General features: G+C 66.8%; 207 protein-coding genes, 9 tRNA genes and 4 pseudogenes (2 of these 220 running past the window's edge). 129 read left to right on the top strand and 91 right to left on the bottom strand.

The genetic code is table 11. From position 1 onward, the window contains the following. Window positions 1-667 carry the 3' portion of a metalloprotease TldD gene (gene tldD, locus ACEPA4_RS14365; RefSeq protein WP_005418077.1) on the top strand. Its footprint begins 779 nt before the window's first position, so the window shows 667 of its 1446 coding nt (coding positions 780-1446); its start codon lies off the left edge, out of view; the stop codon is at window positions 665-667. A gap of 41 nt (window positions 668-708) precedes the next feature. Here the strand turns inward: tldD and yjgA are convergent, their stop codons facing one another. Further along, window positions 709-1296: a ribosome biogenesis factor YjgA gene (gene yjgA, locus ACEPA4_RS14360; RefSeq protein ID WP_005418075.1), complete on the bottom strand. Its 588-nt coding sequence runs from the start codon at window positions 1294-1296 to the stop codon at window positions 709-711. A gap of 68 nt (window positions 1297-1364) precedes the next feature. On the opposite strand from yjgA, the gene pmbA reads away from it, so the two are divergent. Both pmbA and ACEPA4_RS14350 read left to right on the top strand, forming a co-directional pair. Continuing rightward, window positions 1365-2732 carry a metalloprotease PmbA gene (gene pmbA / locus ACEPA4_RS14355; protein ID WP_070488917.1) on the top strand — a complete coding sequence of 456 codons (1368 nt, stop codon included), beginning with the start codon at window positions 1365-1367 and terminating at the stop codon, window positions 2730-2732. An 87-nt stretch (window positions 2733-2819) separates the two neighbouring features. Further along, entirely contained in the window at window positions 2820-3191 is a 372-nt protein-coding gene (locus ACEPA4_RS14350; protein ID WP_065179227.1) for a DUF4870 domain-containing protein, read from the top strand. A gap of 75 nt (window positions 3192-3266) precedes the next feature. Here the strand turns inward: ACEPA4_RS14350 and ACEPA4_RS14345 are convergent, their stop codons facing one another. The 5 genes from ACEPA4_RS14345 to ACEPA4_RS14325 form a co-directional block, all read right to left on the bottom strand. Beyond that, window positions 3267-4145 (bottom strand): polyprenyl synthetase family protein, encoded by an 879-nt coding sequence (locus ACEPA4_RS14345; protein ID WP_053498934.1) that lies wholly within the window; start codon window positions 4143-4145, stop codon window positions 3267-3269. Further along, the gene (locus ACEPA4_RS14340; protein ID WP_049412480.1) at window positions 4135-4395 is read right to left on the bottom strand and encodes an exodeoxyribonuclease VII small subunit; all 261 of its coding nucleotides are present in this window, start codon (window positions 4393-4395) and stop codon (window positions 4135-4137) included. The genes ACEPA4_RS14345 and ACEPA4_RS14340 overlap by 11 nt, the downstream gene beginning before the upstream one ends. A 36-nt stretch (window positions 4396-4431) precedes the next feature. After that, a complete protein-coding gene (gene tilS, locus ACEPA4_RS14335) occupies window positions 4432-5718 on the bottom strand; it encodes a tRNA lysidine(34) synthetase TilS (RefSeq protein ID WP_196769524.1) in 1287 nt (428 codons plus the stop codon). 576 nt (window positions 5719-6294) lie between these two features. Continuing rightward, window positions 6295-6840, bottom strand: coding sequence for a WG repeat-containing protein (locus ACEPA4_RS14330; RefSeq protein WP_139727449.1), 546 nt, complete (start codon window positions 6838-6840; stop codon window positions 6295-6297). Further along, entirely contained in the window at window positions 6837-8543 is a 1707-nt protein-coding gene (locus ACEPA4_RS14325; RefSeq protein ID WP_053497129.1) for an alkaline phosphatase, read from the bottom strand. Before ACEPA4_RS14325 ends, ACEPA4_RS14330 begins: the two co-directional genes overlap by 4 nt. 154 nt (window positions 8544-8697) lie before the next feature. Between ACEPA4_RS14325 and ACEPA4_RS14320 the strand changes: the two genes are divergently transcribed. Then, window positions 8698-10032 carry a dicarboxylate/amino acid:cation symporter gene (locus tag ACEPA4_RS14320; protein WP_072168520.1) on the top strand — a complete coding sequence of 445 codons (1335 nt, stop codon included), beginning with the start codon at window positions 8698-8700 and terminating at the stop codon, window positions 10030-10032. Window positions 10033-10289: 257 nt separating this feature from the next. On the opposite strand, the gene ACEPA4_RS14315 is transcribed toward ACEPA4_RS14320, so the two are convergent. Further along, window positions 10290-11063 carry a C40 family peptidase gene (locus ACEPA4_RS14315; protein WP_262090901.1) on the bottom strand — a complete coding sequence of 258 codons (774 nt, stop codon included), beginning with the start codon at window positions 11061-11063 and terminating at the stop codon, window positions 10290-10292. Between the two features lie 131 nt (window positions 11064-11194). Further along, window positions 11195-11734 (bottom strand): C40 family peptidase, encoded by a 540-nt coding sequence (locus tag ACEPA4_RS14310; protein ID WP_005418044.1) that lies wholly within the window; start codon window positions 11732-11734, stop codon window positions 11195-11197. Window positions 11735-11845: 111 nt separating this feature from the next. Here ACEPA4_RS14310 and ACEPA4_RS14305 point away from each other — a divergent pair, with 111 nt between their 5' ends. From ACEPA4_RS14305 to ACEPA4_RS14275, 7 genes and pseudogenes are all read left to right on the top strand, one after another. Then, window positions 11846-12328 carry a peptidylprolyl isomerase gene (locus ACEPA4_RS14305; RefSeq protein WP_005418041.1) on the top strand — a complete coding sequence of 161 codons (483 nt, stop codon included), beginning with the start codon at window positions 11846-11848 and terminating at the stop codon, window positions 12326-12328. 99 nt (window positions 12329-12427) lie between these two features. Then, window positions 12428-13672, top strand: coding sequence for a DUF418 domain-containing protein (locus ACEPA4_RS14300; protein ID WP_139727445.1), 1245 nt, complete (start codon window positions 12428-12430; stop codon window positions 13670-13672). A gap of 44 nt (window positions 13673-13716) precedes the next feature. Further along, a pseudogene (locus ACEPA4_RS14295) lies at window positions 13717-13860 on the top strand (amino acid dehydrogenase); the annotation flags it as partial. Then, window positions 13857-15215: a glutathione-disulfide reductase gene (gorA, locus tag ACEPA4_RS14290; protein WP_072168518.1), complete on the top strand. Its 1359-nt coding sequence runs from the start codon at window positions 13857-13859 to the stop codon at window positions 15213-15215. The pseudogene ACEPA4_RS14295 and the gene gorA, both read left to right, overlap by 4 nt. Window positions 15216-15374: 159 nt before the next feature. Further along, a complete protein-coding gene (locus tag ACEPA4_RS14285; protein WP_061479639.1) occupies window positions 15375-16295 on the top strand; it encodes a DMT family transporter in 921 nt (306 codons plus the stop codon). Then, complete coding sequence (locus tag ACEPA4_RS14280) at window positions 16202-16630, top strand: MGMT family protein (RefSeq protein ID WP_372484192.1); 429 nt, start codon at window positions 16202-16204, stop codon at window positions 16628-16630. Before ACEPA4_RS14285 ends, ACEPA4_RS14280 begins: the two co-directional genes overlap by 94 nt. 93 nt (window positions 16631-16723) lie before the next feature. Further along, window positions 16724-17398: a rhomboid family intramembrane serine protease gene (locus tag ACEPA4_RS14275; RefSeq protein ID WP_005410509.1), complete on the top strand. Its 675-nt coding sequence runs from the start codon at window positions 16724-16726 to the stop codon at window positions 17396-17398. A 140-nt stretch (window positions 17399-17538) separates the two neighbouring features. Here ACEPA4_RS14275 and ACEPA4_RS14270 read toward each other — a convergent pair whose 3' ends face one another. The 7 genes from ACEPA4_RS14270 to ACEPA4_RS14240 all read right to left on the bottom strand — a co-directional run bounded on the left by ACEPA4_RS14270 (window position 17539) and on the right by ACEPA4_RS14240 (window position 34369). Then, on the bottom strand, window positions 17539-19122 hold the full coding sequence (locus ACEPA4_RS14270; protein WP_262090903.1) for an NAD(P)/FAD-dependent oxidoreductase: 1584 nt from the start codon (window positions 19120-19122) through the stop codon (window positions 17539-17541). A 73-nt stretch (window positions 19123-19195) separates the two neighbouring features. Next, complete coding sequence (locus ACEPA4_RS14265; protein WP_139727437.1) at window positions 19196-19690, bottom strand: VOC family protein; 495 nt, start codon at window positions 19688-19690, stop codon at window positions 19196-19198. 123 nt (window positions 19691-19813) lie between these two features. Further along, window positions 19814-21823 carry a M13 family metallopeptidase gene (locus ACEPA4_RS14260; RefSeq protein WP_139727436.1) on the bottom strand — a complete coding sequence of 670 codons (2010 nt, stop codon included), beginning with the start codon at window positions 21821-21823 and terminating at the stop codon, window positions 19814-19816. A gap of 220 nt (window positions 21824-22043) precedes the next feature. Further along, entirely contained in the window at window positions 22044-24146 is a 2103-nt protein-coding gene (locus ACEPA4_RS14255; RefSeq protein WP_111201700.1) for a M13 family metallopeptidase, read from the bottom strand. A gap of 187 nt (window positions 24147-24333) precedes the next feature. Further along, window positions 24334-27318, bottom strand: coding sequence for a TonB-dependent receptor domain-containing protein (locus ACEPA4_RS14250; RefSeq protein ID WP_139727434.1), 2985 nt, complete (start codon window positions 27316-27318; stop codon window positions 24334-24336). 1037 nt (window positions 27319-28355) lie between these two features. Continuing rightward, entirely contained in the window at window positions 28356-31163 is a 2808-nt protein-coding gene (locus tag ACEPA4_RS14245) for a TonB-dependent receptor domain-containing protein (RefSeq protein ID WP_065179173.1), read from the bottom strand. A gap of 416 nt (window positions 31164-31579) precedes the next feature. Next, window positions 31580-34369: a TonB-dependent siderophore receptor gene (locus ACEPA4_RS14240; protein ID WP_072168514.1), complete on the bottom strand. Its 2790-nt coding sequence runs from the start codon at window positions 34367-34369 to the stop codon at window positions 31580-31582. A gap of 214 nt (window positions 34370-34583) precedes the next feature. Between ACEPA4_RS14240 and apbC the strand changes: the two genes are divergently transcribed. Next, window positions 34584-35438, top strand: coding sequence for an iron-sulfur cluster carrier protein ApbC (apbC, locus tag ACEPA4_RS14235; RefSeq protein WP_005418013.1), 855 nt, complete (start codon window positions 34584-34586; stop codon window positions 35436-35438). A 79-nt stretch (window positions 35439-35517) separates the two neighbouring features. Continuing rightward, entirely contained in the window at window positions 35518-36090 is a 573-nt protein-coding gene (gene dcd / locus ACEPA4_RS14230; protein ID WP_005418012.1) for a dCTP deaminase, read from the top strand. Window positions 36091-36196: 106 nt separating this feature from the next. On the opposite strand, the gene ACEPA4_RS14225 is transcribed toward dcd, so the two are convergent. From ACEPA4_RS14225 to ACEPA4_RS14215, 3 genes are read right to left on the bottom strand one after another with little or no spacing between them, the layout of a single operon-like run. After that, on the bottom strand, window positions 36197-36364 hold the full coding sequence (locus ACEPA4_RS14225) for a LiaI-LiaF-like domain-containing protein (protein WP_005418011.1): 168 nt from the start codon (window positions 36362-36364) through the stop codon (window positions 36197-36199). Between the two features lie 15 nt (window positions 36365-36379). Continuing rightward, entirely contained in the window at window positions 36380-36802 is a 423-nt protein-coding gene (locus tag ACEPA4_RS14220; protein WP_005418010.1) for an HIT domain-containing protein, read from the bottom strand. Next, window positions 36799-37470 (bottom strand): dienelactone hydrolase family protein, encoded by a 672-nt coding sequence (locus tag ACEPA4_RS14215; RefSeq protein WP_065179170.1) that lies wholly within the window; start codon window positions 37468-37470, stop codon window positions 36799-36801. Before ACEPA4_RS14215 ends, ACEPA4_RS14220 begins: the two co-directional genes overlap by 4 nt. 205 nt (window positions 37471-37675) lie before the next feature. Here ACEPA4_RS14215 and rimO point away from each other — a divergent pair, with 205 nt between their 5' ends. After that, complete coding sequence (gene rimO, locus ACEPA4_RS14210; protein WP_262090904.1) at window positions 37676-39037, top strand: 30S ribosomal protein S12 methylthiotransferase RimO; 1362 nt, start codon at window positions 37676-37678, stop codon at window positions 39035-39037. Next, entirely contained in the window at window positions 39034-39858 is an 825-nt protein-coding gene (locus tag ACEPA4_RS14205) for a DUF3025 domain-containing protein (protein ID WP_139727430.1), read from the top strand. Before rimO ends, ACEPA4_RS14205 begins: the two co-directional genes overlap by 4 nt. Window positions 39859-39944: 86 nt before the next feature. On the opposite strand, the gene greB is transcribed toward ACEPA4_RS14205, so the two are convergent. Continuing rightward, window positions 39945-40451, bottom strand: coding sequence for a transcription elongation factor GreB (gene greB / locus ACEPA4_RS14200; RefSeq protein WP_065196978.1), 507 nt, complete (start codon window positions 40449-40451; stop codon window positions 39945-39947). Between the two features lie 88 nt (window positions 40452-40539). Further along, the gene (locus ACEPA4_RS14195) at window positions 40540-42045 is read right to left on the bottom strand and encodes a helicase HerA-like domain-containing protein (RefSeq protein ID WP_065185506.1); all 1506 of its coding nucleotides are present in this window, start codon (window positions 42043-42045) and stop codon (window positions 40540-40542) included. A 122-nt stretch (window positions 42046-42167) separates the two neighbouring features. Here ACEPA4_RS14195 and ACEPA4_RS14190 point away from each other — a divergent pair, with 122 nt between their 5' ends. Next, window positions 42168-43778 carry a transglycosylase SLT domain-containing protein gene (locus ACEPA4_RS14190; protein WP_065185507.1) on the top strand — a complete coding sequence of 537 codons (1611 nt, stop codon included), beginning with the start codon at window positions 42168-42170 and terminating at the stop codon, window positions 43776-43778. A 23-nt stretch (window positions 43779-43801) separates the two neighbouring features. Next, window positions 43802-44149, top strand: a complete 348-nt coding sequence (locus ACEPA4_RS14185; RefSeq protein WP_065185508.1) for a ribonuclease E inhibitor RraB — start codon at window positions 43802-43804, stop codon at window positions 44147-44149. A 112-nt stretch (window positions 44150-44261) separates the two neighbouring features. Here the strand turns inward: ACEPA4_RS14185 and asd are convergent, their stop codons facing one another. Then, on the bottom strand, window positions 44262-45104 hold the full coding sequence (asd, locus tag ACEPA4_RS14180) for an archaetidylserine decarboxylase (RefSeq protein WP_053501139.1): 843 nt from the start codon (window positions 45102-45104) through the stop codon (window positions 44262-44264). Further along, complete coding sequence (locus ACEPA4_RS14175; RefSeq protein ID WP_065185509.1) at window positions 45101-45751, bottom strand: SCO family protein; 651 nt, start codon at window positions 45749-45751, stop codon at window positions 45101-45103. Before ACEPA4_RS14175 ends, asd begins: the two co-directional genes overlap by 4 nt. Before the next feature lie 122 nt (window positions 45752-45873). Between ACEPA4_RS14175 and prmB the strand changes: the two genes are divergently transcribed. From prmB to ACEPA4_RS14110, 13 genes are all read left to right on the top strand, one after another. Next, complete coding sequence (gene prmB / locus ACEPA4_RS14170; protein WP_053500256.1) at window positions 45874-46803, top strand: 50S ribosomal protein L3 N(5)-glutamine methyltransferase; 930 nt, start codon at window positions 45874-45876, stop codon at window positions 46801-46803. Further along, window positions 46800-47903, top strand: a complete 1104-nt coding sequence (gene aroC / locus ACEPA4_RS14165) for a chorismate synthase (protein WP_065185511.1) — start codon at window positions 46800-46802, stop codon at window positions 47901-47903. The genes prmB and aroC overlap by 4 nt, the downstream gene beginning before the upstream one ends. Next, window positions 47896-48933, top strand: coding sequence for a D-glycerate dehydrogenase (locus ACEPA4_RS14160; RefSeq protein WP_065185512.1), 1038 nt, complete (start codon window positions 47896-47898; stop codon window positions 48931-48933). The genes aroC and ACEPA4_RS14160 overlap by 8 nt, the downstream gene beginning before the upstream one ends. An 89-nt stretch (window positions 48934-49022) precedes the next feature. Further along, window positions 49023-50051: an aspartate-semialdehyde dehydrogenase gene (locus ACEPA4_RS14155; RefSeq protein ID WP_065179163.1), complete on the top strand. Its 1029-nt coding sequence runs from the start codon at window positions 49023-49025 to the stop codon at window positions 50049-50051. 148 nt (window positions 50052-50199) lie between these two features. Then, window positions 50200-52230, top strand: a complete 2031-nt coding sequence (locus ACEPA4_RS14150; RefSeq protein ID WP_262090046.1) for a FimV/HubP family polar landmark protein — start codon at window positions 50200-50202, stop codon at window positions 52228-52230. A 26-nt stretch (window positions 52231-52256) separates the two neighbouring features. Next, a complete protein-coding gene (locus ACEPA4_RS14145) occupies window positions 52257-52619 on the top strand; it encodes a VOC family protein (protein ID WP_005417973.1) in 363 nt (120 codons plus the stop codon). 33 nt (window positions 52620-52652) lie between these two features. Continuing rightward, window positions 52653-53423: a tRNA pseudouridine(38-40) synthase TruA gene (truA, locus tag ACEPA4_RS14140; RefSeq protein ID WP_053500246.1), complete on the top strand. Its 771-nt coding sequence runs from the start codon at window positions 52653-52655 to the stop codon at window positions 53421-53423. Beyond that, a complete protein-coding gene (locus ACEPA4_RS14135; RefSeq protein WP_053500245.1) occupies window positions 53420-54076 on the top strand; it encodes a phosphoribosylanthranilate isomerase in 657 nt (218 codons plus the stop codon). The genes truA and ACEPA4_RS14135 overlap by 4 nt, the downstream gene beginning before the upstream one ends. A 168-nt stretch (window positions 54077-54244) precedes the next feature. Further along, entirely contained in the window at window positions 54245-54919 is a 675-nt protein-coding gene (locus ACEPA4_RS14130; RefSeq protein WP_065179159.1) for an OB-fold-containig protein, read from the top strand. Continuing rightward, window positions 54919-56937, top strand: coding sequence for a hypothetical protein (locus ACEPA4_RS14125; RefSeq protein WP_005417967.1), 2019 nt, complete (start codon window positions 54919-54921; stop codon window positions 56935-56937). The genes ACEPA4_RS14130 and ACEPA4_RS14125 overlap by 1 nt, the downstream gene beginning before the upstream one ends. 82 nt (window positions 56938-57019) lie before the next feature. Next, window positions 57020-62407 carry a DNA repair ATPase gene (locus ACEPA4_RS14120; protein ID WP_262090047.1) on the top strand — a complete coding sequence of 1796 codons (5388 nt, stop codon included), beginning with the start codon at window positions 57020-57022 and terminating at the stop codon, window positions 62405-62407. Continuing rightward, entirely contained in the window at window positions 62404-63111 is a 708-nt protein-coding gene (locus ACEPA4_RS14115; RefSeq protein ID WP_262090048.1) for a hypothetical protein, read from the top strand. The genes ACEPA4_RS14120 and ACEPA4_RS14115 overlap by 4 nt, the downstream gene beginning before the upstream one ends. A 44-nt stretch (window positions 63112-63155) precedes the next feature. Next, on the top strand, window positions 63156-64265 hold the full coding sequence (locus ACEPA4_RS14110) for a toxic anion resistance protein (protein ID WP_262090049.1): 1110 nt from the start codon (window positions 63156-63158) through the stop codon (window positions 64263-64265). Between the two features lie 71 nt (window positions 64266-64336). On the opposite strand, the gene ACEPA4_RS14105 is transcribed toward ACEPA4_RS14110, so the two are convergent. Beyond that, the gene (locus ACEPA4_RS14105) at window positions 64337-65224 is read right to left on the bottom strand and encodes a LysR family transcriptional regulator (RefSeq protein ID WP_005417955.1); all 888 of its coding nucleotides are present in this window, start codon (window positions 65222-65224) and stop codon (window positions 64337-64339) included. 97 nt (window positions 65225-65321) lie between these two features. On the opposite strand from ACEPA4_RS14105, the gene trpB reads away from it, so the two are divergent. The 5 genes from trpB to glmM all read left to right on the top strand — a co-directional run bounded on the left by trpB (window position 65322) and on the right by glmM (window position 70479). Further along, window positions 65322-66539, top strand: coding sequence for a tryptophan synthase subunit beta (gene trpB / locus ACEPA4_RS14100; protein WP_005417953.1), 1218 nt, complete (start codon window positions 65322-65324; stop codon window positions 66537-66539). After that, window positions 66536-67216, top strand: a complete 681-nt coding sequence (locus tag ACEPA4_RS14095; RefSeq protein ID WP_005417951.1) for a hypothetical protein — start codon at window positions 66536-66538, stop codon at window positions 67214-67216. Before trpB ends, ACEPA4_RS14095 begins: the two co-directional genes overlap by 4 nt. A 1-nt stretch (window position 67217) precedes the next feature. Continuing rightward, window positions 67218-68027 (top strand): tryptophan synthase subunit alpha, encoded by an 810-nt coding sequence (trpA, locus tag ACEPA4_RS14090; RefSeq protein WP_164092917.1) that lies wholly within the window; start codon window positions 67218-67220, stop codon window positions 68025-68027. 215 nt (window positions 68028-68242) lie between these two features. Next, a complete protein-coding gene (gene accD, locus ACEPA4_RS14085; protein ID WP_005417947.1) occupies window positions 68243-69118 on the top strand; it encodes an acetyl-CoA carboxylase, carboxyltransferase subunit beta in 876 nt (291 codons plus the stop codon). Continuing rightward, the gene (glmM, locus tag ACEPA4_RS14080) at window positions 69118-70479 is read left to right on the top strand and encodes a phosphoglucosamine mutase (protein ID WP_065196991.1); all 1362 of its coding nucleotides are present in this window, start codon (window positions 69118-69120) and stop codon (window positions 70477-70479) included. The genes accD and glmM overlap by 1 nt, the downstream gene beginning before the upstream one ends. Before the next feature lie 78 nt (window positions 70480-70557). Here the strand turns inward: glmM and ACEPA4_RS14075 are convergent, their stop codons facing one another. The 3 genes from ACEPA4_RS14075 to ACEPA4_RS14065 are packed head-to-tail and all read right to left on the bottom strand — an operon-like array spanning window position 70558 to window position 74451. Further along, window positions 70558-71415 (bottom strand): polysaccharide deacetylase family protein, encoded by an 858-nt coding sequence (locus tag ACEPA4_RS14075; RefSeq protein WP_262090050.1) that lies wholly within the window; start codon window positions 71413-71415, stop codon window positions 70558-70560. Then, on the bottom strand, window positions 71408-72553 hold the full coding sequence (locus tag ACEPA4_RS14070; RefSeq protein WP_262090051.1) for a glycosyltransferase family 4 protein: 1146 nt from the start codon (window positions 72551-72553) through the stop codon (window positions 71408-71410). Before ACEPA4_RS14070 ends, ACEPA4_RS14075 begins: the two co-directional genes overlap by 8 nt. Window positions 72554-72573: 20 nt before the next feature. Continuing rightward, the gene (locus ACEPA4_RS14065) at window positions 72574-74451 is read right to left on the bottom strand and encodes a DUF3413 domain-containing protein (RefSeq protein ID WP_235649402.1); all 1878 of its coding nucleotides are present in this window, start codon (window positions 74449-74451) and stop codon (window positions 72574-72576) included. Window positions 74452-74601: 150 nt separating this feature from the next. Between ACEPA4_RS14065 and ACEPA4_RS14060 the strand changes: the two genes are divergently transcribed. The 27 genes from ACEPA4_RS14060 to pnp all read left to right on the top strand — a co-directional run bounded on the left by ACEPA4_RS14060 (window position 74602) and on the right by pnp (window position 102546). After that, window positions 74602-75579: an isopenicillin N synthase family oxygenase gene (locus ACEPA4_RS14060; RefSeq protein ID WP_049414703.1), complete on the top strand. Its 978-nt coding sequence runs from the start codon at window positions 74602-74604 to the stop codon at window positions 75577-75579. A gap of 774 nt (window positions 75580-76353) precedes the next feature. Continuing rightward, window positions 76354-77109: a triose-phosphate isomerase gene (gene tpiA / locus ACEPA4_RS14055; RefSeq protein ID WP_005417939.1), complete on the top strand. Its 756-nt coding sequence runs from the start codon at window positions 76354-76356 to the stop codon at window positions 77107-77109. Between the two features lie 31 nt (window positions 77110-77140). Further along, window positions 77141-77578 (top strand): preprotein translocase subunit SecG, encoded by a 438-nt coding sequence (gene secG / locus ACEPA4_RS14050; RefSeq protein WP_065179767.1) that lies wholly within the window; start codon window positions 77141-77143, stop codon window positions 77576-77578. 51 nt (window positions 77579-77629) lie between these two features. Then, window positions 77630-77714 (top strand) — tRNA-Leu (locus ACEPA4_RS14045). A 111-nt stretch (window positions 77715-77825) separates the two neighbouring features. Next, window positions 77826-78182 (top strand): NADH-quinone oxidoreductase subunit A, encoded by a 357-nt coding sequence (locus ACEPA4_RS14040; RefSeq protein WP_005417937.1) that lies wholly within the window; start codon window positions 77826-77828, stop codon window positions 78180-78182. After that, on the top strand, window positions 78173-78727 hold the full coding sequence (locus tag ACEPA4_RS14035) for an NADH-quinone oxidoreductase subunit B family protein (protein ID WP_005417936.1): 555 nt from the start codon (window positions 78173-78175) through the stop codon (window positions 78725-78727). The genes ACEPA4_RS14040 and ACEPA4_RS14035 overlap by 10 nt, the downstream gene beginning before the upstream one ends. Window positions 78728-78760: 33 nt before the next feature. Beyond that, window positions 78761-79510, top strand: a complete 750-nt coding sequence (locus tag ACEPA4_RS14030) for an NADH-quinone oxidoreductase subunit C (protein ID WP_005410462.1) — start codon at window positions 78761-78763, stop codon at window positions 79508-79510. After that, the gene (locus tag ACEPA4_RS14025) at window positions 79507-80814 is read left to right on the top strand and encodes an NADH-quinone oxidoreductase subunit D (RefSeq protein WP_005417935.1); all 1308 of its coding nucleotides are present in this window, start codon (window positions 79507-79509) and stop codon (window positions 80812-80814) included. The genes ACEPA4_RS14030 and ACEPA4_RS14025 overlap by 4 nt, the downstream gene beginning before the upstream one ends. Window positions 80815-80911: 97 nt before the next feature. Beyond that, window positions 80912-81439, top strand: a complete 528-nt coding sequence (gene nuoE, locus ACEPA4_RS14020; RefSeq protein WP_005410460.1) for an NADH-quinone oxidoreductase subunit NuoE — start codon at window positions 80912-80914, stop codon at window positions 81437-81439. A gap of 4 nt (window positions 81440-81443) precedes the next feature. Then, window positions 81444-82784 (top strand): NADH-quinone oxidoreductase subunit NuoF, encoded by a 1341-nt coding sequence (nuoF, locus tag ACEPA4_RS14015; RefSeq protein ID WP_005417934.1) that lies wholly within the window; start codon window positions 81444-81446, stop codon window positions 82782-82784. Then, window positions 82781-85015, top strand: coding sequence for an NADH-quinone oxidoreductase subunit NuoG (nuoG, locus tag ACEPA4_RS14010; RefSeq protein WP_065186669.1), 2235 nt, complete (start codon window positions 82781-82783; stop codon window positions 85013-85015). Before nuoF ends, nuoG begins: the two co-directional genes overlap by 4 nt. Continuing rightward, on the top strand, window positions 85012-86106 hold the full coding sequence (gene nuoH, locus ACEPA4_RS14005; protein ID WP_021202065.1) for an NADH-quinone oxidoreductase subunit NuoH: 1095 nt from the start codon (window positions 85012-85014) through the stop codon (window positions 86104-86106). Before nuoG ends, nuoH begins: the two co-directional genes overlap by 4 nt. Window positions 86107-86109: 3 nt before the next feature. Continuing rightward, window positions 86110-86598 carry an NADH-quinone oxidoreductase subunit NuoI gene (gene nuoI, locus ACEPA4_RS14000; protein WP_005417924.1) on the top strand — a complete coding sequence of 163 codons (489 nt, stop codon included), beginning with the start codon at window positions 86110-86112 and terminating at the stop codon, window positions 86596-86598. Window positions 86599-86607: 9 nt separating this feature from the next. Next, window positions 86608-87264 carry an NADH-quinone oxidoreductase subunit J gene (locus tag ACEPA4_RS13995; RefSeq protein ID WP_262090832.1) on the top strand — a complete coding sequence of 219 codons (657 nt, stop codon included), beginning with the start codon at window positions 86608-86610 and terminating at the stop codon, window positions 87262-87264. Next, window positions 87261-87566 carry an NADH-quinone oxidoreductase subunit NuoK gene (gene nuoK / locus ACEPA4_RS13990; RefSeq protein WP_005417921.1) on the top strand — a complete coding sequence of 102 codons (306 nt, stop codon included), beginning with the start codon at window positions 87261-87263 and terminating at the stop codon, window positions 87564-87566. Before ACEPA4_RS13995 ends, nuoK begins: the two co-directional genes overlap by 4 nt. Before the next feature lie 7 nt (window positions 87567-87573). Continuing rightward, a complete protein-coding gene (gene nuoL / locus ACEPA4_RS13985; RefSeq protein WP_053500855.1) occupies window positions 87574-89739 on the top strand; it encodes an NADH-quinone oxidoreductase subunit L in 2166 nt (721 codons plus the stop codon). Between the two features lie 23 nt (window positions 89740-89762). After that, window positions 89763-91271, top strand: a complete 1509-nt coding sequence (locus ACEPA4_RS13980; RefSeq protein WP_005410452.1) for an NADH-quinone oxidoreductase subunit M — start codon at window positions 89763-89765, stop codon at window positions 91269-91271. A gap of 15 nt (window positions 91272-91286) precedes the next feature. After that, window positions 91287-92747 (top strand): NADH-quinone oxidoreductase subunit NuoN, encoded by a 1461-nt coding sequence (nuoN, locus tag ACEPA4_RS13975; protein WP_065179770.1) that lies wholly within the window; start codon window positions 91287-91289, stop codon window positions 92745-92747. 128 nt (window positions 92748-92875) lie between these two features. Beyond that, window positions 92876-92952: transfer RNA gene (locus tag ACEPA4_RS13970), tRNA-Met, on the top strand. 82 nt (window positions 92953-93034) lie between these two features. Continuing rightward, window positions 93035-93111: transfer RNA gene (locus ACEPA4_RS13965), tRNA-Met, on the top strand. A gap of 367 nt (window positions 93112-93478) precedes the next feature. Next, window positions 93479-94069: a ribosome maturation factor RimP gene (gene rimP, locus ACEPA4_RS13960; protein ID WP_005417913.1), complete on the top strand. Its 591-nt coding sequence runs from the start codon at window positions 93479-93481 to the stop codon at window positions 94067-94069. A 4-nt stretch (window positions 94070-94073) separates the two neighbouring features. Further along, window positions 94074-95585, top strand: a complete 1512-nt coding sequence (nusA, locus tag ACEPA4_RS13955) for a transcription termination factor NusA (RefSeq protein ID WP_005417911.1) — start codon at window positions 94074-94076, stop codon at window positions 95583-95585. A 92-nt stretch (window positions 95586-95677) separates the two neighbouring features. Continuing rightward, entirely contained in the window at window positions 95678-98320 is a 2643-nt protein-coding gene (gene infB / locus ACEPA4_RS13950; RefSeq protein WP_139727415.1) for a translation initiation factor IF-2, read from the top strand. Window positions 98321-98452: 132 nt separating this feature from the next. Continuing rightward, entirely contained in the window at window positions 98453-98836 is a 384-nt protein-coding gene (rbfA, locus tag ACEPA4_RS13945) for a 30S ribosome-binding factor RbfA (RefSeq protein WP_065179361.1), read from the top strand. Window positions 98837-98943: 107 nt separating this feature from the next. Continuing rightward, a complete protein-coding gene (gene truB, locus ACEPA4_RS13940; RefSeq protein ID WP_139727413.1) occupies window positions 98944-99852 on the top strand; it encodes a tRNA pseudouridine(55) synthase TruB in 909 nt (302 codons plus the stop codon). Between the two features lie 173 nt (window positions 99853-100025). Further along, window positions 100026-100286, top strand: coding sequence for a 30S ribosomal protein S15 (gene rpsO, locus ACEPA4_RS13935; RefSeq protein ID WP_005417886.1), 261 nt, complete (start codon window positions 100026-100028; stop codon window positions 100284-100286). 151 nt (window positions 100287-100437) lie between these two features. Continuing rightward, window positions 100438-102546 (top strand): polyribonucleotide nucleotidyltransferase, encoded by a 2109-nt coding sequence (gene pnp, locus ACEPA4_RS13930; protein WP_053499253.1) that lies wholly within the window; start codon window positions 100438-100440, stop codon window positions 102544-102546. A gap of 121 nt (window positions 102547-102667) precedes the next feature. Here pnp and ACEPA4_RS13925 read toward each other — a convergent pair whose 3' ends face one another. After that, a complete protein-coding gene (locus ACEPA4_RS13925) occupies window positions 102668-103660 on the bottom strand; it encodes a hypothetical protein (protein ID WP_235646260.1) in 993 nt (330 codons plus the stop codon). A 215-nt stretch (window positions 103661-103875) separates the two neighbouring features. On the opposite strand from ACEPA4_RS13925, the gene ACEPA4_RS13920 reads away from it, so the two are divergent. Together ACEPA4_RS13920 and ACEPA4_RS13915 are read left to right on the top strand one after the other, a co-directional pair. Continuing rightward, window positions 103876-105066, top strand: coding sequence for a glycoside hydrolase family 18 protein (locus ACEPA4_RS13920; RefSeq protein WP_065186673.1), 1191 nt, complete (start codon window positions 103876-103878; stop codon window positions 105064-105066). 90 nt (window positions 105067-105156) lie between these two features. Then, window positions 105157-105561 carry a VOC family protein gene (locus tag ACEPA4_RS13915; protein WP_065186674.1) on the top strand — a complete coding sequence of 135 codons (405 nt, stop codon included), beginning with the start codon at window positions 105157-105159 and terminating at the stop codon, window positions 105559-105561. A gap of 24 nt (window positions 105562-105585) precedes the next feature. Here ACEPA4_RS13915 and ACEPA4_RS13910 read toward each other — a convergent pair whose 3' ends face one another. From ACEPA4_RS13910 to ACEPA4_RS13900, 3 genes are read right to left on the bottom strand one after another with little or no spacing between them, the layout of a single operon-like run. Next, on the bottom strand, window positions 105586-107145 hold the full coding sequence (locus tag ACEPA4_RS13910) for a PepSY domain-containing protein (RefSeq protein ID WP_065179358.1): 1560 nt from the start codon (window positions 107143-107145) through the stop codon (window positions 105586-105588). A 10-nt stretch (window positions 107146-107155) separates the two neighbouring features. After that, window positions 107156-107419, bottom strand: coding sequence for a hypothetical protein (locus ACEPA4_RS13905; RefSeq protein ID WP_049413666.1), 264 nt, complete (start codon window positions 107417-107419; stop codon window positions 107156-107158). Then, window positions 107419-107715: a hypothetical protein gene (locus tag ACEPA4_RS13900; protein ID WP_005410439.1), complete on the bottom strand. Its 297-nt coding sequence runs from the start codon at window positions 107713-107715 to the stop codon at window positions 107419-107421. Before ACEPA4_RS13900 ends, ACEPA4_RS13905 begins: the two co-directional genes overlap by 1 nt. A 428-nt stretch (window positions 107716-108143) precedes the next feature. On the opposite strand from ACEPA4_RS13900, the gene thrS reads away from it, so the two are divergent. The 9 genes from thrS to ACEPA4_RS13855 all read left to right on the top strand — a co-directional run bounded on the left by thrS (window position 108144) and on the right by ACEPA4_RS13855 (window position 115938). After that, window positions 108144-110045 carry a threonine--tRNA ligase gene (thrS, locus tag ACEPA4_RS13895; RefSeq protein ID WP_005417872.1) on the top strand — a complete coding sequence of 634 codons (1902 nt, stop codon included), beginning with the start codon at window positions 108144-108146 and terminating at the stop codon, window positions 110043-110045. Between the two features lie 48 nt (window positions 110046-110093). Then, window positions 110094-110636, top strand: a complete 543-nt coding sequence (gene infC / locus ACEPA4_RS13890) for a translation initiation factor IF-3 (RefSeq protein ID WP_080104334.1) — start codon at window positions 110094-110096, stop codon at window positions 110634-110636. Between the two features lie 266 nt (window positions 110637-110902). Next, on the top strand, window positions 110903-111100 hold the full coding sequence (gene rpmI / locus ACEPA4_RS13885) for a 50S ribosomal protein L35 (protein WP_005410436.1): 198 nt from the start codon (window positions 110903-110905) through the stop codon (window positions 111098-111100). Window positions 111101-111111: 11 nt separating this feature from the next. Then, window positions 111112-111471, top strand: a complete 360-nt coding sequence (rplT, locus tag ACEPA4_RS13880; RefSeq protein ID WP_005410435.1) for a 50S ribosomal protein L20 — start codon at window positions 111112-111114, stop codon at window positions 111469-111471. Window positions 111472-111664: 193 nt separating this feature from the next. After that, window positions 111665-112660 carry a phenylalanine--tRNA ligase subunit alpha gene (locus ACEPA4_RS13875; RefSeq protein ID WP_005417865.1) on the top strand — a complete coding sequence of 332 codons (996 nt, stop codon included), beginning with the start codon at window positions 111665-111667 and terminating at the stop codon, window positions 112658-112660. An 87-nt stretch (window positions 112661-112747) separates the two neighbouring features. Beyond that, window positions 112748-115129 (top strand): phenylalanine--tRNA ligase subunit beta, encoded by a 2382-nt coding sequence (gene pheT / locus ACEPA4_RS13870; protein ID WP_065186676.1) that lies wholly within the window; start codon window positions 112748-112750, stop codon window positions 115127-115129. A 27-nt stretch (window positions 115130-115156) separates the two neighbouring features. After that, on the top strand, window positions 115157-115456 hold the full coding sequence (locus tag ACEPA4_RS13865; protein ID WP_005410432.1) for an integration host factor subunit alpha: 300 nt from the start codon (window positions 115157-115159) through the stop codon (window positions 115454-115456). Continuing rightward, entirely contained in the window at window positions 115437-115793 is a 357-nt protein-coding gene (locus ACEPA4_RS13860; RefSeq protein WP_005410431.1) for a MerR family transcriptional regulator, read from the top strand. Before ACEPA4_RS13865 ends, ACEPA4_RS13860 begins: the two co-directional genes overlap by 20 nt. A gap of 68 nt (window positions 115794-115861) precedes the next feature. Continuing rightward, window positions 115862-115938: transfer RNA gene (locus tag ACEPA4_RS13855), tRNA-Pro, on the top strand. A gap of 82 nt (window positions 115939-116020) precedes the next feature. Here ACEPA4_RS13855 and ACEPA4_RS13850 read toward each other — a convergent pair. Next, complete coding sequence (locus tag ACEPA4_RS13850; RefSeq protein WP_005417861.1) at window positions 116021-116494, bottom strand: tyrosine-type recombinase/integrase; 474 nt, start codon at window positions 116492-116494, stop codon at window positions 116021-116023. Between the two features lie 19 nt (window positions 116495-116513). Here ACEPA4_RS13850 and ACEPA4_RS13845 point away from each other — a divergent pair, with 19 nt between their 5' ends. Beyond that, window positions 116514-117017 (top strand): hypothetical protein, encoded by a 504-nt coding sequence (locus tag ACEPA4_RS13845; RefSeq protein ID WP_176556929.1) that lies wholly within the window; start codon window positions 116514-116516, stop codon window positions 117015-117017. 67 nt (window positions 117018-117084) lie between these two features. Continuing rightward, window positions 117085-117531, top strand: coding sequence for a RidA family protein (locus ACEPA4_RS13840; RefSeq protein WP_032954355.1), 447 nt, complete (start codon window positions 117085-117087; stop codon window positions 117529-117531). Window positions 117532-117646: 115 nt separating this feature from the next. On the opposite strand, the gene ACEPA4_RS13835 is transcribed toward ACEPA4_RS13840, so the two are convergent. Beyond that, complete coding sequence (locus ACEPA4_RS13835; protein WP_069139815.1) at window positions 117647-118108, bottom strand: carboxymuconolactone decarboxylase family protein; 462 nt, start codon at window positions 118106-118108, stop codon at window positions 117647-117649. Window positions 118109-118664: 556 nt separating this feature from the next. On the opposite strand from ACEPA4_RS13835, the gene ACEPA4_RS13830 reads away from it, so the two are divergent. Then, entirely contained in the window at window positions 118665-118865 is a 201-nt protein-coding gene (locus ACEPA4_RS13830) for a hypothetical protein (RefSeq protein WP_005417854.1), read from the top strand. After that, entirely contained in the window at window positions 118862-119203 is a 342-nt protein-coding gene (locus tag ACEPA4_RS13825; protein WP_005417852.1) for a low molecular weight protein tyrosine phosphatase family protein, read from the top strand. The genes ACEPA4_RS13830 and ACEPA4_RS13825 overlap by 4 nt, the downstream gene beginning before the upstream one ends. Here ACEPA4_RS13825 and ACEPA4_RS13820 read toward each other — a convergent pair. After that, a pseudogene (locus ACEPA4_RS13820) lies at window positions 119182-119268 on the bottom strand (GNAT family N-acetyltransferase); the annotation flags it as partial. The gene ACEPA4_RS13825 and the pseudogene ACEPA4_RS13820 overlap by 22 nt on opposite strands. A gap of 137 nt (window positions 119269-119405) precedes the next feature. Next, entirely contained in the window at window positions 119406-119921 is a 516-nt protein-coding gene (locus ACEPA4_RS13815) for a DUF3011 domain-containing protein (protein ID WP_139727408.1), read from the bottom strand. Window positions 119922-120162: 241 nt separating this feature from the next. On the opposite strand from ACEPA4_RS13815, the gene ACEPA4_RS13810 reads away from it, so the two are divergent. Next, window positions 120163-120558: a hypothetical protein gene (locus tag ACEPA4_RS13810; protein ID WP_032954354.1), complete on the top strand. Its 396-nt coding sequence runs from the start codon at window positions 120163-120165 to the stop codon at window positions 120556-120558. On the opposite strand, the gene ACEPA4_RS13805 is transcribed toward ACEPA4_RS13810, so the two are convergent. Continuing rightward, window positions 120550-121263, bottom strand: a complete 714-nt coding sequence (locus tag ACEPA4_RS13805) for an aspartate/glutamate racemase family protein (protein ID WP_065186022.1) — start codon at window positions 121261-121263, stop codon at window positions 120550-120552. The two genes, ACEPA4_RS13810 and ACEPA4_RS13805, sit on opposite strands and share 9 nt — an antisense overlap. Before the next feature lie 86 nt (window positions 121264-121349). On the opposite strand from ACEPA4_RS13805, the gene ACEPA4_RS13800 reads away from it, so the two are divergent. From ACEPA4_RS13800 to ACEPA4_RS13780, 5 genes are all read left to right on the top strand, one after another. Next, window positions 121350-121661 carry a helix-turn-helix transcriptional regulator gene (locus tag ACEPA4_RS13800; RefSeq protein WP_005417843.1) on the top strand — a complete coding sequence of 104 codons (312 nt, stop codon included), beginning with the start codon at window positions 121350-121352 and terminating at the stop codon, window positions 121659-121661. Next, window positions 121661-122011: a polyketide cyclase gene (locus tag ACEPA4_RS13795; RefSeq protein WP_065179579.1), complete on the top strand. Its 351-nt coding sequence runs from the start codon at window positions 121661-121663 to the stop codon at window positions 122009-122011. Before ACEPA4_RS13800 ends, ACEPA4_RS13795 begins: the two co-directional genes overlap by 1 nt. Window positions 122012-122048: 37 nt before the next feature. Beyond that, window positions 122049-122657 (top strand): ATP-dependent Clp protease proteolytic subunit, encoded by a 609-nt coding sequence (locus tag ACEPA4_RS13790; protein ID WP_005417839.1) that lies wholly within the window; start codon window positions 122049-122051, stop codon window positions 122655-122657. Window positions 122658-122755: 98 nt separating this feature from the next. Then, window positions 122756-123397: a LysE family translocator gene (locus ACEPA4_RS13785; protein ID WP_005417837.1), complete on the top strand. Its 642-nt coding sequence runs from the start codon at window positions 122756-122758 to the stop codon at window positions 123395-123397. 94 nt (window positions 123398-123491) lie between these two features. Next, window positions 123492-123665 carry a DUF1328 domain-containing protein gene (locus tag ACEPA4_RS13780; RefSeq protein ID WP_005417836.1) on the top strand — a complete coding sequence of 58 codons (174 nt, stop codon included), beginning with the start codon at window positions 123492-123494 and terminating at the stop codon, window positions 123663-123665. A 36-nt stretch (window positions 123666-123701) separates the two neighbouring features. On the opposite strand, the gene ACEPA4_RS13775 is transcribed toward ACEPA4_RS13780, so the two are convergent. The 3 genes from ACEPA4_RS13775 to ACEPA4_RS13765 are packed head-to-tail and all read right to left on the bottom strand — an operon-like array spanning window position 123702 to window position 124598. Continuing rightward, complete coding sequence (locus tag ACEPA4_RS13775; RefSeq protein ID WP_065179577.1) at window positions 123702-124034, bottom strand: SMR family transporter; 333 nt, start codon at window positions 124032-124034, stop codon at window positions 123702-123704. A 33-nt stretch (window positions 124035-124067) separates the two neighbouring features. Then, on the bottom strand, window positions 124068-124301 hold the full coding sequence (locus ACEPA4_RS13770) for a DUF1653 domain-containing protein (RefSeq protein ID WP_005417832.1): 234 nt from the start codon (window positions 124299-124301) through the stop codon (window positions 124068-124070). A gap of 12 nt (window positions 124302-124313) precedes the next feature. Beyond that, window positions 124314-124598, bottom strand: a complete 285-nt coding sequence (locus tag ACEPA4_RS13765; RefSeq protein WP_065196609.1) for a hypothetical protein — start codon at window positions 124596-124598, stop codon at window positions 124314-124316. 402 nt (window positions 124599-125000) lie between these two features. Here ACEPA4_RS13765 and ACEPA4_RS13760 point away from each other — a divergent pair, with 402 nt between their 5' ends. The 3 genes from ACEPA4_RS13760 to ACEPA4_RS13750 all read left to right on the top strand — a co-directional run bounded on the left by ACEPA4_RS13760 (window position 125001) and on the right by ACEPA4_RS13750 (window position 126273). Continuing rightward, window positions 125001-125207, top strand: coding sequence for a hypothetical protein (locus ACEPA4_RS13760; protein ID WP_065196610.1), 207 nt, complete (start codon window positions 125001-125003; stop codon window positions 125205-125207). 133 nt (window positions 125208-125340) lie between these two features. Then, window positions 125341-125898: a DUF3011 domain-containing protein gene (locus ACEPA4_RS13755; RefSeq protein WP_005417825.1), complete on the top strand. Its 558-nt coding sequence runs from the start codon at window positions 125341-125343 to the stop codon at window positions 125896-125898. A 171-nt stretch (window positions 125899-126069) separates the two neighbouring features. Further along, window positions 126070-126273, top strand: a complete 204-nt coding sequence (locus ACEPA4_RS13750) for a hypothetical protein (RefSeq protein ID WP_005417823.1) — start codon at window positions 126070-126072, stop codon at window positions 126271-126273. Between the two features lie 132 nt (window positions 126274-126405). On the opposite strand, the gene dxs is transcribed toward ACEPA4_RS13750, so the two are convergent. From dxs to ACEPA4_RS13715, 7 genes are all read right to left on the bottom strand, one after another. Then, the gene (gene dxs, locus ACEPA4_RS13745) at window positions 126406-128313 is read right to left on the bottom strand and encodes a 1-deoxy-D-xylulose-5-phosphate synthase (RefSeq protein WP_053499260.1); all 1908 of its coding nucleotides are present in this window, start codon (window positions 128311-128313) and stop codon (window positions 126406-126408) included. 105 nt (window positions 128314-128418) lie between these two features. Then, window positions 128419-129084, bottom strand: coding sequence for an HNH endonuclease (locus ACEPA4_RS13740; protein WP_032954353.1), 666 nt, complete (start codon window positions 129082-129084; stop codon window positions 128419-128421). A 413-nt stretch (window positions 129085-129497) separates the two neighbouring features. Further along, complete coding sequence (locus ACEPA4_RS13735; RefSeq protein WP_065196611.1) at window positions 129498-131288, bottom strand: acyl-CoA dehydrogenase C-terminal domain-containing protein; 1791 nt, start codon at window positions 131286-131288, stop codon at window positions 129498-129500. A gap of 64 nt (window positions 131289-131352) precedes the next feature. Further along, entirely contained in the window at window positions 131353-131829 is a 477-nt protein-coding gene (locus ACEPA4_RS13730) for an LEA type 2 family protein (protein WP_065196612.1), read from the bottom strand. 163 nt (window positions 131830-131992) lie between these two features. Then, on the bottom strand, window positions 131993-132544 hold the full coding sequence (locus ACEPA4_RS13725) for a lipocalin family protein (protein ID WP_005417806.1): 552 nt from the start codon (window positions 132542-132544) through the stop codon (window positions 131993-131995). 159 nt (window positions 132545-132703) lie between these two features. Beyond that, a tRNA-Phe gene (locus ACEPA4_RS13720) sits at window positions 132704-132779 on the bottom strand. A gap of 71 nt (window positions 132780-132850) precedes the next feature. Beyond that, window positions 132851-132926: transfer RNA gene (locus ACEPA4_RS13715), tRNA-Phe, on the bottom strand. Window positions 132927-133290: 364 nt separating this feature from the next. Between ACEPA4_RS13715 and ACEPA4_RS13710 the strand changes: the two genes are divergently transcribed. Continuing rightward, the gene (locus ACEPA4_RS13710; RefSeq protein ID WP_164093382.1) at window positions 133291-134316 is read left to right on the top strand and encodes an NADP-dependent oxidoreductase; all 1026 of its coding nucleotides are present in this window, start codon (window positions 133291-133293) and stop codon (window positions 134314-134316) included. A 79-nt stretch (window positions 134317-134395) separates the two neighbouring features. On the opposite strand, the gene ACEPA4_RS13705 is transcribed toward ACEPA4_RS13710, so the two are convergent. Further along, window positions 134396-135238 carry a bifunctional transcriptional activator/DNA repair enzyme AdaA gene (locus ACEPA4_RS13705; protein WP_065196615.1) on the bottom strand — a complete coding sequence of 281 codons (843 nt, stop codon included), beginning with the start codon at window positions 135236-135238 and terminating at the stop codon, window positions 134396-134398. A 132-nt stretch (window positions 135239-135370) separates the two neighbouring features. On the opposite strand from ACEPA4_RS13705, the gene ACEPA4_RS13700 reads away from it, so the two are divergent. Next, complete coding sequence (locus ACEPA4_RS13700) at window positions 135371-136132, top strand: SDR family oxidoreductase (protein ID WP_262090826.1); 762 nt, start codon at window positions 135371-135373, stop codon at window positions 136130-136132. 6 nt (window positions 136133-136138) lie between these two features. Here ACEPA4_RS13700 and ACEPA4_RS13695 read toward each other — a convergent pair whose 3' ends face one another. Continuing rightward, window positions 136139-136624, bottom strand: coding sequence for a hypothetical protein (locus tag ACEPA4_RS13695; RefSeq protein ID WP_065179572.1), 486 nt, complete (start codon window positions 136622-136624; stop codon window positions 136139-136141). A 164-nt stretch (window positions 136625-136788) separates the two neighbouring features. Here ACEPA4_RS13695 and ACEPA4_RS13690 point away from each other — a divergent pair, with 164 nt between their 5' ends. After that, window positions 136789-136959, top strand: coding sequence for a hypothetical protein (locus tag ACEPA4_RS13690; protein ID WP_005417792.1), 171 nt, complete (start codon window positions 136789-136791; stop codon window positions 136957-136959). Window positions 136960-137019: 60 nt separating this feature from the next. Here the strand turns inward: ACEPA4_RS13690 and ACEPA4_RS13685 are convergent. Beyond that, window positions 137020-137095 (bottom strand) — tRNA-Ala (locus ACEPA4_RS13685). 498 nt (window positions 137096-137593) lie between these two features. Between ACEPA4_RS13685 and ACEPA4_RS13680 the strand changes: the two genes are divergently transcribed. Beyond that, window positions 137594-139924 carry a TonB-dependent receptor gene (locus ACEPA4_RS13680; protein ID WP_065186027.1) on the top strand — a complete coding sequence of 777 codons (2331 nt, stop codon included), beginning with the start codon at window positions 137594-137596 and terminating at the stop codon, window positions 139922-139924. Window positions 139925-140056: 132 nt separating this feature from the next. Here the strand turns inward: ACEPA4_RS13680 and rnd are convergent, their stop codons facing one another. Next, entirely contained in the window at window positions 140057-141136 is a 1080-nt protein-coding gene (rnd, locus tag ACEPA4_RS13675) for a ribonuclease D (RefSeq protein ID WP_005417789.1), read from the bottom strand. Window positions 141137-141220: 84 nt separating this feature from the next. On the opposite strand from rnd, the gene ACEPA4_RS13670 reads away from it, so the two are divergent. Both ACEPA4_RS13670 and ACEPA4_RS13665 read left to right on the top strand, forming a co-directional pair. Then, window positions 141221-143113, top strand: coding sequence for a formylglycine-generating enzyme family protein (locus tag ACEPA4_RS13670; RefSeq protein ID WP_065179569.1), 1893 nt, complete (start codon window positions 141221-141223; stop codon window positions 143111-143113). An 88-nt stretch (window positions 143114-143201) separates the two neighbouring features. After that, window positions 143202-144098: a M48 family metallopeptidase gene (locus ACEPA4_RS13665; RefSeq protein WP_065186028.1), complete on the top strand. Its 897-nt coding sequence runs from the start codon at window positions 143202-143204 to the stop codon at window positions 144096-144098. Between the two features lie 412 nt (window positions 144099-144510). On the opposite strand, the pseudogene ACEPA4_RS13660 reads toward ACEPA4_RS13665, so the two are convergent. The 5 genes and pseudogenes from ACEPA4_RS13660 to queG form a co-directional block, all read right to left on the bottom strand. Beyond that, window positions 144511-145074 (bottom strand): annotated as a pseudogene (locus ACEPA4_RS13660) (IS3 family transposase); the annotation flags it as partial. A 10-nt stretch (window positions 145075-145084) separates the two neighbouring features. Then, window positions 145085-145372, bottom strand: a pseudogene (locus ACEPA4_RS13655) (IS3 family transposase); the annotation flags it as partial. Then, the gene (locus tag ACEPA4_RS13650) at window positions 145369-145662 is read right to left on the bottom strand and encodes a transposase (RefSeq protein WP_032954795.1); all 294 of its coding nucleotides are present in this window, start codon (window positions 145660-145662) and stop codon (window positions 145369-145371) included. The pseudogene ACEPA4_RS13655 and the gene ACEPA4_RS13650, both read right to left, overlap by 4 nt. A 226-nt stretch (window positions 145663-145888) precedes the next feature. Further along, entirely contained in the window at window positions 145889-147220 is a 1332-nt protein-coding gene (gene xseA, locus ACEPA4_RS13645) for an exodeoxyribonuclease VII large subunit (protein ID WP_065186029.1), read from the bottom strand. A gap of 44 nt (window positions 147221-147264) precedes the next feature. Further along, entirely contained in the window at window positions 147265-148335 is a 1071-nt protein-coding gene (queG, locus tag ACEPA4_RS13640) for a tRNA epoxyqueuosine(34) reductase QueG (protein WP_005417785.1), read from the bottom strand. Window positions 148336-148358: 23 nt separating this feature from the next. On the opposite strand from queG, the gene ACEPA4_RS13635 reads away from it, so the two are divergent. The 6 genes from ACEPA4_RS13635 to ACEPA4_RS13610 all read left to right on the top strand — a co-directional run bounded on the left by ACEPA4_RS13635 (window position 148359) and on the right by ACEPA4_RS13610 (window position 155926). Beyond that, window positions 148359-149843: a bifunctional ADP-dependent NAD(P)H-hydrate dehydratase/NAD(P)H-hydrate epimerase gene (locus tag ACEPA4_RS13635; RefSeq protein ID WP_065186030.1), complete on the top strand. Its 1485-nt coding sequence runs from the start codon at window positions 148359-148361 to the stop codon at window positions 149841-149843. Beyond that, window positions 149840-150322, top strand: a complete 483-nt coding sequence (gene tsaE / locus ACEPA4_RS13630; RefSeq protein WP_053500618.1) for a tRNA (adenosine(37)-N6)-threonylcarbamoyltransferase complex ATPase subunit type 1 TsaE — start codon at window positions 149840-149842, stop codon at window positions 150320-150322. Before ACEPA4_RS13635 ends, tsaE begins: the two co-directional genes overlap by 4 nt. A gap of 82 nt (window positions 150323-150404) precedes the next feature. Beyond that, on the top strand, window positions 150405-151973 hold the full coding sequence (locus ACEPA4_RS13625; protein ID WP_053500617.1) for an N-acetylmuramoyl-L-alanine amidase: 1569 nt from the start codon (window positions 150405-150407) through the stop codon (window positions 151971-151973). A 139-nt stretch (window positions 151974-152112) separates the two neighbouring features. Further along, window positions 152113-154014 (top strand): DNA mismatch repair endonuclease MutL, encoded by a 1902-nt coding sequence (mutL, locus tag ACEPA4_RS13620; RefSeq protein WP_061478061.1) that lies wholly within the window; start codon window positions 152113-152115, stop codon window positions 154012-154014. A gap of 11 nt (window positions 154015-154025) precedes the next feature. After that, window positions 154026-154955, top strand: a complete 930-nt coding sequence (locus tag ACEPA4_RS13615; RefSeq protein WP_262090817.1) for a DUF1684 domain-containing protein — start codon at window positions 154026-154028, stop codon at window positions 154953-154955. Window positions 154956-154957: 2 nt separating this feature from the next. Then, on the top strand, window positions 154958-155926 hold the full coding sequence (locus ACEPA4_RS13610) for a TraB/GumN family protein (RefSeq protein WP_065178238.1): 969 nt from the start codon (window positions 154958-154960) through the stop codon (window positions 155924-155926). Between the two features lie 74 nt (window positions 155927-156000). Here ACEPA4_RS13610 and phaR read toward each other — a convergent pair whose 3' ends face one another. From phaR to gluQRS, 3 genes are all read right to left on the bottom strand, one after another. Further along, window positions 156001-156534: a polyhydroxyalkanoate synthesis repressor PhaR gene (gene phaR / locus ACEPA4_RS13605; RefSeq protein WP_005417756.1), complete on the bottom strand. Its 534-nt coding sequence runs from the start codon at window positions 156532-156534 to the stop codon at window positions 156001-156003. Window positions 156535-156716: 182 nt separating this feature from the next. Next, on the bottom strand, window positions 156717-157457 hold the full coding sequence (gene phbB / locus ACEPA4_RS13600; RefSeq protein WP_262090815.1) for an acetoacetyl-CoA reductase: 741 nt from the start codon (window positions 157455-157457) through the stop codon (window positions 156717-156719). Between the two features lie 17 nt (window positions 157458-157474). Continuing rightward, window positions 157475-158395 carry a tRNA glutamyl-Q(34) synthetase GluQRS gene (gluQRS, locus tag ACEPA4_RS13595; protein ID WP_262090814.1) on the bottom strand — a complete coding sequence of 307 codons (921 nt, stop codon included), beginning with the start codon at window positions 158393-158395 and terminating at the stop codon, window positions 157475-157477. 93 nt (window positions 158396-158488) lie between these two features. Between gluQRS and htpX the strand changes: the two genes are divergently transcribed. Next, a complete protein-coding gene (gene htpX / locus ACEPA4_RS13590; protein WP_049415827.1) occupies window positions 158489-159355 on the top strand; it encodes a protease HtpX in 867 nt (288 codons plus the stop codon). 659 nt (window positions 159356-160014) lie between these two features. Here htpX and ACEPA4_RS13585 read toward each other — a convergent pair. After that, entirely contained in the window at window positions 160015-160842 is an 828-nt protein-coding gene (locus ACEPA4_RS13585) for an inositol monophosphatase family protein (protein ID WP_005417749.1), read from the bottom strand. Window positions 160843-160962: 120 nt separating this feature from the next. Here ACEPA4_RS13585 and ACEPA4_RS13580 point away from each other — a divergent pair, with 120 nt between their 5' ends. The 3 genes from ACEPA4_RS13580 to ACEPA4_RS13570 are packed head-to-tail and all read left to right on the top strand — an operon-like array spanning window position 160963 to window position 164835. Continuing rightward, on the top strand, window positions 160963-161733 hold the full coding sequence (locus tag ACEPA4_RS13580) for an RNA methyltransferase (RefSeq protein ID WP_065178241.1): 771 nt from the start codon (window positions 160963-160965) through the stop codon (window positions 161731-161733). Window positions 161734-161779: 46 nt separating this feature from the next. Continuing rightward, on the top strand, window positions 161780-162712 hold the full coding sequence (locus ACEPA4_RS13575) for a phosphate/phosphite/phosphonate ABC transporter substrate-binding protein (protein WP_262090813.1): 933 nt from the start codon (window positions 161780-161782) through the stop codon (window positions 162710-162712). Then, window positions 162709-164835, top strand: a complete 2127-nt coding sequence (locus ACEPA4_RS13570; RefSeq protein ID WP_005417742.1) for a bifunctional diguanylate cyclase/phosphodiesterase — start codon at window positions 162709-162711, stop codon at window positions 164833-164835. The genes ACEPA4_RS13575 and ACEPA4_RS13570 overlap by 4 nt, the downstream gene beginning before the upstream one ends. Before the next feature lie 68 nt (window positions 164836-164903). Here ACEPA4_RS13570 and epmB read toward each other — a convergent pair whose 3' ends face one another. Continuing rightward, window positions 164904-165944, bottom strand: a complete 1041-nt coding sequence (epmB, locus tag ACEPA4_RS13565) for an EF-P beta-lysylation protein EpmB (protein WP_138952095.1) — start codon at window positions 165942-165944, stop codon at window positions 164904-164906. A gap of 96 nt (window positions 165945-166040) precedes the next feature. Here epmB and efp point away from each other — a divergent pair, with 96 nt between their 5' ends. From efp to ACEPA4_RS13540, 5 genes are all read left to right on the top strand, one after another. Beyond that, the gene (gene efp, locus ACEPA4_RS13560) at window positions 166041-166607 is read left to right on the top strand and encodes an elongation factor P (RefSeq protein WP_005410381.1); all 567 of its coding nucleotides are present in this window, start codon (window positions 166041-166043) and stop codon (window positions 166605-166607) included. A 205-nt stretch (window positions 166608-166812) separates the two neighbouring features. After that, a complete protein-coding gene (locus ACEPA4_RS13555; RefSeq protein WP_065196618.1) occupies window positions 166813-168156 on the top strand; it encodes a TRZ/ATZ family hydrolase in 1344 nt (447 codons plus the stop codon). A gap of 24 nt (window positions 168157-168180) precedes the next feature. Next, a complete protein-coding gene (gene ubiG / locus ACEPA4_RS13550; RefSeq protein WP_049412667.1) occupies window positions 168181-168897 on the top strand; it encodes a bifunctional 2-polyprenyl-6-hydroxyphenol methylase/3-demethylubiquinol 3-O-methyltransferase UbiG in 717 nt (238 codons plus the stop codon). Beyond that, entirely contained in the window at window positions 168894-169589 is a 696-nt protein-coding gene (locus tag ACEPA4_RS13545) for a phosphoglycolate phosphatase (RefSeq protein ID WP_005417733.1), read from the top strand. Before ubiG ends, ACEPA4_RS13545 begins: the two co-directional genes overlap by 4 nt. 11 nt (window positions 169590-169600) lie before the next feature. Then, window positions 169601-170305: a squalene/phytoene synthase family protein gene (locus tag ACEPA4_RS13540; protein WP_065196619.1), complete on the top strand. Its 705-nt coding sequence runs from the start codon at window positions 169601-169603 to the stop codon at window positions 170303-170305. Between the two features lie 87 nt (window positions 170306-170392). On the opposite strand, the gene ACEPA4_RS13535 is transcribed toward ACEPA4_RS13540, so the two are convergent. Genes ACEPA4_RS13535 through yidD form a run of 3 tightly spaced genes read right to left on the bottom strand, consistent with a single transcriptional unit; the run spans window position 170393 to window position 172843 of the window. After that, window positions 170393-171241 carry a M23 family metallopeptidase gene (locus ACEPA4_RS13535; protein WP_065186035.1) on the bottom strand — a complete coding sequence of 283 codons (849 nt, stop codon included), beginning with the start codon at window positions 171239-171241 and terminating at the stop codon, window positions 170393-170395. Next, window positions 171241-172587, bottom strand: coding sequence for a dihydroorotase (locus ACEPA4_RS13530; RefSeq protein WP_065178246.1), 1347 nt, complete (start codon window positions 172585-172587; stop codon window positions 171241-171243). Before ACEPA4_RS13530 ends, ACEPA4_RS13535 begins: the two co-directional genes overlap by 1 nt. Before the next feature lies 1 nt (window position 172588). Continuing rightward, window positions 172589-172843, bottom strand: coding sequence for a membrane protein insertion efficiency factor YidD (yidD, locus tag ACEPA4_RS13525; protein ID WP_005417723.1), 255 nt, complete (start codon window positions 172841-172843; stop codon window positions 172589-172591). 271 nt (window positions 172844-173114) lie between these two features. Between yidD and dksA the strand changes: the two genes are divergently transcribed. Then, complete coding sequence (gene dksA, locus ACEPA4_RS13520; protein WP_065186037.1) at window positions 173115-174341, top strand: RNA polymerase-binding protein DksA; 1227 nt, start codon at window positions 173115-173117, stop codon at window positions 174339-174341. Between the two features lie 556 nt (window positions 174342-174897). Here the strand turns inward: dksA and ACEPA4_RS13515 are convergent. The 3 genes from ACEPA4_RS13515 to cysS are packed head-to-tail and all read right to left on the bottom strand — an operon-like array spanning window position 174898 to window position 178025. Further along, complete coding sequence (locus ACEPA4_RS13515; protein WP_005417718.1) at window positions 174898-176145, bottom strand: MFS transporter; 1248 nt, start codon at window positions 176143-176145, stop codon at window positions 174898-174900. Continuing rightward, the gene (locus ACEPA4_RS13510; protein ID WP_005417717.1) at window positions 176142-176594 is read right to left on the bottom strand and encodes a SufE family protein; all 453 of its coding nucleotides are present in this window, start codon (window positions 176592-176594) and stop codon (window positions 176142-176144) included. The genes ACEPA4_RS13515 and ACEPA4_RS13510 overlap by 4 nt, the downstream gene beginning before the upstream one ends. A gap of 54 nt (window positions 176595-176648) precedes the next feature. Next, window positions 176649-178025 carry a cysteine--tRNA ligase gene (gene cysS / locus ACEPA4_RS13505; RefSeq protein WP_065186038.1) on the bottom strand — a complete coding sequence of 459 codons (1377 nt, stop codon included), beginning with the start codon at window positions 178023-178025 and terminating at the stop codon, window positions 176649-176651. 186 nt (window positions 178026-178211) lie between these two features. On the opposite strand from cysS, the gene ACEPA4_RS13500 reads away from it, so the two are divergent. The 11 genes from ACEPA4_RS13500 (at window position 178212) to ACEPA4_RS13450 (ending at window position 189592) form a co-directional block, all read left to right on the top strand. After that, window positions 178212-178775: a hypothetical protein gene (locus ACEPA4_RS13500; protein ID WP_065178248.1), complete on the top strand. Its 564-nt coding sequence runs from the start codon at window positions 178212-178214 to the stop codon at window positions 178773-178775. A 319-nt stretch (window positions 178776-179094) separates the two neighbouring features. After that, complete coding sequence (locus ACEPA4_RS13495) at window positions 179095-180105, top strand: N-acetylornithine carbamoyltransferase (protein ID WP_005417714.1); 1011 nt, start codon at window positions 179095-179097, stop codon at window positions 180103-180105. Between the two features lie 67 nt (window positions 180106-180172). Continuing rightward, window positions 180173-181366, top strand: a complete 1194-nt coding sequence (locus ACEPA4_RS13490) for an argininosuccinate synthase (protein ID WP_065186039.1) — start codon at window positions 180173-180175, stop codon at window positions 181364-181366. Between the two features lie 160 nt (window positions 181367-181526). Continuing rightward, entirely contained in the window at window positions 181527-182615 is a 1089-nt protein-coding gene (locus ACEPA4_RS13485; RefSeq protein ID WP_139727395.1) for an acetylornithine deacetylase, read from the top strand. A gap of 76 nt (window positions 182616-182691) precedes the next feature. Then, on the top strand, window positions 182692-184020 hold the full coding sequence (locus tag ACEPA4_RS13480; protein WP_065178251.1) for an acetylglutamate kinase: 1329 nt from the start codon (window positions 182692-182694) through the stop codon (window positions 184018-184020). Between the two features lie 3 nt (window positions 184021-184023). Continuing rightward, on the top strand, window positions 184024-184626 hold the full coding sequence (locus ACEPA4_RS13475; RefSeq protein ID WP_065186041.1) for a GNAT family N-acetyltransferase: 603 nt from the start codon (window positions 184024-184026) through the stop codon (window positions 184624-184626). Beyond that, the gene (gene argC, locus ACEPA4_RS13470; RefSeq protein WP_065178253.1) at window positions 184623-185576 is read left to right on the top strand and encodes an N-acetyl-gamma-glutamyl-phosphate reductase; all 954 of its coding nucleotides are present in this window, start codon (window positions 184623-184625) and stop codon (window positions 185574-185576) included. The genes ACEPA4_RS13475 and argC overlap by 4 nt, the downstream gene beginning before the upstream one ends. Window positions 185577-185596: 20 nt before the next feature. Further along, window positions 185597-186892, top strand: a complete 1296-nt coding sequence (gene argH / locus ACEPA4_RS13465) for an argininosuccinate lyase (RefSeq protein WP_065178254.1) — start codon at window positions 185597-185599, stop codon at window positions 186890-186892. Further along, window positions 186892-187155: a YciI family protein gene (locus ACEPA4_RS13460; protein WP_065178255.1), complete on the top strand. Its 264-nt coding sequence runs from the start codon at window positions 186892-186894 to the stop codon at window positions 187153-187155. The genes argH and ACEPA4_RS13460 overlap by 1 nt, the downstream gene beginning before the upstream one ends. A gap of 11 nt (window positions 187156-187166) precedes the next feature. Continuing rightward, on the top strand, window positions 187167-188324 hold the full coding sequence (proB, locus tag ACEPA4_RS13455; RefSeq protein ID WP_065186042.1) for a glutamate 5-kinase: 1158 nt from the start codon (window positions 187167-187169) through the stop codon (window positions 188322-188324). Next, window positions 188321-189592 (top strand): glutamate-5-semialdehyde dehydrogenase, encoded by a 1272-nt coding sequence (locus ACEPA4_RS13450; protein WP_235649388.1) that lies wholly within the window; start codon window positions 188321-188323, stop codon window positions 189590-189592. The genes proB and ACEPA4_RS13450 overlap by 4 nt, the downstream gene beginning before the upstream one ends. Window positions 189593-189705: 113 nt before the next feature. On the opposite strand, the gene pgaD is transcribed toward ACEPA4_RS13450, so the two are convergent. The 10 genes from pgaD to ACEPA4_RS13400 form a co-directional block, all read right to left on the bottom strand. Continuing rightward, on the bottom strand, window positions 189706-190176 hold the full coding sequence (gene pgaD / locus ACEPA4_RS13445) for a poly-beta-1,6-N-acetyl-D-glucosamine biosynthesis protein PgaD (RefSeq protein ID WP_065186043.1): 471 nt from the start codon (window positions 190174-190176) through the stop codon (window positions 189706-189708). Next, entirely contained in the window at window positions 190173-191429 is a 1257-nt protein-coding gene (pgaC, locus tag ACEPA4_RS13440) for a poly-beta-1,6-N-acetyl-D-glucosamine synthase (protein WP_065186044.1), read from the bottom strand. The genes pgaD and pgaC overlap by 4 nt, the downstream gene beginning before the upstream one ends. A gap of 1 nt (window position 191430) precedes the next feature. After that, window positions 191431-193317 (bottom strand): poly-beta-1,6-N-acetyl-D-glucosamine N-deacetylase PgaB, encoded by a 1887-nt coding sequence (gene pgaB, locus ACEPA4_RS13435; RefSeq protein WP_262090811.1) that lies wholly within the window; start codon window positions 193315-193317, stop codon window positions 191431-191433. A 1-nt stretch (window position 193318) separates the two neighbouring features. Next, window positions 193319-195346 (bottom strand): poly-beta-1,6 N-acetyl-D-glucosamine export porin PgaA, encoded by a 2028-nt coding sequence (gene pgaA / locus ACEPA4_RS13430; RefSeq protein ID WP_262090810.1) that lies wholly within the window; start codon window positions 195344-195346, stop codon window positions 193319-193321. A gap of 342 nt (window positions 195347-195688) precedes the next feature. Beyond that, the gene (locus ACEPA4_RS13425) at window positions 195689-196894 is read right to left on the bottom strand and encodes an MFS transporter (RefSeq protein WP_065178262.1); all 1206 of its coding nucleotides are present in this window, start codon (window positions 196892-196894) and stop codon (window positions 195689-195691) included. A gap of 224 nt (window positions 196895-197118) precedes the next feature. Further along, a tRNA-Pro gene (locus ACEPA4_RS13420) sits at window positions 197119-197195 on the bottom strand. A 140-nt stretch (window positions 197196-197335) separates the two neighbouring features. Beyond that, a tRNA-Pro gene (locus ACEPA4_RS13415) sits at window positions 197336-197412 on the bottom strand. A gap of 55 nt (window positions 197413-197467) precedes the next feature. Further along, entirely contained in the window at window positions 197468-197584 is a 117-nt protein-coding gene (cydX, locus tag ACEPA4_RS13410; RefSeq protein WP_005410354.1) for a cytochrome bd-I oxidase subunit CydX, read from the bottom strand. 53 nt (window positions 197585-197637) lie between these two features. Then, window positions 197638-198789 (bottom strand): cytochrome d ubiquinol oxidase subunit II, encoded by a 1152-nt coding sequence (gene cydB, locus ACEPA4_RS13405; protein WP_053501030.1) that lies wholly within the window; start codon window positions 198787-198789, stop codon window positions 197638-197640. A 15-nt stretch (window positions 198790-198804) separates the two neighbouring features. Further along, on the bottom strand, window positions 198805-200394 hold the full coding sequence (locus ACEPA4_RS13400; protein WP_053501033.1) for a cytochrome ubiquinol oxidase subunit I: 1590 nt from the start codon (window positions 200392-200394) through the stop codon (window positions 198805-198807). A gap of 228 nt (window positions 200395-200622) precedes the next feature. Here ACEPA4_RS13400 and cydD point away from each other — a divergent pair, with 228 nt between their 5' ends. Together cydD and cydC are read left to right on the top strand one after the other, a co-directional pair. Further along, complete coding sequence (cydD, locus tag ACEPA4_RS13395; RefSeq protein WP_065186048.1) at window positions 200623-202368, top strand: thiol reductant ABC exporter subunit CydD; 1746 nt, start codon at window positions 200623-200625, stop codon at window positions 202366-202368. Next, window positions 202365-204038, top strand: coding sequence for a thiol reductant ABC exporter subunit CydC (gene cydC, locus ACEPA4_RS13390; protein ID WP_262090809.1), 1674 nt, complete (start codon window positions 202365-202367; stop codon window positions 204036-204038). The genes cydD and cydC overlap by 4 nt, the downstream gene beginning before the upstream one ends. Window positions 204039-204136: 98 nt before the next feature. Here cydC and ACEPA4_RS13385 read toward each other — a convergent pair whose 3' ends face one another. From ACEPA4_RS13385 to ccmA, 11 genes are all read right to left on the bottom strand, one after another. Continuing rightward, entirely contained in the window at window positions 204137-204481 is a 345-nt protein-coding gene (locus ACEPA4_RS13385; protein ID WP_065178267.1) for a DUF1294 domain-containing protein, read from the bottom strand. Next, window positions 204482-205594, bottom strand: coding sequence for a homoserine O-acetyltransferase (locus ACEPA4_RS13380; RefSeq protein ID WP_262090808.1), 1113 nt, complete (start codon window positions 205592-205594; stop codon window positions 204482-204484). 150 nt (window positions 205595-205744) lie between these two features. Then, window positions 205745-206734 (bottom strand): cytochrome C biogenesis protein, encoded by a 990-nt coding sequence (locus ACEPA4_RS13375; protein ID WP_065178269.1) that lies wholly within the window; start codon window positions 206732-206734, stop codon window positions 205745-205747. Beyond that, window positions 206728-207177 (bottom strand): cytochrome c-type biogenesis protein, encoded by a 450-nt coding sequence (locus ACEPA4_RS13370; RefSeq protein WP_065178270.1) that lies wholly within the window; start codon window positions 207175-207177, stop codon window positions 206728-206730. Before ACEPA4_RS13370 ends, ACEPA4_RS13375 begins: the two co-directional genes overlap by 7 nt. A 4-nt stretch (window positions 207178-207181) precedes the next feature. Next, complete coding sequence (locus ACEPA4_RS13365) at window positions 207182-207799, bottom strand: DsbE family thiol:disulfide interchange protein (RefSeq protein WP_005417655.1); 618 nt, start codon at window positions 207797-207799, stop codon at window positions 207182-207184. An 8-nt stretch (window positions 207800-207807) separates the two neighbouring features. Continuing rightward, complete coding sequence (locus tag ACEPA4_RS13360) at window positions 207808-209727, bottom strand: heme lyase CcmF/NrfE family subunit (protein WP_164093191.1); 1920 nt, start codon at window positions 209725-209727, stop codon at window positions 207808-207810. Further along, window positions 209728-210189, bottom strand: coding sequence for a cytochrome c maturation protein CcmE (ccmE, locus tag ACEPA4_RS13355; protein ID WP_005417653.1), 462 nt, complete (start codon window positions 210187-210189; stop codon window positions 209728-209730). Next, window positions 210186-210374 (bottom strand): heme exporter protein CcmD, encoded by a 189-nt coding sequence (locus ACEPA4_RS13350; protein ID WP_005417652.1) that lies wholly within the window; start codon window positions 210372-210374, stop codon window positions 210186-210188. The genes ccmE and ACEPA4_RS13350 overlap by 4 nt, the downstream gene beginning before the upstream one ends. After that, window positions 210371-211141, bottom strand: a complete 771-nt coding sequence (ccmC, locus tag ACEPA4_RS13345; RefSeq protein ID WP_005417651.1) for a heme ABC transporter permease CcmC — start codon at window positions 211139-211141, stop codon at window positions 210371-210373. The genes ACEPA4_RS13350 and ccmC overlap by 4 nt, the downstream gene beginning before the upstream one ends. A 43-nt stretch (window positions 211142-211184) precedes the next feature. Beyond that, window positions 211185-211880, bottom strand: coding sequence for a heme exporter protein CcmB (gene ccmB, locus ACEPA4_RS13340; RefSeq protein WP_164093190.1), 696 nt, complete (start codon window positions 211878-211880; stop codon window positions 211185-211187). Further along, window positions 211877-212506 carry a heme ABC exporter ATP-binding protein CcmA gene (gene ccmA, locus ACEPA4_RS13335; RefSeq protein ID WP_065178272.1) on the bottom strand — a complete coding sequence of 210 codons (630 nt, stop codon included), beginning with the start codon at window positions 212504-212506 and terminating at the stop codon, window positions 211877-211879. The genes ccmB and ccmA overlap by 4 nt, the downstream gene beginning before the upstream one ends. A 178-nt stretch (window positions 212507-212684) precedes the next feature. Between ccmA and ACEPA4_RS13330 the strand changes: the two genes are divergently transcribed. The 3 genes from ACEPA4_RS13330 (at window position 212685) to ACEPA4_RS13320 (ending at window position 215192) form a co-directional block, all read left to right on the top strand. Beyond that, a complete protein-coding gene (locus ACEPA4_RS13330; RefSeq protein WP_065186054.1) occupies window positions 212685-213833 on the top strand; it encodes a pyridoxal phosphate-dependent aminotransferase in 1149 nt (382 codons plus the stop codon). A 14-nt stretch (window positions 213834-213847) separates the two neighbouring features. Further along, complete coding sequence (locus tag ACEPA4_RS13325) at window positions 213848-214654, top strand: amidohydrolase (protein ID WP_065196628.1); 807 nt, start codon at window positions 213848-213850, stop codon at window positions 214652-214654. Window positions 214655-214757: 103 nt separating this feature from the next. Next, window positions 214758-215192, top strand: a complete 435-nt coding sequence (locus ACEPA4_RS13320) for a hypothetical protein (protein WP_164093189.1) — start codon at window positions 214758-214760, stop codon at window positions 215190-215192. Here ACEPA4_RS13320 and ACEPA4_RS13315 read toward each other — a convergent pair. Together ACEPA4_RS13315 and ACEPA4_RS13310 are read right to left on the bottom strand one after the other, a co-directional pair. Further along, window positions 215179-215472: a hypothetical protein gene (locus tag ACEPA4_RS13315; RefSeq protein ID WP_065178276.1), complete on the bottom strand. Its 294-nt coding sequence runs from the start codon at window positions 215470-215472 to the stop codon at window positions 215179-215181. The genes ACEPA4_RS13320 and ACEPA4_RS13315 overlap by 14 nt on opposite strands. A gap of 95 nt (window positions 215473-215567) precedes the next feature. Next, complete coding sequence (locus ACEPA4_RS13310) at window positions 215568-216695, bottom strand: MFS transporter (RefSeq protein WP_065196630.1); 1128 nt, start codon at window positions 216693-216695, stop codon at window positions 215568-215570. A 90-nt stretch (window positions 216696-216785) separates the two neighbouring features. Here ACEPA4_RS13310 and ACEPA4_RS13305 point away from each other — a divergent pair, with 90 nt between their 5' ends. Continuing rightward, window positions 216786-217574 carry a helix-turn-helix transcriptional regulator gene (locus ACEPA4_RS13305; protein WP_139727379.1) on the top strand — a complete coding sequence of 263 codons (789 nt, stop codon included), beginning with the start codon at window positions 216786-216788 and terminating at the stop codon, window positions 217572-217574. Between the two features lie 116 nt (window positions 217575-217690). Here the strand turns inward: ACEPA4_RS13305 and ACEPA4_RS13300 are convergent, their stop codons facing one another. The 3 genes from ACEPA4_RS13300 to ACEPA4_RS13290 are packed head-to-tail and all read right to left on the bottom strand — an operon-like array spanning window position 217691 to window position 221100. Continuing rightward, complete coding sequence (locus ACEPA4_RS13300) at window positions 217691-219313, bottom strand: pseudouridine synthase (protein WP_065178279.1); 1623 nt, start codon at window positions 219311-219313, stop codon at window positions 217691-217693. After that, on the bottom strand, window positions 219306-220181 hold the full coding sequence (gene scpB / locus ACEPA4_RS13295) for an SMC-Scp complex subunit ScpB (RefSeq protein WP_053497859.1): 876 nt from the start codon (window positions 220179-220181) through the stop codon (window positions 219306-219308). The genes ACEPA4_RS13300 and scpB overlap by 8 nt, the downstream gene beginning before the upstream one ends. A gap of 13 nt (window positions 220182-220194) precedes the next feature. Continuing rightward, window positions 220195-221100, bottom strand: coding sequence for a ScpA family protein (locus ACEPA4_RS13290; protein WP_005417635.1), 906 nt, complete (start codon window positions 221098-221100; stop codon window positions 220195-220197). Between the two features lie 374 nt (window positions 221101-221474). Here ACEPA4_RS13290 and ACEPA4_RS13285 point away from each other — a divergent pair, with 374 nt between their 5' ends. From ACEPA4_RS13285 to ACEPA4_RS13270, 4 genes are all read left to right on the top strand, one after another. Beyond that, complete coding sequence (locus ACEPA4_RS13285) at window positions 221475-221774, top strand: YciI family protein (protein WP_005417634.1); 300 nt, start codon at window positions 221475-221477, stop codon at window positions 221772-221774. Beyond that, the gene (locus ACEPA4_RS13280) at window positions 221771-222046 is read left to right on the top strand and encodes a BolA family protein (RefSeq protein WP_374082871.1); all 276 of its coding nucleotides are present in this window, start codon (window positions 221771-221773) and stop codon (window positions 222044-222046) included. The genes ACEPA4_RS13285 and ACEPA4_RS13280 overlap by 4 nt, the downstream gene beginning before the upstream one ends. 148 nt (window positions 222047-222194) lie before the next feature. Beyond that, window positions 222195-223232, top strand: a complete 1038-nt coding sequence (locus ACEPA4_RS13275) for a LacI family DNA-binding transcriptional regulator (protein WP_005417630.1) — start codon at window positions 222195-222197, stop codon at window positions 223230-223232. A 77-nt stretch (window positions 223233-223309) separates the two neighbouring features. Next, window positions 223310-225502: the 5' portion of a TonB-dependent receptor domain-containing protein gene (locus tag ACEPA4_RS13270; protein WP_049414530.1), read on the top strand. It continues 864 nt past the right edge of the window; 2193 of the gene's 3057 nt are visible here — the first part of the coding sequence; it begins with the start codon at window positions 223310-223312; its stop codon lies beyond the right edge, outside the window.

Genomic DNA, 225502 nt, shown 5'->3' with positions numbered 1-225502 from the left:
GCACGAAGCGGTCGGCCACGGCCTGGAAGGCGACTTCAACCGCAAGGGCACCAGCGTCTACGCCGGCCGCATCGGCGAGCGTGTGGCGGCACCGGGGGTGACCATCGTCGACGACGGCACCCTCGACGGCCGCCGCGGTTCGTTGAACATCGACGATGAAGGCCACCCCAGCCAGTGCACCACGCTGATCGAGGACGGCATCCTGGTCGGCTACATGCAGGACAGCCTCAATGCGCGGCTGATGGGCATGGCCCCGACCGGCAACGGGCGCCGCGAATCGTTCGCGCACCTGACCATGCCACGCATGACCAACACCTACATGCGCGCCGGCGAGCACGATCCGCAGGAGATGATCCGTTCGGTGAAGAAGGGCCTGTACGCGGTCAACTTCGGCGGTGGCCAGGTCGACATCACCAGTGGCAAGTACGTGTTCTCGGCCACCGAGGCCTACCTGATCGAGGACGGCCGCATCACCACGCCGGTGAAGGGCGCGACCCTGATCGGCAACGGCCCGGAAACCATGCAGAAGGTGCGCATGGTCGGCAATGACCTGGCCCTGGACGAGGGCGTGGGCATCTGCGGCAAGGACGGGCAGAGCGTGCCCGTGGGGGTCGGCCAGCCCTCGCTGTTGATCGAGGGCATCACCGTCGGCGGTACCCAGGCCTGAGCGTGGCGATGGCCACAGCAACCGCCCGGGCCGACGCGGACTCAGTCCTCGTCGGCTTCGCCGGTCCCGATGTGGTCGGTGTCTTCGGCGCCGGCCTTCAGGCCCAGCGCGGCCGGCAGCATCAGGCCGCGCAGCACCTGGAAGATCTCGCGGTAAGCGCGCGGCGGCTTGTTCCTGGCCTTCTCGGCCTGCGCGTTGCGTACCAGCGTGCGCAGCTGCTGGCGGTCGGCCTGCGGATAGTCATCGAGCAGAGCGGCCAGTGCCTTGTCACCCTCGGCCAGCAGGCGGTCGCGCCAGTCTTCCACGCGGTGCATCATCGCCACTTCGCGGCGGCCGGTTTCGCTGTTGGCGTCCAGCGCATCGCGGATCGCATCCAGCGTGGCCTCTTCTTCGCGGCGCATGTGCTTGGCCAGGAACGCCAGTTGGCGCTTGTGGGCGATGTGGGCGGTGATGCGCTTGCACTCGGCAATGTGCGGCAGCAGGTCTTCCGGAATCGGCAGGCGCGCCAGCTGGGCCGGGGTCAGCGACACCAGCTTCTCACCCAGGGCCAGCACGTCGAGTGCATCGCGCCGGTTCTGGCTGCGGCTCTTGTCGTGGAATTCACCGGTTTCTTCGTCGCGTCCGCGCATCGTCCCTACCTGATTTCAAAAAAAGTCGCCCGGCGTGATGCCGGGCCCAACCCGTACAGGATAAAGCATTGAACGTGATCGCCCCTGAAGTGGCCGTCGGCGACGACAGCCTGGCCCGGCTGGAACGGCTGGCCGACCTCTCCCAGCAGCTGCTCGACCGCGCCCGCGCGCTGGGCGCCAGCCAGGCCGAGGTCAGCTGCAGCGAGGATCGGGGCCTGGAGGTCAATGTCCGCCTCGGCGAGGTCGAGACTGTGCAGTCCACCCGTGACCGTGGCATCGCCGTGACCGTCTATTTCGGGCAGCGCAAGGGCAGTGCCAGCACTGGCGACCTGAACGAGGCCAGCCTGGCCGCTACGGTCGAGCAGGCCTGCGCGATTGCCCGGCATACCGAGGATGACCCGGCCGCCGGCCTGGCCGAGGCCGCGCTGATGGCCACCGACTTCCCGGACCTGGATGGCTGGCACCCGTGGGCGCTGCAGGCCGATGAGGCGGTGGACCTGGCCCTGGCCTGCGAGGCCGCTGGCCGCGAGGCCGATGCGCAGATCCGCAATTCCGATGGCGCTTCCGTATCGAGCATGCAGAGCCTGTCGGTGTACGCCAATTCGCATGGCTTCTTCGGTCGTGAGCGAGGCACCCACCATTCGGTCGGCTGCGCGCTGATCGCCGGGCAGGGCGACGGCATGCAGCGCGATGGCTGGTATACCAGCGCGCTGGCACAGGGGGACCTGGAAGACGTGGGTCTGGTCGGCCGCCGCGCCGCCGAGCGCACCGTGGCCCGCCTGCAGCCGCGTTCGTTGGCCACTGGCAGCATGCCGGTGCTGTTCGCCCCGGAAGTGGCGCGCAGCCTGGTCGGCCACCTGCTGTCGGCAGTGTCCGGCGGCGCGTTGTACCGCCAGGCCAGTTTCCTGCTGGACAGCGTCGGCCAGCGCCTGTTCCCGGAGTGGATGCAGATTGACGAACTGCCGCACCTGCGCCGCGGCCTGCGCTCGGCCGCCTTCGACGGCGACGGCGTGGCCACCCGTGCTTCGGCGCTGGTCCGTGACGGCGTGCTGCAGCGCTATGTGCTGGGCAGCTATTCGGCGCGCAAGCTGGGCCTGCAGACCACCGCCAATGCTGGCGGTGTGCACAACCTGCAGCTGGCGGCCAATGCCGGCTCGCTCGAAGAGATCGCCCGACAGATGGGTGACGGCCTGCTGGTGACCGAGCTGATGGGGCAGGGTGTGAACGGGGTGACCGGCGACTATTCGCGCGGCGCCGGCGGCTTCCGTGTCGAGAACGGCGAGATCCAGTACCCGGTGGACGGCGTCACCATCGCCGGCAACCTGCGCGAGATGTTCAGCAGCATCGAGGCGGTCGGCAGCGACGTCGACCCGCGCTCGCACATCCGGACCGGCTCGATCCTGCTGGGGCGGATGACCATTGCCGGTAATGATTGATGGCGTCGATGGCGTAAGCTATGCCCGCCTGACGCAACCAGCTTGGTGCTGGTGGGTCAAGACCACCCAATGAAAAGGAGTTTTGTCGTGAGTGAATTCGATAACGTCCCGCCGCCGCCGGCAACCACCAATGCCCCGGCCGACCAGCGCACCATGGCGCTGGCCGCGCACCTGCTGGGCATCTTCACCTGGTTCATCGGCCCGCTGATCATCTGGCTGATCAACAAGGATGACGCCAGCAAGTCCTTCGTGACAGACCAGGCCAAGGAAGCGCTGAACTTCCAGATCACCATCACCATCGCGATGCTGATCTGCATCGTGCTGACCATCGTGATCATCGGCGGCATCCTGGCGCCGATCGTCGGCATCCTGAACCTGGTGTTCTGCATCATCGCCGCCGTGAAGGCCAACAACGGCGAAGCCTACCGCTACCCGTTCGCGCTGCGCCTGATCAAGTAATTCCGGCCGCACGCGCAAACAGGAACGCCCGGCATTGCCGGGCGTTCCTGTTTGGCGGCAGCATCACGCCAGCGATCAGTGATCGCGTTCCACCGCCAGCGTGGCCAGCGCGCGCAGCGCGTCGGCCTCTTCGCCATGGCCGGCCAACGTAGCCTGCATGCGTGCGGCCAGTTCGCGCAGCTGCGCCTTCGCACCGTCCATGCCGAGCAGCGCGGGGAAGGTGCTCTTGTCCTGCGCCTGGTCCTTGCCGGCGGTCTTGCCCAGCTGTTCGGAACTGGCTTCGACATCGAGGATGTCATCGCGGACCTGGAAGGCCAGGCCGAGCGCGTCGGCGAAGCCGTCCAGCTGGGCCAGCTGTGGTTCGTGGGCCTGGCCGCACAGCGCGCCCATGCGCACCGCTGCACGGATCAGCGCGCCGGTTTTCAGCGCGTGCATGCGGGTCAGTGCCGCCAGCGTCTGCTGCTGGCCGGTGGCATCGATGTCCAGCGCCTGGCCGCCGCACATGCCGGAGGCACCGGAGGCGTGGGCCAGGGTCTGCAGGCAGGCCACGCGCAGCGTGGCGGGCAGTGGCGCATCGGCCAGCAGGCCGAAGGCACGGGTCTGCAGGGCGTCGCCGGCCAGGATCGCGGTGGCTTCGTCGAAGGCGATGTGGGTGGTCGGCTTGCCGCGGCGCAGCGCGTCATCGTCCATGGCCGGCAGGTCGTCGTGCACCAGCGAATAGGCGTGGATGAGCTCGACGGCCATCGCCGCTGCGTCAAGGCTTTCAGGCTGCGCGCCGAACAGGTGCCCGCTGGCATACACCAGCAGCGGGCGCATGCGCTTGCCACCGCCCAGCACCGAATAGCGCATGGCCTGGTGCAGGCGCTGCGGTGCTTCGGCAGGCGAGGGCAGGGCAGCGTCGAGCTGGCTTTCGATACGGTCGCGCCAGCGCGCGAACAGAACCTCAGCCGTCATGGCTGGGCGGATCGAAAGGTTCGGATGCTTCCGGCTGCGCCGGATCGCTGAGCAGGCGCACGCGCAGTTCGGCCTGTTCCAGCGCCTGCTGGCACTGGCGGTACAGACCGACGCCGCGTTCGTAAGCACTGAGCGAGGCTTCCAGGCTCAGCTCGCCGGTTTCCATCTGCTCCACCAGCTGTTCCAGCGATTCGAGCGACTGCTCGAACTGGGCGACCGGGGAGGCGTTTTCGGGGGACTTCTTGACCATGCGGCAAGTGTGGACGGGCTGCGCGCGGGGGTCAATTCACCAGCCGCCGGGACGCCACTGCAGCTGCGCGTCGTGGGCCTGCAACCAGGCCTGCAGGGGAGCTGCGATGACCACGTCGGCGGCGGCAAGCAGCTGGGGCCCATCGAAGATCAGCGGCAGCTGGGCCCGCCGCCAGGGGGCCAAGTGCTCGCGTTGCAGGCAGTCCTTCAGCGCATGCGAATGCGGGCGGCCGGGCAGCACGATGCGCTCGCCACCCACGCGTGCACGGACCTGAAGCGGGCGTTCGAAGGCCACGGCGCCCTGCAGGCGCAATTGGCCACCATCGGGCAGCGGCAGGGGGGCACGCCCATCCCATTCGGCCTGCCATCCGCAGGGCAGCGATGGCAGCTGCGCGGGCAGCAGATAGGCGTGATCGCGCCATTGCTGGATGGCATGCTCGTGCCAGCGCAGCCGCGCCTGGCGATCGTTGCTGGCCGGCAGCAGTTCGTGCAGACCCTGCTGCAGTACCGTGGCCGGCAGTGGGGCGGCACCATGGCCGATCACCCAGGCGCGCAGCACGCGCGCGGCGCGTCCCGGTGACACCTGACGCAGCAACTGCAGCGACAGCACGCGTGGTGCCACTTCCAGGTGCGCGATCAGCTCGGCGTCTTCCTCGTCCAGCAGAGCACGGGTCTGCCCGCAGTGCATCGCGCTGCCCGCCAATGCCGCAGCCGCATGCGGCCAGCGCTGGCGCAGCAACGGCAGCACCTGCAGGCGCAGGAAGTTGCGATCGGCGTGGTCGTGGCCATTGCTGGGGTCTTCGATCCAGCGCAGCGCGTGCTGCCGCGCGTAGTCGAGCAGTGCGCTGCGTGGCACCGCCAGCAGCGGCCGCCATAGAGGCTGTTCGCCAAGGCGGCTGTGTGCGGACATCGCGGCAAGGCCATCGACGCCGGATCCGCGCAGGGCCCGCAGCAGGAAGGTCTCGGCCTGGTCGTCCTGGTGCTGCGCCAGTGCCAGTGTTTCGCCGTCGCGCAGTTCGGCGGCGAACGCTGCACGTCGTGCCTGCCGCGCCGCGCCTTCAAGGCCGAGGCCCGCGCGCTTGTCGACCTGCACGTGATGCACGGCCAGTTCAATGCCCAGTGCCGCGCATTGCTGCTGGCAATGCAGCACCCAGGCGTCCGCATCGGCCTGCAGGCCATGGTGTACGTGCATCGCACGCAGCGCCGTGCCGGAGGCCTGTGCGCAGCGCCACAGCCAGTGCAGCAGCACGGTCGAGTCGACACCGCCGCTGTAACCCACCAGCAGCGGCGCATCCAGCGGAACGAGGGCAGGGAAGGCAGTCACGGCGGCAAGTATAGGGTGGGGTTTGCTTGGCAGGGCTGCGCCCTGCACCTGCTACGAGCCAGAGCAACAGCAACAGCAACAGCAACAGCAACAGCTGGTCTGCTGAGGGATGGCGGGGTGGGTCCGGTTGCGGGGGACGCTGCAAGTACGTCCATGTAAGCTCGGTCGCCGCATCCATGCGGCTCACGCCCCCGCAACCGGACCCACCCCGCCTTCGACAGTTTCCTGCGAACTGTCGGATTGCTCATGGGGTCAGATCCGTTTTCCGCAGGAAAACGGATCTGACCCCCGGATTCAATTCGATATCTGACAGATCTGATCCATGCATGGCGTGGACGGTCCAACCGTCACCGGAAATCTGTCGGGGGTGGGGCGGTGTGGGTGGGCAGGACCGTTGGCGCCATGGATGGCGCCATCGAGCCCCCAAGGACGGGTTTACGGCGTGTCCTGACCAGCCACACCGCCCCGCCCAACTCACAGAAAACCAGAGCCGCTTTTGATCTTGATTTGGCTTCGGCTTGGGCTTGGGCTTCGGCTTCGGCTTCGGCAGGTGCAGGGCGCAGCCCTGCCGAAACCCTACTTCACCCGGCGGCCCGCGCGGTCGATGCGGAACCGCTCTCCGCCTTCCATCGGCGTGTGGCCATCGGCATTCGGCATGCCACGCCGGCACCCGTTGCAGACCTCGGCCACGCCATCCTGGAACGGCCAGGCGAAATCGAAGGTGCCCGGCACCACCTGGCGGAATTCCAGATCGAAGTAGCTCACGCGATTGCCGACGCGGCCGCGCAGCAGGCCTTCCTGCGGCGTTTCCGGGCCGTTGTCCCAGGTAAGCACCGGCAGGCTGTGGCCCGTGCGGTCGACGTAGTGGAAGCCCTGGTCGGCATACACCACGGCCAGGCCGTGGTCGTCGTAGTTCAGGTCCTTCAGCGTATCGGCGCTGATCTTCAGCCGGTGATCGACCACCTCGCAGTTGGGGAGCGGCCACAACCCGTGTTCGTCGGTCAGCAGCTTGCATGCCGGTGCCTGTGCCTGTGCATTGGCACTGACCAGCACGCCAAGCATTGCCAGCGACCGCGCAAAGCGGCCGCTGGCAGGGGCAGGGCGGGCCTGCCGCGCGATCACTTGGCCTCGGCCTTGCGTTCGAAGGCCGTCGGTGCCGGCAACTGCACAGGGACGCCCTTGTCATCGCAGGTGCCGGCCTGGCACAGGCGCTCGCGCAGGGCTGGGGTGGCCTGCACGATCATGTGGTAGATCGCGTTCTGTTCCAGCGTGCCGCGGATCGCCTTGCTGCCCGGGCCACGTGCCCAGATGCCGACGTCCTCACCACCATGCGATTCGGACTTCATCGGCACCAGCGCTTCCTGCATGTAGTCCGGATGCTCGGTGTCGACCTCGCGCAGGTTCGGGCGACCGTTGGCCGGTTCGAAGCTGCTTGGGTTGTGCGGGTAGCGCTTCGGCCCGGCCGGCTGCTGGTTGCTGCTGCCGGTGTGGCCTGGGCCGTTGGCGTAGCTCAGCGTGGTGTACGGCTGGCCGGTACCGTCCAGGGCGTAGTCCAGCTTGCCGGCGCCGTCTTCACCGCCCTTGTCCTTCACCTTGCCCAGGATCGGGTTGCCGCGTGCCGGGTAGCCGACGAAGTTCAGCGTGTGCGAGTGGTCGGCGGTGACGATGATCAGGGTGTCGTCGGCCGAGGTCAGCTCGTTGGCCACGCGCACCGCATCGGACAGCGCCACGGTCTCGGTCAGTGCACGGTAGGCATTGCCGCTGTGGTTGGCGTGGTCGATGCGCGCGCCTTCGATCATCAGTACGTAGCCTTCCGGGTGCCTTGAAAGGTTCTTGATCGCCGCTGCGGTCAGTTCGGCCAGGCTCGGCTCACCGCCCGGATCCTGCGGGCGCTCGTACTCGTAGCGCATGTGGTCCGGTTCGAACAGGCCAAGGATGGCCGGCGCATTGGCGGCCGCGGCCAGCTGCTTGCTGTTCCAGACATAGGCACCCTGCGGATGCGCCTGCTGCCATTCCTGGACCAGGCTGCGGCCGTCCAGGCGCTGGCCGACCTTGTCGTCGTATTCCGGGTCGCGCTCTTCCACGGTGGTGAACTCACCACGGCCGCCACCAAGGGCGACAAGCGGGCCGCGCCCATAGCGCGAGGTCGACAGCAGTTGCTGGGCGATGTCCTTGCAGCCGGCCGCCTTGGCCGCTTCAGTCAGGTCGGTGTCGTTTTCCCAGTTGCGCTCGGGCGAGTGCGCGTAGGTGGCAGCCGGGGTGGCATGGGTCAGGCGTGCGGTGGAGACCACGCCGGTGGCCAGGCCGGCGCTGTCGGCCAGCTGCAGCCAGGTCAGCAGGCCCTTGGACAGGCTGTCGGCACAGTCGGTGCGGCTTCCGGCACTGACGCCGATCGCGCCCATGTGGGTCTTCACGCCGGTGGTGATGGCGGTCATGGTGCCGGCCGAATCAGGCGTCTGCGAATCGGTGTTGTAGGTCTTGCTGAACGCCGTGGCCGGGAAGCGTTCCCAGGACAGCAGGTTCTCCTCGCCGGAGCCGCCCTTGCGCTGGCCCTCGTAGATGCGCGAGGCGGCCACAGTGGTCAGGCTCATGCCGTCACCGAGGAACAGGATGACGTTCTTGGCCTTGCCGGACATCGCACCATTGGCCGCAGCCTGGGCGGCCCCGCTGCGGTACCACCACTGCGGGGTCTCGCCGGCCGGATGGGCGACGGGATCGACGGCGACCTTCAGGCCGGCCGGGGCGGACGCGGGGGCGGAGCTGGCGCAGGCGCCCAGCAGAAGGGTGGTGGCGCAGGCGGCCAACAGGGAGACGGAACGACGCATGGACGCTGGGATCTCACAAACTGTAACGGGACATTCATTATGCCCGCCCCAGCAAGGCACGCCGATGACACACTGATTTGCCGGCCGGGCGGTCGTTCTGCGGGCTGCCTTGGGCTATCGTGCCAGCATCCCTTCCTTCCCCTCTGGATTGCCTATGACGCTGGTCTCTGCCTGGCTGCGGATTCCGTTCTGGCAGCGCGTGGTCGGTGGCTTCGTGCTCGGCGCGCTGGCCGGCTGGGCGCTCGGCCCGGCCGCGGAAACGTGGTTTGGCCCGCTCGGTGAGCTGTACGTCACCCTGATCAAGATGATCGCCGTGCCGCTGGTGTTCTTCGCGGTCATCAACGCGATCTCGTCGCTGCACGGGCAGAAGTCCGTGGCCGCGCTCAGTGGGCGCACCTTCCTGTGGTTCGTGATTACCGCTGCGCTGGCAGTGTGTGTCGGCCTGGCCGTGGGTACGGTGCTGCAGCCCGGCGCGGGTGGCCTGCAGTTGTCGATGGCCAGCAACTACGTGCCGCGCGAAGTGCCCAGCGTGGTGCAGGTGCTGCTGGACGTGGTGCCTGCCAATGTCTTCTATGCACTGTCCGGCATCGGCACCAAGGTCAACGCGGCCGGTGAGACCGTGCTGGCTGCGGGTCGCGGCTCGATCCTGCCGGTGATCTTCTTCGCCGGCCTGGTGGGCTTTGCCATCGTCAAGCTGGGCGAGAAGGTGACCGAGGCGCGCAAGCTGGTTGGCCAGATGAGCGACATCATGATCCAGGTGACCCGCTTCGTACTGGAAGTCACCCCGATCGGCACCTTCGGCCTGATCGCAGGCCTGGTCGGCAGCTATGGGTTCGAGAAGCTGCTGCCGCTGGGCCATTTCGTGCTGGCGTTGTACGTGGCCTGTGCGCTGCACATCGTGGTGGTCTACAGCGCGCTGCTGCTGGCGCACGGCCTGAACCCGCTGAAGTTCTTCCGTGGCGCCGCACCGGGCATGCAGGTTGCGTTCGTCAGCTCGTCCAGCTTCGCTGCGATGCCGGTGGCGCTGCGTTCGATCACCCACAACCTGGGCGTGAACAAGGACTACGGTTCGTTCGCGGTGCCGCTGGGCGCCAGCATCAAGATGGACGGCTGCGGCGCGATCTATCCGGCGCTGTGCGCGGTGTTCATTTCGCAGTACAGCGGCGTGCCGCTGACCCCGGAGCAGTACGTGGTGGTGCTGATCGCCTCGGTGCTGGGCAGCTTCGGCACCGCCGGCGTGCCGGGTACTGCGGTGATCATGGCCACGGTGGTGCTGAGCGCAGCCAATCTGCCGCTGGAGACCATCGGCTACCTGTATGCCATCGACCGCATCCTGGACATGATGCGCACGATGACGAATGTGACCGGCCAGATGCTGGTACCGGTGCTCGTGGCCAAGGAGACCGGGTTGCTCGACCAGGCGGTGTATGACAATCCGTCCAGCAATGTGGGCGTGGACGATCCTGACCCGACCCCGCCACGCAGCTGAGGTTGCGTGGAGATGAAAGGCCCGCCCTGACCCGGCGGGCCTTTTGTTTGGGAGCTGGTTGGCGCGGTGGCGGCCAAGGCGGGTCCTGGTAGATCCACGCCATGCGTGGATGGAGGCAGTGCCGACCAACGGTCGGCACCCACCAGGGCAGGCGGCGCGATGCCGACCAAGGTCGGCACCTACTGGGGGCGCAAACAAAAAAGCCGCTGCGGGGCAGCGGCTTTTTGTCTTTCAGGCGGCGCCGTAGCGCCAGCGGGTCAGAGGTCGACCCGGCGGGCCTGCATGAACTTGTTGCCCCAGTAGCCACTGAGCAGGGTGTCCACGCGGACGTCCTTGCCGGAGCTCGGTGCGTGCAGGAAGCGGCCGTCGCCGACATAGATGCCGACATGGTCGACGCGGCCCTTGCGGCCGAAGAACACCAGGTCACCGGCAGCCAGCGCGGTGCGGTCGTTGATCAGTTCGGCGTTGTCATCGTGGGCCATCTCGCGCGAGACGCGCGGCAGCTCGATGCCCAGGGCCGAACGGAACACATAACCGACCAGGCCGCTGCAGTCGAAACCGCTGTCCGGGTTGCTGCCACCCCAACGGTACGGGGTGCCCAGCAGGGTCATCGCGCGGCGCAGCAGCGACTGCACCTTGCCGTTGTCGGCGGCGGTACCGACAACGCTGCCATTGGCGGCGCTGCTGGTGTCGTAGTTGGCGAGCAGGCGGCTGAGGTCGCCGGCCACCACGGCCGAGCGGTCCATCAGCGGAATGGTGTCGTTGGCGGCCAGGTGCGGCAGCAGGGCGGCCAGCGTGGCGCTGGCGGCGGCATCGACGCGGCTGCGCTGCGGAGCGGCAGCCTCGGCCTTGGCGGCCGGTCGGGCGGCGCTGTCGGCCACCGGGGCCGGGGGCACATCGGAACGGTTCGGAGCAGTCTGCGACCAGACCGGAAGGCTGGTCAGGCACAGTGCCAGGCCAAGCAACAACGGGCGGGCACTGCGTGAAGATACGGAAGTCTGGCCTTCGCTTTTCAGGTCGTCAGTCGTCACGCGTCGGTCACAGGAAAAAAACGATGGGGCATCATGCCCTGTAAAACCGCCGATAAGTTAAAAATTCCGTTAGTAAAACGTTATTTCAGTAGTGATTTCCGTCACAGTTTTGAACATATCGCCTGTTCATTTTAGCGAAGGACGCGTTTCGCCCCTGTGTAGTGGTCTTTCCAGTAGGGGCCGCTAAGCGAGTCGAGGCGTACCGTCCCGCCGGTACTCGGCGCGTGCACGAAACGCCCCTCACCTACATAGATGCCGACATGGGTGACGCTGCCTCGGCTGCCAAAGAACACCAGATCGCCGGTGGCCAGGCGCTGCGGATCGATCTTCGGGCCCTGTACCGCGGCCAGGTCGCGCGAGGTGCGCGGCAGTCGCAGGTCCAGCATTTCGCGATAGACATAGGCGACCAGGCCGCTGCAGTCGAAGCCCGAATCCGGGGTGTTGCCGCCATAGCGGTAGGGCGTGCCGACCAGGCTGATGGCCCGCATCAGCACCGAGTTGGCGGCCTCGGGGTTGTCCGGCACGGTCTTCGGCCAGTTCGCCGTCGGCGGGGGCGGCGCCGGGCGGGTGGCCTTGCCGCCGCCACAGGCGGTCATCAACACGGGCAGGGCCAGCAGCAGGGCCGGGGCGAGAAACCGGCGAGGGCCGGACGAAACTGGCGTGATGTGCATGATCTCCGGATAATGCGCCACCTTGGATTGGCCGTCATGATGGCGGCGTCCCCGCCGGGCGACAACCCGCCCCAACCCGCCTGCCTCCGGCAGATCCAGACAGAGTTGCGCATGAAGATCGAAAAAGACCGCGTTGTCCGCTTCCACTACACCGTTTCCGAAGTCGGCCAGGAGCCGATCGAGTCGTCCAAGGACCGCGGCGAGCCGCTGGCGATCCTGATCGGCCACGGCAACATCATCCCGGGCCTGGAAAACGCCATGATGGACAAGGAAGCCGGCGCGACCTTCAACGTCGACGTCAAGGCGGCCGATGCCTACGGCGAGCGTCGTGAAGGTCTGTCCCAGCGCGTGCCGAAGAAGCACTTCGGCAACACCAAGCTGGCCCCGGGCCAGCAGGTCGTGCTGCAGACCAACTTCGGCCCGCGTGCGGTGACCGTGCAGAAGGTCGGCATGAGCGTCGTCGACGTCGACCTGAACCACCCGATGGCCGGCAAGGACCTGCACTTCGACGTCGAGATCGTCGACGTGCGCGAAGCCGGCAAGGAAGAGATCGACCACGGCCACGTCCACGGCGACGGTGGTCACCAGCACTGATCGCAGCGCGATCGTGATGGATGCAGCGGCCCGCTTCGGCGGGCCGTTGCGTTTCTGGAACACGGCGCGGCCATCCATGGCGTACGGGCCGGCGGCATAATGGCGGACCTGCCTGACGGACGCCCCGTGAACGCCGCTTCTCCTTCCCTGCAGCCGGTCGCTTCCGGCGAACGCATCGCCGTGCTGGACGTGCTGCGCGGTGCCGCGCTGCTGGGCATCCTGCTGATGAACATCGAGGCCTTCAGCGGACCGCTGGACCTGGCCTTCACCGGCATCGACGTGCATTGGCAGGGCATCGACTACTGGGCCGATGCCTTTGTGTACGTGTTCGTGCAGGGCAAGTTCTTCACCCTGTTCTCGCTGCTGTTCGGCGCCGGCTTCGCGGTGATGGCGCAGCGCGCTGAGGCCGCCGGGCGCGACTTCACCCCGTTCTACCTGCGCCGCAGCGCTGGCTTGCTGCTGATCGGCCTGTGCCACGCGCTGCTGGTCTGGTCCGGCGACATCCTGGTGATGTACGCGTTGGTCTCGTTGCCGTTGCTGGCCTGCCGGGAGGCGCCGCGCAGCTGGCTGCCGTGGATGGGCGTGACCGTCTATCTGGGCGGCGTTGCGCTGATGCTGCTGGTGGGCGCGATGGTGTCGATGGCTTCGGCCGAAGAGGTGCGGGGCATGCTTGCCGAGGCGCAGCAGAGCATCGACCTGCAGCGGCAGGTGTACGGGCAGGGCAGCTGGGCGCAGGCCACTGTGCAGCGCCTGAGCGAGTTCGGCACCTCGATGGGCGCGCTGCTGATCACCGGCCCGGAAGTGCTGGGCATGTTCCTGATCGGCAGCTGGTTCGCCGGCAGCGGCGCGTTGGCGACGCCGGAGCGCTTTCCGCGGCTGTACGCGGTGCTGCGTTGGGGGGCACTGCCGCTGGGCCTTGTGGTCACGCTGCTGGGTGTTGCCTGGAAGCCCTACCTGGCGCCGGGTGCCTACGGCCTGCCGGTGACGGCGGCGATGGCGCTGGTGACGATCGGTGGCCTGCCGATGTGCCTGGGTTACCTCGCGTGGATCGTGCATTGGCGTGCGCGGTTGGCCTGGCTGGCACCGGTCGGGCGCATGGCGCTGACCCACTATCTTGGCCAGTCGCTGCTGTGTACCTGGACCTTCTACCACTATGGCCTGGGCAGGTTCGAGATGACGCCGCGCAGCGTGCAGCTGTTGTTGGCGCTGCTGCTGTTTGCCGCGCAGGTGATCTTCTCGCACCGGTGGCTGCGCCATTTCCGCTTCGGCCCGATCGAGTGGATATGGCGTGCCATGACCTATCGGCAGTGGCCACCGATGCGGCGCAGGACGAAGCAGGGGTGAGCGATGGGCGCGCATGCGCTGTGCCGATCGGCCGCGCGCTCGCGCGTCCTCACGTCTGGCTTGCAGCGGGGCGTGGCATGCTCGGCATCAGCATGAGCGCCGGCACCGGCCAGCTGATCGCCGATCTCGTCTGCGGCCGCACGCCAGCGATCGATCCTGCCCCTTACCGACCCGAGCGATTCCGATGAGCACTGCACCTTATGATTACGACCTGATCGTCCTTGGCGGCGGTTCCGCCGGCCTGGCCGGTGCCATCCGTGCAGCGCAGCATGGCAAGCGCGTGGCGATGCTGGAACCGGGCGAACTGGGCGGTACCTGTGTCAATGTTGGCTGCGTGCCTAAGAAGGCGATGTGGCTGGCGGCCGATCTGCACGAGCGCATCGGCCTGGCCAATGCGATGGGCTTCGATGTCGAGGCACGCCCGGCGCTGTCGTGGAAGGAGCTGGTGATCCATCGCCAGGCCTACATCACCAACATCCACACCAGCTACCACAAGCGCCTGGATGAAACCGGTGTGGTGCGCATCCCTGCGCGCGGCCGTCTGCTCGATGCGCATACCGTGGCCTGCAGTGACGGCGTGCATTACAGCGCCGAGCACATCCTGATCGCCACCGGCGCGCATCCGCTGCGTCCGGATATTCCCGGCGCGGAACTGGGCCTGGTTTCCGATGATTTCTTCGATCTGCGTGCGGCACCGGCCGAGGTGGCGATCATTGGTGGCGGCTACATCGCGGTGGAACTGGCCGGGTTGCTGCAGGCACTGGGCAGCAAGGTGAGCCTGCTGGTGCGGGGCAAGCGGTTGCTGGAGCGCTTCGACTACGAGCTGACCGACCAGCTGGCCGAGAACCTGAAGCAGCAGGGCGTGCGGATCCACTTCGACTATCGCCTGCGCGAACTGCAGCGCGATGGCGAGCGCGTGCGTGCGTTCGGCCATGACGGCCCGATCGACAGCGTGTTCGATGCGGTGTTCTTTGCCACCGGCCGCCGCGGCAACAGCCGTGATCTGGGCCTGGAAGCGCTCGGCATCGGCATTGGCGAGCACCAGCAGGTGCAGGTGGACGAATGGCAGACCACCTCTGTGCCGAGCGTGCACGCGGTGGGCGACATCGCTGGCAAGGTCGGCCTGACGCCGGTGGCGGTGGCCGCTTCACGGCGGCTGATGGACCGCCTGTTCGGTGGACGTCCGCAATCGAAGATGGATTACGAGAACGTGGCCAGCGTGGTGTTCTCGCATCCGCCGCTGGGTGCAGTGGGCATGAGCGAAGAGGAAGCGCGCGCGCGTTTTGACCAGGTGAGCGTTTACCACAGCCGTTTCCGCCCGATGCTGCAGGCGCTGGCCAACGGCACCCAGCGCAGCCTGTTCAAGATGGTCTGCGCGGGCCCGGAGGAGCGCGTGGTGGGTATCCACCTGCTGGGCGAAGCGGCCGACGAGATCCTGCAGGGCTTCGCGGTGGCGGTGAAGATGGGCGCGACCAAGGCCCAGTTCGACGACACCGTGGCGATCCACCCGACCTCGGCCGAGGAAGTGGTGCTGATGCGCTGAGCCCGCAGTTGTAGAGCCGAGCCCACGCTCGGCTGCTTTTCGCCCAGGCTTGGCGAAGCCGAGCGCAGGCTCGGCTCTACAGGGCACCGGGGGCGCCCGTGCGACAATGGGCGCCCCCACGCCTTACCGGGCCGCTCTGCGCGGCCCGCCGTCGTCCTGATGTCCACGCCCGCTTCCCGCATCGCTACGGCTTCCCCCCGCATCGCGCTGGGGGGTATCGGCCTGGCTGCGATCGGCGCCATTGCTGCTTCCGGCAAGGCCATCATCGTCAAGCTCGGCCTGCGCCACGGCGTGGATGCCACCACGCTGCTCGCCCTGCGCATGCTGATGGCGCTGCCCTTGTTCGCGTTGATGGCCTTGTGGGCCGCGCGCCGGGCCACACCGCTGTCCTGGGCCGACCGCGCCCGCGTGCTGTGGCTGGGCTTCACCGGCTATTACCTGTCCAGCCTGCTCGATTTCCAGGGCCTGCAGTACATCAGCGTGACGCTGGAACGGCTGATCCTGTACTTGAACCCGACCCTGGTGCTGCTGATCAACGTGCTGCTGGCACGGCAGCGGCCGGGCCGCTGGCAGATCGGCGCGCTGGTGCTGAGCTATCTGGGCGTGCTGCTGGCCTTTGGCCACGATCTGCAGCGCGAAGGTGGGCAGATCATCGTCGGCAGCCTGCTGGTGCTGGGCAGTGCGCTCAGCTACGCGCTGTACCTGTTCGGCAGCGGGCAGGTGGTGGCACGCATCGGCGCGGTGCGGCTGACCGCCTACGCCAGCTGCGTGGCCAGCGTGCTGGTGCTGCTGCACTTCGCGGTGACCCATCCGCTGCCACTGCTGTGGCAGGCACCGGCGCCGGTGCAGTGGCTGTCGCTGGTCAATGCCACCGTGTGCACGGTGCTGCCGGTGCTGGCGATCATGCTGGCGGTGCAGCGCGTGGGTTCGTCGCTGGCCGCGCAGGTCGGTATGCTGGGCCCTGTTTCCACCATCGTGATGAGCCTATGGCTGCTCGACGAACCGATGGGGCCGGCACAGATCGCCGGCACCGTGCTGGTGCTGATCGGCGTTCTGCTGGTGACCCGCCTGCGGCGCTGACGCCGGAGCAGGCGCGTGCGCGCATCCTGGCGGTGATCCGCGCGATCCCGGCGGGGCAGGTGATGGGCTACGGCCAGGTGGCGATGCGCGCGGGCCTGCCCGGGCGTGCGCGCCTGACCGCGCGCATCCTGGGCCAGAACGACGACCCGGACCTGCCCTGGCACCGCGTGCTGCGCTCGGATGGGCGCATCGCCATGGAAGAAGGGTCGGCGGGCTGGCGCGAGCAGTCGCAGCGGCTGCGTGCCGAGGGCGTGGTGGTTGAGAACGGCCGGGTGCGGATGCCCACGACCGATCCGGCGGTTGTGCTGGATGCTGCCGTTTGGGGCCCGGGCTGAGCATCGCTGGCGACTGAACAGGCCGGACCTGCCGGTCGCCAACAAGGCGCGGTGCTGCGGCTATGATGGAGGCCGTTCCATGCCGGTGCTCCCATGTTCCCGCGTCTGCCAACCGTCACCAAGGCCCTGCTGATCGCCAACGCGATCCTTTTCCTGCTGCAGCAGCCGTTCCTGCTTGGCATGCAGACCTTCGAGCCGTTCATGCTGCAACCGCTGCAGCAAGGCTTCGATGCGTTCTCGCCGGGCGGCAACTTCCAGCCGTGGCAGCTGCTGACCTATGGCTTCCTGCATGGCAGCTTCGGCCACCTGTTCTTCAACATGCTGGCGGTCTTCATGTTCGGTGCGCCACTGGAGCAGACCTGGGGCGAGAAGCGCTTCCTGCTGTACTACCTGGTCTGCGTGGCCGGTGCCGGTGTCTGCCAGCTGCTGGTGGGTACGCTGCTGGAGAACCCGGCCACGGTGCTGGGTGCCTCTGGCGGCGTGTTCGGCCTGCTGCTGGCCTACGGCATGCTGTTCCCGAACCAGCGGGTGATGCTGCTGTTCCCACCGATCCCGATGAAGGCGCGCACCTTCGTGATCCTGTTCGGCGTGGGCGAACTGGTGCTGGGCATGACCGGCTGGCAGCCGGGCGTGGCCCACTTCGCGCACCTCGGCGGCATGCTGTTCGGCTGGTTGCTGATCCGCTACTGGCGAGGGCAGCCGCCGTTCAACAAGCGCCGACCGCCCGGCCCACCGAAGCGCCCGAACCATCTGCGCAGCGTCAAATGATCCAAAGGATCATTTGACGCTGTAGGTGCCGACCGTTGGTCGGCACGCCTTCTCCCACGCGGGTAGGTGCCAACCTTGGTTGGCACGCTTTGCATGGGATCATTTGACGCTGTGGGCGCCGACCATTGGTCGGCACGCCTCTACAGATCCTGCAACACCACCTGCGCCGCATTGTGACCTGGCGCGCCGGTCACGCCGCCCCCGGGATGTGTTCCCGACCCGCACAGATACAGGCCGGGCAGGGCACCACGATAGCCAGCCTGGCCAACCATCGGCCGTGCCGAGAACAACTGGTTGGCACTGAGCGCTCCGTGGAAGATGTCGCCGCCGATCAAGCCGAAGGTGCGCTCCAGATCCAGCGGTGACAGCACCTGGCGGCCCAGTACGCTGCCAGCGAAACCCGGCGCATACCGTTCAACGGTGGCGATCATCAGATCGGCCACCGTTTCACGATGATCATCCCAGTGACGCCCACCGGGCAGCACGGGCGCCACGTGCTGGCAGAACAGGCTGGCCACATGCTGCCCGGGCGGCGCCAGCGAATCGTCCAGCGTGCTGGGAATGAGCATTTCCACGATCGGTTCGCGTGACCAGCCATTGCGACGCGCATCCAGCCAGGCACGGTCCATGTAATCCAGGCTGGGGGCCATGATGATCCCGGCGCTGAGGTGATCGCCGGGACCGGGCAGAGCGCGGAAGTCCGGCAGCTGCGACAGCGCGACATTCATCCGGAACGTGCCCGAACCGCAGCGCCAGTTCGCCATGCGTTCGCGCGTTGCGTCCGGTACCTGCTCCGGTGCCAGCATCTGCTCGTACAGCAGCTTTGGATTGACGTTGGCGATCATCGCGCGTGCGCGCAGGATTTCGCCGTTGGCCAGCGCCACGCCCACGACACGACCCTGCTCGATCAGCAGGCGTTGCACACCGGCATCCACGCGCAGCTCAGCCCCGGCCTCCCGCGCGGCAGTGGCGATGGCCTGGCTGATCGCGCCCATGCCACCGATCGCATGGCCCCACGCACCTTTCATGCCATTGCACTGGCCGAACACGTGGTGCAGCAGTACGTAGGCACTGCCCGGTGTATAGGGGCTTGCGTAGTTGCCGACGATGCCATCGAAGCCGAACAGCGCCTTGATCGGTTCGCTTTCGAACCAGCGATCCAGATACTCGGCTGCCGACAGCGTGAACAGGTCCAGCAGCTCCTGCCGCAGCGAGGCATCCAGCGTGGCCAGTTCACGACCAAGACGACCCATCTGCCACAGCGCAGGCAACGCGCGCCAACCACCCGCAACGCCGGCATCCGGTGGCGTGCGCAGGGCCCACGCGCGCAGCACATCGGCGAAGATCTCCAGGCGCGCTTCGTATTCGGGTAGCCGCTGCGCATCCAGCTCGGAGAACTTCGCGACCTCGGCCTGGGTGCGGCCCGGTGCGGACAGCAGGTAGCGGCCGTCCGGCAATGGCAGGAAGTTGTTGGCCGGGCGATTGACGATGCGCAGCCCATGCGCATGCAGCCGCAGGTCGTCGATCACCTTCGGCTGCAGCAATGACACCGTGTAGGACGCCACCGAGTTGCGGAACCCGGGGTGGAATTCCTCGGTGACTGCCGCGCCGCCGAGAACGCCACGACGTTCCAGCACCAGCACCTTCTTGCCAGCGCGTGCGAGATAGGCCGCGCAGACCAGGCCGTTGTGGCCGCCACCGATGATGATCGCATCCCAGGACATCAGCACCTCGGAAAAAGGGGACGGAGGGAATTAAGTCGCAATCCGCATCTGCGCACAGGGGGGAAGAAACGACTTAATCCCCTCCGTCCCCTTTTTTGATTGCCGCTTCGATGGTGGCGATGTCGATCTTCTTCATCGGCATCATCGCGTTGAAGGCGCGCTTGGCCAGTGCCTTGTCCTGGCTGGTCACCGCTTCGATCAGCATGCGTGGGCTGATCTGCCAGGAAACGCCCCATCGGTCCCTGCACCAACCGCACTGGCTCTCCTGCCCGCCGTTGCTGACGATGGCGTCCCACAAGCGGTCAGTCTCGGCCTGGTCCTCGGTCTGGATCTGGAAGGAGAAGGCTTCGCTGTGCTTGAACGCGGTGCCGCCGTTGAGGCCGACGCAGGGGATGCCGCAGACCGTGAATTCGACGGTCAGTATGTTGCCCTCCCTGCCGTCCGGGTAGTCGCCCGGGGCGTGGTGGACAGCGGTCACCGCGCTGTCGGGAAAGGTGTTGGCATAGAAGGTGGCGGCCTCGAGCGCGCCGTTGTCGTACCAGATACAGATCGTGTTCTTGTGTGCCATGTCCGGCTCCACGTTGGACGAAGCCGCAGCGATAGCACGCGCAGTGTTAACCCGGGATCGTGCTGCACCCGCAAAAAAAGAGCGCCCGAAGGCGCCCTTTGTACTAACAGTGCGGCCGCGGGCTCAGCGCCAGACCTTGATCTGGTCGGCTTCGCTGCGCTGCATCGGCTGCCCGGCCTTGCAACTGAAGGTGGCACCGAACGCCGGCAGGTTGGCCAGCGTGCCGTTGCTGCGCCACAGGCCCGGTGCGCGGATGTCGGCGGTCAGGCGGCGTGCGGCCTCGTTCGGCGACAGCTGCTGTGCCCACAGCGTCGACCAGGCGCGGAAGAAGCCCTGCTGCTGTGCCTGCTTGGCCTTGGGCTCCTGCGCGGCATACGCCGCCCATGCCAGTTCCAGGCCGGCGATGTCGGCCAGGTTTTCTTCCTGGGTGAGCGTGCCGTTGACCTTTGCACCCTTTACGCCCGGGAAGTCGTAGGCGCTGTACTGCGCGGCCACGCGATTGCCGAGCAGGGTCCAGGCGGTCTTGTCGGCCGGGGTCCACCAGCTGCGCAGCTCACCCTTGGCATCGACCAGCGCGCCCTTGGCATCGATCGCACGGGTCAGCTCATGGCCGACCAGGCCACCGAAGCTGCCGAACTTGTCGGCGGCGTCGGCCTTGGCGTTGAACACCGGGCCCTGCAGGATCGCGGCGGTGACGATCAGGCGGTTCTGCGCCAGGTCGTAGGCCAGCGACGGCTGCTGCGGCAGCACGTCCCAGCGGCGGTCGGCATTGCCCTTGCCGATGCGCTTCATTTCCTCGCGGTGGCGCCAGGTCGATGCAATCAGCATGTTGCCACCAAACGAGCCGCGCCCCATCGGCTGCACGCTGTAGTCCAGGTCGCGCAGTGGAGTGCCGATCTCGATCTTCAGCGCAGCCAGCTTGGCCTGCGCTTCGGTCTTGGCTTCGGCACTCATCCAGCTGCTGTTCTTTACCGCCTCGATCTGTACTTCGCGCACCTTGTCGACGATCCATGCGGCCTGGCGACGATCTTCGGCCGACAGGTAGCGGGCGGCGTACTCGCGGCCGACCATCGGGCCGGCGGCCACATTGATTGCATCCAGCACGGATTCCCAGCGCTGCGGCGGCAGGGTCTGGCCACGCAGCACACGGCCGCGGAATTCGAACTCGGCGTCGCGGTAGGCCTTGGACAGGTACGGCGCCATCGAATCGCCCACGCGCCAGCGCAGGTAGGCTTTCCACTGGTCCGGCTTGAGCTTGGTGACCATGCCATCGAGCTGCTTGAACAGGCCCGGATCGGCCAGCGAGACCAGATCGTCATCCACGCCCTGTGCCTTCAGGAACGCGTCCAGCTGCAGGTTGCGGTAGCGGCTGTTGAGCTCCTTGGTGGAGATCGGCGCGTAGTTGTTGAACGGGTTGTTGATGCCGGCCAGCGACTGCGCGTTGCGCGCCAGCTCGGTCTCCAGCGCGATCACCGCCTGCGATTCGGCATCCAGCTTGGCCGCCGGGGTGCCGGTCAGCGCCAGGATCTGCTTGACGTAGTTGCGGTAGCGGCCCATCAGCGCCACGGTATCGGCGTCGGTGCGGGTATAGAACGCCGGATCCGGCAGGCCCATGCCACCCTGCATGAAGTAACCGATGTGGCGGTCCAGTGCCTTCAGGTCGACGTCAGGGCCGAAGTTGAAGGCGACCGGGATGCCCACCTGGTGCAGCGCGGCGATCGAGGCCGGCACATCCTTGGCCTTCTTGATGGCGTTGATGCGGGTCAGCAGCGGCGCAATCGGATTGGAGCCGTCTGCTTCCACGGCGGCTTCGTCCAGGCCACTGGCCCAGAAGTCGCCCAGCAGCTTCTGCACATTGCCCTGCGGCGACTTCATCGCGGCGTCGAGCAGTTCACGCTGCTGCTGGCGGCTGCGGTCAACCAGCTGTCCCAGCGCGGTGACGGCGCCGGTCTGCGGCACCGGGTTGGCCTTCAGCCAGCCTGCATTGGTGGCGTCGTAGAAGTCGCTGCACTGGGCGCTGACGGCCGGGGCGCGTGCGGCCTTCTTCTTGGCGGCGGCAAACGCATCTTGGGTCGGGACCAGGGTCGCCAGGCTGATGCCCAGGGCGATGGCAAGCGGACGGAAGTTGGGCATGTGGAACGAATCCGTGATGGATTGAGGGCGCGCGCACTATAGCAAGCCAGGCATGGGCGCGGGATGCACGCGTCGCGGTGCATTCGCCGACCAAGGTCGGCAGCTACCGGGGAGCGCCGGGATCAGTAGATCCACGCCATGCGTGGATGAAAGACACCCGGAAAACAAAGGCCCGGGAATTCCCGGGCCTTTGCAGGTCTGCAATAGCGTCAGCCAGGACTTACCAGATCACCACCTGCTGCTCGCCGGTGCGGGCCATCGGCGAACCGGCCTTGCACTGGAACGCGGCGGCGAAGGTCGGCAGGTTCGACGGCGCACCCATGGCACGGAACTGCGCCGGGGCGTGCGGGTCGGTGGCCAGGCGGACCTTGGCGTTTTCCGGGGTGTACTTGGTGCGCCACACGGTGGCCCAGTTGAAGAAGAAGCGCTGGTCTCGGGTGAAGCCATCGACCTTCGCATCTTCCTTGCCGGCGGAGGCCTTCTGCAGGGCGTCGTAGGCGGTGGCCAGGCCACCCAGGTCGGCGATGTTCTCGCCCAGGGTCAGGTGGCCGTTCACCGCCTGGCCGTCGACCTTGTACTGGTCGAACTGCTTGACCAGCTTGCCGGTGAGGCCTTCGAAGTTCTTCTTGTCGGCCGGGGTCCACCAGTCTTCCATGTTGCCGGTCGGCCCGAAGCGTGCACCCTGGTCGTCGTAACCGTGGGTCATTTCATGGCCGATCACCGCACCGATGCCGCCGTAGTTCAGCGCGTCGTCGGCCTTCGGATCGAAGAACGGCGGCTGCAGGATGGCGGCCGGGAACACGATCTCGTTCTGCAGCGGGTTGTAGTAGGCGTTGACGGTCTGCGGGGTCATGCCCCACTCGGTCTTGTCCACCGGCTTGCCGATCTTGGACAGGTTGAACTTGTAGTTGAACTCGTTGGCCGCGCGCACGTTGCCGAGGAAGCTGTCGCGCTGGGTCTGCAGGCCCGACCAGTCGCGCCACTTGTCCGGGTAACCGATCTTCGGGGTGAAGGTCTCCCACTTGGCGATGGCCTTGGCCTTGGTTTCCTCGCTCATCCAGCTCAGGCCCTGGATGCGGTCCTTCAGCGCGGCGGCCAGGTTCTTCACCAGTTCTTCCATCTTCGCCTTGGCTTCCGGCGAGAAGGCAACCTTCACGTACAGCTGGCCGAAGGCTTCACCGGCATCATTCTCGATGGTGCCCAGCACGCGCTTCCAGCGCGGCTTCTGTTCCTTCTGGCCGTTGAGGGTCTTGCCGTAGAACTCGTAGTTCTCCTGCACGAAGGCGTCAGCCAGGTACGGCGAGGCACTGTCCACGGTGTGGAAGCGCAGGTAGGCGCGCCACACCGACGGATCGGTATCGCCCAGCGCCTTGCTCACTTCCTCATGGAACGCCGGCATGGCCAGCGAGAACTTCTCCGGCGCGGCCACGCCCTGCGACTTGAAGAACTCGGTCCAGCTGAAGTTCGGGGTCAGCTTGTCGGCGTCGGCCAGGGTGACCGGGTTGTAGTACAGCTCGACGTTGCGCGACAGCTCGACGCGCGACTTGGAGGCCTTGGCCAGGCGGGTTTCGAACTTGACCACGTCCTCGGCCTGCTTGGCCGCGTCGGCCGCGGCGACGCCGGACAGCTCCAGCACCTTGGCGACGTGTGCCTGGTAGGCCTTCAGCTTGTCGGCGTTCTTGGCATCGGTGTAATAGGTGGTATCCGGCAGGCCCAGGCCGCCCTGGCTGGCGTAGGCCATGTTCATGGTCGAGTTCTTGAAGTCCGCTTCGGCGCCGAAGCCGAACAGGACGTTGTCACCCTTGGCGGCGCTGGTGCGCAGGTAGTTGGCGATCGCCGCCTTGTCCTGCAGGCCGTCGATCGCCGCCAGGTCGGCCTTCAGCGGCTCGATGCCCTGCGCGTTGATCTTCGCTTCGTCCATGCCGGTCGCCCACAGGTCGCCGACGATCTTCTCGATGTGGTTCGGGTTCTTGACCTGCGCGACCTGTTCGGCCAGCTGGTGCTGCACGGCCACCGAGCGCTCGTCGAGGATGGTGAACGCGCCCCAGCTGGTGCGGTCGCCCGGGATTTCATTGGCGGCCAGCCACTTGCTGTTGACGTAGTCGCCAAAGGCGGTGCAGGCGTCCTTGGTGGTGTCCAGGTCGCTCGGCTGGAAGGCGTTGTAGGCCGGCAGCTTGCTCTCGTCCAGCTTATAGGTGGTGGCTTCGGCGGTGGCCGGGGCGGAGGCGGCGGCGTCCTTGGCCGGGGTTTCAGTCTTGCCGCAGCCGACCAGCGCGGCCGAAACGGCCAGGGTCAGCAGCACGATCTTGGGAGTACGGGTCACTTGAATGGCCTCCGGGCCGAGTGAGTCAGGGAGTGGCCGCAGGTGCGACCGTGGGCCGAACGATACGCCGCCGGCCAGACCTGCAAGGGTGTCGAAGGTCATGGTCGGGCGCAAGGGCTTTTGCCGGGCCCGGAAAAGGCAGACCCGGCAAAAGCCGGGTCTGTCGGGTGTTGCGGTTCTGGATGGATCAGAACTTGTAGGTGGCGCCCATGTACATGTAACGGCCGATGTTGTCGTACATCGCCGAACCGACGTCGGAGCCGAAGTAGTTCACCGGCGGATCCTTGTCGAAGGCATTGTCGATGCCCAGGTAGACGTCGATCTTGTCACCCGGGAAGCGGTAGCCGAACTGGAAGTTGTGGTACGTGTACGAGCCGTTGCGGATCGGGCTGGTCTGTCCCGGGTTGGCCTGGTAGCTCTTCGGCTGCACACGCAGGTTCGGGCCGACGTAGGTCATGTCCCACGACGCGCGCCACTGGCCCAGCGAGTACTTGGTCTGCAGCTGGCCACGCCAGCGCGGATCGGTCACCCAGGTGACGTTCTCGTCGTACTCGTTCGGGAAGGCCTGGAAGGCCCACTCGCGCGACTGCAGCAGACGGGTGCCCACCAGGCGGATGACGGTGTCACCCTCGGCCAGCTTGAAGCGGTAGTCCATTTCCAGATCGACGCCGACGCGACGCGAGCGGGCGAGGTTTTCGTTCAGCGCAACCCAGCGGCTGATCGAGTATTCCGGGAAGGTGCGGCCGCCAGCATCGGTCTTGCCGCCCACCGGTGCGCGTTCGATGAAGCCGCAGAAGCTGTTGTTGATCCCCCCCGGCGAATCCACGCAACGGGTTGCATTGGTCTGCGCGGTCACCGCACCAATGGCGTCCTTCAGGCTGATCCACCAGTAGTCGACGGACATGCCGAAGCCCTGCAGGAAATCAGGCTGCCAGACCAGGCCATAGGTGAAGCTGCGTGCGCGTTCCGGCTTCAGGTCCGGATTGCCGCCGCTGACGCCCGGGCGGGTGGCAGTGTAGGTGTCGACCCAGCCGACCGGCACGCCCAGCGCCGAGCAGTTGGCCTGGCGCAGTGCCGGGTCCGCCGCGGTGTTCGGGCGGTTCGGGTTGGTGGCCAGGTAGTTGCAGGGGTCGTTGACCGTGGCGAAGTTTTCGCTCTGCGGGTTGTACAGCTCACCGATGCTCGGTGCGCGCACCGCCTGCGACAGGGTGCCGCGGGCACGCAGCGACGGGATGATGGTCCAGTCCAGGCCCACCTTCCAGGTGGTGGTCTTGCCGATGCTGCTGTAGTCCGACCAGCGGCCTGCGGCGTCCAGGGTCAGGTTGTAGATGCCCGGGATGTCGGCCAGCAGCGGCACGGTGGTTTCAACGAAGGCCTCGCGCACGTCGTACTTGCCCATGCGGTTGGGAATGGCGTTGAGGAAGGTCAGGCCCTGCGCGGCCAGCGGATCGGTGATTTCGCGGCTCTTTTCGCGGCGGTATTCAACGCCACCAGCCACGCCGACGTCACCGGCCGGCAGGCTGAAGAGCGAGCCGTTGGCCAGCGATGCGCTGAACACCGACTGCTGCAGGCGCGAGTAGTTGAACGAATTGACGTTCATCCAGTCACGTGCAGCTTGGGTCACCGCGCCGTTGCCGAACACCGAGAACGGCACGCAGCCTTCGCGGGCGAACTGCGAGTACACGCGGTTGCCGTTGTTGGGGTTGGTCGCGTTCGGGTTCAGCGTGGTGCGGCAGACGATCTGGCCAGTGGCCGGGTTGACCACGGTATCCAGGCCAGCCTGCCAACGCTCGTTGATACGGTTGTTGAGGTTCCAGCGCTTGACTTCGCTCTGGCCCCAGTTGCCGTAAACGTCGTAGGTCCAGTTCTCGGTCAGGTTGCCTTCCATGCCCAGCACAAAGCGCTGGGTGTTGCGCTCCACGTGCTCACCACGCTGGCCGGCGTCGACGTTGAAGCGGCTCAGGGTTAGCTGGCTCAGGCCGGCGCTGGTCATCAGTGCACGCAATTCCGGCGACACGTAAGCGTTATCGCGCTGGATGCGCAGGGTCTGGTCGAACGACGGCTGTGCCAGGAAGTCGGACACCGTTTCGGTGTACTTGCCCTCGAAGTACAGGCGGTGGTTGTCGGTCAGGTCGAAGTTGACGACCGTGTTGATGCTCTTGCGGTCGAACTTCGGCTGCAGGTCGGCAACCGAGTTCAGGTCGGCGAAATCACAGTTCACGCAACTGGTTGCGCTGACCACGGTGCCGTCGTAGCGCTGCTTGCGGAAGGTGCCATCCGGGTTGAACTGATAGCGGTTGCCCCAGGTAGCCGGATTGTTCGGGTTGAAGGTACCAATGTTGAAGGTACCGCCGAAGGAGATCGAGTGGTTGCCGCCCGGGCCTGCAAGCACGGTTTCCGGGTTGCTTTCGCTGGACGGCTTGCTGCTGTCGTAGTTCGGGTTGCGCACCGACACCAGGAACTCGTTGCCGATGGCGCGGTCGGTGCGGACGAAGCGGTCCTGCTTGCTGTACTCAAGGGCGACGGCGGCGTTGCCGCGGCCACCAGCGAAGTCGGTGCCGGCCGAGGCGCTGATGAAGGAGCGGTTGAAGCCGCCTTCGCTGGCCATGCCGGTCTGACCGCGCACTTCGGCGCCGTCGAAGGACTTCTTCATGATGAAGTTGACCACGCCAGCCACGGCGTCGGCGCCGTACACAGCCGAGGCACCACCGGTGATCACTTCCACGCGCTCGATCCATTCCACCGGGATGGTGTTGACGTCCACGGCCGAGGAACCCGAGGTCGCGCCGACGTGGCGGCGGCCATTGACCAGCACGAGAGTGCGCGAGGTGCCCATGCCACGCAGGTCCATCAGACCCACGCCGGCGGTGCCGATGAAGCGGGTCGAGTTGCCCAGCGTGTAGGTCGGTGTCAGTGCTGGCAGGCGCGTCATCAGATCGCCGATGTTGTTCGCACCGGTGGCACGAATCTCCTCGGCGGTGATGGCCGTGACCGGCGAGGGGGTCACAAAGCCCGTACGCGCAATGCGCGAGCCGGTCACACTGACGCGATCGAGGTCGATCGGGTTGGAGGAGGCTTCCTGCGCGAAGGCAGGTGCTGCGGCCACGGCGAGCAGACCGACGAGCAGGGCGCTGCTGAGCGGGTGACGGCCAGGTGGGCGGTTGTACGTCATCGTTATGGGTCCCCTAATGAATTGAAGCGTGCTGTTCCGTCCGTTCGTTACATCTAAGTTCATATAACGGGCGTCGTTCATGGAACCTAACACGGCCTTAACGAGAAATGCATACAAATGTCACAAAATGGTACCTGGGTGCACTTCGGAGTTGGCTGAAAGTGCAACAAATACAATCGTTTAATATCAATTGTGATCTGCCGGCGACAACTTGATGACGCGAAGCTGAACGTGGTGAGATGGGCCACTTTGCGCAAATAGGCGTTTCATCATCCGTCCAGGAGCGGTGTTCATCAGAGGGGCGGAGGAAGCTGCCGTAATTGGCCTGCCGCGTGGCGATCCCCTTGCCTGGCGACTAGGCCGTCGATGTGTCGGAACTGCCTTTGCGTAGCTTTCGTAGTTCCAAATCGACTTCGGGTTGCCCAGCAGGTCCTGGAAGTCCTCACCCGGCTGCACCTGCACTTCATGCTTCAGCATGTTGGTGTAGTTGTCCGAGAACTGCAGCGAACCGAAGCGGCCGATGTCTTGCAAGTACGTGAAGCCGACGGTAAGGGCCTGCAGGTTCTGGCAGGCTCATCTTCGGGGGGGGCACAGCGAGCTCAGGTTGCTGGCCGAATCGCGTACGACCCAGTCGGCCACGTTCTGACGGGTGGATGAGGAGCTCTTCGGCAAGTCGTTGCGGCAGCAGTACTCGGCCAGCAGCAGCGGGTCTATGCTGGCTGCATCAACTTCGTTCTCGATCTTGCAGTTGTAGCAGTCGGCCGAGATCGACAAGTTTCTACAACCGGGGTATGGGCCGATTCGGCCAAGTTGCACTCGGTTTCTACGGCTACATGCCGAAGAATAGTGGTCAGGCGGCAAACGCGCTTGTGCCGTTCGTGGAGCGCGTGGATGCGTTCGATGAGCCCAAGTGCCAGCTCCGCTGGGGCCGGGAATGGGCAGGCCCTGTTCCACCAGGGCCTGTTCTTCCATCCGCTCAGGCCGGACACGAAAAAGCCCCGCCATGGCGGGGCTTTTCCGTTGCTGCGGTTGCGGGATTACTTCACGCCGAACGCGTACTTGGCCTGCACGTAGATCGCGCGCCCGTAGGCGTTGTACAGGTAGTTGTTGTACGGCTGGCCGCTGGTGCCGGCGAAGCTGTAGCGCTGGTTGTCCGGCATCTTGTTGAACACGTTGTTGACCATCAGCGACAGGGTCAGGTTTTCCATCGCGCGGTAGTTCACGCTCAGGTTGTAGGTGGTGTAGGAACCCCACTTGCCTGCCTTGTAGCCGGAGCTGTGGACGTAGTCATAGCCGTTGCCCACGTAAGCCATGTAGTTCGGCGTCTTGCCGATGTAGTTGGCATACAGGGTGGTGGTCCAGTTGTCCTTGGCCCAGCCGATCGAGCCGTCCGCGCGTACCTTGGCGTACGAGTCATACACCCACATCGCATACGGGTCGTGCAGCAGGTCCAGGAACTCGTCACCCGGCTGCGGCTGCAGCTTGCGCTTGAGCATGTCGGTGTAGTTGGCCGAGAACTGCAGCGAACCGAAGCGACCGATGTCCTGCACGTACTTGAAGCTGGCGGTCAGTGCTTCCAGGTTCTGGCGGGCGACGTTCATCTTCGGCGTGTAGATCTCGTCGAGCACGCCCGATGCATCACGGGTGATCCAGTCATCGACGTTCTGGCAGCTGGCCGAGGTGTTGTTGGACTGGCCGTTGCGGCAGTAGTACTCGGCCAGCAGCAGCTGGTCGGAGCTGAGCGTATCGACCTCGTTCTTGATCTTCCAGTTGTAGTAGTCGACCGACAGCGACAGGTTGTTGATCGGTGCCCACACGACGCCTGCATTCCAGACGTCGGCGGTGATCGGCTCCAGGTCGGGGTTGCCCGAGCGGGTGCCGAACACCGAGACGCTGTCGTACGGGCAGCCGGTGGTGTTGGCCGGGTCGTAGCCCAGCTGGCCGCAGCGATAGTAGTCGGTGGAGCCGTTGGCGTAGTAACCACTGCGGCCCTGGAAGGCATCGGACAGGGTCGGTGCGCGGAACGCCGTACCGTACTTGCCACGGAACAACAGGCTTTCGATCGGGCGGAACTCGATGCCGACGCTGTAGGTGGCCTTGTCCACGGTGTTGCTGCCGATCTTGAAGGCGTCATAGCGGCCGGAGCCGGTGACGGTCAGCGTTTCCAGCAGCGGCATGCGCAGTTCGGTGGTCACCGCGTAGTTGCTGCGATGGCCGGCACCGGATACGGCGGTGGTCCCCCACACGCTGCCGTCCATCAGGCCCGGGTCGGGCGTGTAATCCCAGCCTTCACTGCCGCCTTCCAGGACCACGGCGAAGCCAGCATCGCCACCCGGCAGCTTGAACAGCGAGCCATTGGTGACCTGGGCGCGGGCCAGGTTCTGCCAGGTGCGGCTTTCGCTGTAGCTGTAGCCGGTGAAGCTCTGGAAGTCACCGGCGGGCAGCGGTGCGTAGAACGCTTCCCAGTTCGGGCTGTAGATGTTGTAGCCGGTGCTGGTGGTACCCAGCACCGGGCCCAGCACGCGCTGCTCGAAGTAGTCGTTGATCGGGTCGTTCCAGCGCACGAAATTGCGCTCGGTCAGCTTGTACTCGCCACGGGTGAAGCTGAGGCTGTAGTCCCAGTTGCCTGCGGTGCCGCGGCCGCCGAGGGTGACCTGGTAGGCCTTGTTGCGGTCGGTGTTCATGATGTCGCGGTAACCGCCGCCGCCGATGTCCTCCGGCGCGAACACGCGCTGCAGGTTCATGTACTGGCCGCTGGCCTGGTCGTAGAAGCGGCCCCAGCCCGAGGAGGTGCCCCACCAGGTGTAGCCGGAGCCGGTGGCGTACTTGACCTCCTCCAGGCTGTACAGCGCGTCGCCGAACAGCTGGAAATTGTCGTTCACGTCGAAGGTGGCCGAGCTGTAGATCTGCCCGCTTTCCTTGCCGTTCTTGATGGTCTTGTAACCGGTGCCGTAGACCGAGCCGCAGGCCTGGCCGGTCGGACGGGTACCGAGCACGGTGGTGCCGTCGAACTGGCCCGCCACGTTGGCGCACCGGTTCGGGTCCATCATCGCGTAGCGGTTGTTGGCGGCCGGCAGCAGCACCAGGAAATCGTTGGAGACGTACTGCGGGCTGTAACCGTCGGGGTTGTTGACCTTGGTCAGGTCGCGCTGGTAACCCCAGATCGGGCTGGTCTTCTCGTACTGCACGTTGACCAGTGCATGGAAGCGGTCATCCTTGGAGTTGAAACCGCGTGCGCCGCTGAAGCGGAAGCTGTTGCCGCCACCTTCGCTGTAGGCACCGCCGCGCACATTGAGCACACCGCCATCCATGCGCTCCTTGAGGATGATGTTGACCACGCCGGCGATCGCGTCCGAGCCGTACAGCGACGACTGGCCACCCGGCAGGATCTCGATGCGCTCGACGATGTCGATCGGGATGCCGCTGATGTTGTTGAAGGTATCGCCGCCGTTGTACAGCGCCGGATACGAGAGCATCGGGCGGCCGTTGATCAAGTACTTGGTATAGCCCGGGCTGAGGCCGAACATGCCCGCCGCTTCGGCGCCCTGGGTGAAGGATGCGGAGGTCTGGCCACCCTGCAGGCCGCCCGTGGACAGCGAGGACTGCTGCAGGACATCGGCGACGCTGGTGAAACCGCGGGTCTGGATATCCTCGGCGGTGACGGTCAGGACGGGCGTGTGGTTCTCGATCTCGGTCTGCGGAATCAGCGACCCGGTGACGGTCACACGATCAAGCTGGGTCGGCGCATTGCCGTCCTGGGCCAGGGCGGTGCCGGAGGCCAGGAGGGTGCCGAGCAGGGCGAGGGTCAAAGGGTGGCGCGAGAGCGTGGAACGTTGGCGAGACATGGTGGATCCCCGTAGTGAGCAATGTCTTGGCGGCGCATTCCCTGCGCATTAACAATTCGTTCAGTGTGACTCCATTCAGGTCGACCGTAACACGTCGTTAACGCTGCCAACACAGGCCTGTCACATCAATGCGCCGTTGGGAAATGAAAAAACGCTTACGAATCAATGGATAAGGCGATTTGTTTTGGCATGTTTCAAAAGATGGCGGCGTGCAAGGGAGCATGTCGGCATTGCGGATATGCCCTGTAGATCAATGCGTTGCCTTGGATCAGCGCTGCCGGGAACCTGGATGTTTGTGCGCTGTGGATCACACTTTCTGCTACAGGCCGGACGGGAGGGTGGGGCGCAGTGGTGCAAAAAAAAGGCCCCGCCGAAGCGGGGCCTGGTCCAGACACGCGGTCCGGGATACGACGGGATTAGAAGTCGTACTTGACCTGGGCCGAGATCTGACGGCCGTAGACGCTGTAGAAGCCGTCGTTGAACGGGGTCGATTCGTTGCCCGGGTAGTTGTAGCGCTGGCCTTCCGGCAGCTTGTTGAACACGTTGTTGACCATCAGCGACAGGGTCAGATCGTCCTGTGCCTGGTAGTTCAGGCTCATGTTGTACGTGGTGTACGAGCCCCACTTGCCGGCCTTGGCGCCGGAGGAGTGGACGTAGTCGTAGCTGCGGCCGGTGTAGGCCAGGTAGTTCGGGGTGCTGCCGACGTAGTTCGCGTACACGGTGGTGGTGAACTTGGAGATGGCCCAGCCCACCGACACGTCGCCGCGTACCTTGGCGAAGTTGTCGTAGTACCACATGTTGTACGGATCGCTCAGCAGGTCCAGCTTCTGCGCACCCGGCAGGGCCACCACTTCACGCTTGAGCATGTTGGTGTAGTTGCCGGAGAACATCAGCGAACCGAAGCGGCCCAGGTCCTGCTGGTACTTGGCACCGACGGTCACCGCTTCCAGGTTTTGGCTGGCCACGTTGAGCTTCGGGGTGTACACGCGGGTCAGGTTGCCACCGGCGTCGCGGGTCACCCAGTCGGTCACGTTCTGGCAGCTGGCCGAGGTGTTGTTCGGCAGGCCGTTGTGGCACTGGTACTCGGCCAGCAGCAGCTGGTCGGTGCTCAGGGTCTTGACCTCGTTCTTGATCTTCCAGTTGTAGTAGTCGACCGACAGCGAGAAGTTGCTCACCGGGGCCCACACCACGCCTGCGCTCCACACGTCGGCGGTGATCGGCTTCAGGTCCGGGTTGCCGGACTTTTCGCTGTACACCGAGGTGGTCTTGTAGAACGAGCAGGCTTCGTCACGCAGCGCGTAACCCATCTGGCTGCAGCGGTAGTAGTCGTTCTGGCCGGAGGCGAACGAGCCGCTCATGCCCTGGAAGGCATCGGACAGGGTCGGCGCGCGGAACGCGGTGCCGTACTTGCCGCGCAGCAGCAGGCTTTCCACCGGACGGTATTCCAGGCCGATGCTGTAGGTGGCCTTGTCGACGGTCTTGTCGGCGATCTTGAAGGCGTCATAGCGGCCCGAGGCGCTGATGGTCAGCGACTCGAACACCGGCATGCGCAGTTCGCTGGTCACCGCGTAGTTGCTGCGGTGGCCGGCACCGGCCACGGCGCTGGCGCCCCACGCGTTGCCATCGACGAAGGCCTGGTCGGGCGAGTAATCCCAACCCTCGCTGCCGCCTTCCAGCACGACGGCCAGGCCGGCGTCGCCGCCCGGCAGGGAGAACAGCGAACCGTTGGTCACCTGCACGCGACCCAGGTTCTGCCAGGTCTTGCTGCGGTGGGTGCCATAGCCGGTGAAGCTGGCGAACTGGTCCGGGGTGATCGGCGAGTAGAAGGCGGTGTAGTTCGGGTTGTAGATGCCGAAGCCATCAGCAGTGGTGCCCAGGCGCGGGCCCAGCACGGTGTCGCCGAAGAAGCCTTCGATCTTGTCCTTCCAGCGCGCGAAGCGGTTCTGGTCCAGACGGTATTCGCCGCGGGTGAAGCTGGCGCTGTAGTCCCAGTCGCCGACCATGCCCTTGCCGCCCAGGGTGACCTGGTAGGAACGGCTCTCATCGGAGTTCAGGATGTTGTTGTAGTGGCCCGGGCCGATTTCTTCCGGCGCGAAGGCGCGCTGCAGGTTCACGACCTTGCCCAGGCCCTGGTCGTAGAAGCCGCCCATCACCGACTTGGTGCCCCACCACAGGGCGCTGGAGCCGGAGGTGAATTCGGTCTTTTCCTTGCTGTACAGCACGTCGGCGAACAGCTGGAAGTTGTCGTTCACGTCGAAGGTCATCGACGAGTAGAACTGGCCGCTGTTCTTGCCGTTCTTCAGGGTCTTGTAGCCGGCGCTGTACACCGAGCCGCACGATTCGCCCGATGCACGCTTGCCGACGGTGGTGGTGCCGTCGTACAGGCCTGCCACGTTGGCGCAGCGGGTCGGGTCCATCATGTACAGCTTGTTGTCGGCGTTGCCGATGACAGCAAAGTCGTTCGACGGCAGCTGCGCGGTGTAACCGACCGGGTTGTTCTGCTTGGTGATGTCACGCTGGTAGCCCCAGATCGGGCTGCCGTTTTCGATCTGCACGTTGACCAGGGCGTGGAAGCGGTCGTCGAACGCGTTGAAGCCCTTGGCGGCGCTGAAGCGGATGTTGCTGCCACCACCTTCGGTGTAGGTGCCGCCACGGATCGACATCGTGCCGCCGTCCATGCGTTCCTTCAGGATGATGTTGACCACGCCGGCGATCGCGTCCGAGCCATACAGCGACGACTGGCCGCCCGGCAGGACTTCGATGCGCTCGACGATGTCGATCGGAATGCCGCTGATGTTGTTGAACGACTCGCTGCCGTTGTACAGCGCCGGATACGAGAGCATCGGGCGGCCGTTGATCAGGTACTTGGTGTAGCCCGGATTCAGGCCGAACATGCCGGCGGCTTCGGCGCCCTGGGTGAACGCACCCGAGGTCTGGCCACCCTGCAGGCCGCCGGTGGTCAGCGATGACTGCTGCAGCACTTCAGCAACACTGCTGAAGCCGCGGGTCTGGATGTCTTCGGCGGTGATGGACATCACCGGGGTCTGGGTTTCGACCTGGGTCTGCGGGATCAGCGAACCGGTGACGGTGATCTTGTCCAGGTTGGTCGCCTTGTCCTGGGCCATTGCCGGGGCGGCGGCCATCAGAGCGGAAATCAGGGCGACGGCGAGCGTGTTGCGACGTGCGGTATTGCTGACGTGTTTCATGTAGTTCCAATGGAGAGCAAAAAACAAAAACGGCACTGCGCATGCGCCATCGCGCGGGCCGGAACAGCGGGCTCCGCAGCTCAAAACAGTGCTGATCGAACGTAACATGAACTTAACAATCTGTGCACGAATCCGTCGCAATCCTGAATTTCAGTCAGGTTACGTCCAGCTTGTATGATGTTGGGTTATCCCCCTGACTCCGCCGGTGCTCGTTGTGAACAGTTCTCCCCGCCGTCCCCATGCCAGCCAGGTCCAGAAGGGACTTACGCCGCATGCCCGCATCCGCAATGTCATCGCGGTCGGTTCGGGCAAGGGCGGCGTCGGCAAGTCCACCACCTCGGTGAACCTGGCCGTGGCGCTGCAGCAGCTCGGTGCGCGGGTGGGCGTGCTCGACGCCGACATCTACGGCCCCAGCGTGCCGGCCATGCTGGGGCTGTCCGGCCGCCCGGAAAGCCCGGACAACAAGAGCATCGAGCCGCTGCGTGCGTTCGGCGTGGACACCATGTCGATCGGCTACCTGATCGAAGAAGACACCCCGATGATCTGGCGCGGCCCGATGGCCACCTCGGCGATGACCCAGCTGTTCAACGATACCCTGTGGGACGACCTGGATTTCCTGCTGATCGACCTGCCGCCGGGCACGGGTGACATCCAGCTGACCCTGACCCAGAAGATTCCGTTGGCCGGTGCAGTGATCGTCACCACGCCGCAGGACATCGCCACGCTGGATGCGAAGAAGGCGCTGAAGATGTTCGAGAAGGTCGAGGTGCCGGTGCTGGGCATCGTCGAGAACATGGCCGTGCACACGTGCAGCAGCTGCGGGCACATCGAGCACCTGTTCGGCGAGGGTGGCGGCGAGCGCATGGCCGCGCAGTACGGCGTGCCGCTGCTGGGGTCGCTGCCGCTGCAGATCGGCATCCGCGAGCAGGGCGATGCAGGCACGCCGATCACCGTGGCCCAGCCGGATTCGGCACCGGCCCAGGCCTACCGCCATGCCGCGCAGCGCCTGATCGAGGAAGTCGGCAAGCGCCCGCGGGCCTCGATCCCGATCCTGTCCTCGCTGCTGTAAGTGCCGGGGCAGGGGCCGCCGGCGCAGGCCGGCCCCCTGCTAGAATCCTCGCGCCCCCTCGTACCCCCCAGGACAAAGCATGAGCATCAAGAGTGACCGTTGGATCCGCCGCATGTCCGAGCAGCACGGCATGATCGAGCCGTTCGAGGCCGGGCAGGTCAAGCAGGCCAACGGCCAGCGCATCGTCAGCTATGGCACGTCCAGCTATGGCTATGACGTGCGCTGCTCGCGCGAGTTCAAGGTGTTCACCAACATCAACTCGACGATCGTCGATCCCAAGCACTTCGATCCGGGCAGCTTCGTGGATATCGTCGGCGATGAGTGCATCATCCCGCCGAACAGCTTCGCGCTGGCGCGTACCGTGGAGTACTTCCGCATTCCGCGCGATACCCTGGTGGTGTGCCTGGGCAAGAGCACCTACGCGCGCTGCGGCATCATCGTCAACGTGACGCCGCTGGAGCCGGAATGGGAAGGCCACGTCACCCTGGAATTCAGCAACACCACGCCGCTGCCGGCGCGCATCTACGCCAACGAAGGCGTGGCGCAGATGCTGTTCTTCCAGGCGGCCGCCGATGACATCTGCGAGACGTCGTACCGCGACCGTGGCGGCAAGTACCAGGGCCAGACCGGCGTGACCCTGCCGCGGACCTGAAGATTGCAGGCGATCTGTAGAGCCGAGCCATGCTCGGCTTCAAGGCAGGGCAGCCGAGCATGGCCCGGCTCCACATGAAGGAAGGCGGCGCAATGCGCCGCCTTCCTTATTTGCCGCGACCGAACAGCATCGCGATGCCGACACCCACCAGGGCCACCGGCCACCAGGTCAGCAGCAGCTTGGACAGGTTCAGGTGCGTCCAGCCGAGATTGCTGGCGAGCATGAACAGGCCGATCAGGATCAGCAGGACGGCGGCAACGAGGTTGAATCGCATCGGGTCGGCGAAGGCTCAGGACAGGGCCGGATATCCTAGCCGTTCCTTCCAGTAGGCGACATGCTGGTCCAGCGCCGCCGGCTCGTAGCGGTGCGCCGGGCCGCTGCCCCAGACCGGGCCCGGCCAGGCCGGATCACCGTCGTGGCGGCCGATCACATGGAAATGCAGCTGGCGCACGATATTGCCCAGCGCCCCGATGTTGATCTTTTCCACCCCGTCGGAGCCCTTCAGGGCCTTGCAGGCGCGGTTGAGCTCGGTGCGGAGCTTGTCCTGCTGCTCGCCGTCCAGCTCGATCCACTCGGTGACCCCGGCCAGGCGCGGTACCAGCACCAGCCAGGGGAATCGTTCGTCGTTCATCAGCCGCACTTGCGACAACGGTCCTTCCGCCACCAGCACGCTATCGGCGGCCAGGCGTGAATCGAGTTCGAATTCGCTCATCCAAGATGCTCCGAGAAGAAGTCCAGGGTGCGTTGCAGCGCCAGGGCGGCGCTGTCTGGATCATACGCATGTCCGACCTCCCGGTTGAAGGCATGATCGGCCGGATAGACGTAGGTGGCCATCTGCGGCAGCTTCTCGCGGTGGGCCTGCACGGCTTCCGGTGGGATGCTGCGGTCCTGGGCGCCGAAATGGAAGATCACCGGCGCCTTGGGTGTCTCATCGAGGAACTGGACGTTGCGGGCGCCGTAGTAGCTGACCGACGGCAGCCCCAGGCGCACTGCGGACAGCATCGCCACCGTGCCGCCCCAGCAGTAGCCGACGGTGCCCACCTTGCCGTAAGGGGCCAGCCGGGTGGCCGCCGCGCGGACCACTTCCAGTGCCCGCTCCATGCCCAGCGCGCCGACCCGTTCCAGGCCCTGCTTCACGCCATCGGCGTCGTAGGGCAGCGCGTCCGGATCGGCGTCGGGGCCATCGAGCAGGTCAAAGAACGAGGGCGCCAGCACCGCATAGCCTTCCGCCGCGAAGCGCTCGGCCACGCTGCGGATATGCGGATTGGCGCCGAAGATTTCCTGCACCACCACCAGGCCGCCGCGCGCGGTGCCTTCCGGCAGGGCCTGCCAGGCCCGTACCGGGCCGTGATGCGTATCCAGGGTGATCCACTCGGCCATCGTCATCTTCCTCGTTGCTGGAAACAGAACTGCATTGTCGGTGCTGCGCCGGTTAGCGCGGCGTCAGTGGCTGTGCCGTATCGGTCGGCTGGGCATTCAGAGCGCGGCCGCCAACCCCGGTATACTGGCGCCCTTTCAGGCCCCGGCCCCCAGGAACCCCTGCCATGGCGGCAGGGGCCCAGGCCCCCAGAGTCCCGCGATTTCCATGTCCCAGCTGAACCCCAAAGTCGGCTTCGTCAGCCTTGGCTGCCCGAAGGCCCTCGTCGATTCCGAGCGCATCCTCACCCAGCTCCGCTCGGAAGGCTACGACATCGTCCCGTCCTACGATTCGGCCGACGTGGTGGTGGTCAACACCTGTGGCTTCATCGATTCTGCGGTGACCGAGTCGCTGGACGCGATCGGCGAGGCGATGAACCAGAACGGCAAGGTGATCGTCACCGGTTGCCTGGGCAAGCGCCCGGAGCAGATCCGCGATGCGTACCCCAACGTGCTGGCGGTGTCCGGCCCGCAGGATTACCAGAGCGTGATGGAAGCGGTGCATGAAGCACTGCCGCCCAAGCACGATCCGTTCGTGGACCTGGTGCCCGACTACGGTATCAAGCTGACCCCGCGGCACTACGCGTACCTGAAGATTTCCGAAGGCTGCAACCACAAATGCAGCTTCTGCATCATTCCGTCGATGCGCGGCAAGCTGGTTTCGCGCCCGGTGGATGAGGTGCTGCGCGAAGCCGAGCGCCTGGTGCGTGGTGGCGTGCGTGAGCTGCTGGTGGTTTCGCAGGACACCTCGGCCTACGGCGTGGACGTGAAGTACGCCGAGAAGATGTGGCGCGACAAGGCCTACCAGACCCGTTTGAAGGCGCTGTGCGAAGGCCTGTCGGAGCTGGATGCATGGGTGCGCATGCACTACGTGTACCCGTATCCGCACGTGGACGAAGTGGTGCCGTTGATGGCCGAGAATCGCATCCTGCCGTACCTGGATATCCCGTTCCAGCACGCCAGCCCGCGCATCCTGCGCCTGATGAAGCGCCCCGGCGCGGTGGAGAAGACCCTGGAGCGCGTGCAGAACTGGCGCCGTATCGCGCCGGACATCACTGTGCGTTCGACCTTCATCGTCGGCTTCCCGGGCGAGACCGAAGCCGAGTTCGAGGAACTGCTGTCGTTCCTTGACGAAGCGCAGCTGGATCGCGTCGGTGCGTTCGCCTACTCGCCGGTCGAGGGTGCCACCGCCAACGACCTGCCTGACGCCGTGCCGGAAGAGGTGAAGCAGGAACGCCTGGCCCGTTTCATGGAGAAGCAGGCGCAGATTTCCGCCGCGCGCCTGGAAGCCAAGATCGGCACCGTGCAGCAGTGCCTGGTCGACGCCATCGAAGGCGACATCGCCGTGGCCCGCTCCAAGGCCGATGCCCCGGAGATCGACGGCCTGGTGCACATCCAGAATGCCGACCAGGTGCCGCTGCGCGTGGGCGAATTCGTCGACGTGGAGATCACCGAGAGCGACGAGCATGACCTGTACGGTGACGCGCTGGCGGCCGCCCCCCGTCCGGCGTTCGACCTCAAGGTGCTGTGATCGCAGCGACGGCCGCCACCGGCAACGGCGGTGGTTCACGGCGCTTCGTACCGCCGCCACGTGCGGCGGTAGCTGCACGGCGGTTCGAGCACCCGCTGTTTGCCGGGCTTCAGGACTTCCGTGACCTGCTGGACGGCATCGCATGGCCGTCCATCGCGGCGCTCGATGCACGTCTGGCCGTGCCTGGCAAGCGCCTGGTTGAACAGGACGCCGCGCTGCTGGCCGATGGCCTGCATTATGAGGCGCGTATCGCGCAGGGACGCATCGCCACCCGTGCCGGCAACTGGCACGACCTGTTCAATGCGCTGGTGTGGGCCTCACAGCCGCAGCTGAAGCGCGCGCTCAACGTGCGGCAGTGCCTGCATATCGAGGCGATGCCACCCGGCCAGCGCAATCGCGCGCAGGCCGCCTTGACCCAGTTCGACGAAACCGGCGTGATCGTGCGTGTGCGCGATGACTCACTGCTGGCTGCCTGGGATGCACACGACTGGCCCGCGTTGTTTGACCCGGTGAACTGGCAGAGCGGTGACATCGCCATCACTGTGGTATTCGGGCATGCGCTGATGGAACAGGCCCTGCTGCCGGGGCGATTGCTGGTCGGCAAGTGCGTGGTGGTGCAGGGCGATGTCGAAGCCGCCTGTGTCGACGTGGTGAGCGCTGCCATTGCCGAGGGCAGGGCAGTGACCGATCCGCTTCAGCTGCGGCCGTTACCATTGGCCGGTGTTCCCGGCTGGCATGACGTGCAGGATTCTGCCTTCTACCGCAATGCCGACTATTTCCGCCCGCCTCGTGCAGGGCGCACGTACCCGCCACCGTTGTAGAGCCGAGCCCATGCTCGGCTGCGTTGCCCATCAGCCGAGCATGGGCTCGGCTCTACAACGGCGGCGAGGTCGGGCATGGCTCGACGCTACATAGGCTCGTACTCCACGCCGATCACTGCAAAGGTGAACTGCCCGCCGGGCAGCTCCACCGAGAACTCATCATCCAGCCGCTTCTTCAGCAGCGCACGCGCCAGGGGGGAATCGATGCTGATCCAGCCCAGGCCCGCATCGGTCTCATCCGGGCCGACAATGCGATAGCGGCTGGTGTCGCCGCTGTCCACGTTCTCCAGTTCCACCCACGCGCCGAAGAACACTGCGAGCGGATCGGTTGGCGTCGTATCGACCACGCGCAGCGATTCCAGCCGCTTGGTCAGGTAGCGCACGCGGCGGTCGATCTCGCCCAGTTGCTTCTTGCGGTAGGTGTACTCGGCGTTTTCGGAACGGTCGCCTTCTGCTGCAGCGGCGGCGAGCGCTTTCACCACTTCCGGGCGGCGCACGCGCCATAGCTCATCCAGTTCGGCCTTCAGTCGCGCATGCCCGGAAGCGGTGATCAGGGCGGTGCTTTTTTCTGCGGGGGGACGCCAACGGGACATGCAATACGACTTCTTTTCTGGATGACGAATGAGAGAGCAGGGTCAGATCCCTTTCCAGCGGAAAGGGCTCTGACCCCAGCAGGGGCAGCTAGCGCTTGCCGCCGAAGATGCCACCGAGGATGCCGCGCACGATCTGGTTGCCCAGCTTGGTGCCGACAGTGCGCGTGGTCTGCTTGGCCATGGTTTCGATCATGCCCTGGCGGCGCTTGGTGCCGAAGATCGCATCCTTGATGGCCTGGCCGAACCCCCCTTCCTGAGCTTCGTCCTGCTCGCGGCTGCGCGCGGCCGGCGCCTGTGCCTGCTCGATGCTCTTCTGCGCGCGCTGGGCCAGCAGTTCGGCGGCCGATTCGCGGTTGATCGCGGTGTCGTAGCGGCTGCCGACCGGGCTGCCGGCGCGTACCTGTGCACGCTCGGCCTCGGTGATCGGTCCCATCCGGCAGCGCGGCGGCGCGATCAACGTCTGCTGCACGGGCATCGGCACGCCCTTGTCCTGCAGCGTGGATACCAGTGCCTCACCGGTGCCGAGCTGGCTCAGCACCTTGGCCACGTCCAGCTTCGGATTCGGCACGAACGTCTCGGCCGCGGTTTTCACCGCCTTCTGGTCGCGCGGGGTGAACGCACGCAGTGCGTGCTGAACGCGATTGCCCAGCTGGCCGAGAATATTGCCCGGCACGTCGTCGGGGAACTGCGAGCAGAAGTACACGCCCACGCCCTTGGAACGGATCAGGCGCACCACCTGCTCGATGCGCTGCACCAGCGACGGCGGTGCATCATCGAACAGCAGGTGCGCCTCGTCGAAGATGAAGACCAGCTTCGGCTTGTCCAGGTCGCCCACTTCCGGCAGCTGCTCGAACAGTTCCGACAGCAGCCACAGCAGGAAGGTGGAATAGAGCTTGGGCTTGAGCACCAGCTGGTCGGCGGCGAGGATGCCGATCATGCCGCGGCCGTCGTGGTTGACCCGCATGATGTCGGCCAGTTCAAGTGCCGGTTCGCCGAAGAAATTCTCGCCACCGTCCTGCGCCAGGCGCAGCACCGAACGCTGGATCGCCGCGATCGACTGCGCACTGACCAGGCCGTACTCGGTGGAAATGTCCTTGCGCTCCTCGGCAACCAGGCCGAGCAGGGCGCGCAGGTCGTCCATGTCCAGCAGCAGCAGGCCGCGGTCGTCGGCCAGCTTGAATACGATGTCGAGTACCCCGGCCTGGGTGTCGTTCAATTCGAGGATGCGCGACAGCAGGGTCGGGCCCATCTCGCTGACCGTGGTGCGCACCGGGTGGCCCAGTTTGCCGTACAGGTCCCAGAAGATGGTGGGGCTGGCGGCCGGCGCATAGTCGGCCACGCCGATCTCGGCGGCACGCTGGAGCAGGTTTTCTGCGCCGGTGCCGGGCACGGCCAGGCCGGAGACATCGCCCTTCACATCGGCCAGGAACACCGGCACGCCCCGTCGCGAGAAGCCCTCGGCCAGGGTCATCAGGGTCACGGTCTTGCCGGTACCGGTGGCGCCGGCCACCAGACCGTGGCGGTTGCCGAGTTTCGGCAGCAGGGTGACGGCAATATCGTCGGTAATACCTTTGCCGAGCAGAATCGGATCCATTGTCCAGCCCTTGTGATGAATAGCCCAATGTTAACCGCCGGCAGTGACGGTCCGAAGGTCGGCTTGCCCGGACCTTGGCGGCGCCGCTACTCTGCCTGCCTGTTTTGCACACAGTGCCATCAATGCCCGTTCCTGTCCTGATTTCCCGCGGTTGGCCGCTGCTGGCCCTGGCCGGCCTGGTTTCCCTGGCGCCCGACGCCCACGCACAGCGGGTTTCGGCCCGGGACAAGGTGAAGGTGGATGCGCTGCAGCAGCGCATGACCGCCGCCGAGAAGCGCTACGGCGACGCCCTGCTGCTGGTCGCCAATGCCGATCCCAAGGGCAGCAACGAGGCCGATGCCGCGCTGGAGGACATGGAAGATGTCCTCAACGACTGCGTGAAGCAGAAGGGCTGCCAGATGGGGACCCTGCTGGCCAGCTACAAGCGGCTGCTCAAGCACGACGCCGATGCCGCCGCCAGCGATGACGTGGCCGACGAGGGCGGTGATCGCCTGGAAGCCGACCCGGACCACATCGGGCCGCTCACCGCCGACGTGCCCGAGGCCGCGCGCGCTGCCGCGCTGTTGAACGACAAACGGCACGCCTTCGACAGCATGGTCGAGTACAACCCGGCGGTGCAGGCCGGCATCCGTCGCTGGCTGACCGACATGCGACCGGCGCTGCTGACCAGCTACGAGAATTACCAGAACCTGCGCGCGGTGATGTGGCCGGAGTGGGAAAAGCGCGGCCTGCCCGAGGCGCTGCTGTTCGGGATCATGGCCAAGGAATCCAACGGCCGTGTGCATGCTTCCTCGCGCGCCGGCGCCGCCGGCCTGATGCAGTTCATGCCGGCCACCGGCCGCCGTTTCGGCCTGGGCCCGGACGGCACCGGCTTCGATACCCGCTTCGACGCGCGCAGCGCCGCTGAAGCCAGCGCCAGCTACCTCAACGAGCGCCTTCGCGAACTGAACAACAACGTGGAAATGTCGGTGGCCGCCTACAACGGTGGCGAAGGCCGTGCCGCGCGCGTGTTCAAGCAGAGCGCCGGCCAGAGCTTCTGGACCGACAGTGTCTACAACCAGTTCCCGGGCGAGACCAAGGACTACGTGCCGATGGTGATTGCCGCGGCCTGGATCTTCCTGCACCCGCAGCAGTACGGCGTGGAGTTCCCGAAGATCAGCGCGCAGCCGGCCACGCTGCGGCTGGCCAAGTCCACCACCATCTATGAATTGACCATCTGCCTGGGCAGCCACGGTACCCGCGATGGCTACATGCGTGCGCTGCGCAACCTCAACCCGCGCTATGAGGCCGATGGCTGGATTCCGGCCGGTACGCTGATCAACGCCACCACCCGCATCGCCGGCCTGTACCAGCGCAACTGTGTCAGTGGTCCGCGTGCCGACCTCGCCCGCACGCTGATCACCGCTGATCTCAACGCGGCGATCAAGCGCCCGACCGCGGCGAGCTATACCGGCAGCGTGGCGGTGGGTGGTGTGGTGCCGGTGGCCGACGCGGCTGCATCCACCAGTGTGCCGACCGCACCGGTGGCTGCAGTGGCGGCACCGCGCCCGGCGCCGGCCGCCCGGCCGAAGCCGGTGCGCAGCCACAAGGTGGGCAAGGGCGAGACCCTGGGCGCCATCGCGGCGAAGTTCCAGTGCGACCTGCCGACCCTGGCCCGCGCCAACGGCCTGAAGGCACCGGCCTACAGCCTGCGCCACGGCCAGACGCTGAAGCTGCAGGGCTGCGACAAGTAATTCCCAAGACCACTGGAATCCGTATGGACCTCGAAGCCACCCGCAACCTGTTCGCCAACCTCCGCGAGAACACCGACTGGGACATCAACGGCCCGTTGCTGTGGGGGTATTTCTTCGTCCACGCCAGTGCCGAGCCGCTGCAGGCGCTGGCCCAGCACCTGCAGGCGCAGGGCTACACGTTCGTGGAACTGTTCGAGCAGGAACCGGAAGAGGGCGACGCCTCGTTCCACGTGCTGCACGTGGAGCGGGTGGAAATCCACGACGAAGCCTCGCTGGACCGCCGCAACCAGGAATTCGCGGCGCTGGCGGCGGAGCACGGCGTGGAAGACTACGACGGCATGGACGTCGGCCCAGCACCGGTCCTGCAGTAACGCGCGTACCGGTAGTGCCGGCCGCTGGCCGGCATCCCGTTGTGGAAAAGGGGACGGAGGGGATCAAGTCGTTTATGCATGAACGACTTGATCCCCTCCGTCCCCTTTTTTGTCAGCGCAGCTTTGCCAGGGCCTGGCCCAGCTGCACAGGGCTCTCGGCGCCCAGCTGCGGGGCGAATTCGGCTACGCCCGGCGGCAGCAGCACCACCACGGTCGAGCCGTAATTGAAGCGTGCCATCTCGGCGAACCGCTCCAGCTTGATGCCCTGGCCGCGGTAGTCCTTGCGGGTGATGCGATCGCCGTAGGCCGGGATCTCCTCGCCGCTCCACACGGTTTCCACGCCGGATACCAGCAGCGCGCCGACCATCACGCTGACCATCGGGCCGAAGCTGGTGTCGAAGTGGCAGACCAGGCGCTCGTTGCGGGCGAACAGGCGCGGCACCCCGTTGACGGCCGCAGGACCGACACTGAACAGGCGTCCTGGCACGTGCACGGTTTCACGCAGGGTGCCGGTCCACGGCATGTGCACGCGGTGGTAGTCGCGCGGCGACAGGTACACGGTGGCGTACAGACCGTCGTTGTACGGCTTGGCATCCTCGTCGCTGCCCAGCAGCTCGGCGGCGGTGAACGACTGGCCCTTGGCCTGGAAGATGCGGCCGGCCTCGATCTTCCCCAGCTGGCTGATGCGGCCGTCGGCCGGCATCACCAGGCTGCGCGGATCGGCATCGGCCACGCGCGCGCCCGGCTTCAGCGCACGCGTGAAGAACTGGTTGAAGGTGGCATAGCTGCGCGGGTCCGGGTTGGCCGCTTCGTCCAGGTTGACGTTGAACTTGCGGGTGACGGTGTCGATCAGCCAGCGCGACACGCGCGGATCGTCCGAGTACGCCAGCGAGCGTGCCATCGAGGACAGCAGGCGATGGGGCAGGGCGTACGTCAGGGCGGTGGTGAGGCTCATGGGGCGGTTTTCTCGGTCAGCTTCTGCAGGTCGCGGGCGATCGCCGGCGCATTGAACGGGGGGCGCACCAGGCCGGCAAGGCGGCCCTGCGGGTCGAGCACGGCCAGGCTGGCCGAATGCTCGACGGTGTAATCCTCGGGGTTTTCGTCGAAATGCTTGCCCGGCACTTTCTGGAACACGAAACCCAGCGAGGTGGCGAAGCGCTCCAGCGAGGGGATATCGGCGGTGGCGGCCAGGGTGTCCTTGTGGAAGCCGTGCACGTACTCGCCCAGGCGGGTGGCGCTGTCGCGGTCCGGGTCGACCGAGATGAACAGCACGCGCGGGCGCAGGCCATCGGGCAGGGCCTCCCACTGGTTCTGCGCGCCGGCCAGCTCGGCCAGGGTGGTCGGGCAGACGTCCGGGCAGAAGGTGAAGCCCAGGAACACCAGGGTCCAGTGGCCCTTCAGTTCGCCCGGGATCAGGCGGGTGCCGTCGGACTGGGCCAGGTTGAAGTCGGGCAGTTCACGCGGCTGCGGGTACAGGGTGATCGCTTCGGTGGCCGGGGCGTTGGCCGGCGGCTTCGGCGCGAACACGTGCTGGGCGGCGAGCAGGCCAAGCCCCGCCGCCAGGGCGATCAGCAGGATGATGCCGGCATTGCGATTGAACATGGGGGCTCCCACGCGAAATGGGCTCCATCATACCGGCTGCGGCCCGATCGTTTCCGCCGCAACGGATGCTGCCGCGGGCGCCAGCCCCTATAATCGGGGGCCACTTTGCGCGCAGTACCGCCATGACCGCTGAAACGGCCGCCGAACTCCACACGATCATCGATCTGATCCGCTACGGCACCAGCCGTTTCAACGAAGCCGGGCTGACCTTCGGGCACAGCTACGACAATGCGCTGGACGAGGCGACCCAGCTGGTGCTGCACAGCCTGCACCTGCCGCACGACCTCGGCCCGGCCTACGGCCAGGCACGCCTGCTGCGGGCCGAAAAGCTGCGCGTGCTGGAACTGTTCCAGCGTCGCATCGACGAACGCATCCCCGCTGCCTACCTGACCGGTGAGGCCTGGTTCGCCGGCCTGAGCTTCAAGAGTGACACGCGCGCGCTGGTGCCGCGCTCGCCGATCGCCGAACTGATCGAATGTGGTTTCGAACCGTGGCTGGCCGGCCGCGATGTCAGCCGCGCGCTGGATCTTTGCACCGGTTCGGGCTGCATCGCCATCGCCATGGGCCACTACTACCCGAACTGGGAAGTGGACGGCGTCGACCTGAGTGACGACGCACTGTCGCTGGCCGAGGAGAACAAGGAGCGCCTGCAGGCGCACAACGTCACCCTGATCAAGTCGGACCTGTTCAATGGCCTGACCGGCCGCCACTACGACCTGATCGTCACCAACCCGCCGTACGTCACCAACGACGAGACTGATGCCCTCCCGCAGGAGTATTCCTACGAGCCGGAAATGGGCCTGCGTGCCGGTGACGATGGCCTGGACCTGGTGCTGAAGATCCTGCGCGATGCCCCGCTGCACCTGAGCGAAGACGGTCTGCTGATCTGTGAAGTGGGTGAGTCCGAACAGCATCTGGTCAAGCTGCTGCCGGAAGTCGATTTTTCCTGGATCGAGTTCAAGGTCGGCCAGATGGGCATCTTCGCGGTCGAATGCCGCGAGCTGATCGCCCACAGCGCACGCATCACCGAACTGGCGGCGCAGCGCCCGTGAGCTCCAATTCGTTCGGCAAGCTGTTCACCGTCACCACGTTCGGCGAGTCGCACGGGCCGGCCATAGGCTGCGTGATTGATGGCTGCCCTCCGGGGCTGGCGCTGGACGCGGCCGAATTCGCCCACGACCTGCAGCGCCGTGCGACTGGCAAGAGCCGGCACACTTCCGCGCGGCGCGAGGCCGACGAGGTCGAGATCCTGTCCGGCCTATACGAGGGTCTGACCACCGGCACCCCGATCGCGCTGCTGATCCGCAACACCGACCAGCGCAGCAAGGATTACGCCAATATCGGCCAGCAGTTCCGCCCGGGCCATGCCGACTACAGTTACTGGCACAAGTACGGCATCCGCGATCCGCGTGGCGGTGGCCGTTCCTCGGCACGCGAGACCACCATGCGCGTGGCCGCCGGCGTGGTCGCCAAGAAGTGGCTGGCCGAGCGTTTCGGCGTTACCGTGCGTGGCTACCTGTCGCAGCTGGGCGACATCACCCCGGCCGGTTTCGACTGGTCGGCGGTGGAAGACAATCCGTTCTTCTGGCCGCACGCCGCACAGGTGCCGGAGCTGGAGGCGTACATGGATGCGCTGCGCAAGTCTGGCGACTCGGTCGGTGCGCGCGTGGACGTGGTCGCCGACAACGTGCCGCCGGGCTGGGGCGAGCCGATCTACGGCAAGCTTGACGGCGAACTGGCCGCTGCGCTGATGAGCATCAATGCGGTGAAGGGCGTGGAGATCGGCGACGGATTCGCCAGCGCCGCGCAGAAGGGCACCGAGCACCGTGACCTGCTGACGCCGCAGGGCTTCGCCAGCAACCATGCCGGCGGCATCCTCGGTGGCATCTCCACCGGTCAGCCGGTCGTCGCGTCGATCGCCCTGAAGCCGACGTCCAGCCTGCGCCTGCCGGGCCCGTCGCTGGATACGGCCGGCAACGTGGTCGAGGTGGTCACCACCGGCCGCCACGATCCCTGCGTCGGCATCCGCGCCACGCCCATCGCCGAGGCGATGGTGGCGCTGGTGCTGATGGACCAGGCGCTGCGTCATCGCGCGCAGTGCGGCGATGTCGGCACGATCACCCCGCGCATTCCCGGGCAGATCGATGGCTGACACGCGGCCGACCGTGTGGGTGAGCCAGCCGCTGATCGAGGCGGCCATCGCGCCGCTGCGCGATCGCGTGCAGCTGCGCAGCACCGACACCGTCACCGCCTGGTCGCCGGACCAGATCACCGCACAGCTGGCCAGCGCCGACGGCGCGATCATCACCCTCAACGAGCGCATCGGTGCGGCCCAGGTAGCCGATGCCACGCAGCTGAAGGTGATCGCCAATGTCGGCGTCGGCTACAACAACCTGGATGTCGACGCGCTCAGCGCGGCCGGCATCCTGGCCAGCAACACGCCGGACGTGTTGACCGAAACCACCGCCGATCTCGGTTTCGCGCTGCTGATGGCAACCGCGCGCCGGATCACTGAGTCCGAGCGCTGGCTGCGTGAAGGGCAGTGGCAGCAGTGGTCGTTCCAGACCATGCTGGGCGCGGATGTCCATGGCAGCACGCTGGGCATTCTTGGCATGGGCCGCATCGGCCAGGGCATCGCCCGCCGCGGCGCGCACGGTTTCGGCATGAAGGTGCTGTACCACAACCGTTCACGGTTGCCGGCCGATACCGAGGCGTCGCTCAGCGCGACCTACGTGGACCTGGATACGCTGCTGGCACAGTCCGACCATCTGGTAACGGTGCTGCCCTACACGCCGGCCTCGCATCACATCATCGATGCGGCTGCGCTGGGGAAGATGAAGCCGACGGCAACCCTGGTGAACATCGCCCGCGGCGGCATCGTCGACGAACTGGCGCTGGCCGAAGCGCTGGCCAACGGCCACCTGGCTGCCGCCGGCCTGGATGTGTACGAGGGCGAGCCGAAGGTGCGCCCGGAGCTGCTGGCGCTGCGCAACGTGGTGCTCACTCCGCATATCGGCAGCGCTTCGCTGGCTACGCGCACGGCGATGGTACAGCTGGCTGTGGATAATCTGGCTGCCGGGCTCGGCCTGGACGGCGGCCCGTCGCGCATGCCGAGCGCGATCAACGCTGACGCGGCGATGGCCGCGCGCGTGACGCTGGGCAAAAAAACCGGGAAACGATAGGGAACCTCCGCGCGCTCCGCTTGAGGAGGTTCCCCGAACCCAGCTGTCGTGCGTGTTTTTCCCCATTCCCGTTTTCGTGAGAGTTCCCCATGAGCAATGCACAGCGCAGTTTCCACGTCGCCGTCGTCGGTGCCACCGGCGCCGTTGGCGAGACCATGTTGTCGATCCTGGCCGAGCGTGATTTCCCGGTCGGTAGCCTGAGCGTCCTCGCCTCCGAGCGTTCGGCCGGTGGCGAGATCGAATTCAACGGCCAGAAGGTCAAGGTCCAGGACCTGGCCACCTTCGATCCGACCGGTGTCGAGATCGCGCTGTTCTCGGCTGGCGGCAGCGTGTCCAAGGAATACGCACCGAAGTTCGCCGCCGCCGGTGCGGTGGTGATCGACAACTCCTCGGCCTTCCGTTACGACGATGACGTGCCGCTGGTGGTGTCCGAGGTCAACCCGGAACAGGTCGCCAACCGTCCGCGCGGCATCATCGCCAACCCGAACTGCTCGACCATGCAGATGCTGGTGGCGCTGGCGCCGCTGCACCGCAAGTACGGCATCGAGCGCATCAATGTGTCCACCTACCAGTCGGTGTCCGGCGGTGGCCGCTCGGCGATGGAGGAACTGGGCAAGCAGACCGGCCAGCTGCTCAGCTTCCAGGAGATCGATCCGCAGCGCTTCCCGGTGCAGATCGCCTTCAACCTGATCCCGCACATCGATGACTTCCAGGACAATGGCTTCACCAAGGAAGAGATGAAGCTGATCTGGGAGACCCGCAAGATCCTGGGTGACGACAGCATCCTGGTGAACCCGACCGCGGTGCGCGTGCCGGTGTTCTACGGCCACTCCGAGTCGGTGGCGATCGAGACCCGCGACAAGGTCACCGTCGCTGAAGCGCGCGCGCTGCTGGAGCAGTCGCCGGGCATCGAAGTGGTGGATCGTCACGAGGCCGGTGGTTACCCAACCCCGGTCACCCACGCCTCGGGCACGGACGCGGTGTACGTCGGCCGCATCCGCGAGGACCTGTCGCACCCGCGTGGCCTGAACCTGTGGATCGTGTCGGACAACGTGCGCAAGGGCGCTGCCCTGAACGCCGTGCAGCTGGCCGAGCTGGTCGCCGCCGAGCAGCGCTGATCACAGCGGTTGCCTCACCGGTAGTGCCGGCCGCTGGCCGGCATTGCCGTGATGTGTGGACGTGCGTGTCTGCTGGCCAGCGGCCGGCGCTACCGAAGGTCCCCTCGGTGGGTGCGGACCCCGGTCCGCACGCTTTATAGTGTCGCCCATGAATAAACGGGCCAGGGGCGCGAAGCGCCCGCTCCTCTATCTTTCCACCGCGCTGCTGGCCCTGGCCAGCAGTTCGGCGCTTGCCCTGGGCTTGGGTGACATCCGTGTCCTGTCCAAGCCGGGCCAGCCCCTGCTGGCCGAAATCCCGGTAGTCTCGGCCGATCCATCCGAACTGGAGAACCTGCGCGTCGCGCTGGCCTCTGCGGTCACCTTCGAACGCGTTGGCCTGCAGCGGCCGGCCGGGCTGGTCAGCGAGCTGCAGTTCGAACTGACCCGCAATGCGCAGGGCAGGGCGGTGGTGCGGGTGACCTCGCAGACGCCGGTCGAAACCCCGTCGCTGAGCTTCCTGATCGAGGCCGACTGGGGCCAGGGCCGCCTGGTGCGCGAATACTCGGCGCTGGTCGATGCGCCCTCCAGCGCACTGGCGGTGGCCGAACCGGAAATCGTCGCGCCGGCCGGTACCCTCTCCAACACCATCGTGCGAGACGTTGCACCGGCGCCGGCCGCTGCGGAGAGCGCAAGCGCACCTGCGCCGTCCACTGCGGCAGCGCCGGCACCTGCATCGGCTCGCCCGCGTGCAGGGGATGCACCCGCTGCCGCGCAGGCAGCCGATGGCAGCGTCATCGTCCAGCGTGGGCAGACCCTGTCGCAGATCGCCAGCGCGGTGGCCCGCGGCAACCAGGTCAGCCGCGACCGCGCGATGATCGCCCTGCTGCGGGCCAACCCGGAGGCCTTCATCCGCGGCAACGTCAACCTGCTCAAGCAAGGCGCCGTACTGCGCATGCCCGGCAGCGATGCACTGGCGGCGGTCGATGCCGCCGAGGCCGCAGCGCTGGTGCGCGAGCATGCAGCGCAGTGGCGGCAGGCGCGCACCGTGCCGCAACCGGCGGGTACCGTCGCCCCGGTGGCCGCGGCGGCAACCACGAACGCTTCTTCCCCGGCCGCGGCCAATGGGGCACGACTTGAAATCGCCCCGGCGCTGGCTTCCGACGCCGCGCGCGCGGGCACAACCACCGGCACTGGAGCCGGCAGCGAGGGTGACATGCTGGGCAACGAACAACTGCGCCAGGCACGCGAGGACATCGCGACCCGCGATGCCGAGATTGGCGAGCTGAAGCAGCGCGTCGCCGACCTGGAAAAACTCAAGGAACAGCAGCAGTCGCTGATCGCGATGAAGGACAACGGCCTGGCGGCCGCGCAGCAGCGCCTGGCACAGGTACCGGATACCCGCGATGCGGCAACGCCGTGGTACTGGCTGGGGCTGCCGGTGCTGCTGCTGGCGGCCGGTGCAGCCTGGCTGCTGCGTCGTCGCAAGCCATCGCCGCTGCCGCCGCTGCGCGACGAAGACGATGCCGCCGGTCTGACCGCTGCGGTACCGGCGGGCGCGGCGCTGGATACCCTGGCCGAGCAGTCCTCGTGGTCGTCGGTGGTGCCCGAAGCGGGCCGCCAGGAGCCGGCGATGCCGGCTTGGGCGAGCGAAACCGGGGGGCAGGATGACGTGGCTGCCGAACCGGTCGCCGACGTCGCCGCCCAGGCTGACTGGCAGGCGCAGACGCTGCGCGATGACGAAGTAGTGGAGCTGCCCGAGGCAGTGACCGACCTGCCGCGCTGGGACGAGCCGGTGCCCGCGCAGGAGGATGATCCCACGCCGGCCGCCGCAGCGCAGGATGAGCTGCTCGCGCAGGCGGCCCCCGGCGAGGTGGCAGTGCCGGACTACGCGCTGCATGCCGAACAGCAGCCGCAGTTCCGCGGCGTGTTCGACCTGCCGGCCGAGCACCCTGACGGCGAGGCTTCAGGCGCAGCGCCGCACGACGCGCTGGCCGCAGCGCCGCATGAAGACGGTACTGCGGCGCCGGCCGGCGATGCCGGCTGGGCGCCGCGCGCCGGGCAGGAGCGCCTTGAGCTGGCCATCGCCTACCTCGACCTGGGCGATGCCCAGACCGCGCGTACGTTGCTGCAGGAAGTGGCCGAGGGCGGCGACCTGCACTGCCAGGCCCAGGCCCGCGAACTGCTGGCCCGCCTGCCGTGATCGACCCTGCCGACAAGGACCCCGTCATGAGCCGCGAGCGCCGCATCGACTACGTTGAATTCGCTTCCACGGATCCTGCGGCCAGCCGCGCCTTCTTCGAGAAGGCGTTCGGCTGGTCGTTCGTAGACTATGGCAGCGACTACACCGCGTTCGACGACGGCCGCCTGCAGGGCGGCTTCTTCCGCGGCCAGCCGCTGCGGGCCAGCGATGCCGGTGCGCCACTGCTGGTGCTGTACGCTGACCAGCTGGCACCGATCGAAACGGCGGTGCTTGACGCTGGCGGTGAGATCGTGCGGCCGGTGTTTTCCTTCCCCGGCGGCAGCCGTTTCCAGTTCGTCGAGCCCGGTGGCAACGAACTGGCGGTGTGGTCCGAACGCGATCCGGCCTGAGCGCCGCCCCTCCCGCAATATCTGAGGTAGCACATGCGTTACGCGCTTGGCGTCGAGTACGACGGCAGCGATTTCAGGGGCTGGCAGAACCTGGGCGAGGGCGGCCCGAGCGTGCAGGCCAGCCTTGAGCAGGCCCTGTCGTCGGTGGCCGATTCGCCGCTACAGGTGGTCTGTGCCGGCCGCACCGATGCCGGCGTGCACGGCCAGTGCCAGGTCGTGCATTTCGATACCGACGTGGTGCGCGATCCGCGCGCGTGGATGCTGGGCACTACCACCCGCCTGCCGCGCTCGATCGCAGTGCGCTGGTGCGTGCCGGTGGCCGGGGATTTCCACGCGCGTTTCTCCGCGCGCGCACGCCGCTACCGCTACCGCCTGCTCAACCGCGAAGTGCGGCCCGCGCTGGACCGGCAGACCTTGAGCTGGGAGCGCCGCGCGCTGGACGAGACCCTGATGCATGCCGCCGGGCAGGCCCTGCTCGGTGAGAACGACTTCAGTGCGTTCCGTTCGGTGCAGTGCCAGGCGCTGCACGCCCGGCGTGAGCTGCAGTCACTGCAGGTCAGCCGCCAGGGCGAGGTGATCGAGGTTGCCGTGCAGGGTAATGCATTCCTTCATCACATGGTCCGCAATATCGTCGGTTCGCTGATCCTGGTGGGCAGTGGCGAGAAGCCGGTGGAATGGATCGCCGAACTGCTGGCCGGGCGCGATCGCACCGTAGCCGGTCCCACCGCACCGCCGCAGGGCCTGGTGTTCCTTGGGCCCCTGTACCCCGACAACTGGCACCTGCCCGCCGAGGTCACGCTATGAGCCGCTCCTACTACCGCACACGCATCAAGTTCTGTGGCATGACCCGGGCCGGCGATGTCCGCCTGGCCGGCGAGCTGGGCGTGGACGCGGTGGGTTTCATCTTTGCCCGTGAAAGCAGCCGCCGGGTCGCTCCGGCCGAAGCGCGCGCGATGCGCCAGGCGATCGCGCCCATGGTCGACGTGGTGGCGCTGTTCCGCAACAACAGCAAGGAAGAGGTGCGCGAGGTGCTGCGCACGGTACGGCCGACCCTGCTGCAGTTCCACGGCGAGGAAGACGAGGGCTTCTGCCGCAGCTTCAACATGCCCTACCTGAAGGCGATCGCCATGGGCGGGCGTGAAGAGATCAACGCCCGCACCCTGCAGCTGCGCTATCCCAGCGCCGCCGGTTTCCTGTTCGACAGCCATGCCCCGGGCGGCGGTGGCGGCACCGGCGTGGCCTTCGACTGGGGCCGGATCCCGACCGGCCTGCATCGCCCGTTCCTGCTGGCCGGCGGCCTGAACCCGGAAAACGTCTACGACGCCGTGCTGGCCACCCTGCCGTGGGGCGTGGATGTCTCCAGCGGCATCGAACTGGAGCCGGGCATCAAGGACGGCTACAGGATGCGTACTTTCGTCGAGGAAGTGCGCCGCGCCGATTGCACGGTTCTTGAGTGATTGGCGTCACTATTTGCCGTGATCTGGACCTGGATTTGAGCCTGCACGCACTCTTCACATAGGATGGACCCAAGCGCGCCTGCCATGAGGGCCGGCGCGGGGATCGACGGGACGTGCATGGCGCGCCCCGAACGGGCGGCCGCCGCCCACAGCCCAGGAAGGCAAGCGATGCAGGAGTTCCTCACCGTCGTGTTCGGTTTCCCGACCCTGCCGTACAGCATCGTGCTGGCGGTGGCGGTGCTGTATTGGGCACTGGCGGCCTTCGGCCTGGTCGACGACGGGTTTGGCGATGCCGGCGCCGATGGGGCGCTGCATGGCGACCCACATGAGCTGCAGGGACTGTCCGCGCTGCTGGCGCGCTGGGGCCTGGGTGGGGTTCCCCTCATGCTTGTGGTGACGCTGCTGGGTTTCTTCGCCTGGATCGTCACCTATTTCGTCCATCTATTCGTGCTGTTGCCGCTGCCGGACCTGCTGCGCTGGGCGATCGGTGCGGTCGTGGCCCTTCTGGCGCCGTTGCCGGCGGTGCCGTTCACCGCGCTGCTGCTGCGCCCCGTCCGCAGGTTCCTGCTGCGCCTGCGCCCGGTGGCGCAGGCCTCGCTGCTGGGGCGTACCGGCGTGGTTGCCTCGCCGAAGGTGGATGCCCGCAGCGGTCACGCCACCTTCGACGATGGCGGCGCCGGACTGGTGCTGCAGGTGCGCAGCGAGATCGAACTGCAGCGTGGCGAGCGCATCGTGCTGGTCGAACACGTGGCTGATCAACACCATTACCGGGTGGTCCGCGCCGACGCGGTCGCCCTCGACTTCCAGGACAACCTGCTTCCGGGCAACAAGGAGAATCACTGATGACGTTGGCAACCATGGCCCCCTTCCTGATCGGCGTAGCCGTGCTGCTGGTCGCACTGCTCGGCCTGGCCGGCCTGTTCAAGGCCTTCTACCGCAAGGTCGACCAGGGCGTGGCCCTGATCGTCAACGACATGAGCTCCACGCCCAAGGTGCACTTCACCGGTGCGCTGATCATCCCGGTGCTGTACCGCGCCGAGCTGATGCGGATCAGCCTGATCACGCTGCAGATCGACCGCCGCGGCAAGGAAGGCCTGATCTGCCGCGACAACATGCGTGCCGATATCGCCGTGGCGTTCTACCTGCGGGTCAACGAGACCCAGGCCGACGTGCTGCGGGTGGCCAAGGCCATCGGTGCCGACCGTGCATCGGACAAGCATGCCGTCGACGAGCTGTTCAACGCCAAGTTCTCCGAAGCGCTGAAGACGGTCGGCAAGAAGTTCGACTTCACCGAACTGTTCGAGAAGCGCCAGGAGTTCCGCGACGAGATCATCGCGGTGATCGGCAATGATCTGAACGGCTACGTCCTTGAGGACGTGGCGATCGACTACCTGGAGCAGACCCCGAAATCGCTGCTGGACCAGTTCAACATTCTCGATGCGCAGGGCATCCGCAAGATCACCGAATTGACCGCCGCGCAGAACGTGGTGACCAACGAGCTGGAGCAGAACGAGAAGCTCGCCATCACCAAGAAGAACGTGGAAGCGCGCGAAGCGCTGCTGGCCCTGGAACGCCAGCAGGCCGAAGCCGAAGCGCGGCAGAAGCGTGAGATCGAGACCATCCGTGCACGCGAGGAGGCCGAGACCGCCAAGGTGCAGGAGGAGCAGCGCCAGCTGTCCGAGAACGCCCGCATCGAAGCGCAGCAGCTGATCGAGATCCGCGACCAGAACCGCCTGCGCGAAGTGGAAGTGGCCGAGCAGAACCGCCAGCGTGCCGTGGCCATCGAGGCCGAGCGCGTGGAGCGCGCACGCCAGCTGGAGCAGGTCACCACCGATCGTGAAGTGCAGCTGCAGGGCGTGGAGCGTGACAAGGTGGTCGAGCAGGGCAAGATGGACGTGGCCAACATCACCCGTGAACGCATCTCCATCGACAAGACCGTGGCGCAGGAAGAGGAGCGCATCAAGGAAGTGCGCGAAGTCTCCGAGGCCGACCGCCAGAAGCAGGTGCTGATCCTGGAAGCCGAGGCCAAGGCGCAGGAAGCGCTGGTGCGCGAAGTCAAGGAAGCGCAGGCGCGCGAGACCGCTTCAAAGCATCGCGCGGTGGAACTGACCACGCTGGCCCAGGCCGAGCATGAAGCGGCCGGCAAGCAGGCCGAAGCCAAGCGCCTGTTGGCCGATGCCCTGCGTGCCGAACAGGCAGCGCCGGGCCTGGCCGAAGCGCAGGTGCGTGAAGCTTCGGCGCTGGCCATCGAGAAGGTCGGCATTGCCGAGGCCCGCGTGATCGAAGCCAAGGCCGAAGCCAGCCTGAAGCAGGGCAGCAACGAAGCCCGCGTGCTGGCCGAGACCCTGCAGGCGCAGGCACAGGGCGAGGAAAAGATGGGCCTGGCCCGTGCCACCGCCACCGAGTCGCTGGGCAATGCCGAAGCCGGCGTGGTGCAGAAGAAGCTGCTGGCCGAGGCCGAGGGCCTGGTGCGCAAGTTCGAAGCCATCGCCTCGCTGAGTGACCAGGCACGTGGCCATGAAGAGTTCCGCATGATGCTGGACAACAGCCTGAAGCAGGCGCTGGCCTCGATCGAAGCCGGCAAGGAAGTCTCGCGCGAGAACGCCAATGTCATCGCCAGCGCGCTGCGCAACGCCGATATCGACCTGGTCGGTGGCGACGGCGGCATGTTCGAGAACCTGGTCAAGGCGGTGTCGCTGGGCAAGTCGATCGAAGGCTTCGCCGGCAAGAGCCCGATCGTGCAGGAGCTGATGCAGCGCTACCTGGGCGTGGCCGTGGCCGAACCGGCGCCGCGCCAGATCGCCGAGGATGCCGAAGCGGTACCGACCGTGTCGGCTACCGTGGTCGACAGCGCCCGTTGATGCATCGGGCGATGGCCGCCGCCATCGCCCGCCCGCGCCGGCCGCAACCGCGGCCGTCCGCCCGTGAGCCGGAAACCTGCTGATGTCTGAAACCCATCCGTCCGCCGAATCCACTGCGCCGGAGGCCGGCGGTAGCACCGTCGACCAGGCTGTCGCTCAGGGCGGCGCCTACGAAGTCCTGCGCCGCCGCCTGGCCGAGCAGGGCCAGCGCCTGCAGGGCCTGGCCGAAACGCTCAACCGCCAGCGCCTGGCCGAGTTCGGCGACAGCCGCCTGGAGGTGGTCGGGCGCTTCCGCATCCGCAGCGACAACAACTGCGTCGGCCGTGACATCGTGCAGGTGGGCCCGGACCGCCTGCTGTTCGGCTACAACGTGTTCATCGGGTTGAAGACCCAGACCCGCATCGAGGATGTGTTCGGCCTGTACCGGCTGGTGCAGGGCAGCGACGGCTACGACGTCGCTGCGCTGGAACTGAAGGGCAGCTTCCTCGACCAGCCCGGCTTCGTGCACGATTTCAACGAGCTGTATGCCTACTACAAGCACGCGCGCCTGCTGCAGCTGATCGTGGTCGGCGACAAGCTGCTGGCCTCGTTCCAGATCGGCGAGCGCAGCAGCGACGTGCGCGTGTTCCGCTGGGCGCTGTCGCGCGAGGGCGAGCTGACTTACCTGGATGCGCGCGGTGAGCGCGATATCGCACTGCCGCCGCCGTTCGACTTCGAATGGACCCGGGCGACCCGCGACCTCGCGGTCAACGGCCGCCACTCGCACCTGAACATCCTCGACACCCTGTTCGTTGAGACCACCGGTGGCGACCTCACCATCAAGGTCGAAAACAACACCGAAACCGGACAGGGCATCTACAGTGAACCCGTGGAGGACAGCACGCAGTCGCTGGACGACGCCCAGTTCGAGTTCGCCCGGGTCGGCTCGCTGGTATTGCTGAAGGTGCTGCCGTACCGCGAGACCGAATGGCGCGGCCTGATCTACAACACGCTGACCGGCGGCATCGTGCGCAATGATGCGATCGTGCAGGCCTGCGTGCAGCTGCCCGAAGACCATGGCGTGATCTTCCCGGGTGGCTATTACCTGCAGGGCGGCGAGCACAAGGCATTTGATGCCTCGATGGCCGGCATGCAGTTCAAGCGCAGCATCCGTTCGCCAAACGGCGAGGACGTGCTGTACATCTTCTACGAGCGCGAAGGCGGGCGCTCGGCGCTGTTCGTCTACAACACCATCCAGCGCGTGCTGCAGAACCCGGTGTTCGGCCATGGCTACGCCTTGATGCAGGACGGGCGCATGGTGCTGTTCCATGCCGAGGGCAGCGAACCTACCCGCATCCATCCGATGCAGGTCTGGCAGACGCCGTTCAGCAGTGACGAGTTTGCCGCCAGCCGACCGCCCGGCAACACCTTCATGGGCCGCATCGGCAACGCCGAGCTGGTGCGCGGAATCTCCAACCTGTTCAACCTGGCGCGCGAGATTGAAGGCCAGGACGTGTCGGTACAGCGCTACCAGCGCCTGGTGGCAGATACGCGGCGCCTGTTCGATGCGCACCACTGGCTGGGTGACGCGGCCTGCGATGGCGCCGAGGCACTGCTGCGGCAGATCAGCGCGACCGGCGAATCGGTGCTGGACGAGTACGAGAAGGTGCAGTCGATCCGTCAGCAATCGGCGCAGGCGATGCTGGAGGCCGAGGCCGCGCACAAGGCGCTGCTGGGCCGGCTGCAACCGCAGAACTGGAGCGAGGTGCAGGCCTTCGTCGAGGCCCTCAACGCGATCACCGCATTGCGCGGGCGGCTGCTGACCCTCCGCGAGCTGCGCTACATCGACACCGCGCGCATCGAGACGATGACCGTCGAACTGGTGGAGGCACAGGACCGTGTTGGCGCCGCCACCGGTGACTTCCTCGCCGGCGAGGAGGCGCTGGCGCCGCTGGCCACGCGCCTGCAGGCGCTGGACGATGCCGCGCAGCAGGCACAGACGGCGCGCCAGCTGGACGAGCAGTTGGAAGGCCTGCGTGGCATGGCGTCCGACCTGGACATGCTGTCCGAGCTGATGGCCGGCCTGAACGTGGACGATGCCACTGCCCGCACCCGCGTGGTCGAGTCGATCTCGGTGCTGTACGGTCGCCTCAACCAGGCGCGCGCGCGTGCTGACCAGCGCCGCAGGTCACTCGGTTCGGCCGAGGCCGTGGCGCAGTTCGCCGCCCAGTTCGCGCTGTTCTCGCAGTCGATCACCAGCGCGCTGGCGCTGGCCACCGACCCCGAACGTGCCGACGAGCAGTTGTCGCGCCTGCTGGTCCAGCTGGAAGAACTGGAGAGCCAGTTCGGCGAACACGAGCAGTTCCTCGGCGACATCCTGAGCAAGCGCGAAGAGCTGGTCGAGGCCTTCGAAACGCACAAGCAGGCCTTGCTGGATGACCGCCAGCGCAAGGCGCGTTCGGTACTGGATGCGGCCAATCGGATCCTCGACGGCCTGGCCAGGCGCACCGAGCGCTTCGCCACCGCCGATGAGCTCAACGCGTTCTTTGCCGGCGATCCGCTGATCCTCAAGCTGCGTGAGCTGGCCGAGCGCCTGCGCACGCTGCACGACAACGTCAAGGCCGACGACATCGAGGCGCGGCTGAAGGGCGTGCGTGACCAGGCGGTGCGCCAGCTGCGCGACCGCAGTGACCTGTACGAAGCCGGCGGCAACGTGGTGCGGCTGGGCCCGCGCCATCGCTTCAGCGTCAATACGCAGGCACTGGACCTGACCCTGTTGCCGCGTGGCGATACGTTGGCCATCCATCTGACCGGCACCGACTTCCTGGAGACCCTGCACGACCCGGAGCTGGACGCACTCAAGCCGTTCTGGCCGGTCACCCTCGACTCGGAATCGCCCACGCTGTATCGCGGCGAGTACCTGGCCGGCAGCCTGCTGCTGGCCGCGCAGGAGGGGCGCGACGGCCTCGATCTGGCTGCGCTGCAGCACGACGTCGCGAACCCGGAAGCGCTGGATCAGCGCGTGCGTGCGTTTGCCGCACCACGCTATCGCGAAGGCTACGAGCGCGGCATCCATGACCACGATGCGGCACTGATCCTGCGTGCGCTACTGCCTTTGCAGCAGGCGGCCGGCAGCCTGCGCCATGCACCGCGGGTGCGTGCGCTGGCGTTGCTGTTCTGGGCCGCCGAGCAGCGGCGCGAAGCGGTGGCGCAATGGCCGGCGCGGCAGGTGGGCGCCGAGGCGCTGGCACGCCTGCTGGGGTCCGACGAAGGGCGTCTGGCGTTGCGCACAGAAATGGCCGAGACGCTGCTGGCGTATGCGCAGTCCCACGCGTTGCCGTTCGATGCCGATGCCGCGGAGGCTGCATCCGCCTATCTGGGCGAAGAACTCGCGGCGGGCGATCCGGTGTTCAGCAGCAGCCGCCACGCGGTGGCGCTGCTGGAGGCATTGGCCCAGCAGCTGGAGCAGGCGGGGCAGCGTGAGGCGGTCGAGCGTGCCCTGCAGCGCGGCCAGGATCCACTGGCTACGCGTTGGTCATTGGCTGGGCAGTGGCTGCGCGCAGTGGCGCGGATGCCGGCGCATGCCCAGCATGCCGGCTATGTCGACGAAGCCGCCGCGTTGCTGCTGGTGCAGCGCCAGTTGCGCACCCGTACCAGCGATGCCGCACTGCAGGCGGAGGTCAATGGCCTGCTGGGTGAACACGCACGCATCAGCAATGGCACGCTGGTGGTATCGCTGGATGATTTCCTGGCGCGCCTGCAGCAGCACCTGCGTCATTTCGTGCCAGCGTTCCATGCCTACCAGGCGCTGCGCCAGGGCATCATCGGTCGCGAGCGCGAGACCCTGCGGCTTTCCGAGTTCAAGGCGCGGCCGCTGTCCTCGTTCGTACGCAACAAGTTGATCAACGATGTCTACCTGGGCGTGATCGGTGACAACCTGGCCAAGCAGATGGGCACGGTCGGCGAGAACAAGCGCAGCGATCTGATGGGCCTGCTGATGATGATTTCGCCCCCGGGCTATGGCAAGACCACGCTGATGGAATACGTGGCGCACCGGCTGGGCCTGGTCTTCATGAAGATCAACGGCCCGGCGCTGGGCCACGAGGTGCGCTCGCTGGACCCGGCCCAGGCACCGGACGCGACCTCGCGGCAGGAGCTGGAGAAGCTCAACCTGGCGCTGGAAATGGGCAACAACACCATGCTGTATGTGGACGACATCCAGCACACCCATCCCGAGTTCCTGCAGAAGTTCATCTCGCTGTGCGATGGCACCCGCCGTATCGAGGGTGTGTGGCGCGGTCGCACACGCACCTACGACATGCGCGGCAAGAAGTTCTGCGTGGTGATGGCCGGCAACCCGTACACCGAGTCCGGCGAGGTGTTCAAGATTCCGGACATGCTGGCCAACCGTGCCGACATCTACAACCTCGGTGACGTGCTCGGTGGCATGGAGGCCGCCTTCACCCTCAGCTACATCGAGAACAGCCTGACCTCCAATCCGGTGCTGGCGCCGCTGGCTACGCGCGACATGGCCGACCTGTATGTGCTGGTCGACCGCGCGATGGGCAAGGAGGTCTCGACCAACAGCCTCAGCCACGCCTACAGCAGCGCGGAGATCAACGAGATCACCGCCACCCTGCAGCGCATGCTGCGTGTGCGCGACGTGGTCTACCGGGTCAACCAGCAGTACATCGCCAGCGCCGCACAGGACGACCGCTACCGCACCGAGCCGCCGTTCCGCCTGCAGGGCAGCTACCGCAACATGAACAAGCTGGCCGAGAAGATCTCCCCGGTGATGAACGAGGACGAACTGCAGCAGTTGATCTCCGACCACTACCTGGGCGAGGCGCAGCTGCTGACCACCGGCGCCGAAGAGAACCTGTTGAAGCTGGCCGAACTGCGCGGCGTACTGGATGACACGCAGGCGCAGCGCTGGGCGCAGATCAAGCGCGACTTCCTGCGCAACAAGGCCATGGGTGCCGACGACAGCGATGTCGGCGGGCGCGTGGTGGCGCAGCTGGCCGATATCGCCACCGCGCTGCAGCTGCCACCGCCCGCGCCAGAAGCGATCCCCGTTGCGGCCCCGGCGCCGTGGCCGGCGCTGCTGGAGGCCCTGCATCGCCTTTCAGAGGCGCGTCCCGCCGCCGCGCCGGCGCCGGTCGTGGCAGCCCCCAGCGTGCCGGCCACGCCCCTGGCCGAAGACCTGCAGGCGGGCCTGGCGCCGCTGGTGGAGCTGCTGGCGGCATCGCAGGCGCAGCAGGTGCAGGTGTCGCAGACCCTGGCCGCGTTCGCCGGCTGGGCGCGACAGCAGGTCGAGCGGGGCACGCCGAGCGCTGTGGTGGCGCAGCGCGCGCGCGTGCGCCGCGCCGCGACGCCGGAGGAGCGGGCGCTGGATGAGGCGCTGATGCGCCACTTCTACGGCGAGTCATTGCCACCGGAAGACGGCGATGGCATGCCGGCATCCACGCCGAAGCCGCCGCCGCTGCCGTGACCACGCGCGTGCCACTGCCGCCACCGATGCTGCCGGATACGGTCGATGTCGCTGCGCTGGCCGACTATGGTGCGCCGTTGCTGCAGGCGCTGGCGCGGCGCGAAGCGCCGTTGCCACCGGATGCGGGCGAGCGCCTGGTGGCTGCGCTTGCGCGCATCGCGCTGGCTCTGCAGGCCGGCAACCCGGCGCAGATCCGGCAGCAGGAAGGCTGGTGGGGACGGCTGCTGGGGCGCGATGTCGCTCGCGAAGCAGAAGGGCACGCGCTGCAGTCGCAGCTGGGCGTACTGGCCCTGCAGGCGCGTGAGCAGGCCCAGCACCTGCAGCAGCACATGCAGCTGCGGGCCATGGCCATCGTTGAGCATTCCGCGGCGGCCGCGGCGCTGGACGGCTGGGCCGAACTGGCTGCGTCGCGGCTGACGACGCTGGATAGCGCCGGTCAGGCCGCGCTGTCGCATCGGCTGGACCATCTTCGCCGGCTGGCCTCGCTGCGCCGCCTGGAAGCCGGTCAATGGCAGCTGCTGCAGGACCAGGACAACATGCTGCTGCAACGCTTCGCGCGCATCCATGACGTGCTGCTGCCGGCCTGGCGGCAGGCTGCAGTGGCGGGCCAGGCCGCTGCGGGCGCTGCGTTGGCTGGCAATGCTGCCACGTTGCACGCACAGATCGATGACGAGGTGGCCGCGGCTCAGGCTAGACTGCCTTGAGCCGGCCGCCGCTGCCGCTTACCCAACTGCAAGGAGACTGCCCGATGACCCAGGACAGCCAGACCCCCGGTGCCCTCGTACCCGGCACGACCACCGCCACTGCGCTCGACGAAGGTGCACTGCAGGCGCTTGGGCTGGTCCGCGAGGATCTACCGCGCATCGCCGAGATCCGTCTGGAACTGGACGATCTGCGCCCGGGCAACCTGCAGGTGTTCGGCCGCGAGGCGGCCACGCGCACCGCCGCGTTCTCCAGCCAGTTGCTGGACCAGGTGCGCAATCGTGACCTGGATGCCAGTGGCGAGAAGCTGGGCGAGGTGGTGCGCATCGCGCGCAGCCTGAAGCTGGATGGCTTCGGCCAGCGTTCGAAGGTGCCGGTGATCGGTGGCCTGATCGACCGCATGCGCGCCTCCAAGGGCGAGCTGGTGCAGAAGTTCAGCGACACCAACGCGCAGATCGAACAGCTGCTGGCCGACGTCGGCGTGCAGCAGGCGTTGATGGGCAAGCGCGTGGGCGAGTTCGACCGCATGCACGATATCGTCCGCGAAGAACGTCGTGCGCTCGGCCTGTATGCGGCAGCGGGCAAGCAGCGGCTGGCCGAACTGCAGGCCGAACAGCTGGCCGGGCAGGCCAGCGAGGACCCCCAGCAGCGCATCCGCCAGGGCGAGATCGACAATGCGATCCGGTTGATCGAGAAGCGCGTGTCCGACCTGCAGCTGATGCAGCACGCCGCCGATCAGTCGCTGCCGATGATCCGCCTGATCCAGGCCAACGCTCTGCAGCTGATCGAGAAGTTCAACACCGTCCGCGACATCACCATTCCGTCGTGGAAGCGCCAGTTCGCCATCCAGCTCTCGCTGGGCGAACAGAAGGCTGCGGTCGAACTGTCCACGGCCATCGATGACGCCACCAACGAACTGATGCGCCGCAATGCCGACCTGCTGCGCCAGGCCTCGGTGGATACCGCGCGCAGCAACCAGCGCGGCGTGATCGACGTGGCCACGCTGCGCCATGTGCACGACCAGCTGATCGCCACGGTGGAAGAAGTGCGCAGCATCCATCGCGAAGGGATGCAGCAGCGGCAGCAGGCCGAAGTCGAGCTGTCGCGCCTGCGCGAAGACCTGCAGCAGCGCCTGGCCACACCGACCGCCAGCTGAAAAAAGGGGACGGAGGGAATTAAGTCGTTTGTGCCACTTGCGACTTAATTCCCTCCGTCCCCTTTTTGTTGTCAGCGGAGTTGCTGGCCCAGCCAGTCGGCGAGCGCATCCACGCGCGCATCAGGTGGTCCGTCCGGTCGCGCCAGCACCCAGAAACCACCGGTGGCGGCAAACCCCCACGGCGCGACCAGTCGCCCGGCGGCCAGGTCCTCGGCCACCAGTGGCTCGGGTGCGATCGCCGGGCCCAGCCCGGCCACCGCTGCCTCCAGCAGGTAGTACAGATGCTCGAAGGCCGTACCCAGCTGCAGCTTCGCGGGGTCCAGAGCGTGCGCCTGCGCCCACGCCGGCCACGCCTGCGGCCGTGAGCTGGTGTGCAGCAGCGTTTCCTGCAGCAGCGCCGAGGGCGGTACATGCCGCAGTCGCTGCGCGGCCGGATGCGAGGGGGCCACCACCACGCCGACCCGTTCCGGGGCCAGCTCACGCACCTGCCAGCCGCGGGGCCACGGCCCCTGCGCCAGCAGCAATACCGCATCCAGTGCCGCCTGTGCCTCGGTGAAGCTGCCATCCAGCGCTGACCATTGCAGGCGCACGCCGGGCAGGGCGGCCTGCAGCGCAGGCAGGCGCGGGATCATCCAGCGCGCCAGCACGCTGCCGCTACAGCCCAGTACCAGCGCCGGGGCCGCCGCCGGCCGCCGCAGTTCGCGCACGCAGTCTTCGATGCCGCCGAAGGCCTCGCTGCACGCTGCCTGCAGCCGCGTGCCCGCAGCGGTCAGGCGCAGGCCGCGACCGGCACGCTGGAACAGCGCCAGGCCGAGATGGTCTTCCAGCAGCTTCAGCTGGCGGCTGACCGCACCGTGGGTGACATGCAGGTCGTGTGCGGCGCGGCCAACGCCGCCGAGACGGGCGGTGGCCTCGAACGCACGCAGCGCATTGAGCGGCGGCAGCAGGGAACGGCTCATGTGAGATTTCCTGACGATATGCGCCAGATAATATCCATTTTCCGGTCAAGACCCGTGCGCTAGAGTATCCACCTGTCTCGAACCAGCGGTCGCTTCCATGTCTGCCTCCCCCATTGCCGACTACCACGCCTTCCCGGATGCCCAGGGCCATTTCGGCCGCTACGGCGGCAGCTTTGTTGCCGAAACCCTGGTGGGTCCGCTGCAGGAACTGGCCCAGGCGTATGACCAGGCCCGTCAGGACCCGGCATTCCAGGCTGCCTACGACCGCGACCTGGCCCATTACGTGGGCCGGCCGAGCCCGATCTACCATGCCCAGCGCCTGAGCGACCATGTCGGCGGCGCGCAGATCCTGCTCAAGCGTGAAGACCTGAACCACACCGGCGCGCACAAGATCAACAACACCATCGGCCAGGCGCTGCTGGCCGCGCGGATGGGCAAGAAGCGCATCATCGCCGAGACCGGTGCCGGCCAGCACGGTGTTGCCAGTGCCACCGTTGCCGCCCGCCTGGGCCTGGAATGCGTGGTGTACATGGGCGCCACCGACATCGAGCGGCAGAAGATCAACGTCTACCGAATGAAGCTGCTGGGCGCGACGGTGGTGCCGGTCACCTCCGGCTCGGCCACCCTGAAGGACGCGCTCAACGAAGCGATGCGCGACTGGGTGACCAACGTGCAGGACACCTTCTACATCATCGGCACCGTGGCCGGCCCGGATCCGTATCCGCGCATGGTCCGTGACTTCAACGCCATCGTTGGCCGCGAGGCGCGCGAGCAGATGCTGGCCGAGTATGGCCGCCTGCCCGATGCGATCACCGCCTGCGTCGGCGGCGGCAGCAACGCCATCGGCCTGTTCCACGCCTTCCTCAACGATCGCCAGGTCGAGATCGTCGGCGCCGAAGCCGCCGGCGACGGCATCGGCACCGGCCGCCACGCCGCATCGATCGCCGCCGGTCGGCCGGGCGTGCTGCATGGCAACCGCACCTATGTGCTGTGCGACGACGACGGCCAGATCATCGAGACCCACTCGGTGTCGGCCGGCCTGGACTATCCGGGCGTCGGCCCGGAGCATGCTTTCCTGGCCGATACCGGCCGTGCGCGCTACCTCGGCATCACCGATGAAGAAGCGCTGCAGGCCTTCCACCTGCTGGCGCATACCGAGGGTATCCTGCCGGCACTGGAGTCCAGCCACGCACTGGCACAGGCGATCAAGCTGGCGCGTGAGCGTCCGCGTGACCAGATCGTGCTGTGCAACCTGTCCGGCCGTGGCGACAAGGACGTGCACACCATCGCCGCGCGCGAAGGGCTGGTGCTGTGAGCGCGCTGCTGCGGAACAGCGGGGTGCTTCTGCTGGTGCTGGGCCTGGCCGCGTGCCAGCCGCCGGAACCGCCAGTGCTTGCGCCGGCTGCCAAAGCCACCGCGCAGCCCGCACAGCAGCCGGCCGCCAACGATGACCTCGACCCGATGGCGCGTACGCCGATCGTCGATCCGCCGTCTGCGGAAGAGAGCAACGGCGACAACGCCCCCGCCGTCGCCTCGGTGGCACTGGACCATGCCGGCGAAGTGCTGGTCGGCCAGCACATGGGGGACCTGAAGTCACTGGGGCCCTGGAAGGCACAGGGCGCGAAAGAGTTCTTCGAAGGCGACTGCGAGTACTACGACGGCAGGGGGTTGCCGCCGGGCGTGTCGATGATGACCGACGACGACCGCGTGGTCCGTTTTGATCTGAAGCCGGGCGACGACCCGGAGCTGCCGGTTGAACAGCCCGGTCCATTCGGCCTGCGCATCGGCATGACCCGTGCCCAGGCCATGGCACAGTTCCCGAAGCCGCCGGTATCCAGCCCGCATGCCTACGACGGTGACCAGGGCGAGTACCTCACCTGGCAGGACCCGGGTTCGGACCTGGGCATCCGCCTGGAACTGTTTGAAGGGAAGGTCACCCGGATGTACTGGGGAACCAGCGATGCGATTGAACTGATTGAAGGATGTGCCTGAAATGCCCGTATCCCGACTCGATGCCTGTTTCCTGCGTCTGCGCGAACAGCAGCGCAAGGCGCTGATTCCCTTCGTCACCGCCGGTGATCCCTCGCTGGAGGCGACCGTGCCGGTCATGCACGCACTGGTCGAGGCCGGCGCCGACGTGATCGAACTGGGCGTGCCGTTTTCCGACCCGATGGCCGATGGCCCGACCATCCAGCGCAGCTCCGAGCGCGCGCTGGCGCGCGGCGCCGGCAGCCGCTACGTCCTGCAGGCCGTGGCGCAGTTCCGCGAACGCGATGCGCAGACCCCCGTGGTGCTGATGGGCTACCTCAACCCGGTGGAGATCCATGGCTACGCGGCCTTCGCCAAGGCCGCCGTCGACGCCGGCGTGGACGGCGTGCTACTGGTCGACCTGCCGCCGGAAGAAGCGGGCGACGCCCAGCAGGCGTTCGACGCAGCCGGCCTTGCGCTGGTCCTGCTGGCGTCGCCGACCACCAGCGAGGCGCGAGCCGACGAGCTGCTGGCGCTGGCCCGTGGCTATCTCTACTACGTCAGCTTTGCCGGTGTCACCGGCGCGTCCGAGCGCCTGGACAGCGATGCCGCCAGTACCCGACTGCAGGCGTTGCGCGCGCGCGCATCGGTGCCGGTAGTGGCGGGCTTCGGTATCAAGGATGCCGCCAGTGCCGCGGCCATGGCCCGCCAGGCCGATGGCGTGGTGGTCGGAAGCGCGCTGGTGGCGGCGCTGGCAGAAGCGGGCTCGGCGGAAGACGCGGTGCAGCGCGCCCGGGCCTTCCTCGCCCCGCTGCGGCAGGCGCTGGACGCGTAACAGGACTGCCGGCCGCTGGCCGGCCTCCTCCTGATGGCTCGCGTGCAAGGGCTGCCGGCCAGCGGCGGGTACCGCCCAGCACCTAAACGTACGTCCCAGCATGGTTTTTTCCGGCTGCCCCGCGGCTGGAAAGGGGGTGCACGGGCGGGGAAAGCGGAGCTAGACTGTCCGCCTTTGCGGCCCCTGGGCCGCCCTGAACGGAAGTGTCCTCCCGCATGAGTTGGCTCAGCAAGTTGATGCCGTCCGGCATCCGCACCGACAACACCCCCAGCAAGAAGCGCAGTGTCCCCGAGGGCCTGTGGGAAAAGTGCAGCAACTGCGGCAGCGCGTTGTACCGTCCGGAACTGGAAGAGAACCTGGAAGTCTGCCCGAAGTGCGGCCATCACATGGCGATCCGCGCGCGCGCGCGCCTGGCCGCCCTTTTCGACGCCGACAGCACCACCGAGATCGGTGCGCGCCTGGGGCCGACCGACCTGCTCAAGTTCAAGGACCAGAAGAAGTACAGCGAGCGCATCAAGATCGCGCAGAAGAACACCGGCGAGTACGACGCGCTGATCGCCATGCGCGGCCTGCTCAAGGGCCGTGCGCTGGTGGCATCGTCCTTCGACTTCGCCTTCATGGGCGGCTCGATGGGCTCGGTGGTCGGCGAGCGTTTCGCACTGGCCGCAGAAACCGCGGTCGAGATCGGTGCGCCCTACGTGTGCTTCTCGCAGAGCGGTGGCGCCCGCATGCAGGAAGGCCTGTTCTCGCTGATGCAGATGGCCAAGACCTCGGCCGCGCTGGGCAAGCTGCGTGAAGCCGGGCTGCCGTACATCTCGGTGCTGACCCATCCGACCACCGGTGGTGTCTCGGCCTCCTTTGCGATGCTGGGCGACATCAACATCGCCGAACCGCAGGCGCTGATCGGCTTCGCCGGCCCGCGCGTGATCGAGCAGACCGTGCGCGAGAAGCTGCCGGAAGGCTTCCAGCGCTCGGAGTTCCTGCTGGAGCACGGTGCCATCGACCAGATCTGCGACCGCCGCGAGCTGCGTGACCGCCTGTCCGACCTGCTGGCGATGCTGGGCCGTCAGCCGGCGCCGGAGGTGGCATGATGGGAGGCCGCAAGTACTTCGGTACTGATGGCATCCGTGGCCGGGTCGGCCAGGGCGTGATCTCGGCCGACTTCGTGCTGCGCCTGGGCAACGCCCTGGGCCGTGTGCTGGTCGCCCAGCGCGGCCAGGACGGGCGCCGGCCGATTGTGGTGATCGGCAAGGACACCCGCATTTCCGGCTACATGTTCGAGGCGGCACTGGAAGCCGGCCTGGTGGCCGCCGGTGCCGACGTGCAGCTGCTGGGGCCGATGCCGACTCCGGCGGTGGCGTTCCTGACCCGTACGCTGGGCGTGGATGCCGGCATCGTCATCAGCGCCTCGCACAACCCGCACTACGACAACGGCATCAAGTTCTTCTCCGCCCAGGGCGAGAAGCTCGACGATGCCACCGAGCTTGCCCTCGAAGCGGCGCTGGACGTTCCGTTCACCACCGTCGAATCGGAGAAGCTGGGCAAGGCATCGCGTGGCCGCGAGGCGGTCGGCCGCTACATCGAGTTCTGCAAGGCCAGCGTGCCGCGCGCGTTCGACCTGCGTGGCGTACGCCTGGTGCTGGACTGCGCGCACGGCGCCACCTACCAGATCGCACCGCTGCTGTTCCGCGAGCTGGGTGCCGAGGTGATCGGCATTGGCGCCGAGCCCAACGGCGTCAACATCAACGCCGGCGTGGGCTCCACCCATATCGACAATCTCGCGGCCAAGGTCCGCGAAACCCGCGCTGATCTCGGCATTGCCTTCGACGGCGACGGCGACCGCGTGCTGATGGCCGACGACCAGGGCAACCCGGTCGACGGCGATGACCTGCTTTACATCCTGGCCCGCGCATGGAAAGCCGAAGGCCGCCTGCGCGGCCCGGTGGTCGGCACGCTGATGAGCAACTACGGCGTGGAGAAGGCCTTCGCCGATCTGCAGATTCCGTTCGTGCGCAGCAACGTCGGTGATCGCTATGTGCACCAGGCGCTGATCGAAGGCGGTGGGGTGCTCGGCGGCGAAGCCTCCGGCCACCTGCTGTGCCTGGATCGGGCCACCACCGGTGACGGCATCGTCAGTGCGCTGCAGGTGCTGGTGGCGTTGCGCAACAGCGGGCAGACCCTGCGCCAGGCATTGAAGGGACTGGTGCGGGTGCCGCAGAAGACGGTCAACGTGCGGCTGGGCAATGTCTCGGCCAAGGCAACGGTGCAGGCCGACAGTGTGCAGGCCGCGCTGGCCGACGCGCAGCAGTCGGTGGCCGGCCGTGGCCGTGCGTTCCTGCGCCCGTCCGGTACCGAGCCGGTGGTGCGTGTCACGGTCGAGGCCGATGATGCAACGCTGATGCAGGACACGCTGGACCGCCTGTCCGCGGCGGTCCGTGAAGCCGCCGCCTGAGGCCGCTGCACATCAGCCCAACGAAAACGCCCCGGAATGCCGGGGCGTTTTCGTTGAAGGGGCAAGGCGTTGGGCTGCCTACGGCCCCGGCACCATCTTCTTCTGGCGTGCCTTGAAGCCATTGAACAGCGGTGCGATCAGCGGGTTGTAGCTCTGTGCGATGCGTTTTCGCAGCCAGCTGGCCGGGCGGTTGCGGATCGCGAAGCGGTAGATGCGTTCCGGATCGCCGCCGACCACGTTGCGGCCGAACGGGTGGGTGGTGTGCAGGTAGCGGAAGCCGTGCTCGCGCGCCACCTCGATGTGGTCCTGGTCGAAATCGCCGTAAGGCCAGCACAGCGTATCGGACACCTCGCCGAGCTTGTCCCGCAGGACTTCGCGCGAGACTGCCAGATCGTGGCTCAGGCCCGCACGGCGCTGTGCGCGGTCCAGGTCGTCGCGGCGCAGCCAGCGGGTGTGGGTATGGGTGTGGCAATGCACTTCGAAGGTGCCGGCGGCGATGGCCGCGCGCGCTTCGCTCCAGCGCATCATCACGTCGTCGCTGCGGTTCTGCTGGTAGATCGCCGCTTCGCAGCCGCGGTGGTCCGGCGTGGCAGGCAGCACTGCCCCGGCAAGCCCCGCGTGGGGCCGCTCCGGGCCTTCACCCATCCAGCCGGTGACCACGAACACCACTGCGTGCATGCCGTACTTCTGCAGGATCGGGTGCGCATACACCCAGTTGTCCAGGTAGCCATCGTCGAAGGTGATCACGATCGACTCGCGCGGCACCGGCTTGCCGGCCAGGAAGCCGGCGTACTGGTCCAGTGTCAGCGAAGTCCAGCCGTTGCCGGCCAACCAGGCGATCTGGCTTTCGAAATTTTCCGGTGACACGGTGATCATGCCCGGCGACGGACTGACGTGGTGGTGCATCAGCACCGGTACGGTTCGGGCATCAGCCATGTCCCAGCTCCTTCAGCCACTGGCGGTAATAGTATTCGGTGGTCTCACCGTGGCCGTCGGGAGTGAACCGGTGCGCGCTGCGCATCCAGTCCCAGCCCGCGCGGCCCATCTGCCGCCGCCGTTCCGGATCGTCCACCAGCAGGCGCAGGGCGCCTGTCAGGGCTGCATTGTCGCCCAGCCGGGTGAGGATCGCATTGCTGCCATCGACCACCATTTCCGGCACGCCACCCACGCGCGTGGCCACGATCGGCACCCCGACATAGGCGGCCTCCAGGAAGACGGTACCGGCCGCTTCCTTGTGCGAAGCCAGCGCGAAGATGTCGAAGCCGGCCATCAGCCGGCACGCGCCGTCACGATAGCCGAGCAGGTGGACCTGCTGCTGCAGCCCGTGCTCGTCGCGCAGCGCCTGCAGTCGATCCATGACCGGCTGGCCATCGCCGACCACCACCAGGTGCAGGTTCGGGTGCGTCTTGCACAGCGGCACCATCGCCTGCAGCAGGTCGGCGTGGCCCTTGGGTTCGCGCAGCACCGCCACGCAACCGACCACGATGTCCTGTTCGCCGAAGCCGAGCTCGGCGCGCACTTCCGCGCGTACCTCCTGCAGGCATTGCCAGGGGTCGTCCTTGCGGATCTCGCTCCAGCGCGGCGGGACCGCGATGGGCGGCACGATACCGATGTGTTCGGCCGGAATGCCGCGCTCGGCCAGCAACTGCTTGACGAAGCTGCTGACGGTCAGCACCCGGTGCGGCAGGCCGGTATAGGTCAGCAGCGAGTTGACCGGGCTCATCAGGTGGCGCGAGCGCACCACCAGCGGCGTGCCGCCCAGGCGTGCGCCGGCGGCGGCGATCAGCGCGTCACGGCGGCTGGTGGTGTTGACCACGTCATAGCGTTCGCGGCGCACCAGGCGCGAGACCGACCAGATGCCGCGCAGCAGACGCAGCAGGCCGCCCATGCGCAGGGTGTGCACGGTGAAACCGTCGTCGTGTGCCAGCTTGGCCAGTCGCGCTTTGGGTTGGCACAGCAGCGCCACCTCGTGGCCACGCGCGCGCATCACCTGCATGTGGCGGAAGATGTAGATCTCCTGTCCGCCCATTCCCTTGGCGGCTTCGGTGTGCAGGATGCGCAGCGGACGGTTCATGCGGGATCGATCCTTGAAGGTCAACGATTGCGGAAGCGGGTCAACGCTTCCCATGCAGTGCGTACGGCAGCCGCATCAGGGGCCTGCTGGGGCAGCGGGAGGTAGTGCCGGTCCAGCGCTGTGGCGTTGCCGAACTTGTCGAACACGTAGATCGCGTCGCCATGGCGTATCGCGCGCTGCGACCAGCTTTCGACCACCAGCGCACGCGGGCCCTGCGGTTCGGCCAGCAGGTCCTGGCCGGTGCTGTAATCGGTCAGTGCGTTCTCGCAACCCAGCGCGTGGCGCATCAGTGTCGGTACCCAGTCTTCGTGCGAGCTGGTGCGGGCGTCGCGGCCAGCGGCCCTGCCTGGCCAATGCAGCACGAACGGGACCTGCAGCTGGTAGTCGGAGAAGTTGCCGTTGTGGCCCCAATAGTTCAGCTTGAGGTCGTTGAACTCTTCGGCATGGTCGCCGGTGACCAGCACGATGGTGTCCTCGGCCAGGCCCTGTGCGCGAAGGTCGTCCAGCAGCGAGCCGATCAGGCTGTCTGCGTAGTGCACGGCGGTGCGGTAGCGGTTGAGTTCCGGCGTCGGGTCGTGCTCCGGGCCGAATTTGAGGAAGTCGATGTCCGCAGCCATCGGCGTCGCCACGGGCGGGTAACCATCGGGCATGTGGTAGGGCGCGTGGGTGGAGTCGAGGAACACGAAGCCGAACCACGGGCGCTGCGCCGCCTGGCTGGCGCGGATGTCCTGCTGCAGTGCACTGATGATCGCGCGGTCGCGGCCGTCGGACTTCAGTGCCGATGAGCCCTGGTGCAGCTGGTCGCGCACATCGGCGAAAGCCGTGCGATCGAACTCCGGGCTGTACAACGGCGCACTGCCGTACAGGTGCAGGTCGTAGCCCTGCTGGCCCAGCACCTGGAACAGCTGCGAGCCGCGCTGCTCGTCGAGCATGCTTGGCCAGTAGCCACCGGGCAGGCCGTACAGCAGCCCGAACAGGCCGTAGCGGGTGGCATTGCCGGTGCTGAAGTGCTGGTCAAACACGCGCGCGTCCTGCGCCAGCGCCGACGTGTTGGGCATCAGCTGCGGTGTCAGCACGTCCTGGCGCAGCGATTCCAGCACCACCATCAGCACATTGGGGCGATGCGGGTTCTGGCAGCGCAGCGGGTGCAGTGGGTACTGCAGCTGCGCATGGCGCGGGTCGGGCAGGCCGGCCTGCTGCTGGCTGACCACGCCCAGGCGCCGCATGAAGCTCTTGGCGGTGATCGGTTGCGCCCACGGCAGGTAGTTCCACTGCGCGATCACATCGCGGTCGCCACGGGCGTCGTAGTAGGCGGTGGCGACCTGGCCGCCGGCCATCAGAAGCGCGACCGCTGCCCACGCCTGCAGCACCCGTCGCCGGCGCGGCGCTGCCGGCAACAGCTTCCAGCACGCCCAGGCCAGCAGGCCTTCGGCGGCGAAGACCGCGGCGACCAGCAGCGCGACCTGCAGCCAGGTCTTCCAGGACAGGGCGACCTGGTCCTGCAGGGCGCCGCCGAACACCATGTTCACGACCATGGCGTTGAGGTGGAAGCGGTACAGGGTGAACACCTTGGCGTCGACCAGCAGCAGGCACAGCCACAGGCCCTGCAGGAGAACGGCGCTGATGCTCAGCGTACGGGCAGTGCGTGGCCACAGCCCCAGCAGCAATGGCAGCAGGCCGGCCAGCGCACCGAACGCGAGCAGGTGGCCGGGCAGGGCGATGGCGAGGTAGGCCAGGCCCGCGCTGCCGCCTGGATTGTCCCGCAGCGGCACGTTGCCCAGTGCGATCGCCGCAGCCAGGGCCGCATTGCCGGCGACGAACAGCGACCACCAGGCCAGCCGGCGCCAACGCCGGGTGGAACCTTCAAGGGCGGGTGCGGCAGGGGCGGCTGCGGACATGGCGGGGCGGATTCAGGGAGCGGGCAAAGGGGCGGGCCCAACGTGACGGAAGTGTTAATCCGCGCGCGGGTCGCGCATTGTATCGGTTTGTTTCTTCGTATCGAGTGGCGTCCCCCGGGCGATCTGTCACAATGTTCAGGCGGGCCATGAATGCGCTGGCCCCCCAGACCCAATGACAAGCCAGGAACCGCTGTGAGCCAGATCCCCACCCTCGACATCACCCGTTTCGACAGCGACCGCGAGGCCTTCGTGGCCGAGCTGGGCGCGGCCTATCGCCAATGGGGATTCGCGGGCATCCGCAACCACGGCATCCCGCAGGCCGACATCGACGCGGCCTACGATGCCTTCAAGGCCTTCTTCGCCCTGCCGGAAGAGGTCAAGCGCAAGTACCACGTGCCTGGCAGCGGCGGCGCCCGTGGCTATACCCCCTTCGGCGTGGAGACCGCCAAGGGCTCCAAGCACTTCGACCTGAAGGAGTTCTGGCACATCGGCCGCGAGATCGCCGACGACTCCAAGTACCGTGACGTGATGGCGCCGAACCTGTGGCCGACCGAAGTCGAGGGCTTCCGCGAGCGGGGGTACGGCCTGTACCAGGCGCTGGATAACCTGGGGTCGCGCGTGCTGTCGGCGCTCGCCCTGCACATCGGCCTGCCGGAGAATTTCTTCGCCGACAAGACCAACTTCGGCAATTCGATCCTGCGCCCGATCCACTACCCGCCGATCACCACCGACGACATCCCGAACGTTCGTGCCGGTGCTCATGGCGACATCAACTTCATCACCCTGCTGGTGGGTGCCAGTGCCGCGGGCCTGGAAGTGCAGTCGCACGACGGCGAGTGGGTGCCGTTCACCTCGGACGCGGACACGATCGTGGTCAACATCGGCGACATGCTGCAGCGCCTGACCAACCATGTTTATCCGTCGACCATCCACCGCGTGGTCAATCCTCCGGGCGAGCTGGCGCGCCAGCCGCGCTACTCGGTGCCGTTCTTCCTGCACCCGAACCCGGACTTCCTGATCGACGTGCTGCCCTCGTGCATCACCCCGGAGAACCCGAGCCGGTACCCGGAGCCGATCACCGCCCACGGCTTCCTCGAGGAACGCCTGCGCGAGATCAAGCTGAAGTAAAGAAAAGTGAGGCCGCCGAAAGGCGGCCTTGTTTTTTGCAGGGTCGCACCCTGCACCCGCGGTAGTGCCGGCCGCTGGCCGGCAAGCCCAAAGCCAAGGCGGCTCGGGATTCGTGCCGGTTGAGCGGGGCGGTGTGGGTTGGCAGGACACACCGTGAACCCCCAGACCGGCCCAGCCGCTGGCGGCTGTGCGTTCGGGCGCTTGCGAAGCAGTGCTTCGCAAGCAAAGCGCCCTCACCCCTGGGGGCTCGATGGCGCCATCCATGGCGCCAACGGACCTGCCAACTCACACCGCCCCACCCCCGACAGCTTCCCGGTGACGGCGGGTAAATCGCGATTCCCGGTGTGTATCGACCTTGGTCGACACGGTAGATCCACGCCATGCGTGGATGAGATCTGTCAGATCGAAGTGGGGCAGGGCACCCGGAATGCCGCTTTTGCTCTTGCTCTTCTTTTTTCTTTCCGTGGCGGGCGGAACCGCCGGACTGTGTCAGAGGCCGGGCGGGTGGGGCTGCGCAGGGGCGTGAGCCGCATGGATGCGGCGATCGAGCTTACATGGACGTACTTGCAGCGCCCCCTGCGCAGTCCTACCCGCCCGGCCAAGCCCCAGATCTAGCCGGGCTCTCCGCGACCACCCAAACCCCGCCCCCCCCCCCCCCTCCGCCACGAGGGGCTGCGCCGTTGGCTGAAAATCCATGTAACCGCTTACAAGGAAACGGATTTTTGCCGCAACGGGTATCATGACCGGCTGACTTCACACAGGAGCCACCCGCTCATGCGCCGCAAGATCGTCGCCGGAAACTGGAAGCTGCATGGCAGCCGTCAATTCGCCAATGAACTGCTGGGGCAGGTGGCCGCCGGGCTGCCGCTGGAGGGCGTGGACGTGGTGATCCTGCCCCCGCTGCCGTACCTGGGCGAGCTGGTCGAGGACTTCGGCGCGACCGGCCTGGCCTTTGGCGCACAGGACGTGAGCAGCAACGAGAAGGGCGCCTACACCGGCGAAGTCTGCGCGGCCATGCTGGTCGAGGTCGGGGCCCGCTATGGCCTGGTCGGCCATTCCGAGCGCCGCCAGTACCACCATGAAAGCAGCGAGCTGGTCGCGCGCAAGTTCGCCGCTGCCCAGCATGCCGGCCTGGTCCCGGTGCTGTGCGTGGGCGAGACCCTGGAACAGCGAGAGGCCGGGCAGACCGAAACGGTCATCGCCAGCCAGCTGGCGCCGGTACTGGAACTGGTCGGTGCGGCCGGTTTCGCCAACGCCGTGGTCGCCTACGAGCCGGTCTGGGCCATCGGCACCGGCCGTACCGCCAGCAAGGAGCAGGCGCAGCAGGTGCACGCGTTCATCCGTGGCGAAGTCGCGCGTATCGATGCTAGAATTGCCGATTCACTGCCCATTGTTTACGGCGGTAGCGTGAAGCCCGACAATGCCGGGGAACTGTTCGCGCAGCCGGATGTCGATGGTGGGCTGGTCGGCGGCGCCTCCCTGGTGGCCGCGGACTTCCTGGCCATCGCACGGGCGGCGGCCGCGAACTAATCCTAGAAGTATTGTCCGAGGGCGGTTTCCAATGCTGATGTTGATCCTCAATGTCGTCTACGTGCTGGTCGCTGTGGCCATGATCGCGCTGATCCTGATGCAGCGTGGCTCGGGTGCGGCGGCAGGTTCGGGCTTTGGTGCTGGTGCCTCGGGTACGGTGTTCGGTGCGCGTGGCGCCTCGAACTTCCTGTCCAAGTCGACCAAGTGGCTGGCTGTCGTGTTCTTTGGCATCAGCCTCTTCATGGCCTGGTATGCCGGTCACGGCACCCGTCCGGCAGCCGACCAGGATCTGGGTCTGATGTCCGCCCCGGCAGCGGCTGCTCCGGCGGCTCCGGCGGGCGAGCTGCCGGCCGTCCCGAAGGCCGATGCGGTCCCGGCAGCCCAGGTTCCGGCCGCGAATGTGCCGGCTCAGGCGGAATCTTCGGTTTCTGGTGAAGAAAAGCCTTCAGAAGGCTCCCAGAAAGACTGAAGCCGGTTACAATACGCGGCGCATCGGAAAGATAGTCTGATGTGATCGTTTGCCCAGGTGGCGGAATTGGTAGACGCACTACCTTGAGGTGGTAGCGACGCAAGTCGTAGGGGTTCGAGTCCCCTCTTGGGCACCATTTGTAAGTAAAGCGGGTTCGTCTGGCGCGCAAGGCGCCAGGCAGGTTCCCGTCCACTCCCCCATGCCAAAGCGCCTGCAGGCGCGGCGGCAGAGGCAAGAGAGAATCGCTGTGCTGGCCGAATATTTGCCGTCTCTGCTGTTTCTGATCGTTGCCACCGGTATCGGCGTTACGCTGATGCTGGTTGGTCGATTCCTCGGTCCCCGCCGCCCCGATCTGGAAAAGCTGTCGCCGTATGAGTGCGGCTTCGAAGCCTTCGAAGACGCGCGCATGAAGTTCGACGTGCGCTACTACCTGATCGCGATCCAGTTCATCGTCTTCGACCTGGAAATCATCTTCATCGTGCCGTGGACCCAGGTCTTCATGGAACTGGGCGCCCGTTCGCTGGTCACCATGGGCCTGTTCGTCGGCATGCTGTTCCTCGGTTTCATTTACGTCTGGAAGAAGGGAGCGCTGGAATGGGAGTGATTCAGACTCTCGATGGCCTCATGAACAACCCGTCGCCGGAAGGCCGGGTTGATGACATCCTGCGGCCGGAAGGCGACAACCCGCTGCTGGAAAAGGGCTTCGTCACCACCAGCGTCGACGCACTGCTGAACTGGGCGCGCACCGGCTCGATGTGGCCGATGACCTTCGGCCTGGCCTGCTGCGCGGTCGAGATGATGCATGCCGGCGCCGCGCGCCTGGACCTGGACCGCTACGGCGTGGTGTTCCGCCCGTCGCCGCGTCAGTCCGACGTGATGATCGTGGCCGGCACCCTGGTCAACAAGATGGCCCCGGCGCTGCGCAAGGTCTACGACCAGATGCCGGACCCGAAGTGGGTCATCTCGATGGGTAGCTGCGCCAACGGTGGCGGCTACTACCACTACTCCTATTCTGTCGTGCGCGGCTGTGATCGCGTGGTGCCGGTGGACGTCTACGTCCCGGGCTGCCCGCCGACCGCCGAGGCGCTGGTGTACGGGATCCTGCAGCTGCAGAAGAAGATCTGGCGTACACAGACCATCGCCCGCTGACCCCTTCACCTGACTAGAGCGCGCCAAGCCCCCATGGCAGAGCAAGCATCCTTCATCGACCGACTCTCCGCACGTTTCGCTGGTGCGAAGGTCATCGTGGTCGAACCCCGCGGCGAAGTGACGCTGGAAGTGCCTGCCGCCGAGTGGCACGCCACCGCCCTGGCGCTGCGTGACGAGTTTGGTTTCGAGCAGGCCGTGGATCTGTGCGGCGTCGACTACCTCGGTTATGGCTCCGACGAATGGGACACCGCTGACGTGTCCTCGCAGGGTTTCAGCCGAGGCGTCGAAGGCAAGGCCCAGGGCCGCTTCGCGTGGGGCGAGTTCCCCACCGAGGAAAACGGTGCCGACGGTGCCCGCCCGCAGCACATGCCGACCCAGCGCTTTGCGGTGGTCGCGCAGCTGCGTTCCTACCAGCACAACCTGATGATGCACCTGCGCTGCTTCGCCCCTGACGAAGCACTGCCGGTGGTGTCCTCGCTGACCGGCATCTGGCCGGGCCTGAACTGGTTCGAGCGCGAGGCGTTCGACCTGTACGGCGTGATCTTCGAAGGCCACCCGGACCTGCGCCGGATCCTGACCGACTACGGTTTCGTCGGCCATCCGTTCCGCAAGGACTTCCCGCTGATCGGCAATGTCGAAGTCCGCTACGACGAAGAAAAGAAGCGCGTGATCTACGAACCGGTCACCTCGGTGGAGCCGCGCGTCGGCGTGCCGCGCGTGATCCGCGACGACGCCCGTCTGCAGACCGCAGAAGGTGAGCGCGCGCAGGAGGCAGTGAAGTGAGCCACGTACACCAGGCCGGCGAAGCATTCGCCAGCAACGCCGCCGAGAGCCGGCAGGAAATCCGCAACTACACCATGAACTTCGGCCCGCAGCATCCGGCCGCTCACGGTGTGCTGCGCCTGATCCTGGAAATGGACGGTGAAACCATCATGCGCGCCGATCCGCACGTGGGTCTGCTGCACCGTGGTACCGAGAAGCTGGCCGAGTCCAAGCCGTTCAACCAGTCGATCGGCTACATGGATCGCCTGGATTACGTGTCGATGATGTGCAACGAGCACGCGTACGTGCGCGCGATCGAGACCCTGATGGGTATCGAGGCGCCGGAGCGTGCCCAGTACATCCGCACCATGTACGATGAAATCACCCGCATCCTCAACCACCTGATGTGGCTGGGCTCCAACGCGCTCGACCTGGGCGCGATGGCGGTGATGCTGTACGCCTTCCGCGAACGCGAAGAGCTGATGGACTGCTACGAAGCGGTTTCCGGCGCGCGCATGCACGCGGCGTACTACCGTCCGGGCGGTGTCTACCGCGACCTGCCGGACCACATGCCGAAGTACAAGGAATCGCGCTGGCACAAGGGCAAGGCGCTGAAGCAGCTCAATGCTTCGCGCGAAGGCTCGCTGCTGGACTTCCTGGAGAACTTCACCGTCGAGTTCCCCAAGCGCATCGACGAATACGAAACCCTGCTGACCGACAACCGTATCTGGAAGCAGCGTACCGTCGGCATTGGCGTGGTCACTCCCGAACTGGCCCACCAGTGGGGCATGACCGGCGTGATGCTGCGCGGCTCGGGCATTGCCTGGGACCTGCGCAAGAAGCGTCCGTACGCCAAGTACGATGCCGTCGATTTCGACATCCCGCTGGGCAAGGAAGGCGACTGCTACGACCGCTATCTGGTCCGCGTTGCCGAAATGCGCGAATCCAACCGCATCATCAAGCAGTGCGTGGCGTGGCTGAAGGCCAACCCGGGCCCGGTGATGGTGAAGAACTTCAAGGTCGCGCCGCCCAGGCGTGAGGACATGAAGGACGACATGGAAGCGTTGATCCACCACTTCAAGCTGTTCAGCGAAGGCTACTGCGTGCCGGCCGGCGAGACCTACTCGGCGGTGGAAGCCCCGAAGGGTGAATTCGGCTGCTACCTGGTCTCCGATGGCGCCAACAAGCCGTTCCGCGTGCACCTGCGTGCGCCGGGCTTCGCCCACCTGTCCTCGATCGATTCGGTCGTGCGCGGCCACATGCTGGCTGACGTGGTGGCGATGATCGGCACCTACGACCTGGTGTTCGGCGAGGTTGACCGGTAATGCCGTCCGCCACGCCAACGCCCGCTGCAGGCAGCCGGCGCAAGCCGGCGCCGCAGTTTCTGGAATTTCACGTTATGCATTTCGCTGAGGTCGGCCGATGAAGGCGACAGGTAATTTCGAGGCGGCGCGCGACGTCGACCCGATGGTGGTGCTGAGCGACAAGACCCGCGCTCACATCGATCACTGGCTGTCCAAGTTCCCGCCGGACCGCAAGCGCTCTGCCGTGCTGCAGGGCCTGCATGCGGCCCAGGAGCAGAACCAGGGCTGGCTGACCGACGAACTGATCGCCGGCGTGGCCAAGTACCTGGACCTGCCGCCGGTGTGGGCCTACGAGGTCGCCAGCTTCTACTCGATGTTCGAGACCGAGAAGGTGGGCCGCAACAACGTGGCCATCTGCACCAACATCAGCTGCTGGCTCAATGGCGCCGAGGACATCGTGCGCCATTGCGAGAAGAAGCTGGGCATCAAGCACGGTGAATCGACCCCTGACGGCCGCGTCTATCTCAAGCGCGAGGAAGAGTGCCTGGCCGGCTGCGGTGGCGCGCCGATGATGGTCATCAACGGTCACTACCATGAGCGTCTGACCCTGGAAAAGGTCGACGAGCTGCTGGACGGGCTGGAGTAAGGGCATGGCACATCACCACGAATCCAAGGGTCCGGTCGGCCCCGCGCCGCTGCCGCACCAGGTGGTCTATACCACCCTGCATTACGACACCCCGTGGTCGTACGAAAGCTACCTGAAGACCGGTGGCTACGCTGCCCTGCGCAAGATCCTCGAAGAGAAGATCCCGCCGGAGCAGGTCATCGAGATGGTCAAGGCCTCGGGCCTGCGCGGCCGCGGTGGCGCCGGCTTCCCGACCGGCCTGAAGTGGTCGTTCATGCCCAAGGGCAACATGCAGAAGTACATCCTCTGCAACTCGGACGAATCCGAGCCGGGCACCTGCAAGGATCGCGACATCCTGCGCTACAACCCGCATTCGGTCGTGGAAGGCATGGCGATCGCCTGCTACGCCACCGGTTCGACCGTGGGCTACAACTACCTGCGCGGTGAATTCCACCACGAGCCGTTCGAGCACTTCGAGCAGGCCCTGGCCGACGCCTATGCGAACGGCTGGCTGGGCAAGAACATCCTCGGCAGCGGCGTGGACATCGACATCTACGGCGCGCTGGGCGCTGGCGCGTACATCTGCGGCGAAGAAACCGCGCTGATGGAATCGCTGGAAGGCAAGAAGGGCCAGCCGCGCTACAAGCCGCCGTTCCCGGCCAACTTCGGCCTGTACGGCAAGCCGTCGACGATCAACAACACCGAAACCTACGGTTCGGTGCCGGCGATCATCCGCAACGGCCCGGAGTGGTTCAAGGGCCTGAGCCTGACCGCCAACGGTGGCCCGAAGTGCTTCTCGGTGTCCGGCTGCGTGCAGAACGGCGGCAACTTCGAAGTGCCGCTGGGCACCACCTTCGACGACCTGCTGGAAATGGCCGGTGGCCTGCGTCCGGGCCGCAAGCTCAAGGGCGCGATCCCGGGCGGCGTGTCGATGCCGGTGCTGACCGCGGCCGAGCTGAAGGGCCTGCCGATGGACTACGACACCATCCGTGCGCTGGGCTCCGGCCTGGGCTCGGGTGCGATCGTCGTGCTCGACGACAGCGTCTGCTGCGTCAAGTTCGCCTGCCGCATCAGCCAGTTCTTCCACAAGGAATCCTGCGGCCAGTGCACCCCGTGCCGTGAAGGCACCGGCTGGATGCACCGCGTGCTGGAGCGCATCGTCGCCGGCAAGGCCACGATGGAAGACCTGCACCAGCTGAAGGCAGTGGCCGGGCAGATCGAAGGCCACACCATCTGTGCGTTCGGCGAAGCGGCTGCATGGCCCATCCAGGGCTTCCTGCGCCAGTTCTGGGACGAGTTCGAGTACTACATCGTCAACGGTCATTCGATGGTTGACGGCAAGAAGGTGGAGGCAGCCGCTGCATGAGCGCGCAACCCGTAAATCCGAGCGTCCCACCCGATCACGTCACCATCGAGATCGATGGCAAGTCGCTGGTCGTGCCCAAGGGCTCGATGATTATCCAGGCGGCCGACAAGGCCGGCATTCCGATTCCGCGCTTCTGCTATCACGAGAAGCTGCCGATCGCCGCGAACTGCCGCATGTGCCTGGTGGACGTGGAGAAGTCGCCGAAGCCGGCGCCGGCCTGTGCCACCCCGGTGATGGACGGCATGAAGGTCGCCACCCGCAGCGAGAAGGCGCTGAAGTTCCAGCGCTCGGTGATGGAGTTCCTGCTCATCAACCACCCGCTGGACTGCCCGATCTGTGATCAGGGCGGCGAGTGCGAGCTGCAGGACGTGTCGCTGGGCTATGGCCGTTCGGTCAGCCGCTTCAACGAGCGCAAGCGTGTGGTGCCTGACGAGGACATGGGTCCGCTGGTTGCCACCGAGATGACCCGCTGCATCCAGTGCACCCGCTGCGTCCGCTTCACCGCCGACGTTGCCGGTACCTACGAACTGGGTGGCATGTACCGCGGTGAGAACCTGCAGATCGGTACCTTCGACGGCAAGCCGCTGACCACCGAGCTGTCCGGCAACGTCGTCGACGTCTGCCCGGTCGGCGCGCTGACCAACAAGGTGTTCCAGTTCCGCGCCCGCCCGTGGGAACTGACCGCGCGCGAGTCGCTGGGCTATCACGACGCGATGGGTTCGAACCTGTTCCTGCACGTGCGTCGCGGCGAAGTGCTGCGCACCGTGCCGCGCGACAACGAAGCCGTGAACGAGTGCTGGCTGTCCGACCGTGACCGCTACTCGCACCAGGGCCTGTACAGCGAAGACCGTGCGGTCAAGCCGCTGCGCAAGGTCAACGGCGAGTGGAAGGAAGTGAGCTGGGCCGAAGGCCTGGCCGCGGCCGCCGAAATCCTCAAGGCCAACCAGGGCGACAACCTGGGCGTGCTGGTGCACCCGTCGACCTCGAACGAGGAAGGCGCACTGCTGGCCCGCCTGGCCAAGGGCCTGGGCTCGGGCAACATCGACCACCGCATCAACAACCGCGATTTCTCCGACGCCGCAACCGCCGAAGTGTTCGGCCTGCCGCTGGCCGAGATCGAGGGCGCCGACCGCATCGTGGTCCTGGGCAGCAACATCCGCCACGAACTGCCGCTGCTGCACGCTCGCCTGCGCAAGGCGCAGACCACCAAGGGCGCGAAGATCCACGTGGTCAATCCGGTGGACTTCGACTTCGCCTTCAGTGTCGCCGGCAAGCAGATCGTTGCCCCGTCGAAGTTCGTCGATGCGCTGGCCAACGCCGAGCTGCGTTCGGCAGTGCAGGGCGGCAACAACACCGTGCTGATCGTTGGTGGCATCGCCGAGAACCACCCGCAGGCTGCCGCGATCCGCGCTGCCGCGCGTGACTTCGCTGGCGCTACCGGTGCCAAGCTGTGCCGCATCCCGCAGGGCGCCAACGCCGTTGGCCTGACCCGCGCAGGCGTGCTACCGGCTGGCAAGGACGTCGCCGCGATGCTGGCGCAGCCGCGCCAGGCCTACGTGGTGTACGGCCTTGAGCCGGGCCTGGACTTCGCCGACGCCCCGGCCGCCCGCAAGGCGCTGGCGGGTGCGAAGGTGGTGGCCTTCAGCCAGTTCGCCTGCGCCTCGACCCGCGACGTTGCCGACGTGATCCTGCCGATCGGTGCGCTGCCGGAAATCGACGCCACCCTGACCAACCTCGATGGTCGCGAGCAGTCGGCCCGTGCCGGCGGCAAGCTGCCGGGCGAGGCCCGCGAAGGCTGGCGCGTGCTGCGCGCACTGGGCGGCGACATGGCGCTGGCCGGTTTCGACTTCACCGACCTGGCCGGCCTGCGTGCCAGCCTGGCCCCGGTGTCGGTCACCGTCGCTGCTTCGGCGCAGCCGGCAGTTGCCGGTGAAGGCCTGGAAGTGGCTTCGACTGCCGCGATCTACCGCACCGATGCGGTGGTCCGTCGCGCGCCGGCACTGCAGTCGCATCCGCTCAACAACGCCCCGCGCATCGTGCTGAACGCAGAAGATGCCGCTCGCCTGCAGCTGCAGGAAGGGCAGATGGCCAAGGTCGGCACCGACGCCGGCAAGGCCACCCTGCCGGTGGTGGTCGACGCCCGCGTCGCTGCGGGTTCGGTCTGGATTGAATCGGGCCACGGCGCGACCGCGCCGCTGGGTGCCGCTCGCGTATCGGTGGTGGCTGCATGAACGAATTGCTGTTGAACGCGGTCGACCCGCTGCACCAGTGGCTGCTGGGCCTCGGTGACATCGGCGCGCTGATCTGGATCATCCTGAAGATCCTGGTGATCGCCGTGCCGGTGATCATCTCGGTGGCCTTCTACGTGGTCTGGGAACGCAAGCTGATCGGCTGGATGCACGTCCGTCATGGCCCGATGTACGTGGGCATGGGCATCTTCCAGGCCTTCGCCGACGTCTTCAAGCTGCTGTTCAAGGAAGTGGTCCAGCCGAGCAGCGCCAACAAGGCGATCTATCTGCTGGCCCCGCTGATCACCCTGGCCCCGGCCTTCGCGGCCTGGTCGGTGGTGCCCTTCGATTCGCAGATCGTGCTGTCCAATGCCAACGCCGGCCTGCTGTACCTGCTGGCGATGACCTCGCTGGGCATCTACGGCATCATCCTGGCCGGCTGGGCATCCAACTCGAAGTATGCGTTCCTGGGGGCGATGCGTGCCTCGGCGCAGATGATCAGCTACGAAATCGCCATGGGCTTCGCCCTGGTCGGCGTGATGATCGCCTCGGGCAGCCTGAACCTGAGCAACATCGTGATGGCGCAGGCCGGCAGTTCCGGCTTCTTCGACTGGTTCCTGCTGCCGCTGTTCCCGCTGTTCGTCATCTACTGGGTGTCGGGCGTGGCTGAAACCAACCGTGCGCCGTTCGACGTGGTGGAAGGCGAGTCGGAAATCGTTGCCGGCCACATGGTCGAGTACTCCGGCGGCGCCTTCGCTCTGTTCTTCCTGGCCGAATACGCGAACATGATCCTGATCAGCTTCCTGATCTCGATCTTCTTCCTCGGCGGCTGGCTGAGCCCGGTCCAGGGCTGGGTCGATTTCGGCAATGTCTCGCCGCTGGTCGACTGGATCTGGAAGGGCGGTGCACCGTGGTTGTTCGTCAAGGTGTTCTTCTTCGCCAGTGCCTACATCTGGTTCCGTGCCAGCTTCCCGCGCTTCCGCTATGACCAGATCATGCGCCTGGGCTGGAAGGTCTTCATCCCGCTGGCCATTCTGTGGATCGCGGTTACCGCCGTCATGGTGTTCTTCGGCGTGATTCAAAAGGGCGTCTAAGTGATGAACAGGATTACCCATTACTTCAAGAGCCTGCTGCTGCTCGAACTGCTGGCCGGCCTCTGGCTGACGCTGAAGTACAGCTTCAAGCCGAAGTACACGATGATGTACCCGATGGAGAAGTTCCCGCAGTCGCCGCGCTTCCGTGGCCTGCACGCCCTGCGCCGTTATCCCAACGGCGAAGAGCGCTGCATTGCCTGCAAGCTGTGTGAAGCGGTGTGCCCGGCCCTGGCCATCACCATCGACTCGGCCAAGCGCGAGGACGGTACCCGCCGCACCACCCGCTACGACATCGACCTGTTCAAGTGCATCTTCTGCGGCTTCTGCGAAGAAAGCTGCCCGGTGGACTCGATCGTCGAAACCCACATCCTCGAGTACCACTTCGAGAACCGTGGCGAAAACATCGTTACCAAGCCGCAGCTGCTGGCCCTTGGCGACCGTCTCGAGTCCGAGATCGCCGAGCGTCGTGCCGCCGATGCCGCTTACCGCTGAGGTCGAAAGATGGATTGGGTAAATATCGCTTTCTGGGTGTTCGCCATCGCGGCAACGGTTTCGGCCGGTGCGGTGATCAGCGTGCGCAACCCGGTTCACGCCGTGCTCTGCCTGGTGCTGACCTTCTTCTCCATTGCCTGCGTGTGGCTGCTGGTGGGGGCCGAGTTCCTCGGCGTGGCCCTGGTGCTGGTCTACGTCGGCGCGGTGATGGTGCTGTTCCTGTTCGTGGTGATGATGCTGGACATCGACCCCACCAAGCTGCGTGAGGGCTGGGTGCGCTACCTGCCGGTCGGCCTCATCGTCGCGGTGGCGATGCTGGCGCAGATGCTGATCCTGATCGGCGTCAAGGCACGCGCAGTCACGCCGTTCCCGGCCGACAACGCTGCTGCGGTCGCCGCCGACAGTTCCAACATCACCTGGCTGGCACGCACGCTGTTCACCGAGTACCTGCTGCCGTTCGAGTTCGCCGCCGTCATCCTGACCGTGGCCGTGGTTGCCGCCGTCATGCTGACCCTGCGCCGTCGTACCGGCGTCAAGAGCCAGAACCCGGGCGAGCAGACCATGGTCAAGGCCGGCCAGCGCCTGCGCATGGTCAAGATGGGTGCCGAAGCACCGGTCGTGCACAGCAACAGCAAGCCGGCCACCGGCGAGGAGACCCAGCCGTGATTACCCTTGGCCACATCCTTGCGCTTGGCGCAGTGCTGTTCGCCATCAGCCTGGCCGGCATCTTCCTCAACCGGAAGAACGTCATCGTCCTGCTGATGTCGATCGAACTGATGCTGCTGTCGGTGAACATCAACTTCGTCGGCTTCTCGCGCCAGCTGGGCGACCCGTCCGGCCAGCTGTTCGTGTTCTTCATCCTGACCGTCGCCGCCGCGGAAGCCGCCATCGGCCTGGCGATCCTGGTGACCCTGTTCCGTACCCGCCGCACGATCAATGTCGGCGAAGTCGATTCGTTGAAGGGCTGATCCACAGATGGAAATCACTCTCTCCAAGAGTCTGTTGATCGCAGTGGTGCTTGCGCCGCTGTTCGGCAGCATCATCGCCGGCCTGTTCGGTCGCCAGGTCAAGCGCTTCGGCGCGCAGACCATCACCATCCTCGGCGTCGCGGTGGCCTGCGGCCTGTCGATGTACACGCTCTACCAGCTGCTGTGGGGCGGCGCACAGCCGTTCAACCAGAACATCTACACGTTCTTCGAAGTCGGCCAGTACTCGGCCCACGTCGGCTTCATGGTCGACAAGCTGACCGCGATGATGATGGTGGTGGTGACCTTCGTGTCGCTGCTGGTCCACATCTACACGATCGGCTACATGCAGGACGATCCGGGCTACCAGCGGTTCTTCAGCTACATCTCGCTGTTCACCTTCTCGATGCTCACCCTGGTGATGAGCAACAACTTCCTGCAGCTGTTCTTCGGCTGGGAAGCGGTGGGCCTGGTGTCGTACCTGCTGATCGGCTTCTGGTTCAAGCGCCCGACCGCGATCTTCGCCAACATGAAGGCGTTCCTGGTCAACCGCGTCGGCGACTTCGGCTTCCTGCTCGGCATCGCCGGCGTGCTGTGGGTGTTCGGCACCCTGGACTACTCGCAGGTGTTCTCGCAGGCCGGCATGCTGGCTGATCCGCGCGCCCAGCTGCAGATCTGGGACGGCACGATCCTGGGCATGCAGCTGCTCAACGAGCCGGTGATCTGGTCGATCGCTACCGTCATCTGCATCTGCCTGTTCATTGGTGCCATGGGCAAGTCGGCCCAGGTCCCGCTGCACGTGTGGCTGCCCGACTCGATGGAAGGCCCGACCCCGATCTCGGCACTGATCCACGCCGCGACGATGGTGACCGCCGGTATCTTCATGGTCACCCGCATGTCGCCGCTGTTCGAGCTGTCGCAGACCGCGCTGAACTTCGTGCTGTTCATCGGTGCCACCACCGCGTTCTTCACCGGCCTGATCGGTATCGTGCAGAACGACATCAAGCGCGTCGTCGCGTACTCCACGCTGTCGCAGCTGGGCTACATGACGGTTGCACTGGGCGTGTCGGCCTACTCGGCAGCCGTGTTCCACCTGATGACCCACGCCTTCTTCAAGGCGCTGCTGTTCCTGGGTGCCGGCTCGGTCATCATTGCCATGCACCACGAGCAGGACATGCGCAAGATGGGTGGCCTGCGCAAGTACATGCCGATCACCTTCATCACCATGTGGATCGGTACGCTGGCACTGGTGGGTACGCCGTTCTTCTCGGGCTTCTACTCGAAGGACACCATCATCGAGGCGGCCGAGCTGCACGCGCACCTGTCCGACAACTGGGTGGCCACCTACGGCTACTGGGCAGTGCTGGGTGGCGTGATCGTCACCAGCTTCTACAGCTTCCGCCTGCTGTTCCTGACCTTCCACGGCAAGGAGCGTTTCCGCGACGTGCATCATGACGATCATGGTCACGGCCATGACGCTCACCACGCCGCCGACGCCCACCACGGCGATGCGCATCACGATGACCACGGCCATGGCCACGGTCCGCATGAGCCGCACGAAACCCCGTGGGTGGTGACCTTGCCGCTGATCCTGCTGGCCATCCCGTCGATCGCCATCGGTTTCTTCAGCATCGGTCCGATGCTGTACGGCACCGACTGGGCCGGCCATCATGCCCACGATGCCATCAAGGGCCAGGCGCATACGTTCTTCACCGGAATCGTCGACTTCTACGATCCGGCCAAGAACACCATCGGCTTCCTGGGTGAGGAGTTCCACGGCCCGGTCGCCTTCGCGCTGCACGGCATGATGGCTCCGGCGTTCATGCTGACCGTTGCGGGCTTCCTGCTGGCCGCACTGTTCTACCTGTGGAAGCCGGACCTGTCGGGCAAGGCGCGCAAGACCTTCGCTCCGCTGGTGTCGGTGCTGGAAAACAAGTACGGCTTCGACAAGCTGTGGATCGATGGCTTTGCCGGTGGCAGCGTCAAGCTGGGCAAGGTCTCGCGCTGGATCGACAGCAACATCGTCGACGGCGTGGTCAATCTCTCGGCACGTGTTGTGGACGTTGCAGCCGGCGTGCTGCGTCGTACCCAATCCGGTTTCCTCTATCACTACGCCTTCGCGATGATCATCGGCCTGATTGCCCTGCTGGGCGTGCTGATGCATTACCTGCGTTGATGACCTGTACGGAATAAGAAGACGTGTCGAACTGGCCTCTACTCAGTGTCCTCATCTGGCTGCCGATCATCGGTGGCGCCCTGATCCTTGCGATCCGTGATGCGCAGACCGCCCGCTGGGCGTCGCTGGGCGTAGCGGTGCTGACGTTCGTGGCGAGCCTCTCGCTGCTGAGCGGCTACAACGCGGGCATCGACGGTCTGCAGTTCGTCGAGACCCATGCCTGGATCCCGGCGTACAAGATCGGCTACAACCTGGGCGTGGACGGCATTGCCGTGGCGCTGATCCTGCTGACTACCCTGGTCAGCGTGCTTGCCCTGATCGGCGCCTGGAGCGCCATCGACAAGCGCGTGAACCAGTACGTGGCGGCCTTCCTGATCCTGGAAGGCGTCACGGTCGGTATCTTCGCGGCGACGGACGCGATGCTGTTCTACGTGTTCTTCGAGGCGATGCTGATCCCGATGTTCCTGATCATCGGTGTCTGGGGCGGCCCGCGTCGCATCTACGCTGCGCTGAAGTTCTTCCTGTACACCTTCCTCGGCTCGGTGCTGATGCTGGTGGCACTGATCTACCTGTACATGAAGGGCGGCAGCTTCCAGCTGGCCGACCTGTATGCACTGCCACTGTCGGCCAAGGAACAGACCTGGATCTTCTTCGCGTTCCTGATCGCCTTCGCGGTCAAGGTGCCGATGTTCCCGGTCCATACCTGGCTGCCGGACGCCCACGTGGAAGCGCCGACCGCCGGTTCGGTGATCCTGGCCGCCATCGCCCTGAAGATCGGTGGCTATGGCTTCCTGCGCTTCAACCTGCCGATCGTCCCGGACGCGTCGCAGGAATGGGCCTGGCTGGTGATTGCGCTGTCGTTGATCGCAGTGATCTACGTTGGCCTGGTCGCCCTGGTGCAGGACGACATGAAGAAGCTGATCGCCTATTCGTCGATCGCGCACATGGGCTTCGTCACCCTGGGCACCTTCATTGCCCTGTGGCTGGTCCGTGAAGCCGGCAACGCCGATGCCGCCCGCCTGGGCCTGCAGGGCGCCATGGTGCAGATGATCTCGCACGGCTTCGTCTCCGGCGCGATGTTCTCCTGTGTCGGCGTGCTGTACGACCGCATGCACAGCCGCCGCATCGCCGATTACGGCGGCGTGGTCAACGTGATGCCGTGGTTCGCCACCTTCGCCATGCTGTTCTTCATGGCCAACGCGGGCCTGCCCGGTACCAGCGGTTTCGTTGGCGAGTTCATGGTCATCCTGTCGGCCTTCCAGCGCAATCCGTGGATCGCGCTGGGCGCGGCCACCACCCTGATCATCGGCGCCGCCTACACCCTGTGGCTGTACAAGCGCATCTTCTTCGGTGAAGTGGCCAACAGCCATGTTGCCGAACTGAAGGACATCAACGGCCGCGAATGGCTGGTGCTGGGCGTGTTCGCCATCGGCGTGCTGGCCCTGGGCATCTATCCCAAGCCGCTGACCGACCTGATGGAGCCCTCGATCGCGAAGCTGGCGATGCAGATCGCATCCAGCAAGCTGCTGTAATTCCAGGATTTGATGATGACCACCTCGCCGCTGCTGCCATTGACCGCCGCTGACCTGCCACCGCTCGCTCCCGAGCTGGTGCTGATCGGCAGCGCCTTCGCCCTGATGATCCTCGACCTGTTCGTCAGCAACCGGAACAAGATCGTCACCCACCTGTTCTCGCTCGCTGCGCTGGCCGTGGTGCTGTTCATGCTGGTCACCGGCGTGGGCGGGCAGGGCGAGGTCTTCCATGGCATGTTCGTGCGCGATACCGCCGCGGACGTGATGAAGACCGGGATCGTGCTGCTCAGCGGCCTGACCCTGGTCTACGGCTGGCGTTACCTGCGTGACCGCAACCTGTTCCAGGGCGAGATCCCGGTGCTGATCCTGTTCGGCACCGCCGGCATGATGATCCTGGTGTCGGCCGGCAGCCTGCTGATGGTCTACCTGGGCCTGGAACTGCTGGCGCTGTGCTCCTACGCCCTGGTCGCCAGCAACCGCGAAAACGGCCTGGCCTCGGAAGCGGCGATGAAGTACATCGTGCTCGGCTCGCTGGCCTCTGGCCTGCTGCTGTACGGCATGTCGCTGATCTACGGCGCTACCGGCAGCCTGCACCTGGACGTCATCCGTGACGCCATCCCGCACTCGGAAGAGCGCGTGCTGCTGATCACCGGTGCGGTGTTCATGATCGCCGGCGTCGCCTTCAAGCTGGGTGCCGCACCGTTCCACATGTGGCTGCCGGACGTGTACCAGGGTGCCCCGGCACCGATCGCACTGTTCATCAGCTCGGCGCCGAAGCTGGCCGCCTTCGGCATGGCCTACCGCCTGCTGGAAATGGGCGTGGGTCCGCTGTCGACCGAACTGCAGCTGCTGATCGCCGGCCTGGCCGCAGTCTCGCTGGTCATCGGCAACCTGATGGCCATCGCGCAGAGCAATCTCAAGCGCATGCTGGCGTTCTCCACCGTCTCGCACATCGGCTTCCTGCTGATGGGCATCGCCGGTGGTGGCGCACAGGGCTATGCCGCTGCGCTGTTCTACGCACTGGCCTACGCCATCATGTCGACCGCCGCCTTCGGCGCGATCATCGCGCTGTCGCGTGCCGGCTTTGAAGCCGAGAACATCGAGGACTTCAAGGGCCTCAATGCCCGCAACCCGTGGATGGCCGGCCTGGTGCTGTGCATCATGGCGTCGCTGGCCGGCATCCCGCCGTTCCTGGGCTTCTGGACCAAGCTGGCGGTGCTGGGCGCGGCCGTCAACGGCGGCCTGCTGTGGCTGGCCATCCTGGGCGTGCTGTGCGCCGTGGTCGGCTGCTTCTACTACCTGCGCGTCATCAAGGTCATGTACTTCGATGAGCCGGTGGGCGAGGCCATGCCGCGCAACAACGACCGCGTGCTGGGTGTGGTGCTGGGTGTCAATGCCCTGGCGCTGCTGGCCTTGGGCCTGGCCTGGAACCCGATCATGGTCTGGTGCCAGCAGGCATTTGCGCATCTTGCATAAAAGTTGACACAAAGCTGCGCGATTCGTGTAATATGCGCAGCCTGAGTTGTCACTGCAGCGGTTCAGCCAGAACATCGTTGCGGTAGCCCCCCCTCGAAAGAGCAGGGCAGCAGTTCAAACACTTCCGGTGCGGGGTGGAGCAGTCTGGCAGCTCGTCGGGCTCATAACCCGAAGGTCGCAGGTTCAAATCCTGCCCCCGCTACCAACTTCGGATCGGCGCCAACCGATTTGATGAATGAGGGGAGGCTTGCAGTTTTTGGAGCAACCGCTCATAATTCCGCTTCTGATGCGGGGTGGAGCAGTCTGGCAGCTCGTCGGGCTCATAACCCGAAGGTCGCAGGTTCAAATCCTGCCCCCGCTACCAAGTAAAGAGATCGCCTTCGAAGTGCTGCTTCGAGGGCGTTTTTCTTTGGGGTCTGCGTCGTTTCTGCGTGATCGGGGTCAGATCCCTTTTCCCGTGGAAAAGGGGTCTGACCCCGGGTCCGCACCTTGCACCAGCGCGGTGCAGCCGCTATCATCAGCGGCCTAGCAGTACCCCTGAAGGCGGCCTCCCAGCGGGAGTCCGGACCCGGAAGGAGGGCCGCAACCGGCAGGCAATGCAGGTTGCAACCGGAATCCAGTCACCGGAGTCTTTCCGGAAAAGGGGCCCAACGGGCCCTTTGTCGTTTCCGGGGCGTCATGTTTCCACGCCGGCCAAGGCCGGCACCCAACCATAGAGATCAAGGCAGGCTGTGAGCGACAAGGCAACCGACATCGCGAATCTGCTCGCCCCGACCGTTGTGTCGCTGGGCCTGGAGCTGCTGGGCGTTGAGTATCTGCCGGCCCCCGGCGGTGCGACCCTGCGCCTTTACATCGACGTGCCGCTGGCTGAACAGCCCGAGCGCATCATCAATGTCGACGACTGCGAGCGGGTCAGCCGCGAAGTCTCGGCGCAGCTGGACGTCGAAGACCCGATCAGCGGCAACTACACGCTGGAAGTGTCCTCGCCGGGCGTGGACCGCCCGCTGTTCAACCTGGAGCAGTTCGGCCGCCACCAGGGTGAATCGGCCAAGGTCACGCTGAAGTTGCCGCAGGACAACCGTCGTCGCCTGCAGGGCCGCATCGAAGCGATCGACGAGGCCGCGGGCACCATCACCTTCATCGTCGACAAGGCTGAAGTGGTCGTGTCGGCCGACAACATCGACAAGGCACGGATCATGCCCGACTGGGTGGCGCTGGGGCTGGCCCCGAGCAAGCCGACCGGTCCGGCGCCGAAGCGTCCGAAGCCGAACACGAATTCTTCTTCCAACGAGCCGGCGGCAAAGAAGCCGCGCGCGGAGTGAGCCAATGAGCAAGGAACTGTTGCTGGTAGTCGACGCAGTCGCCAACGAGAAGGGCGTGCCGCGTGAAGTGATCTTCGATGCCATCGAGGCCGCCCTGGCCTCGGCAGCGAAGAAGCGCTATCCCGAGGAGGAAGTGCTGACCCGCGTGGTCATCGACCACAAGGATGGCAGCTACGAAACCTTCCGCCGCTGGGAAGTGGTGGCCGATGATGTGGTGATGGAATCGCCGGATCGCCAGATCCGCCTGATGGACGCGGTCGACGAGGCCGAAGGCGTCGAGGTCGGCGACTACATCGAAGAGCAGATCGAGAACCCGGACTTCGGCCGCATCGCTGCCCAGGCCGCCAAGCAGGTCATCGTCCAGCGCGTGCGCGAAGCCGAGCGCCAGCAGGTCGTGGATGCATGGAAGGATCGCGTGGGTGAGCTGATCACCGGTGTGGTCAAGCGCGCCGAGCGCGGCAACATCTACGTCGACCTCGGTGGCAATGCCGAAGGCTTCATTCCGAAGGACAAGGGCATTCCGCGCGACGTGCTGCGTGCCGGCGACCGCGTGCGCGGCTACCTGGCCGAAGTGCGCTCGGAGCCGCGTGGCCCGCAGCTGTTCATCAGCCGCGCCGCGCCGGAGTTCATGATCGAGCTGTTCAAGCTGGAAGTGCCGGAAGTCGGCCAGGGCCTGGTGGAAATCAAGGCCTGCGCCCGCGATCCGGGCGACCGCGCCAAGATCGCCGTGCTGGCCCACGACCAGCGCACCGACCCGATCGGTGCCTGCATCGGCATGCGCGGTTCGCGCGTGCAGGCCGTGTCCAACGAGCTCAATGGCGAGCGCGTGGACATCGTGCTGTGGAACGACAACCCGGCCAACTTCGTCATCAACGCGATGGCGCCGGCCGAAGTGCAGTCGATCATCGTCGATGAGGACAAGCACTCGATGGACCTGGCCGTTGCCGAAGACCGCCTGGCCCAGGCGATCGGCAAGGGCGGCCAGAACGTGCGCCTGGCCAGCCGCCTGACCGGCTGGCAGCTCAACGTGATGACCCAGGACCAGGTCACTGCCAAGTCGGAGGCCGAGCAGGCTGCCGCCCGCCAGCTGTTCATGGACAAACTGGAAGTGGACGAGGAAATCGCCGGCATCCTGGTCAGCGAAGGCTTCGGCACCGTCGAGGAAATCGCATATGTCCCGGTCGGCGAACTGCTGGCCGTGGAAGGTTTCGACGAGGACATCGTCGAAGAGCTGCGCGCTCGTGCCCGCGATGCGCTGCTCAATGAGGCCCTGGCAGTCGAGGAAGGCCTTGAAGACGGCCAGCCGGCGCAGGACCTGCTGTCCCTGAAGGGCATGGACGAAGCCACCGCATATGCGCTGGCCGGCCACGGCGTGCGTACCAGCGAGGACCTGTCCGACCTGGCCGCCGACGAGGTCATGGACTTCGGCATCGAAGGACTGGATCAGGCGCGCGCCGCTGCGCTGATCCTGGCCGCCCGTGCCGAGGAGATCGCCCGACTGGAACGCGGCGAATGAGCCGGCAATGAACAGGGCCCTGAGCCGCTCAGGGCGTAGAATCCGCGCCACCTCCAGATGCGGGGGGGCGCCCACAAGATCATAGGATCCGAATGTCGCAGCAAACCACCATCCGCAAGCTTGCCGAACTGGTCAACACGCCGGTCGAAAAACTGCTGGAACAGCTGGCCGGTGCCGGCATGAAGTTCAGCGGTCCCGACCAGGTCGTGACCAGCTCCGAGAAGGTAAAGCTCCTGGGCTTCCTTCGTCGTTCGCACGGCAAGCCCGAGCAGGCCCCGGAAGAGACCGATCAGTCTGCAAAGAAGATCACGCTCAACCGCCGGAAGCAGCAGGAAGTGACGGTCAATTCCGGTCGCAGCAAGACGACCGTGAATGTCGAGGTGCGCCAGAAGCGTACCTACGTCAAGGATGGTGCTCGCGCCATGACGCCGGACGAAGAGCGCGCCGACATCCTGCGCAAGCTGGAAGAGTCGCGTGCGCGCAACCTCGCCGAACAGCAGGCCCTGGCCGAGAAGGATCGTCTGCGCGACGAGGCCATCGTCCGTGCCCGTGAGGAAGAGGCCGCCGCCAAGGAACGCGCCGAGGCCGAGAAGAAGGCCGCCGAGGAAGCTGCGGCTGCGGCCAAGGCGGCCGAGGCACTGGCCGCCAGCAAGCCCAAGCGTGCTCCGATCGACGAAACCGCGCCGCGCCCGCCGCGCGCCCCGGCCGCCGCCCCGGCTGCGCCGCGTGGTGCTCCGCCGCCGCGCAACGACGAGCGCAACAACCGCAGCGCGCCGCGCAACGAGCGTGGCCCGGGCGACCGCTTCGCCGGCCAGATGCACCTGTCGGCCGCCGACCGTGCGCGTCGTGGCAACAGCAACAACAGCAGTTCGCGTGGACGTCCGGGTGGCCGCAACCAGTCCGGTGGCCGTCGCGACATGTCGCGTGGTGGCAACAATGCCGGTCCGCACGCGTTCGAACGCCCGACCGCACCGGTCGTGCGTGAAGTCGCGATCGGCGAGACCATCACCGTGGCCGACCTGGCGCAGAAGCTCGCGCTGAAGGGCGGCGAGGTGGTGAAGGCGCTGTTCAAGATGGGCGTGATGGCGACCATCACCCAGTCCATCGACCACGACACCGCTGCGCTGGTGACCGAAGAACTCGGCCACAAGGCGATCCGTGCCAACGACAACGATGCCGAAGACGCGCTGCTGGCTTCGACCGGTGAAAACCAGGGCGAAGCCGTACAGCGCCCGCCGGTGGTCACCATCATGGGTCACGTGGACCACGGCAAGACCTCGCTGCTGGACTACATCCGCCGCACCAAGGTTGCCCACGGCGAAGCCGGCGGCATCACCCAGCATATCGGCGCCTACCACGTCGAGACGCCCAAGGGCGTCATCAGCTTCCTGGATACCCCGGGCCACGCCGCGTTCACCTCGATGCGTGCCCGCGGTGCCAAGCTGACCGACATCGTGGTGCTGGTGGTTGCTGCCGACGACGGCGTCATGCCGCAGACCAAGGAAGCGATCCAGCACGCCCGTTCGGCGGGTGTGCCGCTGATCGTGGCGATCAACAAGATCGACAAGTCCGGCGCCGACCCGATGCGGGTCAAGAACGAGCTGCTCTCCGAGCAGGTCGTGGCCGAAGAGTTCGGTGGTGACATCCAGATGGTGGAGATCTCGGCCAAGACCGGCCTGGGCATCGACGACCTGCTGGACGCGGTGTCGGTGCAGGCCGAACTGCTGGAACTGAAGGCCGTCGACGAAGGCCGCGCCTCGGGCGTGGTGATCGAATCGTCGCTGGACAAGGGCCGCGGCCCGGTCGCTACGGTGCTGGTGCAGCAGGGCCGCCTGAAGAAGGGCGACTACCTGGTGTGCGGTATCCAGTACGGCCGCGTGCGTGCGCTGTTCGACGAAACCGGCAAGCAGCCGGAGTTCGCCGGCCCGTCGATCCCGGTGCAGGTCCTGGGCCTGTCCGGTGTGCCGGAAGCCGGAGACGACTTCGTGGTGGTCGAGGACGAGCGCCTGGCCAAGGATGTTGCCCAGCAGCGTGAGACCAAGCGCCGTGAATCGCGCCTGGTCGCCACCGCTGGCAGCCGCATGGAAGACATCATGGCGACCCTGGGCAAGGGCGAGGGCCAGCAGGTCCTCAACTTGGTCATCAAGGCCGACGTGCAGGGTTCGGTGCAGGCCCTGAGCCAGGCACTGGTCGCGCTGTCCAACGAAGACATCCGCATCAACGTGATCCACTCCGGCGTCGGCGGCATCACCGAATCGGATGCCAACTCGGCGGCTGCTTCGAAGGCCACCGTCATCGGCTTCAACGTGCGTGCGGATGCTTCGGCCCGTCGCATCATTGAATCCAACGGCGTTGACCTGCGTTACTTCTCGATCATCTATGACGTGATCGATCAGGTGAAGCAGGTGGCATCCGGTCTGCTGGGCGTGGAGATCCGCGAAGAGATCATCGGTATCGCCGAGGTCCGCGACGTCTTCCGCAGCTCCAAGCTGGGCGCCGTTGCCGGCTCGATGGTCATCGAGGGCGTGGTCAAGCGCAACAAGCCGATCCGCGTGCTGCGCGACAGCGTGGTGATCTTCGAGGGCGAGCTGGAATCGCTGCGTCGCTTCAAGGAGAACGTCGAGGAAGTCCGCAACGGTACCGAATGCGGTATCGCGGTGAAGGCCTACAACGACGTCAAGCCGGGCGACCAGATCGAGTGCTTCGAGCGTATCGAAGTGCCGCGCACCCTGTAATGCTGCAAGGTGGCCCGACCAACGGTCGGGCCCTACCATGTACCTGTAGCGCCCGACCGTTGGTCGGGCGACAATCGAATCAAAGGTAGCGCCCGACCGTTGGTCGGGCGACAACTGAACCAAGAGCTGCTCGTGCCCAAGACTTTCCATCGAACCGACCGTGTCTCCGCCCAGCTGCGCCGTGAACTCGGCACCCTGGTGCACAACGCCGTGCGCGAGCACGGGTTGCCCTCGGTGAGCGTGTCCGACGTGGAAATCACCCGCGACATGGCCCATGCCAAGGTGTTCGTCACCGCCCTGATGCCGGAACGCTCGGCTGAAGCCGTGGCCGGCCTGAAGGAGCTGGGCTACCGCCTGCGCATGGACCTGGCCCGCGCGATGAAGCTGCGCCACGTGCCGGAGCTGCATTTCCACTACGACGACTCGGTCGACCGTGGTGAGCACATCGACAACATCCTGCGCGACCTGCCCGATACGCTGGCCGCGGAGAAGCGTCGCGGGAGCGACGACGAATAACCGCGCGACGCCGGGCATGCCCGGCGTCGTTGCATTCCGGCTGTGCGACGTCTGACGCAGACCGCGCTGCGGCAGCCGAGCATGGCTCGGCCCTACACATTCCTGCCATGACCCGAATTCAGTTCCGCCGCCTGGATGGCATCCTGCTGCTCGACAAGTCGACCGGCATGAGCTCCAACGCCGCCCTGCAAGTGGCGCGCCGCCTGTTCCGTGCCGAGAAGGGTGGCCACACCGGCAGCCTCGACCCGTTGGCCACCGGCCTGCTGCCACTATGCTTCGGCGAGGCCACCAAGATCGCCGGCCTGCTGCTGGGTTCGGCCAAGGCGTACGATGCCGAGATCGTCCTCGGCCAGACCACGGATACCGATGATGCCGAGGGCCAGGTGCTGGTGCAGCGCCCGGTGCCGGCGATCAGCGCCGAGGCCCTGCAGGCTGCGCTGGCGCCATTGACGGGGAACATCCGTCAGCGGGCTCCGATCTATTCGGCGCTGAAGCAGGGCGGGGAACCGCTGTATGTGAAGGCCCGCCGCGGCGAGGCCATCGAGGCTCCGGAGCGCGAGGTCCAGGTGCACGCGATCGAGGTGCTCGAACAGCTGCCCGGGCGCCTGCACCTGCGCGTGACCTGTGGCTCCGGCACCTATATCCGCAGCCTGGCCCGCGATCTCGGCGAACGCCTGGGCTGTGGCGCCCACATCAGCGCGCTGCGCCGGCTGTGGGTCGAACCGTTCCGCGCGCCGGCGATGGTCACCCTGGACCAGTTGCGGGCGATGGCCGAGGCCGGCGACGAGGCGGGCATGGACGCGCTGCTGCTGCCGCTGGCAGCCGGCCTGGCTGGATACCCGCGGGTCGACCTCGATGCCGGGCAGACCCGCCGCTTCTGCGTCGGCCAGCGCCAGCGTGACGCGTCCTGGCCGCATGGCCTGGTGGCCGTGTTCGGTCCGGACGATGCTGTCCAGGGCCTGGGCCAGGTCGACGACAGTGGCCTGCTGGCCCCGCAGCGCCGTTTCAACCTCTGACCGGGGCAGGGTGGTTCAGCCCCGGTCCTTGTCCCGGAAGCCCCTGGCCGTTACAATTTCGCGGCCGTTTTCCGGCAACCTGCCTCGCGCAGGTTTCATCCTCGTAGTCCACGGCGAGCCTGGCGGTGCGCGAAGCGCGTTCCTGCCGGCCACGCATCACAGAGAAAAAAGAAATGTCGATCGACACCCAGAAGGTCATTGAAGACAACAAGCGCAGCGCCGCTGACACCGGCTCCCCGGAAGTCCAGGTTGCCCTGCTGACCGCCCGCATCGAACTGCTGACTGGCCACTTCAAGACCCACAAGAAGGATCACCACAGCCGCCGCGGCCTGCTGCAGATGGTCAACCGCCGTCGCAGCCTGCTCGACTACCTGAAGAAGAAGGACGTCGAGCGTTACAAGGCCCTGATCGAAAAGCTTGGCCTGCGTCGCTAAGCAACGAATCCCCCGCGGCGCAGCGATGCGCCGCGGTTTTGTTTTGTAGCACCGCAATCCCCGATTCAGGCCGGAACGATCCGGCCACCCGCTGGCGGCAAGGGTCGCCGACGGTCCAAATTCGCAGACAGCATCCCCAAGGACACCCTCCGTGGCAAAAATCACCAAAACCTTCCAGTACGGCAAGCACACCGTCACGCTTGAGACCGGCGAAGTCGCCCGCCAGGCCAGCGGCGCGGTCATCGTCAAGATGGACGACACCGTACTGCTGGTCACCGCCGTCGCCGCCAAGAGCGCGCGCGAAGGCCAGGACTTCTTCCCGCTGACCGTCGATTATCAGGAAAAGTTCTACGCCGGCGGCCGCATCCCGGGTGGTTTCTTCAAGCGTGAAGGCCGTGCGACCGAGAAGGAAACGCTGATCTCGCGTCTGATCGACCGTCCGATCCGTCCGCTGTTCCCGGAAGACTACAAGAACGAAGTGCAGATCATCGCCACGGTCATGTCGCTGAACCCGGACGTGGACGGCGACATCCCGGCCCTGATCGGCGCCTCGGCTGCCCTGGCCCTGGCCGGCACCCCGTTCATGGGCCCGATCGGCGCTGCCAAGGTCGGCTACAAGAACGGCGAGTACATCCTGAACCCGACCGTCAGCGAACTGGCTGACTCGCAGCTGGAACTGGTCGTTGCCGGTACCTCCAACGCCGTGCTGATGGTCGAATCCGAAGCCGCGCTGCTGTCCGAAGACGTGATGCTGGGCGCCGTGACTTTCGGTCACCGCGAAATGCAGAAGGTCATCAACGCGATCAACGAGCTGACCGTCGAAGCCGGCACCAAGCCGTCGACCTGGGAAGCCCCGGCCAAGAACGACGCGCTGATCTCCGCGCTGAAGGAAGCCATCGGCCCGCGCCTGGGCGAAGCCTTCCAGGTGCGCGACAAGCTGCAGCGCCGTGACGCCATCTCGGCGATCAAGAAGGACGTGTTCGAAGCCCTGGCGGGCCGCGTGGCCGCCGAAGGCTGGAACCCGGCCGAGCTGTCGAAGGAATTCGGCGAGCTGGAATACCGCACCATGCGTGACTCGGTGCTGGACACCAAGGTCCGTATCGACGGCCGTGCGCTGGACACCGTCCGCCCGATCGCCGTGAAGACTGGCGTGCTGCCGCGTACCCACGGTTCCTCGCTGTTCACCCGCGGCGAAACCCAGGCCATCGTGACCATCACCCTGGGCACTGCCCGTGATGGCCAGGTCATCGATGCCGTTGCCGGTGAGTACAAGGAAAACTTCCTGTTCCACTATAACTTCCCTCCGTTCTCGGTGGGCGAGTGCGGCCGCATGATGGGCCCGAAGCGCCGCGAAATCGGCCACGGTCGTCTGGCCAAGCGCGGCGTGCTGGCTGTCATGCCGTCGCTGGAAGCCTTCCCGTACACCATCCGCGTCGTCTCGGAAATCACCGAGTCGAACGGTTCTTCGTCGATGGCGTCGGTCTGCGGCTCGTCGCTGGCCCTGATGGACGCCGGCGTGCCGGTGAAGGCACCGGTGGCCGGTATTGCCATGGGCCTGGTCAAGGAAGGCGACCGTTTCGTGGTCCTGTCCGACATCCTGGGTGACGAAGATCACCTGGGCGACATGGACTTCAAGGTGGCCGGTACCGCTGAGGGCATCTCCGCCCTGCAGATGGACATCAAGATCGAAGGCATCACCGAAGAGATCATGAAGCAGGCCCTGCAGCAGGCCAAGGCTGGCCGTCTGCACATCCTGGGTGAAATGGCCCACGGCCTGACCGCTCCGCGTGAGGAGCTGTCGGACTACGCGCCGCGCCTGCTGACCATCAAGATCCACCCGGACAAGATCCGCGAAGTGATTGGCAAGGGTGGCTCGACCATCCAGGCCATCACCAAGGAAACCGGCACCCAGATCGACATCCAGGACGACGGCACCATCGTCATCGCGTCGGTCAACGCCATCGCTGCCCAGGCTGCCAAGGCCCGCATCGAGCAGATCACCTCGGACGTCGAGCCGGGCCGCATCTACGAAGGCAAGGTCGCCAAGATCATGGACTTCGGTGCGTTCGTCACCATCCTGCCGGGCAAGGACGGCCTGGTCCACGTGTCGCAGATCTCCAGCGAGCGCGTCGAGAAGGTCGGCGACAAGCTGAAGGAAGGCGATGTGGTCAAGGTCAAGGTGCTGGAAGTCGACAAGCAGGGCCGTATCCGCCTGTCGATGAAGGCCGTCGAAGAAGGCGAAGGCGCCAGCGCCGAATAATCGGTACTGCTGATCGTGCGGTGGGTGAGGACCGTTGGTCCTCACGCTTTCGCAAATGAGAAAGCGGGCTTCGGCCCGCTTTCTCTTTGCCTGGAATCCTGTGGGCGAGGATCGTTGGTCCCTACACCTGCGCGCCTTCTTCCTCCTCTCCCAGCCACCACACCTGGCCCGGCTCGGGGTCACTCAGCGGGTGCTCGCGCTGTTCGATGGCCTCCAGCACGCGGCCGGGGGCTGCAGCAACCCACATCGCCATGAGCTTTTCCACCGCGGCCCGGCCCTGTGCGGCCACGCCGAGGTCACGTTCGCGTCTCCATTGGTCTTCACGTGGTGCCTCATCGCCATGATGGTGAGGCGTGCCGTAGCTGCAGCGGCGGCACAGCCGGCGCACGGTGGCCGTCCAGTCCTCGACCATGCCGATGCCGGGCAGCGTGATGGCCTCCAGGGCAGCGATGTCATCGGCCGAGTCGCACTGCACGAACACGGTGAAGGTCGCCATGTCCGAAGGCTGCAGGCGCTGCATGGCATTGAACACCGGCACCTGGCGCTCGTCATAGGCACGTTGGCCGGTCGAGGCCCCGTCGTGCAGCACGATGTCGCCGAAGCGGAAGCCGCTTTCAGGCAGCGGTACGTTGTCGATGCGTGCACGCACCGGATCAATGCGGCTCATAAACACCACTTCGGCGTCGGACCACGGTGCCAAGCGCACGCAGGCTACGCCGAAGTTGCCCTCGATCGGGCCTTCGCCCTCGGGCAGGGTGATGCCACAGCGGGACCATTGGCGGCGTGCTTCGGCCCAGTCACCGACGCCGGTGGCGGCGATACCGGCATTCCACGCGGTGGCTTCATCGAATTCGCCGCGCAGCTGTTCTGATTGCAGGTTGTCCTGCAGTGAGGAGGCCCAGTCGCGCAGGTACTTGTGTGCCAATCCGCGCATGTAATGCAGGTACGGGACTTCGGCAGCGAGTGCGATCAGCTCGCCGAACAGCGCCACCGCCTGCTGCAGGTCGCCTTCGCGGAAGGCGGCGTAGGCGCGCGCCTCCAGTGCCTCGCGGTCGTCGAGGGTTTCGTCGCCAAGCAGGTCGCCGCCGTCGATACTGTCGTAGTCGATGCTCATGTCCATGCGCGATTGAAGGTCTGCGGCTACCTTAGCCGATGCATGGGGCGGCGGCGTCGGTGCGTGTCCTGCTGCAGTGCATGACGGCAATCGCGTGTCTGCCCCGCTGTCGTCACGGGATGCGGTGTGCCTGTCACGGGGCGACATGCCGCGACATCCGTCCCATGGGTCCTTCCGTTTGCTAACGTGGCGGCGCCTTTGAACCGGGAGATCCCATGTTCCGCCAGACCGTGGCCGTCCTTGCCGTGCTGATTGCCGGTGCCTTGCCCATTGCCGCGCACGCAGCGCCCGCACAGCCGCCGATCTTCGGCGCCTACTACCCTGGCGGATCGGCCGAGCGCTATCCGGTGTCGAGCATTCCGGCCGAGCGCCTGACCCACCTGTTCTACGCGTTCTCCACCATCGAGGACGGCCGCTGCACGGTCGGTGCGGAAGCGCCGAAGAATTTCGCCGCACTGGCCGAACTCAAGAAGGCGCATCCGCACCTGCGCACGCTGATTTCGATCGGTGGCTGGGGCGCGGGTGGATTCTCCGATGCAGCGCTGACCGAAACCAGCCGCAAGCGCCTGGTCGATTCGTGCATGGCGCTGTTCTTCGAGCGCCACGCCGGCAGCTTCGATGGCGTGGACATCGACTGGGAATTCCCGGTCAGTGGCGGACCGAAGGAGCTGGCGCATCGCCCGCAGGATCGCGCCAACCTGACCCGGCTTGCGCAGTCCTTCCGCCAGGCACTCGATGCACGCGGTCGCAAGGTGGGCCAGCCGATGCTGCTGACCGCCGCGTTGGCCGCCGGCCGCCTGCAGACCGACGGTCCCTATGATCCAGCGGCGAGCTACGACCTGCCGGCGCTGGCCAGGGTGTTCGATTTCATCAACCTGATGAGCTACGACATGGGCACCGGCTTTTCGTCGGTGTCGACCTTCAATGCGCCCTTGCATGAAGTGCCGGCCGATCCGCTGGCGCCGGAGCTGCGCCGCTGGAACAACGTGGCCGGCGCCGTGCAGTACTACCGTGAACATGGCGTGCCGGCCGACAAGCTGGTGCTGGGCGTGCCGTTCTACGGGCGCGGCTTCAAGGTCACCGGCGATGCACCGGACGGCCTGTATCAGCCCTACAGTGCACCGGCCGATGCCGGCGACTGGCGGGTGATCAAGGCGCGCTATCTCGACCAGCCGGGTTGGACCAGGCACTGGCAGCCGCAGGCGCAGAGCCCGTGGCTGTACAACGCCGGGCAGAAGATCCTCATCAGCTATGAGGACCCGCGTTCGATCGGCCTGCGTGCGCAGTTCGCCCGCGAGCAGGGCCTGGCCGGAGTGTTCATGTGGGAGCTGACCGGCGACGACGAGCAGGCCAGCCTGCTCAACGCCATGCTGGGTCCCTGGCAGAAGGCGCGCGTCGGCGATTGAGCTGCATCAGGCGATGCCCGGCGCAATGCCGCAACGCCATCGGCCCGACCCCGCACAGCATGTCCATACCCGCAGCGTTACGCTGCGGGCATGATCCATCTCGAACGCCTGGACCATCTGGTCCTCACTGTGGCCGACATCGAACGCAGCTGTGATTTTTACCAGCGCGTGCTCGGCATGAACGTCGTGCGCTTCGGCGCGGGCCGTACCGCGCTGCAGTTCGGTCAGCAGAAAATCAATCTGCATCCGGCCAGTGCCCCGCTGCAGCCGCACGCGCTGCAGCCCACGCCGGGCAGTGCCGACCTGTGCCTGGTCACGCGTACCGCCACGGCCGATGTGCTGGCGCACCTGCAGGCGCAGGCCGTCGCGGTGGAGGAGGGACCGGTGGCCCGCACCGGCGCTCTGGGTCCGATCGAATCGGTGTACTTCCGCGACCCGGATGGCAACCTCATCGAAGTCAGCCGTTACCTGGACGAAGCGCACCTGCTTTGGTAGCGCCGGGCCATGTCCGGCGACGCTTCAGTTCGCCCAGACGCTGTTCGGATCGCCGTTGCGGGCGCGGCGCTGGCTGGCGACGGCCAGGCGGGCGAAGCCGAAGGCCATGGCCAGCGCGATGGCATCGATCCAGAACAGCGGCCACTGGCCACGCGCGGCGGCGCGCCACAGCCAGTCACCATTGAGTGCACCGTGCAGGACCGGCACCAGTGCAGTGCTGATCGCTGCGGCCCACAGCAGTTCGCGCGCGGCCTGTGCGGGGCGGCGCAGTGCAGCCCACAGCGCACAGGCTGCCCAGCTGCCGAAGCAGGCCCAGCGGATGCCGTGGTCGAGCGCCGACGGTGCCAGCCGCTCCAGCACCAGTGCGGTGACGAACGCGACCGAGATCGCCACGCACAGGCCGATGCACACGCCGACCGTGGCCCGCGCCATGTTCACACCGGCACGTGGCTGTTGTGGCTGGCGACGCCTGCGCCGCGACTCGATCCACAGCAGGTTGCCGGAGTAGAACAGGAACGCACCGCCGAGGCCGAGCAGGAAGTACAGCCAGACCACCACGCCGTTGCCGAACTCACCGAAGTGCAGCGCGTAGGCGGCGCTGAGCGTGGCGTGGTTGGCGTCGCGCTGGCCCGGCAGCTGCGACGCGAGCAGGTTGCCGGTGGCGACGTCCAATGCCACGGCACCAAGCGGGCCGAGGGTGCCACTGGCCTCGCCGGTGATCTCGATCGTGGCGTTGGCATCACCGCCATTGGCCAGCTTCAGGTAAGCCGGTTCAAAGTTGGCCACGCCCTGCGCGCGGGCCACTTCAAGTGCGCGCGCATGCAGCACGCGCAGGCTGCCCGGTGGCGCCGGAATCCCGCTGGCATCGCGCACCGGCGCAGTGTCCATCGCGGTCGGTACCGCTTGCAGCGCCTTGCCGTCGTAGATCAGCGGATTGAGCAGGGCCATCTGCACGAACACCAGGCACAGCAGGGCGCCCGTGACTGCGAACATCAGGTGGAAAGGCAGGCTGAGCACGCCGATCACGTTGTGCGCGTCCTGCCACAGCTGCTTCAGGTTGCGGCCCGGGCGCAGCGCGAACAGGTCGCCGAACAGCCTCGGCAGGTGGATCACCAGGCCGCTCAGCAGCGCCATGCCATACAGCAGGCTGACGATGCCCATCACATAGATGCCGGCCACCGGCAGGCCGAGGCTGTAGTGCAGTTCGTTGACCAGTTCTGCCAGTCCGGTCTGCGGCGGCGAGGGGCTGCCGGCGATCTGGCCCGGCCAGGCGTAACGCCAGCTGCCGTCATCGGCCTGCCAGTACGCCAGGGGCTGCGGGTGTTCGGTGCCGGGGAAGGTCATGCCAACGTGGCGGCGGGCCTCCGGGTGTGTCGCCAGTACGTCTTCCAGCAGGTACTGCGCATCGTCCAGGCCCGCCGGCAAGGCGGTGGCTGCGCCCGGGGTCTGCCACAGCGGCAAGTCGTGATGGAACAGGGTCAGCGCACCCGCATAGAAGGCCACGAAAAGGCCGAAGCCGGCGACCAGGCCGACCCAGGTGTGCAGGGTGGTGAACGTGCGCAGCGTCTGCGAACTGAACTTCATGGGGGAGCTCTCATTGCACCGCGCCGGTCAGGCGCAGCAGCCCGAGCACGGCGAAGCCGGCCGCGGCGCTGCCACCCAGAACCAGCCAGGCGCGCAGTGCGCTGCGGAAGCTGAACGCCCACAGGGCGGCCAGCATCCATAACGGGATGAAGGCGATCAGGGTCGGCACCAGTGCGCGCTGCCACGGGCCGGGCGGCAGCCAGGCCAGCAGGCCGGTAGCGGCGGCCGCAAGCAGGAAGCCAGCGATGATGCCGGCGAAGGCGCGCGGCCACATCAGGGTGACTCCGTGCCCGGGCGATGCCAGGCGGCCAGCGCCGGCAACAGCATCGCAGCGAGCATCCAGGTGCACAGCATCGCCACCAGGCCGGCAGCGAAGCCGAGTTCGGCCATCCACAACCACAGGGCAGCAGCGGCGGCGACCAGGCCGATCTGGCGGCCGAGACGACCGGCACGGCGCAGGCGGGGCCAACGGCAGTGCGGCGAGGCGGCATAGAAGGCCAGTGCCGAAAACATCGCTGCCAGCATGCCCAGGCTGCAGAAGCCCAGGGTGGAAAGGCCGACGGTGATCATTGCGGGCGGGCGCCGCGGCAGTGGGCCGGCGAACGCGGGGCACGGGCGGGGCCGGCGGGAGCCGGTCGGAGCGGGTGGCGCATCACGAGGTCCTGGGGGAAGCGGGCAGGCTGGCACGGGGCGGGCTGCGCGGACATGGTAATCATTGCGTTTTCACGCCGCCAGCGCCGGCCATTCAGCGGACCGCACGGCAGCCCTTGGGCTTTCCGGTGCGCTGGTTTAAGATCGTCGCAGACTCCTGACTGGAACAAGGTGGCCCGCGCCCAGCGCCGGCCGAGCGTGCGACATGAGCACTACCACCGCCCACTGTTGACCTGCCCCCGAAGGCCCTGTGTTCCAGGCGCCCTCGCGGCGCTTTTTTATTGCCCGGGCCGCGGCCCGGGAACGCTTTCCAGCCCGCCCCGCGGGCCCCGCACGAAGCCACTGCGATGATCAACATTACCCTTCCCGACGGCAGCCGCCGCGAGTTCGAAAATCCCGTCAGCGTCATGGACGTCGCCCAGTCGATCGGTGCCGGCCTGGCCAAGGCCACCATCGCCGGTTCCGTCGATGGCGTGCTGGTCGATGCCAGCGACGTCATCGACCACGATGCCAGCCTGCGCATCATCACCGCCAAGGACGAGGAGGGCGTGGAGATCATCCGCCACTCCTGCGCCCACCTGGTCGGCCACGCCGTCAAGCAGCTGTACCCGGACGTGAAGATGGTGATCGGCCCGGTGATTGCCGAGGGCTTCTACTACGACATCTATTCCGAGCGCCCGTTCACGCCGGACGACATGGCCGCGATCGAGAAGCGCATGGGTGAACTGATCGCCCAGGACTACGACGTCATCAAGAAGATGACGCCGCGCGCCGAGGTGATCGAGATCTTCAAGGCCCGTGGCGAGGACTACAAGCTGCGCCTGATCGAAGACATGTCCGACGACATCCAGGCGATGGGCATGTACTACCACCAGGAATACGTGGACATGTGCCGGGGCCCGCACGTGCCGAACACGCGCTTCCTGAAGGCCTTCAAGCTGACCCGCATCTCCGGCGCCTACTGGCGCGGCGACGCGCAGAACGAGCAGCTGCAGCGCATCTACGGCACCGCCTGGGCTGACAAGAAGCAGCTGGAGGCGTACATCAAGCGCATCGAGGAAGCCGAGATGCGCGACCACCGCCGCATCGGCAAGCAGCAGGACCTGTTCCACCTGCAGGAAGAAGCCCCGGGCCTGGTGTTCTGGCACCCGAAGGGCTGGGCACTGTGGCAGGTGGTCGAGCAGTACATGCGCAAGGTCTACCGCAGCAGCGGCTACGGCGAAGTGCGCTGCCCGCAGATCCTGGACGTGAGCCTGTGGAAGAAGTCCGGCCACTGGGACAACTACCAGGACAACATGTTCTTCACCGAATCGGAGAAGCGCACGTACGCGGTCAAGCCGATGAACTGCCCGGGCCACATCCAGGTGTTCAACCAGGGCCTGCACAGCTACCGCGACCTGCCGATCCGCTACGGTGAGTTCGGTTCCTGCCACCGCAACGAGCCGTCCGGCGCGCTGCACGGCATCCTGCGCGTGCGTGGTTTCACCCAGGACGACGGCCACGTGTTCTGCACGGAAAACCAGATCGAGTCGGAAGTGACGGCCTTCCACCAGCAGGCGCTGGCGGTTTACCGGCACTTCGGCTTCGACGAGATCCAGATCAAGATCGCGCTGCGTCCGGAGTCGCGCCTGGGTGACGACGCCACCTGGGACAAGGCCGAAGGCGCGCTGCGCTCGGCGCTGACCGCCTGTGGCGTGGAATGGCAGGAGCTGCCGGGCGAGGGTGCCTTCTACGGCCCGAAGATCGAGTACCACCTGAAGGACGCGATCGGCCGTACCTGGCAGCTGGGCACCATGCAGGTCGACTTCATGATGCCGGGCCGCCTGGGCGCCGAGTACGTGGACGAGAACAGCCAGAAGAAGCACCCGGTCATGCTGCACCGCGCCATCGTCGGCTCGATGGAGCGCTTCCTGGGCATCCTGATCGAGCACCATGCCGGCCAGTTCCCGGCCTGGCTGGCACCGACCCAGGTGGTGGTGGCCAACATCACCGACGCCCAGGCCGACTACGTCTCGGGCGTGACCAAAACCCTTGCGGAGCAAGGCTTCCGCGTCAGCTCGGATTTGCGTAACGAGAAGATCGGCTATAAAATCCGCGAGCATACGTTGCAGCGCGTGCCCTACCTGCTGGTCATCGGTGACCGCGAGAAGGAGAATGGGGCTGTGGCGGTGCGTACGCGTTCTGGCGAAGACCTGGGCAGCATGAGCCTGCAGGCCTTCATCGAGCGGCTCCAGGCCGAGGGCGCGTAAGCAAAGGTCCGGTCCGGGCGCACAGGCACCCGGACCGGTTCGATACCCTTGGGAGAACGTAATATCAGCACCCCTGACAACAAACAGAACCGCAAGAATCAGGAAATCCGTGTGCCGCGCGTCCGCGTGATCGGCAGTGACGGAGAAATGATCGGCGTGTTGTCGCGCGACGAAGCGCTGTCCATGGCCGAAGATGAAGGCCTGGACCTGGTCGAGATCCAGCCGCAGGCCGATCCGCCGGTCTGCAAGATCATGGACTTCGGCAAGTTCAAGTTCGAAGCGCAGAAGAAGGCCAGCGAGGCCAAGAAGAAGACCAAGCAGGTCGAGATCAAGGAAGTGAAGTTCCGTCCGGTCACGGACGAGGGCGACTACCAGATCAAGCTGCGCAAGATGCGCGGGTTCCTTGAAGAAGGCGACAAGATCAAGGTCAACATCCGCTTCCGTGGCCGTGAAATGAGCCACCAGGAACTGGGTCGTGAAATGGCCAACCGGATCGAGGCCGATCTGGGCGAGGACATCGTCATTGAATCCCGTCCGCGCCTGGAAGGGCGCCAGATGGTCATGATGATCGCGCCGAAGAAGAAGACCTGAGGCCGGACGGGCCGCCTTCCGGGGCGCCTGGCTGAATGGTTCAGGATAAAGGGACGCCGCTGGCGTCCCTTTGCTTTTGCAGGATGCCGGTGAAGTGCCGGCGAAAGGGCTGCAGGGGCTGGTGGCAGGGCGGTTTTGCCTGTATCATGCCCGGCTCGACCCACCCAGGACGGGTCGTACGCCGATCATGGCAGGACGGAAAGAGCGGCCCAGGCCGCCGCCAGATCAGTCAGAAACCAGGGTCATATCCCATCAAGGACATTGCAATGCCCAAGATCAAGACCAACCGGGCAGCGGCCAAGCGTTTCCGCAAGACCGCCTCGGGCAAGTACAAGTGCGGCCACGCCAACCGTAGCCACATCCTCACGAAGAAAGCGACCAAGCGTAAGCGTAATCTGCGTCAGACGGGCCATGTCCGTGCAGAAGACGCAGGCCGTCTGGACCGCATGCTCCCTTACCTCTGAGGAACTGAAAAATGGCACGAGTTAAGCGTGGCGTACAGGCGCGTCGCCGCCACAAGAAGATTCTGGATCTCGCCAAGGGCTATTACAACGCCCGTCGCAAGGTCTTCCGCGTCGCCAAGCAGGCGGTCATCAAGGCACAGCAGTACGCCTACATCGGCCGTAAGCAGAAGAAGCGCAACTTCCGTTCGCTGTGGATCACCCGTATCAATGCGGCTGCCCGCATCAACGGCCTGAGCTACAGCCGCTTCATGAACGGCCTGCTGAAGGCTGGCATCACCCTGGATCGCAAGGTCCTGGCTGACATCGCCGTGCACGACGCAGCCGGTTTTGCTGCGCTGGCCGAAAAGGCCAAGGGCGCGCTGGCGGCATAAGTCCTTCCCGATGCCGTAACCGTTCACTCGGAACGGTGTCAGGTCAAGGCAATGCATGGGGAAGGGCGCAAGTCCTTCCCCATTCTTTTTTGGGTTCCGGCGAGGCCATGGCGGCAGCGCGGGGACGGCGGTGGCGACAGGGGTCGGCCCTTCGCGCATCGCGATGGCAGATCGACTGGAGTTCCGGCCCCCCATGAGCGACATCCAATCCCTCACCACCCAGGCGCTGGCCGATGTGGCCGCCGCACAGAGTCCCGACGTGCTGGAACAGCTGCGCGTGGCCCTGCTTGGCAAGAGTGGCAGCATCACCTCGCAGCTCAAGCAGCTCGGCGCCCTGCCGGCGGACGAGCGCAAGGCCGCTGGTGAAGCGATCAACCAGGCCCGCGACGCGCTGACCCGCGCGCTGGGCGAGCGCAAGGCGCTGCTGGAGGACGCGGCGCTGGATGCGCGCCTGGCCGCCGAAGCCATCGACATCACCCTGCCGGGCCGCAACGGCGACCGTGCCGGCCTGCACCCGATCACCCGCACCCTGGAGCGCATCACCGGCATCTTCGGCCGGCTGGGCTACGAGCTGTCGGAAGGGCCGGAGATCGAGGACGACTGGCACAATTTCGAGGCGCTGAACTTCCCGCCGCACCATCCGGCGCGCGCCATGCACGACACCTTCTACTTCGGCGACGGCCGCCTGCTGCGCACGCACACCTCCGGCGTGCAGGTGCGCTACATGGGCGACCACGCGCCGCCACTGCGCATGATCGCCGCCGGCAAGGTGTACCGCAGCGACAGCGACCAGACCCATTCGCCGATGTTCCACCAGGTGGAAGGCCTGCTGGTGGACGAGCATTCGACCTTCGCCGACCTGAAGGGCACGCTGGCCGAGTTCGTGCGCGCGTTCTTCGAGCGCGACTTCGAGATGCGCTTCCGCCCCAGCTATTTCCCGTTCGTGGAGCCGGGCGCGGAAGTGGACATTGCCTGGCAGCAGCCCGACGGCAGCACCCGCTGGCTGGAAGTGCTGGGCTGCGGCATGGTCCATCCGAACGTGCTGCGCAACGTCGGCATCGATCCGGAGCGCTACACCGGCTTCGCGTTCGGCATGGGCGTGGAGCGTTTCGCGATGCTTCGTTACGGCGTCAACGATCTGCGCGCGTTCTTCGAGAACGACGTGCGATTCCTGAAACAGTTCGCGTAAGCCGCAACCATGTAGAGCCGAGCCATGCTCGGCTGCTCCTAAATTCGCAGGCCCAGGCGCATGCGCCGGGCCCACCAGGGTGACACCATGAAATTCTCCGAAAACTGGCTGCGCAGCCATGTCCCGACCGGCGCCTCGCGCGATGAACTGAGTGCAGTGCTGACCGCCATCGGCCTGGAAGTGGAAGAAGTGACCGCGCTGGGCGAAGGCCTCGATCACGTGGTCGTGGCGCGCATCGTCGAGGCCGTGCGCCATCCCGAAGCTGATCGCCTGCAGGTGTGCAGGGTCGATGCCGGGCAGGGCGAACTGCTGCAGATCGTCTGCGGCGCACCGAACGCGCGCCCGGGCCTGGTCGCGCCGCTGGCCATGGTGGGTGCGCAGATCGGCGAGCTGAAGATCAAGCCGGCCAAGCTGCGCGGCGTCGAGTCCAACGGCATGCTGTGCTCGGCCAAGGAGCTGGGCCTGGACAACGATGCCTCCGGCCTGCTGGAGCTGCCCGATGACGCGCCGGTCGGCCACGCCCTGGTCGACTACCTGGGCCTGCCGGACGCCAGCATCGAGATCAAGCTGACCCCGAACCGCGCCGACTGCTTCAGCCTGCGCGGCATCGCCTATGACGTCGCCGCCGCCACCCGCAGCGAAGTGCTGGACTTCGCTGCCGAGGCCATTCCGGCAGTCGGCAGCCGTGAGCTGAGCATCCAGCTCGACGCCGGCGCCGAAGCGCCGCGTTACCTGGGCCGTGTCATCGAGGGCGTCAACGCCGCCGCCAAGACTCCGTTGTGGATGGCCGAGCGCCTGCGCCGCAGTGGCGTGCGTCCGGTCTCGCTGCTGGTCGACATCACCCAGTATGTGATGCTGGAGCTGGGCCAGCCGATGCATGCCTACGACCTCGGCACCCTGCAGGGCAGCATTGCCGTGCGCCGTTCGCGCGCGGGCGAGACGCTGAAGCTGCTGGACGGCCGCGATGCCGCGCTGGACGACAGCTTCCTGGTGGTCACCGACGCCGATCGTGCGATCGGCCTGGCTGGCCTGATGGGCGGCTTCGACACCCGTGTCACCGACGCAACCACCGCCGTGTTCCTGGAAGCCGCGCACTTCGCGCCGGCTGCGATCATGGGCCGTGGCCGCAAGCTGGGCCTGCACACCGATGCCGGCCACCGCTTCGAGCGCGGCGTCGATCCGGCGCTGCCGCGCATCGCGATCGAGTACGCCACTCGCCTGGTGCTGGACCTGGCGGGCGGCACCCCGGCGCCGGTTACCGAGGCCGTGCGTGAAGCCGATCTGCCGCAGCCGGCAACCATCGTGCTGCGCCGCGCCCGCATCACCCGCGTGCTCGGCATCACCATCGACGATGCGGAAGTCGAGCGCATCCTGCGCGCGCTGGGCATGGACGTGGTTGCTGCTGCCGACGGCTGGCAGGTGGTCGCGCCGAGCCGCCGCTTCGACATCGCCATTGAAGAAGACCTGATCGAAGAGCTGGCCCGCATCCACGGTTACGAGCAGATCCCGACCACGCTGCCGGGCGGTGCCGCCCGCGTGGCGATGCCGAGCGAGACCCAGCTGGACGCGCTGAGCGTGCGCCGCCAGCTGATCGCCCGTGACCAGCAGGAAACCGTCAATTTCGCCTTCGTCGACGATGCGCTGCTGGCCCAGTGGCAGCTGCGCGACGGCCTGGTGCCACTGGCCAATCCACTGTCGGCCGAACTGGCGGTAATGCGTCCGTCGCTGCTGCCGGGCCTGGTCGCCACACTGGGCCGCAACGCCGCCCGCCAGCTCGGCCGCGTGCGCCTGTTCGAGCTCGGCCGCGTGTTCGCCCAGCAGGCCGGAGATGGCCAGCCGGCACCGCTGGAAACGCCGCGCGTGGCGGCAGCTGTCTGCGGTGACGCGCAGGCGGTGCAGTGGGGCCTGCCGACTCGCAAGGTCGACTTCCATGACCTGAAGGGCGACCTGGAATCGCTGGCGGCTGCCAGTGGTGCGGTACTGGAGTTCCGCCCGTCGGCCCGTGCCTACGGCCACCCGGCGCGGTCGGCCGAGGTGTACCGCGATGGCGTGGTGATCGGCTGGATCGGCCAGATCCACCCGCGTCTGGCCAAGGCGATGGATATCGAGGCCGATGTCTACGCCTTCGAGCTGGATCTGGAACCGCTGACCGCCCGTCGCCTGCCACGTGCCGGCGAGCTGTCGCGCTTCCCGGCGGTGCGTCGCGACCTGGCGTTCCTGGTGCCTGAACAGGTGGCCTGGGCCGATCTGGCGGCGACCGTGCGCCAGGCCGCCGGCCCGCTGCTGCGCGACCTGAACCTGTTCGACCGTTACGTCGGCCAGGGCGTCGAGCCGGGATTCAAGAGTCTCGCTATGGGCTTGATTTTGCAGGACAAGTCGCGCACTCTGACGGACCGCGACGTGGATGCGGTGGTGGCCGAGGCGGTCACTGCCATCGAGCGTGAACACCACGCCCGGATCCGCGGCTGAGCGGGCGGCACTCGGGGGTAGCAGGCAATGGCATTGACCAAGGCGGAGATGGCGGAAAAGCTGTTCGACGAAGTCGGTCTGAACAAGCGGGAAGCCAAGGAATTCGTCGACGCGTTTTTCGATGTGCTGCGTGAAGCATTGGAACAGGGACGTCAGGTGAAGCTGTCGGGCTTCGGTAATTTCGATCTGCGGCGCAAGAACCAGCGCCCGGGTCGCAACCCGAAGACCGGCGAGGAAATTCCGATTTCCGCCCGTACGGTGGTCACCTTCCGTCCGGGCCAGAAGCTCAAGGAGAGGGTGGAAGCTTATGCTGGATCCGGGCAGTAATCGCGAACTACCGCCGATCCCGGCCAAGCGCTACTTCACCATCGGTGAGGTCAGCGAGCTGTGCGACGTCAAGCCGCACGTCCTGCGCTACTGGGAAACCGAGTTTCCCAGCCTTGAGCCGGCCAAGCGCCGAGGCAACCGCCGCTACTACCAGCGCCATGACGTGCTGATGGTGCGGCAGATCCGCAGCCTGCTGTACGAACAGGGCTACACCATCGGTGGTGCACGCCTGCGCCTGGATGGTCCCGATGCCCGCGAGGAATCGGCGCTGAGCAACCAGATCATCAAGCAGGTGCGCATGGAGCTGGAAGAAGTGCTGCAGTTGCTGCGCCGCTGATCCAATTTCCATCGTAATCCGCTATACTTCACGGCCCGCCGCACTGGCGGGCACATCGCAGCATCAGTCGGGGCGTAGCGCAGCCTGGTAGCGCATCTGCCTGGGGGGCAGAGGGTCGTCGGTTCGAATCCGGCCGTCCCGACCAAAAGCAGCGATAGAACAAGGGCTTGCGCCATGCGGTGCAGGCCCTTTTTCGTTGTGCACCCTATTACCACCCTATCGCCACCCTATCGAGGTAGCGCGATACCCGTGGTGACCGGCTGCCACGGCGCTTCATGGCCACCCAGGTAATGCTCAGTCATCGACGCGTTGCCGTGTCCCATCAGCGCTTGAATCTGTTCCGTGGTCCAGCCCGCATCGCGCAGCAGCGCACCGCCCAGGCTGCGGATCTCATGGAATGTTGGCGGTGCTTCGCCACCCACGCCGGCAGCATCGCGTGCCTTTGCGAACGCACGCGACAGCTGCTCGGGCAGCACCTGCGTGTGGTGCGCTCGGTCCTTCGCGCGCTTGTCGCTGGGCCTGGCCTTTTCCGGCAGGCGGTGGATCACGAACGGCGAAACCACGTCATCGCGGCACCTGGCCAGCAGGTCGAGCAGCGGCCCGGCCACGGCGATCTGTAGTCGAACGTTCGTCGAGCCCTCGGTTTTCGACGGCACTACCCACAGGTGGCCGTCGCGCACGTCGGCAAACTTCACCGTCACCAGCCGTATCCTTCCGGCCATGCGTTCTTCCCACGGCTTCCGCACCGCCCCAATCCCCTCTGGCTGGGTCCAGACCGGCGAGCGCTGGGCGCTTTGGTACAACGGCCGGGAGACGGCCAGCGTCACGCCCGACGGCGGTTCCGGGGTCCGGCTATGGATGGAAGGCCAGAAGATGTGGCAGGTGAAGGAAGTGCGCGCGGCCAACGTCCGGCAGGCGAAGCGGTACGCCGAGCGCTGGTGCGCGGCCAGGCTGTATCCCGATCTTCCCCTGCGCCAGGCGGTCGCCCGGCTGACCGACAGCACTCCGATCCAGCCCGAGCCGCCGCTGCTAGGCCTGCCGCCGACGCGCGAGCAGCAGCAACAGGCCCGGCGCCTGGCCGAGGCCGGGCGGTTGGAACTGGCGCGGATCAAGGAAGCGCTGGAACCGCGCCGACCGCCGAAGGAGACCAAGCCCAGGGCGAGGGATCCGATGAAGGCATGGGTCAAGGCAGGTAGAGAGCAGCTGTCCCGCGCTCGAATCTGATCCCCCGTTCAGGGGAGGCGGTCGACTCAAAATGCTTGCCACACTTGCCCTTTCACCAGAGAGAGCAATGATGAACGCTACCAATCGAAAGACCGCCAGCTTCGGAGTGCCGTGGGAATCGGCCTACGGGTACGTACAGGCCGTCCGCGTCAACAACACGATCTTCGTGTCCGGCCAGCTCTCGCACACGCCGCAGGGCGAGCTGGTTGCGCCGGCGGAGCTGGGGGCCGACGGCAAGCCCGCCAACTTCGATACCATGGAAGCCCAGATGAGGCGCACCTACGAGAACGCGCAGGTGCTGCTGGCAGAGCTGGGTGGGTCGATCGCGGACGTGGTCGAGGAAACGCTGTTCGTCATCGACGTTCCGGCCGCTTTCGCGGCCAGTAGCAAAGTCCGGCCGGCCGTGTATGGCCAGCCGGTGCCGCAGGTGGCCAGCAACCTGATCGGGGTCTCGGCGTTGGCCTTCCCCGAGCAGCTGATTGAGATTGCCTTCCGGGCGGAAGTCCAGGGTTAAGGCACTATGTGGGCGGGGCTTGCTCCGCCCGTTCCTTGCGGTGAGTAGGCCACCGATGGTTTTTACGAGCGCCTCGGCCCGGACAAAGCCAGGACGATCTCCGGCGTGCCGTACGCTACTTCTCCGCAGCGGGCTTGGCGCGGGGCTTCAATCTGAAGCTCACGCCCATCCGGTTGATCGCGTTCATGGCCGCAATGGTGAGCGTGAGGTCGACCAGGTCTTTCTCGCCGAATACTGCGGCTACTTTTTCGTACGCCTCATCAGATGCATGGGTTTCGCTCACGAGCGTCACTTCCTCTGCCCATGCCAGTGCGGCGCGCTCTTGTTCGGAGAATAGATAGGCGGCCTCGTGCCAAACAGGTAGGAGAGCGATTGTGTCGAACGGCATGCCTTCCTTAAGCAGATCACGGGTATGAATGTCGATGCAGTGGGCGCAGCCGTTTAGCTGCGACACACGCAAAAACACCAGATGCACCAGTTTCGGCGGCAGAGATGTGTTCGCGGTCACAAAGTGATGCAGTTGCCCCACGGCTTTGGCGCCCTCGGGAGAGACTACGAACCAGTTCGCTCGATTCATTTTAATGGGTCCTTTTCGGGTATCTGTGGGGCCGGAACCGCCCCACCCGAAGCAAGGACGCCGACGGGCAGCAGTTCGTGACACCTGCCTAGGCTCGTCGCGATCCGCTGCATGTACGCTCGCCGAGGAAGGGGATGCTGGCCGTGGGGCGCTAGATACGGGGCGCGGCGGGGAGCACCCGGAGAAGATCCTCGATTGGCGGGACAGGGAAGGGGATTGGCTGATGGGGGGATCGCATCGCCGCCGTTCGGATGGCGTCGGGTAGAGCCGCCATATGCACCCTATCGGCTCGTAAGTGATTGATCGGATTGGGGCGCAATTTGCACTTTTGGGATGCCCTGCGAAGGCCTGAAACCCTTACAGATCAACGGGATGGGCCTATCTGGAACGATGCCTGGGGGGCAGAGGGTCGTCGGTTCGAATCCGGCCGTCCCGACCACTGTGATGAATCAAGAAGCCCGCGCAGCGATGCGTGGGCTTTTTTGTGCGTGCGGTGTATGCTGCGCGCCACTCGTACTACCGCGGCTGCTGAACCCGGTACTCACGAGAACACATCATGGAATCTGCAAGAAACCGTGCCTGGCGTCGCAGCCAGGCCCGCAATCGTGGTGGCGACCGCGCCACGACCGCCTACCGCTACAAGCCCGAGAAGAGCTGGAAGCTGTTGTATACGCGCGATGCCAAGCTCGCGCGTGCACGCCAGCTGGGCTTCACCTATCCGGTCCTCAGCGCCCGGCAACTGCAGGAACAGGAATGATCAACCTGCTGTTCGTCTGCAGCCGCAACCAGCTGCGGAGCCCGACCGCCGAAGCCATGTGGCGACGGCGGCCCGGCTTCAACGCGCTGTCGGCCGGCACCAGCCCGCATGCACGACGCCCCATCGGCCCGGCGGATATCCGCTGGGCCGATGTCATCTTCGTGATGGAGGCCAAGCACCAGCATCGCCTGCGGGCCGCATACGCGCGCCTGCTGGAACACAAGCGCCTGCATTGCCTGGACATCCCCGACGACTATCGCTGCATGGATCCGGTGTTGATGGACCTGCTGGACGCAAAGGTGACCACGTATCTCGATCAGCTGCCGGAAAAGCGGTAGATCAGCTCCGGATCGCCTTCGTCCAATCCATGCCCGATGCCGCTGTCGATGAAACCCGAGGCGGGCATCACCTCGCGGATATGCAGCATCGTCGAGGAAGGATCGGGTGGTGCCATCGCAGGCTCCTGGACTGGATGCGCCCAGTCCATCGATCACGTCGGCCGTGTCTGCGTATCCGCCAAAGCCAGCGTGTGGTCGGCAGTCAATACACGCGGAACTCGGCACGGCAGCCGTCGCTGACCCACACCCCGCGGCGGTCCCAGCCCCAGTTGCGGTCCTCGACGCACGGCGTCACCGACTTCTGCTTGACCAGGCGCACTTCATGGCGCACCCGGATGCGGCATTCCTTGTCCTTCTGCTCGTAGGACTCGCAGACCAGGCGCTCGCCGTCGTCATCCCGATCACGATCCCGGCCGTGCCCCGGCCAGCGGCCGCGTCCCTGTTCGTCTGCCACGAACTCAGCACGGCAGCCTTCGGTGACCCAGAGCATGCGGCGGCTCTGGCCCCAGTTCTGGTCCTCGACGCAGCGGGTGACCGACAGCTGCCTGGCCATGCGCATGCGGCCTTCGATCGGGCACTGCTGGGTCTTGTTGAACTGCGACTCGCAACGCAGCGGCGGAATGTGATCGCTGTCGTAGTCCTGGGCGGCCACCGTGGTGGCCACCAGCAGCAGGGCCAGGGCGGAGGTGGCAATGGGCGGCAACAGGCGATGGGTCATGGAGAGCCTCGGCAGGGGAATGGGCCGCAAGAATGGACCAGCCCGAGGCCGTCGGAACGGATCGTTCCGGCGCTGGCTCAGTGGGGATTTAGTAGTGCGCACCGGCCCATGCAGGGCCTTACATCCCTTATCATCGCGGCACATCCGATCGCATCGGCTTACACCTTCTTACATGTCTCCCACGCATGCCGGCGCAGCCTGTGGCTGCCGTCACTGGCGTGCAGCCGGCTTGCGGAGGAGGATGCGCGGACCACGACGACCACAGGGGGTTGCGTTGATCAGCAGTACCGTCATTCATCGCTCGGCTGGCGCAGAGGCCGGGCAGGTGCGTGTCCTGGACACCACGTTCAAGGGCAAGCATGTGTTCATTGCGTGGGGCCTGCGCGGGCCGGAACTGACCCGCAGCGCAGACCCGCCCGCCACCGTGGCTGCGCGCAAGGCGTTGCACGCCGTGGCCGGCCACAGCGAAGGGCCGCGCAGCCCGGAGGTGTTCATCGCCAACCAGTCGGCGGTGGCGATTACCGTCTATCGGCTGCTGACCGAAGCGCGTTCGGGCGATGCCATCTTCTTCCTGTGTGATTCGCAGGCTGTGGTCGACTGGCTGATCACCGCACTGGAAGTCCAGGGCCTAGGCTGACGCTGCGCGCGGTCGGGCCAGCGCAGCGTCCACCGCCGCAAGCGCGTGCAGGGTGGTCGTGTCGAACAACGGCACCGCACTGTCCTCGGGGCGCACCAGCAGCATGATCTCGGTACAGCCGAGGATGATCGCTTCGGCGCCGCGCGCGACCAGCCGCGCAATCACGCCGGCGTACACCTGCCGCGAGTGCTCGCTGGCCACGCCGGCGATCAGCTCCTGGTAGATGATGTCGTGCACGCAGCGGCGATCATCAGCCTCCGGAACCAGTACCTGCAGCCCGAAGCGGTCCTGCAGCCGGTCGCGGTAGAACGCCTGCTCCATGGTGAAGGCGGTGCCGAGCAGTCCCACCTTGCGGATGCCTGCCTGCAGGATCGCCGTGGCGGTCGGGTCGGCGATATGCAGCAGGGGCAGCGGGCATTCGGCTTCGATCCGGCCGGCCAGCATATGCATGGTGTTGGTGCAGATCACCAGCAGCTCGGCGCCACCGGCCTGCAGTCGCCGCGCGGCATCGAGCATGTGGTTGCCCAGCACATCCCACTGACCGTCGTGCTGCAACTGCTTGATGTCGGCGAAATCCACCGACCACAGCAGCAGTTGCGCCGAATGCGCGCCACCGAGGCGATTCCGCACCGCCTCGTTGATGAGCCGGTAGTACTGCGCCGAGCTTTCCCAGCTCATGCCGCCGATCAGGCCAAGGGTCTTCATGCACTGCTCCATGCCAGGAAGCCGTCATTGCAGCACAGCGGCTGTGGCAGTTGCACTACACATTAGTAGTTGCTAATGTGTTGATCATGATCGAGAACGCCCTGTTCAAGGCGCTGGCTGACCCCACCCGCCGCCACATCTTCGAAAAGCTGGCCGATGGCGGGCGGCATGCCAGCGCGCTGCGCGAGGGCATTGCGATCAGCCAGTCTGCGATGTCCCAGCACCTGGCAGTGCTGCGCGATGCAGGGCTGGTGCGTGAGCAGCGCCAGGGGCGCTTCGTCCACTATGAAGTCGATCCGCGCGGGCTGGCCCACATCGGACGCTGGCTGCAGCGTTACCGGGCCTACTGGCCGGCGCGGATGTCCGCACTGCAGAACCTGCTGGAGGAGATGGACTGATGGACGATGTTCTGAAGGAAGCGGCTCCCGCGCTGGTGATGGAGCAGCGGTTGCCTGCGCCACCGGAACGGGTCTGGCGCGCACTGTTCGATCCGGCACTGCGTGAGCGCTGGTTGCCTGCCGCCGATCTTGCCGATCCAAAGCCCTGCCTGTTCGAGGAGGGGCGGGAGCTCGGATTCCGCTTGCGCGATGCACAGCCCCCACATCTGCACAGCCTGGTGTGTTTCCGGCTGCGCGCTGATGAGGATGGGGGAACGGTGCTGACCATCGTGCATCGGCTCACCGACCGGCGCGCGCTGATACCGCCGGCGTCCAACGATGACCATCGCACGGTGATGCGCGCGGCGTGAGCCGGCGCCTGGATCGAACGCTACAGGGAGCAGGCACATGCGGGACAGAATGCAGCTGGTACCGATGGTGGTGGAACGCAGCGAGCGCGGTGAGCGCTCCTATGACATCTACTCGCGGCTCCTGCGCGAGCGCATCATCTTTCTCAACGGCGAAGTCGATGACACCGTATCGGCGCTGGTCTGCGCGCAACTGCTGTTCCTTGAATCTGAAAATCCGGAGAAGCCGATCCATCTGTACATCAACTCGCCGGGTGGGGTGATCTCCAGCGGCCTGGCGATGTACGACACGATGCAATACATCTCGGCCCCGGTGCATACGCTGTGCATGGGCACCGCGCGGTCGATGGGTTCGTTCCTGCTGATGGCCGGCGAGCCGGGTCACCGCGCGGCGCTGGCCAATGCCAGCCTGCATGTGCACCAGCCGCTGGGCGGGGTGCAGGGCCAGGCTTCGGACATCTTCATCCACGCCGAGGAGATGCAGCGCACCAAGCAGCGCATCACCCAGCTGTATGCGCGGCATTGCGGACGCAGTTTCGAGGAGGTCGAACAGACCCTGGACCGCGATCGGTTCATGAGCGCCGAGCAGGCATGCGAATGGGGCCTGATCGACCAGGTACTGGTACGGCGCGACGCGCTCGCGGCCTGAGCCTGCCTCTGTAACCACCGCATCCATGCTGCACTGTGTGTGCCGCGCCAGGCCGGCGCACTCTATGCTGGTTGGATGTTCTGAAGTGGACGCCCGACATGGCCCTGCATACCTGGTGGTGGTTCCTGGCCACGGTCTTCGTGCTGTGCGGGACGCCTGGGCCCAACATGCTGCACATCCTTGGCCGCAGCGTCGGGCTGGGATTTCGCGGCAGCGTGCCGGCCATGGCCGGCTGCCTGCTGGCGATGCTGCTGGTGCTGGCGGCTTCCGCAGCGGGCCTGAGTGCGCTGCTGCATTCCTCGCCCATGCTGTTCGAGGTGCTGCGCTATCTCGGTGTGGCCTACCTGGCCTGGCTCGGCATCAAGGCCTGGCGCGACAGTTGCCGGCCCGCACCCGCGGTGGCCGATGCTGACGAGGTCACACTGGCGCCGGTACATGGCGCAGGAACGGTGTTCCGCGGCGGCCTGTGGGTCGGCCTGAGCAATCCCAAACTACTGCTGTTCGCCGCAGCGTTCCTGCCACAGTTCGTCGACCCGTCGCGCAGCCAGGCCGTGCAGTACAGCGTGCTGGTGGCGACCTTCGCGGCCTGCGAACTGTTCTGGTACGTGATGTATGCGGCCGGTGGTCACGGCCTGCGCCGTTGGCTCGCCAAGCCATTCGCACGGCGCTGGTTCGAGCGGCTGGTGGGAAGCGTGTTCCTGGCTTTCGCAGTGGCGTTGTTGCGCTTCCGGCCGCGTTGATTCACGCCGCACACGCGGCCCGTTCACGAGCGCCGCATCGGTGGAGGCCTAGCCTGATCGCACCGTTTGCATTCCCTGCTGGGAAAGGATCGACATGATCAAGTGGGCCATCATCTTCGCCATCATCGGCATCATCGCGGGCGTGCTGGGCTTCGGCGGCATCGCTGGCGCCGCCGTGGGCATTGCCAAGTTCCTGTTCTGGGCAGGCATCATCATCGCCGTGGTGCTGTTCCTGATCGGCATGAGCGTGGCGAAGAAGGTCAGCTGAAGAAGGTCAGCTATCGCCGTTCGCGCAGCAGCGTCTTCAGTGCGCGCTGCTGCGCGAGAACAGATTGATCACCAGTACGCCGGCGCAGATCAGGCCGATCCCGATCAATGCCGGTGCATCCAGCCGCTGCTTGAACACCACCAAGCCGATCAGCGAGATCAGCACGATGCCGACGCCGGACCAGATTGCATAGGCGATGCCGGTCGGCACCGACTTCATGGTGACCGACAGCAGGTAGAAGCACAGCCCATAGCCAACCAGCGCGCCCACTGTCGGCCACAGCCGGCTCATGCCGTCCGAGGCCTTCAGCAGCGACGTGGCGATCACTTCCAGCACGATGGCGGCGGCCAAGTAGACATAGGGGTTCATCGTGGGCTCCGGTTCACTGCGGGTCGCACCGGATCAGTCGTCGATGCGAGCGAAGCGCGCCTGCGGGCCGTGTTCGCCCGGAACCTGCTCGATGAACATCGGGTAGGGGCGTACCCACAGGCCGCCTTCGCCATAGAGTGCGCGATAGAGCACCATCGGCTCCAACGTCTCGCTGCTGCGGACGATGTCGATCACCTCGTAGTCGCCGCCCTTGAAGTGGCGATACCGGCCACGGGCGAGATCGGGCAGGGGAGTCAGCTCAGCCATGGCAGGGCGTGCTCACTTGCGCGCCGGGCTGGCGGGCTTGGCGCAGTACGCGTCGATGGCCTCGGCCGTGTTGGCCAGGCCCTGCGCCTGCGCCAGCTCCCAGGGGCGCTCGCAGCGCTGGCTGTGTTCGCACCACTGATACCCGGCAGAGCCGATACAGCCGTGCGCATCACGGTCGCCCCCCACCACCGGCGTCGCTGGCGACGCCTCAGCGGCATCAGCGCGCGCGGTCGCCGTGTCCTGGCTGGCACAGCCGGCCAGAGCCAGCAGGGCCGGGATCAGAAGAAGCACCTTCATGTGCGAGCTCCGCGCCTAAAGCGACATTTTCTGTCGCAAATAGCTCGACAGCAAGCGCTCAATGCACGGCGGCGCGGATCAACTCTTCGATCAGGATCAGATAGCTGGCCACGAAATAGAACTTCAGCAACGTCCAGCGTTGCTGTGAGAAGAAGGTGCGCATGTGGAAGGGGCCCCTGTTGATGACGGTAGTGTGAAGCCAGCCTGACTCCGTGACAAGGATCACGGAATGAACGGGCTAAACGGACTCAGGGATGTGAGGAAAGCCAAGATCCGACGCGAAGGCGCGGCATTTTCGTACAAATCTGATAGGCCATCCCGGAGGCGGTCGCTAGCCTGATGGTGTAACGGCAAGCGGCCCGCTGCCTGCCACTGCACCCTTTCATCCGCAGGAGCCTCCCGATGGTCATCACCGTCCAATGCAATGCCCAGCGCTGGTCCGTACTGCATCCGCAGATGAGCGACACCACCGGTTACGCCCGGGGCGCCGACGCCTTTGATGCCGCCGCCGCGCTGGCCCTGGAGCATCACCGCCGCACCGGCCAGCGCAGCACGGTGCGGGTCGAGGCGCTTGGCAACACGGTAGACGCGCTTTACGTTGGAGAGTGACGCCAGCCCCCCGTAGTGCAGTCAGCCACGGTTGAGTTGTTTGAATGGAGGAACAACTGCCATCGCGCCTCCCTCTGTGCGCCGGGCCGTGAATCCCGGATGCTTGCGCCATCGTATTCATCTGGAGATCTCGATGGGCAAGGCACTCACCTGGCGCACCCTGGCCTGCACCCTGTTGCCGATGCTGGCGGCCGCCGGCGGCGCCCAGGCGCAGAGCTATGGCTACGGCTACGACGACGACCGCTATGGCGGCCGCGATGGCAGTGGCATCGTGCGCTGCGAGTCGGTCAAGAACCGCAGCAACGAGTGCCGCCTGGATGGCCGCGCGCGGCTGATCCGCCAGTTGTCCGGTTCGCCCTGTGTGGAAGGTGAGACCTGGGGCCAGTCGCGCAACGGCGTCTGGGTCACACAGGGGTGCCGTGCCGAATTCGTCGGTGAGTACCGCCGCGGCGGCGGCTGGGGCGGCAATGGCGGCGGCTGGGGCAACGGCAATGGATGGGGTGGCGGCGATGTGGTTACCTGCCATTCCAATGGCCACCGGCAGGAGTACTGCGATGCCCGCATCCGCCGGGGCGTGCGCCTGATCCGCCAGGACTCGCGCAGTGCCTGCATCGAAGGCCAGAGCTGGGGCTGGGATCGCCGCGGCATCTGGGTGAGCGATGGCTGCAGGGCGCAGTTTCAGGTGAACTGAGCTTTACGGATTCAACCCATGAAAATCAGAATAATCTGATACAGCTCACATTTTGAACGCCGTATCGTCTGTGATCAGGGCGCCTTGCGTGCCCTGATTCCCGATGTCGATTGCCGTAGCCGGCATCAGCATCGCGCCGCCGTCGATACGCTGCCTCAAGGAGTGAGCTGCATGTTGATCCGCCTGCAATGCGAACAGCGCCAGTGGCGCGTGCTGCACCCGGATAGGCCGGAGCCAATCGAGTTCCGTGATGGCGCACGAGCCTATGACTTTGCCGAGACCCTGGCCCGCCTGCACTTCGTCGACACCGGGCAGCGCGCCGCCGTGCGCGTGGAGGCCAGCGGGGCGTTCGTGGAAGCGGTCAGTTACGGTTGAGCGTGGGGCGCCTGCCGGGGCGGGCCTGCGGGGTCCGGCCATCCACGCATGGCGTGGAACCACCTGCTTCCACCGTGGAAGGTGCGAGCCTTCGGCTGCACCTTCCCGTGATGCGTGGATTCCTGATCGGCCTCAGCCCGCTGCGCTCAGCGGTGGGCTGCCTGCGGCCAGCTGTGGCCAACGCTTGAGCACGGCGGCGCGGATGCCGGCCGCATCGATACCGGCTTCGGCCAGCAGGTCCTCGCGGCTGGCGTGGTGCTGGTAGCTGTCGGGCAGGCCCAGGTGCAGGATCGGACGCAGCACGCCTTCGGCATTGAGCAGTTCACCGACACCGGAACCGGCACCGCCGGCCACGACGTTGTCTTCGATCGTGACCAGGCCCTCGTGCTGCGCGGCCATGGTCAGCACCAGCTCGCGATCCAGTGGCTTGATGAAGCGCATGTTGACCACGCTCAGGCCCAGTTCGCGGCCGACCTGCTCGGCGGCGGGCACGGTGCTGCCGAAGGCAAGCAGGGCGATGCGGTTGCCCTGCAGGCGCAACTCGCCCTTGCCGATCGGCAGGGTCGACAGGTCGGTGCCGGCCGCAACGCCGGTACCCGTACCGCGCGGGTAGCGCACGGCCGCCGGACCCGGGTGCTGCAGGCCGGTGCTGAGCATCTGCCGGCACTCGGCTTCATTGGAGGGTGCCATCACCACCATGTTCGGCACGCAGCGCAGGAAGCTGAGGTCGAGGTTGCCGGCGTGGGTCGCGCCGTCCGGACCGACCACGCCAGCGCGGTCGATCGCAAACAGCACGTCCAGATCCTGGATCGCCACGTCGTGCACCAGCTGGTCGTACGCACGCTGCAGGAAGGTGGAGTAGATCGCCACCACCGGCTTGCCACCCTGGGTGGCCATGCCGGCGGCGAGGGTGACCGCGTGCTGCTCGGCGATCGCCACGTCGAAATAGCGCTGCGGGTATTCCTTGCTGAAGCGCACCAGGCCAGAGCCTTCGCGCATCGCCGGAGTGATGCCGTAGAGGCGCGGCTCGGCGGCGGCGGCATCGCACAGCCAGTCGCTGAATACATCGGTATAGGTCGGCTTCTTGGCCCCGGCCTTGGCCACCAGGCCCTTGTCCGGATCGAACGGGCCCACGGCGTGGTAACCGATCTGATCGCCTTCTGCCGGCTCGTAGCCCTTGCCCTTGGTGGTCATCACATGCAGCAGCTTCGGGCCCTTGGAGGCGCGCAGCGTCTTCAGGGTGGACAACAGGGCCGGCATGTCGTGGCCGTCGATCGGGCCGGTGTAGTGGAAGCCCATTTCCTCGAACATCGTGGAGGGCACGAACATGCCCTTCCAGTGTTCTTCCCAGCGCTTCACGAAACGCGCCGGGTTGTTCTTCTTGTCACCGAGGATCTTCTTGCCACCTTCGCGCAGCGCGTTGAGCGTACGGCTGCCGGTCGCTCGGCCCAGCATCTTGGTCAGGCCGCCCACTGCCTCGGAGATCGACATGTTGTTGTCGTTGAGGATCACCAGCAGGTTCGGCTCCGGCTCCATGCCACCGGCGTGCATCAGCGCCTCAAATGCCATGCCGGCAGTCATCGCGCCGTCACCGATCACTGCCACAACCTTGCGGTCGTCGCCTTCGGACTGGCGGGCGATGGCCATGCCGAGCGCGGCCGAGATCGAGGTGGAGGAGTGGCCGACGCCGAAGGTGTCGTACTCGCTTTCCTCGCGCTTCGGGAACGGCGCGACACCGTCCTTCTGCTTGACAGTATGGATCTCGTCGCGGCGGCCGGTCAGGATCTTGTGCGGGTAGGTCTGATGGCCGACGTCCCACACCAGCTGGTCGACCGGGGTCTGGTACAGATAGTGCAGGGCCACCGTGAGCTCGATAACGCCCAGGCCGGCGGCGAAGTGACCTCCGCTCTTGCCCACCGATTCGATGAGGTAGGCGCGCAGTTCGTCGGCGACCGCCCTCAATTCGGATTCGTCGAACGTGCGCAGGTCATCCGGTGTCTGGATGCGCGCGAGGCGGGGATAGCGGGCAGAGTCGATCATCATGTTCGCACTTTTTCTGAACGCCCATTTTCGCCCTCAAACGGGGGTGGGGCAAGCAAACGCCGCCGTCCGTGACAGGACGGTGAGGGTTGCATTTTCGGGCGTTCAGGTGCTGAGTTTCGAGCGCTTGGGCAACTGCGCCTTCAGGAAGGCCATCTGGTCGGCCAGGATGTTGCGGTTGGACAGGATCAGGTGCTCGATCCAGCTGGGCCGGTAGGGCACTGCCAGCAGGGGCATGCCGGCCTGCTGCGGGGTGCGGTCGCTCTTGCGCGAATTGCAGTGGAAGCACGCGGTGACCACGTTTTCCCAGCAGTCCAGGCCACCTTTGGACAGCGGCATGACATGGTCGCGGGTAAGCGTCGGGCGGGTGAACTGCTGGCCGCAGTACATGCACAGATGGGCGTCGCGGGCGAACAGGGCCTGATTGGTCAGGTTCGGCGTGGGGTCGATCGCGCGGGAGCGGGCGTGGCCGCGGGCGGCGATGATCGGGTGCAGGTCCATGCCGCTCTGCAGGCCGCTGAAGCGGTTGGTGCCACCGTGGATGTGCAGGCAGGGATCGCCGAGCGTCCAGGCCACTGCCTCGCGGGCGTAGAGGCAGGCCGCATCCTGCCAGGTGATCCAGTCCAGTACGCGTCCGTGGGCATCAAGCGAGAGCAGCCGGACCGAACCGGGGCGATGCAGCGTCGTGGCGTTGGGCGATGCTTCGGCGCCCGGAGCAGAAAACGGAGCTCCGGCTTCGATCAGACCCAAGCGTGTAGTGTCTGTCTCCATCGGGAGAACAGCTTATACCTGAATGTTGACGATTTGTGTATCGCCGACAGGCGATACACAAATCGTCAACATTCAGGTCCGCGCATTCCTCCTAATCCCCGCGCCTGTCGGCGCGCCCCCTTAACAAAAGGGGGCTCTTCTCCAGAGGGATGGTCGGGGGTGGGCTGCCGGGCCGGGGTCGGATCCCTTTCCACAGGAAAGGGCTCTGACCCCTCATCCACGCGTGGCGTGGATCTACTGTGTTGACCAAGGTCGACACCTACCAACAGCAGCGGAAATCTGTCGAAGGCGGGGTGGGGCCGGTGGCGTGCGCCGTCCCCCGCAATTGGACCCACCTCGCCATCCCGCAGGAAGCCGGCTGTTGCGGTTGCCGGCCAGCGGCCCGCACTACCGGTGCCGGGCGGCAGCCCGGCTCAGGCGCCGAAGCGCTCGTCGTCCATCGCCATCAGCGGGGCGGCGCCGGACTGGATCGCAGCGGCGTGGCTGAGCGTGCGCGGCAGCACACGGGCGAAGTAGAACCGCGCGGTCTCGCGCTTGCCCTGGGCGAAGGCGGCGCCGTGTGCGCTGGCGTCGGCGGCGGCGACGCTGCGGGCCCACCAGTAGGCCAGCACCACGTAACCCGAATAGAACAGGTAGTCGTAGCTGGCCGCGCCCAGTTCGTCCGGATTGCCGGCCGCGCGCTGGAGCACATCCATCGTCAGCTTGCCCCATTCGGCGGCCTTGGCGCGCAGCGGGCCAATGAACTCGGCCAGCGCTTCGTTGCCCTCGTGTTCCTTGGCGAAGGCTTCGATCTCGGCCAGCATCAGCTTCAGGCCGGCGCCCTGGCTGGACGCGGTCTTGCGGCCGATCAGGTCCAGCGCCTGGATGCCGGTGGTGCCTTCATACAGCGTGGTGATTCGGGCATCGCGGGCCAGCTGTTCCATGCCGTGTTCGCGGATGTAGCCGTGGCCACCGAAGCACTGCAGGGCGTTGTAGGTGTTCTCGATGCCCCATTCGGTCTGGCAGGCCTTCGAGATCGGGGTCAGGAAGCTCACCAGGGTGTCGGCGCGCTCGCGCTCGGCCGCATCCTCGGCATGGTGGGCAACGTCGATGAGGGTGGCGGCGTGCAGCGCCAGCAGGCGGCTGCCTTCGACCAGCGACTTCACCGTCAGCAGCATGCGGCGCACATCCGGGTGGACCAGGATCGGGTCGGCCGGCTTGTCCGGGAATCTGGCACCACTCAGGGCGCGCGACTGCAGGCGCTCACGGCTGTACTTCAGCGCGTTCTGGTAGGCGCGCTCGGACAGGCCGATGCCCTGCAGGCCGACCCCCAGGCGCGCGGTGTTCATCATGGTGAACATCGCCTGCAGGCCCTTGTGCGGCTGGCCGACCAGGTAGCCCTGCGCGCCATCGAAGTTCATCACGCAGGTGACCGACCCCTTGATGCCCATCTTGTGCTCGATCGAGCCGCAGCGCAGTGCGTTGCGCTCGCCGACGTTGCCGTCGCGGTCGACCTTGAACTTCGGGGTGACGAACAGCGAGATGCCCTTGGCACCCGGGGGAGCGTCAGGCAGCTTGGCCAGCACCAGGTGCACGATGTTCCCGGTCAGGTCATGCTCGCCGGCGGTGATGAAGATCTTGGTGCCGGTGATCGAATAGCTCCCATCGGCGTTCGGCTCGGCCTTGGTCTTGAGCAGGCCGAGGTCGGTACCGCAGTGCGGTTCGGTCAGGCACATGGTGCCGGTCCAGCGGCCCTCGATCAGCGGCTTGAGGAAAGCCTCGTGCTGCCAGGCCTCGCCGTGCTGCTTCAGTGCTTCGATGGCGCCGTGGGAGAGCAGCGGGAAGTTGCCCCACGCCAGGTTGGCGGCATTGATCATTTCGTTCAGCGGCACGCCCAGAGTGTGCGGCAGGCCCTGGCCGCCCAGCTCCGGCGAGGCGGTCAGGCCGGTCCAGCCGCCATCGACGAACTGGTCGTAGGCCTGCTTGAAGCCGGGCGGGGTGGTCACTTCACCGGTGGCCTGGTCGAGCACGCAGCCGATCTCGTCGCCGACGCTGTTGAGCGGGGCCAGTACGGTGGCGCTGAAGCGGCCGGCTTCCTCCAGCACGGCATCGACCACGTCGGCGGTGGCGTCGGTGAAGCCCAGGCGGGCGAACAGGGGTTCGACCTTGAGCACGTCGTGCAGGGCGAAACGGAGGTCGGAAAGCGGGGCGGTGTAGCTGCTCATCGGTACGTCTCGATTTGATCAGGGCAGGGGAGAGCGGCGCCGGGCGCCGCCACGAAAGGCGCGTTCAGCGCAGCACGCCGGGCAGGCCGGGGGCCTGGTTGAGGGTGCTGCGGCTGCTGATGTCGAAGCTGCGCTGCTTCTTTTCCTGCGGCGTGGCCGCCACCGTTCCCTTCAGGCCATAGGCCAGGGTGCGGTTGCTGGCCAGCGCATCGGCCACCACCAGGCGCGCGGCCGAGCTGGGCACGAGGTCGACATTGATGACGTCGGCGGAGGTTCCGCCGATGGAGATGCCGGGCTTGGCGTGCAGGGTGCCGGCTTCGTTGTCGCCGACGGTCAGCGCCAGCGAGATGTCATCGAAGGTCATCGGCATCGAGCTGAAGTTCTGCAGGCGCAGGGCCACGGTCCAGTTGCCGTCGGCACGCACGGTCAGCTGCTGCAGGCTGGCCGCCGGTTCCGAAACACGCTTGACGATGCCGTTGTTGCAGGCAACAAGGGCGAGGGTGCACAGGACAATCAAGGCGATACGGAAACGGTGGAGCATGGGCGCAAGTCCTCTGGAGGGGTGCGTTTGGATAAGCATACTACGGCGTATGGTTGTTTGGATCGCCTGTGGCGACCCGTCGCAGAGGGTAGCGCGTGAAGATGGCGGCCGGGCGTGCGCGGTGCCGGACCGCGCGCGCGCGGCGCCGCGGTTGCGACGCGGTTCAATCGGCGGGCGTATCGCGAAGCGGGGCCATCAGGCGCAGCGGGCGCAGGTCGTAGCCCATGGCCTCGGCTTTTTCTTTCAGCGCTTCGAAGCGTGCGCGATCCATTTCCGGCAGGCGCGAGAGGATCCACAGGTACTTCCGGTCCGGTTCACCGACCAGTGCCCACTGATAGTCCGGGTCCAGCGCCAGCACCCAGTAGTCGGCCCAGACCAGCGGGACCCAGCTCAGCCAGTCCGGCGCGAAGCGCACCTGCAACTGGCCGGGATGGCCGGCCACCGCGCGTGCCACGCCTTCGGCGACCACGCGCTCACCGTCGCCGTTGCGGCAGGCGTTGGTGACACTGATGCGGCCATCGCTGCGCAGTCCGTAGTTGGCGGTGATCTCGCCCACGCACTGCTTCTGGAACGAGACCGGAAGATGCGCAATCTCGTGCCACTGGCCGGCGTAGCGATCGATGTCCAGGCGCTCGACCGCGCGCACAGGTTCAGTGGCGATCACCGGGAAAGCGGCCAGCAGCAGGCAGGCGAACAGGGCGGGGCGCAGAGGCATCGTCAGGCTCCAGGCAGGAGTCTGGAGCGTAGGTGCCGCCGCGCATGCCGGTGTAAATGTTTCGTCAACCGGGCGTGTGCGCGGGCGCCGCATCCGCCACTCGTGCAGTGCGCGAAGCACGGACAAAAAAAGACCTGCATCTCTGCAGGTCTCGAAACATGGTGGCCGAAGACGGAATCGAACCGCCGACACGGGGATTTTCAATCCCCTGCTCTACCAACTGAGCTACTCGGCCAAACTGTGTGGCAATCACGATCAACTGCGATTCCCGAAAAAAAGACCCGCATTTCTGCAGGCTGTCGAACGTGGTGGCCGAGGACGGAATCGAACCGCCGACACGGGGATTTTCAATCCCCTGCTCTACCAACTGAGCTACTCGGCCACGTAGTTCATTGCAGCGAGGTCGCTGCCAAGGACGCGCATATTACGGAGGTCAGCCGGCTACGGCAAGCATTTCGGCAAAAAACCTTCACATTGCCGTCTGCGCAGACGCAAGTACTTGATCCGCCGTCGCGGGGCAGGGGGGCGCTGGATGTCGATTCATCCGTGCGCGGTGGCGCGGTGATCATCGCGTGCGGCGGAATTCTGCGGGCCACGGTGATCGACAAACGCGGCGTGGCGCGGCCTGCGCGTGGACGGCACCGATACCGGACATGGAACGCTGTTTTCGTGACCCCCATGGGGGAACGCTGCGGCGTAGTGTCGGCGTCCCTTTCCTGATGCTGGCAACAGCAGAGACCGTCGTCATGTCCGACTCATCGACCACCACCCGCATCGTGCTGGCGTCGCGTCCGCAGGGGGCGCCCACTGCAGCCAATTTCCGCCTGGAGCAGGCCGCGCTGCCGCCCTTGGGCGACGGTGAGGTGCTGCTGCGCAATCGCTACCTCTCACTGGACCCGTACATGCGTGGACGCATGGATGAGGGACCGTCGTATGCCGCGCCGGTGGCAGTGGAAGCTGTGATGGAAGGCCAGACCGTGGCCGAGGTATTGCAGTCCAGGGCTGCGGGTGTCGCAGTGGGCGAACGGGTGCTGGCGCCGGGCGGGTGGCAGACCCACGCGGTGCTGCCGGCCAAGGCGCTGGGCCGCCGCCTGGACCCGGCCGGGCTGCCGTTGAGTACGGCGCTGGGGGTGTATGGCATGCCGGGCTTCACCGCCTATTCCAGCCTTCATGAAATCGCCCGCCTGCAGCCGGGAGAGACGCTGGTGGTGGCCGCCGCAACGGGGCCGGTCGGCGCGACCGTGGCGCAGTTGGCCAAGCTGCAGGGCGCGCGCGTAGTGGCTATCGCCGGTGGCGAGGCCAAGCGTGCCTATCTGCAGACGCTGGGCGTGGACGTGGCGCTGGATCATCGCGCGGCTGATTTTGCCGAGCAGCTGCGCGCGGCGGTACCTGCGGGTATCGACGTGTACTTCGAGAACGTCGGGGGCCATGTACTGGATGCGGTGCTGCCATTGCTCAACGACTTCGCCCGCATTCCGGTGTGCGGCACCATCGCCACCTACAACAATCGTGGCGTCGCGCAGCCTGGCCCGGACCGCCTGCCGGCGCTGTTCAGCCAGATCCTGCGCCAGCGCCTGACCGTGCGCGGTTTCATCGTGCACGACTTCAAGCACCTGTGGCCGGACTTCGAGCGCGAGATGGCGCAGTGGCTGCGCGAGGGCCGCGTCCAGTACCGCGAGGACGTGGTGGAAGGGCTGGAGAAGGCGCCGGAAGCCTTCTTTGGCCTGCTGCAGGGGCGCAACTTCGGCAAGCTGGTGGTGAAGCTGGACTGAGGGCTTGGCCGATGCCGGCCAAGGTTGGCGGCTACCGGAGGTTGGGGGCGCCGACAAGGTCGGCGGCTTGCGGGTCGCGTCAGCCGTTGGCGAGCTTTTCCCGGCGCAGCAGTTCGCGCTTGCGTGCCACGCCCCAGGCATAGCCGGACAGGTCGCCGTCGCGGCGCACCACCCGGTGGCAGGGCACCGCCACGGCCAGCGGATTGCTTGCGCAGGCGCGTGCCACCGCGCGGCTCGATCGCGGCGCGCCGATACGCGCGGCGATTTCGGCATATGAGGCCGTCTGTCCGCGCGGAATCTGCTGCAGCGCCTGCCATACACGTTGCTGGAAGGCCGTGCCGCGGATGTCCAGCGGCAGCGTGGCGCCTCGCGAGGGATCCTCGACCAGGCCCACCACCTGTGCCACCAGTTGTTCATAGCCGCTGTCGGCCCCGACCAGTTCGGCCTGGCGGAAGCGCTGCTGCAGTGACTGCAGCAGCGCTTCCGGATCGTCGCCGAGCAGGATCGCGACCACGCCGGTGGCACTGCTGGCCACCAGCACGCTGCCCAACGAACTTTCGGCAAGCGCGAAGTGGATGACTTCGCCGCGACCACCGGCACGCCATTGCTTCGGCGTCATGCCCAGCAGCTTCGGCGCGTTCTCGTAGAAGCGTCCGCTGGAGCCGAAGCCGGCATCGTGGAAGGCGTCGGTGATGCGTTCCTGTTGTTCCAGCCCGGTGCGCAGGCGGTCGGCGCGCAGCGCGGCAGCGTACTGCTTCGGGGTCAACCCGGTTGCTTCCTTGAAAAGGCGATGCAGACGGGTTGGGCTGCAACCCGCGATCCCGGCCAGTTCCTGCAGCGAGGGTTCGTCGTGGCTGGCTTGAAGGTGGCGGCAAACCCGTTCGACGCGGGCATCGAGGGCGGTGGTGGCGGTGCTGTCCATGGCCGGATTCTGGCACGTGCTGGTTCTGCGGAAACTCCGTTTCCTGCACCGATGGGCCGGGCCCGGAAACGGAGTGTTGGCAGGCGATAGGCGCGGCATCGTGGCGGCCACTTCACAACCGGTACCACGACCATGCGGCTGAACAACAAGATTGCTCTCATCACCGGTGCCAGCGCCGGCATCGGCCGCGCCAGCGCGCTGCGCTTCGCTGCAGAAGGGGCAAAGCTGGTGCTCAACGCACGGCGGCCAGAGCCGCTGCAGGCGCTGGCCGCGCAGATCCGCGCCGCCGGTGGCGAGGTGGTGGTGCATGCCGCGGACGTGGCTGATCCGGCCACGGCACCGGCGCTGGTGGAACTGGCCCAGCAGTCATTCGGTGGGTTGGACATCGCGCTCAACAATGCCGGCATGCTCGGCCCCGGTGCACCGGCAGCAGAGTTCCCGGTGGATGCGTGGCGCGAGGTGATGGCCACCAATCTCGATGCCGCCTTCCATGCCGCACGCGCCCAGTTGCCGGCGTTGCTGGCACGCGGCGGTGGCTCACTGGTGTTTGTCGGCACCTTCGTCGGCCACACCGTCGGCTTCCCGGGAATGGCGGCCTATGCGTCGAGCAAGGCCGGCTTGATCGGCCTGAGCCAGGTGATCGCCGCCGAATACGGCGCGCGTGGCGTGCGCAGCAACGTGCTGCTGCCCGGGGGCACCGATACCGAGATGGGCCGGCAGGCGGCACCGACCGGTGATGCGCGTGATTTCGTGCGCTCGCTGCACGCGCTCAAGCGCATCGCCGAGCCGGAGGAGATCGCCAATGCGGCGTTGTTCCTGGCCAGCGATGAAAGCAGCTTCGTTACCGGTACCGCAATGCGCGTTGAAGGCGGCGTGTCGATCACCCGAACCTGAGCGCCGTCACGTGCGAGGCGCGTAGCGGATGCCGCTGCTGGCCATGAATCCCTTCGGGTCGAACCGGGCCCAGGCCTCGCCCCAGCCGAAGCGGGCGTGGCCACCTGCCAGTTTGCGCCCCAGTGCCGTGGTCAGGGTGCGTCGCATGAAAGCGACTTCGGCATCGATCGCGGCCTGGGTCGGCCAGCCGTCTTCCAGTGTCGCATCAGGCAGATCGACGCCCATCGTCACCCTGTCGAGCTGTTGCCCGTGGAAGCCCAGGCTGATGCCAGCGGGCGCACCGCCCAGGCTGAGCCGGTGCAGGCTGAGCCAGTGATAGCCGGTGCCGACATCGCGCTCCCCTCGCACCAGCGCGGCAAAGGCGACGCGCGCTTCGTCCAGTGACAAGGTGGGGCCGATCAATGCTGGCAGGTTGCCGAGCTGGATGCTGCCGTCGGTTGGATTGAAGTTCATCGGCACGGTGTGTGCCGCGTGCTGGGCGGGCGGGGGCATGGGTGTACGCGGAATTCGTGCTGCATCGGATTCTGGGCGTGTGTTCACCGTCGCAGCAAGTGGGTTCGTGCACACGCTGTTGGCGCGGGACTGACCTGTGGATTACCCGCCGGCCTCTAGCGTGGGGCAGAACGTCGGCCTGATGCCGATGAGGGAGTAATCAGATGAACGAGCCAGACAAGGATCAGGACCCGAAGCAGGGCATCCAGGAAAGCCGCCAGGACCGGAAGCAGGACAACGTGGCGAAGCAGCGGCCGGGCCAGTGCGACCAACAGGTGCGTGATGCGCATTCGCGCAGCCCGCGCCGCAAGGATGGCGGCCAGGAACCCGGCTAGGCGGATTCCAGACAAGAAAAAACCCGTAGATCGCCAGGATCTACGGGTTCTTCTGAATAGTGGTGGAGCCAAGGAGGATCGAACTCCTGACCTCGTCATTGCGAACGACGCGCTCTCCCAGCTGAGCTATGGCCCCACGGCAGGGCTGCAGTGTAGCGCTGCCTGCCGGGCTTGCCAAGCGCCGGGCAGGGACGACGCAAGGCCTGGATCCACCGCCGTGCCGGCCGGATTCGGGCCAGTGCTTGGCGCAGCAGGGCGAATTCGACAGAGACCAGGCGTTGCGCAAGGCAATGCCGGGGGCGGCAGCAATGAGCAGTCGTCCCGCGAAGCCGTGGCGCCGTAGAAGTAAAGGCGAGAGTTGGTTTCGCAGCGCGCATGCGGGCGACTTGCGAGGGTCGATGTCGCGCTGACCCGGCTGCCAGGAGCTTCGGGGTCAGATCCGTTTTCCTTGGGAGAACGGAGCTGACCCCAAGGTGGTGACGGCGGACTGTGCCGAAACCGCTTGTTTCGCCGGGTTCGGGTGCCGCGCAACGAAATCGTAACAATTTGGGGGATAATGGCCGCTTGCGCAGTTTTCCCCCCTTTTTGCCGCCCGGCTCGCGCAGGCCGCACGGACGCCTCCTCAGAGCATTCCATGCCCTCCCATTCCGATTCCCGCCGCCTGTCGGGTATGTCGTCTTCCTTCGTTTCCTTCCGCCGCCATCCGCTGGCCCTGGCCTGCGCCGGCCTGGCTCTTGTCGGCAGCTTCGGTGCCGTCGCGCAGGACAGCGCGCCGACCCCGACCGGCCTGGACACGATCACCGTGACCGCCGAACACCGTGAGCAGAACCTGCAGGAAGTGCCGGTCTCGGTGGGTGTGGTACAGGGCGAGCGCATGCGCGACTTCACCGCCGGCGGCGACGACACCCTGCTGGCACTGTCCGGCCGCGTGCCGAGCCTGTATGCGGAAACCACCACCGGCCGCATCTTCCCGCGCTTCTATATCCGTGGCCTGGGCAATATCGACTTCTACCTGGGGGCCTCGCAGCCGGTGTCGATCATCCAGGACGATGTGGTGCTGGAGCACGTGGTGCTGAAGTCCAACCCGGTCTATGACGTGGACCAGGTGGAAGTGCTGCGTGGCCCGCAGGGCTCGCTGTTCGGCCGCAACACCACCGCCGGCATCGTCAAGTTCGACACCCTGAAGCCGACCCAGGACTACACCGGCCGGGTCAGCGCCAGCTACGCGACCTACAACAGCGTGTCGATCGACGGCGGCTTCGGCGGTCCGATCAATGACATCGCCTCGTTCCGCGTGTCGGCGCTGTACCAGCACCGCGATGACTACGTCGACAACACCTACAAGGGCCCGAGTGCCGACGGCACGGTCAGCCCGAAGAAGAACGCGATGGGCGGCTTCGATGACCGCAACGTGCGCGCGCAGCTGCTGCTGACCCCGAGCGACCAGTTCTCGATCCTGGCCTCGGCCCACGCCCGTGATTACGAAGGTACCTCGACCCTGTTCCTGCGCGGTGCGCTGACCAAGGGCTCGAACAAGACCGACGTGCCGCGCGACAAGGTTGCCTACGACGAAGCCGACAACAATCCGCAGGCCTACAAGACCTACGGCGGCTCGGTGAAGGCACGTTACGACTTCGGCGCGATCGACTTCACCTCAATCACCGCCTACGAAACCACCTCGGGCTACAGCCGTGGCGACACCGACGGCGGCGCTGCGGTGAACTTCCCGGTGAACGGCGTGCCGAACGGCTACGGCCAGTCGATGGGCCGCATCCGCGACCTGGACCAGTGGACCCAGGAATTCCGCCTGGCCAGCCATGACGACAGCGCGCTGCAGTGGCAGGCCGGTGCGTTCTACTTCAACGGCAGCGACACCACCGACTTCTACCAGCGCGCCTGGTTCCTGCAGGGCGCGGCCCGCAACCCGAACAACTGGGTGCGCCTGCGCAACAAGAACACCTCGTGGGCCGGTTTCGGCCAGCTGAGCTATGCCTTCACCGACAAGTTCACCGTCACGGCCGGCCTGCGCCAGACCCGGGACGAGAAGCACACCCGCCTGCTGAAGACGGCTGACACTGCCGCTGGCGTGGTCACCTACAAGGGCCGCACCGACGTCAAGATGTCCGACACCACCCCGAGCTGGGATCTGAGCGCGATGTATCAGATCACGCCGGACGTAAGCGTCTATGCCAAGGTCGCCCGCGGTTTCCGCGGCCCGACCATCCAGGGCCGCTCGGCCGTGTTCAATGCCGACTTCACCACCGCCGATTCCGAGACCATCCTGTCCTGGGAAGCGGGCGTGAAGAGCAGCCTGTGGGACAACCGCCTGCGCTTGAACGCCACCGCGTTCACCTACACCGTCAACGACATCCAGCTCAACGGCAACGATTCGGACGGCAACGGCGTGCTGTTCAACGCCGACAAGGCCAAGGCCTATGGTTTCGAAGCGGACATGGAGCTGCGCCCGATCCCGAACCTGACCCTGAGCGCCGGCCTGAGCCTGCTGCACAGCGAGATCAAGGACAAGCGCGTCTACGCGCAGGTCTGCGGCCTCAACGGCCAGGTGGTGTGCACGGTGAATGACCCGACCATCAAGGTCGGTGCCAACACCTTCGCGCAGATCGACGGCAACCCGCTGCCGAACGCGCCGAAGTACAACGTCAACCTGGCCGCCCGTTACGACTTCCCGGTCAGCGACGCGGGCACCATGTTCGTGTCCACCGACTGGAACAAGCAGGGCTACACCAGCTTCGTGCTGTACGACAGCAAGGAGTTCAACTCCAAAGGTGATTTCGAAGGCGGCCTGAAGATCGGCTACTCGGGCAACTATGGTGCCTACGAAGTGGCGCTGTTCGCGCGCAACATCACCAACGAGAAGAACCTCAAGGGTGTGATCGAGAACTACATGGCGGCGGTCTACAACGAACCGCGTACCGTCGGTGTCTCGCTGAACATGAACTGGTAATGCGTTGCCACGGTGGCGGGTCTTCCCGCCATCGTACTGCTGGAATGCAAAGGGCGGCCCGGTGATCCGGGTCGCCCTTTTTCATGGCCTTCGACGGTGGCCGGAACGCAATCCCGCGCCGCGCTCGGCACTTCAGCGTGCAGGCAGCAGCGCCTGCAGCCGCGACTCCAGTTCTTGCTGGCGCCAGCCGGCCAGTGCGGCCGGCCATTGGCGGCGCTCCAGGTAGCTTTCCAGATGTTTGCGCGAGGCCAGCACGCCATCCGGCAGACCCAGCTCGCGGCTGCGCTCGGCAACGGCGTCCTGCAGCCTCTTCAGTGCCTGCTTGTTGGTGTCGTTGGCGGGCAATGCCAGCGGTGCCTCGGCCTCATCGGCCAGCGGTGTGTCCAGCGCCTGCCACACCGCGCCGGCGAGCTTGCGCGGTGCCTTCGGGAACTGTTCAAACAGCGTGGCCAGCGCGGCGGCATCGGCCGGTGGCGTGCGTGCCAGCGTGGCGGCCAGTTCGTTGTCCAGGATCCAGCTGCGCGGGCGGTCGCTGCTGCGTGCCTGCACATCACGCCAGCGCAGCAGGCGCAGCAGGCGGCGCTGCGCGGGAGCATCGAGAAACTGCGCTGAGCGCATCGCCAGATGCGGCCAGCGGTCCTCGTCATTGGCGACGCTGGCCAGCAGGCGCTCGCCGTCGTCGTGCAGCCACTGCTGGCGGCCCAGCGCCTGCAACTTGGCATCAATGGCGTCATGCAGCGCGAACAGGTGCTCGACGTCGTCGGCGGCGTATTGCAGTTGCGACTCCGAGAGCGGACGGCGCATCCAGTCCGAGCGGGTTTCGCCCTTGGCCAGCGCCACGCCGGTGATTTCCGCGACCAGCTTCTGGTAGCCCATGCCGCCACCAATGCCGGCCAGCGAGGCGCCGATCTGTGTGTCGAACAGCGGTCGCGGCAACACGCCGCAGGTCCACTTGAAGGCAACCAGGTCTTCGCTGGCGCTGTGCATCACCTTGGTGATCGACTCATCGGCCAGCCACGGCGCCAGTGCCTCGGCCATGCCGGGAATCAGCGGATCGATCAGCAGGATGTCCTGCCCGACCGCCATCTGCACCAGAGCCAACTGCGGCCAGAACGTGCGTTCACGGATGAATTCGGTGTCCAGGCCGATGCGGGCCGGACGCTGCTGGAAGTACGCATCCAGCTCGGCGGGGGTGGTGATCCAGGTTGCCACGGGTCAGGGCCTACTACTCGGGTTTGCTCAGGCAGGGGAGAATAGCCTAACGTCGGTCCGCGTCCGTGCCGAAGGAGATCCTGCTTGCGTTTTCCGCTGTCGTCCGTGCTGTGCACCGCTCTGGCCGTGGCCTTGGCCGGTTGCACGCCGTCGCCCTCGGCAACACCGGAGCCGGGGCCGGCTGCTGGCGAAGACGCGCGGCCGCAGGAAGGTTCACTGGCGGAGCCGACGCCGGGGGTGGGGCAGGGTAGCGTCACCATTGCCGGTGAGGATGCCACCGAGGACGTGCAGCGGTGGACACCGCCACGGGTCGACCGGCAGGGCCGCAGCGTCGCCCAGCTGCGCCGCGCAGCCGAAAAGGCGTTCAGCGAAGGGCACCTGTACGAGGACGCCGACGCGGCGGTTCCGCTGTGGCTGGCGGTGCAGGAGGAAGATCCGGATGATCGCCTGGCCCGCAGCGGCCTGCAGCGTGCTCGCCAGCGCCTGCAGCAGCAGGCCGATGCTCTGCTGGTTCGGCCACTACGGCAGCGCGAGGCGCTGGCCGAGGCGAGTCGCCAGGCACTGGTGCTGCTGACCCTGGCGCCGAAGGATGAGAAGGTGCGCGCGCTGCAGGGCCGGGTGGAGCTCGCCCAGCGCGTGGTGGCCTATAACCGTGCCGGCGAGGAAGACCTGCGATCGGGGCGGATCGGCGAGGACGGTGACGGTGCGATTGGCAACTTCCGTGAAGCGCTGGCTCTGGACGAAGACAACAGCCGGGCGCGGCAGGGCCTGGCGGCGGCCGAAAGTGGCCTGATCCGCCGGGCCGAGGACGCCGCGCGCGTACGCGACTTTGCCAGTGCGGGCACCTGGCTGGCCGAAGCCAGCAAGGTCCGTGACTCGTCACCGACCATTGCCGATGCCTTCGAGCGCATCGAGCAGATCCGCGCCGCCGCGCTGCTGCAGCTGCGTGATGAGGGCCTGCGCGAGCTGGCCACGCCGCAGGGGCTGAAGCCGGCGCGCGAAAAGCTGGCCGAGGCCCTGCGCATCGCCTTGCCGGGGGATGCGGTGGTGGCCCAGCTGCGCGAACGCATCGATCTGGCCACCCATTACGGCAGCTTCCGCCCGGGCCAGGTGTTCAGCGACGCGATGCGTGATGGTGGGCGCGGTCCGCAGATGGTGGTTGTGCCGCATGGCGGCTTCCAGATGGGCGCGGGTGATGCCGAGCCCGGCTCCACCGACGCCGAGCGCCCCTCCCACTACGTGCGCTTTGACCGCGGCTTCGCGATGGCGATCACCGAGGTTACCGTCGGCGATTTCGAGCGCTATGTGAAGTCGACCAATGCACGACCACGTGCGACCCGGCGCGGCCACTCGGTGGTCTATGACGAGCGCAGCGGCAATTTCATCCGCCGCAGCGGCGTCGACTGGCGTTCGGATTACGATGGCGCGCGCGCACTGGGCAACTCGCCGGTGATGCATGTCAGCGTGCGGGATGCCGAGAACTACGCGGCATGGCTGTCCGAGCAGACAGGACGCAGCTACCGGCTGCCGAGCGAGGCCGAATTCGAATATGCGCTGCGCGCCGGGAGCAGTGGCCGCTACCCCTGGGGAGACGCTGGTACGCCGCCGCCGGGCAGCGGCAATTTCACCGGCAGCAAGGACGTCTCGCCTTCGGGTCGGCATTGGCACAACGCATTCATCGGCTATGGCGATGGCTGGTGGGGACCGGCGCCGGTGGCCAGTTTCCAGGCCAATGCTTTCGGCCTGCACGACATGGCCGGGAATCTGAGCGAATGGGTGGCCGACTGCTGGCACGCCAGCTACCGGCGTGCGCCGTCCGACGGTGTCGCCTGGTTCAACCCGGGCTGCCGGTCGCGGGTGATCCGGGGCGGCAACTGGGCCAATGCGCCCGAGCAGACCCGTGCGGCCTGGCGGCAATCGCAGGATTCGGACACCACCAATGCGCGCATCGGCTTCCGCCTGGTGCGCGGCATCTGAGCGGCATCGGGCTTCACCCGCTGCTGGCGTCCGCGCACTAAGATTGCGCCGTGCCCGCCAGCCGGCGGGGTCTGCTGGAAGACCACCGATGCGCAACGATCCCTTTTCCCGCTCGCCCCAAGGTCCGCAGCGACGCGGCCTGTTCGGCAACATCCGCTGGTGGGTGCTGCTGCTGGCAGCGGGCTATGCGGTGTTCTACTGGTTCTCCAATCGCACCGTCGATCCCTACACCGGCGAGAAGGTGATGATCGACAGCAGCCTGGATGCGCGCCAGGAGACCGCGCTCGGTCTGCAGGCCTACCAGCAGATCCTCGCGCAGGAACGGCCGATGGATCCGAATGCGCCGATCGCGCGCGATGTGCGCGACATCGCGCAGCGCCTGATCGCCAAGGTGGATGTGGTGGAGACCGCGCTGGCACAGGAGCACGGCGTGCAGCCGGCGCATTTCGCGCGGGATTTCCAGTGGGAAGTGAATGTGATCCCGTCCGAGCAGGCCAATGCGTTCTGCCTGCCGGGCGGCAAGATGGCGGTCTACACCGGCCTGGTGCCGGTGGCGCGTACGCGTGATGCGATGGCGGTGGTGATGGGCCATGAGATCGCCCACGCGCTGCTGCGCCATGGTGCGCAGCGGATGGCGCAGCAGAAGCTGACCCAGATCGGGCAGATGGCCGGTGCCGCCAGCGGCATGGATGCGCAGCAGCAACAGATGATGATGTCGGCGATGGGCTACGGCTATCTGCTGCCCTATGCGCGCAGCCACGAGACGCAGGCCGATGAAGTGGGGCTGATGCTGGCTGCGGCGGCGTGCTTCGATCCCCGCGAGGCGGTGCCGCTGTGGCAGCGCATGGGCCAGGCCAGTGGCGGCCAGGCGCCGCCGGAGTTCGCTTCCACCCACCCGAATCCGGGCACCCGCATCCAGAACCTGCAGGCACTGATGCCGAAGGCGCTCGAGTACCGGCAGAAGTTCTGCGAGCAGGCAAAGTAGAGGGTGTTCGGCAGGGCTTGCAGCCCTGCACCTGCCGAAGCCAGAGCAACAGCAACAGCAACAGCCGAAGCAAAAGCTGGCTATCCGTGGGATGGCGGGGTGGGTCCGGTTGCGGGAGACGCCGTAAACCCGTCCATGGGGGCTTGGCCGCGGCATCCATGCCGCGGACACTCCCGCAACCGGACCCACCCCGCCTTCGACAGATTTCTGCGACCTGCCGGAATGGCGCTTGGGGTCAGATCCGTTTTCCGCAGGAAAACGGATCTGACCCCGAATTGATTCGATATCTGAAAGAGATTCATCCACGCATGGCGTGGATCTACCCCATCGCGGAAAACTGTCAGAGGTGGGGCGGTGTCGGAGTGCGGGGTGTCTGATCTGGCCCCCTGAAAACGGACGCCATGAAGCCGTTTCAGGCGGCAGCCCGGAGCTGCCGGGCGTAGTTGTTAGGCGAGTGGTAGCCCAGCGCCGAGTGTAGCCGGGCTGGATTGTAGAAGCCGTGGATGTAAGCAGCGATGCACTGGCTGGCTTGTTCCCTACTGGCGTAAGGCTCGGCAGCCTCTTCTGTCTTGAGCGTCGCAAAGAAGCTCTCGGCCACCGCGTTGTCCCAGCAATTGCCAGGCCGGCTCATGCTTTGGACCACGTCATGGGACTGCAGCAGCTGGCGAAACTCGTTCCCCCAGTACTGCCCACCACGATCTGAATGGAAGATCAGGCCGGGTCGTTGTGGATGCAGAGCCCAGGCATTGGCAAATGCTTTCACCACCAGCTCTTCAGTCAGACGCTTGGAAACGCTGTAGCCCAGCACCTGCCGGGTCTGGACGCTGATGACCACGGCCAGATGCAGCCATCCCTGGCGGGTGGGGACATACGTGATATCCCCGACCCACGCCGTCGGTCCGGTTCCGGGGGCAAATTGCCGATCCAGCAGGTTGGGGGGCGAGCTGAGATGAGCCGCCGGAGGACTTGGGTCGGAATCGGCCTTTGGTCTTGCCCTGGATTCGCTCCTCGGCCATTAACCGTGCCACGCGCTTGTGGCCGACTGGATGATTCCTGGCTCGTAAGGCCCTGACCAGCCGACGTCGCCCATAACTGCGCTTGCTGGTCACATGAATGGCCCGAAGCTCGGTACGCAGGGCCGAATCGGCATCGCACGCTTGGGCACATTGCCGACGCAGGTAATCATGGAATCCAGAGACAGAAACCCCAAGAACCCGACACAACAACCTGGTCGGGTAGTGAGTCCTTTGACTGGCGACGAAGGCGTACCTCACTTGGACTCTCTGGCAAAGAACGCCGCCGCTTTTTTTAGGATTTCCCGCTCCATCTTCAGATTGGCGTTCTCGGCCCGAAGGCGGCTGATCTCGCTTTCCAGGTCGGTGGTTGGCCTGCGAGCCTCAGAGGTCAGAGACCGGCCAGCACGGACCGCGTCAAGCCAATTTGCCAGCGTCTTGACCGACATCTCCAGCTGACGGGCTGCTGCGGCAGGCCCGAGCGACTCGGCCAACTCCACGGCTTGGTGCTTGAACTCATCGGTATAGCTACGACGGGTGATACGGGACATAAGGGACCTCCAAGTGCGATCAAAGTATCGCTTCTTGGCGTCCGCTGACGGGGGGCCAGATCAGTCAGCCGCATGGATGCGGCTGCCAAGCCCCCATGGACGGGTTTACGGCGTCCCCGCACTCTGGCACCGCCCCGCCAACCCGCGGAATGCCAGCTTTTGCTGTTGCTTCGGCCGTTGCTTGAAGCCTCTGCGGGTGCAGGGCGCAGCCCTGCCGAACCCCCCTCTACTTGACCTGTACGTCGATCACGCCGTCACCAACGCGGGCCTGCAGGGCGTCACCAGGTTGCACCTGGTCGATGCGCCGCACCAGCGCACCATCGTCGCTGCGGGTCAGGATGCTGTAGCCGCGGGCTACGGTGGCCAGCGGGCTGACTGCTTCCAGTGAACGCGCCAGCCCGCGCAGCCGCAGCGCATCGCGCTCCAGCAGACGCTGCATCGCTGCCTGCGGTCGTCCGCGCAGGGCGGCCAAGCGGCGCTGCATCGTGTCAAGCTGGCGCTGTGGATGGTGCCCGCGCAGGACCGCCGCTGCATGGCGAAGCCGCGCAGCACGGCGCTCCTGCTGCTGGTTGAACGCGGCATGCAGGCGTCGTCCCAGATCGAGCTGGCGTCGACGCAGCAGATCCAGTCGTGCCTGCGGGCTCTGCGCGTTCAGGCGCAACAGGGCGCGGTCGGCGCGCTGCATCGCCTGTTGCATCGCATGCCGGTGCAGCTGCAGCATGCGAACGGCCGTGCGGCGCACGCGCAGGGCCAGTTCGCGCTGGTCCGGTACCAGCAGCTCAGCCGCCACCGATGGCGTCGGTGCACGCAGGTCGGCGGCGAAGTCGCTCAGGCTGAAGTCGGTTTCGTGGCCAACCGCAGACACCACCGGGGTGCGGCTGGCGGCGATCGCACGGGCCAGGGCTTCATCATTGAAGGCCCACAGGTCTTCCAGCGAACCACCACCGCGGGTCAGCAGGATCACGTCGTAGCGGCCGCTGGCATCGGCGGCCTGCAGCAGCCGGGTGATCTGCGCGGCGGCACTGCTGCCCTGTACCAGGGTCGGCAGCAGGTCAACTTCCAGCAGCGGGAAGCGCCGGCCGAGCACGCTCAGCACATCGCGCACGGCAGCGCCGGTGGGCGAGGTGATCACGGCCAGGCGTCGCACGTGCGCCGGCAGCGGCCGCTTGCGTGCCGGGTTGAACAGGCCTTCGGCCTCCAGCCGTGCCTTCAGCTCCTCGAAGGCGCGGCGCAGCGCGCCTTCGCCGGCTTCCTCCATGTGGTCCAGCACCATCTGGTACTCGCCACGGGCGTCGTACAGGGTCACCTTGCCGCGCACCAGCACGCGCATGCCTTCGCGCGGCACGAACTTCAGGTACTGCGCCTTCATCCGGAACATCGCCGCACGCAGCTGCGCGCGCGCGTCCTTCAGGGTGAAGTAGAGGTGTCCGGAGGCAGGACGCGCCACGCTGCCCAGTTCGGCCTCGACCCAGATCGCCGGGAAGCTGCCTTCCAGCAGGTCGCGGGCCAGGGTGTTGAGCTGGCTGGGGGTGAGGATGTCGTTGTTGCGTGGCTGCATGGAAACGGCGTGCTGCGGGCGGAACGGGGGCTCAGGATCGCACGTCAGCGCGCCGTATGCTGGCCCAGTGCCCACTGCACGTGTTCACGCACCAGCGGCGAAGGATCGTCGATGCGGGTCTGCAGGGCAGCCAGCGCTTCGGCCGAGGACGGCGCATTGCCCAGCGCCACGGCGATGTTGCGTAGCCAGCGCTCATGGCCGCTGCGCCTGATCGGGCTGCCTTCGGTGCGGCGCAGGAACTCGGCTTCGTCCCAGGTGAACAGCTGGTCCAGGCGCGCGGTATCGAGGTTGTTGCGCGCGCGGAAATCGGCTTCGTCGGTGCGCTTGGCGAACTTGTTCCAGGGGCAGACCAGCTGGCAGTCGTCGCAGCCATAGATGCGGTTGCCGATCAGCGGGCGCATCTGTTCGGGAATGGCGCCGTCGTGTTCGATGGTCAGGTAGGAAATGCAGCGCCGCGCGTCCAGCCGCTGCGGCCCGGTGATGGCCTGGGTCGGGCAGACATCGATGCAGCGCGTGCAGGTGCCGCAGTGCGCCGTGGCCGGCGTATCGATCGGCAGCGGGATGTCGATGTAGATCTCGCCGATGAAGAACCAGGAACCGCCATGGCGGTCGATCAGGCAGGTGTGCTTGCCGATCCAGCCGAGCCCGGCGTTGCGGGCCAGTGCGCGCTCCAGGACGGGGGCGGAATCGACGAACACGCGGTAGCCCAGTGGCGCGACTTCGTCGTTGATCTGCGTGGCCAGCTTCTGCAGGCGGTTGCGCATCAGCTTGTGGTAGTCGCGGCCCAGCGCATAGCGCGCCACATAGGCGCGGCCCGGGTCGGCCAGCGTCGCCCAGGCTTCGGTGTCATCCTTGTGGCTGTAGTCCATGCCCACCGAGATCACGCGCACAGTGCCGGGCAACAGCTCGGCCGGTCGTGCGCGCAGGGTGCCGTGGCGCGCCATCCAGTCCATCGTGCCGTACAGGCCCTGACCCAGCCAGTCCGCCAGGTGCGCCTCATCCTCGCCCAGCTCGATACCGGCGATGCCGCAGCGCTGGAAGCCATGCGCGCGGGCCAGTTCGCGGATGCGCTGCACGGCCTGGGCCGGATCGACGGGGGTGGGGGCGAGGGACATGCGCACCAGTATAAAATCCCTGCATGGCCAACCTCGCCGATCTGTTCGATTCCGCTGCCGCGCGTGCGCTTGATGCCCAGGCGTCCACCCTGGCGGGGGATGCTGGCTGGGGACTGATGGCGCAGGCCGGCCAGGCCGCCTGGCAGTGCCTGCTGCAGCATTGGCCGCAGGTGCAGCGCATCGGCGTGGTGGTCGGTGCGGGCAACAATGGCGGCGACGGCCTTGTGCTGGCTCGCCACGCGTTGCAGGCCGGACGCGAGGTGAGGGTGATCGCCCTGCCGGGCAGGGCGCCATCGACCGCGCTGGCGCAGCGTGCAACATCGGAGTTCAGGTCCGACGGCGGCGCCATCACCGAGTTCGACGGCTCGCTGCCCGAGGCCGACCTCTGGGTCGATGCCCTGTTCGGGCTGGGCTTCGATCGCGCGCCGGAGGGTGCGGCGCAGGCGCTGATCGTTGCGATCAATGCGCAGGCGGCACCTGTGCTGGCCGTGGATGTGCCCAGTGGCGTCGATGCCGACCGCGGTGCGATACCTGGCGCGGCAGTGCGCGCGGCGCTGACCCTGCAGTTCATCGTGGCCCATCGCGGGCTGTACACCGGCGACGCGCTGGATCATTGCGGGCACAAGGCCCTGGCACCCCTGCAGTTGCCCGCTGCCGCATGGCAAAGCGTGTCGCCTGCCGTGGAGTACTGGGCGCAGGCACGGTTGCCGGCCCTGTTGCCGCCGCGCCGCGCAAATACCCACAAGGGTGAATCCGGCCACGTGCTGTGCGTCGGCGGCAACCATGGCAGCGGCGGTGCCATCGCCATGGCAGCCGAGGCCGCCTTGCGCGCAGGGGCGGGGCTGTTGAGCCTGGGTACCCGCCGCGACCACGTCGCTCCACTGCTGGCTCGCCTGCCCGAGGCGATGACCCACGCGCTGGAAGACGGCGAGGCGCTGCCGGCATTGCTTGACAGGGCAAAGGTGGTGGCGATCGGGCCCGGTCTGGGCCAGGACGAATGGGCGCGCGCACTGTTTGCGCGGGTGCTGGCCAGCGCCAAACCACTGGTGGTCGATGCTGACGCGCTGAACCTGCTGGCGCAGGATCCGCGTGCCTTGCCTGGCGCCGTCCTCACACCGCACCCGGGCGAGGCCGCACGCCTGCTCGGCTGCAGCACCAGCGACATCCAGGCCGATCGCTACGCCTGTGCGCAGACGCTCGCCGAGCGTTTCCACGCGGTGGTGGTGTTGAAGGGCGCCGGCAGCATCGTGGCGGCGCCCGGGCAAACGCCCCGGTTGATCGCCGCCGGCAATCCCGGCATGGCCGTGGGGGGCATGGGCGACCTGCTCACCGGCATCATCGCCGGCCTGCGCGCGCAGGGCCTGTCCGCCTTCGATGCCGGCGCGGCGGGCGCGTTGCTGCATGCGCTGGCCGGCGACGCGGCTGCCGCTGACGGCGCACGCGGCCTGCTTCCTACTGATCTGCTGGCGCCGTTGCGGCGACTGGCCAACCCGGAACGCTTCCCATGACCGATTTCTTCCTTGCCGACAGCGACGCCACCGAACTGCTCGGGCAGTGGCTGGCGACCACCCGGCCGCCGCAGGCGCTGATCGAACTGCGCGGCGACCTGGGCGCCGGCAAGTCCACCACGGCCCGCGCGCTGCTGCGGGCGCTGGGCGTGCAGGGCGCGATCCGCAGTCCCACCTACACCCTGGTCGAGCGCTATCCGCTGGCCAGTGGCGGTGAGGCGTGGCACCTGGACCTGTATCGCATCGGCCAGGCCGGTGAGCTGGATTTCCTCGGCCTGGACGAGGGCAGCGCGGTCTTGTGGCTGGTCGAATGGCCGGAACGGGGCGCCGGCGCGCTGCCGCCGACCGACCTGGTGGTAGCACTGGAGATCGAAGGACAGGGGCGACGCGCCAGTCTCACCGCGAGCAGCGACGTTGGGCATGAATGGCTGAAACGGCTGCCTCAAGGGGGCGACTTGCAGGCCATTTCTGTCGGCTGACGAGAACAAACACCGGCAGGTTACGGATTATTAAGGAAAAAGGTGTTGCATTCCGTTCAGCGCGGTGATTGAATCCTGAGCCATGCGCCCGGGGAACCGTCTCATCGCCATCTGTGCCGCCGTCGGACTGGGTCTGGCGAGCGTCAGTGCGTGGGCGGGTGAAGTCCGCCAGGTCCTGCTGAACACCGGCGCGACCGGCACCCGTGCCGAGATCTCGCTGGTCGGCAGTGGCGGCTACAAGACCCTGTCGCTGGCCGGCCCGAACCGCCTGGTGGTCGATTTCCCCGACTCCAGCGCCGTACGCAACCTGAAGATGCCGGCCGCGCAGGGCGTGGTCACGGCGGTGCGTACCGGACAGCCGGTCCCGGGCACTTTCCGTGTCGTCTTCGACCTTGCCGAATCGGTGGCGCCGTTCCGTCCGCAGATGCAGCGCGAGGGCAATGAATCCAAGCTGGTGATCGAATGGCCGGGTGATGGCCCTGCCGTGGCCACCAGCCGCCCGGCGACGCCGCCGGCGGTGCAGTCGCAGGCGGCCGCTGTGGGGGGCTCAGTCGCGCCCGCGCCGGCCGAGAACGCGCAGTCGCGCACCGATGCTGCGCGGGCCACCGCCCTGCTGACCGCACAGGTGCAGCAGCAGGCCAGCGCCAGCGCCGCCGCACCCGCCACGCCGACCCCCGCACCGACCAGCGCGCCAGCCCAGGTTGCTGCGGCAGGCGTCGCGGCCAGCAGCACGCCTTCATCCTCGCCGGCTGCAATCCTTGCCGGCCAGCGCACTGCTGCGGTGGTGACCACGCCGCCGGCAACGGCCCCCACACCCGCGCCGACGCCGGCCGAGCCGCCGCGTCCGGCGATGCCCAGCGATGCATCGCGCATCCGCATGCAGCCCGGCATGCGCCACCTGGTGGTGGCGATCGATCCCGGTCATGGTGGCCAGGACCCGGGCGCGATCGGCCCGACCGGCAAGCGCGAGAAGGATGTCACCCTGGCGGTGGCGCGTGAGCTGGCCCGCCAGGTCAATGCCACGCCGGGCCTGAAGGCCTACCTGACGCGCGACAGCGACGTGTTCATTCCGCTGCCGATGCGCGCGCAGAAGGCGCGTGCGAACAAGGCGGACATTTTCATCTCGATCCACGCCGATGCGGCTGAAAACCGTTCGGCCACGGGTTCGTCGGTGTACGTTCTGTCGACCAAGGGTGCCTCTTCGCAGCGCGCCCGCTGGCTGGCGGACAAGGAAAACGCGGCCGACCTGGTCGGTGGGGTGCGCCTGCAGCAGACCGAAGGCACCCTGGCCAACGTGCTGCTGGACCTGGCCCAGAGCGGCTACATGAAGGCGTCCGAAGATGCGGCCGGCCACGTGCTGGGCGGTCTGAAGCGGATCGGCAACAACCACAAGCCGAACATCGAGCGCGCCAACTTCGCGGTGCTGCGCACGTCGGACATGCCGGCGATGCTGGTGGAAACGGCATTCATTTCCAATCCGGATGAAGAGCGCCGCCTGACGGACCCGGCATACCAGCGCAAGGTGGCGGGCGCCGTGCTGGATGGCGTGCACACCTTCTTCAGCCGCCAACCGCCGCCGGGCACGTTGTATGCCGCCCGCGCGCAGGCTGAGATCGACGCCGCAGCCACGATGGCAGGCGGCAGCAAGTAAGCCGCCGAAGGCGGATTACTGCTTTCCGTAGAGTCGACTGTCAGTCGACTGCGCGCGCAGTATGGGGGTTTCGGTGGCCGGCGAAGAGCAGTCGACTGACAGTCGACTCTACATGCGCAGCCTCCGTTATCATCCCCGCATGACGTCTGCTACCCATCCGCGCCCGATCCGGCCGTTGCCGGAGATCCTGATCAACCAGATTGCCGCGGGCGAAGTGGTCGAACGACCCGCGTCGGTGGTCAAGGAGCTGGTCGAGAACGCGATCGACGCCGGCGCCAGCCGCGTTGATATCGATCTTGAAGAGGGCGGCGTGCGCCTGATCCGCATCCGCGACAACGGCAGTGGCATCGCGCCCGAGCAGTTGCCCCTGGCGGTGTCGCGCCATGCCACCAGCAAGATCGCCGATCTTGACGATCTCGAATCGGTGGCCACGCTCGGTTTCCGTGGAGAAGCGCTGCCGTCGATCGCATCGGTCAGCCGCTTTACCCTGTGCTCGCGGCGCGCGCACGACGAGCACGGTTCGGCACTGCAGATCGAAGGCGGCAAGATCGGCGAGGTGACCCCGCGCGCGCATGCGCCGGGCACCACGGTGGAAGTGCGTGAGTTGTTCTACAACGTGCCGGCGCGGCGCAAGTTCCTGCGCGCCGAGCGTACCGAACTGGGCCATATCGAAGAGTGGCTGCGTTCGCTGGCGCTGGCACGGCCGGATGTCGAGCTGCGCGTGTCGCACAACGGCAAGGCCTCGCGGCGCTACAAGCCAGGCGATCTGTATTCCGATGCACGCCTTGCCGAAACGCTGGGCGAGGATTTCGCCAACCAGGCCGTGCGCGTGGACCACAGCGGCGCCGGCCTGCGCCTGCATGGCTGGATTGCGCAGCCGCATTATTCGCGCGCGAGCGCCGACCAGCAGTACCTGTACGTCAACGGTCGCTCAGTGCGTGACCGCAGCGTCGCCCACGCAGTGAAGATGGCCTACGGCGACGTGCTGTATCACGGCCGCCAGCCGGCCTATGTGCTGTTCCTCGAACTGGATCCGACCCGTGTCGACGTCAACGTGCATCCGGCCAAGCACGAGGTGCGCTTCCGCGATTCGCGGCTGGTCCACGATTTCGTCTATCGCACGTTGAAGGATGCGCTGGCCGATACCCGTGCCGGCATGTCGGCGCAGGAGATCGGTGCCGGCCCCGCACATCCGGCGGACGCCGCCGCCGTCCCGACGGCATCGAGCGCCGGCGCGTCGGGGTTCGGGCTGGTGCGTGGGGCTGCGCCCGGCTCGGGAGGTGGTGGTGGCGGATTTTCAGGCTGGCGTCCGCAGCAGCCGCTGGGCCTGCAGGTGGCCGATGCACCGGCCGCCTACGCCGCGCTGTATGCCACGCCGGCCGGTGCCGAGCGCGCAGCGGCGTTGCCGCCGATGCCGAGCGAGAACGGGTTGCCGGTAACCAGTGCCGACGCGGGTGTACCGCCGCTGGGCTACGCGATCGCGCAGCTGCATGGCATCTACATCCTGGCCGAGAACGCTGAAGGCCTGATCGTGGTCGACATGCATGCGGCCCACGAACGCATCGGCTACGAGCGCCTGAAGAATGCGCACGATGGCATCGGCCTGCAGTCGCAGCCGTTGCTGGTGCCGATCACGCTGGCGGTGGGCGAGCGCGAGGCCGACACCGCCGAAAGCGAAGCCGACACACTGGCGGCGCTCGGCTTCGAGGTGACCCGGGCCGGCCCCGGGTCGCTGCACGTGCGCAGCATTCCGGCACTGCTGGCGCATGCCGAACCGGAAGGACTGCTGCGCGACGTGCTGACCGACCTGCGCGAGCACGGCCAGAGCCGCCGCGTGGCCAGTGCACGCGACGAGCTGCTGTCGACCATGGCCTGCCATGGCGCGGTGCGTGCCAACCGGCGCCTGACCGTGCCGGAAATGAACGCGCTGCTGCGCGACATGGAAATCACCGAACGGTCCGGCCAGTGCAACCACGGCCGACCGACCTGGGCCCGTTTTTCGCTGGCGGAGATCGACCGCTGGTTCCTGCGCGGACGTTGAGGGGAGCATCGATGCGTTATCGGGGAGTGGCGGGCCTGCTGGCCGCCGTGGTGTTGGCCGCCTGCAGCCCGGCAACTCCGCCGGCGCCGACGGTCGCTGAAGATCCGGCCTACGCGGCCGCGCAGCAGCAATGGCGTGTAGCGCGCTACCAGGACCTGACCCGGCCCGATGGCTGGACGGCCCTGGTCGGCCTGCACTGGCTGCAGAACAAATCCCATTTCGTTGGCAGCGGCGCCACCAACGGCATCCGCCTGTCGGTCGGCCCGGACAGGCTGGGACTCCTGCGTCGCGACGGGACGCAGTGGTGGTTCACGCCTGAAGCCGGTGTCGATGTCAGCCACGACGGCCAGCCGGTGCGTGGCCGCATCCGCGTCGACACCGACAAGGACACGCAGCCGACGCTGCTGGCCTTCGATGGCGGCAAGGGCCAGCTCAGCATCATCCGCCGGGGGCCACGGGACGCGCTGCGGGTCAAGCATGCCGAGGCACCGGCGCGGCGTGATTTCGCCGGCCTGCGGTACTGGCCGGGCGGCGCGGACTGGCAGGTGCAGGCGCGCTTCATCGCGCATCCGCCGGGGAAGACCTTGCCGATCGTCGACATCACTGGCTTGACCACCGAGATGCCCAATGCCGGTGCGGTGGAGTTCGAACGTGATGGCCGCAGCTGGCGCCTGGAGGCCATCGGTGCGCCCGGGCAGCCACTGTTCCTGATCTTTGCCGACCGCACCAGCGGCCGCGGCAGCTATCCCGCCGGGCGCTATCTGGATACCGATGCCCCCGCTGCAGACGGCACGGTGCGCATCGATTTCAACCATGCCTACAACCCACCGTGCGCGTTCACCGCCTACGCGACCTGTCCGCTGGCGCCGCCGGAAAACCGGTTGGACCTGCGCGTGGAAGCGGGCGAGAAGGCCTACCACCTGCCTGAAGGAGAAGGCTGACCATGCCGATCAAACACCTGTTCCGTACCGCGCTGTTGCTGGCGGCCTGCGCAGTGGCGCCACTGGCCACGGCCCGCGATGGCCAGGCCAGCCCTGCCGCGGCCGCGGCCGCGGCCGCAACCGCGGCCAAGCCGCCGGTACCCCTGTTGTGGAAAGTCACCGGCCCGGGCGATGCACGCGTGTACCTGCTGGGATCGTTCCATCTGCTGAAGCCACAGGACTACCCACTGTCGCCCGATGTCGAGCAGGCGTTCGAAGCCTCGCAGCGGGTGGTGTTCGAACTGTCGCCGGAAGACATGCAATCGCCCCAGCTGGCCAGCCGCATGGTGCAGGCTGCGACCCGCACCGATGGCAGCGAGCTGAAGCGTGATCTGGATGCGGCCACCTGGCAGAAGCTGCAGGCTTTTGCTGCCCAGAACCAGTTGCCGCTGGCGCAGATGCAGGGCATGAAGCCCTGGTTCGTCGGCCTGAGCATTTCGATCGGGCAGATGCAGAAGCTGGGCCTGGACCCGGCGCTGGGCCTGGACCGCCACTTCATGGAACGCGCGCAGAAGACCGGCCGGAAGACCGCGGGACTGGAAGATATCGATACCCAGATCGGCATGCTGGACGGGATGACGGTGCAGGAGCAGCGGCAGATGCTGGCCGAAGCACTGGACCAGGCCGGCAAGGCCGATGAGCAGGCGCGGCTGCTGCATGATGCATGGCGTCGCGGCGACGAGCGCCTGCTGTGGACCAAGATGGCGGCAGAGATGCGCCAGCAGTATCCGCAGCTGTACCAGCGCATCAACACCGGTCGCAACGATGCCTGGGTGCCGAAGCTGCAGCCGTACCTGCAGGCCGGGCAGGGCGGTACGCTGGTGGTGGTCGGCACGCTGCATCTGCTGGGCAGTGATGGCGTGGTCGAGAAGCTGAGGGCGAAGGGCTACAAGGTCGAGCGCGTGTGCACGGGGTGCAAGGCCAAACGCTGACGCACCGCTGGAGCGATGCCAAACAAGACGGCGCGCCAGGGGCGCGCCGTTTTCGTATCAGCCGTTGCTGCAGCTCAGCGGCGGGTCTTGCCACCGGTGCCGGTACCGGTGCCGGGTTCGCCGGGCTTGTTGCCGGTTCCCGTTCCGGTGCCGCCCGGGCGCGGGCCACCGAAGCCGCTGCCCATGCTGCGCTGGAATTCCTGCCACAGCTCCAGGTTGCGCTCGGTCAGCTGGTTCATCATCGCCCACGGGGTCTGGCCCAGCAGGTTGCCCATCTGCTGGCGGAACTGCTGCTGCTGGTCGAGGAAGACCTGCATGCTGCGCTCCAGGTAGTTGCCCATGAAGCCCTGCAGGGAATCGCCGTAGAAGCGGATCAGCTGGCTCAGCAGCTGGGTCGACAGCATCGGTTCGCCGTCCTGTTCCTGGTCGGCGATGATCTGCAGCAGGACCGAACGGGTGAGGTCGTCGCCGCTCTTGGCGTCGCGGACTTCGAAGTCTTCACCGTCCAGGATCAGCTGGCGCACGTCCTCGATGGTGATGTAGCTGGAGATCTCGGTGTCGTAGAGACGGCGGTTCGGATACTTCTTGATGATGCGGGTCGCAGCCATGAAGCGGTACTCGTCACAGTAGACGCGCAGCATGGCGCAGTGCAGCAGCGGTTGCAACCGCCCCAGCCCCCGCCAGGCTTGGCTTTCAGGGGCGATCATGTTGCGCAGCAAGGGTTTGCGTGCTGCGCAGCATGACCATCGGCAGGGGCCGTCAGCGCATGCCGCAGCGGCCCCTGCGCGGCTTACCAGCCCATGTGGTGGCCGCCGTTGATGTCCAGGTTGCTGCCGGTGATCCACGAGGCTTCCTCGGCCACCAGGAAGGACACGCCATAGGCGATTTCCTCCGGCTTGCCGAGGCGCCCGGTGGGGATGTCGGCGATGATCTTGGCGCGCACGTCGTCCGGAACCGCCATCACCATGTCAGTGGCGACGTAGCCGGGCGAAATGGTGTTCACGGTGATGCCGAAGCCGGCGTTCTCGCGGGCCAGCGAAATGGTGAAGCCATGCATGCCGGCCTTGGCCGCGGCGTAGTTGGCCTGGCCGTACTGGCCCTTCAGGCCGTTGATCGAGCTGATCTGGATGACCCGGCCCCAGCCGCGGCGCCGCATGCCTTCGATCACCGGACGGGTGACGTTGAACACCGAATTGAGGTTGGTGTTGATCACATCGTGCCACTGGTCCGCGCGCATGCGGTGGAACGTCGTGTCGCGGGTGATGCCGGCATTGTTGACCAGGATCTCGACCGGGCCCAGCTCGGCCTCGACCGCACGCACCAGCGCCTCGGCGCTGCCTGGATCGGAGACATCGCCCGGGAAGATCGACACGCTGTAGCCGCGCTCGGTCATCGCCTGCTGCCATGCGCGGGCCTTGTCCTCGTCGCGGTAATTGGTGGCGACCCGGTGGCCCTGGTCGGCCAGGCGTTGGCAGATGGCGGTACCGATGCCGCCGGTTCCGCCGGTGACCAGTGCGACGCGAGATGTCATGGAATGCTGTCCGGGAATCAGGTGGGGGAAGGGGGATTCTGCAACATCGGCGCGGAAAGTGCGCCGGCCGGCAACAGGATGTCGGTCCGCGGCAGTCGAGCCGGGTCGAATGCCCGTTGCGCAGTGTGCAGCAGCGCATCCCGGTCATCGGCGCCGTCCAGTGCGGCAGGGGCCTGGCCCAGCAGCTGCCAGAGCGCGCGCAGTACCGGCACCGGCCGTGTACTGTCCACCGGCAGCGACGCCAGCGACTTGGACAGCTTGTGGCCGGGGGCGTCTAGCAGCAGCGGCAGGTGCCAGTAGCGCGGCACGGCCAGGCCCAGCGCCTGCTGCAGCAGGATCTGCCGCGCGGTGGAATCGAGCAGATCGGCGCCGCGCACCACTTCGGTCACCCCCTGCGCGGCGTCATCGACCACCACCGCGAGCTGGTAGGCCCAGCAGCCGTCGGCACGGCGCAGCACGAAGTCGCCGACTTCGGCATGCACGTCCTGCTGCTGCGGGCCACGCAGGCCATCGTCGAAGCGGACCAGGTTGCCGGGCGGTACGCGGAAGCGGACGGCAGGATCCGGTCGCGGCTGCCGCGCAACGCAGCGGTGGTGGATGCCGCCGCTGGCAGCCAGTTCGCTGCGGCTGCAGTGGCAGATGAACGCCTGGTCGCTGGCCAGCAACACGTCCAGCGCGGCCTGGTAGGCCTCGCCTCGAGGGCTCTGCCACAGGACCGGGCCGTCGTGGACCAGGCCGAACGCAGCCAGTGCCTGCAGCTGTGACTGTGCGGCGCCGGGTACGGTACGCGGCGGGTCAACGTCTTCGATGCGCAGCCGCCACAGGCCGCCGTGGTGGCGGGCCAGCAGCCAGCTGCCGAAGGCGGCAAGCAGGGATCCGGGGTGGAGCAGGCCGGTCGGCGAGGGCGCGAAGCGGCCGCAGGGAACAATGGCGGTCATGCAGGCTGAATCGTCGGTCAGGTTGGCGCTTGAATTCAAGCTGAGCGCACCGCAAATTGACAGATATCGACCCCTTCCGAGCCGGATTTTCCCATGTTCACCCGTATTGCCCTGTTCCTGGCGACCAACCTCGCGGTCCTGATCCTGGCCGGCATCGTCATGTCGATCCTGGGCGTGGACGCGCGTTCGATGAGCGGCCTGCTGGTGATGGCCGGCATCTTCGGTTTCGGTGGCTCCTTCATCTCGCTGCTGCTGTCCAAGTGGATGGCCAAGCGCTCCACCGGTGCGGTGGTGATCACTGAGCCGCGCAACCAGACCGAGCGCTGGCTGCTGGCCACGGTCGAGCGCCAGGCCAAGGCCGCCGGCATCGGCATGCCGGAAGTGGCGGTCTATGACGGCCCGGAGATCAATGCCTTCGCCACCGGCGCCAACCGCAACAACGCGCTGGTGGCGGTGTCCACCGGCCTGCTGCACAACATGAGCGAGGACGAGGCTGAAGCGGTGCTGGGCCACGAGATCGCCCACGTCGCCAATGGTGACATGATCACCATGGCGCTGCTGCAGGGCGTGCTGAACACCTTCGTGATCGTGCTGGCCCGCGTGGTCGGCGGCATCATCGACAGCGCGCTGTCGGGCAACCGCGAAGGCGGCGGCCGTGGCTTCGCTTACTACATCATCGTGTTCGTGCTGGAGATGGTGTTCGGCCTGTTCGCCACGATGATCTCGATGTGGTTCTCACGCCACCGCGAGTTCCGCGCCGACGCCGGCGGTGCCTCGCTGGCCGGTCGCCAGAAGATGATCGCTGCGCTGGAGCGCCTGCAGCTCAACCACGGCCAGAGCACGTTGCCGACCCAGATTGCCGCCTTCGGCATTTCCGGTTCGACGGCGAAGAAGCTGTTCATGAGCCACCCGCCGCTGGAAGAGCGCATCGCCGCGCTGCGGGCGTCGACGGTGGCGTAAGCCTCCGTGCTTCCGCGGTAGTGCAGGAACGCCTGGCCGCGCGCCGGGCGTTTTTGTTTGCGCGCCGATGCATTGGTGGCGCCGGGATCATTTCCGCGACCGCGGAGAGGTGTCACTTTCTTTGCGCGCAAAGAAAGTAACCAAAGAAACGCTCCGCCGGCCGCGAGCCGACGTGCTGCGCACGCCGGTGCCCTGCGCTTCTCGGCGAATCAGGGGACGGCGCCGAACTCGCTGCGCTCAAACACCGGCGCCTCTTCGCCCCTGATTCCCCTGCGATGCTCGGCTCGCTCAAGGCGGACTGGAAGGTCAAGATCAAGAGCAACAGCATCCACGCGTAGCATGGATCAACCGGGTGCCGCTGTGGCATTTGACCTTGGGTCCGCCTTGAGCGAGCTGAGCACCGCAGGTCCGGCGAGGGCGAAGAGGTGCGGGTGTCTGAGCGCAGCGAGTTCCCGCACCGTCCCTCGACGGGCCGAGGAGCGCAGGGCACCGATGCGCAGCATCGGCTCGCGCCCTGGCGGCGTGTTTCTTTGGTCACTTTCTTTGCACGAGCAAAGAAAGTGACACCCCTCCGCGGTCGCGGAAACGAATCTCCGTGCGCGCAAACGAAAACGGCACCCTCGCAGGCGCCGTCTCCATGAACCGCTTTACACGGAATCTCAGAACTTCGCGTCAAACTCCGCCGCGTAACCGGTGTTGACCAGTACCTTCTGCAGTGACTCGGCCACCTTCAGGTTGCCGGCCACGATCTGGTGGGTCTCCGGGCCACGGTTGTCCATGCGGCCCAGGGTCGCGCCCTTGAAGTCACAGACCTTGCCGCCCGCCTCGCGCACCAGCAGCAGGCCGGCAGCGATGTCCCACGCCTTCACGCCGGCTTCGAAGTAGGCGTCGGCACGGCCGCAGGCCACGTAGGCCAGGTCCAGTGCCGCCGAACCGGTGCGGCGGATGTCCTCGCCGTGCACCAGCAGGGCGTCGACCGCCTTCAGCTGGGCGCTGGCGCGGCTGCGCTCGCGCGGGGCGAAACCGGTGTGGATCATCGTGCCTTCCAGATCCTTGCGGTCGGCCACGCGGATGCGGCGGTCGTTCAGCACGGCGCCGGCACCCCGGCTGGCGGTGAACAGTTCATTGCGCAGCGGGTCGAAGATGACCGCGTCGGTCGGCTCGCCGTTCTCGACCAGCGCGATCGACACGCAGTAGTGCGGCACGCCACGCAGGTAGTTGCTGGTGCCGTCCAGCGGGTCGATGACCCACATCTGGCGGCGCTCGCCCTGCACGCCACCTTCTTCACCGAAGATGCCGTAGTCCGGATAAGCGCGCTTTAGTTCCTTGACGATGACCTTTTCCGCGTCCGCATCCACTTCGCTGGCGTAGTCCATCCGGCCCTTCTGCACCACGTTCAGTGCCTCGAGCTTGTTGATGTTGCGCAACAGGACGTTGCCGGCGAGGCGGGCGGCCTTGACCATGACGGTGACGGCGGGTTTCTGCATGGCGTGGGCTCCCGGAAAGGCAGAAGAGATGGACTGGCGGGGGAAAAGAGCGGGTCCGGCGCAGTGGCCGGCCGCACAGTTTACCATTGGTCATCGTCCAGCTCGACCTTTTCCCTGTTCATGTCCCAGTTTCCCGCCGCCACCCGCCTCCGATTCGTCCTGGTCGGTACCCAGCACCCCGGCAACATGGGCGCCGCCGCCCGTGCCCTGAAGACCATGGGCCTGGCCCGCCTGGTACTGGTCGCCCCCGAGAAACCGCTGGACGAGGAGGCCTTCCGCCGCTCTGCCGGTGCCGAAGATGTGCTGGGGGACGCCCCGGTGGTCGCCACCCTGGCCGAGGCCGTGGCCGATTGCCGCCTGGTGCTGGGCTGCACCGCGCGTGCCCGCCGCGTGCAGCTGGAGGAGTACCTGCCGGCCGATGCCGCCGCTCGTGCGGTGGCCAAGGCGGGCGAGGGCGCCGAGGTGGCGCTGGTGTTCGGCCGTGAGCGCACTGGCCTGACCAACGAAGAACTGCAGCTCTGCCACGCGGCGGTGCACATCCCGTCCGATCCGGCGTTCAGCTCGCTCAACCTGGCTGCCGCCGTGCAGGTGCTGGCCTATGAGACACGCATGCAGCTGCTGGGCGCGCAGCCGGCCGCGGACGCCGAGCCCGGTTTCCGCGAACAGGCAGCAAGCCATGAGCAGATGGAGAGCTTCTTCGCCCAGCTTGGCGACACCCTGGACGAGATCGATTTCCACAAGGGCCGCGCGCCGGAATCGGCGATGCGCAAGCTGCGCCGGCTGTTCCTGCGCAGCGAGCCGAGCGAGCAGGAAGTGCGCCTGTTGCGCGGCATCCTTGCCGACACCCAGCGGATGGCGCGGCTGGCACAGGCGGGCAACAAGGACGGCTGACGACGTTCTCATTTTTTCGGGTAGTCTGTCCGGATACCCAGGGGGGATGAAGCCTGTGTCGGGTCTGCGAAGGGCAGTGCAGAGGGGACTGCTGAGCCTGGTCATTATCCTGCTGGCCGGGACGGTACATGCAGCAGCGGACCGGGTGCTGGTGCTGGGCCGGATCAGCGATGATCCCAAGGCCCATTACGAGCAGCTGCAACCGTTGCTGGACTATGTGGTGGCACGCATGCACGACGTCGGCATCACCGAAGGTCGGATCCTGATGGCACGCGACCCGCAGCAGATGGCCAGCTATCTGCGGCGGGGGCAGGTCGACTGGGTCACGGAAACGTCGGGTACGGCGGTGGCACTGGGCCAGCGCAGTGGCGCGCGGCCGCTGCTGCTGACCGAGCGCAATGGCGTGCGTGAGTACCAGACCGTGTTCTTCGTGCGTCGCGACAGTCCGATCCAGCGGATCCAGGACCTGCGCGGGCATCGCCTGGCGCTGCAGAACACGGCGTCCACCAGTGCCTACCTGGTGCCGGTGATGACGCTGCTGCAGGAGGGGCTGGCGCCGCAGATCCTGGCCGGTGTGTGGGACGTGCCGGGCCGGGACAGCGTGGGGTACGTGTTCGCACGTAGCGAGTTGAACATCGCCACGTTCGTGCACAAGGGCATGGTCGAAGTGGGGGCGGTGAGCAGCGTGGACTGGAATGACGAGCGACGGATGCCGACGGCATTCCGGCGCGACTTCCGCGAACTGCTGCGCACCGAACCCTACCCACGGGCGGTGGAAATGGTTCGCGCCGACCTTGACCCGCGGGTACGTGACCGGCTGCAGGACGTCCTGCTGCAGGCGGCCAGCGACCCGCAGGCACAGGGGGCGCTGCATCGGTTTTTCGGCACTTCCGGTTTCCACCGCGTCGATGCGCATGCGCAGCAGCGGCTGGATGAATTGAAACAAGGATTGACGCGCGTGCGGATGGAAGTGGAATGAAGTGGCTCGGCTCGGGAATGCAGGCCCGGTTCCTGCTCGCGATGGGCGGGGCGATGGTCGTGGTGGTGGCGATCCTGGCGGTGTTGCTGGGGCGGCAGGCGGCGATGCAGGGCGAGGTGCGCAACCTCAGTGGTGGCGTCATCCATGAACTGTTCGACCGCAGCGTGCGCAGCCGCGGCGAAGCGATGGCGCGCGAGCTGTCCGACGCGCTGGCCAACCCGCTGTACTACCGCGACCTGGACCAGGTCGGTGCGCTGGTGCGCAGCACCGCACGGCAGCCGGTGGTGCGCTATGTGCTGGTGTTCGACGAACGTGGCCGGCTGGTGCATGACGGCTCGATCGAGGTGTCCGGCTTCGGCCAGCCGATGACCGACCCGCTGGCCCCCAAGGCCGCGGTGGCGCAGGCGCTGGTGGTGCAGGAATCGCCCAAGGTACTCGACAACACCATGCCGATCATGGTCGGCAACCAGCGCATCGGCGGCGTCCGCGTCGGCATGGCGCTGGACGAGGTGCAGCAGCGCGAACAGGCCGCCAATGCCACGCTCGGCGAGCGCCTGCAGCAGGTCGGCAGCCGCCACCTGGGCTGGCTGCTGCTGATGCTGGGCCTGCTGGTGGTGATCGGCGTGGTGGTGATCCTGTACGTGCAGCGCACCCTGGTGGCGCCGATCCGGGACCTGGCCGCTGCGGCGCGCCGCATCGAGGCTGGCGACTACCAGGCGCCGCTGGCCGAGAACACCCGCGACGACGAAGTCGGCGAGCTGGTGCGCGGCTTCGCCCGCATGCGCGATGCCATCGCCCGCCATGACCGCGAGGTGCGGCGCATGGCCTATACCGATGCACTGACCGGGCTGACCAACCGGTTGGCATTCAGGGAGGCGCTGGACCATCGCCTGATGGCCGCGCGCGCATCCAATCATCGGCTGGGCCTGCTGTTTGCCGATATCGACGATTTCAAGCGCGTCAACGACACCCTGGGCCATGAGGCCGGTGACGAAGCGCTGTTGCAGTTCGCGCAGCGCATCGGCAGTGCGGTTACCGAGGCCGGTGGCGATGAAGCCCTGCTGGCCCGCTTTGGCGGCGACGAGTTCGTGATCCTGGTCGGTGATGGCGACGTGGCGGCCAACGCACGGCTGCTGGCCGAAGTGCTGGTGCGCGAGCTGGGCAAGCCGCTGGTGGTGCAGGGCCGGGAACTGTTCCTGGGCACTTCGATCGGCGTGACCCTGTTCCCGGATGATGCCGCCGATGCGACCACGCTGCTGAAGAACGGCGACATCGCCATGTACCAGGCCAAGATGGCCGGCAAGAACTGCTACCGCTATTACAGCCGTGCGATGGACCACGCGGTCGAGCGCCGCGTGCACATGGAGCAGGAGCTGCGCGGGGCCTGGGAGCGCGGCGAGCTGCGCCTGGCCTACCAGCCGATCTTCCGCATGCGCGATCGCCGCATGGTCGGCGTGGAAGTGCTGCTGCGCTGGCAGCATCCGACCTTGGGCACGATTCCGCCGTCGGTGTTCATCGAAGTGGCCGAGCAGAGCGGGCTGATCGAGCTCATCGGCCCGAAGGTGCTGCGTGCGGCCTGCATGGAAGCCTCGCAGTGGCCACGCGGGGCGGGCGGCGATGATCTGTTCGTGTCGGTGAATGTGTCGCCGCGGCAGCTGCGCGGCGGTGAACTGCCGGCATTGGTCGCGCAGTGCCTGCACGAGTCCGGGCTGCCGGCGTCGCGCCTGCACCTGGAGTTGACCGAAACCGCGGTGATCGGCGACGAAATGGTTGCCGCGCAGCTGCTGGACAAGCTGCACCGCACCGGCGTGAAGGTCTGGCTGGACGATTTCGGCACCGGCTTCTCCGGTCTCAGCCATCTTCGCCAGGTACCGGTGGACGGCGTGAAGATCGACAAGAGCTTCGTGGCCGACATGCAGCGCGATCCCGACGATCTGGCGCTGACCACGGCGATCATCGCCATGGCCCACGCACTGGGCATTACCGTGGTGGCCGAGGGCATCGAGCAGCAGGCGCAGTTCGAACTGCTGGTGCAGCGCGGCTGCGATCTTGGCCAGGGCTACTGGCTGAGCCACCCGGTGACCGCCACCGAAGTGGTGCGGATGATCGAATCGGGCCTCTGACCGACTGACGTTGTGCTGGGGTCAGATCCCTTTTCCGTCGGAAAAGGGATCTGACCCCGGCAGTGCTCCTACACCGGGCGCTTGCTCGGGTCGCCGGGCAGTTCGCGCACCAGTTTCGGAATCAGATAGCCGGACAGGCGTGCGGTCAGGCCGGCAATCAGCGCCTTGGCCTGGGCATCATCCACTTCGAAGTGGGCCACGCCTTCGACCCGGTCCAGCTGGTGCAGGTAGTAGGGCAGCACGCCAGCGGCGAAGCTGCGCTCGCTCAGGTCCTGCAGGGCCTGCACGCTGTCGTTGACCCCGCGCAGCAGTACCGCCTGGTTCAGCAGCTGGGCGCCGACGCCGCGCAGGCGGGCCATCGCCGCGTCCACGCTGGCGTCGAATTCATTGGCGTGATTGGCGTGGACCACGATCGCCAGCGGCCATGGCAGGCTGCCCAGCCAGCACACCAGTTCATCGTCCACGCGTTCCGGCAGCACGATCGGCAGCCGGGTATGGATGCGCAGGCGGCGGATATGCGGAATCGCGCGCAGGGCGTCGGTCAGCTCGACCAGCTTGTGCGTGGCCAGTGACAACGGGTCACCGCCGGACAGGATCACCTCATCGATGTCCGGGTCGGCCGCGATGGCGGCTACGGCCTCCTGCCAGCCGCCCTTGGCAGCGTTTTCCGCGGCATAGTCGAAGTGGCGGCGGAAGCAGTAGCGGCAGTTGATCGCGCAGCTGCCGGTGGCGACCAGCAGGGCACGGCCACGGTACTTCTGGATCACCCCGGTAGCCTTCTTGGCGGCACCATCGCCCACCGCGTCGAAGCTGAACCCGGGCGCCGGGCGCATTTCCTCGTCGATCGGCAGCACCTGGCGCAGCAGCGGGTCGGCCGCATCGCCCACGCGCATGCGGGCCACGAAGCCCTCGGGCACGCGCAATGCGAACTGGTCCATGGCCGCCTCCGAGACACCCAGCGCCGCCGGGTCCAGCTGCAGCCGGGCCAGCAGGGCGTGCGGGTCGCGCAGCGCCTGGCGCCAGAGCTGCTGCCAGCGCGCGGGCGCGCCTGGCGACTGGGGCCGGGGGAAGGCGGAAAGCTGCATGGAGAGGGGGCCTGCGGTTATCATGGGGGCAGAAAAACAGTCGCCCACCGGCATCCGGTGGGCTTTCCATTCTAACGGCTCGCCGCACCCGCGGCGTTTCTGCCACTCAGGAGTTTACGCATGGCCAGCTACGGCATGAACGACGTCAAGAACGGGATGAAGATCCTGGTCAACAACCAACCGGCCGTCATCATCGACACCGAATACGTCAAGCCGGGCAAGGGCCAGGCCTTCACCCGCGTGAAGTACCGCCTGATCAAGGACGGCCGTACCCAGGAAGTGACCATGAAGTCGACCGACTCGCTGGATGCAGCCGACGTCGTCGATACCGACATGAACTTCATGTACAGCGACGGCGAGTACTGGCACTTCATGGACCCGGAGTCCTTCGAACAGGTCCAGGCCACCAAGGCCGGCATGGGCGGCGCCGAGAAGTGGCTGAAGGGCGAAGAGTCCTGCGTGGTCACCCTGTGGAACGGCGAGCCGATCTTCGTTCAGCCGCCGAACTTCGTCGAACTGAAGATCACCGAAACCGATCCGGGCGTCCGTGGCGACACCTCGGGCGGCGGCGGCAAGCCGGCCACCCTGGAAACCGGTGCCGTGGTCCGCGTGCCGCTGTTCGTCAACCAGGACGAAGTGATCCGTGTCGACACCCGTTCGGGCGAATACTCCGCACGCGTCAAATAAGGTTCCGGCCGCAGGCCGACCTTGCTGTAGAGCCGAGCCGTGCTCGGACACGCGCCAGCGCATTCGCGCTGGCGCTCCCATGATCTGCTTCGGCAGATCATGGGCCCCGCTTCACGGGTCTCCAGACCCCGCCGCTTCGCGGCAGCCCCTGACCCAGGGGCGTGTCCCCAGAAGTATCTCGCCGCCCCCCAGCCAGTGAGCCCGCATGAGCGATAGCCCGCACCTCCCCGAAGCCTGCGACCTGCTCATCGAAGCTGGTCATGTCGTTCCGATCGAGCCGCATGCGGTGGTGCTGGAAGACCATGCCGTTGCCGTGCGTGGCAGCGAGATCGTGGCCATCCTGCCGCGTGCCGAGGCGCGCGCACGCTTCCGTGCCGCGCAGGTGGTCAGCCGCCCCGAGTCGGCGCTGATGCCGGGCCTGGTCAACGCGCACACGCACAACCCGATGACACTGCTGCGCGGCGTCGCCGACGACCTGCCGCTGATGACCTGGCTGCAGCAGCACATCTGGCCGGTGGAAGCGGCCGTGATCGGGCCGGAATTCGTGGCCGACGGCACCACCCTGGCCATCGCCGAGATGCTGCGCGGCGGCACCACCTGCGCAAACGAGAACTACTTCTTCGGCGACGTGCAGGCCGCGGTCTACAAGAAGCACGGTTTCCGCGCGCTGGTCGGCGCGGTCATCATCGATTTCCCCACCGCCTGGGCCAGGACCGATGACGAATACTTCGCCAAGGCTGGTGAACTGCACGACCAGTGGCGCACCGATCCGCTGATCGGGACCGCGTTCGCGCCGCATGCGCCGTACACGGTCAACGATGCCAACTTCGAGCGGGTGCGTATGCTGTCCGACCAGCTCGACATGCAGGTGCACCTGCACACCCACGAGACCGCGCAGGAGATCAACGATTCGATCAAGCTGCACGGCCAGCGCCCGCTGGCGCGGCTGGATCGCCTTGGCCTGGTCAACGACCGCCTGATCGCGGTGCACATGACCCAGCTGACCGATGCGGAAATCCACCTGTGCGCCGAACGCGGCGTCAGCGTCGTGCATTGCCCCGAATCGAACCTGAAGCTGGCCTCCGGCTTCTGCCCGGCCTGCGCCCTGCAGCGCGCCGGTGTGAACCTGGCGATCGGCACCGATGGCTGCGCCAGCAACAACGATCTGGACATGTTCAGCGAGAACCGTACCGCAGCGATCCTGGCCAAGGCCGTGGCCGATGATGCCACCGCGCTGGACGCGGCCACCACGCTGCGCGCAGCGACGCTGGGCGGTGCCCGTGCGCTGGGCTTTGCTGACCGCATCGGTTCGATCGAAGTCGGCAAGCAGGCCGACCTGGTCTGTGTCGACCTGTCGGCGCTGGAAACCCAGCCGCTGCACAACGTGCTGTCGCAGCTGGTGTATGCCACCGGCCGCCAGCAGGTCAGCGACGTCTGGATCGCCGGCAAGCCGAAGCTGTTGCAGCGCGAGCTGGTCGGCATGGACCTGCCGGGCATCATCGCCAACGCGCGCCAGTGGCGCGAGCGTATCCGTCATATCCGCGCCTGACCCCCGGCGCCGCAAGGACCCCTCATGACTGCCCCCCACGCTTCTTCCAATTTCGATCAGGCCGAGCTGGACAAGTTCGCCGCGCTGGCCAACCGCTGGTGGGATGCTGACGGCCCGCAGAAGCCGCTGCATGCGCTGAACCCGGTACGCCTGAAGTACGTCGCCGACCGCGTGCCGTTGCGTGGCGCGCGCGTGCTCGACATCGGCTGCGGTGGCGGGCTGCTGAGCGAAGCACTGGCGCAGGCCGGCGCCGACGTCACCGCCATCGACCTGGCCCCGGAACTGGTGAAGGTCGCGCGCCTGCATGCGCTGGAAAGCGGCGCCAAGGTCGACTACCGCGTGCAGGCCGCCGAGGATCTGGCCGCCGAGCAACCGGGCAGTTTCGATGTGGTCACCTGCATGGAAATGCTCGAGCACGTGCCAGACCCGGGCGCGATCATCGACGCCTGCAAGCGCCTGCTGAAGCCGGGCGGCCACCTGTTCCTGTCGACCATCAACCGCACCGCGGCCGCCTTCGCGGTGGCGATTGTCGGCGCCGAGTACGTGGCGCGGCTGCTGCCCAGGGGCACCCACCACTACCAGGAATTCATCAAGCCGGCCGAGCTGGCGCGCTGGCTGCGCGAGGCCGACCTGCAGCTGGTGGATGTCAGCGGCATGGCCTACGAGCCGTGGCGCAACCATGCCCGCCTGAGCAGCCGCACCGACATCAACTACCTAGCCTACGCGGTCAAGCCGGCATGACCTCCGCCCGCTTCCCGCGTGCGGTGCTGTTCGACCTGGATGGCACGTTGCTGGACAGCGCGCCGGACTTCGTCGCCACCTGCAATGCGATGCTGGCCGAGCGGGGCCGGGCAGCGGTCGATCCGGCGCAGCTGCGGCCGGTGGTCTCCAAGGGCTCGCGCGCGATGGTCGGGGCCGCTTTCCCGGACCTGGATGCCGCTGCGCGCGATGCATTGATCCCGGAATTCCTGCAGCGCTACGAAGCGCTGATCGGCCAGTACGCGGTGCTGTTCGACGGCGTGGCCGGCATGCTCGCCGCGCTGGATGAGGCCGGTACGGTATGGGGCATCGTCACCAACAAGCCGGAGTACCTGGCGCGCCTGATCCTGCCGCAGCATGGTTGGCAGCAGCGCTGCGCGGTGCTGGTCGGCGGTGACAGCCTGGCCGAGCGCAAGCCGCACCCGCTTCCACTGCTGCACGCTGCGCAGGCCATCGGCATGGCCGCCGAAGACTGCGTGTACGTGGGTGATGACGAGCGCGACATCATCGCTGCACGTGCTGCCGCGATGCCGTCGGTGGCGGCGCTGTGGGGCTACCGCCTGCACAGCGACGATCCGCTGGCCTGGCAGGCCGACGTGCTGGTCGAGAACGCTGAACTTCTGCAACTGGCCAGTCTCTGGCCGACCCGGCCGGCAGCCCCGGCCCAGCCGTAAGGAATCCCGTAGTGAGCAGTACCGCGCTGGACAGTTTCCTCGACAAGTGGCGCAGCCGTTGGCCGGAATGGTCGGTGGCCGCCCCGTTCGTGGCCGAACCGCAACGCGAGCTCGCAGTGGCGTGGTTTGCGCTGCTGCAGGAGTTCGACGACATGCTCAACACCAGCGGCGATCCGCTGCCCGCCGATGCCAAGCTGGCGTGGTGGGGCGAGGAGCTGCGCAGCTGGGCAGGGCATCGTTCGCGCCATCCGCTGGGCCGTCTGCTGGAGCCGGTGCGTGCGCCGTGGGTGCAACTGGCCGAAGCACTGCCGGACCTCGTTGAAGCGCGTACCGTTGCGCTGGATGCAGCCGGTGCCGAGCGTGCGCTGGCCAATTACGCCGACGCCGTGGCCGCAGTGGAAGCGGCCTTGTTTGCCGACAAGCCGCGCACCGGCGCCGGTCGTGCGGTGCAGCTGCAGACCCTGGCCCAGCGCCTGCAGGACGCCGGCGTGGCCGGTGTGCCGCGCAGCCTGTTGGATGAGGATTCCAGCACGGCCGCGCAGCGCTGGGCCCAGTACCTGTTGAAAGGATGGGGCAGCCGCGTGCCGGGTCCGCGCCCGCGGCGCGTGTGGTCGAGCCTGGCGCGCGCCCGCGTTGCCGCGCAGGCCGCAGGCAAGCCAATCGAAGCCACCCCGGTGCGCACGTTGCTGCGCGTGTGGTGGGCCGCGCGCGGTTGATCCAACTGTCTGGTAGTGCCGGCCGCTGGCCGGCAGCTCGGGCACTGCAGAATTCATGCGGTTGCCGGCCAGCGGCCGGCACTACCGTTATTTGCGTTCCAGCACCAGCAACGGGTCGATGCGGGTGTCGAACCAGTTCATGCCCCAGTGCAGGTGCGGGCCGGTGGCACGGCCGGTGGCGCCGACGGCAGCGATCACCTGGCCCTGCTCCACACGGTCGCCAACTTTTACGTCGATGCGCGAAAGGTGCAGGAAGTTGGAGCTGATCCCGAAGCCGTGGTCGAGCAGCAGCGTGCCACCGGTCAGGTACAGGTCCGGACCGGCGAAGGTCACGATGCCGGCCGCCGGCGCCTTCACCGGGGTGCCGGTCGGCACCGCGATGTCCATGCCGGAGTGACCGGCCCCCGGCTGCCCGTTGTAGACGCGTGCATTGCCGAAGCGGCCGCTGATGCGGCCCTGTACCGGCCAGATGAAGGTCTGGGTGAAGTCGGTGCGGTCGTCATCGCGGGCACGTGCGGCGGTCACCTGCGCCTGTTCGCGCTTGATCCGCTCGGCGATCGCCGCCGGCGGATTGACCGTCTTCGGTGGCACCCCGTTGACCCGCTCGGTGGGCCAGTCGCGCGGCGTCACCGCAATGGTCGCGGTCTCGCTGCCACCATCGGGGCGTTGCACCTGTACGCGCAGCGGACCCTTCTCGTCGCGGCCGATGCCGAACACCACGCTGCCGTAGCCGCTTACCCGCAGCTGGCGGCCGGCATACTGCACGCGACTGCCGGCGGGTACCTTGCCGATCACCAGCGCGCCCTGCGACGCACTGGCCGGGAACACCACGCGGCTGTCGATCAGGCTGCCGATGCCATCCTGCGCCTGCGCCCGGGAAGTGGAAAACAGGGGCGCGGCCAGCAGCAGCGCCCCGAGCATCAGTGCCGAACGCATCAGCGGTCGTAGGTCATGCGCTGGCCGGCGGGTTCACCCACCAGCTTGCTGCCGTCCCACACCTGCTGGCCGTTGACCCAGGTGGAGGCGATGCGCGAGCGGAAAGTGGTGCCCTCGAACGGCGACCAGCCGCACTTGGACAGCACGTCCTCGCGCTTGACGGTGAACGGCACGTCCTCCACCAGCACCAGGTCGGCAAAGTAGCCTTCGCGCAGGAAGCCGCGTTCTTCCACGTCGAACAGCTGCGCCGGCGCATGTGCGAATTTCTGCACCACCTGCTCGCGGGTCAGCTTGCCTTCGTGCACCCGCTCCAGCGCGGCCACCAGCGCGTACTGCACCAGCGGCAGGCCCGACGGTGCCTGCGCGTAGGGCTTCTGCTTCTCTTCCCAGGTGTGCGGCGCGTGGTCGGTGGCCAGCACGTCCAGCACGTCATCGGCCAACGCAGCGGTGATTGCCTCGCGGTCGGACACTTCCTTGATCGCCGGGTTGCACTTGATCAGGTTGCCCTTGGTCGCGTAGTCCGGACGCGCGAAGTGCAGGAAGTGCACGCAGGTTTCGGCGGTGATCTGCTTGCGGCTGCCATCGGCGCGGATCAGCGGGCCCTTCTCGAACAGCGCCAGCTCATCGGCGGTGGAGATGTGCAGCACATGCAGGCGGGTGCCGTGCTTGCGTGCCAGCGACATCGCCAGGCGCGTCGACTTGATGCAGGCTTCGCGCGAACGGATGTCCGGGTGCATGTCCGGGGTCAGCGCATCGCCGTACTTTTCCTGGAAGGCCTTGAGGTTGGCATCGATCATCGGCGTGTCTTCGCAGTGCGTGATGATCGGGGTCGGGCATTCGCGGAAGATCGCGTCCAGCGTTTCCGGGTTGTCGACCAGCATGTTGCCGGTCGAAGCACCCATGAACACCTTCACGCCCGGCGCTTTCTTCGGGTCCAGCGCACGGATCGCGTCCAGGTTGTCATTGCTGGCACCGTGGTAGAAGCCGTAGTTGGCCCAGGCGCGGCCGCGCGCGAGCTCGTACTTGGCTTCCAGGATGGTTGAATCCAGCGTCGGCGGGTTGGTGTTGGGCATGTCCATGAAGCTGGTCAGGCCACCGGCCACGGCCGCGGCCGATTCGCTGGCGATGTCGCCCTTGTGGGTCAGGCCCGGTTCGCGGAAATGCACCTGGTCGTCGATCATGCCGGGCAGCAGCCAGCGCCCGGCGGCGTCCACCACCTGCTCGCCGTCGCGCGGCGCCAGCCCGTTGCCGATCTGCGCAATGCGGCCGTTCTCGATGCGCAGGTCGCCGTCGAAGGTGCGGCCTTCGTTGACCATCCGGGCGTTGGTGATGAGGGTGGAGGACATGTCAGTGTTTTCCTGTGCAACGGCAAGAGGGGGCGTGGGTGGATTCGGGCACCGGATCGAAGCCGCCGGGGTGGAACGGATGGCAGCGGCCCAGCCTGCGCGCAGCCAGCCAGCTGCCGCGCAGCGGCCCGTGCCGGGAGATGGCATCCATCGCGTATTCAGAACAGCTCGGCACGAAACGGCAGCGCGGCCCCAGCAGGGGGCTGATGAAGCGCTTGTAGAAGCGCAGCAGGGCAATGAGCAGGCGCGAGATCACCCAGTCATCTTATGCCAGTTGGCATGAAGGCCGCATTTGTGCAGGATGGGCCGTTGGTCGCATGTCGCCGATGGCCTGCGACCGGTACCAGCACCCGCGGGTGTTGGCCAGGTTCCGTACCGCGCAAGGCGGTCCGTGTTCGTCGGACTGCCACTTGGGCACCTTGACTCCAGGACTGAATGGAGCAGGGTGCCAAGGTTGCTGCTGCGGGTCGGGTAGGCTATAAAGGCCCGCTTTCCCGGGCCCCGGGGAATCCAAGGAAGAGCGTTTCGTGGCTGCTAAAAAAACTGCAAAGAAGGCCGCAACGGCCGCCAAGAAAACCGCCAAGCCTGTTGTGAAGAAGTTGGCGGCAAAGCCCGTTGCCAAGAAGCCGGCCAGCAAGCCGGCGACCAAGGCAGCGTCCTCGCAACCGGCGGCCAGGAAGGCCACCGCAAAGAAAACGCCGGTCAAGGCAACCAAGCCGGTGGCGAAGAAGGCCGCTGCGCCCGCCAAGGCCAAGCCAGCCGCTGCCAGCAAGAAGGCGCCGGTGAAGAAGACCGTCAGCAAGGCTGCGCCGGTGAAGAAGGCCGCCGCCAAGCCGGTGGCCAGGAAGGCAGCCGCCAAGCCAGCGCCGAAGGCGGTGGTGAAGAAGGCTGCAGCCAAGCCGGTCGCCAAGCCCGTAGCAAAGAAGGTCGCTGCGGCCAAACCGGCCGCCACGCCCGCCGCTGTAAAGAAGGTTGCCAAGAACGTTGCCGCGCCGGCCACAAAGCCGACCCCGGCCCCAGTAGTGAAGTCCGCACCGAAGCCTGCTGCCAAGCCGGCTCCGGCCAAGCCTGTCCCGGCCAAGACCGTGGCAGTGGCGGCAGCCCAGCCGGCCTCAACGCCGGCCCCGGCCGCCGCTCCTGTCGCTTCGAAGGCCCCGCAATCCAAGAATCCCGTGCCCGTTTCGAAATCGCCTGCCAAAACCGCCGTGAAATCCGATTCCGCCCCGAAGACCGTGTCGCGCCCTGTCGGCAAGGTTGCCGTGGCCGTCGCCGCCCGCTCGGCAGCACCGGCCCCGCGCAGCAAGTACAAGGTCGTCGAGTACAAGACCGACGAGGCCACTGGCCGCCCGATCCTGCCGGCTGGCTACAAGCCGTCCTCGGAAGAGGAATACATGAGCTCGCTGCAGCAGGAGTATTTCCGCCAGCGCCTGCAGAACTGGCGCGCGGACCTGGTGGAAGAGTCCAAGCAGACCATCGAGAACCTGCGCGAGGAAGTGCGTGACATCGGCGACGAAGCCGAGCGTGCGACCCGCGAGACCGAGAACTCGCTGGAACTGCGTACCCGCGACCGCTACCGCAAGCTGATCGGCAAGATCGACAGCACCCTGAAGCGCCTGGAAGCCGGCGACTACGGGTACTGCGTCGACACCGGCGAAGAAATCGGCCTGGAGCGCCTGGAAGCGCGCCTGACCGCCGAGCGTACCATCGACGCCCAGGAGCGTTGGGAGCACCTGCAGAAGCAGCAGGGCGACTGATTCCAGTTCGTTGTCTGGTCATGCGAAAAACCCGGCCTTGGCCGGGTTTTTTGTTGGGTTCGAGTTGGCTGTGTAGAGCAGCGCCTTCCGGGTATCGGGTGGAGCCTGCGGGTGGGTCCGGGCAGGACACGCTGCAAGTACATCCCTGTAAGCTCGGCCGCGGCATCCATGCCGCGGACGGTCCCGCCCGGACCCACCCCCAGGCTCTCGACGGTTTCCTGCGTGCGCGGCCGATGTAGAGCCGAGTCCACGCTCTGCTCAGGCCGACAGGAGCGGTCATGCGTGCTCGCGGCTGTTGAGTCCGCCTTGTAGCGAGCCGAGCACCGCAGGGGAATCCGGGGCGAAGAGGCGCCGCTGTTTGAGCGCAGCGAGTTCGGCGCCGTCCCCTGATTCACCGAGGAGCACAGGGCACCGGCGCGCAGCGCCGGCTCGCGGATGGCGGAGCGTTTCTTTGGTTACTTTCTTTTCGCGAAAAGAAAGTGACAAGCCCAATCATCGAGGGAGAGCAACGGCCCCAGCCAAACACCCGGCGCCGCCGAATCCGCTGTTAGCAGCGTCACTGCAGGTCGCGAAGATTCAGTTTCCGCAGCGTTGGGTTCTTCCACGCGGTGATCCCGGCCACGCTCAGCACCGCGAATCCGCCCAGCACCACCGCCGGCACCAGGCCGAGCAGCTTCGCCATCGTGCCGGCATAGAACGCGCCCAGCTCGTTGGACGAACTGATGAAGATGCCGTTGATCGACGATACGCGACCGCGCATCTCTTCCGGCGTAGCCAACTGCAGGATGGTCGAGCGGATCACCACCGAGACACCATCGAACGCGCCGTAGAACAGCAGGATCAGCGCCGACAGCCAGAAGTGCTGCGACAACCCGAAGCTGATCACGCACAGGCCGAAGCCCGCCACCGCGAACAACAGCACGCGGCCAGCATTGCGGTGCAGCGGGTGGCGCGCCAGCCACAGGCCTACGCACACCGAGCCCAGCGCAGGCATCGCGCGCAGGATGCCCAGGCCTTCCGGGCCGTGGTGCAGGATCTCGTGCAGGAACGCCGGCAGCATCGCCACCACGCCGCCCAGCAGCACCGAGAACATGTCCAGCGCCATCGCGCCGACCATGATCCGGTTGCCGACCACGAAGCGCGCGCCTTCAGCGATGCTCTTGAAGATCGGGGCGGCCGGACCGGTATGCACCGGTTCTTCCACCTTCAGCGTGGCCAGGCAGGCCATCGCCACCAGCGCAAAAGCGGTGGCCACTGCGTAGGACAGGCCCTTGCCACCGAAGCCGACCAGCACGCCACCCAGTGCCGGGCCGGCGATCATGCCGGCCTGGAACACCACCGCGCCCAGGCCGGCGCCACGCGCGAACTGGTCACGGGCCAGCACGCGGGCGAACAAGGCGTTGTAGATCGGCGACAGGAAGGCGCGGACCATGCCGGTCAGCGCGATGGCCGCGTAGATCGGCCACACGCCGTCAATCGGCAACCAGCCCATGGCCACGCTGGTCAATACCAGTGCAGTGGCGATCAGCCCGCAACAGGCGACCATGCCCAGCCGACGGCGCGGCAGGTGATCCACCAGGTAACCGGCGAACGGAGCCACGCAGAAGAACGGCACGACCTCGGCCAGGCCGATCAGGCCCAGCGAGAACGGATTGCGGGTGACTTCGTAGATGTGCCAGCCGACAGTGACCGCGACCACCTGGTAGGACAGCATCGCAAAGATGCGGTAGGCCAGCAGCCTGGCGAAACCGGGCCGGGACAGCAGGCCCAGTGCACTGTCTTCGGCCGTGGCGGGCTCGCTCACGACGGGTCGCGCTGCAGCTGCGCCTGCGCCGTCTCACGGATGAACGCCAGCATCGCCGCCACGCCGTTGCTGCGGGTGGGCGAGAGGTGGCGGGCCAGGCCGATGTCCTGGATGTAGCTCGGTTCGGTGGCCAGGATCTCCTGCGCCGAGCGCCCGGAGTACACGCGCAGGGCCAGGAAGATCAGGCCGGAGACAATCGCCGAATCGCTGATGGCATGGAAGCGCAGCGACTGCGCGTTGCCTTCCGGCACGATCCAGACCATCGACTGGCAGCCGAGCAGGCGATGCTCTTCGGTCTTCCATTCTTCCGGGAAGGCCGGCAGCTTGCGGCCGAGGTCGATCAGGTACTGGTAGCGCTCGGACCAGTCGCCGAAGAAGCCGAATTCCTCGGCGATGGCGGTCTGGGCCTCGGCGGCGGTGGATTCAAGCGGGAACGGGGAGTCGGTCACAACAGTCTCTACGGTGGGGGCCTGGCCGGCGGACCGGCCACGGGGCAGGGCAGGTCAGCTGCGCTTGCGCGACCAGCGAACGCCCTGCGGGGTGTCATCCAGCACGATGCCTTCGGCGGCCAGCTGGTCGCGGATGGAGTCGGCACGGGCGAAGTCGCGTGCCTTCTTGGCCGCGGCGCGCTCGTCGATCAGGCCCTGGATGCGGGCATCGTCGCCGTCATCGCTGGCCGCGGTGCCGAACCACTGCGCCGGATCGGCCTGCAGCAGGCCCAGTGCCAGGCCGGCGCCGAGCAGTTCACCCTTCAGGCGCGCCTGCTCGGCCGGGTCGGTGGCACGACGCGCATCGGCGGCGATGCGGGCCACTTCGGCCAGCGCCTGTGGGGTGTTGAGATCGTCGTCCAGGGTCGCCTCGACCGTGGCCGGAATCACTGCCGTGGCCTCGATCGACGCCAGTTCGCGCAGGGTGCCGTACAGGCGGTCCAGGGTGCGCACCGATTGTTCGATCAGCGCATCGGACCAGTCCAGCGGCTGCCGGTAGTGGGCCGACAGCAGGGCCAGGCGCAGCGCTTCTGGCGGATGCTGGCGCACCAGATCATGCACGCGCTCGATGTTGCCCAGCGACTTGCTCATCTTGGCGCCGCCGAAGTTGAGCATGCCGTTGTGCAGCCAGAAGCGGGCGAAGATCTTGCCGCCGTGGGCGCATTCGCTCTGCGCAAGCTCGTTCTCGTGGTGCGGGAACTGCAGGTCGACGCCGCCGGCATGGATGTCGATGGTCTCACCCAGGTGAGCCGCGGCCATCGCCGAGCACTCGATGTGCCAGCCCGGGCGGCCACGGCCCCAGGGCGACGCCCAGCCGGGCAGGTCGTCGCTGGACGGCTTCCACAGCACGAAATCACCCGGGTCGCGCTTGTACGGGGCCACGTCGACGCGGGCGCCGGCCAGCATTTCGTCGGGGTCGCGGCGCGAGAGCTTGCCGTAGCCGTCGAAGCTGGCCACTGCGAACAGTACGTGGCCCTCGGCGGCATAGGCATGCCCGTTGGCGATCAGCTGCTCGATCATGGTGATGATCTGCGGAATGTGCGCGGTCACCTCCGGTTCGATGTCCGGCGGTACCACGCCCAGCGCGGCCATGTCTTCACGGTAGGCGGCGGCGAACTTGCCGGTGATGGTGCTGATCGGCACGCCCTGCTCGCGGGCGGCGGTGTTGATCTTGTCGTCCACGTCGGTGATGTTGCGGGCGTAGCGCAGCGCGCCGAAACGGCGCCGCAGCAGATCGGCCAGCACCCCGAACACCACCGGGCCACGGGCATTGCCGATGTGCACGTAGTTGTAGACCGTGGGGCCGCACACATACAGGGTCGGACAGGCCGGGTCGAGCGGAGTGAACGGTTCGAGCTGGCGAGTCAGGTTGTTGTGCAGGCGCAGGGTCATGGGGCTGTGGCTGGGGGACAAGCCTGTGATTTTAGAACGTGTCGGCCCCCTTTGGGGGCACTGGCTGCCACCGGTGGACGCCGGTTCCTCCGGGTGGGGTGGGCAGGAGCAGCGTGGACGGGTAATGTTCAGCCCCTTGCGCTCGCCACTGCCTACACTATTGCCGTGTCCTTGCTCCCGTCGCCAATGAAATCCACCGCGTTGCTGACCCTGGCCTACCTGTCGGCGCTGCCCGCCGTGGTGCTGGCCCAGGAGGCCGAGCCCCGCAACCGGGTGGTGATCGTGGAGAACGTGAAGTTCGACTACGCGCAGGTGCTGAACGTCGAACCCGTGTTCCAGACCCTGCGCGCGACCCGCACCGAGGAGCACTGCGAGCCGGTGTCGACCCGGACCCTGGCCCCGGTGAACGTGACCGGCGAGGAGCCGGTCGAGGACAAGGGCCGGATCAGCCGCTTCTGGGACTCGGTGCGCTCGATGTTCAAGCGCAGTGACGAGGAGGCCGTTGAGGAGGTCGGAACCGAGTCGCCGGCCCCGGCGCCGGCCAACAACGGCCCCATGCTGACCCGCGACTGCCGCATCGTGCCGGTGGGGCGTGAATTCCGCCGGCCCATCGCCTACGACGTGGATTACGTCTACAAGGGCACCAAGTACCGCTCGCGGCTGCCGGAAGACCCCGGCAACCGGCTCAAGATCCGGGTGTCGATCACCCCCTGGGTCGGTCCGGAGCAGGGCGCCGCCGGCAATCCCTGATTCTGCGACCCCGGCCCCTTGCGCCGGTCACGGCCGCATGCAAAGATATTCGGCCATGAAGCTCACCGACTTCCAGCACGACAGCAGCGCAGCCCGACAGGCGTCTGGCATGACCTCGCGTGCGCGTCGACCGGAACCCCACATTCTCGCTGGGTAACCGGAGCTTTTTGCTGTTCGTCCGAAAAAAACCCAGCCCGCCGGCTGGGTTTTTTCGTTTCTGCGTTCTGAAAGCTGCAACTGCAACCTTTTCGCTCCACCTTTGGTTCCTGCTTTTCCCTTCCACTGCGTCGAACCCGGCGCCGCCACGCAAGGAAAGATGATGTCCCCCAAGCACTTCCTGAACACCCAGGACTGGAGCCGCAGCGATCTCGACGCGCTGCTGACCCAGGCCGCGCTGTTCAAGCGCAACAAGCTCGGCGACCAGCTCAAGGGCAAGTCGATCGCGCTGGTGTTCTTCAACCCGTCCATGCGCACCCGCACCAGCTTCGAACTGGGCGCGTTCCAGCTCGGCGCCCACGCGGTGGTGCTGCAGCCGGGCAAGGATGCGTGGCCGATCGAGTTCAACCTCGGCACGGTGATGGACGGCGATACCGAAGAGCACATCGCTGAAGTGGCCAAGGTGCTGGGCCGTTACTGCGACATCATCGCCGTGCGCGCGTTCCCCAAGTTCGTCGACTGGGCCTACGACCGCCAGGACATCGTCCTCAACAGCTTCGCCAAGTACTCGCCGGTGCCGGTCATCAACATGGAGACCATCACCCATCCGTGCCAGGAGCTGGCCCACATCATGGCGCTGCAGGAGCACTTCGGCACCCAGGACCTGCGCGGCAAGAAGTACGTGCTGACCTGGACCTACCACCCCAAGCCGCTGAACACTGCCGTTGCCAATTCGGCGCTGACCATCGCCACCCGCATGGGCATGGACGTGACCCTGCTGTGCCCGACCGCCGACTACATCCTCGACGACCGCTACATGGGCTGGGCCGAGCAGAACGTGGCCGAGAGCGGCGGTTCGCTGAAGATCAGCCATGACATCGACAGCGCCTACGCAGGCGCCGACGTGGTCTACGCCAAGAGCTGGGGCGCGCTGCCGTTCTTCGGCAACTGGGAACCGGAAAAGCCGATCCGTGACCAGTTCAAGCACTTCATCGTGGACGAACGGAAGATGGCGCTGACCAACAACGGGGTGTTCAGCCACTGCCTGCCGTTGCGCCGCAACGTGAAGGCCACCGATGCGGTGATGGATTCGCCGCAGTGCATCGCCATCAACGAAGCCGAGAACCGCCTGCACGTGCAGAAGGCGATCATGGCCGCGGTTGCCGGGCGCTGATCCAACACTTCAGCCGACCAGCGGTCGGCTCTACCGAATTCCCATCCCCCAAGTGGACCTGACCCCCATGAGCAACAAAGACGTCGTTCTCGCCTTCTCCGGCGGCCTGGATACCAGCTTCTGCGTGCCGTACCTGCAGGAGCGTGGCTACAACGTGCACACCGTGTTCGCCGACACCGGTGGCGTGGATGATGAAGAGCGCGATTTCATCGAGAAGCGCGCCGCCGAACTGGGCGTGACCAGCCACGTCACCGTCAATGGTGGCCCGGCCATCTGGGAAGGCTTCGTCAAGCCGTTCGTGTGGGCCGGCGAAGGCTACCAGGGCCAGTACCCGCTGCTGGTTTCGGACCGCTACCTGATCGTCGATGCCGCGCTGAAGCGTGCTGCCGAGCTGGGTACCCACATCATCGCCCACGGCTGCACCGGCATGGGCAACGACCAGGTCCGCTTCGACCTGGCTGTGAAGGCACTGGGCGACTACCAGATCATCGCGCCGATCCGCGAGATCCAGAAGGAACACACCCAGACCCGCGCCTACGAGCAGAAGTACCTGGAAGAGCGCGGCTTCGGCGTGCGCGCCAAGCAGCAGGCCTACACCATCAACGAGAACCTGCTGGGCGTGACCATGTCCGGCGGTGAGATCGACCGTTGGGAAGCCCCGGGTGAAGGCGCGCGTGGCTGGTGCTCGCCGCGCAGCGAATGGCCGGAACAGGCGCTGACCGTGACCCTGAAGTTCGTTGAAGGCGAAGCCGTGGAACTGGACGGCAAGGCGCTGCCGGGCGACCAGATCCTGGCCCAGCTCAACAAGCTGTTCGCCCCGTACGGCGTTGGCCGCGGCGTCTACACCGGCGACACCGTGATCGGCCTGAAGGGTCGCATCGTGTTCGAGGCCCCGGGCCTGGTTTCGCTGCTGGCCGCGCACCGCGCGCTGGAAGATGCCGTGCTGACCAAGCAGCAGAACCGCTTCAAGCCGGACGTCGCACGCAAGTGGGTGGAGTTGGTGTACGAAGGCTTCTACCACGACCCGCTGAAGACCGACATCGAGGCCTTCCTTAAGTCCTCGCAGGCCAAGGTCAACGGCGAAGTGGTGCTGGAAACCCGCGGCGGCCGCGTCGATGCAGTGGCGGTGAAGTCGCCGCACCTGCTCAACGCCAAGGGCGCCACCTACGCGCAATCGGCCGACTGGGGCGTGGAGGAGGCTGAGGGCTTCATCAAGCTGTTCGGCATGAGTTCGACGCTTTACGCGCAAGTCAACCGCTGAGCGGTTGACCTGTGACGGGGGCGCCGGCCGCTGGCCGGCGCTTCGCAGCGTCAATGGAGGGTAGTGCCGGCCGCTGGCCGGCTCGTGGCACGGCTGGATCATTGCGCAGCCGGCCAGCGGCCGGCACTACCGATTTCAAACCCTACGGATATTCAGACACATGCTTGAACAGACGCTCGATCACCTGCAGGCTCTGGTGTCGTTCGACACCCGCAACCCGCCGCGTGCGATCACCACCGGCGGCATCTTCGATTACCTGCGCGACAACCTGCCTGGCTTCAACGTCGAGGTGATCGACCATGGCGCGGGTGCGGTCAGCCTGTACGCCGTGCGTGGGACGCCGAAGTACCTGTTCAACGTGCACCTGGATACCGTACCGGACTCGCCGCACTGGAGTGCCGATCCGCATGTGATGCGGCGCCTGGACGACCGTGTGGTCGGCCTGGGCGTGTGTGACATCAAGGGCGCCGCCGCTGCACTGGTGGCGGCGGCCAACGCCAGCGATGGCGACGCCGCGTTCCTGTTCTCCAGCGACGAAGAAGCCAACGACCCGCGCTGCATCGCCGCGTTCCTGGCCCGTGGCCTGCCGTATGAAGCCGTACTCGTGGCCGAACCGACCATGAGCGAAGCGGTGCTGGCGCATCGTGGCATCAGCTCGGTGCTGATGCAGTTCGCCGGGCGGGCAGGGCACGCCTCGGGCAAGCAGGATGCGGCCGCCAGCGCATTGCACCAGGCCATGCGCTGGGGAAACCGCGCGCTGGATCATGTGGAATCGCTGGCTTCGGCGCGCTTTGGCGGACTGACCGGCCTGCGCTTCAATATCGGCCGCGTCGAAGGCGGCATCAAGGCCAACATGATCGCACCGGCTGCTGAGGTGCGCTTCGGGTTCCGCCCGCTGCCGTCGATGGACATCGATGGCCTTCTGGCGACCTTCGCCGGTTTCGCCGAGCCGGAAGCCGCCGTGTTCACCGAGACGTTCCGTGGTCCCAGCCTGCCCGCCGGTGACATCGCCGAGGCCGAGAACCGCCGCCTGCTGGCGCGCGATGTGGCCGACGCGCTTGAGCTGCCGATCGGCAATGCCGTGGATTTCTGGACCGAGGCGTCGCTGTTCTCGGCCGCTGGCTATACCACACTGGTATTCGGCCCGGGTGACATCGCCCAGGCCCACACCGCCGATGAGTTCGTGACGCTGGACCAATTGCAGCGCTATACCCACGCCGTGCACCGGATCATCACCGCCGGCGCCTGATCGACCCCACAACGCCGCCATGCCCCGGGCATGGCGGAACTGCAACGCGGCGACCGCCGCCTGTGACGAAACCGAAATGTCTCCTGCCCTCCAGCCCCACCGCCAGACCCGCCAGACCATCGTGCGCCTGCTTTCCAGCATGGCCAGCGCGAAGGAGATCAGCCAGTACCTCAAGCGCTTTTCGCAGCTGGATGCCAAGCGCTTCGCCGTGGTCAAGGTCGGCGGCGCGGTGCTGCGCGACGATCTCGACGCGCTGACCTCTTCGCTGTCGTTCCTGCAGGAAGTCGGGCTGACCCCGATCGTGCTGCACGGCGCCGGCCCGCAGCTGGATGCCGAGCTGTCGGCGGCCGGCATCGAGAAGCAGACCGTGAACGGCCTGCGCGTGACTTCGCCGGAAGCATTGGCGATCGTGCGCCGGGTGTTCCAGCAGTCCAACCTGCGCCTGGTCGAGGCGCTGCAGCAGAACGGCGCACGTGCCACCTCGATCACCGGTGGCGTGTTCGAGGCCGAGTACCTGGACGTGGACACCTACGGCCTGGTCGGCGAGGTGAAGAAGGTCAACCTGGCACCGATCGAGGCCAGCCTGCGTGCCGGCTCGATCCCGGTCATCACCAGCCTGGGTGAAACCGCCGGTGGCCAGATCCTCAACGTCAACGCCGACTTCGCCGCCAACGAGCTGGTGCAGGAGCTGCAGCCGTACAAGATCATCTTCCTGACCGGCACCGGTGGCCTGCTGGACGAGGCGGGCAACGTGATCGATTCGATCAACCTGTCCACCGAATACGACCACCTGATCGCGCAGCCGTGGATCCACGGTGGCATGAAGGTGAAGATCGAACAGATCAAGGACCTGCTCGACCGCCTGCCGCTGGAATCGTCGGTGTCGATCACGCGTCCGGCCGACCTGGCCAAGGAACTGTTCACCCACAAGGGCTCGGGCACGCTGGTGCGCAAGGGTGAGAAAGTACTGCGCGCCACCGCCTGGAGCGAGCTCGACCTGCCGCGGCTGAAGGGCCTGATCGAATCCAGCTTCGGCCGCACCCTGGTGCCGGACTACTTCGAAAAGACCAGGCTGCTGCGTGCCTATGTCAGCGAGAACTACCGCACTGCGGTGATCCTCACCGACGAGGCCGAAGGCGTGTACCTGGACAAGTTCGCCGTGCTCGACGACGCGCAGGGCGAAGGCCTGGGCCGCGCGGTCTGGAACGTGATGCTGGAGGAGACCCCGCAGCTGTTCTGGCGCTCGCGCCACGGCAACCCGATCAACCACTTCTACTACGCCGAGTCCGATGGCTGCTACAAGCAGGACCATTGGAAAGTGTTCTGGTTCGGCGCCGATGGCATCGACCGGATCAAGACCTATGTCGACCACTGCGCGCAGCGCGCACCGAGCCTGCAGGGCTGAGCGATGACCAATCCTGACGTTTGGAACACGGTGCCTACCCTGCGCGGCCAGCACGTGGCGCTGCAGCCGCTGCAGCTTGAGCATGTCCCCGGCCTGCGCGCTGCCCTCGAAGGCAGCGGCCTGGACCAGCTCTGGTACACCCAGGTGCCGTCACCGCAGCAGGTCGAGCACTATGTACAGGCCGCGCTGCAGGCGCACGCCGAAGGCAAGGTGCTGCCGTTCGTGATCCGCGACGCCGCCGGTGACATCATCGGCAGCACGCGCTTCTACGACATGGATGCCAGCGTGCCCAAGCTCAGCCTCGGCTACACCTGGTACACGCCGCGCGTGCAGCGCACCGGCGCCAACACCGAGGCCAAGCTCTTGCTGCTGCAGCACGCCTTCGAGGCCATGGGCTGCATCAGCGTGGTGCTGGAAACCAGCTGGTTCAACGTCACCTCGCGCACCGCCATCGCCCGCCTCGGCGCCAAGCAGGATGGCGTGCTGCGCAACCACAAGCGGCACGCCGACGGCACGCCGCGCGACACCGTCATCTTCTCCATCATCGATGCGGAATGGCAGGGCGTGAAGCGCCACCTGCAGTACCGCCTGGACAGTCACGCATGAACGATTCGACCTTCACCCTGGGCATCGTCGGTGCCCGCGGCCATACCGGCGCCGAGCTGATCAAGCTGGTGGCCGCCCACCCGCGGCTGAAGCTGGCTTTCGTCTCCTCGCGCGAGCGCGCCGGGCAGCGCCTGTCCGACCACCACCCGGAATTCCAGGGCGAGCTGCAGTACGAAAACCTGGACGCCGATGCGGTGGCGGCCAAGGGCGTGGACGCGGTGATCCTGGCCCTGCCCAACGGCCTGGCCGCGCCGTTCGTGGCTGCGCTTGAAACCGCGAAGCCGGACACCGTCATCGTCGACCTCTCGGCCGACTACCGTTTCGACAACAGCTGGTACTACGGCCTGCCGGAGCTGACCCGCGGCCGGTACAACGGCCAGAAGCACATCAGCAACCCGGGCTGCTATGCCACCGCGATGCAGCTGGCGGTGCATCCGCTGCTGGACCTGCTGGCGGGTCCGCCGCAGTGCTTCGGTGTCTCCGGCTACTCCGGTGCCGGTACTACGCCGTCGGACAAGAACAACGTCGAACTGCTGGCCGACAACCTGATGCCCTACGCGCTGACCAACCACGTGCACGAGCGCGAGGTGTCCGTACAGCTGGGCGTGGCGGTCGAGTTCATGCCACACGTCGCGCCGCACTTCCGTGGCATCACGCTGACCGCCAACCTGTGGCTGAACCGCGTGCAGACCCGTGAGCAGATCGTCGAGCGCTTCCAGCAGGCCTATGCCGGTGAACCCTTGATCGAAGTGCTGGACGAAGCGCCGTGGGTCAGCCGCATCGCCGGCCGCCACGGTGCCCAGGTCGGTGGCTTCACGCTCGCGCCGGGCGGCAAGCGCGTGGTCGTGGTGGCGACGCTGGACAACCTGCTGAAGGGCGCGGCCACCCAGGCCATGCAGAACCTCAACCTCGCGCTGGGCATCGACGAACTGACGTCGATCCCGCACTGAACACGCATTCCGGAGCCCCCATGGCAGACCTTCTTTGGCAGAAGCCCGGCGTCGCCGTCGACGCCCAGATCCAGACCTTCCTCGCCGGCGACGACGTGATCCTCGACCGCGAGTTCTTCCTGCATGACATCGCTGCCAGCGCCGCGCATGCGCAGGGCCTGCAGCACATCGGCATCCTCAGTGCCGATGAGCTTGCCGGACTTCTGCGCGAACTGGAGATCCTGGCGCAGGACTTCCGCGAAGGACGCTTCGTGCTGGATACGCAGTACGAGGATGGCCACTCGGCGATCGAGGCGCGCCTGACCGAACGCCTTGGTGATGCGGGTCGCAAGATCCACACCGGCCGCAGCCGCAACGACCAGATCCTGGTCGCCACGCGCCTGTGGCTGAAGGAGAAGCTGCAGCGCGTTGCCCAGCTCAGCACCGAAGTGGCAAAGGTCGCGCTGGACCGCGCGCAGGCCGAGAAGGACCTGCCGATTCCCGGTTATACCCACATCCAGCGTGCCGTGGTGTCCTCGGCCGGCATGTGGTGGGCGGGCTGGGCCGAGGCCTTCATCGACAACGCCATCCGCGCCCGTGACACCCATGCACTGGTCGATGCCAATCCGCTCGGCACCGCCGCCGGCTACGGCGTGAACCTGCCGCTGGACCGCAAGCACACCACCGCCGCGCTGGGCTTCGCGCGCATGCAGATCTCGCCGATCTACGCGCAGCTGTCGCGTGGCAAGTTCGAGCTGGCTGCACTGGAAGCGCTCGGTGGCGCCACGCTGGACCTGCGCCGCATTGCGTGGGACCTGTCGCTGTTCACCAGCGCCGAGTTCGGCTTCGTCGCGCTGCCGGCGCAGTACACCACCGGCAGTTCGATCATGCCCAACAAGCGCAATCCGGATGTGATCGAGCTGATGCGCGCCACCCACGCCAGCGTCGCCGCTGCGCGCACCGAGATCGAGCAGCTGCTGTCGCTGCCGTCCGGCTACCATCGCGACCTGCAGTCGTCCAAGGGTGCCATCTTCCACGGCTTCGGCCGTGGCCTGGCCGCGCTGGAGCTGCTGCCGGCGCTGCTGGCCAACCTGGAATGGCGCGACGACAGGCTGCGTGCGGCGATCGATTCGGGCATGTATGCCACCGACGTGGCGGTGGAAGCGGCCGTGGCCGGTGTGCCGTTCCGCGAGGCCTACAAGGCCGCTGCGGCCGGTGCCGACAGTGCAGGGCAGGGACGCACGCCGGAAGGCAGCCTGGCTGCGCGTGTATCGCCGGGCTCGGCCGCTGACCTGCGCCTGGACGAACTTCGCGCGCGCTGGCAGGCGTTGTCCTGATGGCGGCCACGGTGTATCTGGTGCTGGCGATGCGCCGGCCGGACTTCAACGATGCAGCGGTGCAGCCGCATCGTGATTTCCTCGATGCGTTGCAGGCTCAGGGCAAGCTGCAGCTGACCGGTGGCTTCGCCGATGGCAGCGGTGGCGCCTACGTGCTGTGCAACGTGGACAGCCTGGCGCAGGCGCGGGCCATCGTCGCCACCGATCCACTGGTGACGATGCAGGCCTCCGACCTGACCGTGCACGAATGGAACACCCGCTGAGAGCCTGACCGATGATCCAGCACGCTGCCCTTGTCGCCTCGCCGTTCCCCGAACAGGTGCTGCCGCCGTGGCGGCGTGCGGTGCTCAAGGTCGGCAGCAGCCTGCTGGCAGCCGATGGCGGCGGCCTGTCGCCACGCCACGCGCTGGGCCTGGCGCAGTTCGTCTCGGCCAATCTCCTGGCCGGGCGCGAGGTGGTGATCGTATCTTCCGGCGCGGTCGCTGCCGGGCGCGCAATCCTGCCTCGGGCCGATGAGCCTGGCGCGGCGATGGCGGCGAGGCAGGCCCTGGCCGCGCTCGGCCAGGCCCAGCTGATCGGGCTCTGGCAGCGCTTCTTCGAGCGCCCGGTGGCGCAGGTGCTGCTGACCCACGACGACCTGCGCAACCGCCGCCGCTACCTCAATGCACGCGCCACGTTGAGTGAACTGTTGCGCCTGGGCGCATTGCCGGTGGTCAACGAGAACGACACCGTGTCGGTGGATGAGCTCAAGCTCGGCGACAACGACAACCTGGCTGCCACCGTGGCGGCGCTGGTCGACGCCGATGCGCTGTTCATCGCCACCGACATCGATGGCCTGTACAGCGCCGACCCGCGCACCGTGGCCGATGCGCGGCCGTTGCACGACGTGCCGGAACTGGGTGACGAGGTGCTGGCGATGGCGGGCGGCGCCGGCTCGCGCGCCGGTACCGGCGGCATGCGCACCAAGCTGGAGGCGGCGGCGAAGGCCGGACGCCTGGGCATCGAAACCTATCTGTTCAATGGCCGCAGCGGTGACGTGGTGCGCGCGCTGGCGCAGGACCGCCTGTTCGGCACCCGCATCCATGCCGCACGCAGCCGCGAGGCCGCCCGCAAGCACTGGCTGCGGCATGCACCGCTGGCCGAGGGTGTGATCGTCATCGATGCCGGTGCGGCACAGGCGATGCGCGAGAAGGGCGCCTCGCTGCTGCCCGGTGGCATCACCGGTGCAGAGGGCGTGTTCCGCCGTGGCGACATGGTGCAGGTGTGCTGGAACGCGCCGCAGGGCCGTGTCTGCGTCGCGCGCGGCGTCAGCCAGTACGCGGCCGATGATGTGCGCCGGATCGCCGGCCGCCATTCGCGCGACATCGAGGCCGTGCTCGGCTACAACTACGGCGGCAGCGTCGTCCATCGCGACGATCTGGTGCTGCCATGACCGGTTTGAAGGACACACCGATGAGCGAGATCGAAGCGCAGGCGCGTGCCTGCCGTGATGCGGCGCAGATCGTTGCCGGCCTCGACGGCGCGGCACGACGCACGCTGCTGCTGGCGATGGCGCAGGCGCTGGAAGTGAATGCAGGGTTGATCCTGGCCGGCAATGCACGTGACCTCGCCGCCGCGCGCGAGAAGGGCGTGGGCAGCGCCATGCTCGATCGTCTGGCACTGGACCCGCCGCGCCTGTTCGCGATGGCCGAAGCCGTGCGCGAAGTGGCCGGATTGCCAGATCCTGTCGGCGAGGTCACCCGCGATGACGTGCGCCCGAATGGCATCCGCGTGCAGAAGGTGCGCGTGCCGCTGGGCGTGATCGCGATGATCTACGAGGCGCGCCCGAACGTGACCGCCGAAGCCGCGGCGCTGTGCCTGAAGGCGGGTAACGGCGTGATCCTGCGCGGTGGTTCCGAGGCAATTCACTCCAACACCGCGATCGCGCAGGCACTCGCCGGTGCATTGAAGGCCAATGGCGTGCCGCCGGCCGCCGTGACCGTGCTGACCGACCTGCGCCGCGAGGCGATGCTGGAACTGCTGCAGCTGCATGAGCTGATCGACCTGGCGATTCCACGGGGTGGCGAAGGCCTGATCCGTTTCGTTGCCGAGCATGCGCGGGTACCGGTGATCAAGCACTACAAGGGTGTCTGTCATCTGTTCGTGGATGCCAGCGCCGACCTGGGCAAGGCTATCGACCTGCTGGTGGATGGCAAGTGCAGCCGGCCAGCCGCCTGCAATTCGCTGGAGACACTGCTGGTACACCGTGACGTAGCCGATTCCTTCCTGCCGCGCGTGGCGCAGGCGCTTGGCCAGCGTGGCGTTCAGCTGCGCGCCGATACGCAGGCGCAGCCGCTGCTGCCGGGCAGCACGGCGGCGACCGAGGAGGACTACGCCGCCGAGTTCCTCGACCTTGTGCTGGCCGTGCGCGTGGTGGACGACCTCGATGCGGCCATCGCGCACATCCGCCGCTATACCTCCGACCACACCGAAGTGATCGCGACCGCAGACGCCGACCATGCCGAGCGCTTCGTCACTGCGCTGCGCTCGGCGGTGGTGATGGTCAATGCCTCATCGCGCTTCTCCGATGGTGGCCAGCTGGGCCTGGGCAGCGAAATCGGCATTTCCACCACGCGCCTGCATGCCTATGGCCCGATGGGTCTGGAAGCGCTCACCGTCGAACGTTTCGTGGTGCGTGGCGAAGGGCAGACGCGCACATAAGTGGAACCACGCCATGCGTGGGTGTTCTTCGCGGCAGACCCCGGTGCCGACCATGATCGGCACCCACCAGGCACAAGCGCCGACCAGGGTCGGCACCCCACCGGGTTGTCGGGCTACACCACCTCGCGGCGGATGCCGACCGGACGTGCGTGATCATCCATGTGCAACGTGGCGGCCTTGCAGCCCATCAGGCGTTCGGCCAGCCCCGTGCTGGCACCCAGATCGGCGGCCACTTCGTTGAGGCTGGCCAGTGGCCGCGGCAGGCGGCGTTCGTGGCCACGGAAGCGGGCGCGGTTGTACTCGGCCCAGCCGATCAGCAGCACGCTGGCGCCCAGCAGCATCAGCGGCAATGCCACCAGCACGTAGGGATCGAACTGGCTTTGCCGTTCGTACAGCTGCTGCCAGGCCAGCTGGCCGCCAACCAACCACGAGAACAGGGTCACCAGGGGCGCCCACAGGTAGAAGTAGAAGCCCCAGAACGCCAGGGTGACGAATCCCCAGGCGGTGCGCTGGAAGCGCGGCTGGCGGTGTGGCTTGCGGATCATCCGTGAGTCGAAGCGGTTGGACGGGCGTTGCGCGTTCATCGGATCCCCCGGTCAGGGCTGGTCCAGGTGGCGCGCTTGCTGCGACGGCGCAGCAGTGTCTTCGGCAACGCCACCAGGGTGGTGGAAAGGCTGATCAGCCAGTACGCCATCGGGTACCAGATGACCCAGAAATAGTTGCGTCCAATCTGTGTTTCGTAACGCCGGTCGATGATCAGGCTGCTGGCGAACTGCAGCAGGCAGACCAGCGCCAGGATCACGCCATGCCACTGCGGCAGCAGGCTGGCGATATGCAGCTGCGGCGGCAGCTCGACGAACTTGCCCAGTGCCCACAGCAGCACGATGAACAACATGGTGTAGGCCCAGATCACGCTCAGCACGTACTCCAGAAGCACGCCCCACATGCGCCGCTCTTTCCAGTGCAGCAGCGAGCGCGCGTGGCGCAGCATCACCTCCACGCCGCCCTGGGCCCAGCGCAGGCGCTGCCGCCACAGGCCCTTGAGGGTCTCCGGCATCAGGATGAAGCACAGCGCATTGGGTTCGTAGCGGATGTCCCAGTGCGCGCGCTGCAGGCGCCAGCTGATGTCGATGTCCTCGGTCACCATGTCATCCGACCACCAGCCGACCTGATGCAGGGCGGTACGGCGGAAGCCGGCGATCACCCCGGAGATGGTGAAGATGCGCCCGTATACGCGCTGCGCGCGCTTGATCATGCCGATGATCGAGGAAAACTCGGCCACCTGCAGGCGTCCGAGCAGGGTGGAGCGGTTGCGGATGCGCGGGTTGCCGGTGACCGCACCGACCCGGTTGCCGCTGACCAGGTGCCAGATCATCCAGTGCAGCGCATGTTCCTCCAGCATTGCATCGCCGTCGATGCACACCAGGTACTCCGAGCGAGCGGCCAGTGCGCCCATGCGCAGCGCATTGGCCTTGCCCAGGTTACGATCCAGGTGCAATACGCGCAGCCGCGGGTGCCTTGCCGCCAGCACATCCAGCCGCGCGCCGGTGTCATCGCTGCTGCCATCATCGATGGCGATCACTTCGTAGTCGGCGGGGTAACGCTGGGCCAGCGCCGCAGTGAGTGTGTCATCCAGATTCTCTGCCTCGTTGTGGCAGGGCACCAGCAGGCTCGCGAAGGGGGGATCGACCATCAATGGAGGGTCGTTGCGCGGGCGCGAGTGGCGTTCGCGCCGGTAGTAGTAGTAGAGGCCGCCGGACATCCAGAAGAACGCCATCACCATCGGGTAGTAGAAAGCGAACTGGAACAGGACCTGCAGCAGCGGATGCATGTCCATGTCACTTCTCCGGGTACGGGAAGGTGCCGGCGGACATCGCCGCGCGGGCATCGCGGGTGGAGGGCTGGTCGGCGATGAAATCGTCCGGGTACCAGGCGAAGTGGTGCACGCCCTGTGCCTGCAACTGGCGGATCTGTGCGCGCAGGCGCTCGGCGGGAATCGGTTGCCCGTTGCGCCAATCGACGGTCTGCAGCTCGAACAGGGTGTGCTGCAGCTGCGGGTCGTGTGTGCGTACTGCGGCCAGCAGCTGGTCCAGCCAGCGCTCGGGGTGCTTGCTGCCTTCCATCCACGGCATCGCCATCAGCGCGGTCTGGTCATAGGCCTTGTTGAACAGGTCCAGGCGCTGCGCGAACCAGGCCTCGCTCTGCGGGCGGAGTACCGGCTCAGCGTACAGGTTGCGCACGGTGGCCAGTTTCGGGCGCCAGCGTTGCGCGCTGTCGCGCAGCGCCAGGGTGAAGCTGATCAGCGCCTGCGTGCGCGCACTGCCATCGCCGCCGGCTGCCAGTGCCGGCAGCTCGGTGTCGCGCAGGTAGCCGTCGTCATGGAACAGCAGGCCTTCAAAGTAGGAATTGACCGCCAGATCCTCGTAGATGTCGAGCATGATCTGGCGGGCCTTCGGGTTGGTGAAGTCGAGCCGGTACATGCCGTCGGCATCGCCGTTGCGGATCGCCAGCGCCTTGCGCTGCGCCGGGTCGGGCAGCTCGAAGCCAAGCACCGGCAGCCATGCGTAGACCTTCACGCCGGCGCGGGATTTCAGTTGCCAGGCGACGCGGCTGAACAGGTCCGCCCGCATCGGCATGTGACGGTTGGGGAAGTACAGCGCATCGGCCGTGTTGTTGCCGTCCGGATCGGCGAACGCCTGCAGGTAGACGTGCGTCGGCGCGATGCGCTTGACCCGTTCGACCAGCGCATCGAGGTTGCGTGCCTGCTGCGCCGGGTCAGCGTCGTAGACATCATCCAGGTCGATCTGCAGGGCACGGATGCCATCGAGCGCGACATCGCGGCGCAGCTCGTAGGCCAGGCCTTCCACGGTCGGGTTGTCGCTGACCAGGAAACGCGCCAGGCCATGCAGGTCGCTGGCCACCGGCGTGCTGCGGCCCTCCAGATCGAAGGACACCGGCATGCCCAGCTGTGCGGCGATGTCGTTGCTCAACTGGTTGTAGGCCGCGTACGGCCAGACGATGGCGCGCGGGCGCACGCCCAGGTGCTGCTCGATGCGCTGCACGCTGCGCGCGAGGTCGGTGCGCAGGCGCTGCCCATACTGCGCTTCAGTCTCGTAGCTGTGCGTGGCCGGGCTGTAGATGCGGGTGACCACGGCGGGCGTGGAATTGCCCTGTGGATTGGCGAGCACGCCGTGGTGCAGGTTGTCGGTGTGGCTGGCCACTTCGATCAGGCCGCTGTCGTGCATCTGCTTCAGCTGCGCCCAGGTGACGAAGTCATCGCGGCCGAACGGCCGGTACCCGTAGTCGATGGTGCGTCCCGGAGCCATGTCCACGTAGTCGGTGATTACCGCCACCAGTGCCGGGTAGCGGTAGGCCTGCAGCAATGGGAAGGCCTTGTCGTAGACGCTGCGCAGGCCGTCATCGAAGGTCAGCAGCACAGGCTTGGGCGGCAGCGTGGCCCGCCCCTGCGAGGCATCGATCACCTGCGACAGCGAGACCGGGTGGTAGCCATGCGCGCCGAGCCAGTCCAGGTGTGCGGCGAAGTTCTGCGTGCTCACCGCATAGGTATCGGCATCGCCCTTGGCCGCGACCTGGTCGCGGATGTCGTGGTAGCTGAGGATCAGCAGGCCATTGTCGATCGCATCGAGATGCGCGGCCTGCTGCGCGAACGCCGGCGGCATGGCGGCCAGCAGCAGGAGCACGATCAGTCGCAGGAAGCAGGCCATGTCAGTCTCCCCAGCGCAGTGCGGCTTCGAAGCCGATATGACGCTCGCGGTGGCCGTCGTAGACCGGCCGCGACCAGCGCACGCCGTATTCGAGCACGCGGCCCGGGCCCAGCTGCCACTCGTGCATGTAGGACACCGTCGGCACCAGCGCACTGCCGAACCCGTCCTGCCAGTAGTCACCCAGCGAGACGGTCAGCCGGTGCCGGAAGTGGCGCTCGTAGTGGCGCCACAGCTGCTGGTCGATGCGCAGGCCGATCTCGACCATGCGGTCGCGCTTCGGATTGAAGTAGGGCGCGTCGTCGCGGCTGCCGCGGCTGGTATAGGCACTGGCCAGGCCATCGAGCAGCCAGCGCGGGCGGGTCAACAGGCGCTGTTCAATGCTGGTGCTGAACAGTTCGCGATGGTTGCCGTCGTCGTAGCGGAAGCGGCTGGCACCGAGCATCCAATGGGTGAGCTCGCTGCGCCGGTAGTCCACCTGTGCGCTCACGCTGTCGGCGCTGATGCCGGCCGCGCGTGCCTGCATCGAGGCGTCTGGATCATTGCGCGCGGCCACCAGGCCGGCGTGCCAGTAATCGTTGAACTGCCAGCCGACGCCGACCCGCAGGCCGGTATCGCCGATGTGGTCGTTGGCGCGCAGGACGGCCGCTTCCGCATCCAGCTGCCCGAAGCGGTAGCGCACGCCCGCACCCAGCCACAGGGGATCGATGCGCTGGTCCTGGAAATCGGTCGAGCGCCGGTCGGCCAGGGCGAACAACCGCCAGCGGTCATCAAGGATCGGTGTCTCCACTTCCACACCGTAGTGGCGATCGTTGTTGCCCAGTGGCGAGGTGCCACCGCCACCGGAGCTGCGGCCGATGTCGGTCCATGCCTTCAGCTGCCAGCCGCGATGCGCACGCCAGGCCTGGTCCATGCGTTCGACAGCCGGTTGGGTGGGATAGCGTGCGACCAGGTCATCGTGCAGCGGCCGCGCCAGGTCGTCGCGCTGCAGGGCGACGTAGGCCTCTTCCATGCCCAGCCGCGGTTCGATGTCACGCGGGTCCAGCGCGTGTGCCATCTGCTGCCGCTGCAGCGCCCTGCGTGGCCAGCCGCGCATCATGTAGACGCTGCCCAGCGCACTCTGCAGGCCTCCGTTGCCGGGTGCGATGTCCACCATCGACTCCAGGTCGTGCTGCGCGGTGACCAGGTCGCCGCTGTAAGCGCGCACCATTGCCAGGTTGAGATCGGCCTCGTAGCGTGACCAGTTCGCGTACGGTGATTTGCCGTTGCTCCAGCGCCACGCCGGCTCCTTGTCGCGCCATGCCTGCAGCAGGTCGATCGCCTTTTCCTGCTGCTCGCTTTCCAGGTAGGCGTAGGCCAGTTCCGAATGCGAGGCGTCGCGCGCCGGATCGCCAGCGACGGCCGCCTGCAGTACCGGAATGGCTTCTTCCGGGTGCAGGGTGCCCATCAACGAATCGCCCACGGCAGGCAGCACGTAGTCGGGCAGGGTGTGGCCTTCGGCCTGCAGGGCTCGTGCTTCCTCACGCACCTGTACATGGCGGCCCAGCCGGTTGAGCAGGATCAGCCGGTCCATGCGGATGCGCAGTGGGGCCTGCGAGGGTGGGGTGCCTTCGCCGCCGATGTAGCGCTGCATGCGCGCCAGGGTCGATTCGGCTTCTTCCAGGCGGCTGTCCTCGCTGCTGCTGTAGGCCAGGCTCCAGACCACGAGTTTGGCCAGGTAGTCGCCTTCCAGGCGCTGCTTCTGGGCGTCGTCGAACAGCTGCGGCCGCTGCTGGTACAGCTCCCAGGCGCGCCAGGCATTGCCGATGTCGCCCAGGGTCAGCACGCGCAGCTTGAACAGCAGATCGTCGTTGGGCTGCTGCTGGCTGGCGCGCTCGATTGCGCCGAGCGCATCCAGCCAGCGGGCCTGGTCGCGGTAGCGGGCGATCTCGGCCAGGGCCGCGTCGCGGTCGGTCGGAGCGGCGCCGCTGGCCCAGGCCAGAGCGGTGCATGCGAGGCCGACGCAGAGCGCCAGCCGGCGGTGGACAACCATTGGGGACCCCCTTGGCTTCCGAACCAGACAACCTGCGAAAATGTGACGCAAGTCACATGCCAGTATTTGGCGTGGCCGTGGCCCGCGTCACTCCCTTCGTGCGTTCCCGCCCATTGAAGACGGATACAACCCGGACAGCGACCTGCAATGTCTTGTCTGAAACGAGAGTCCCCCGCACACCGAGTGGTGGCCTGGGCGGCGCTGCCGCCCCCATGCCCGATGCCGGCACGCGGCAAGGAAGGGCATTCGTGGGCACTATCCGCCCGGAATTGTCAGTTCGGCGTCAAGATTGCCCGGTGTCTGACGAGCGGTAGGCGGGGCCGTCTGGCGGCCCCGGCCGGGCTACCAGAGATCTTCCAGCTTGCGGGGCTTGCAGGCGACCCACGAGGCGCACAGCATCAGGGTGGCGCAGCCGAACAGGAAGCTGAACGGGAGCGTCCAGCCATTGCTGACGGTATGCAGCCAGCCGACCAGGAACGGGCCCAGGCAGCTGAAGCTGTAGCCCACGCCCTGCATGAAGCCCGACAGCGCGGCCGAGCCGGCCGGGGTGCGGGTGCGCAGGTTGATCAGGGTCAGCGCCAGCGGGAAGGTGGACGGGCCGACGCCGAGCAGGCAGGCCCACAGCAGGGGAGCCTTCATCGGCGCCAGCAGCAGCCCGGTGAAGGCGATCACGAACGAGAAGAAGCCGATCAGCACCAGCGGGAACGGGTTCTGCATGCGTACCGCCATCGACGGAATGACCAGTGACGGCAGCAGGCCCAGTGCCGAGAACACCGCTACCATCACGCCACCGAATGCAGGCGTGCCACCGGCCTCGACCACGATGCGCGGCAGCCAGGTGAACATCGAATAGGTCATCAGTGAGGTCATGCCGAACATCAGCGTCATGCTCCAGCCCAGGGACGTGCGCCAGACCTTTCCGTGCGGCTGCGCGGTGGGATCGGCGGCGTCGGCCAGCGGCTTCGGTGCGCGCCTGGCCAGCACCAGCCACGGCAGCGCGGCGGCCAGTGCAAGCAGCGCCCACATGCCCAGCGACACGCGCCAGCCTGCAGCGTTGGCCACCGGTACTGCCAGTAGCGCCGGCAGCATCGTGCCCAGCTGCAGCACGCTGATGTAGAGCGTGCTCATGGTGCCGACCTTGTTGGCGAAGTAACGCTTCACCAGCGGCGGCACCACCACGTTGCCGATGCCCATGCCGGCCAGCGCGATTACCGAGCCCAGCAGCAGCGTGCCGACGTTGCCGGCGCTGGAGCGCAGCAGCAGGCCGGCCATCGCCATCAGCATTGCCAGCAGCGTAGTGCGTTCCAGGCCCAGGCGCCGCGCCAGTGCCGGCGTGGCCACGCCGAACAGCGCGAACGAGGCGGTCGGCAGCATGCCCAGTACGCCGGTCATGGTGGTACCGAAGCCGAACTGCTGGCCGAGCACGTCCAGCAGGGGCGTGATCGACGTTACTGCGGTGCGCAGGTTGATCGCTGCCAGCAGGATGGCGGCGAAAGCCAGCACGCGCCCGTGCAGCAGCGACGGCGAATCGGAAGTGGAGGAACTCATCGGTGGTCCTTGCAGGTGTCGCACGCCGCGGCAATGGCATGCAGCGCCGGCATCGGTCTACGCCGAAGCGGCAGGTGGGGGAGTGGTGGCTGCAGGTGGGCCGGCAGCGCGGCCATTGTACGTGTGCGCTCCGGCAAGGTCCCGTCATGCGGGCGGCCTGGCGCCGGGTACAAAAAAACCCGGAGGACAGTGATGTCTTCCAGGCTTCTTGGTGACCACCGAAGTGGTCGGGGAGACAGGATTCGAACCTGCGACCTCTACGTCCCGAACGTAGCGCTCTACCAGACTGAGCTACACCCCGAAGGGAGCCGCCTATTCTAGCGATTCACCCCGATGGCGGCAAGGGGTGAATGCTGTTTTCTTCACACTGCCGAAGCAGTGCCACCTCAGGGAGCAAAAAAGCCTGGATGACTTCACCAGGCTTCAATGCGACCACGTGAGTGGTCGGGGAGACAGGATTCGAACCTGCGACCTCTACGTCCCGAACGTAGCGCTCTACCAGACTGAGCTACACCCCGAAGGAGCCGCCTAAGATACCGTGTGAAGGCCAGGGCGGCAAGGTTTTTTTACAGCTCAGCGACGATTTTCTTTCTCGATGCGGTTCTGCTCGCGGGCTTCGAACCACATGCCGTTGAGGATGGCCACCGTCGAGGCGAGGCCGGCACCGAGAATCCAGGCGAAGTACCACATGGTCAATCTCCTTTGTTCAAGAGTGTGCCGACCGTCGGCCGGCACACCGGCAATCAGTAGGCGTTCGGGTTGTTGCCCATCTCTTCGGTGGTGGTCTTGCCCTTCAGCACGCGGTACACCCAGGTGGTGTAGGCGAGGATGATCGGCAGGAACACCGCCGTGGCCAGCAGCATGATCCACAGGGTCAGGTGGCTGGACGAGGCATCCCACACGGTCAGGCTGGAGGTGGGCTGGCTCGAGGACGGCAGCAGGAACGGGAAGATGGCGAAGCCGACGGTCAGGATGATGCCGGCGATGGCCGCACCGGAGGCGATGAAGGCCAGGCCACCACGACGGGCACGCAGCAGCACCGCACTGGCCAGCAGACCCGCCAGGCCGAGCAGCGGGGCCAGGATCGTGGCCGGCATCGCGCTGTAGTTGCGCATCCAGCCACCGGCGGCGCCGAGTTCGGCGGTCTTCAGCAGCGGATTGGTGGCGCCATCGGTAACCACCTGCGAGGTGATCTGGTAACCCGGCAGGCCGAAGGCCACCCAGGCGCCACCCACTGCGAACAGCACGAAGGCGATGATTGCCGCGATGCTGCCGAAGCGGGCCGCACGCTCGGCCACCGGGCCGTCGGTCTTGATCACCAGCATGGCCGCACCGTGGGCGACCAGCATCGACACGCTGAGCAGGCCGGCCAGCAGCGCGAAGGGCATCAGCAGGCCGAAGAACGAGCCGGTGTAGAAGATGCGCATGCTGTCATCGAAATGGAACGGAACGCCCAACAGCACGTTGCCCACGGCCACGCCCATGATCAGTGCGGGAATGAAGCCACCAATGAACAGCGCCCAGTCCCAGGTGTTGCGCCAGCGTTCGCTGGGCATCTTGCTGCGGAACTTGAAGCCGACCGGACGCAGGATCAGGGCGAACAGGATCACGAACATCGCCAGGTAGAACCCGGAGAAGCTGACCGCATACAGCGGCGGCCAGGCGGCGAAGATCGCGCCGCCACCCAGGATCAGCCACACCTGGTTGCCTTCCCAGACCGGGCCGATGGTGTTGATCACCCGGCGGCGCTCGGCATCAGTGCGGGCGACGAAGGGCAGCAGGGTGCCCACGCCCAGGTCGAAACCATCCATCACGGCGAAGCCGATCAGCAGGATGCCGAGCAGCAGCCACCAGATCACGCGCAGCGTGGTGTAGTCCAGAAGAATGAAATCCATCTTGGTTCTCCTGCCTCAGGCCTGGCCGGCGGCCGGCGCCGAGGCATTGTGGGAAGCATGCGGCTGGGGCGACTGCAGCGACGGCAGCAGTTCGTCCGGCCCCTTGCGGATCGCCTTGAGCATCAGCTTGATCTCGACCACGATCAGCGCGGTGTAGATCGCGGTGAAGCCGGCCAGGGTCAGCACGATTTCATGCAGGGCCAGGCCCGATGCCGCATAGAAGGTCGGCAGCACGCCATCGACCGCCCACGGCTGGCGGCCGTATTCGGCGACGAACCAGCCGCACTCGATCGCGATCCACGGTGCCGGCAGCGTCCACAGGGCCAGCTTGAGGAACCAGCGCTTGTCCTGGAAGTTGTTGCGGCACGAGTAGTAGAAGGCCAGCGCGAAGAAGGCGATCAGGTAGAACCCCAGGCCGGCCATCACGCGGAAGGTCCAGAACAGCGGCATCACGCGCGGCACCGTGTCCATCGCCGCCTGCGAGATTTCCTGCGGGGTGGCGTTGAGGATGTCATCGCGATAGCGCTTGAGCAGCAGGCCGTGTCCCAGGTCCTGCCAGTGGCGGTCGAACATCTCGCGCGCTTCCACGTCGTTCTTGTTCGCACGCAGGCGTTCCAGCGCGCCGTAGGCGAGCTGGCCACCGCGCACGCGGTGTTCGGCGCGCTCGACCAGTTCCAGGATGCCCGGAATCGGCTGGTTCAACGAACGGGTGGCGATCAGGCCCATCAGGTACGGGATCTTCACCGCGTAGTCGTTCTGGTGGGTGTCCTGGTTCGGGATGCCGAAGGCGGTGAAGTCGGCCGGCGCACGCTCGGTCTCCCACATCGCTTCGATCGCGGCCAGCTTCATCTTCTGGTGTTCACTGGCGGCGTAACCGCTCTCGTCACCCAGCACCACCACCGACAGCGATGACAGCAGGCCGAACGCTGCGGCCACCGCGAACGAACGACGGGCCAGGTCCTTGTGCTTGTTGCGCAGCAGGAACAGGGCGCTGATCGCCATCACGAACACCGCACCGGTCACATAACCGGCGCTGACGGTGTGCACGAACTTGGCCTGCGCCACCGGGTTGAACACCACCGCCATGAAGTCGACCACTTCCATGCGCATGGTTTCCGGGTTGAACACCGCACCGGTCGGGTTCTGCATCCAGCCGTTGGCGACCAGGATCCAGATCGCCGACAGGTTGGTACCCAGCGCCATCAGCCAGGTCACCATCAGGTGCTTGACCTTGGTCAGGCGGTTCCAGCCGAAGAAGAACAGGCCGACGAAGGTGGCTTCCAGGAAGAAGGCCATCAGGCCTTCGATGGCCAGCGGCGCACCGAAGATGTCACCGACGTAGTGGCTGTAGTAGGACCAGTTCATGCCGAACTGGAATTCCATGACGATGCCGGTGGCGACGCCCATGGCGAAGTTGATGCCGAACAGGACGCCCCAGAACAGGGTCATCCTGCGCCAGATCTCCTTGCCGGTCATCACGTACACGCTCTCCATGATGGCCACCATGAAGGACAGGCCGAGGGTGAGCGGTACGAATAGGAAGTGGTACATCGCGGTCAGCGCGAATTGCAGCCGCGACAGTTCTACGACTGTCTGATCAATCATGGCCTGGCTACCTCGTTGGATAGTGCCGTTGCAGGTGGCGGGAAGGGTGGTCTACGACGTGAATGATGTGACCGACTACTTCAAACAGCCTTGATCCAGATCAATGTATGAACAGGTGCCCCGGTTGATCGTATGCCAACCTGATGAAGACTGCGACTGCTGGCCGCAGAGGCCGGCCATTGCCTGCGCCTACAATGCCGTGTCTCCCCCGTTGCCCGTGAAGACCCCTTGAGCGCTGCCGAAACCTCCTCCGTCGCCCTGTCCCAGGACGCCGAAACGACCCGCCAGCGGCGCGCCCGCAGCGCGTGGCTGGCCGATCTGGCGCGGCCTGCTCGAGGCCGCCAGCGGCTGGCGGCACTGTGCATCAGCCTGTCCGGTGCCCTGTTGATCGGCCAGGCGGCCGCCATCGCCTGGCTGGTGCAGCAGGTGCTGGTAGAGCGCGCGCCGCTGGCCTCGGGGTTGCCGGTGCTGGGCGGTCTGGCGGCGATCCTGGTGGCGCGCACGCTGCTGGGCAGCGCCACCCAGGCCGCCGCCGGTGATGTGGCCGATGCCGCGCGGTTGGCCCTGCGTGAACGCGTGTTCGGACGCCTGCTTGGCCTGGGGCCGCTGTGGCTGCGCCAGCGCCGCACCGGCGAACTGGGCGAACTGATGCTGCATCACGCTGATGCGATCGAGAGCTATTACAGCGGTTTCCTGCCGGTACGCACCGAAGTGGTGGTGGTGCCGCTGCTGATCCTGGCCGCCGTAGCCTGGGTCGACTGGGTGGTGGCGCTGATCCTGCTGTTCACTGCACCGTTGGTACCGTTCTTCATGATGCTGGTGGGCTGGGGGGCCGAAGCGGCCGGCCGCGCGCAGCTGGGTGAGCTGGCGCGGATGAGCGGCCATTTCGCCGACCGCATCAAGGGCCTGGGCCTGCTGCGCCTGTATGGCCGCGGCGAGGCTGAGCTGGAGGGGATCGAGGCAGCTGCCGAAGGCGTGCGCGTGCGCACCCTGAAGGTTCTGCGCATCGCTTTCCTTTCGTCCACGGTGCTGGAGTTCTTCGCCTCGGTCAGCGTGGCGATGGTCGCCCTGTACCTCGGGCTGAGCTATCTGGGCATGATGTCGCTGCATGCAGCGGTACCGACGCTGGGGGCGGGCCTGTTCTGCCTGCTGCTGGCGCCGGAATTCTATGCGCCGCTGCGACGGCTGGCCGCGCACTACCACGACCGTGCCAATGCGCTGGCTGCCGCTGCTGAGGTGGAGCGCCTGCTGCAGTCGCTGCCCGGTGAGCAGGGCCTGATCGAGAACGAAGCCGCGCCGCTGGCGGTGGAGCCGGCCGAGGCCGCGCTGCCGCCGCTGCGGGCACAGGGTCTGGTGCTGCGTCCGCTGGGCGCGCCGCACGATGTGCTGCAGGATCTGGACGTGCTGCTGGAACCGGGCCAGCGCCTGGCCCTGGTCGGTCCCAGCGGGTCCGGCAAGAGTACGTTGCTGGAGGCGCTGGCCGGTTGGCTGCCGCCGCGTGCCGGCAAGCTGCAGGTGCGTCCCGGCGTGGAGGTGGCCTATGCCAGCCAGCGTCCGTACCTGTTCCACGGCAGCATCGCCGACAACCTGCGCCTGGCCGATCCCGGCGCCAGCGATGCGCGCCTGCGCGCGGTGGCCGAGGCTTCGCAGGTACTGCAGTTTGCGCAGCGCCTGCCGCAGGGGCTGGATACGGTGATCGGCGAACGTGGCTTCGGCCTGTCCGGTGGTGAGGCGCGTCGCATCGGCCTGGCCCGCCTCCTGCTGCGTGATCCGCAGGTGCTGCTGCTGGACGAACCCACCGCGTTCCTGGATGCCGATACCGAAGCGGCATTGCTGCGCAGCCTGGCCGCATATGCACGTGGCCGCAGCGTGGTGGTCGCCACCCACAGCCCGGCGGTGATCGCCTGGGCCGATCGTTGCCTGCTGCTGCCGGAAGGCCGCCTGGTGGAACCGGCACAGGCGGTGCGCGCATGAGCCGTTCGCCCGATTCGCTGCGCGCGGTGTTCCTGCGCCATCGTCCGCGCCTGTTGCTGACGATCCTGTTGTTGTGGACCACGATGCTGGCCGGCACTGCATTGCTGGGCCTGTCCGGTGGTTTCCTCACCGCGGCCGCGCTGGCCGGTGCCGCAGGCCTGGGGCAGGGATTCAATTTCTTCTCGCCGTCTGCGGGTATCCGTGGCTTGACCCTGGCGCGCATCGTGTCGCGCTACTTCGAAAAGCTGGTGGGCCACGATGCCACCCTGCGCATCGCCCGCGATCTGCGCGTCTGGTTCTTCCGCCGCGCGCTGCCACTGGCGCCGGCACGGCTGGGCGCTACGCGCACCGGCGAGCTGCTGGCGCGACTGCTGGGCGACATCGGCGAGGTGGATGGCCTGCTGGTACGGGCGATCGGGCCGCTGGTGGCACTGGGTGCGCTGTCGGTGGTGGCGGTTGCATCGGCGGCGCTGATCCTGCCGTCGGCGGCAGTGCTGCTGGCGGTGCTGGCGCTGCTGATCGCCTTCGGTGTGCCGTGGCTGGGCGTGCGTGGCCACGATGAGGAAGAAGCCGACCGCGCCGCGCATCGCGCCGCATTGCGCACCGCGGCCTTTGAAGGGTTGGAAGGGGCGGGAGATCTGGCCGCGCTGCATGCCGATGCCGCGTGGCAGCTGAAGGTGCGCGTGGCAGCCAAGCAGTTGGCCTCGCGTGACCGCCGCCGTCGCTGGCGCCTGGTCGCGGCCTCGACCCTGCACGGCCTGGTGGCCGGGCTGGGCCTGGTGGCGATGCTGGCGTTGGCCCTGCACGCCGCCGAACGGCAGCGCATCGCGCCGGAGATGGCGGCGGGCCTCGTGTTCCTGACCGTGGCGTTGATCGAACTGTGGGCCGGCATGGGCCTGGCCTGGCAGTCGCTGCAGTCCGGGCGCATTGCCGCAGATCGCCTGCAGGCGATCGTCGAGCAACCGCCGACGGTGGACGATCCGCAAGTGCCACAGCCGGTGCCGCAAGCCGCGCGCGTGCATTGGGACGATGTGCATTTCCAGTGGCTGGGCGCGGCGCGGCCGGTGCTGTCCGGTCTCCAGCTGACCCTGGCGCCAGGCGAACGCATTGCCATCCGCGGCGACAGCGGCAGTGGCAAGACCACGCTGTCCAGCCTGCTGCTGCGGCTGTGGGATCCGCAGCAGGGGCGAATCACCTATGGTGGCCGCGATCTGCGCGACGTCGCCCAGGCTGAGTGGCACCAGCAACTGGCGTGGCTGCCACAGAACGCACCGGTGTTTGCCGGCAGCGTGGCAGAAAACCTGCGGTTGGGCGATCCCGATGCCAGCGACGCCGCCTTGTGGGCGGTCCTCCGTCGCGTGCGCCTGGGCGACTGGGCCGAGCGCAACGGTGGCCTGCAGGCCTGGGTGGGCGAGAACGGCGCGACGATGTCGGCTGGCCAGGCGCGACGGCTGGCGCTGGCGCGGGCACTGCTGCGCAACGCGCCGATCCTGCTGCTGGACGAACCAACCGAAGGGTTGGACGTGGATACTGCACGTGCGCTGCTGCAGGATCTCTCCGGGTTGCTGGACGGGCGCAGCCTGTTGATGATCACCCACGACGACCTGCCCGAAGGCGTGGTCGATGCGCAGTACCGGTTGCGTGATGGGGTGTTGGAGCGCGAAGCGTGACAACACCCCGGTAGTGCCGGCCGCTGGCCGGCAACCACGCATCCGCGTCGAACATCATGACGTTGCCGGCCAGCGGCCGGCACTACCCATTCGAACGGTTACCGCGAGAACTCGCGCAGCATCACCGCGATCGAGGCCACGTTGGCCAGCACGCACAGCCAGAACACCCATTGGAACGCGGCCTTGCGGTGCTTGTGGCGGAACATCGCCTGGCCCAGCAGCGCGCCGGGCCAGCCGCCGGCGAACGCCAGCAGCTGCAGCGTGCGTTCGGGAATCCGCCACTGCTTTCGCTGCGCCGCGCGCTTGTCATGGCCATAGAGGCCGAACGACACCGCGCTGGCCAGCACGCACCAGCCACCCAGCCACAGCGGCAGCACGCCGCTGATCATCAATGCAGCCAACGCGCCGAAAGCAGCCAGCGCGAGATTACGCCGCCACGCCACTTACAGCGCGTCGAGGAAGCCGCGCACGGCCGGGCCGAAACGCTCGAAATCGACGAGAAAGGCGTCGTGGCCCTGCGGAGATTCCAGGCCGATGAAGTGCGCATCGGCACCGCCGGCGCGCAGGCCATCGGCAATCTGTTGCTGCTGCTGCACGGGGAACAGGATGTCGGTGTTGGCGCCGATCGCCAGCGCCTTCTCCACCCGGATCTTCGCGAGCCCGGCCAGCACGTCGCCGTCGGCATACTCGGCCAGGTCGAACCAGTCCATCGAGCGGCTCAGGTACAGGTAGCAGTTCGGATCGAAGAAACGCACGAAGCGCCGTGCGTGGCCTTCCAGATAGCTTTCCACCTGGAATTCCAGGCCGAACGGATCGTCGTCGGTCTGGTCCGAATCCAGCCGTACGCGGCCGAAGCGGCCATCCCACTCCAGTGCGGAGCGGTAGGTGATCACGCCCAGCTTGCGCGCCATGCGCATGCCGGACTCGGGGTACTCGGCATCGTCGTAGTGGCCGCCATTCCAGCGCGGGTCAAGGCGGATCGCCTCGCGCTGCAGCGAGCGGATGGCGATCGAGAACGGCAACGCCTGCGCGCTGCCGGAAATGTTGACGTGGCTGCGCGCGATGCCCGGATGCAGCATCAGGATGGCAAGGGCCGTCATGCCGCCCATCGAGTTGCCGACCACGCAGGCCAGCTGCCCGATGCCCAGCGCACGCACGACCTCGACCGCAGCACGGGCACCGTCTTCGATTGACAGTTCGGGGAAATCAAGGCGGTAGGACTCACCGCTGGCCGGGTTGAGCGAAGCGGGGCCGGTCGAGCCCTTGCAGCTGCCCAGCGAATTCACGCACACCACGAACCAGCGGTTGGTATCGATGGGTTTGTCGGGGCCAACCATCGCTTCCCACCAGCCCGGTGCCGGGTTGGCCTCGTTGGCCGCTGCATGCGCGTCTGGGGACAGGCCGGTCACGATCAGGATCGCATTGCTGGCATCGGCGGCCAGCGTTCCCCAGGTCTCGTAGGCCACCCGTGCGCCATGCAGGGCGCCACCGCGCTTGAACGGGAAGGGCGAGGGCAGAGCGTGGAAGCGGGTGCCGGGTGGGATGAATTCAGTCATGCGGGCATTCTAGCGGGGCCGCATGTGGAGCTGGCGACACGCTGGTTTCCATCGGCGATGCAGGTAGTGCCGGCCGCTGGCCGGCAACCTCATGAATCCTGATGCGCCTGCGTGGTTGCCGGCCAGCGGCCGGCACTACCGGGCGGCGCGTTATGGAAACCGCAGCTCCACCACGCCCTCATGCGGCAGGCTTACCTTCACCGGAACGCTCTGCAGGTCATCCTCGCTGCGGTTGGCGCTGCCGCTGCGCGAGATGCGTGCCAGCACTTCCACTTCGCGATGGGCCGACAGCGGTGCGGTTGGCATCGGACTGTCAGCGTCGCCCAGCGCAACCGTGGCCGGGAAGCCGGCCAGCGGCAGCTTGCGAGCGGCCACCGGCATCGGCGGTCCATCCACGGCGCGCGCCAGTACGAACACCTGGGTGCTGGCTGGCCAGTCGGCGTTCTTCAGTGCCGGCAGCTGCACGCGCACCTGCAGCAGCGCCGCTGGCGCCGCAGCGCCAGCATCGGGCGCCTGGCCAGCGGCCTCGCGGGCAATCGCGATCTGCGCCTGCAGCGCCCGCGCGGCGCCCGGTTCCAGTCGCGGCAGCAGGCCGCTCCACACGTCCGCAGCCTCGGCGTTCTTTCCGCGCTGCCGCAGGGCGATGCCCAGCAGCCAGCTGGCGCGCTCGGCGTCGGGGGCCAGTGTACGTGCCTGCTGCAACCAGGCCATCGCGGTGTCGTCGAACTGCTTGCCGGCATCAGCCTGCGCGCGCGCCTGCGCGGCTTCCACCAGCACGCCCGGATCATCCGGTGCCAATTCGGCGGCCTTCGCGAAGGCGTCTGCCGCAGCTGAGGCATTGCCCAGTTCGGCCTGCGAACGCCCGAGCAATGCCCAGCCATCGGCACGCTGAGGGTCGCGCTTCAGTGCATCCTGCAGGGCCTGCACGCCATCGCGCAGGGTGGCTACCGACGGCGTCGGCTGCACCTGTGCTGCACGCGGATCACCGACCAGCAGGTACAGGCAGGCACCGGCCACGCCCAGTGCGAACACGCCGACCACGAAACCGCGACGACCTTGGTGGCGCAACGGCCACAGCACCAGTGCTGCCATCAGCGCAGCAACCAGGCCGGCCAGCACCGGCAGCCAATGGTTCACCATTCGTCTCCTTCATCGGCCTTGCCGGCCGGTGCCGCGCCGACGGTGCGTCCACGTCGGCGGACGATGCCCAGCACCACCAGTGCACCGGCGCCGAGCACCAGCAGGGGGCCACCCCACAGCAGCCAGGTGCCCGGCTGCAACGGTGGTTGATAGAGCACGAACTCACCGTAGCGGGCGACCAGGAACTGCTTGATCTGTGCGTCGTCGTGGCCCTGCTGCATCAGCTGCAGCACCTCGCGGCGCAGGTCCTGCGCGATCTGCGCATTGGAATCGGCCAGCGACTGGTTCTGGCACTGCACGCAGCGCAGCTGCGCGGCCAGGTCATGGAAGCGGCGTTCCTCGGCATCATCGCGGAACTGCAGCGGCTGCGGATCGTGCAGCGGCTGCTGGGCCAGTGCGGCCAGCGGCACCATCAGGAGCAGCAGCGCCAGCAGCCAGCGCATCGGCTCAGGGCGCCGTATGCAGGGTGTTGCCGGCACTGCCCTGGGCCTTCTCGATCTTCTGCAGTGCCGGGATCAGCTTCTCGTCGACCACGCGCTGGGTCATCGCGCCACTGTACTTCCAGCGCACGATGCCACTGCCATCGACCAGGAACGTCTCCGGTGCGGCGGTCACGCCCCAGTCGATCGCGGTGCGGCCCTCGACGTCGCTGAGCACCACCATGAACGGGTTGCCCAGCTGTTCCAGCCAGTGCAGCGCGTCGGTCGGATCATCCTTCCAGTTGTAGCCGATCACGCGCACGCGCTTGCTCTCGGCAAAGCGGGTCAGCACCGGATGTTCTTCGCGGCAGGCCGCGCACCAGCTGCCCCAGACGTTCAGCAGATAGGGCGCACCGCGCAGGTCGTCGCTGTGTACGATCATTTCCGGGTCATGCAATACCGGCAGCGCGAACGCCGGCGCCGGCTTGTCGATCAGGGCCGACGGCAGCACGTCGCGCTGCGGGTCGCCCGATTTCATCACCCCGTAGATCATCAGCCCGAGCAGGCCGAAGAAGAACAGCACGCCGATCACGATGGCTACCGGCGGCAGCGGGCGGGAGGGGCGCGGGGCGGGGGACTCGGACATGGGAACTCCTACGGACGACGGAAACGGCGGTCGGCGGCGGTGATGAATCCGCCCAGGGCCATCAGCAGCGCGCCCAGCCAGATCCAGCGCACGAACGGCTTGATGTGCACCCGTACCGCCCATGCATTGTTGCCCAGCGGCTCGCCCAATGCCACGTAGACATCGCCGTCGAAGCGTGCATCGATGCCGGCCTCGGTCATCACCTGGCCGCCGCTGGCGTACTGGCGCTTTTCCGGATGCAGCAGGGCCAGCTCGCGGCCGTCGAGAAACACGCGCAGGTGGCCGCGGTCGGCGATGAAATTCGGCCCTTCGCGATGGTCCACGCCCTCGAAGCGCACTTCGTGGCGACCGACCACCAGCTGCTGCCCCGGTGCCAGCGCCACTTCGCGCTGCACGTTCAGCGCTTCGACCAGCAGGGCGCCGGCCAGGAACACGGCGATGCCGGCGTGGGCGACGATCATGCCGAGCATTTCGGCGGTGAAGCGGCCGTTGCCGCGCAGGCGCTGCCAGACGAAGCGTGCGGTGCCGAGTGCGACCCAGGCCGCAGCGGCGACGCCGATGCCGGCCTTCCAGCCGTTCTGCGGCGCCTGCCACCAGGCCAGCGCGCCCAGCAGCAGCGCCAGTCCCAGCCAAGGTGCCAGCAGCGCGAAGGCGCGCGAGGGCTGGTCACGCTGCCATTTCACCAGCGGGCCGAACGGCAGCAACAGGATCATCGGTGCCATCAGCAGCAGGAACAGGCTGCCGAAGTAGGGCGGGCCGACCGAGATCTTGCCCAGCGACAGCGCATCGGCCAGCAGCGGGTACAGCGTGCCCAGCAGCACCATTGCGCAGGCGGTGGCCAGCAGCAGGTTGTTGGCCAGCAGCAGGGTCTCGCGCGAGGTGGCGGTGAAGCCACGGCGCGGATCGTCGGCGTCCACGCTCAGCTGGCTGGCACGCAGCGCATACAGCAGCAGGCTGCCGCCCACCAGCACCGACAGGAACACCAGGATGAACAGGCCGCGCGAGGGATCGGCGGCGAACGAATGCACGCTGGTCAGCACGCCCGAGCGCACCAGGAAGGTGCCCAGCAGTGACAGCGCGAAGGCGGCGATCGCCAGCAGCAGGGTCCAGCTGCCGAAGGTGCCGCGCTTTTCAGTGACGGCCTGTGAATGGATCAGTGCCGCACCGACCAGCCACGGCATGAAGCTGGCATTTTCCACCGGGTCCCAGAACCACCAGCCTCCCCAGCCCAGCTCGTAGTAGGCCCACCAGCTGCCCAATGCGATGCCCAGGGTCAAAAAGCCCCAGGCAACGTTGGTCCACGGCCGCGTCCAGCGCAGCCAGCGCGCATCCACGCGACCTTCCAGCAATGCCGCCACCGCGAACGCGAACGGCACCGCAAAGCCCACGTAGCCGATGTACAGCATCGGCGGGTGGATGATCAGGCCCGGATCCTGCAGCAGCGGATTGAGGTCGCGGCCTTCCAGCGGCGCAGGGTTCAGGCGCAGGAACGGATTGGAGGTGAAGATCAGGAAGGCGAGGAAGCCGACGCTGACGATGCCCATCAGCGCCAGTACGCGCGCCTGCACCGATGCCGGCAGGTGCCGCGAGAACAGCGCCACCGCGCCGGTCCACAATGCCAGCACCAGCGCCCACATCAGCAGCGAGCCCTCATGCGCGCCCCACACCGCCGAATAGCGGTAGATCAGCGGCAGCAGCGAATTGGAGTTCTCGGCCACGTAGCGCACCGAGAAATCCTGCTGCACGAACGCGGCGGTCAGCACCGCGAAGGCGCCGGCCAACAGCAGCAGCTGCGCGAAGGCGGCAGGCCGCGCCACCGCCATCCATGCCGCGTTGTTGCGATGCGCACCGACCAGCGGCAGGCCGGCCTGCAGCAGCGAGGCCAGCAACGCACACAACAGCAGGATCTGACCCAGTTCGGGCAGCACTCAGCGCACCTCGGGGGCCGTCACCGGCACGTCGTGCTTGCGATGGGCATCGCCCATCTTGTCGGCCACTTCCTTCGGCACGTACTTCTCATCGTGCTTGGCCAGCACTTCGTCGGCGACGAAGACACCGTCCTGCAGGCGGCCACTGGCGACCACCGCGGTGCCTTCGGCGAACATGTCCGGCAGGATCCGCGAGGTGGTCACCGCCAGCTGTGCATCGCCGTCGGTCACTTCGAAGCGCGCCTCCAGCGAGCCGACCGGGCGGTTGAAGGAGCCCTTCACCACCATGCCGCCCAAGCGGAAACGCGACTGTGCATCGACATCGCCGCGCAGCACTTCCGAAGGGGTGTACAGGTAGGCGATGTTGCGCTCGAGCGCCATCGCCACCAGCGCGGTGGCCAGGCCGGAGGCGAGCAGGGCCAGCAGCACCCACACCAGGCGGCGACGCTGCACCGGGGTCATCGTTCCAGCTCCGTCGACAGCGTCGTCGCCGCGTCCTGCCTGCCAGCGCGGGTCTGCTGCCGCTGCTGGCGGGCCAGTGCCAGCCGGCGCGCCACGCGCAGGCGCAGCCACGAACCGAGGGCATCGGCGCTGAGTACCAGCACGAATACGGCGTAGGCGCCGATCACATAGGGCAGGTGGGTCATGGCTGGGCCTCCCGGGAGGCGCGCGCGGCATCGACACGGCCGCCGACCCAGGCCTTGCCGGCCTCGCGGTCGAGATTGTCGGCGCGGGCCTTGGCCAGCACCGAACCGGCGAACCAGAACTTGGTGCCGATCACCATCCACCACAGCGGCGCGATCATCGCGCTGCTGATCGCCGATTCACCGAACACGCTGATCGACTGGCGCTGGTGCAGGCCACCCCACCAGTCCACCGAATAGCGGATCACCGGCAGCAGGCTGACACCTACAATCGCCAGCAGGCCAGCGGCGCGCGCGGCGCTGCGGCGGTCTTCGATGGCGTGGTACAGGCCGATCACGCCCAGGTACAGGAACAGCAGTACCAGTTCGCTGGTCATGCGCGGGTCCCAGTCCCACCAGGTGCCCCAGGTGCCCTTGCCCCAGATGCTGCCGGTCAGCAGGGTGATGAGGGTGAAGCCGGCGCCCATCGGCGCGCAGGCCATGGCCAGGATCTCGCAGACCTTGATCCGCCAGATCAGCGCGATCGCGGCATACAGCGCCATCAGCGCGAACACGAACAGGCTCATCCAGGCACTGGGCACGTGGATGTAGAGGATCCGGAAGCTGTCCAGCTGCTTGGCTTCAGGCGGCACCACCAGCAGCGCCTGCCACATGCCGACCAGCAGCACCGGCACTGCAGCAAGGTAGAACACCCGCGACCAGCGGGCAGCGAAACGGTCGAACGTGGGAGGCGAACCGAGTTGGTGGAACCAGCGGACAATCGGATTCATGCGTGGCGGCTATCCAGCAGGGGTGGATTGGCTCTCAGCTCGGTCAACTCAGAGAAATACGTATTGCAGCGGCGGTGGCCAGCGGCGCCAGCACCAGCGCGACCAGCAGGCCGGCGCCCAGCATCAGCAGCGCACCGACCGGATCCTGCCCGCGCCCGGCTGCCGCCAGGCTGCCTGCGCCGAACACCAGCACCGGCACGTACAGCGGCAACGACAGCAGCGCCACGAGAATACCAGAGCGCCGGATGCCAACGGTCAGTGCGGCGACCACGCCACCGATCAGGCTCAGCAAGGGCGTGCCCAGCAGCAACGATGCCAGCAACACCGGCAGCTGGTCATGCGGCAGATGCAGCATTTCGGCCAGCAGCGGGCTGACCACGATCAGCGGCAGTGCCGTGGTGGCCCAGTGCAGCAGCACGCGCACCAGTACCAGCCAGGGCAGCGGCACCGGCGCCAGCAGCCATTGCTCCAGCGAGCCATCTTCGGCGTCGGAACGGAACAGCGAATCCAGCGACAGCTGTCCCGCCAGCAGCACGGCCAGCCACAGCACGGCGCCGGCGGTGGCGGCCAGCAGTTGTGGCTCACGACCCTGGGCCAGCGCGAACAGCACCACCACCAGCACCGCGAACAGCAGCGGTTGCAGCGCGTCGCCGCGGCGGCGCCAGAGCAGGCGCAGGTCGCGCTTGAGCAGGGCGCCTGCGGTCTGCCACAGGCCTGGTTCGGTACCCGGCGCGATCATGCGGCACCGCCGAGGTCGAGCTGGCGGGTACGTACCGGCGGTGCGGCATAGGCGCCATGGGTGGTGACCAGCGCAGCGCCGCCGGCGCGCAGGTGCGCCGAAATCATCCGGTTGACCAGGGTGATGCCCTCCAGGTCGAGGTTGGCGTAGGGTTCGTCGAGCAGCCACAGTGGCGCCGGCGACAGCCAGATGCGCGCCAGTGCCAGCCGCCGCTTCTGCCCGGCCGACAGGTGGCGTACCAGAGTGTCCTCGTAACCGGCCAGGCCGACGATGGCCAGCGCGTTGCCGGGCATCTGCCGCGCACGGCGGCCGTGCAGGCCACACAGGAAGTGCAGGTTTTCCAGCGTGCCGAGGTCCGGCTTCAGCGCCGGCAGGTGGCTGAGATAGGCGACATAGCGCGCACGCTCTGCGTTGCTGGAGGGCTTGCCGTCGATCCGCACCTGGCCGGCGCCGGGCCGGGCCAGGCCGGCCAGAACGCGCAGCAGGGTGGTCTTGCCGGCGCCGTTGCCACCCTGCACCAGCAGGGCTTCACCCGCGTCCACATGGAAGTCCAGCGGGCCGAACACCGGCTCGTCATTGCGGGAGAAGCTCAGGCCGCTGGCGGCCAGCAATGCAGGGGTGTTCAAGGGGCAGGGGTCTTCATGCCGGAGTGCGGTCGCAATTGTAGCGGTGAATTCGCAGGGTAGTGCCGGCCGCTGGCTGGCAATTTCTCCAACTGCCAGCCGAGGTTGCCGGCCAGCGGCCGGCACCACCGACGCGCGGATTGCGTAAACTCGGAGGCCTTGTTCCCCACAGTCCAGGCCGATGCAACCCACCACCAAGCTGCCCAAGGTCGGTACCACGATCTTCACCGTGATGTCCCAGCTCGCCGCCGAACACGGCGCGGTCAACCTGGGCCAGGGTTTCCCGGACTTTTCCGCGCCGCAGCGCCTGATCGATGAGACTGCCAAGGCGATGGCCGCCGGGCTGAACCAGTACCCGCCGATGACCGGCGTGGCCCCGCTGCGCCAGGCCATCGCCCAGAAGGCGCTGGACTGCTACGGCGCGCAGGTGGATGCGGACAGCGAGATCACCGTCACCAGCGGCGGCACCGAGGCCATCTTCAACGCCATCCACGCCGTGGTGCGTGCGGGCGAGGAAGTGATCGTGCTCGACCCGGCCTACGACTGCTACGAGCCGGCGATCGACCTGGCCGGCGCCAAGGCGGTGCATGTGTCGCTCGATCCGCAGACCTTCGCCGTCGATTGGGATCGCGTGCGTGCAGCGATCTCCCCGCGCACCCGCATGTTGATCGTCAACACCCCGCACAATCCGTCCGGCGCGATGCTGTCGGCGCAGGACATGCAGGCGCTGGCCGAACTGCTGCGCGGCACGCAGATCTACCTGATTTCCGATGAAGTGTATGAGCACATCATCTACGACGGCCGTCGCCATGAGTCAGCGCTGCGCTACCCGGAACTGCGCGAGCGCGCGTTCGTGATCTCCAGCTTCGGCAAGACCTACCACTGCACCGGCTGGAAGATCGGCTATGCGATCGCCCCGCCGGCGCTGACCGCCGAGTTCCGCAAGGTGCACCAGTACAACACCTTCACCAGCTTCGGCCCGGCGCAGTACGGTTTCGCCGCGATGATCCGCGATGAGCCGGAACACCACCTGGAACTGGGCGCGTTCTACCAGGCCAAGCGCGACCGCTTCCGCGAGCAGCTGGCCAGCACCCGCCTGAAGGCGCTGCCGGTCCCGGGCGGCTACTTCCAGCTGGTCGACTACTCGGCCATCAGCGACCTGCCGGACCACGAATTCGTGAAGTGGCTGACTATCGAGAAGGGCGTCACTGCCATTCCGCTGTCGCCGTTCTACGAGACTCCGCCGGCCGGCCAGCGCCTGGTGCGCCTGTGCTTCGCCAAGAACGAAGCGACCATGGACGCGGCGATCGAACGCCTGCGCCTGCTGTGAGCGGAGGCGTAGACATGCAGGACCTGCGCATTTCCCTCGTCCAGGGCGACACCCGCTGGCACGACCCGGCCGGCAACCGTGCCTACTATGGCGCGCTGCTGGCGCCGCTGGCCGGCACCACCGACCTGGTGATCCTGCCGGAGACCTTCACCAGTGGTTTCTCCAACGAGGCCATTGCCCAGGCCGAAGGCATGGACGGCCCGTCCGTGGCCTGGGTGCGCGAACAAGCGAAGGCGCTGGACGCGGCGGTGATCGGCAGCGTGCAGCTGCGCGACGGCGAGGGCGTGTACAACCGCCTGCTGTTTGCCACGCCCGAGGGCGAGCTGCAGTACTACGACAAGCGCCACCTGTTCCGCTACGGCGGCGAGCACGAACGCTATGCTGCTGGCCGCGAGCGCCTGAGCGTGGAATGGAAGGGTTGGCGGATCAATCCGCAGGTCTGCTACGACCTGCGCTTCCCGGTGTTCTGCCGCAATCGCTACAACGTCGAGCGTCCGCAGCAGCTGGACTTCGACCTGCAGATCTTCGTGGCCAACTGGCCGTCGGCGCGCGCCTATGCATGGAAGACCCTGCTGCGCGCGCGCGCGATCGAGAACCTGTGCTTCGTGGCGGCGGTAAACCGCGTCGGCGTGGACGGCAACCAGCTGCACTACGCCGGCGACAGCGCGGTGATCGACTTCCTCGGCCAGCCGCAGGTGGAGATCCGCGAACGCGAACAGGTGGTGACCACCACCATCTCGGCCGATGCCTTGGCCGCGCATCGCGCGCGTTTCCCGGCGATGCTCGATGCCGATGCCTTCCACCTGGACGAACAGGCCTGAGCCACGGCCTGAACACCGCCGCACCAGCGCGCGCGCCTGCATCCAACGTGCACGCGCGCGCTGCTAGATTCGCCGGCAGTCCGACCGAACTGGAAGTCCTGCCATGAACAAGCCCTTCGCCCTGCTGCTGGCCCTGTCTACTGCGACGCTGGCCCCGGCCGCGCACGCCGCCGGCAATCTCGATTGCCAGCTGCGCTACAACCTGTCCGGCTGGTCGCTGATCTACAAGACCGCCTCCGGCAATGGCACGGTCAGCTGCAGCAATGGCGCCAGCATGCCGGTGCGCATTGAAGTGAAGGGCGGCGGCCTGACCGTGGGCAAGTCGAAGATCACCAATGGCCGTGGCAGCTTCACCGGCGCGGTCAGCGTCAACGAGCTGCTGGGCACCTACGCCTCGGTCGGTGCGCATGCCGGCGCAGTGAAATCCAGCAATGCGCAGGTGATGACCAAGGGCGACATCTCGCTGGCCCTGTCCGGCACCGGCAAGGGCTGGGACCTGGGCGTGGACGGCGCTGCCTTCACCATCAGCCGGCGCTGAGGCGCGTCGGCTCGGCAATTCCCCAGCTGATGCGGATGTAGTGCTGTTCGGAGTCGCTCAACAGCCGTTCGACATCGAAACCATTTTTCAGCAATTGTGCGACCGCGTCTTCGACGAGCTGCTCGCTGGCCATTACCTGGCTGAAGCCGAACACGATGTAGCGACGGCCATTTTCCGAGCCGGCCTGGATGGCGTTGTCGAGGTCGCGGTAGAACAGCTCGATCGGGCGCTTGGCGGCGTCAGCATTGGCGCGGGCCTGTTCGGCGGTGATGGTGATCATGGGCATCTGCCTTGGGTGGGACAGCGCGCACGATAGCCAGCGAATCAAAGCCGTTCCCGGAAGCCGCGCACAGTGCGCTCCATTTGCAGCAATTCCTAGGTCGCAGCGGGACGCCGTCGCTGCAACCACAAGGCCAGCAGGCCACACACGATGAGCGTCGGTCCCAGCAGCTGCACTGCACCGACCAGCGCCATTGCCGCACCGATCAACAGGTAGTAGAGCAGGCCGAACAGCGCGCCTGCGCTGCCGAGACAGTGTGGATAGCCGCGCAGGGCCTGGCCGAGCACATTGGGAATGGCCAGGCCGAAGCCCGTCACCACTGGGACCATCGCCGCGACCAGGGCAGGGTGATCATGCAGCAACGCGGCCAGCAAGCCTCCCGTGAGGACCAGGCCTGCGGCGATGCGGATGCGCGTTGTTGTGGCAACGCCTGCACGCAGCAGGCGGCCATTGCCCCACGCGCCCAATGCCGAGCCCAGTGCCAGCACCGCGCCGCTGGCGCCGAACCAGACGGCGGGCCAGTGCAGGCGCGCAAACACGAAGGGGCCGAGTACATACCAGCTGTACATCGCCACGTTGAACGCCGTCACCAGCAGCGCCTGTGACCAGATCCAGCGATCGCGCAGCAGTTGCCGCAGCAGCGGCAGCATGGGCGTGTGCGGGATATGTGCAGGGCGGCTTTCACGCAGGCCCGCCAGGCATGCGACTGCCAGCAGGGCAGCGATCAGCAGCAGGCCGGACTGTACGCCGACGTAGCCATGGGCGGCGACCAGCAGCGTGCCCAGTGCAAGGCCGATGGCCGGACTCAGGGCCAGGGCCATGCCGATCCAGGAGAATGCCTGCGCCAACGCCGGCCCCTGCAGATGGTCGCGCAGCACGGTCTGGGTGACCACCGAAGCGGAGGCGGCGCCGACCGCAGCCAGCGCTTGGGCCAGCAACACCGGGCCGAAGCTGCCAGCCAGCAGGCCGCACAGTGCAGCCACGGCAAAGACGCCGAGGCCACAGAGAAGGGCCGGGCGACGACCGATACGATCGGCCAGACGCCCCCACAGCAGCACGCCTGCAGCGAAGCCGAACAGATACAGGCTCATCGCCTGGCTGGCGGTACCCGGCGGCAGGGCGAAGCGTTTGGCCAGATCGGCCAGGGCCGGGCTGTACAGGGTCTGCGCCAGCTGGGGAAACATCAGCAGCGCGATGGTGAGCAACAACAGGCGACGCGACATGCGGGCGCTCCACGAACAGGGCCGCGCATTGTGGTCGCGCCTGCAATGGCGCACTCTCTCCATCCTGTCATTGGATATATGAAATCGGACATGGCCTGGTTGCAGCCGGACGCGCCCTTCGACGCTGACGCCTGGAGCGCTCCGGTGCTGGGGATCGCTGCGTCACTGGCGGATCACGATTCGGGTTGGCACCAGCATGCACGCGCGCAGCTGCTCTACACCCGGCAGGGCTGTACGCGCCTGACCTACGGTGATCGCATCAGCCTGCTGCCGCCTGCGCGCGCGGCGTGGATTCCGGGCGGGCTGCGCCATCGCGCGCAGATGCGCCAGGCGGTCGACTACCGTTCGTTGTATTTCGACGCCACCCTGTCGGCCCAGCTGCCCCGGCAACCGGCGATCATCGGCGTAGGTCCGCTGCTGCAGGCCTTGCTGGAGCCGATCACGCAGGCGCCGTTCGACCATGACTGGCAATTGCCGCGCGCATACCATCAACTGGCGTTGTGCGTGCTGGAAATCGCCGCTGCACCGGTGGCGCCGATGGACCTGCCTTTGCCGCGTGATCCACGCATTGCACGTTGCCTGCCGCTGGCCGAACAGCTGCCGCCCGAACTGGGCGAGCTGGCCGAGCGCGCGGGTCTGAGCGTGCGCACCATTGGCCGGCTGATGCAACGTGATACCGGCATGGGCTATCAGGCCTGGCGCCAGCAATGGCGCCTGATGCGGGCCATGGAGCTGCTGCTGCTCGGGCATCGCGTCGCGCATGTGGCGCAGGACACTGGCTTCTCCGCCGAGAGCCCGTTCATCGCCTTCTTCCGCAGCATGGCCGGCACCACGCCCGCCGCTTTCCAGCGCCACGCAAAAGGGGACGGAGGGGATTAAGTCGTTTTCGCCACGCCATGTGTCGAAGGGGCGAAAACGACTTAATCCCCTCCGTCCCTTTTTTAAAGAAAAACCCCGGCCTGGGCCGGGGTTTCTCATTTCAGCGTGGCCTGTGATCAGCCGCCGCGCGGGCCGCTACGGCGCGGGCCGCCGGGACCGCGGTTGCCACCGGGGCCACGGTGGCCCCCCGGACCGCCGGGACCACGGCTACCGCCCGGGCCACGGTTGCCACCACCACCCGGACCACGACCGCCCGGACGGGCGCCCTGTGCCGGCTTTGGGCTGCCATACGGGTTGAAACCCGGGGTTGCATGGTCGGACGGGAAGCTCGGGGCGTTGCCCGGATGACCGTACGGGTGCTTGTTGCCCTGGCCCTGCGAGCGGTTGCCGGCACCGGCCGGACGACCCTGACCGCCTGCGCCGCCACGGCCTTCACCACCGAAACCGCCACGGCCCTGGCCGCCACCGGCGCCCGGGCCCTTCGGCTTGCCGTACGGACGGCCTTGGCCGCCTGCGCCCGGACCACGGGCACCCGGGCCACGTGCGCCCGGGCCGGCATTGCGATGGCCGCTCGGGCCGGTGCTCACGCCATCGGGCACGTACCAGGTGCGGAACGCGGCCGGATTGCCTTCCGGCAGCGAACGGTCATTCTTCGGCGCGCGCTGCTTGAACGGCTTCTGCGACTGCTTGGCCGCTGCTTCACCGCTGACCGTCAGGCCGCCCTTGAAGCCGCCACCCTTGCCGCCGCGACCACGGCCGCGGTCTTCGCGGACGTTGTCGAAACGGCGCAGCTCGCGACCTTCGTCAGCGGTGTTATGGCCATTGACGTAGGCATTGCCGCGGCCACCTTCGCGCACGCGCACGGTGGTCTTTGCGGCGCGGCGCTGGCCGATCACCGGCTGCAGCGTCAATGCCGACGGAGCGCCTTCTTCCAGCTTCAGCTGCGCACGCAGCGCTTCCACCTGAGCGGTGCCCAGTTCCACCGAATGGCCACGGGCCAGTTCGCGCGGCAGGCTCACCTTGCCATAGCGGGTGCGCTTCAGGCGGCTGACCTGGCAGCCCTGCGATTCCCACAGGCGGCGCACTTCGCGGTTGCGGCCTTCCTTCACCACGACGCGGAACCAGTCGTGAGAATCGGTGCCGCCGATGCGTTCGATCTCATCGAACTTGGCCGGACCGTCTTCCAGTGCGACGCCACGGCTGAGGCGGTCGACGATGGCGTCGGAGACCTTTTCCTCGCCTTCCGGTGCACGCACGCGCACCACGTACTCGCGCTCGACCTCGAACGACGGGTGCATCATGGCGTTGGCCAGCTCACCGTCGGTGGTGGCCAGCAGCAGGCCGGTGGTGTTGATGTCCAGGCGGCCGATGGCGATCCAGCGCGCGCCCTTCAGCGGCGGCAGCGACTCGAACACGGTCGGGCGGCCTTCGGGATCTTCGCGGGTGGTCACCTGGCCTTCCGGCTTGTTGTAGACCAGCACGCGCGACGGCTCGGCCAGGGCAGTGGCGACGAAGCCGCGGCCATCCAGTTCGATCCTGTCGCCGCTCTTGACCGACATGCCGGTCTGCGCGACTTCACCGTTGACCTTGACCAGGCCTTCGGCGATGCGCTGTTCCAGCGCGCGGCGCGAGCCGAGGCCGGCCTGGGCCAGCACCTTGTGCAGGCGCTCTTCCAGCTTGAACTGTTCGGAGGTGGCTTCGCGCTTCAGCGAGAGCTTGTTACGGGGGGTGTCACTCATCAGTTTTGCTCCGGCCGACGGTTTCGAGGTCGGCCTCTGGTTCGGAATCGGCTTGGTCAACAGCCACGGTCGTCATCGCGACGGCGTTGTCTTCGCGTTCGTTCACTGGCACCGCGCGCTCGCCCGGCGCGGAATCGGGGTGCCCATCATCGAGGGGCGAAGGTGCTTGCTCATCGGAGGCCGATGCAGGGGCTGCATTGGCGGAATCGGGGGTGTCACTGCCGGCCAGGCCGGCGTCATCGTTCGCGGCAACGCCATCGGCGCTGGCCGAGATGTCCGGACCCTCGGCACCGGCCACGGCCGGTGCATCACGATCCAGGGCCAGCTGCGGTTCCAGCTCGCCCAGGTCCTTCAGTTCCGACAGCGGCGGCAGTTCGTCCAGCCGCTTCAGCCCGAAGTAGTCCAGGAAGCCCTTGGTGGTGCCGAACAGCGCCGGCTTGCCGGGCACGTCGCGGTGGCCGACCACGCGGATCCATTCGCGTTCTTCCAGCGCCTGGATGATGTTGCTGCTGACCGCCACGCCGCGCACCTGCTCGATCTCGCCGCGGGTGATCGGCTGCCGGTAGGCGATCAGCGCCAGGGTTTCCAGGGTGGCGCGGGTGTAGCGGGTCTTGCGTTCGGTCCACAGCCGGCTGATCCAGCCATGTACTTCGCTGGTGACCTGGTAGCGGAAGCCGGAGGCGACCTCGACCAGTTCCACGCCACGACCTTCGCAGGCCTCGCGCAGGCGCTCCAGCGCACGTTCGATGCTGCCCGGCGGTGCCGGTTCCTCTTCCGGAAACAGGTCCTTCAGCTGGGCCAGGGTGAGTGGCTGGCTGGAGGCCAGCAGGGCACCCTCGACAATGCGGTCGATCAGCGATTGATCCATCGGCAGTCAGCGCTCACTCGTTGGCATTGGCGGCGTCGTTGTCGTCAAACTCGCTGCTGAACTGCAGCGGCGCGTTGGTGTTGCCAGCAGCCAGCGACTTCACGTAGATCGGCGCCAGCGGTTCTTCCTGGACGATGTCCAGCAACTGTTCCTTGGCCAGTTCCAGCACTGCCAGGAACGTGACAAGCACGCCCAGCTTGCCTTCTTCGGCGGTGAACAGCCCTTCAAAACGATAGAACTTGCCGTCTTCCAGGCGTCCCAGTACTTCGCCCATGCGTTGCCGCACACTCAGTGCTTCGCGCTTGATGGCGTGGCCGCTGAACAGCTCGGCGCGCTTGAGCACGTCGTGCAGGGCCAGCAGCATTTCCTTCAGGTCCACCGGCGGCGGCAGCTTCACCGTGGCGCGCTCGGGCATGAAGGCATGCGCCACCGTCGTGTCGCGGTCCTGGCGGGGCAGGGCGTCGATGTCCTCGGCGGCCTGCTTGAAACGTTCGTACTCCTGCAGCCGGCGCACCAGCTCGGCGCGCGGGTCGGCCTCATCGCCTTCCTCGCTGACCGGGCGCGGCAGCAGCATCCGCGACTTCACCTCGGCCAGGATCGCGGCCATCACCAGGTACTCGGCCGCCAGCTCGAAGCGCAGCTCGCGCATCACGGTGATGTATTCCACGTACTGCCGGGTGATTTCGGCCACGGGAATGTCCAGCACATCCAGGTTCTGGCGGCGGATCAGGTACAGCAGCAGGTCCAGCGGGCCTTCGAAGGCGTCCAGGATGACTTCCAGCGCGTCCGGCGGGATGTACAGGTCCTGCGGGATCTGCAGGACCGGTTGCCCATGCACCACGGCCAGCGGCATTTCCTGCTGCTGGGGGGCGGGCGGCCGGGTTGGCGGGTTCGCGTCGAGCGCGAGTTCGGAAGTCATCTAATGGACATCAGGATTGCAACGGACCAGTCGCGGCACCGGGTTCGCCGGGCCAACGCCACGGAGCCCCAGGGCACCAGACGCGCCGGGATCGGCGCGATTCCACACATATCAAACAGCAGGACGCGCCGCAGTAAACGGCAGCGACAGAACTACGGGGAGGTCGTCTACGTGGCCCGGCCAGGTGGTCCGGTTTGAAGCAGCGGATCTGTCGTCGGGGGCTGCGTGGCCGCAGAAACCAACGGGCTGCTGCATCCAGCCACGTGCAATGGAGTCTAGGGTAAGCCTTTGCTGCGCCAGTGTCCAGCCGGACCGGGGCAGGGGCTGCATTGGCTAGAATCGGCGGACCCGACAATGCAAGCGAGGAAATGCCGGTGTGGTATGTGATCGAAGGGTATGACGGCCAGGATGTGCTGGCGCAGCGGCTGCAGGCGCGGCCGGAGCATCTGGCGCGGCTGCATGCGCTGCGCGACGCGGGACGCCTGCTGCTGGCCGGGCCGTGCCCGGCGGTGGACAGTGAAGACCCGGGCCCGGCCGGTTTCAGCGGTTCGGTGGTGATCGCGCAGTTCGAGTCGCTGCCGCAGGCCCAGGCCTGGGCCGATGCCGACCCGTACGTGGCTGCAGGCGTCTACACCCGCGTGCAGGTCCGCCCGTTCCGCAAGGTGCTGCCGTGAACGCGGAACGGATCGAGCGGATCCGTGATGCGCTGCAGCAGGCGCTGGCGCCGAGCGTGCTGGAGATCGAGGACGATAGCCATCGTCACGCCGGCCATGCCGGTGCGCGCGACGGGCGCGGCCATTTCAACGTGCATGTGGTCAGTGAGCGCTTCGCCGGGCTGGGGCCGCTTGCCCGGCACCGCGCGGTCTATGCCGCGCTGGGGTCGATGATGGGGACCGATATCCACGCGTTGTCCATCCGCGCGCAGACCCCGTCAGAACAGGGCTGAGCCCTTGTCCCACGCTGTCCTGGCGGGTCCTTCATGGCCTCGCCACGGACAGGTTTTCATGTCCATTTCGGGACATTCGCCTAACGGACTGTTTACAAGCCTGGATGGAAACGCTTACATTCCGCGCCAATGCTGGTAGGTCCAAGCCGTGGAGGGCGGCTTCGTGAACAAGGCAGCTATCACAATCAAAGACGTCGCACGCGAAGCCCGGGTCTCCGTGGCCACGGTTTCCCGCGCGCTCAACGGGCATGAAAATGTCGCCGAACCGGTCCGCCAGCTTGTGCTGGAGGTGGCCGCACGGCTGCGTTACACCCCGCACGCCGCCGCCCGCAGCCTGAGCAGCCGCCGCACCAATACGGTGGGCGTGGTGCTGCCTGACCTGTACGGCGAGTTCTTCTCCGAGCTGATGCGCGGCATTGACGGGGTGGCCCGCAACCGCCGCCAGCACCTGCTGGTGTCCAGCTACCACGGTGACCAGGAACAGCAGGGCGCCGCCCTGCGTGCCATGCGCGGCCGCGTCGACGGCCTGCTGGTGCTTTCGCCCTATGCCGAGAGCCCGGGCTTCCTGACCGACAACCTGCCGCAGTCGTTGCCGACGGTGTTGATCAACACCTATCTGCCCGGGCAGGACCACCCGGTGCTGAGCATCGACGACCACGCCGGCGCAATGGCGATGACCCGCCACCTGCTGGATGCCGGCCACCGCCGCATTGCCTTCATTTCTGGTCCGGACCTCAACTTCGACGCGCGCGAGCGCCTGCGCGGCTTCCGTGACGCGCTGGCGGCTTCTGGCGGTGGCGCCGAAGGCATCGAGTTGCCCGGTGATTTCGACGAAGCTTCCGGCCATCGTGCCGGTCAGGAGTTGCTGGCAGCCGGAGCGCTGCCCGATGCCGTATTCGCCGCCAACGACATGATGGCCCTGGGCTGCCTGTATGCGTTCACGCAGGCAGGGGTCCGCGTCCCGGCCGATGTGGCCTTGGCGGGTTTCGATGACATTCCACTGGCGCGTTTCGTCCACCCGTCGCTGACCACCATGCAGGTCAGCATCGCCGAGCTCGGCGACCGGGCCATGACGCGCCTGATGCAGTTGATGGACGGCACCTCCACGGATGGGGCAGGGGACAAGCAGACCCTGGTTCCCCGCTTGATTGTTCGCGATTCCACCACTCCGCCATCCGGCCGTTGAAGCCAGAGGCGTTTCTTCTTTTTTTGACTGATCGCAGGGACCGCGCAAGCGGTTACCGCCACCCGGAGATTGAGTTGATGATGCATACCACCTTCCGCATGCCGGCGCGCCGGCTGCTGAGCACCGCTCTGGTCAGCTGCCTGATGCTGGCTGCCGCCCCGAACGTCATGGCGCAGTCGGCCAACGCCAGCCTGCGCGGCCAGGTTGCCGGTGCCCAGGCCGGCACCGAAGTGACCGCCACCAACGTCGCCACCGGTACCGTCCGCCGTGGCACCATCCGCGCCGACGGCAGCTACTCGCTGATGGGCCTGGATCCGGGCACGTACAACGTGGTCGCCAACGGCCAGACCCAGAAGGTCACCGTCACCGTGGCTTCGACCGCGACGCTGAACTTCGCTGGCGCAGCCAGCAGCACCCCGGGCTCGACCGCGGCCACCAACCTGGACACCGTCAACGTTGTTGCGCCGACCCTGCTGCAGGAAGTGCGCACCTCCGAAGTTGGCAAGACCGTCAGCCTGCAGCAGATCCAGACCACCCCGCAGGTGTCGCGCAACTTCCTGGAGTTCGCCGACGCGGTGCCGGGCCTGATCTTCACCCGCGATGCCAAGGGCAACACCTCGCTGCGCGGCGGCGCAACCAATGCAGATGGCACCAACGTCTACATCGACGGCGTCGGCCAGAAGAGCTACGTCAAGGGCGGCGGCGTGGCCGGCCAGTCCGGCAGCGCCGGTAACCCGTTCCCGCAGCTGGCCATCGGCGAATACAAGGTCATCAGCGGCAACTACAAGGCCGAGTATGGCCAGGTGTCGAGCGCCGCCGTGACGGCTGCGACCAAGTCCGGCACCAATGAGTTCAAGGGTGAGGCGTTCTACCGCTACACCGATGAAGACATGCGTGCCAAGACCCCGGCCGAGCGCCAGGGTGGCAAGGAGAAGATGGTCTCGGCCGAGAAGGAATACGGCTTCGCCCTGGGTGGCCCGATCATCCAGGACAAGGCGCACTTCTTCGTGACCTACGAAGCCAAGCGCTTCGACCTGCCGGTCACCATCGCGCCGGATGGCGCGGTCACCGGCGCTGCCGGCCTGCTGCCGCCGGCCGGCGCCGCCGGCCTTGGCCCGGCCAGCCAGCCGTTCCAGCAGGACCTGATCTTCGGCAAGATCGACTTCGAGCCGACCGACAACGATCGCATCGAGCTGACCTTCCAGGACCGCGACGAAACCCAGTCGCAGTTCAGTGGCCAGACCTCGCCGGAAGCCGGCCGTGAAGTGGTCAACACCGACCGTCGTTACGCCCTGCGCTGGAACCACAGCGGTGAGCGCTACTACAACGAGTTGATGGTCACCCACGAGGATTCGTTCAACAACCCGACGCCGCTGACGCTGGCCAACGGCATCACCTACACCGCACCGGACGGCCCCGAAGACCGCACCATCGTGAAGATCGGTGGCGCCTCGGCACTGGATTCGCAGGTGAAGGGCCAGAAGGGCTGGTCGATCGAAGACAACCTGACCCTGGATGGCATCCAGTGGGCCGGTGACCACACCATCAAGATGGGCGTGAAGTACAAGCAGATCGACCTGTACGCATCCGATGCGGCGCAGATCAATCCGACCTTCACCTACTCGCTGGGCGATCCGGACTTCCCCGATTCCATTCCGTACAAGGCGCAGTTCGTCAAGCCGGTGACCGGCGTGACCGGCGTGTCCGGCGAAGTGCGTTCGAAGTCCAAGCAGTACGGCGTGTTCATCCAGGACGACTGGCAGGTCAACGATCACCTGCAGCTGAACATCGGCCTGCGCTGGGACTACGAAAAGACCCCGTCCTACCTGGACTTCGTGACCCCGCAGCAGGTGGTCGACGCCATCTATTCGCAGGATCCGCGCGCTCCCGCCGGCCAGACCTATGCCGATTCGCTGGCACTGGGCGGCCTGGACATCAGCGACTACATCAGCAACGGTCACAACCGCAAGGCATTCAAGGATGCCTGGCAGCCGCGCCTGGGCTTCTCGTATGACATCAATGCCGACGAGCAGCACGTGATCCATGGTGGTGCTGGTCGTTCCTACGACCGCGACCTGTTCGACAACCTGCAGCTGGAAACCACCAAGCTGGCCCTGCCGCAGCCGACCATCTACTTCCGCAACCCGGCCACCGGCGCCTGCATCAACGGCCAGGCTGCCTGCTATGACTGGAACCCGAACCTGCTCAACGGCATCGGCAACCTGCAGGCACTGGTCGGCGCGACCAGCAATGCCGGCCTGGAAGTGGAC

The sequence above is a fragment of the Stenotrophomonas sp. P2112 genome, assembly GCF_041897515.1.
Lineage (GTDB): Bacteria > Pseudomonadota > Gammaproteobacteria > Xanthomonadales > Xanthomonadaceae > Stenotrophomonas > Stenotrophomonas sepilia.
The sequence above is the reverse complement of the archived record's forward strand: the minus strand, read 5'-3'. Positions and strand labels throughout refer to the sequence as shown.

Excerpts from the sequence above, each read along its gene's own strand:
- ACEPA4_RS14130 (WP_065179159.1), top strand. The coding sequence starts at position 54,245 with ATGCAGGAGTTCCTCACCGTCGTGTTCGGTTTCCCGACCCTGCCGTAC.
- pgaD (WP_065186043.1), bottom strand. The coding sequence starts at position 190,176 with ATGAACGCGCAACGCCCGTCCAACCGCTTCGACTCACGGATGATCCGC.
- ACEPA4_RS13380 (WP_262090808.1), bottom strand. The coding sequence starts at position 205,594 with ATGACTGAATTCATCCCACCCGGCACCCGCTTCCACGCTCTGCCCTCG.
- ACEPA4_RS13305 (WP_139727379.1), top strand. The coding sequence starts at position 216,786 with ATGGCCTGGTTGCAGCCGGACGCGCCCTTCGACGCTGACGCCTGGAGC.
- ACEPA4_RS14305 (WP_005418041.1), top strand. The coding sequence starts at position 11,846 with ATGAAGATCGAAAAAGACCGCGTTGTCCGCTTCCACTACACCGTTTCC.
- ACEPA4_RS13875 (WP_005417865.1), top strand. The coding sequence starts at position 111,665 with ATGAGCGACATCCAATCCCTCACCACCCAGGCGCTGGCCGATGTGGCC.
- ACEPA4_RS13625 (WP_053500617.1), top strand. The coding sequence starts at position 150,405 with ATGCGCCCGGGGAACCGTCTCATCGCCATCTGTGCCGCCGTCGGACTG.
- ACEPA4_RS13835 (WP_069139815.1), bottom strand. The coding sequence starts at position 118,108 with ATGAATCGAGCGAACTGGTTCGTAGTCTCTCCCGAGGGCGCCAAAGCC.
- rpsO (WP_005417886.1), top strand. The coding sequence starts at position 100,026 with ATGTCGATCGACACCCAGAAGGTCATTGAAGACAACAAGCGCAGCGCC.
- ACEPA4_RS13370 (WP_065178270.1), bottom strand. The coding sequence starts at position 207,177 with ATGCGCTGGCTGCTGGCGCTGCTGCTCCTGATGGTGCCGCTGGCCGCA.
- mutL (WP_061478061.1), top strand. The coding sequence starts at position 152,113 with ATGACGTCTGCTACCCATCCGCGCCCGATCCGGCCGTTGCCGGAGATC.
- ACEPA4_RS13825 (WP_005417852.1), top strand. The coding sequence starts at position 118,862 with ATGATCAACCTGCTGTTCGTCTGCAGCCGCAACCAGCTGCGGAGCCCG.
- ACEPA4_RS13490 (WP_065186039.1), top strand. The coding sequence starts at position 180,173 with ATGAGCAACAAAGACGTCGTTCTCGCCTTCTCCGGCGGCCTGGATACC.
- ACEPA4_RS14325 (WP_053497129.1), bottom strand. The coding sequence starts at position 8,543 with ATGCGTCGTTCCGTCTCCCTGTTGGCCGCCTGCGCCACCACCCTTCTG.
- ACEPA4_RS14145 (WP_005417973.1), top strand. The coding sequence starts at position 52,257 with ATGAGCCGCGAGCGCCGCATCGACTACGTTGAATTCGCTTCCACGGAT.
- ACEPA4_RS14300 (WP_139727445.1), top strand. The coding sequence starts at position 12,428 with ATGGCGGACCTGCCTGACGGACGCCCCGTGAACGCCGCTTCTCCTTCC.
- ACEPA4_RS13665 (WP_065186028.1), top strand. The coding sequence starts at position 143,202 with ATGCGCAACGATCCCTTTTCCCGCTCGCCCCAAGGTCCGCAGCGACGC.
- ACEPA4_RS13845 (WP_176556929.1), top strand. The coding sequence starts at position 116,514 with ATGCGTTCTTCCCACGGCTTCCGCACCGCCCCAATCCCCTCTGGCTGG.
- ACEPA4_RS14250 (WP_139727434.1), bottom strand. The coding sequence starts at position 27,318 with ATGACGTACAACCGCCCACCTGGCCGTCACCCGCTCAGCAGCGCCCTG.
- ACEPA4_RS13535 (WP_065186035.1), bottom strand. The coding sequence starts at position 171,241 with ATGCGTTCGGCACTGATGCTCGGGGCGCTGCTGCTGGCCGCGCCCCTG.
- ACEPA4_RS14120 (WP_262090047.1), top strand. The coding sequence starts at position 57,020 with ATGTCTGAAACCCATCCGTCCGCCGAATCCACTGCGCCGGAGGCCGGC.
- nuoE (WP_005410460.1), top strand. The coding sequence starts at position 80,912 with ATGAAGGCGACAGGTAATTTCGAGGCGGCGCGCGACGTCGACCCGATG.
- ACEPA4_RS13700 (WP_262090826.1), top strand. The coding sequence starts at position 135,371 with ATGCGGCTGAACAACAAGATTGCTCTCATCACCGGTGCCAGCGCCGGC.
- ACEPA4_RS13740 (WP_032954353.1), bottom strand. The coding sequence starts at position 129,084 with ATGGAGACAGACACTACACGCTTGGGTCTGATCGAAGCCGGAGCTCCG.
- ACEPA4_RS14060 (WP_049414703.1), top strand. The coding sequence starts at position 74,602 with ATGCGCTGGCCCCCCAGACCCAATGACAAGCCAGGAACCGCTGTGAGC.
- ACEPA4_RS13730 (WP_065196612.1), bottom strand. The coding sequence starts at position 131,829 with ATGCTCCACCGTTTCCGTATCGCCTTGATTGTCCTGTGCACCCTCGCC.
- cydX (WP_005410354.1), bottom strand. The coding sequence starts at position 197,584 with ATGTGGTACTTCGCCTGGATTCTCGGTGCCGGCCTCGCCTCGACGGTG.
- ACEPA4_RS13635 (WP_065186030.1), top strand. The coding sequence starts at position 148,359 with ATGGCCAACCTCGCCGATCTGTTCGATTCCGCTGCCGCGCGTGCGCTT.
- ACEPA4_RS14175 (WP_065185509.1), bottom strand. The coding sequence starts at position 45,751 with ATGTTCAATCGCAATGCCGGCATCATCCTGCTGATCGCCCTGGCGGCG.
- rpmI (WP_005410436.1), top strand. The coding sequence starts at position 110,903 with ATGCCCAAGATCAAGACCAACCGGGCAGCGGCCAAGCGTTTCCGCAAG.
- ACEPA4_RS13325 (WP_065196628.1), top strand. The coding sequence starts at position 213,848 with ATGCAGGACCTGCGCATTTCCCTCGTCCAGGGCGACACCCGCTGGCAC.
- ACEPA4_RS13350 (WP_005417652.1), bottom strand. The coding sequence starts at position 210,374 with ATGACCCACCTGCCCTATGTGATCGGCGCCTACGCCGTATTCGTGCTG.
- ACEPA4_RS14105 (WP_005417955.1), bottom strand. The coding sequence starts at position 65,224 with ATGAGCCGTTCCCTGCTGCCGCCGCTCAATGCGCTGCGTGCGTTCGAG.
- ACEPA4_RS13330 (WP_065186054.1), top strand. The coding sequence starts at position 212,685 with ATGCAACCCACCACCAAGCTGCCCAAGGTCGGTACCACGATCTTCACC.
- ACEPA4_RS13310 (WP_065196630.1), bottom strand. The coding sequence starts at position 216,695 with ATGTCGCGTCGCCTGTTGTTGCTCACCATCGCGCTGCTGATGTTTCCC.
- ACEPA4_RS13575 (WP_262090813.1), top strand. The coding sequence starts at position 161,780 with ATGAAGCCTGTGTCGGGTCTGCGAAGGGCAGTGCAGAGGGGACTGCTG.
- nuoH (WP_021202065.1), top strand. The coding sequence starts at position 85,012 with ATGAACGAATTGCTGTTGAACGCGGTCGACCCGCTGCACCAGTGGCTG.
- phbB (WP_262090815.1), bottom strand. The coding sequence starts at position 157,457 with ATGACATCTCGCGTCGCACTGGTCACCGGCGGAACCGGCGGCATCGGT.
- ACEPA4_RS13290 (WP_005417635.1), bottom strand. The coding sequence starts at position 221,100 with ATGACTTCCGAACTCGCGCTCGACGCGAACCCGCCAACCCGGCCGCCC.
- ACEPA4_RS14160 (WP_065185512.1), top strand. The coding sequence starts at position 47,896 with ATGGCTGACACGCGGCCGACCGTGTGGGTGAGCCAGCCGCTGATCGAG.
- ACEPA4_RS13690 (WP_005417792.1), top strand. The coding sequence starts at position 136,789 with ATGAACGAGCCAGACAAGGATCAGGACCCGAAGCAGGGCATCCAGGAA.
- ACEPA4_RS14245 (WP_065179173.1), bottom strand. The coding sequence starts at position 31,163 with ATGTCTCGCCAACGTTCCACGCTCTCGCGCCACCCTTTGACCCTCGCC.
- ACEPA4_RS13650 (WP_032954795.1), bottom strand. The coding sequence starts at position 145,662 with ATGTCCCGTATCACCCGTCGTAGCTATACCGATGAGTTCAAGCACCAA.
- efp (WP_005410381.1), top strand. The coding sequence starts at position 166,041 with ATGGCCAGCTACGGCATGAACGACGTCAAGAACGGGATGAAGATCCTG.
- secG (WP_065179767.1), top strand. The coding sequence starts at position 77,141 with ATGCTGATGTTGATCCTCAATGTCGTCTACGTGCTGGTCGCTGTGGCC.
- ACEPA4_RS14270 (WP_262090903.1), bottom strand. The coding sequence starts at position 19,122 with ATGTCCTGGGATGCGATCATCATCGGTGGCGGCCACAACGGCCTGGTC.
- ACEPA4_RS13735 (WP_065196611.1), bottom strand. The coding sequence starts at position 131,288 with ATGAGCAGCTACACCGCCCCGCTTTCCGACCTCCGTTTCGCCCTGCAC.
- ACEPA4_RS14345 (WP_053498934.1), bottom strand. The coding sequence starts at position 4,145 with ATGACGGCTGAGGTTCTGTTCGCGCGCTGGCGCGACCGTATCGAAAGC.
- ACEPA4_RS14340 (WP_049412480.1), bottom strand. The coding sequence starts at position 4,395 with ATGGTCAAGAAGTCCCCCGAAAACGCCTCCCCGGTCGCCCAGTTCGAG.
- trpA (WP_164092917.1), top strand. The coding sequence starts at position 67,218 with ATGCCCGTATCCCGACTCGATGCCTGTTTCCTGCGTCTGCGCGAACAG.
- ACEPA4_RS13500 (WP_065178248.1), top strand. The coding sequence starts at position 178,212 with ATGAAATCCACCGCGTTGCTGACCCTGGCCTACCTGTCGGCGCTGCCC.
- ACEPA4_RS14225 (WP_005418011.1), bottom strand. The coding sequence starts at position 36,364 with ATGCGATTCAACCTCGTTGCCGCCGTCCTGCTGATCCTGATCGGCCTG.
- ACEPA4_RS13400 (WP_053501033.1), bottom strand. The coding sequence starts at position 200,394 with ATGATTGATCAGACAGTCGTAGAACTGTCGCGGCTGCAATTCGCGCTG.
- ACEPA4_RS14135 (WP_053500245.1), top strand. The coding sequence starts at position 53,420 with ATGAGCCGCTCCTACTACCGCACACGCATCAAGTTCTGTGGCATGACC.
- ACEPA4_RS14285 (WP_061479639.1), top strand. The coding sequence starts at position 15,375 with ATGTCCACGCCCGCTTCCCGCATCGCTACGGCTTCCCCCCGCATCGCG.
- ACEPA4_RS13770 (WP_005417832.1), bottom strand. The coding sequence starts at position 124,301 with ATGGCTGAGCTGACTCCCCTGCCCGATCTCGCCCGTGGCCGGTATCGC.
- dxs (WP_053499260.1), bottom strand. The coding sequence starts at position 128,313 with ATGATCGACTCTGCCCGCTATCCCCGCCTCGCGCGCATCCAGACACCG.
- ACEPA4_RS13545 (WP_005417733.1), top strand. The coding sequence starts at position 168,894 with ATGACCTCCGCCCGCTTCCCGCGTGCGGTGCTGTTCGACCTGGATGGC.
- ACEPA4_RS13530 (WP_065178246.1), bottom strand. The coding sequence starts at position 172,587 with ATGTCCTCCACCCTCATCACCAACGCCCGGATGGTCAACGAAGGCCGC.
- ACEPA4_RS13815 (WP_139727408.1), bottom strand. The coding sequence starts at position 119,921 with ATGACCCATCGCCTGTTGCCGCCCATTGCCACCTCCGCCCTGGCCCTG.
- gorA (WP_072168518.1), top strand. The coding sequence starts at position 13,857 with ATGAGCACTGCACCTTATGATTACGACCTGATCGTCCTTGGCGGCGGT.
- queG (WP_005417785.1), bottom strand. The coding sequence starts at position 148,335 with ATGTCCCTCGCCCCCACCCCCGTCGATCCGGCCCAGGCCGTGCAGCGC.
- ACEPA4_RS13830 (WP_005417854.1), top strand. The coding sequence starts at position 118,665 with ATGGAATCTGCAAGAAACCGTGCCTGGCGTCGCAGCCAGGCCCGCAAT.
- ACEPA4_RS14260 (WP_139727436.1), bottom strand. The coding sequence starts at position 21,823 with ATGCCCAACTTCCGTCCGCTTGCCATCGCCCTGGGCATCAGCCTGGCG.
- ACEPA4_RS13795 (WP_065179579.1), top strand. The coding sequence starts at position 121,661 with ATGGACGATGTTCTGAAGGAAGCGGCTCCCGCGCTGGTGATGGAGCAG.
- thrS (WP_005417872.1), top strand. The coding sequence starts at position 108,144 with ATGATCAACATTACCCTTCCCGACGGCAGCCGCCGCGAGTTCGAAAAT.
- proB (WP_065186042.1), top strand. The coding sequence starts at position 187,167 with ATGATCCAGCACGCTGCCCTTGTCGCCTCGCCGTTCCCCGAACAGGTG.
- infB (WP_139727415.1), top strand. The coding sequence starts at position 95,678 with ATGTCGCAGCAAACCACCATCCGCAAGCTTGCCGAACTGGTCAACACG.
- xseA (WP_065186029.1), bottom strand. The coding sequence starts at position 147,220 with ATGCAGCCACGCAACAACGACATCCTCACCCCCAGCCAGCTCAACACC.
- ACEPA4_RS14215 (WP_065179170.1), bottom strand. The coding sequence starts at position 37,470 with ATGGCCGAGTGGATCACCCTGGATACGCATCACGGCCCGGTACGGGCC.
- ACEPA4_RS13475 (WP_065186041.1), top strand. The coding sequence starts at position 184,024 with ATGACCAATCCTGACGTTTGGAACACGGTGCCTACCCTGCGCGGCCAG.
- tpiA (WP_005417939.1), top strand. The coding sequence starts at position 76,354 with ATGCGCCGCAAGATCGTCGCCGGAAACTGGAAGCTGCATGGCAGCCGT.
- ccmC (WP_005417651.1), bottom strand. The coding sequence starts at position 211,141 with ATGAATCCGATTGTCCGCTGGTTCCACCAACTCGGTTCGCCTCCCACG.
- ACEPA4_RS13585 (WP_005417749.1), bottom strand. The coding sequence starts at position 160,842 with ATGCAGAAACCCGCCGTCACCGTCATGGTCAAGGCCGCCCGCCTCGCC.
- ACEPA4_RS13300 (WP_065178279.1), bottom strand. The coding sequence starts at position 219,313 with ATGAGTGACACCCCCCGTAACAAGCTCTCGCTGAAGCGCGAAGCCACC.
- epmB (WP_138952095.1), bottom strand. The coding sequence starts at position 165,944 with ATGATAACCGCAGGCCCCCTCTCCATGCAGCTTTCCGCCTTCCCCCGG.
- scpB (WP_053497859.1), bottom strand. The coding sequence starts at position 220,181 with ATGGATCAATCGCTGATCGACCGCATTGTCGAGGGTGCCCTGCTGGCC.
- dcd (WP_005418012.1), top strand. The coding sequence starts at position 35,518 with ATGAGCATCAAGAGTGACCGTTGGATCCGCCGCATGTCCGAGCAGCAC.
- ACEPA4_RS13705 (WP_065196615.1), bottom strand. The coding sequence starts at position 135,238 with ATGGACAGCACCGCCACCACCGCCCTCGATGCCCGCGTCGAACGGGTT.
- ACEPA4_RS13485 (WP_139727395.1), top strand. The coding sequence starts at position 181,527 with ATGCTTGAACAGACGCTCGATCACCTGCAGGCTCTGGTGTCGTTCGAC.
- ACEPA4_RS13725 (WP_005417806.1), bottom strand. The coding sequence starts at position 132,544 with ATGCCTCTGCGCCCCGCCCTGTTCGCCTGCCTGCTGCTGGCCGCTTTC.
- pgaC (WP_065186044.1), bottom strand. The coding sequence starts at position 191,429 with ATGGACATGCATCCGCTGCTGCAGGTCCTGTTCCAGTTCGCTTTCTAC.
- prmB (WP_053500256.1), top strand. The coding sequence starts at position 45,874 with ATGACCGCTGAAACGGCCGCCGAACTCCACACGATCATCGATCTGATC.
- nuoN (WP_065179770.1), top strand. The coding sequence starts at position 91,287 with ATGACCACCTCGCCGCTGCTGCCATTGACCGCCGCTGACCTGCCACCG.
- argC (WP_065178253.1), top strand. The coding sequence starts at position 184,623 with ATGAACGATTCGACCTTCACCCTGGGCATCGTCGGTGCCCGCGGCCAT.
- ACEPA4_RS13910 (WP_065179358.1), bottom strand. The coding sequence starts at position 107,145 with ATGAAGTTCAGTTCGCAGACGCTGCGCACGTTCACCACCCTGCACACC.
- ACEPA4_RS14280 (WP_372484192.1), top strand. The coding sequence starts at position 16,202 with ATGGCTGCTCGACGAACCGATGGGGCCGGCACAGATCGCCGGCACCGT.
- ACEPA4_RS14275 (WP_005410509.1), top strand. The coding sequence starts at position 16,724 with ATGTTCCCGCGTCTGCCAACCGTCACCAAGGCCCTGCTGATCGCCAAC.
- ACEPA4_RS14030 (WP_005410462.1), top strand. The coding sequence starts at position 78,761 with ATGGCAGAGCAAGCATCCTTCATCGACCGACTCTCCGCACGTTTCGCT.
- ACEPA4_RS13450 (WP_235649388.1), top strand. The coding sequence starts at position 188,321 with ATGACCGGTTTGAAGGACACACCGATGAGCGAGATCGAAGCGCAGGCG.
- ACEPA4_RS13905 (WP_049413666.1), bottom strand. The coding sequence starts at position 107,419 with ATGTGGCCGCGCGCCTTCGCCGGCATCATCGCTGGCTTCCTGCTTGCG.
- ACEPA4_RS13315 (WP_065178276.1), bottom strand. The coding sequence starts at position 215,472 with ATGATCACCATCACCGCCGAACAGGCCCGCGCCAATGCTGACGCCGCC.
- yjgA (WP_005418075.1), bottom strand. The coding sequence starts at position 1,296 with ATGCGCGGACGCGACGAAGAAACCGGTGAATTCCACGACAAGAGCCGC.
- ACEPA4_RS13790 (WP_005417839.1), top strand. The coding sequence starts at position 122,049 with ATGCGGGACAGAATGCAGCTGGTACCGATGGTGGTGGAACGCAGCGAG.
- ACEPA4_RS14220 (WP_005418010.1), bottom strand. The coding sequence starts at position 36,802 with ATGAGCGAATTCGAACTCGATTCACGCCTGGCCGCCGATAGCGTGCTG.
- tsaE (WP_053500618.1), top strand. The coding sequence starts at position 149,840 with ATGACCGATTTCTTCCTTGCCGACAGCGACGCCACCGAACTGCTCGGG.
- ACEPA4_RS13425 (WP_065178262.1), bottom strand. The coding sequence starts at position 196,894 with ATGAGTTCCTCCACTTCCGATTCGCCGTCGCTGCTGCACGGGCGCGTG.
- nusA (WP_005417911.1), top strand. The coding sequence starts at position 94,074 with ATGAGCAAGGAACTGTTGCTGGTAGTCGACGCAGTCGCCAACGAGAAG.
- trpB (WP_005417953.1), top strand. The coding sequence starts at position 65,322 with ATGTCTGCCTCCCCCATTGCCGACTACCACGCCTTCCCGGATGCCCAG.
- ACEPA4_RS14155 (WP_065179163.1), top strand. The coding sequence starts at position 49,023 with ATGAGCAATGCACAGCGCAGTTTCCACGTCGCCGTCGTCGGTGCCACC.
- ACEPA4_RS13780 (WP_005417836.1), top strand. The coding sequence starts at position 123,492 with ATGATCAAGTGGGCCATCATCTTCGCCATCATCGGCATCATCGCGGGC.
- ACEPA4_RS14070 (WP_262090051.1), bottom strand. The coding sequence starts at position 72,553 with ATGAACCGTCCGCTGCGCATCCTGCACACCGAAGCCGCCAAGGGAATG.
- ACEPA4_RS13570 (WP_005417742.1), top strand. The coding sequence starts at position 162,709 with ATGAAGTGGCTCGGCTCGGGAATGCAGGCCCGGTTCCTGCTCGCGATG.
- ACEPA4_RS13460 (WP_065178255.1), top strand. The coding sequence starts at position 186,892 with ATGGCGGCCACGGTGTATCTGGTGCTGGCGATGCGCCGGCCGGACTTC.
- ACEPA4_RS14150 (WP_262090046.1), top strand. The coding sequence starts at position 50,200 with ATGAATAAACGGGCCAGGGGCGCGAAGCGCCCGCTCCTCTATCTTTCC.
- truA (WP_053500246.1), top strand. The coding sequence starts at position 52,653 with ATGCGTTACGCGCTTGGCGTCGAGTACGACGGCAGCGATTTCAGGGGC.
- ccmB (WP_164093190.1), bottom strand. The coding sequence starts at position 211,880 with ATGATCGCGCCGGGTACCGAACCAGGCCTGTGGCAGACCGCAGGCGCC.
- ACEPA4_RS13760 (WP_065196610.1), top strand. The coding sequence starts at position 125,001 with ATGGTCATCACCGTCCAATGCAATGCCCAGCGCTGGTCCGTACTGCAT.
- ACEPA4_RS14240 (WP_072168514.1), bottom strand. The coding sequence starts at position 34,369 with ATGAAACACGTCAGCAATACCGCACGTCGCAACACGCTCGCCGTCGCC.
- ACEPA4_RS13775 (WP_065179577.1), bottom strand. The coding sequence starts at position 124,034 with ATGAACCCCTATGTCTACTTGGCCGCCGCCATCGTGCTGGAAGTGATC.
- ACEPA4_RS13375 (WP_065178269.1), bottom strand. The coding sequence starts at position 206,734 with ATGGTGAACCATTGGCTGCCGGTGCTGGCCGGCCTGGTTGCTGCGCTG.
- ACEPA4_RS13800 (WP_005417843.1), top strand. The coding sequence starts at position 121,350 with ATGATCGAGAACGCCCTGTTCAAGGCGCTGGCTGACCCCACCCGCCGC.
- htpX (WP_049415827.1), top strand. The coding sequence starts at position 158,489 with ATGTTCACCCGTATTGCCCTGTTCCTGGCGACCAACCTCGCGGTCCTG.
- ACEPA4_RS14110 (WP_262090049.1), top strand. The coding sequence starts at position 63,156 with ATGACCCAGGACAGCCAGACCCCCGGTGCCCTCGTACCCGGCACGACC.
- argH (WP_065178254.1), top strand. The coding sequence starts at position 185,597 with ATGGCAGACCTTCTTTGGCAGAAGCCCGGCGTCGCCGTCGACGCCCAG.
- ACEPA4_RS14265 (WP_139727437.1), bottom strand. The coding sequence starts at position 19,690 with ATGGCACACAAGAACACGATCTGTATCTGGTACGACAACGGCGCGCTC.
- cysS (WP_065186038.1), bottom strand. The coding sequence starts at position 178,025 with ATGACCCTGCGCCTGCACAACAACCTGACTCGCCAGCTCGAACCGTTC.
- ACEPA4_RS13480 (WP_065178251.1), top strand. The coding sequence starts at position 182,692 with ATGTCTCCTGCCCTCCAGCCCCACCGCCAGACCCGCCAGACCATCGTG.
- ACEPA4_RS13320 (WP_164093189.1), top strand. The coding sequence starts at position 214,758 with ATGAACAAGCCCTTCGCCCTGCTGCTGGCCCTGTCTACTGCGACGCTG.
- gluQRS (WP_262090814.1), bottom strand. The coding sequence starts at position 158,395 with ATGACCGCCATTGTTCCCTGCGGCCGCTTCGCGCCCTCGCCGACCGGC.
- ubiG (WP_049412667.1), top strand. The coding sequence starts at position 168,181 with ATGACTGCCCCCCACGCTTCTTCCAATTTCGATCAGGCCGAGCTGGAC.
- ACEPA4_RS14035 (WP_005417936.1), top strand. The coding sequence starts at position 78,173 with ATGGGAGTGATTCAGACTCTCGATGGCCTCATGAACAACCCGTCGCCG.
- ACEPA4_RS13915 (WP_065186674.1), top strand. The coding sequence starts at position 105,157 with ATGATCCATCTCGAACGCCTGGACCATCTGGTCCTCACTGTGGCCGAC.
- nuoG (WP_065186669.1), top strand. The coding sequence starts at position 82,781 with ATGAGCGCGCAACCCGTAAATCCGAGCGTCCCACCCGATCACGTCACC.
- ACEPA4_RS13860 (WP_005410431.1), top strand. The coding sequence starts at position 115,437 with ATGCTGGATCCGGGCAGTAATCGCGAACTACCGCCGATCCCGGCCAAG.
- rplT (WP_005410435.1), top strand. The coding sequence starts at position 111,112 with ATGGCACGAGTTAAGCGTGGCGTACAGGCGCGTCGCCGCCACAAGAAG.
- ACEPA4_RS14125 (WP_005417967.1), top strand. The coding sequence starts at position 54,919 with ATGACGTTGGCAACCATGGCCCCCTTCCTGATCGGCGTAGCCGTGCTG.
- nuoL (WP_053500855.1), top strand. The coding sequence starts at position 87,574 with ATGGAAATCACTCTCTCCAAGAGTCTGTTGATCGCAGTGGTGCTTGCG.
- greB (WP_065196978.1), bottom strand. The coding sequence starts at position 40,451 with ATGTCCCGTTGGCGTCCCCCCGCAGAAAAAAGCACCGCCCTGATCACC.
- ACEPA4_RS13865 (WP_005410432.1), top strand. The coding sequence starts at position 115,157 with ATGGCATTGACCAAGGCGGAGATGGCGGAAAAGCTGTTCGACGAAGTC.
- pheT (WP_065186676.1), top strand. The coding sequence starts at position 112,748 with ATGAAATTCTCCGAAAACTGGCTGCGCAGCCATGTCCCGACCGGCGCC.
- ACEPA4_RS13840 (WP_032954355.1), top strand. The coding sequence starts at position 117,085 with ATGATGAACGCTACCAATCGAAAGACCGCCAGCTTCGGAGTGCCGTGG.
- ACEPA4_RS13920 (WP_065186673.1), top strand. The coding sequence starts at position 103,876 with ATGTTCCGCCAGACCGTGGCCGTCCTTGCCGTGCTGATTGCCGGTGCC.
- ACEPA4_RS13765 (WP_065196609.1), bottom strand. The coding sequence starts at position 124,598 with ATGAAGGTGCTTCTTCTGATCCCGGCCCTGCTGGCTCTGGCCGGCTGT.
- ACEPA4_RS13925 (WP_235646260.1), bottom strand. The coding sequence starts at position 103,660 with ATGAGCATCGACTACGACAGTATCGACGGCGGCGACCTGCTTGGCGAC.
- ACEPA4_RS14320 (WP_072168520.1), top strand. The coding sequence starts at position 8,698 with ATGACGCTGGTCTCTGCCTGGCTGCGGATTCCGTTCTGGCAGCGCGTG.
- ACEPA4_RS13755 (WP_005417825.1), top strand. The coding sequence starts at position 125,341 with ATGGGCAAGGCACTCACCTGGCGCACCCTGGCCTGCACCCTGTTGCCG.
- ccmE (WP_005417653.1), bottom strand. The coding sequence starts at position 210,189 with ATGACCCCGGTGCAGCGTCGCCGCCTGGTGTGGGTGCTGCTGGCCCTG.
- pgaB (WP_262090811.1), bottom strand. The coding sequence starts at position 193,317 with ATGGCCTGCTTCCTGCGACTGATCGTGCTCCTGCTGCTGGCCGCCATG.
- nuoI (WP_005417924.1), top strand. The coding sequence starts at position 86,110 with ATGAACAGGATTACCCATTACTTCAAGAGCCTGCTGCTGCTCGAACTG.
- ACEPA4_RS13365 (WP_005417655.1), bottom strand. The coding sequence starts at position 207,799 with ATGTCCGAGTCCCCCGCCCCGCGCCCCTCCCGCCCGCTGCCGCCGGTA.
- glmM (WP_065196991.1), top strand. The coding sequence starts at position 69,118 with ATGGGAGGCCGCAAGTACTTCGGTACTGATGGCATCCGTGGCCGGGTC.
- ACEPA4_RS13580 (WP_065178241.1), top strand. The coding sequence starts at position 160,963 with ATGTCCCAGTTTCCCGCCGCCACCCGCCTCCGATTCGTCCTGGTCGGT.
- ACEPA4_RS14190 (WP_065185507.1), top strand. The coding sequence starts at position 42,168 with ATGCCCGTTCCTGTCCTGATTTCCCGCGGTTGGCCGCTGCTGGCCCTG.
- cydB (WP_053501030.1), bottom strand. The coding sequence starts at position 198,789 with ATGGATTTCATTCTTCTGGACTACACCACGCTGCGCGTGATCTGGTGG.
- ACEPA4_RS14195 (WP_065185506.1), bottom strand. The coding sequence starts at position 42,045 with ATGGATCCGATTCTGCTCGGCAAAGGTATTACCGACGATATTGCCGTC.
- rimO (WP_262090904.1), top strand. The coding sequence starts at position 37,676 with ATGTCCCAGCTGAACCCCAAAGTCGGCTTCGTCAGCCTTGGCTGCCCG.
- ACEPA4_RS14065 (WP_235649402.1), bottom strand. The coding sequence starts at position 74,451 with ATGTCCGCAGCCGCCCCTGCCGCACCCGCCCTTGAAGGTTCCACCCGG.
- nuoF (WP_005417934.1), top strand. The coding sequence starts at position 81,444 with ATGGCACATCACCACGAATCCAAGGGTCCGGTCGGCCCCGCGCCGCTG.
- ACEPA4_RS13555 (WP_065196618.1), top strand. The coding sequence starts at position 166,813 with ATGAGCGATAGCCCGCACCTCCCCGAAGCCTGCGACCTGCTCATCGAA.
- ACEPA4_RS14185 (WP_065185508.1), top strand. The coding sequence starts at position 43,802 with ATGGACCTCGAAGCCACCCGCAACCTGTTCGCCAACCTCCGCGAGAAC.
- ACEPA4_RS13750 (WP_005417823.1), top strand. The coding sequence starts at position 126,070 with ATGTTGATCCGCCTGCAATGCGAACAGCGCCAGTGGCGCGTGCTGCAC.
- ACEPA4_RS14075 (WP_262090050.1), bottom strand. The coding sequence starts at position 71,415 with ATGGCTGATGCCCGAACCGTACCGGTGCTGATGCACCACCACGTCAGT.
- ACEPA4_RS14310 (WP_005418044.1), bottom strand. The coding sequence starts at position 11,734 with ATGCACATCACGCCAGTTTCGTCCGGCCCTCGCCGGTTTCTCGCCCCG.
- truB (WP_139727413.1), top strand. The coding sequence starts at position 98,944 with ATGACCCGAATTCAGTTCCGCCGCCTGGATGGCATCCTGCTGCTCGAC.
- ACEPA4_RS13615 (WP_262090817.1), top strand. The coding sequence starts at position 154,026 with ATGCGTTATCGGGGAGTGGCGGGCCTGCTGGCCGCCGTGGTGTTGGCC.
- ACEPA4_RS13785 (WP_005417837.1), top strand. The coding sequence starts at position 122,756 with ATGGCCCTGCATACCTGGTGGTGGTTCCTGGCCACGGTCTTCGTGCTG.
- ACEPA4_RS13805 (WP_065186022.1), bottom strand. The coding sequence starts at position 121,263 with ATGAAGACCCTTGGCCTGATCGGCGGCATGAGCTGGGAAAGCTCGGCG.
- pgaA (WP_262090810.1), bottom strand. The coding sequence starts at position 195,346 with ATGGTTGTCCACCGCCGGCTGGCGCTCTGCGTCGGCCTCGCATGCACC.
- ACEPA4_RS13710 (WP_164093382.1), top strand. The coding sequence starts at position 133,291 with ATGTCCGACTCATCGACCACCACCCGCATCGTGCTGGCGTCGCGTCCG.
- cydC (WP_262090809.1), top strand. The coding sequence starts at position 202,365 with ATGAGCCGTTCGCCCGATTCGCTGCGCGCGGTGTTCCTGCGCCATCGT.
- ACEPA4_RS13495 (WP_005417714.1), top strand. The coding sequence starts at position 179,095 with ATGTCCCCCAAGCACTTCCTGAACACCCAGGACTGGAGCCGCAGCGAT.
- ACEPA4_RS13610 (WP_065178238.1), top strand. The coding sequence starts at position 154,958 with ATGCCGATCAAACACCTGTTCCGTACCGCGCTGTTGCTGGCGGCCTGC.
- phaR (WP_005417756.1), bottom strand. The coding sequence starts at position 156,534 with ATGGCTGCGACCCGCATCATCAAGAAGTATCCGAACCGCCGTCTCTAC.
- ACEPA4_RS13695 (WP_065179572.1), bottom strand. The coding sequence starts at position 136,624 with ATGCCCCCGCCCGCCCAGCACGCGGCACACACCGTGCCGATGAACTTC.
- accD (WP_005417947.1), top strand. The coding sequence starts at position 68,243 with ATGAGTTGGCTCAGCAAGTTGATGCCGTCCGGCATCCGCACCGACAAC.
- ACEPA4_RS13680 (WP_065186027.1), top strand. The coding sequence starts at position 137,594 with ATGCCCTCCCATTCCGATTCCCGCCGCCTGTCGGGTATGTCGTCTTCC.
- asd (WP_053501139.1), bottom strand. The coding sequence starts at position 45,104 with ATGAGCCTCACCACCGCCCTGACGTACGCCCTGCCCCATCGCCTGCTG.
- ACEPA4_RS13900 (WP_005410439.1), bottom strand. The coding sequence starts at position 107,715 with ATGATCACCGTCGGCCTTTCCACCCTGGGCTTCTGCAGCCTGGGCATG.
- ACEPA4_RS13810 (WP_032954354.1), top strand. The coding sequence starts at position 120,163 with ATGCGCGGACCACGACGACCACAGGGGGTTGCGTTGATCAGCAGTACC.
- ACEPA4_RS13995 (WP_262090832.1), top strand. The coding sequence starts at position 86,608 with ATGGATTGGGTAAATATCGCTTTCTGGGTGTTCGCCATCGCGGCAACG.